This is a genomic window from Variovorax sp. Root318D1, assembly GCF_001424835.1.
Taxonomy (GTDB): Bacteria; Pseudomonadota; Gammaproteobacteria; order Burkholderiales; family Burkholderiaceae_C; genus Variovorax.
The window spans coordinates 1-191,134 of record NZ_LMCQ01000004.1 but is presented as its reverse complement, the minus strand read 5'-3'; the positions used below and the strand labels follow the sequence as shown (position 1 = coordinate 191,134).

Annotated in this window: 193 protein-coding genes, 4 pseudogenes and 1 other annotated feature; of the genes and pseudogenes, 119 read left to right on the top strand and 78 right to left on the bottom strand. The window is 64.7% G+C overall.

The window, feature by feature from the left end; translation table 11 throughout:
• Window positions 1-39 precede the first annotated feature (39 nt).
• The 4 genes from ASC78_RS05990 to ASC78_RS27385 all read right to left on the bottom strand — a co-directional run bounded on the left by ASC78_RS05990 (window position 40) and on the right by ASC78_RS27385 (window position 3,771).
• A protein-coding gene (locus ASC78_RS05990) for an IS3 family transposase (RefSeq protein ID WP_443082706.1) occupies window positions 40-1,271 on the bottom strand; the annotation gives its coding sequence in 2 pieces (ribosomal slippage) (window positions 40-980 and window positions 980-1,271; 1,233 coding nt in all).
• Window positions 877-993: a sequence feature (AL1L pseudoknot), on the bottom strand. (Overlaps the previous gene by 117 nt.)
• A gap of 173 nt (window positions 1,272-1,444) precedes the next feature.
• A complete protein-coding gene (locus tag ASC78_RS05980; RefSeq protein WP_082517444.1) occupies window positions 1,445-2,080 on the bottom strand; it encodes an SMI1/KNR4 family protein in 636 nt (211 codons plus the stop codon).
• A gap of 217 nt (window positions 2,081-2,297) precedes the next feature.
• Window positions 2,298-2,864, bottom strand: a complete 567-nt coding sequence (locus tag ASC78_RS05975; protein ID WP_055797828.1) for an RDD family protein — start codon at window positions 2,862-2,864, stop codon at window positions 2,298-2,300.
• A 337-nt stretch (window positions 2,865-3,201) separates the two neighbouring features.
• Window positions 3,202-3,771, bottom strand: coding sequence for a hypothetical protein (locus ASC78_RS27385; RefSeq protein WP_157634390.1), 570 nt, complete (start codon window positions 3,769-3,771; stop codon window positions 3,202-3,204).
• Between the two features lie 391 nt (window positions 3,772-4,162).
• On the opposite strand from ASC78_RS27385, the gene ASC78_RS05965 reads away from it, so the two are divergent.
• Entirely contained in the window at window positions 4,163-4,495 is a 333-nt protein-coding gene (locus ASC78_RS05965) for a hypothetical protein (protein ID WP_055797823.1), read from the top strand.
• A gap of 616 nt (window positions 4,496-5,111) precedes the next feature.
• On the opposite strand, the gene ASC78_RS05960 is transcribed toward ASC78_RS05965, so the two are convergent.
• The 19 genes from ASC78_RS05960 to ASC78_RS05870 all read right to left on the bottom strand — a co-directional run bounded on the left by ASC78_RS05960 (window position 5,112) and on the right by ASC78_RS05870 (window position 24,529).
• Window positions 5,112-6,095: a GNAT family N-acetyltransferase gene (locus ASC78_RS05960; protein ID WP_082517443.1), complete on the bottom strand. Its 984-nt coding sequence runs from the start codon at window positions 6,093-6,095 to the stop codon at window positions 5,112-5,114.
• Window positions 6,096-6,607: 512 nt separating this feature from the next.
• Window positions 6,608-7,231, bottom strand: coding sequence for a site-specific integrase (locus ASC78_RS05955; RefSeq protein ID WP_055797817.1), 624 nt, complete (start codon window positions 7,229-7,231; stop codon window positions 6,608-6,610).
• A gap of 90 nt (window positions 7,232-7,321) precedes the next feature.
• On the bottom strand, window positions 7,322-7,567 hold the full coding sequence (locus tag ASC78_RS27915; RefSeq protein ID WP_055797813.1) for a hypothetical protein: 246 nt from the start codon (window positions 7,565-7,567) through the stop codon (window positions 7,322-7,324).
• Between the two features lie 50 nt (window positions 7,568-7,617).
• The gene (locus ASC78_RS05945; protein WP_055797809.1) at window positions 7,618-8,739 is read right to left on the bottom strand and encodes an MFS transporter; all 1,122 of its coding nucleotides are present in this window, start codon (window positions 8,737-8,739) and stop codon (window positions 7,618-7,620) included.
• An 8-nt stretch (window positions 8,740-8,747) separates the two neighbouring features.
• Complete coding sequence (locus tag ASC78_RS05940) at window positions 8,748-11,630, bottom strand: T6SS effector BTH_I2691 family protein (protein WP_055797806.1); 2,883 nt, start codon at window positions 11,628-11,630, stop codon at window positions 8,748-8,750.
• Between the two features lie 5 nt (window positions 11,631-11,635).
• Complete coding sequence (locus ASC78_RS05935) at window positions 11,636-12,802, bottom strand: DUF4123 domain-containing protein (RefSeq protein WP_055797804.1); 1,167 nt, start codon at window positions 12,800-12,802, stop codon at window positions 11,636-11,638.
• Window positions 12,802-15,174, bottom strand: a complete 2,373-nt coding sequence (locus ASC78_RS05930) for a type VI secretion system Vgr family protein (protein WP_055797802.1) — start codon at window positions 15,172-15,174, stop codon at window positions 12,802-12,804. Before ASC78_RS05930 ends, ASC78_RS05935 begins: the two co-directional genes overlap by 1 nt.
• Window positions 15,175-15,598: 424 nt before the next feature.
• Window positions 15,599-16,888, bottom strand: coding sequence for a phospholipase D-like domain-containing protein (locus tag ASC78_RS05925; protein ID WP_055797799.1), 1,290 nt, complete (start codon window positions 16,886-16,888; stop codon window positions 15,599-15,601).
• A gap of 271 nt (window positions 16,889-17,159) precedes the next feature.
• The gene (locus ASC78_RS05920; RefSeq protein ID WP_055797796.1) at window positions 17,160-17,468 is read right to left on the bottom strand and encodes a hypothetical protein; all 309 of its coding nucleotides are present in this window, start codon (window positions 17,466-17,468) and stop codon (window positions 17,160-17,162) included.
• 95 nt (window positions 17,469-17,563) lie between these two features.
• Window positions 17,564-17,941: an OmpA family protein gene (locus ASC78_RS05915; RefSeq protein ID WP_162246087.1), complete on the bottom strand. Its 378-nt coding sequence runs from the start codon at window positions 17,939-17,941 to the stop codon at window positions 17,564-17,566.
• Between the two features lie 568 nt (window positions 17,942-18,509).
• The gene (locus tag ASC78_RS27380) at window positions 18,510-18,866 is read right to left on the bottom strand and encodes an effector-associated constant component EACC1 (RefSeq protein WP_157634389.1); all 357 of its coding nucleotides are present in this window, start codon (window positions 18,864-18,866) and stop codon (window positions 18,510-18,512) included.
• Between the two features lie 88 nt (window positions 18,867-18,954).
• A complete protein-coding gene (locus tag ASC78_RS05905; RefSeq protein ID WP_055797789.1) occupies window positions 18,955-19,458 on the bottom strand; it encodes an SHOCT domain-containing protein in 504 nt (167 codons plus the stop codon).
• Window positions 19,459-19,615: 157 nt separating this feature from the next.
• Window positions 19,616-19,852 (bottom strand): hypothetical protein, encoded by a 237-nt coding sequence (locus tag ASC78_RS05900; RefSeq protein ID WP_055797786.1) that lies wholly within the window; start codon window positions 19,850-19,852, stop codon window positions 19,616-19,618.
• Window positions 19,853-19,854: 2 nt separating this feature from the next.
• Window positions 19,855-20,199, bottom strand: coding sequence for a hypothetical protein (locus ASC78_RS05895; protein WP_055797783.1), 345 nt, complete (start codon window positions 20,197-20,199; stop codon window positions 19,855-19,857).
• A 50-nt stretch (window positions 20,200-20,249) separates the two neighbouring features.
• On the bottom strand, window positions 20,250-20,720 hold the full coding sequence (locus ASC78_RS27375) for a hypothetical protein (RefSeq protein WP_157634388.1): 471 nt from the start codon (window positions 20,718-20,720) through the stop codon (window positions 20,250-20,252).
• 93 nt (window positions 20,721-20,813) lie between these two features.
• The gene (locus ASC78_RS05885) at window positions 20,814-21,254 is read right to left on the bottom strand and encodes a hypothetical protein (protein ID WP_157634387.1); all 441 of its coding nucleotides are present in this window, start codon (window positions 21,252-21,254) and stop codon (window positions 20,814-20,816) included.
• A gap of 202 nt (window positions 21,255-21,456) precedes the next feature.
• The gene (locus ASC78_RS05880; RefSeq protein WP_055797775.1) at window positions 21,457-22,797 is read right to left on the bottom strand and encodes a metal-dependent hydrolase family protein; all 1,341 of its coding nucleotides are present in this window, start codon (window positions 22,795-22,797) and stop codon (window positions 21,457-21,459) included.
• 63 nt (window positions 22,798-22,860) lie between these two features.
• A complete protein-coding gene (locus tag ASC78_RS05875; RefSeq protein ID WP_055797773.1) occupies window positions 22,861-23,649 on the bottom strand; it encodes an alpha/beta fold hydrolase in 789 nt (262 codons plus the stop codon).
• A gap of 10 nt (window positions 23,650-23,659) precedes the next feature.
• Window positions 23,660-24,529, bottom strand: a complete 870-nt coding sequence (locus tag ASC78_RS05870) for a fumarylacetoacetate hydrolase family protein (protein WP_055797770.1) — start codon at window positions 24,527-24,529, stop codon at window positions 23,660-23,662.
• Between the two features lie 185 nt (window positions 24,530-24,714).
• Between ASC78_RS05870 and ASC78_RS05865 the strand changes: the two genes are divergently transcribed.
• Window positions 24,715-25,584, top strand: a complete 870-nt coding sequence (locus tag ASC78_RS05865; protein ID WP_055797767.1) for a helix-turn-helix domain-containing protein — start codon at window positions 24,715-24,717, stop codon at window positions 25,582-25,584.
• Window positions 25,585-25,736: 152 nt separating this feature from the next.
• Here the strand turns inward: ASC78_RS05865 and ASC78_RS05860 are convergent, their stop codons facing one another.
• Window positions 25,737-27,062 (bottom strand): NAD(P)/FAD-dependent oxidoreductase, encoded by a 1,326-nt coding sequence (locus ASC78_RS05860; protein WP_055797880.1) that lies wholly within the window; start codon window positions 27,060-27,062, stop codon window positions 25,737-25,739.
• 139 nt (window positions 27,063-27,201) lie between these two features.
• Between ASC78_RS05860 and ASC78_RS26940 the strand changes: the two genes are divergently transcribed.
• The 3 genes from ASC78_RS26940 (at window position 27,202) to ASC78_RS05850 (ending at window position 29,588) form a co-directional block, all read left to right on the top strand.
• A complete protein-coding gene (locus ASC78_RS26940) occupies window positions 27,202-27,654 on the top strand; it encodes a GFA family protein (protein ID WP_082517440.1) in 453 nt (150 codons plus the stop codon).
• Between the two features lie 144 nt (window positions 27,655-27,798).
• The gene (locus ASC78_RS05855; RefSeq protein ID WP_235504998.1) at window positions 27,799-28,347 is read left to right on the top strand and encodes a GNAT family N-acetyltransferase; all 549 of its coding nucleotides are present in this window, start codon (window positions 27,799-27,801) and stop codon (window positions 28,345-28,347) included.
• Between the two features lie 167 nt (window positions 28,348-28,514).
• Entirely contained in the window at window positions 28,515-29,588 is a 1,074-nt protein-coding gene (locus ASC78_RS05850; RefSeq protein ID WP_055797763.1) for a DnaJ C-terminal domain-containing protein, read from the top strand.
• Window positions 29,589-29,627: 39 nt separating this feature from the next.
• Here the strand turns inward: ASC78_RS05850 and ASC78_RS05845 are convergent, their stop codons facing one another.
• Entirely contained in the window at window positions 29,628-30,281 is a 654-nt protein-coding gene (locus ASC78_RS05845; protein WP_055797762.1) for a hydrolase, read from the bottom strand.
• A 150-nt stretch (window positions 30,282-30,431) separates the two neighbouring features.
• Here ASC78_RS05845 and ASC78_RS05840 point away from each other — a divergent pair, with 150 nt between their 5' ends.
• The 4 genes from ASC78_RS05840 (at window position 30,432) to ASC78_RS28345 (ending at window position 32,862) form a co-directional block, all read left to right on the top strand.
• Entirely contained in the window at window positions 30,432-31,328 is an 897-nt protein-coding gene (locus tag ASC78_RS05840; RefSeq protein ID WP_055797759.1) for a LysR family transcriptional regulator, read from the top strand.
• 170 nt (window positions 31,329-31,498) lie between these two features.
• Window positions 31,499-31,945: a hypothetical protein gene (locus tag ASC78_RS05835; protein WP_055797756.1), complete on the top strand. Its 447-nt coding sequence runs from the start codon at window positions 31,499-31,501 to the stop codon at window positions 31,943-31,945.
• A 332-nt stretch (window positions 31,946-32,277) separates the two neighbouring features.
• On the top strand, window positions 32,278-32,634 hold the full coding sequence (locus tag ASC78_RS05830; RefSeq protein WP_055797755.1) for a hypothetical protein: 357 nt from the start codon (window positions 32,278-32,280) through the stop codon (window positions 32,632-32,634).
• A gap of 18 nt (window positions 32,635-32,652) precedes the next feature.
• Window positions 32,653-32,862, top strand: coding sequence for a c-type cytochrome (locus ASC78_RS28345; RefSeq protein ID WP_082517439.1), 210 nt, complete (start codon window positions 32,653-32,655; stop codon window positions 32,860-32,862).
• Here ASC78_RS28345 and ASC78_RS27370 read toward each other — a convergent pair.
• On the bottom strand, window positions 32,852-33,199 hold the full coding sequence (locus tag ASC78_RS27370) for a hypothetical protein (RefSeq protein WP_157634386.1): 348 nt from the start codon (window positions 33,197-33,199) through the stop codon (window positions 32,852-32,854). The genes ASC78_RS28345 and ASC78_RS27370 overlap by 11 nt on opposite strands.
• A gap of 629 nt (window positions 33,200-33,828) precedes the next feature.
• Between ASC78_RS27370 and ASC78_RS05825 the strand changes: the two genes are divergently transcribed.
• The 5 genes from ASC78_RS05825 to ASC78_RS05805 all read left to right on the top strand — a co-directional run bounded on the left by ASC78_RS05825 (window position 33,829) and on the right by ASC78_RS05805 (window position 38,392).
• Complete coding sequence (locus tag ASC78_RS05825) at window positions 33,829-34,746, top strand: DUF6662 family protein (protein ID WP_157634385.1); 918 nt, start codon at window positions 33,829-33,831, stop codon at window positions 34,744-34,746.
• A gap of 12 nt (window positions 34,747-34,758) precedes the next feature.
• Window positions 34,759-35,274: an FMN-binding protein gene (locus ASC78_RS05820; RefSeq protein ID WP_055797753.1), complete on the top strand. Its 516-nt coding sequence runs from the start codon at window positions 34,759-34,761 to the stop codon at window positions 35,272-35,274.
• A complete protein-coding gene (locus tag ASC78_RS05815; RefSeq protein ID WP_055797750.1) occupies window positions 35,255-36,157 on the top strand; it encodes an FAD:protein FMN transferase in 903 nt (300 codons plus the stop codon). Before ASC78_RS05820 ends, ASC78_RS05815 begins: the two co-directional genes overlap by 20 nt.
• Window positions 36,154-36,615 carry a hypothetical protein gene (locus ASC78_RS05810; protein ID WP_055797747.1) on the top strand — a complete coding sequence of 154 codons (462 nt, stop codon included), beginning with the start codon at window positions 36,154-36,156 and terminating at the stop codon, window positions 36,613-36,615. The genes ASC78_RS05815 and ASC78_RS05810 overlap by 4 nt, the downstream gene beginning before the upstream one ends.
• Before the next feature lie 67 nt (window positions 36,616-36,682).
• On the top strand, window positions 36,683-38,392 hold the full coding sequence (locus ASC78_RS05805; RefSeq protein WP_082517447.1) for a tannase/feruloyl esterase family alpha/beta hydrolase: 1,710 nt from the start codon (window positions 36,683-36,685) through the stop codon (window positions 38,390-38,392).
• Here the strand turns inward: ASC78_RS05805 and ASC78_RS27910 are convergent.
• Window positions 38,371-38,643: a nucleotidyltransferase family protein gene (locus ASC78_RS27910; protein WP_235505003.1), complete on the bottom strand. Its 273-nt coding sequence runs from the start codon at window positions 38,641-38,643 to the stop codon at window positions 38,371-38,373. The two genes, ASC78_RS05805 and ASC78_RS27910, sit on opposite strands and share 22 nt — an antisense overlap.
• Window positions 38,644-38,978: 335 nt before the next feature.
• Here ASC78_RS27910 and ASC78_RS05795 point away from each other — a divergent pair, with 335 nt between their 5' ends.
• Together ASC78_RS05795 and ASC78_RS05790 are read left to right on the top strand one after the other, a co-directional pair.
• A complete protein-coding gene (locus ASC78_RS05795) occupies window positions 38,979-40,160 on the top strand; it encodes a CaiB/BaiF CoA transferase family protein (protein WP_055797737.1) in 1,182 nt (393 codons plus the stop codon).
• A 67-nt stretch (window positions 40,161-40,227) separates the two neighbouring features.
• On the top strand, window positions 40,228-41,241 hold the full coding sequence (locus ASC78_RS05790; protein WP_055797872.1) for an AraC family transcriptional regulator: 1,014 nt from the start codon (window positions 40,228-40,230) through the stop codon (window positions 41,239-41,241).
• 5 nt (window positions 41,242-41,246) lie between these two features.
• Here the strand turns inward: ASC78_RS05790 and ASC78_RS05785 are convergent, their stop codons facing one another.
• Entirely contained in the window at window positions 41,247-42,134 is an 888-nt protein-coding gene (locus tag ASC78_RS05785) for a LysR family transcriptional regulator (protein WP_055797734.1), read from the bottom strand.
• A 114-nt stretch (window positions 42,135-42,248) separates the two neighbouring features.
• On the opposite strand from ASC78_RS05785, the gene ASC78_RS05780 reads away from it, so the two are divergent.
• The 33 genes and pseudogenes from ASC78_RS05780 (at window position 42,249) to ASC78_RS05630 (ending at window position 72,938) form a co-directional block, all read left to right on the top strand.
• Window positions 42,249-43,232 carry an aldo/keto reductase gene (locus ASC78_RS05780; RefSeq protein WP_055797732.1) on the top strand — a complete coding sequence of 328 codons (984 nt, stop codon included), beginning with the start codon at window positions 42,249-42,251 and terminating at the stop codon, window positions 43,230-43,232.
• Between the two features lie 89 nt (window positions 43,233-43,321).
• A pseudogene (locus ASC78_RS27905) lies at window positions 43,322-43,651 on the top strand ((2Fe-2S)-binding protein); the annotation flags it as partial.
• Window position 43,652: 1 nt separating this feature from the next.
• Window positions 43,653-43,895 (top strand): (2Fe-2S)-binding protein (locus ASC78_RS27900; RefSeq protein ID WP_235504997.1); only part of this gene is annotated, 243 nt, incomplete at its 5' end.
• 10 nt (window positions 43,896-43,905) lie between these two features.
• Window positions 43,906-46,149: a xanthine dehydrogenase family protein molybdopterin-binding subunit gene (locus tag ASC78_RS05770; protein ID WP_055797869.1), complete on the top strand. Its 2,244-nt coding sequence runs from the start codon at window positions 43,906-43,908 to the stop codon at window positions 46,147-46,149.
• A 172-nt stretch (window positions 46,150-46,321) separates the two neighbouring features.
• The gene (locus ASC78_RS05765) at window positions 46,322-47,824 is read left to right on the top strand and encodes a class I adenylate-forming enzyme family protein (RefSeq protein WP_055797729.1); all 1,503 of its coding nucleotides are present in this window, start codon (window positions 46,322-46,324) and stop codon (window positions 47,822-47,824) included.
• On the top strand, window positions 47,821-48,243 hold the full coding sequence (locus ASC78_RS05760; protein ID WP_235504996.1) for a PaaI family thioesterase: 423 nt from the start codon (window positions 47,821-47,823) through the stop codon (window positions 48,241-48,243). The genes ASC78_RS05765 and ASC78_RS05760 overlap by 4 nt, the downstream gene beginning before the upstream one ends.
• Window positions 48,244-48,277: 34 nt before the next feature.
• Window positions 48,278-49,243 carry a tripartite tricarboxylate transporter substrate binding protein gene (locus ASC78_RS05755; RefSeq protein WP_055797723.1) on the top strand — a complete coding sequence of 322 codons (966 nt, stop codon included), beginning with the start codon at window positions 48,278-48,280 and terminating at the stop codon, window positions 49,241-49,243.
• 17 nt (window positions 49,244-49,260) lie between these two features.
• Window positions 49,261-50,079 (top strand): SDR family oxidoreductase, encoded by an 819-nt coding sequence (locus tag ASC78_RS05750; RefSeq protein WP_055797866.1) that lies wholly within the window; start codon window positions 49,261-49,263, stop codon window positions 50,077-50,079.
• Entirely contained in the window at window positions 50,076-50,510 is a 435-nt protein-coding gene (locus ASC78_RS05745; RefSeq protein WP_082517438.1) for a PaaI family thioesterase, read from the top strand. The genes ASC78_RS05750 and ASC78_RS05745 overlap by 4 nt, the downstream gene beginning before the upstream one ends.
• A 133-nt stretch (window positions 50,511-50,643) precedes the next feature.
• Window positions 50,644-51,828, top strand: a complete 1,185-nt coding sequence (locus tag ASC78_RS05740; RefSeq protein WP_200934272.1) for a lipid-transfer protein — start codon at window positions 50,644-50,646, stop codon at window positions 51,826-51,828.
• A gap of 90 nt (window positions 51,829-51,918) precedes the next feature.
• Window positions 51,919-52,362, top strand: a complete 444-nt coding sequence (locus ASC78_RS05735; RefSeq protein WP_055797717.1) for a MaoC family dehydratase N-terminal domain-containing protein — start codon at window positions 51,919-51,921, stop codon at window positions 52,360-52,362.
• Window positions 52,363-52,379: 17 nt separating this feature from the next.
• Window positions 52,380-52,808, top strand: a complete 429-nt coding sequence (locus ASC78_RS05730; RefSeq protein ID WP_055797713.1) for a MaoC family dehydratase — start codon at window positions 52,380-52,382, stop codon at window positions 52,806-52,808.
• Window positions 52,809-52,830: 22 nt separating this feature from the next.
• Window positions 52,831-53,676, top strand: coding sequence for an SDR family NAD(P)-dependent oxidoreductase (locus tag ASC78_RS05725; RefSeq protein ID WP_055797710.1), 846 nt, complete (start codon window positions 52,831-52,833; stop codon window positions 53,674-53,676).
• On the top strand, window positions 53,676-54,830 hold the full coding sequence (locus ASC78_RS05720) for an acyl-CoA dehydrogenase family protein (protein WP_055797707.1): 1,155 nt from the start codon (window positions 53,676-53,678) through the stop codon (window positions 54,828-54,830). Before ASC78_RS05725 ends, ASC78_RS05720 begins: the two co-directional genes overlap by 1 nt.
• Window positions 54,831-54,840: 10 nt before the next feature.
• A complete protein-coding gene (locus ASC78_RS05715; RefSeq protein ID WP_055797704.1) occupies window positions 54,841-56,535 on the top strand; it encodes a long-chain-fatty-acid--CoA ligase in 1,695 nt (564 codons plus the stop codon).
• Window positions 56,535-57,338 (top strand): enoyl-CoA hydratase/isomerase family protein, encoded by an 804-nt coding sequence (locus ASC78_RS05710; protein ID WP_055797699.1) that lies wholly within the window; start codon window positions 56,535-56,537, stop codon window positions 57,336-57,338. Before ASC78_RS05715 ends, ASC78_RS05710 begins: the two co-directional genes overlap by 1 nt.
• Window positions 57,335-57,724, top strand: a complete 390-nt coding sequence (locus tag ASC78_RS05705) for a Zn-ribbon domain-containing OB-fold protein (RefSeq protein WP_055797697.1) — start codon at window positions 57,335-57,337, stop codon at window positions 57,722-57,724. Before ASC78_RS05710 ends, ASC78_RS05705 begins: the two co-directional genes overlap by 4 nt.
• Window positions 57,721-58,899, top strand: coding sequence for a thiolase (locus tag ASC78_RS05700; protein ID WP_055797694.1), 1,179 nt, complete (start codon window positions 57,721-57,723; stop codon window positions 58,897-58,899). Before ASC78_RS05705 ends, ASC78_RS05700 begins: the two co-directional genes overlap by 4 nt.
• A 16-nt stretch (window positions 58,900-58,915) precedes the next feature.
• Window positions 58,916-60,070 (top strand): acyl-CoA dehydrogenase family protein, encoded by a 1,155-nt coding sequence (locus ASC78_RS05695; RefSeq protein WP_055797691.1) that lies wholly within the window; start codon window positions 58,916-58,918, stop codon window positions 60,068-60,070.
• Between the two features lie 30 nt (window positions 60,071-60,100).
• Window positions 60,101-61,075 (top strand): Bug family tripartite tricarboxylate transporter substrate binding protein, encoded by a 975-nt coding sequence (locus tag ASC78_RS05690; protein ID WP_055797688.1) that lies wholly within the window; start codon window positions 60,101-60,103, stop codon window positions 61,073-61,075.
• Between the two features lie 308 nt (window positions 61,076-61,383).
• Window positions 61,384-62,154, top strand: coding sequence for a GntR family transcriptional regulator (locus tag ASC78_RS05685; RefSeq protein ID WP_055797687.1), 771 nt, complete (start codon window positions 61,384-61,386; stop codon window positions 62,152-62,154).
• Window positions 62,155-62,168: 14 nt separating this feature from the next.
• A complete protein-coding gene (locus ASC78_RS05680) occupies window positions 62,169-63,899 on the top strand; it encodes a fumarate reductase/succinate dehydrogenase flavoprotein subunit (RefSeq protein WP_055797684.1) in 1,731 nt (576 codons plus the stop codon).
• Between the two features lie 15 nt (window positions 63,900-63,914).
• Window positions 63,915-64,148, top strand: coding sequence for a 4Fe-4S dicluster domain-containing protein (locus tag ASC78_RS05675; RefSeq protein WP_055797681.1), 234 nt, complete (start codon window positions 63,915-63,917; stop codon window positions 64,146-64,148).
• An 11-nt stretch (window positions 64,149-64,159) separates the two neighbouring features.
• Window positions 64,160-65,131 (top strand): HEAT repeat domain-containing protein, encoded by a 972-nt coding sequence (locus ASC78_RS05670; protein ID WP_055797676.1) that lies wholly within the window; start codon window positions 64,160-64,162, stop codon window positions 65,129-65,131.
• Window positions 65,128-65,463, top strand: a complete 336-nt coding sequence (gene fdxA, locus ASC78_RS05665; RefSeq protein WP_055797673.1) for a ferredoxin FdxA — start codon at window positions 65,128-65,130, stop codon at window positions 65,461-65,463. Before ASC78_RS05670 ends, fdxA begins: the two co-directional genes overlap by 4 nt.
• 46 nt (window positions 65,464-65,509) lie before the next feature.
• The gene (locus tag ASC78_RS05660) at window positions 65,510-66,928 is read left to right on the top strand and encodes an ABC transporter substrate-binding protein (RefSeq protein ID WP_055797671.1); all 1,419 of its coding nucleotides are present in this window, start codon (window positions 65,510-65,512) and stop codon (window positions 66,926-66,928) included.
• A 15-nt stretch (window positions 66,929-66,943) separates the two neighbouring features.
• Window positions 66,944-67,909, top strand: a complete 966-nt coding sequence (locus ASC78_RS05655; RefSeq protein WP_055797667.1) for an ABC transporter permease — start codon at window positions 66,944-66,946, stop codon at window positions 67,907-67,909.
• Window positions 67,906-68,778, top strand: a complete 873-nt coding sequence (locus ASC78_RS05650; RefSeq protein ID WP_055797664.1) for an ABC transporter ATP-binding protein — start codon at window positions 67,906-67,908, stop codon at window positions 68,776-68,778. The genes ASC78_RS05655 and ASC78_RS05650 overlap by 4 nt, the downstream gene beginning before the upstream one ends.
• Window positions 68,775-69,113 (top strand): DUF971 domain-containing protein, encoded by a 339-nt coding sequence (locus ASC78_RS05645; protein WP_082517436.1) that lies wholly within the window; start codon window positions 68,775-68,777, stop codon window positions 69,111-69,113. Before ASC78_RS05650 ends, ASC78_RS05645 begins: the two co-directional genes overlap by 4 nt.
• 20 nt (window positions 69,114-69,133) lie before the next feature.
• Window positions 69,134-69,910 (top strand): ferredoxin--NADP reductase, encoded by a 777-nt coding sequence (locus ASC78_RS05640; RefSeq protein WP_055797661.1) that lies wholly within the window; start codon window positions 69,134-69,136, stop codon window positions 69,908-69,910.
• Window positions 69,911-70,206: 296 nt separating this feature from the next.
• Window positions 70,207-70,743 (top strand): hypothetical protein, encoded by a 537-nt coding sequence (locus ASC78_RS27365; protein ID WP_162246085.1) that lies wholly within the window; start codon window positions 70,207-70,209, stop codon window positions 70,741-70,743.
• A gap of 397 nt (window positions 70,744-71,140) precedes the next feature.
• A complete protein-coding gene (locus ASC78_RS05635) occupies window positions 71,141-71,644 on the top strand; it encodes a hypothetical protein (protein ID WP_157634383.1) in 504 nt (167 codons plus the stop codon).
• Between the two features lie 133 nt (window positions 71,645-71,777).
• The gene (locus ASC78_RS05630) at window positions 71,778-72,938 is read left to right on the top strand and encodes an ABC transporter substrate-binding protein (RefSeq protein WP_082517435.1); all 1,161 of its coding nucleotides are present in this window, start codon (window positions 71,778-71,780) and stop codon (window positions 72,936-72,938) included.
• 273 nt (window positions 72,939-73,211) lie between these two features.
• Here ASC78_RS05630 and ASC78_RS05625 read toward each other — a convergent pair whose 3' ends face one another.
• The 3 genes from ASC78_RS05625 to ASC78_RS05615 form a co-directional block, all read right to left on the bottom strand.
• Complete coding sequence (locus ASC78_RS05625) at window positions 73,212-73,640, bottom strand: GNAT family N-acetyltransferase (protein WP_055797655.1); 429 nt, start codon at window positions 73,638-73,640, stop codon at window positions 73,212-73,214.
• Between the two features lie 69 nt (window positions 73,641-73,709).
• Window positions 73,710-74,261 (bottom strand): GNAT family N-acetyltransferase, encoded by a 552-nt coding sequence (locus tag ASC78_RS05620; RefSeq protein WP_055797858.1) that lies wholly within the window; start codon window positions 74,259-74,261, stop codon window positions 73,710-73,712.
• A gap of 45 nt (window positions 74,262-74,306) precedes the next feature.
• Window positions 74,307-75,119, bottom strand: a complete 813-nt coding sequence (locus ASC78_RS05615; protein WP_055797653.1) for a class I SAM-dependent methyltransferase — start codon at window positions 75,117-75,119, stop codon at window positions 74,307-74,309.
• 364 nt (window positions 75,120-75,483) lie between these two features.
• Here ASC78_RS05615 and ASC78_RS05610 point away from each other — a divergent pair, with 364 nt between their 5' ends.
• From ASC78_RS05610 to ASC78_RS05580, 7 genes are read left to right on the top strand one after another with little or no spacing between them, the layout of a single operon-like run.
• On the top strand, window positions 75,484-76,965 hold the full coding sequence (locus ASC78_RS05610) for an aldehyde dehydrogenase family protein (protein WP_055797651.1): 1,482 nt from the start codon (window positions 75,484-75,486) through the stop codon (window positions 76,963-76,965).
• A gap of 42 nt (window positions 76,966-77,007) precedes the next feature.
• Entirely contained in the window at window positions 77,008-77,727 is a 720-nt protein-coding gene (locus tag ASC78_RS05605) for a cupin domain-containing protein (protein ID WP_055797648.1), read from the top strand.
• 20 nt (window positions 77,728-77,747) lie between these two features.
• Entirely contained in the window at window positions 77,748-79,073 is a 1,326-nt protein-coding gene (locus ASC78_RS05600; RefSeq protein WP_055797645.1) for an NAD(P)/FAD-dependent oxidoreductase, read from the top strand.
• A 5-nt stretch (window positions 79,074-79,078) separates the two neighbouring features.
• Window positions 79,079-80,221, top strand: a complete 1,143-nt coding sequence (locus tag ASC78_RS05595) for an NAD(P)/FAD-dependent oxidoreductase (RefSeq protein ID WP_055797642.1) — start codon at window positions 79,079-79,081, stop codon at window positions 80,219-80,221.
• The gene (locus ASC78_RS05590) at window positions 80,211-80,519 is read left to right on the top strand and encodes a (2Fe-2S)-binding protein (protein WP_055797639.1); all 309 of its coding nucleotides are present in this window, start codon (window positions 80,211-80,213) and stop codon (window positions 80,517-80,519) included. Before ASC78_RS05595 ends, ASC78_RS05590 begins: the two co-directional genes overlap by 11 nt.
• Window positions 80,509-81,885, top strand: a complete 1,377-nt coding sequence (locus ASC78_RS05585) for an FAD-dependent oxidoreductase (RefSeq protein WP_055797636.1) — start codon at window positions 80,509-80,511, stop codon at window positions 81,883-81,885. Before ASC78_RS05590 ends, ASC78_RS05585 begins: the two co-directional genes overlap by 11 nt.
• A gap of 16 nt (window positions 81,886-81,901) precedes the next feature.
• Window positions 81,902-82,564: an aspartate/glutamate racemase family protein gene (locus tag ASC78_RS05580; protein WP_055797634.1), complete on the top strand. Its 663-nt coding sequence runs from the start codon at window positions 81,902-81,904 to the stop codon at window positions 82,562-82,564.
• A gap of 31 nt (window positions 82,565-82,595) precedes the next feature.
• Here the strand turns inward: ASC78_RS05580 and ASC78_RS05575 are convergent, their stop codons facing one another.
• A complete protein-coding gene (locus ASC78_RS05575; protein WP_082517434.1) occupies window positions 82,596-83,585 on the bottom strand; it encodes a tripartite tricarboxylate transporter substrate-binding protein in 990 nt (329 codons plus the stop codon).
• A gap of 191 nt (window positions 83,586-83,776) precedes the next feature.
• Between ASC78_RS05575 and ASC78_RS05570 the strand changes: the two genes are divergently transcribed.
• Window positions 83,777-84,343 (top strand): MarR family winged helix-turn-helix transcriptional regulator, encoded by a 567-nt coding sequence (locus tag ASC78_RS05570; RefSeq protein WP_055797631.1) that lies wholly within the window; start codon window positions 83,777-83,779, stop codon window positions 84,341-84,343.
• Between the two features lie 10 nt (window positions 84,344-84,353).
• Here ASC78_RS05570 and ASC78_RS05565 read toward each other — a convergent pair whose 3' ends face one another.
• Entirely contained in the window at window positions 84,354-85,277 is a 924-nt protein-coding gene (locus ASC78_RS05565; protein ID WP_200934270.1) for an amidohydrolase family protein, read from the bottom strand.
• A gap of 177 nt (window positions 85,278-85,454) precedes the next feature.
• Between ASC78_RS05565 and ASC78_RS05560 the strand changes: the two genes are divergently transcribed.
• The 6 genes from ASC78_RS05560 to ASC78_RS05545 all read left to right on the top strand — a co-directional run bounded on the left by ASC78_RS05560 (window position 85,455) and on the right by ASC78_RS05545 (window position 91,303).
• Window positions 85,455-86,864: a cytochrome ubiquinol oxidase subunit I gene (locus ASC78_RS05560; RefSeq protein ID WP_055797626.1), complete on the top strand. Its 1,410-nt coding sequence runs from the start codon at window positions 85,455-85,457 to the stop codon at window positions 86,862-86,864.
• Window positions 86,854-87,861, top strand: a complete 1,008-nt coding sequence (gene cydB, locus ASC78_RS05555) for a cytochrome d ubiquinol oxidase subunit II (RefSeq protein ID WP_055797624.1) — start codon at window positions 86,854-86,856, stop codon at window positions 87,859-87,861. Before ASC78_RS05560 ends, cydB begins: the two co-directional genes overlap by 11 nt.
• Complete coding sequence (locus ASC78_RS26925) at window positions 87,848-88,000, top strand: DUF2474 domain-containing protein (RefSeq protein ID WP_327198112.1); 153 nt, start codon at window positions 87,848-87,850, stop codon at window positions 87,998-88,000. The genes cydB and ASC78_RS26925 overlap by 14 nt, the downstream gene beginning before the upstream one ends.
• A gap of 121 nt (window positions 88,001-88,121) precedes the next feature.
• Entirely contained in the window at window positions 88,122-88,751 is a 630-nt protein-coding gene (locus tag ASC78_RS05550) for a hypothetical protein (RefSeq protein ID WP_200934269.1), read from the top strand.
• A 165-nt stretch (window positions 88,752-88,916) separates the two neighbouring features.
• Entirely contained in the window at window positions 88,917-89,039 is a 123-nt protein-coding gene (locus ASC78_RS28235) for a hypothetical protein (RefSeq protein WP_268810382.1), read from the top strand.
• Window positions 89,039-91,303, top strand: a complete 2,265-nt coding sequence (locus ASC78_RS05545; RefSeq protein WP_200934268.1) for a putative bifunctional diguanylate cyclase/phosphodiesterase — start codon at window positions 89,039-89,041, stop codon at window positions 91,301-91,303. The genes ASC78_RS28235 and ASC78_RS05545 overlap by 1 nt, the downstream gene beginning before the upstream one ends.
• Here the strand turns inward: ASC78_RS05545 and ASC78_RS05540 are convergent.
• Window positions 91,300-92,232, bottom strand: coding sequence for a LysR family transcriptional regulator (locus ASC78_RS05540; protein ID WP_055797619.1), 933 nt, complete (start codon window positions 92,230-92,232; stop codon window positions 91,300-91,302). The genes ASC78_RS05545 and ASC78_RS05540 overlap by 4 nt on opposite strands.
• Before the next feature lie 157 nt (window positions 92,233-92,389).
• Between ASC78_RS05540 and ASC78_RS05535 the strand changes: the two genes are divergently transcribed.
• The 3 genes from ASC78_RS05535 (at window position 92,390) to pyrF (ending at window position 94,004) form a co-directional block, all read left to right on the top strand.
• The gene (locus tag ASC78_RS05535; protein ID WP_055797614.1) at window positions 92,390-92,794 is read left to right on the top strand and encodes a RidA family protein; all 405 of its coding nucleotides are present in this window, start codon (window positions 92,390-92,392) and stop codon (window positions 92,792-92,794) included.
• Between the two features lie 102 nt (window positions 92,795-92,896).
• The gene (locus ASC78_RS05530; RefSeq protein ID WP_055797611.1) at window positions 92,897-93,217 is read left to right on the top strand and encodes a low molecular weight protein tyrosine phosphatase family protein; all 321 of its coding nucleotides are present in this window, start codon (window positions 92,897-92,899) and stop codon (window positions 93,215-93,217) included.
• Between the two features lie 79 nt (window positions 93,218-93,296).
• On the top strand, window positions 93,297-94,004 hold the full coding sequence (gene pyrF / locus ASC78_RS05525) for an orotidine-5'-phosphate decarboxylase (RefSeq protein ID WP_055797608.1): 708 nt from the start codon (window positions 93,297-93,299) through the stop codon (window positions 94,002-94,004).
• Window positions 94,005-94,174: 170 nt separating this feature from the next.
• Here the strand turns inward: pyrF and ASC78_RS05520 are convergent, their stop codons facing one another.
• Genes ASC78_RS05520 through ASC78_RS05475 form a run of 10 tightly spaced genes read right to left on the bottom strand, consistent with a single transcriptional unit; the run spans window position 94,175 to window position 101,974 of the window.
• A complete protein-coding gene (locus ASC78_RS05520) occupies window positions 94,175-94,474 on the bottom strand; it encodes a putative quinol monooxygenase (protein WP_055797604.1) in 300 nt (99 codons plus the stop codon).
• Window positions 94,475-94,518: 44 nt separating this feature from the next.
• Window positions 94,519-95,310 carry an SDR family NAD(P)-dependent oxidoreductase gene (locus ASC78_RS05515; protein WP_055797601.1) on the bottom strand — a complete coding sequence of 264 codons (792 nt, stop codon included), beginning with the start codon at window positions 95,308-95,310 and terminating at the stop codon, window positions 94,519-94,521.
• 12 nt (window positions 95,311-95,322) lie between these two features.
• Window positions 95,323-95,820 (bottom strand): nuclear transport factor 2 family protein, encoded by a 498-nt coding sequence (locus tag ASC78_RS05510; protein WP_055797598.1) that lies wholly within the window; start codon window positions 95,818-95,820, stop codon window positions 95,323-95,325.
• On the bottom strand, window positions 95,817-96,650 hold the full coding sequence (locus ASC78_RS05505) for an SDR family NAD(P)-dependent oxidoreductase (protein ID WP_055797596.1): 834 nt from the start codon (window positions 96,648-96,650) through the stop codon (window positions 95,817-95,819). Before ASC78_RS05505 ends, ASC78_RS05510 begins: the two co-directional genes overlap by 4 nt.
• A complete protein-coding gene (locus ASC78_RS05500) occupies window positions 96,647-97,618 on the bottom strand; it encodes a Bug family tripartite tricarboxylate transporter substrate binding protein (RefSeq protein ID WP_055797593.1) in 972 nt (323 codons plus the stop codon). Before ASC78_RS05500 ends, ASC78_RS05505 begins: the two co-directional genes overlap by 4 nt.
• A 24-nt stretch (window positions 97,619-97,642) precedes the next feature.
• On the bottom strand, window positions 97,643-98,458 hold the full coding sequence (locus ASC78_RS05495) for an SDR family NAD(P)-dependent oxidoreductase (protein WP_055797591.1): 816 nt from the start codon (window positions 98,456-98,458) through the stop codon (window positions 97,643-97,645).
• Between the two features lie 31 nt (window positions 98,459-98,489).
• Window positions 98,490-99,299 carry an enoyl-CoA hydratase/isomerase family protein gene (locus ASC78_RS05490; protein WP_055797589.1) on the bottom strand — a complete coding sequence of 270 codons (810 nt, stop codon included), beginning with the start codon at window positions 99,297-99,299 and terminating at the stop codon, window positions 98,490-98,492.
• Window positions 99,300-99,332: 33 nt separating this feature from the next.
• A complete protein-coding gene (locus ASC78_RS05485; protein WP_055797586.1) occupies window positions 99,333-100,505 on the bottom strand; it encodes a thiolase family protein in 1,173 nt (390 codons plus the stop codon).
• Entirely contained in the window at window positions 100,502-100,933 is a 432-nt protein-coding gene (locus ASC78_RS05480) for a Zn-ribbon domain-containing OB-fold protein (RefSeq protein WP_055797582.1), read from the bottom strand. The genes ASC78_RS05485 and ASC78_RS05480 overlap by 4 nt, the downstream gene beginning before the upstream one ends.
• A 48-nt stretch (window positions 100,934-100,981) precedes the next feature.
• The gene (locus tag ASC78_RS05475) at window positions 100,982-101,974 is read right to left on the bottom strand and encodes a Bug family tripartite tricarboxylate transporter substrate binding protein (protein WP_235504995.1); all 993 of its coding nucleotides are present in this window, start codon (window positions 101,972-101,974) and stop codon (window positions 100,982-100,984) included.
• Window positions 101,975-102,144: 170 nt separating this feature from the next.
• Between ASC78_RS05475 and ASC78_RS05470 the strand changes: the two genes are divergently transcribed.
• The 6 genes from ASC78_RS05470 to ASC78_RS05445 are packed head-to-tail and all read left to right on the top strand — an operon-like array spanning window position 102,145 to window position 109,317.
• Window positions 102,145-102,954: an IclR family transcriptional regulator gene (locus ASC78_RS05470; protein WP_055797579.1), complete on the top strand. Its 810-nt coding sequence runs from the start codon at window positions 102,145-102,147 to the stop codon at window positions 102,952-102,954.
• A gap of 41 nt (window positions 102,955-102,995) precedes the next feature.
• Window positions 102,996-104,144: an acyl-CoA dehydrogenase family protein gene (locus ASC78_RS05465; protein ID WP_055797577.1), complete on the top strand. Its 1,149-nt coding sequence runs from the start codon at window positions 102,996-102,998 to the stop codon at window positions 104,142-104,144.
• Between the two features lie 11 nt (window positions 104,145-104,155).
• Window positions 104,156-106,282, top strand: a complete 2,127-nt coding sequence (locus ASC78_RS05460; RefSeq protein ID WP_055797573.1) for an acetate--CoA ligase family protein — start codon at window positions 104,156-104,158, stop codon at window positions 106,280-106,282.
• Window positions 106,279-107,385, top strand: coding sequence for a CaiB/BaiF CoA transferase family protein (locus ASC78_RS05455; protein ID WP_055797570.1), 1,107 nt, complete (start codon window positions 106,279-106,281; stop codon window positions 107,383-107,385). Before ASC78_RS05460 ends, ASC78_RS05455 begins: the two co-directional genes overlap by 4 nt.
• 4 nt (window positions 107,386-107,389) lie before the next feature.
• Window positions 107,390-108,382, top strand: coding sequence for an NAD(P)H-dependent flavin oxidoreductase (locus ASC78_RS05450; protein WP_055797850.1), 993 nt, complete (start codon window positions 107,390-107,392; stop codon window positions 108,380-108,382).
• 14 nt (window positions 108,383-108,396) lie between these two features.
• Complete coding sequence (locus tag ASC78_RS05445) at window positions 108,397-109,317, top strand: NAD(P)H-dependent flavin oxidoreductase (RefSeq protein ID WP_235504994.1); 921 nt, start codon at window positions 108,397-108,399, stop codon at window positions 109,315-109,317.
• A 182-nt stretch (window positions 109,318-109,499) separates the two neighbouring features.
• On the opposite strand, the gene ASC78_RS05440 is transcribed toward ASC78_RS05445, so the two are convergent.
• On the bottom strand, window positions 109,500-110,282 hold the full coding sequence (locus tag ASC78_RS05440; RefSeq protein ID WP_055797562.1) for an IclR family transcriptional regulator: 783 nt from the start codon (window positions 110,280-110,282) through the stop codon (window positions 109,500-109,502).
• Window positions 110,283-110,432: 150 nt separating this feature from the next.
• On the opposite strand from ASC78_RS05440, the gene ASC78_RS05435 reads away from it, so the two are divergent.
• From ASC78_RS05435 to ASC78_RS05375, 13 genes and pseudogenes are all read left to right on the top strand, one after another.
• A complete protein-coding gene (locus tag ASC78_RS05435; RefSeq protein WP_055797560.1) occupies window positions 110,433-111,746 on the top strand; it encodes an ABC transporter substrate-binding protein in 1,314 nt (437 codons plus the stop codon).
• A 23-nt stretch (window positions 111,747-111,769) separates the two neighbouring features.
• A complete protein-coding gene (locus ASC78_RS05430; protein WP_055797556.1) occupies window positions 111,770-112,666 on the top strand; it encodes a branched-chain amino acid ABC transporter permease in 897 nt (298 codons plus the stop codon).
• On the top strand, window positions 112,663-113,607 hold the full coding sequence (locus ASC78_RS05425; protein WP_055797553.1) for a branched-chain amino acid ABC transporter permease: 945 nt from the start codon (window positions 112,663-112,665) through the stop codon (window positions 113,605-113,607). Before ASC78_RS05430 ends, ASC78_RS05425 begins: the two co-directional genes overlap by 4 nt.
• Entirely contained in the window at window positions 113,604-114,389 is a 786-nt protein-coding gene (locus ASC78_RS05420; RefSeq protein WP_055797549.1) for an ABC transporter ATP-binding protein, read from the top strand. Before ASC78_RS05425 ends, ASC78_RS05420 begins: the two co-directional genes overlap by 4 nt.
• Window positions 114,386-115,069, top strand: a complete 684-nt coding sequence (locus tag ASC78_RS05415) for an ABC transporter ATP-binding protein (RefSeq protein WP_055797546.1) — start codon at window positions 114,386-114,388, stop codon at window positions 115,067-115,069. The genes ASC78_RS05420 and ASC78_RS05415 overlap by 4 nt, the downstream gene beginning before the upstream one ends.
• Window positions 115,066-116,676 (top strand): GMC family oxidoreductase, encoded by a 1,611-nt coding sequence (locus tag ASC78_RS05410; protein WP_055797543.1) that lies wholly within the window; start codon window positions 115,066-115,068, stop codon window positions 116,674-116,676. Before ASC78_RS05415 ends, ASC78_RS05410 begins: the two co-directional genes overlap by 4 nt.
• 2 nt (window positions 116,677-116,678) lie before the next feature.
• Window positions 116,679-118,175, top strand: a complete 1,497-nt coding sequence (locus tag ASC78_RS05405) for an aldehyde dehydrogenase family protein (RefSeq protein WP_055797540.1) — start codon at window positions 116,679-116,681, stop codon at window positions 118,173-118,175.
• 25 nt (window positions 118,176-118,200) lie between these two features.
• Entirely contained in the window at window positions 118,201-118,968 is a 768-nt protein-coding gene (locus ASC78_RS05400; RefSeq protein ID WP_055797537.1) for an SDR family NAD(P)-dependent oxidoreductase, read from the top strand.
• 5 nt (window positions 118,969-118,973) lie between these two features.
• Complete coding sequence (fahA, locus tag ASC78_RS05395) at window positions 118,974-120,290, top strand: fumarylacetoacetase (RefSeq protein ID WP_200934267.1); 1,317 nt, start codon at window positions 118,974-118,976, stop codon at window positions 120,288-120,290.
• Window positions 120,291-120,308: 18 nt separating this feature from the next.
• Window positions 120,309-120,632: an NIPSNAP family protein gene (locus tag ASC78_RS05390; RefSeq protein ID WP_055797529.1), complete on the top strand. Its 324-nt coding sequence runs from the start codon at window positions 120,309-120,311 to the stop codon at window positions 120,630-120,632.
• A 26-nt stretch (window positions 120,633-120,658) separates the two neighbouring features.
• Window positions 120,659-121,960 (top strand): annotated as a pseudogene (gene hmgA / locus ASC78_RS05385) (homogentisate 1,2-dioxygenase).
• 21 nt (window positions 121,961-121,981) lie between these two features.
• Window positions 121,982-122,956: a tripartite tricarboxylate transporter substrate binding protein gene (locus ASC78_RS05380; protein ID WP_055797526.1), complete on the top strand. Its 975-nt coding sequence runs from the start codon at window positions 121,982-121,984 to the stop codon at window positions 122,954-122,956.
• Between the two features lie 31 nt (window positions 122,957-122,987).
• Window positions 122,988-123,554: an NADPH-dependent FMN reductase gene (locus tag ASC78_RS05375; RefSeq protein WP_235504993.1), complete on the top strand. Its 567-nt coding sequence runs from the start codon at window positions 122,988-122,990 to the stop codon at window positions 123,552-123,554.
• Window positions 123,555-123,941: 387 nt separating this feature from the next.
• Here the strand turns inward: ASC78_RS05375 and ASC78_RS05370 are convergent, their stop codons facing one another.
• Complete coding sequence (locus tag ASC78_RS05370; RefSeq protein ID WP_055797520.1) at window positions 123,942-124,445, bottom strand: lipocalin-like domain-containing protein; 504 nt, start codon at window positions 124,443-124,445, stop codon at window positions 123,942-123,944.
• A 244-nt stretch (window positions 124,446-124,689) separates the two neighbouring features.
• Complete coding sequence (locus ASC78_RS05365) at window positions 124,690-125,148, bottom strand: GNAT family N-acetyltransferase (RefSeq protein ID WP_055797517.1); 459 nt, start codon at window positions 125,146-125,148, stop codon at window positions 124,690-124,692.
• Window positions 125,149-125,608: 460 nt separating this feature from the next.
• Between ASC78_RS05365 and ASC78_RS05360 the strand changes: the two genes are divergently transcribed.
• Entirely contained in the window at window positions 125,609-125,920 is a 312-nt protein-coding gene (locus tag ASC78_RS05360; RefSeq protein ID WP_055797514.1) for a hypothetical protein, read from the top strand.
• On the opposite strand, the gene ASC78_RS05355 is transcribed toward ASC78_RS05360, so the two are convergent.
• From ASC78_RS05355 to ASC78_RS05345, 3 genes are read right to left on the bottom strand one after another with little or no spacing between them, the layout of a single operon-like run.
• Window positions 125,902-126,312, bottom strand: coding sequence for a VOC family protein (locus ASC78_RS05355; protein ID WP_055797511.1), 411 nt, complete (start codon window positions 126,310-126,312; stop codon window positions 125,902-125,904). The two genes, ASC78_RS05360 and ASC78_RS05355, sit on opposite strands and share 19 nt — an antisense overlap.
• Window positions 126,309-126,800 (bottom strand): helix-turn-helix transcriptional regulator, encoded by a 492-nt coding sequence (locus tag ASC78_RS05350; RefSeq protein WP_055797508.1) that lies wholly within the window; start codon window positions 126,798-126,800, stop codon window positions 126,309-126,311. The genes ASC78_RS05355 and ASC78_RS05350 overlap by 4 nt, the downstream gene beginning before the upstream one ends.
• Before the next feature lie 50 nt (window positions 126,801-126,850).
• Window positions 126,851-127,849 (bottom strand): AraC family transcriptional regulator, encoded by a 999-nt coding sequence (locus ASC78_RS05345; protein WP_055797505.1) that lies wholly within the window; start codon window positions 127,847-127,849, stop codon window positions 126,851-126,853.
• A 181-nt stretch (window positions 127,850-128,030) separates the two neighbouring features.
• Between ASC78_RS05345 and ASC78_RS05340 the strand changes: the two genes are divergently transcribed.
• The 5 genes and pseudogenes from ASC78_RS05340 to ASC78_RS05325 all read left to right on the top strand — a co-directional run bounded on the left by ASC78_RS05340 (window position 128,031) and on the right by ASC78_RS05325 (window position 133,116).
• Window positions 128,031-128,822, top strand: coding sequence for an SDR family oxidoreductase (locus ASC78_RS05340; protein ID WP_055797500.1), 792 nt, complete (start codon window positions 128,031-128,033; stop codon window positions 128,820-128,822).
• A gap of 28 nt (window positions 128,823-128,850) precedes the next feature.
• Window positions 128,851-130,089: a styrene monooxygenase/indole monooxygenase family protein gene (locus ASC78_RS05335; RefSeq protein ID WP_055797498.1), complete on the top strand. Its 1,239-nt coding sequence runs from the start codon at window positions 128,851-128,853 to the stop codon at window positions 130,087-130,089.
• A gap of 14 nt (window positions 130,090-130,103) precedes the next feature.
• Window positions 130,104-131,339: pseudogene (locus ASC78_RS28280) on the top strand (styrene monooxygenase/indole monooxygenase family protein); the annotation flags it as partial.
• Window positions 131,313-131,837: a flavin reductase family protein gene (locus tag ASC78_RS27890; RefSeq protein WP_235505002.1), complete on the top strand. Its 525-nt coding sequence runs from the start codon at window positions 131,313-131,315 to the stop codon at window positions 131,835-131,837. The pseudogene ASC78_RS28280 and the gene ASC78_RS27890, both read left to right, overlap by 27 nt.
• 43 nt (window positions 131,838-131,880) lie before the next feature.
• Window positions 131,881-133,116 (top strand): dienelactone hydrolase family protein, encoded by a 1,236-nt coding sequence (locus ASC78_RS05325; protein ID WP_055797492.1) that lies wholly within the window; start codon window positions 131,881-131,883, stop codon window positions 133,114-133,116.
• Window positions 133,117-133,132: 16 nt separating this feature from the next.
• Here ASC78_RS05325 and ASC78_RS05320 read toward each other — a convergent pair whose 3' ends face one another.
• On the bottom strand, window positions 133,133-134,095 hold the full coding sequence (locus ASC78_RS05320) for a LysR family transcriptional regulator (RefSeq protein ID WP_235504992.1): 963 nt from the start codon (window positions 134,093-134,095) through the stop codon (window positions 133,133-133,135).
• 48 nt (window positions 134,096-134,143) lie between these two features.
• Here ASC78_RS05320 and ASC78_RS05315 point away from each other — a divergent pair, with 48 nt between their 5' ends.
• The 3 genes from ASC78_RS05315 to ASC78_RS05305 are packed head-to-tail and all read left to right on the top strand — an operon-like array spanning window position 134,144 to window position 138,035.
• Window positions 134,144-135,553: an amidase gene (locus tag ASC78_RS05315; RefSeq protein WP_200934266.1), complete on the top strand. Its 1,410-nt coding sequence runs from the start codon at window positions 134,144-134,146 to the stop codon at window positions 135,551-135,553.
• 48 nt (window positions 135,554-135,601) lie between these two features.
• Window positions 135,602-136,573 carry a Bug family tripartite tricarboxylate transporter substrate binding protein gene (locus tag ASC78_RS05310; RefSeq protein WP_055797483.1) on the top strand — a complete coding sequence of 324 codons (972 nt, stop codon included), beginning with the start codon at window positions 135,602-135,604 and terminating at the stop codon, window positions 136,571-136,573.
• A 4-nt stretch (window positions 136,574-136,577) separates the two neighbouring features.
• Window positions 136,578-138,035 carry an MFS transporter gene (locus ASC78_RS05305; RefSeq protein ID WP_235504991.1) on the top strand — a complete coding sequence of 486 codons (1,458 nt, stop codon included), beginning with the start codon at window positions 136,578-136,580 and terminating at the stop codon, window positions 138,033-138,035.
• A 10-nt stretch (window positions 138,036-138,045) separates the two neighbouring features.
• Here the strand turns inward: ASC78_RS05305 and paoC are convergent, their stop codons facing one another.
• From paoC to ASC78_RS05265, 8 genes are all read right to left on the bottom strand, one after another.
• Window positions 138,046-140,256 carry an aldehyde oxidoreductase molybdenum-binding subunit PaoC gene (gene paoC / locus ASC78_RS05300; RefSeq protein ID WP_055797480.1) on the bottom strand — a complete coding sequence of 737 codons (2,211 nt, stop codon included), beginning with the start codon at window positions 140,254-140,256 and terminating at the stop codon, window positions 138,046-138,048.
• A 5-nt stretch (window positions 140,257-140,261) separates the two neighbouring features.
• Window positions 140,262-141,212, bottom strand: coding sequence for an FAD binding domain-containing protein (locus ASC78_RS05295; RefSeq protein WP_055797477.1), 951 nt, complete (start codon window positions 141,210-141,212; stop codon window positions 140,262-140,264).
• Window positions 141,209-141,847: an aldehyde dehydrogenase iron-sulfur subunit PaoA gene (gene paoA, locus ASC78_RS05290; protein ID WP_055797473.1), complete on the bottom strand. Its 639-nt coding sequence runs from the start codon at window positions 141,845-141,847 to the stop codon at window positions 141,209-141,211. The genes ASC78_RS05295 and paoA overlap by 4 nt, the downstream gene beginning before the upstream one ends.
• Window positions 141,848-142,015: 168 nt before the next feature.
• Window positions 142,016-142,981, bottom strand: a complete 966-nt coding sequence (locus ASC78_RS05285) for an AraC family transcriptional regulator (protein WP_055797470.1) — start codon at window positions 142,979-142,981, stop codon at window positions 142,016-142,018.
• Window positions 142,982-143,128: 147 nt separating this feature from the next.
• A complete protein-coding gene (locus tag ASC78_RS05280) occupies window positions 143,129-143,443 on the bottom strand; it encodes a hypothetical protein (protein WP_055797468.1) in 315 nt (104 codons plus the stop codon).
• A gap of 80 nt (window positions 143,444-143,523) precedes the next feature.
• On the bottom strand, window positions 143,524-144,450 hold the full coding sequence (locus ASC78_RS05275) for an NAD(P)-dependent oxidoreductase (RefSeq protein ID WP_055797465.1): 927 nt from the start codon (window positions 144,448-144,450) through the stop codon (window positions 143,524-143,526).
• On the bottom strand, window positions 144,447-145,136 hold the full coding sequence (locus tag ASC78_RS05270; protein WP_055797461.1) for an RraA family protein: 690 nt from the start codon (window positions 145,134-145,136) through the stop codon (window positions 144,447-144,449). The genes ASC78_RS05275 and ASC78_RS05270 overlap by 4 nt, the downstream gene beginning before the upstream one ends.
• Before the next feature lie 48 nt (window positions 145,137-145,184).
• Window positions 145,185-146,129: a Bug family tripartite tricarboxylate transporter substrate binding protein gene (locus ASC78_RS05265; RefSeq protein ID WP_235505001.1), complete on the bottom strand. Its 945-nt coding sequence runs from the start codon at window positions 146,127-146,129 to the stop codon at window positions 145,185-145,187.
• Between the two features lie 149 nt (window positions 146,130-146,278).
• Here ASC78_RS05265 and ASC78_RS05260 point away from each other — a divergent pair, with 149 nt between their 5' ends.
• Window positions 146,279-147,076, top strand: a complete 798-nt coding sequence (locus tag ASC78_RS05260) for an IclR family transcriptional regulator (RefSeq protein WP_055797442.1) — start codon at window positions 146,279-146,281, stop codon at window positions 147,074-147,076.
• 148 nt (window positions 147,077-147,224) lie between these two features.
• Here the strand turns inward: ASC78_RS05260 and ASC78_RS05255 are convergent, their stop codons facing one another.
• Complete coding sequence (locus tag ASC78_RS05255; RefSeq protein ID WP_055797438.1) at window positions 147,225-148,235, bottom strand: Bug family tripartite tricarboxylate transporter substrate binding protein; 1,011 nt, start codon at window positions 148,233-148,235, stop codon at window positions 147,225-147,227.
• Window positions 148,236-148,488: 253 nt separating this feature from the next.
• On the opposite strand from ASC78_RS05255, the gene ASC78_RS05250 reads away from it, so the two are divergent.
• The 3 genes from ASC78_RS05250 (at window position 148,489) to ASC78_RS05240 (ending at window position 152,552) form a co-directional block, all read left to right on the top strand.
• Entirely contained in the window at window positions 148,489-150,483 is a 1,995-nt protein-coding gene (locus ASC78_RS05250) for an aconitase family protein (RefSeq protein WP_055797436.1), read from the top strand.
• 93 nt (window positions 150,484-150,576) lie between these two features.
• On the top strand, window positions 150,577-151,395 hold the full coding sequence (locus ASC78_RS05245; RefSeq protein ID WP_082517430.1) for an HpcH/HpaI aldolase family protein: 819 nt from the start codon (window positions 150,577-150,579) through the stop codon (window positions 151,393-151,395).
• A gap of 188 nt (window positions 151,396-151,583) precedes the next feature.
• The gene (locus ASC78_RS05240; protein WP_162246084.1) at window positions 151,584-152,552 is read left to right on the top strand and encodes an SMP-30/gluconolactonase/LRE family protein; all 969 of its coding nucleotides are present in this window, start codon (window positions 151,584-151,586) and stop codon (window positions 152,550-152,552) included.
• A 69-nt stretch (window positions 152,553-152,621) separates the two neighbouring features.
• Here the strand turns inward: ASC78_RS05240 and ASC78_RS05235 are convergent, their stop codons facing one another.
• The 8 genes from ASC78_RS05235 to ASC78_RS05200 all read right to left on the bottom strand — a co-directional run bounded on the left by ASC78_RS05235 (window position 152,622) and on the right by ASC78_RS05200 (window position 164,109).
• A complete protein-coding gene (locus ASC78_RS05235; protein ID WP_055797429.1) occupies window positions 152,622-153,578 on the bottom strand; it encodes a LysR family transcriptional regulator in 957 nt (318 codons plus the stop codon).
• Between the two features lie 203 nt (window positions 153,579-153,781).
• Window positions 153,782-154,315, bottom strand: coding sequence for a ribonuclease E activity regulator RraA (rraA, locus tag ASC78_RS05230; RefSeq protein WP_055797426.1), 534 nt, complete (start codon window positions 154,313-154,315; stop codon window positions 153,782-153,784).
• Window positions 154,316-154,508: 193 nt separating this feature from the next.
• Complete coding sequence (locus tag ASC78_RS05225; RefSeq protein ID WP_055797424.1) at window positions 154,509-155,693, bottom strand: acetyl-CoA C-acyltransferase family protein; 1,185 nt, start codon at window positions 155,691-155,693, stop codon at window positions 154,509-154,511.
• A 9-nt stretch (window positions 155,694-155,702) separates the two neighbouring features.
• Window positions 155,703-159,227 carry an indolepyruvate ferredoxin oxidoreductase family protein gene (locus ASC78_RS05220; protein ID WP_055797422.1) on the bottom strand — a complete coding sequence of 1,175 codons (3,525 nt, stop codon included), beginning with the start codon at window positions 159,225-159,227 and terminating at the stop codon, window positions 155,703-155,705.
• Window positions 159,228-159,249: 22 nt separating this feature from the next.
• Window positions 159,250-160,239: a Bug family tripartite tricarboxylate transporter substrate binding protein gene (locus ASC78_RS05215; RefSeq protein WP_055797413.1), complete on the bottom strand. Its 990-nt coding sequence runs from the start codon at window positions 160,237-160,239 to the stop codon at window positions 159,250-159,252.
• A gap of 224 nt (window positions 160,240-160,463) precedes the next feature.
• Window positions 160,464-161,351, bottom strand: a complete 888-nt coding sequence (locus ASC78_RS05210; RefSeq protein WP_055797410.1) for a LysR family transcriptional regulator — start codon at window positions 161,349-161,351, stop codon at window positions 160,464-160,466.
• Window positions 161,352-161,399: 48 nt separating this feature from the next.
• Complete coding sequence (locus ASC78_RS05205) at window positions 161,400-162,152, bottom strand: Crp/Fnr family transcriptional regulator (protein WP_055797408.1); 753 nt, start codon at window positions 162,150-162,152, stop codon at window positions 161,400-161,402.
• A complete protein-coding gene (locus ASC78_RS05200; protein ID WP_055797405.1) occupies window positions 162,142-164,109 on the bottom strand; it encodes an aconitase family protein in 1,968 nt (655 codons plus the stop codon). The genes ASC78_RS05205 and ASC78_RS05200 overlap by 11 nt, the downstream gene beginning before the upstream one ends.
• Before the next feature lie 122 nt (window positions 164,110-164,231).
• On the opposite strand from ASC78_RS05200, the gene rraA (ASC78_RS05195) reads away from it, so the two are divergent.
• The gene (rraA, locus tag ASC78_RS05195; RefSeq protein WP_082517445.1) at window positions 164,232-164,804 is read left to right on the top strand and encodes a ribonuclease E activity regulator RraA; all 573 of its coding nucleotides are present in this window, start codon (window positions 164,232-164,234) and stop codon (window positions 164,802-164,804) included.
• On the opposite strand, the gene ASC78_RS05190 is transcribed toward rraA (ASC78_RS05195), so the two are convergent.
• Window positions 164,776-165,801, bottom strand: a complete 1,026-nt coding sequence (locus ASC78_RS05190; RefSeq protein WP_055797402.1) for an AraC family transcriptional regulator — start codon at window positions 165,799-165,801, stop codon at window positions 164,776-164,778. The two genes, rraA (ASC78_RS05195) and ASC78_RS05190, sit on opposite strands and share 29 nt — an antisense overlap.
• Before the next feature lie 142 nt (window positions 165,802-165,943).
• Here ASC78_RS05190 and ASC78_RS05185 point away from each other — a divergent pair, with 142 nt between their 5' ends.
• Genes ASC78_RS05185 through ASC78_RS05155 form a run of 7 tightly spaced genes read left to right on the top strand, consistent with a single transcriptional unit; the run spans window position 165,944 to window position 173,006 of the window.
• The gene (locus ASC78_RS05185) at window positions 165,944-167,449 is read left to right on the top strand and encodes an AMP-binding protein (RefSeq protein WP_055797399.1); all 1,506 of its coding nucleotides are present in this window, start codon (window positions 165,944-165,946) and stop codon (window positions 167,447-167,449) included.
• Between the two features lie 10 nt (window positions 167,450-167,459).
• Window positions 167,460-168,287, top strand: coding sequence for an ABC transporter ATP-binding protein (locus tag ASC78_RS05180; RefSeq protein ID WP_055797396.1), 828 nt, complete (start codon window positions 167,460-167,462; stop codon window positions 168,285-168,287).
• Complete coding sequence (locus tag ASC78_RS05175; RefSeq protein ID WP_055797393.1) at window positions 168,284-169,009, top strand: ABC transporter ATP-binding protein; 726 nt, start codon at window positions 168,284-168,286, stop codon at window positions 169,007-169,009. Before ASC78_RS05180 ends, ASC78_RS05175 begins: the two co-directional genes overlap by 4 nt.
• Complete coding sequence (locus ASC78_RS05170; RefSeq protein WP_055797392.1) at window positions 169,006-169,875, top strand: branched-chain amino acid ABC transporter permease; 870 nt, start codon at window positions 169,006-169,008, stop codon at window positions 169,873-169,875. Before ASC78_RS05175 ends, ASC78_RS05170 begins: the two co-directional genes overlap by 4 nt.
• Window position 169,876: 1 nt before the next feature.
• Window positions 169,877-170,830, top strand: coding sequence for a branched-chain amino acid ABC transporter permease (locus tag ASC78_RS05165; protein WP_055797389.1), 954 nt, complete (start codon window positions 169,877-169,879; stop codon window positions 170,828-170,830).
• Window positions 170,827-172,035, top strand: a complete 1,209-nt coding sequence (locus tag ASC78_RS05160; protein ID WP_055797386.1) for an ABC transporter substrate-binding protein — start codon at window positions 170,827-170,829, stop codon at window positions 172,033-172,035. The genes ASC78_RS05165 and ASC78_RS05160 overlap by 4 nt, the downstream gene beginning before the upstream one ends.
• Window positions 172,036-172,040: 5 nt before the next feature.
• A complete protein-coding gene (locus ASC78_RS05155; protein ID WP_055797383.1) occupies window positions 172,041-173,006 on the top strand; it encodes an NAD(P)H-dependent flavin oxidoreductase in 966 nt (321 codons plus the stop codon).
• A gap of 27 nt (window positions 173,007-173,033) precedes the next feature.
• On the opposite strand, the gene ASC78_RS05150 is transcribed toward ASC78_RS05155, so the two are convergent.
• Entirely contained in the window at window positions 173,034-173,990 is a 957-nt protein-coding gene (locus tag ASC78_RS05150; RefSeq protein WP_055797379.1) for a LysR family transcriptional regulator, read from the bottom strand.
• Between the two features lie 110 nt (window positions 173,991-174,100).
• Here ASC78_RS05150 and ASC78_RS05145 point away from each other — a divergent pair, with 110 nt between their 5' ends.
• Window positions 174,101-174,991 (top strand): MBL fold metallo-hydrolase, encoded by an 891-nt coding sequence (locus ASC78_RS05145; protein WP_055797376.1) that lies wholly within the window; start codon window positions 174,101-174,103, stop codon window positions 174,989-174,991.
• A 16-nt stretch (window positions 174,992-175,007) separates the two neighbouring features.
• Here the strand turns inward: ASC78_RS05145 and ASC78_RS05140 are convergent, their stop codons facing one another.
• From ASC78_RS05140 to ASC78_RS05125, 4 genes are all read right to left on the bottom strand, one after another.
• A complete protein-coding gene (locus tag ASC78_RS05140) occupies window positions 175,008-175,610 on the bottom strand; it encodes a 2-hydroxychromene-2-carboxylate isomerase (RefSeq protein ID WP_055797373.1) in 603 nt (200 codons plus the stop codon).
• A 2-nt stretch (window positions 175,611-175,612) separates the two neighbouring features.
• Window positions 175,613-176,956: an MFS transporter gene (locus ASC78_RS05135; protein ID WP_055797371.1), complete on the bottom strand. Its 1,344-nt coding sequence runs from the start codon at window positions 176,954-176,956 to the stop codon at window positions 175,613-175,615.
• Window positions 176,957-176,992: 36 nt separating this feature from the next.
• Window positions 176,993-177,778 carry an aldolase gene (locus ASC78_RS05130; protein WP_055797843.1) on the bottom strand — a complete coding sequence of 262 codons (786 nt, stop codon included), beginning with the start codon at window positions 177,776-177,778 and terminating at the stop codon, window positions 176,993-176,995.
• Window positions 177,779-177,912: 134 nt separating this feature from the next.
• The gene (locus ASC78_RS05125; protein ID WP_055797367.1) at window positions 177,913-178,791 is read right to left on the bottom strand and encodes a LysR family transcriptional regulator; all 879 of its coding nucleotides are present in this window, start codon (window positions 178,789-178,791) and stop codon (window positions 177,913-177,915) included.
• 287 nt (window positions 178,792-179,078) lie between these two features.
• Here ASC78_RS05125 and ASC78_RS05120 point away from each other — a divergent pair, with 287 nt between their 5' ends.
• Window positions 179,079-179,510, top strand: a complete 432-nt coding sequence (locus ASC78_RS05120; protein WP_055797363.1) for a VOC family protein — start codon at window positions 179,079-179,081, stop codon at window positions 179,508-179,510.
• Between the two features lie 9 nt (window positions 179,511-179,519).
• Window positions 179,520-180,428, top strand: a complete 909-nt coding sequence (locus tag ASC78_RS05115; protein WP_157634382.1) for an amino acid ABC transporter substrate-binding protein — start codon at window positions 179,520-179,522, stop codon at window positions 180,426-180,428.
• A gap of 60 nt (window positions 180,429-180,488) precedes the next feature.
• Here the strand turns inward: ASC78_RS05115 and ASC78_RS05110 are convergent, their stop codons facing one another.
• A complete protein-coding gene (locus tag ASC78_RS05110; RefSeq protein ID WP_055797361.1) occupies window positions 180,489-181,427 on the bottom strand; it encodes a LysR family transcriptional regulator in 939 nt (312 codons plus the stop codon).
• A gap of 209 nt (window positions 181,428-181,636) precedes the next feature.
• Here ASC78_RS05110 and ASC78_RS05105 point away from each other — a divergent pair, with 209 nt between their 5' ends.
• From ASC78_RS05105 to ASC78_RS05060, 10 genes and pseudogenes are all read left to right on the top strand, one after another.
• Window positions 181,637-183,046 (top strand): acetyl-CoA carboxylase biotin carboxylase subunit, encoded by a 1,410-nt coding sequence (locus ASC78_RS05105; protein ID WP_055797358.1) that lies wholly within the window; start codon window positions 181,637-181,639, stop codon window positions 183,044-183,046.
• Entirely contained in the window at window positions 183,043-183,783 is a 741-nt protein-coding gene (pxpB, locus tag ASC78_RS05100) for a 5-oxoprolinase subunit PxpB (protein ID WP_055797355.1), read from the top strand. The genes ASC78_RS05105 and pxpB overlap by 4 nt, the downstream gene beginning before the upstream one ends.
• Window positions 183,783-184,736, top strand: coding sequence for a biotin-dependent carboxyltransferase family protein (locus tag ASC78_RS05095; RefSeq protein ID WP_055797352.1), 954 nt, complete (start codon window positions 183,783-183,785; stop codon window positions 184,734-184,736). Before pxpB ends, ASC78_RS05095 begins: the two co-directional genes overlap by 1 nt.
• Window positions 184,723-185,535 (top strand): LamB/YcsF family protein, encoded by an 813-nt coding sequence (locus ASC78_RS05090; protein WP_055797349.1) that lies wholly within the window; start codon window positions 184,723-184,725, stop codon window positions 185,533-185,535. Before ASC78_RS05095 ends, ASC78_RS05090 begins: the two co-directional genes overlap by 14 nt.
• On the top strand, window positions 185,532-185,759 hold the full coding sequence (locus tag ASC78_RS05085; protein ID WP_055797346.1) for an acetyl-CoA carboxylase biotin carboxyl carrier protein subunit: 228 nt from the start codon (window positions 185,532-185,534) through the stop codon (window positions 185,757-185,759). Before ASC78_RS05090 ends, ASC78_RS05085 begins: the two co-directional genes overlap by 4 nt.
• Before the next feature lie 149 nt (window positions 185,760-185,908).
• Complete coding sequence (locus tag ASC78_RS05080) at window positions 185,909-187,261, top strand: MFS transporter (protein WP_055797343.1); 1,353 nt, start codon at window positions 185,909-185,911, stop codon at window positions 187,259-187,261.
• 326 nt (window positions 187,262-187,587) lie between these two features.
• A pseudogene (locus ASC78_RS05075) lies at window positions 187,588-187,970 on the top strand (nuclear transport factor 2 family protein); the annotation flags it as partial.
• 1 nt (window position 187,971) lies between these two features.
• Window positions 187,972-188,221, top strand: a 250-nt coding sequence (locus ASC78_RS28340) for a nuclear transport factor 2 family protein (protein WP_162246088.1), incomplete at its 5' end; no start/stop codon positions are given.
• 49 nt (window positions 188,222-188,270) lie between these two features.
• Window positions 188,271-189,290 carry an alpha/beta hydrolase gene (locus tag ASC78_RS05065; RefSeq protein WP_055797337.1) on the top strand — a complete coding sequence of 340 codons (1,020 nt, stop codon included), beginning with the start codon at window positions 188,271-188,273 and terminating at the stop codon, window positions 189,288-189,290.
• Window positions 189,291-189,317: 27 nt separating this feature from the next.
• Entirely contained in the window at window positions 189,318-189,629 is a 312-nt protein-coding gene (locus ASC78_RS05060; RefSeq protein ID WP_055797335.1) for a hypothetical protein, read from the top strand.
• On the opposite strand, the gene ASC78_RS05055 is transcribed toward ASC78_RS05060, so the two are convergent.
• The 3 genes from ASC78_RS05055 to ASC78_RS28230 form a co-directional block, all read right to left on the bottom strand.
• Window positions 189,616-190,194 (bottom strand): flavin reductase family protein, encoded by a 579-nt coding sequence (locus tag ASC78_RS05055; RefSeq protein ID WP_055797332.1) that lies wholly within the window; start codon window positions 190,192-190,194, stop codon window positions 189,616-189,618. The two genes, ASC78_RS05060 and ASC78_RS05055, sit on opposite strands and share 14 nt — an antisense overlap.
• A gap of 159 nt (window positions 190,195-190,353) precedes the next feature.
• Window positions 190,354-190,983 carry an NAD(P)H-binding protein gene (locus tag ASC78_RS05050; protein ID WP_055797329.1) on the bottom strand — a complete coding sequence of 210 codons (630 nt, stop codon included), beginning with the start codon at window positions 190,981-190,983 and terminating at the stop codon, window positions 190,354-190,356.
• Window positions 190,984-191,034: 51 nt separating this feature from the next.
• A partial coding sequence (locus ASC78_RS28230; RefSeq protein WP_162246083.1) for a nuclear transport factor 2 family protein occupies window positions 191,035-191,134 on the bottom strand: 100 nt, incomplete at its 5' end.

The window sequence follows — 191,134 nt, the reverse complement described above, 5'->3', positions numbered from 1 at the left end:
TGAATCGCCCCGGCTTTCATGGAGGCCGGTTGGTTTAAGTCATGCCACCACCGTGGCGATCTGACTGGCGAGTTGCCGGTAATAGTTTGCCTCAGCTTCTGCAGGCGGGATGTAGCCGATGGGTTCGAGCAGGCGATGGTGGTTGAACCAGGCCACCCACTCGAGCGTCGCTAACTCCACCGCCTCCTTGGTCTTCCACGGTGCTCGGCGATGGATCAACTCGGCCTTGTAGAGACCGTTGATCGTCTCGGCCAGGGCGTTGTCATAGGAGTCGCCTTTGCTGCCCACCGATGGCTCAATGCCAGCCTCGCCCAGTCGCTCGGTGTACCGGATGCTGACGTATTGCGACCCGCGATCCGAGTGACAAATCAAGCTGCCATCGCGCTCGGGTTGACGGTCGTACAGCGCTTGCTCCAAGGCATCGAGCACGAAGTCCGTGCGCATCGAACTGCTGACCCGCCAGCCCACGATGCGCCGGGCGAACACATCGATCACGAAGGCCACGTACAGCCAGCCCTGCCAGGTCGAGACGTACGTGAAATCCGAGACCCATAGCTGGTTCGGGCGCTGCGCCCGGAACTGCCGGTTGACCCGATCCAGCGGGCATGGCGCTCTGGCATCGCTGATGGTGGTCTTCACCACCTTGCCTCGCATCACGCCTCGCAGCCCCAGGCGCCGCATCAGCCGCTCGACCGTGCAGCGCGCCACCGCCGTGCCCTCGCGTGCCAGCTGCCGCCAGACCTTGTCGGCACCGTAGACCTGCATGTTGGCCTGCCAGACGCGTTGTATCTCTGGCACGAGGGCATCGTCGCGTCGCGCCCTGGCGCAGCGCCTGTGCGGCTCGCGCAGCAGCGCCGCGTGCCGTCGATAGCCCGACGGGGCGACCTGCAAGACCTTGCAGATCGGCTCGACCCCGAAGGTGGCACGATGCTTGTCGATGAAATCCCTCAGGACTTCAGCCGGCGGTCGAGCTCCGCCTGGGCGAAAAACGCGCTCGCCAGCTTCAGGATCTCGTTGGCCCGACGCAGCTCCTTGACCTCGCGCTCGAGCTCCTTCATCCGCTGGGCCTCGCTGGTCGTGACGCCTTCACGCACGCCGTTGTCGATCTCGTCGCGCTTGACCCATTCGTTCAGCGTCTGCGGCACGCAGCCGATCTTCGGTGCAATTGATTCGATCGCAGCCCATAACGACGGGTACTCTCCCCGGTGCTCCTGCACCATCCTCACCGCGCGCTCACGCACCTCGGGTGAGAACTTGTTTGACTTCTTCATGGCTCAATCCTCTCAGAGTGTTGAGCCTCCACAAAATCCGGGGCGATTCATNACCGCGCGCTCACGCACCTCGGGTGAGAACTTGTTTGACTTCTTCATGGCTCAATCCTCTCAGAGTGTTGAGCCTCCACAAAATCCGGGGCGATTCATTATGCCAAGACGATTTGATCCGCTCAGCTCCGATTGAACATCTGTTGGGCCTCGCGTACCGCATTGCTCAACTCTGGATCTTGAAGCCATTCCGGAATGGCCAACTCAATGAATTCGCGCATGGCTGAGAGGTCATTCATATTGGCGACGTCATGCGACAGATGGTCGACTATTGCCTCCCGGTCAACCTTGAGCTTGGCTACATATTCGTCAAAAGATGAAGCGAGTTCTACGAGCGCTGATTGCGTTCTCTTCCCAGCCCATTCCGGCAGACCATGTACGTATGCCACTACTCGACCGCTCCCTGTCGGGGTGAGGTCGAGAAAGGCAGTGGACCCGCCTCCATCGCAAGCAAATGGAAGAATGCCGATCGGCATTTGCATGCTCTCGCGATGGAGCGCTATTTCGTCGGCGAATATCTCCCCACCCGATGAGGTCGTGGAAAAGAGACCGCAGAACGAGATTGGTTCGGTCTCTCCGCTTTCCGTCGCGATCTCAACCACGTACTCCAGATAGCCACCGTTGGCGACTTGAAGGTATTGCTTAAACGATCGCGGCAAGCTTGCGCCCAGCACAGACTCAAGCTGCGCGAGCTCCACAGCAGTTGGGGCTGGGCCTGGATCTCGAATAACCAAGTGCTCATACTGCGAAAGCGTCATGCGATTGTGTCCTTGTACGGCCACTTTTTTCTCGAGCGTTGTCACGAGTAAGAGGAAGGCCCGCTCCTAGCCAAATTCTGCCGTATCGATGAACGTCCCGTTCTGGCCGACTGTAGCCGGTCGCGCTACCGTCGCGAAGGGCCCCTACCGGCCGTGTCCGGCTCCCAAAGCAGCCCATCTAGAACATCGAATTTGTTCCGCACCGACGATAGGTGTTTTAGGCGTTCACAACGTATGTGCCTGCAGCATGGTCGCCGAGGCGTCTGTTTTCACGGCCGAGGGCAAATAGCCAATCAATGAAGCCCAGTCCATTAAACGCGTTGCGGACTAGAGAGCGAGGCAGGCTGCATGAGTCACCTGTAGCCCTCTCCAAAACCTTGATCTTGAGGAGTCGCTTCCCGAAGCTTTGACCGTTCAGGCCATCCTTGAAAAACAAGTATGCCAAGGCTACCCCGATGGATGCGTATCCAACCAAATCAGAGAAGGTCTTCGGGGTGTACAGATATATTGGGAAGTTCACACCGAACAGCACGAAGAAGAGTCCAGCATAGTCGAGTGTCGCAGCTACAAATCGCCTCCACAGCGGAGCCAGCAATGACTGGTCGAGCGGGCGCAGCGCAGAGGCGCTGGCAGGCACTGTAGAAAAAGAGTGCGCAACATCCCGCGACGCCAATTCAGCTTCGAGCACGACCTTGGCCTCAGGCGTCAGGTCAGTCGAGCGAAGACCGATCAACTCGTCGGTTTCAAGGCGGTCGTAGTGTTGCCTGAGATATGCGGCGTCCATGTTTCCCTCTGTCAATTCGGATTCTTGTATGCCGACGCCAAAAGACGGCACTTAGTCGATTGTTATCTAAGACTCGGTCAGCGCGCGCACGCGCTTTCGAGGGCCGAGGCCGACAGGCCGCTTTTGGCCGACTGTAGCCGGTCGCGCCACCGTCATGAGCTGGCCCGAAGCGGTCATCGGGCTTGCTCCGGAGCGGTCACTCGCAGCGTGCCCTAGGCGGACTTTCATTCGACACCCAGTGGGCGTTCGCGGCTCATCCGAAAGGCTCACGAAGTCTACGTCGCACCCCTTCGGCGCGGCGATTCGCCGAGCGCGCCAACCCTTCAGCGCGCCAGGCTCAGGGAGACCAAGCGGCACAGGAATCGTTCGGCTCAGCGGGGCTGGGAAAATGGAACATCGCGTTGAAATGCATCGCGAGGCGTCCGCCAATTTCAGACGCCGCCACCGCTTCCGGCCACGGAGGGACTTGGCCGTTGAACAGCCGAATATCGCCGCCCTGTGTAAAGGTCCCTAAGTGATGTTCCGAGTATTCGCCCGAGTTCTCAACGATGGCTGACATCCGGACAAACCATCCGTTTGTATCGCCATCCCAAAGCGCCTGAATGCAAGCCAGCTTTCCAGTCAGAGAATCAATCTTCGATTGGAGATTTTCGAAGGAGACGGCCTCGATGGCCTTAGCTTTTTCGACTTCGCGCAGACCTGCCAAGAGAGGCTGAAGTCGAGCAAATTCGACGTCGCATTGTTCCAACGTCCAAGGCAGCTTTACACCTGAACCGACGATGGCGCGTATCGTCTGAAAGTCAAAAAAAGGCATCCAAAATGTCAGAGTGCGCTCTCTCCTTCCAATGCCACACTTGGTCGATGAGCGACCAATGCTCGCATTCCGGAAATGCTGCAACCAGGTCATGAGCCAATCCATGTTTTGTCACGTCCTCCGACTGCGACATGAGTTGGCGCAGCACAACTGACGGGAGCGTCCCCAGCCGAATCTGCCTCGAGAGTAGTTCGACTGCCTGCGAATCTGACATGATTTTGGTTCACCTTCAATGGATGGACGATGGCGAGCGGCGCGCCTCAAGGACCGGTATTGGCCGACTGTAGCCGGTCGCGGCCTAGGAGCTTCGGGCCCTGAGCGGACATCGCGCCCCGCGGAAAGCGGTCGTTCGCGAGGGCCTGCGGCCCTGAGGCGCTAAGCCTCCGATCGGCAAGGTTTCGGGCATTTCGCTCTAGGAATGGGGTCGCTTCGCACTTAACTGCCTGTACCATTTGCCGCAACATTTAAATCGCGAGGGAAATAGGTGGACCAGAGAATCATCACCGCAGTAATCCTCTTCGCCTTTGTTCTTGTCGTGATTCTGTCGCTGGCTTGGGTCATCAACAAAGTTGTCGGCAAGCTGCGGGTGAACGGGGCTGGCATTTACTTTTGGCTTTTGGTCGCAGCAAACGTTGCGCTCCACACCTGGCTTATCAATGCATCCCACACCACTGTCGAAATTGCTACCTACGCCGGCAAGATGACCGGAGTCAGCCTTCCGTTCATCCTTCTAGCGTTCTTCATGTCTCGCAGCTTAAAAAAGCGCAAGGCAAGGCAAAGCGCAACTGTCGTAGCGCGAGTCGAGACACTGGCCTAGTTGCGCTTCACCCTCGAAAGGCTGCTTGTGGCCGCAGGCTGACCTAAGTCCCGTGGCGGGAAGGGTTCCTAAGACTATGTAGGTAACCGCCAAAAATCGCTGATGCCATAGGAATTCCGAACGACCAGCCAATGAACCAGATTGGACCGGTCTGGGCCCCGGGGCTTGCAAGCATAACCAGCGGAAACAGCAAGCCAAGCGCTCCCGCGGCGCTCGCTTGAACCAACGGTCGGCCCCGCCCGTAGTGGGCGGATATATAGCCGCCGAGTGCGCCTGCGCAAACAGTTGCGAGCAAGCTCAGAAGGCCGACCGTCGAAAAAAAGCTCGACGCAAGCAAGCTGGCTGCTTGCTCCCGCGACGCTCCCTTCGCCATCCACACTCGTTGGCTAACAACCGCGACTAGCGTGCCAAGAAAGGCTTGGCCACCGGCGGAAAATCCGGCGCCGAGCACCGCGGCTCTCCATGAAAAGCCTGAAACGCCGGTGTGCGCAGCCGAAGGTGTGGTCATTTTTACGGTTCTGGTATGGACGGCAGGGCATCTCGGCCGAAGAAGCAGGCCCGGCCTTGCCCGCATTCTGCCGCCAGCGAATGAATGGTTCTGGCGGAATGGGCCGTGCTACCTATCCACCAGCTTGCGTAGGACCATGTTGCGTTGAACGACGCGAAAGCCACAGCTCTCGTAAAGTCGAGCGGCCTCGTGTGCATTGTCGGCATCCACGCCCAGCGCGGATTCGTTCATGCCAGCGTCGCGTTGTGCATGCAGGGCCTTCGCGATGAGCGCGCGCGCCAAGCCACGCCGGCGCCACGGCGCACCGACGCTGATGAATTCCGTCTCGCCGCGCCTGCGGTTCTGCGTCGTGTTCTGCTCTTCGTTGATAAAGGGCTTCACCTGCCCGGCCACGCGCTCGCTCTCGATGTGCCATGCCACCTGCCACAAATGCGGCTGGAAGGTCGGCAGCGTCGTCCAGCGCTCGAAGTCGCCTGGCTTCGGTGGTGCGACGCCCCAGTGTCCCTGCAAGGCCTCCATGTGGGCGTCGAAGATTGGGCGCAAATGTTCTGAAAGCACCGGACGGACCTCGAAGCCTTCGGGCAGGGGGACGTCGGGCATATCGTCGAGCGAGCGCCGCTCCATGAGCATGAAGTGGCGAGCGGGCACGTAATCGGCACGGCGCAGCATTGCTACGCGGCCGACTTCGCCCTCGGTCACGAAGACGTGATGCACGGACACACCGCCTCGGACCCTCGCAATCTCGCGCTGTCGCGTTTCCACCCAGCGCAGCAGTTCGGTGCCAATGCCGCGACGCCGGAAGGCCGGATGGACGAAGCCGATCTGGGTCTGAGCCAGCCATTCGTTCTCGTCGGTCCAGTGCGAGGTGCGCACATACCCCACCAACTGGCCGTCGAGTTCGGCCATCACGATGTCGCGTAGGGGATCGAAGTCGGTGAACCGGGCGTAGTCTCGACGTATGTGTTCCGGTGTGCGAATCCAGCCCATCTTGTCAGCGACAAACACTGCGTTGGCCACGTCCGCCATCGCAGGAAAATCGCCATCGCCGGCAAAACATCGCAATCGAAGGCCTGGTGGAATTGTTCCGATCATCGTAGGCAAATGTCTGCTCCAGGGCCGATTGTTGCTGCCTCCTCGGTCAGTGGGCAGGTGACCACGGCAGTGTGAGCGGGTATGAGAGCGGTGTCGGGCATGACTCGTTGTCGGCTGTGGCTGGCGGTCGACCCTGATGCGGGCCACGCCAGCAGGACGAGATGTGCTTACATCGTGCAGACTAACGACCCAACAGCGGCCGATTCTGCCAAGCCAAACCTGCGGCTAACCTAAAGACGTGTGCCCCGTACCCTTTCGCGGCCGACTGGCTCCAGTGCGGGGAGCCGTTACAGGGCAACATTGGCGGAAAACGCGACTTCCGTGATGAACTTCCGAACCTGGCCGACTGTAGGCGGCTGGCGCTGCGGCCTTCCTTGAGGGGTGTTCGCGAACTGGGCGGGCGTGAGGACTTCCGGTATTGGCCGATCACGGCCGCTCGCAAAGAACCTCACGCGATAACCGCCGCGAATGCCCCGACGCTGGCGCCCGTCGACCAGAGCGCCAGGGATCCGTCAGGCTTCCGTCTGCTCAGCCATCTCTAGTGCGTCCTCGACCTCGATTCCGAGGTAGCGCACTGTGCTCTCGAGCTTGGTGTGGCCGAGTAGGAGTTGCACCGCGCGAAGGTTCTTCGTTCGGCGGTAGACCAAGGACGCCTTGGTTCGGCGCATTGAGTGGGTGCCGTACTCGGCCGGGTCCAGTCCGATCTCCTCTACCCAACCATCAACAATGCGGGCGTACTGCCTGGTCCCGAGATGCGGAGACGAATGCACCCGGCTCGGGAACAGGAAGTCCTCGGAACGAAGGTGGGCCAGATTGATCCAGCCGGACACGGCCTCACGCGTTGGATCGGTGAGTTCAAATTGGACCGGTCGCCCGGTCTTTTGCTGGACCACGTTCGCCCGTGCGGCCGTCCGATCGCCGTTGGCAACATCGCGGACCCGGAGCTTGACCAGGTCGCATGCCCGGAGCTTGCTGTCGATTCCGAGATTGAAAAGTGCAAGGTCTCGAGTACGGCGGGACAACTGGAGCCGAGTGCGGATCGCCCAAATTTCCTTGAGCTTGAAAGGCCGCTTCTGCCCCACGAGTTTGTTTTTGTTCCACGGGGGCCGTGGTGCTGAGACGGTGAGAGCGTCCATGTCGATCTCCTGTGCAGTTTAGGGATCGAAACTTTGCGCCAGAGGGGCACTTGGGGGCTCCAAGTGATTGGCCGACCTTTTCAAGAGCGGTCAGTCGTTGCGCGAGGTTGTAGAGTCGGTCAAGGTGCGCATGCCATAGACCCGAGGCTGTGCGAGTTTCTGCTGCTCAAGCCTTTCCTTTCTCGAAGGCTTGGGCTCGTGCTCCTGGCGAGGGCGCGCGCATTCGCCGATACCATGCAGCCGCGTATGCTGGTTGATGTCAGCGTAGTACGCCAAAGCCTTTGGGACGCCCTCGCTGCGACATTCTTTCACGTAGCTGCTCTCCGAACTGAACATGGCTCAGCTCACCTCAAGCGGCCGACGATCCATCGATGTACTTCTGAGCGTCAAGGCTTGCTGGTCCATCGCAGAGGTTCTTCGGGACCGATGCCGCTTTCGCGACGCTTCTGCCCGCAGTCGCTGTTCCATTCTCCGGGGAACGTGGGCCAGTAGCACAGCCGCTCGGCCAGGCTGTGCAGCGGCGCCCATAGAAAGTTCATCGCGTAGTTGCTGTAGGTTGCATCCGAAGTTCCCTTGCCCACGATGTCGTCACGCATGTGCGAACCATGCATGACGGTTTCTTCCAGGTGCTCGCCGGGGCCGCTGAAGCCCTTGCGCAGCCACTCGTGCTCGGAAGGTCTGGGTACGGCCTCCATGCCTTCCTCCATGAAGGTTCGGATGTATTGCCACAAAGCCTCGCGGCTGCCGCTGGGACCGACCCAGAGTACGTCTTCTCCCTTGCGCTCGGGATCGTTGGCATCCAGCGGGGGCCAGTACAACAGCAGGTTGCTGTCCAGGCCCGCCGAGCGCAGGCGCTCTTCGCGCGCGGCCTCGCTCGTCGCCAGTTGCTCGGCTGTCCAGGATTTTGGGGGTGCCCATCGAACGTGCGCCTGCACGCGGTCCCAGTCGAGCACAACATTGCCGCCGTACTTCTTTGGGCGCAGTGCGTAGACCTTGCGTGTCGTCCGATTGAAGCGGTAGCGTGCGCGCAGGCTGGTAAAAAAAGCTGGCGCGAGCACGTGCGGGTAGATCAGGAAATAGATCAGAAGAAAGGCCAGAAAGCCAATGGCCAGCAAGATGCCCATCGCGATGTACCAATCCTGCGGGTAAGGCTTCCGATCGGTCAACAGAAGGCCAATGAAGTAGGCCGGCATCAGGGCGATCAAACCAAACAACACGAGAAGCATGAACACGAGTGAGCGCTTCTCCTCTCCCGCATTACTTAGTTCAACGAAGTGTTCGTTGAAGTCCAACAACGTCCGCATGCCAGACAGCCGAGGCTGGGCGATTTCCTGTTGCTTAAGCCTTTCCTTTCTCGAAGGTTTGGGCGCTTGCTCTTGGCGAGGGCTCGCGCCTTCGCCGATATCGTACAGCCGCGTATGCTGGTTGATGTCGGCGTAGTACGCCACCGCTCTGGAAGCGCCCTCGCTGCGACGCTCATTGCGGTAGCTATTTTCCGAAATAAACATGCTTCAACTCACTCCATATCCGCAATCGCATTTGCGAGCTGGCTGAGCATGAGCCGCTCGCTGGTATGCGGGGTTTTCTTGCTGTCCAACTTGCGGAATGGTTCGGCTTGGAGCCAGTCGATCCATTCCTTTTCCTTGAGCTTTTCAATCGCATAACTGGCAGCCAGTGTGAGGGCGCCGGCGAGAAGATTGATTCGCGTACAAATCCGGACGATCTTGACGACATCGTGGAAATAAGCGCCCGTGAGCGCCGTGCCGATGGTGACGCCACCCGCGAAAGCACGTCCGACATAGGCCGCCATCAAGAGGCGATTCTCCTCGCGATGCGCGGTTACGCCATCGATCACATCCCAGACCACCCCCACGACGGCTGCGGACGCCACCCAATGGGCCGCACCAATTTTCAACATGCGCAATTCGTGGTCAAGTGCCTTCATCAGGTTCTCGCGTGCCTTCAGTGGCATATCGGCCTTGATCGCTTCGTAGACGTTCCTTTCGTAGTAATCGGAGCGCCAACTACTCCAGGTTCCCATCGCACTGACGATTGCCCCAGCCCCCTGGCTGCCCGCCCTCGGATCATCGCTGCGTTCGCTCGCTCGCCCCAGCGTAGGAATCAGGCCGAAGATTTCGAGGCCACCGATCACCGAGGGAATGCGCATGTTCTGCACCGCTTTCTCCGTGCCCAGGGTCAGCGCCCGATCCACACGCGCCTGTAGCTTCTCGGCCTTGTGGTCGTAGCGCCGATTCCATGTTCGGCCACCCGGCTGGGGATTGCGCTTGTTGCTGTACGCGACGCGCTTTCCATCGGCCTCCAGCTTCTCGTTCAGCAGACGGTTCTCCTGGCGCACGAACTCGATGGCGTTGTCACCCAAGCCGTGCGACAACAACACGATCTGCGCTTTTGCCAGGTTCAACTCCAACGCCGAGGCCCCTAGATTCTTGGCCGCCTGCACCACTGCGATACCCCATACCGAGTGAACATTCTTCATCGCCGTTTCGGCGATCTTCTGCAGCGACTGAACTCTCGCCAGCGTGCTCGATCCGCGGTCGCCAAGCTTCTTGGCCTCTTTGATCAGCGTCTGGCTGCCCTCGAGCGTCTTCGGGATCTTCTCCAGCGCCGCCGCCATCGCGGCCCATGCCCGTTGCTGGCGCGCGCTTTCTTCGGCCGTTTCCGCATCCGCCACCTCGGTGGCCGGCGGCAGCGTGTCCTTCAGGGTGTCGAGCACGCGCAGCAACTCCTGCGAAATCGCCTCGTTGTTCAGGGTCGCCATGCGCCACACGAGGTTCTTCGGATCGTCCTTGAACAACTGGAGATCGGCGTACCACTTGCGCCCGCGCGGGCTGCTGTCCATGGTTTCCAGAATGGCGCACAACTGGCCCGCGCAGCGCGCGCCATCGCGGGTTTCGATGCCGCTCGGCTTGCGGTCGTAGCGGCCGAGCGTCTTGACCAGGAGGGTGTCGCACTGGAGCCAGGCGATCAGATCCTCGCTGATCTTGTCCATGCGCTTGTCGCGCTCCTGTATCTGCGCCATGTGATCGGCGTCGAACTTCTTGAGCCGGGTTTCATCGACATGCGCAAGCGTCGTCTCGAGGGCGGCCTTGGACTCCGAATCGCTGACGAGCCGCCGGTCCGATTCACGCGCGGCAATTTCTCCCTCCAGTGCGTCCCTGCGCTGCGCCCGCATCGCCTCAACGGACATCTCGGCATAGGTTCCGTCCTTTTGCCGAACCATCGTCGTACTCACGGGATAGGCGCGCCGCTGGCCCAGGACATCGTGCACGCGCTTCAGGCGGTCCGTTTCGGCGTCGTACATGCCCATCGCCTTCTTGTGGAGGGCCCCACGCACGGTGTTGATGCTCTCGCTGGCGGCGTGTTTCCACGCATTCGTCACAGTCGCGTTGCCGGGATCCGAGGCATCGACCTCCTTGAGCCATTGCACATACGACATGGCCGCGGTGAGATGGTGGAGGCTGAGTTCCTGGGCAATGCCGATGGGGTCGTCGCATGCGACGACGGCGCCCTTGTGCTGCGTCAGGAACTCGGCCATCTTCCGCAGCCGGGGGCCATGCGCGTCTTTGTAGAGCGGGCCGGTGATGCGTGCGATGTAGGGCCCCACCGCCATGCCGGTCACGGGGCCCGTGTCGGTGACGGCCACGCTGCCGTCGGCGCGGCGCGTCTCGTTGCGGACCTTTTCGAAATGCCGGCCGGTGCGTGCCTCCTCGTAAGTGCCCCACTCGCGCTCAGTGCCGTGCACGCCCATAAGTCCATAGTGCTGTTCACTCCCCACGGTCTGTACGGCGGTGTCCTTCAGCGCCGAAAATTCCATCACCTGGCTGTTGAGCTGCCCCGGTTGGCAGGTGTCCTTCTGGCTCGTGCTGCCTCCCAGCCATCCTGCGACGTCGAACTTCTGCATGTAGGTGTCGCGCTGGGGTTCGATGTGCTCGAACAGATGCTTGGGCACGATCGGGTCCGGATGGAACACGTAGTGCAGCTCGGTGACGTTCTTGGCGTCCGCCACCCATACCATGGAGGCGTTGGCGCCGCGCACTTCCATTTCGCAAGCCGGATTCGACTTGGCAGCCTCCGGAAACCCGACGTCGAACTGCGCCAAGTAGCCGTGGGGATGCACGATGTAGGCGAGCCACTCGGGATGGGCCTTGCACACATTCATGATGCGCACGTACAGGTAGCCTGGCCTCAGCATGCGCACGCCGTACAGGGCTGTGCGCATGGCCACGCCACCGGGCTGGGCCTGGAAATTTCCCGTGGGCTGCAACTGCTTGAGCGCAGCGAGACCCTGCTCCTGCGCGCTGAAGGCGGCGGCATACCGGGTGAACAGGATGGGCAGGCCCTTGCGATCGCAGTTTCGGCAGGGTGTGGCGCAGGGCATGGGCTTCAGTTTCTTCGCGGAAATTTCGGGTGGGTTGAGTTCGAGAGGGCTTGTTCGGCTTCATACAGCGCACTGGCAAAGCCAGGTGACACAACACGGCTGCTGACTGGCTGATTTGAGCCAGCGGGTGTCGGATGCATCAGGGCAAGCGCCTGCCGCAGCATGGCCGCATCTCGGGGCGCCGACCAATCACGAACGATGAGTCGCTCATCGTAGTGATGTGCCTGCCATGAGGCGTCGACGAATTCGAACAGATCCGATTCCTGGATCAATCCCAGTTCTGCCCCAAAGCGAAGGAGGCGCGTCATCGTCTCTCCATCAGGTTGCCGTTGGACGGGAATTCGTCGCGAAGCCATGCTCAGCCACAGCCGCGTGCCCGTCGTTGCGCCATGTGCCGCGTGCCATTGATCCAGACGCAGAAGGTGGCGTATGGTTTCGCGCTGTGGTTCCCGAGCCGCAGCCCGGGACAACACTGGCCGGGTGGCAACGAACCATTCGGACGCATCTTCGCCACTGCTGGCAGGTATTTCTCCACCCGTAGCGAATGCTTCGGCGTATGACCAGGGCCCCCAGGGTTGGCTCAGCGCCCACCATTCCGTCACAGGCCCGAGCCATTGCAAACGCTGCTCGTCGTCGAGCAGCGGCCACACGCGCTGCATGACGCGTGCATCCTGATAGCGCAACAGCTTGTCTTTTCCGTCAACAGGCGAAGTCTGAAAGCCGAGGTGGGTCCAGTGCATTGCGATGCTCGCAGGCGTTGCCGGACTGAAGACGACGGCGCACAACATCTGATCTACCAGGCGGCGCTCGCTCTGCAGCCGTGCCGCAGCAAGCGCGAGCGCCATCGTGTGAAGGAAGGCCTGGGTGCTGGCACCAGGCGCATCGACCGCCCAGTCTTCGGGCAGTGGCACGAGGGTGGGCGCAGCTTCGGGGCGTCCGAGGTAAATCTCGTCGGGCACGTCGACTCGTTCGGCGGCCAACCACGGATGGTGCTCCTGCAGATGCTCGGCGAGCGGGTTGTCTCGCCAGCGTTCCAGCACCAGAAAGGCCGACATGGGACCGGCGACCGATGCGTGCGCATGCGACGCCTGCATCCGCGCCCTGGCAAAGCCTTTTTGCAGACGGCGCAGCAGAAGCGAGGCATCCGGGCGCACGGGCAACAGGCTATCCATCAACGGGAGGCCGACGCGCCACCCGCTGCGCCGCTGTCCTGCAATTCGCACTTGGCCTCGTAGCCCTTGGACGGTGGCAGGCTCTTCGGTCCGAGAAGGCTGTGCGAAGCGGCGTGCTCACGCCAAACGCCGTTGGTTCCGTGCTCGATGCCATCCGCATTCCACCGGGTGTAGCTGGAGCCGCCGTTGATCAGCACCTCTTCCTGGGCCGAGATCGTGATGCGGCTGGCTTCCAGCTTGATGTTGAGCTTGGCGAGAACGTCGATGCTGGCCTTCAAGGCTCTGATGTCGATGTCATCCTTCGCGGCGGTCATGCGGATGCCGGCCTTGGAGGCGAACAGTCGTACGGCGTCCTTCGCAGAAACGAGGAGACTCTTCCCAGCGCTCACGCTGGTGTGGCCGCCACTGGTGGTGGCGGTGTGCTCGCCGCTCACAATGTGGCTCGAACCCTGTGCCGTGCTTTGAATGCCAGCCGGACTGGCCAGCGTGAGGTGCGGATCCTGGAATTCGGGGAAGATTCCGTGCTCCCTGTTCCCGCCGTCGCCTTTGATCGCGTCGTTCTGTGCCTTCAGCACCTTGGCCACCTCATCCTGATCACCTGTCTCGTGCGCATGGGCATCCCGGGCGGCTTGGCTCAGGCCCTCGTGCAGGTCGCGTCCCTGCGTGAGTCGAGCGATAGTCTCGGGTATGTCGGTAACGTAGGCCTGGGCGTTGGGGCGTGCCTCGGTGGTCACCAGCAAGCCCTTGGCAGCACGGAGGGTTCCATGACCGTCGGTGCGCAGCTCGAAGCCCTGGCCGCGCAGATCCTTGCGGCCGGCGGTGTCCTCGATGCGTGCGATATGGCCCAGGCTTAGGCTGGAGCTCTGGTGATCGCTCTTGAGCTGCGCCTGGATCTTCCCGTCCGAGTCATCGAGGACCAGGTGGTTGCTGCGCCCACCGCCCAGCTCCCGGCTGCGAATTCCCGAGAGATGCTTCTGGTCGGGCAACTGCCACGCAGGCATCTGGTCGGCGTTGTGCACGCGTCCGGTGACGATCGGGTGATCGGGGTCGCCGTTGAGGAAATCGACGATGACCTCCTGTCCGATGCGGGGCAAGGCCGCGCCGCCGAACGTGGCTCCGGCCCATGCCGTGGACACACGTACCCAGCAGCTGGAGTGCTCGTCGTGCTGGCCCAGGCGGTCCCAGTGGAACTGCACCTTGACGCGGCCGTACTGGTCGGTCCAGATCTCTTCACCGGACGGTCCCACGACGACGGCCGTCTGCGGACCGTGCGTGCGCGGTTTGGGCGTGGTGCGGGCGGGACGCCACGCCAGGCTGGTGGGCTGGACCTCGAAGGCGAAGTGCTGCACCGAACCTTCGGTGGGCCCGACACCTTCGCTGGCTTCGACGTTCTCCCGCAGGTGGTAGCTCACGCTGAGCAGCAGGTATTGCTGGTTCTGGTCGAGCCGCGGATGGTGGGCCAGCTGCATCGTGTAGCCCGGTGCCAGCTCCCGCAGATTGGAACGCCCCCTGGCGCGGCTGCGCTCGCTCAACTGCTCTTCATTGCGGATGCGCGCATAGACCTCGCCGTCCTCGTGCCGGAGGTAGTCGCCAGGCCATTCGTACCTCTGGTAGGCGTCATGGTCATGGCCAGCCGGCATCTGCCGCACGCTGGAGAGGTCGGCCCGGGGGTGCTCGAAATCGAAGTGGTCACGGTAGTGGTGGCCGGAACGGATCTCTTCAGCCTGCTCCCACTCGGTGATGCGCTCACTCGGCTCGAGCCCGCCGGTCATGCCGGCCTTCTCATGCGGGTGGTAGCGCACGGCTTCGCCGCCGGGCAAGGGGCCGTGGGAGATTGCGACCTCGTCCGCAAAGACCAGCACGTGCTGCTCGGCCTCGTGCCGGAAGAAGAAATAGATGCCCTCGTGCTCGCACAGGCGCGAAATAAAACCAAAGTCGTCTTCGCCGTACTGGACGCAGTAGTTCCAGGATCGGTAGCTGCGGCTGAGCTTCAGCTCGAGCGGATGGCCGTAGCGGCCAAGGACCGCCTCCAGGATCTCGGGAACGGTCTGGTCCTGGAAGATGCGGAAGTCGCTGCGCCGCGTGGCGAGCCACAGCCAGGGGCGCAGGCGCATCTTGTAGAAGGACTGCCGGGCATCTTCCTGCGCCAGCCCGAAACGGGTGACCAGGCCGCAGAGGTACCGGACGCCGGCTTCGGTCTGCACCGTGACAGTGGCGGCCTTGCCGAGCAGCGCCTTTGGATCGAGGGCGTTCGTGTTGCCCAGCAGGTCGATGTCGAACGCATAGGCCTGGCTGAGCGCTTCGCGCCCCACCAGGCGGTGGAACTTCAGCGCGTCGCCCAGCGGAGTCTGGATCGTGACGCGCCGTTTCATTGCAGCAATTGATGCGCGCGCGGATATGCGCGCATTCCGGTGAGGATGGACATGGAACTCACTCCCTGACGAGGCTGGCCGCTCGGAATGAGGGCCGGCTTTTGCGGGGGATTATGTAAGCCCCAGTACTGTCGCCGTAAGTACACGAAAGTTGCAGCGTCGAGAATTAATCCGCATTTGCCCTGCTCGAAAAGTCTTTGCAGCAGACAGAGGGCGCGGAACCGCGCTCGGGAGCTTCGGTAGACAGAGGTGCTCGGCGAAACATTCGGTCAACGCGCGTACTTTGACTTCGCCAGAGCACGGGGATTGGTCAGGTCCTCGATTGCGATGGCGATGATGGACAAACCGGCGGATGGTCCTGAAGGTCCGGTTCTGGCCGTCAACCGCCTGTCGGCCCGGAAATCTGTGATCGCGCGGCTTCCTGTCATAGCAGCTCGTTGAACGCGTAGAACACGTTGTCCTTGCAGCGATGCCACAGGCCGCGGTGCGCCCACGCGTCGGCCTGCAGCTCGATGCAGTCGCGCGTGTCGCGCTCGAAGATGGCGTCCAGTTGCGCGGCCAGCGCGTCGTCGCGCAGGCCGAGCGTGATTTCGTCGTTGGTTTCGAAAGAGCGGTCGTCGAAATTGCTCGAACCGATGGCGCACCACGCGCCGTCCACCGTCATCACCTTCTGGTGCAGCAGGCACTTCTGGTACTCGAAGATGCGCACGCCGCCGGCGAGCAGCAGGTGGAAGTTACGGTGCGCGGCGTGCTGCACCATGGGCATGTCGGAAGCTTCGGCCGACGGCACCATCACGCGCACGTCGACGCCGCGCTTCGCCGCCTTGCACAGCGCATCAATCGCCTCGCTGTCGGGCAGAAAGTATGGGTTCTGGATGCGGATGCGCTGGCGTGCGATGCACACTACCAAGTGGTGCAAGATCTTCACCGCCGGCGGCGAACCTTCCGGCTTGATGCTCGCGACGTGCACGGCCACGTCGCCCATGCGGTTGAGCGGCGGGAACACCGCGTCGCCGACAAATAGCTCGCCAGTGTCTTCCACCCAGTTCTCGCTGAAGGCGGCCTGCACCGCATGCACGATCGGCCCCCGCAGGCGCACGCCGAGGTCGCGCACGTTGTCGCATTCCCGCCCTTCACCGAGCCAGCCGTCGACGATGCAATGGCCGCCGACCAGGGCGACTTTGCCGTCGACCACCACCAGTTTGCGGTGGTCGCGGTCGTTGAAGACACCGATGTTGCGCACGTGGCGCGGGTGATGCATCTCGAGCCGGCAGCCGGCCTCCCGCAGTCGGCGCGACGCGGCCTCGCCCATCTTCTTGCCGCCGTCGGCGTCGACCAGCACGCGCACCGGCACGCCGGCGCGGCGGCGTTCGACGAGCGCATCGACCAGGTGCGTGCCGAGCACGCCGTCCTTCCACAGAAAGGTCTCGAAGTGCACCGAGCAGGCGGCCGCACGGATCTCCTCGAACATGGCATCGAAGAAGGCGCCGTTCTCAAGCAGCTCGACGACGTTGCCTTCGTAGATGGTGCCCTGCGTCAGGCCCGAGAGCGAGGGCAGCAGCTCGGTGATCGGCGCTTCGCAGTCGATGACGAGCCGCGGGTCGCGATGGCGGCGGATCGACCAGATGACGAGGCCCTGCACGACGATCAGCAGCGCGAACACGAAGGCAAGCGCCGAAGGCCAGGACAGTGTTGCAAGGAAACCATCGCTCATGACGGTCGATTCTCTGTCATGTGCCCAACGCCCATCTGTGCCCGATTGACCATAGCCGCCGGTTTGTGTGCGCGCGCTTCAGGTCAAGCCACCTCGACTCCGAACGGAATCGTTGTGCGCGGCCTCGAACGGCTGCTAAGCCGCGAATTCTGCGGAGTGGCCGACCGGCCGCTTTTGGCCGACTGTAGCCTCACGACCGGTCAGCGCAACGGGGGCCCGAGGGAGACATCCGCGATCCGCGATAGCGGTCATTCAATAGATTTGGATCTAACTACGCTTCATCACAGCGAGTCAGTTGCGAACGCCAATAGAAGTCGTCTGGAGTATCAAGAAGGGCAAGAAACCCGTATCGCTCGTCCTTGATCACTACACCGTTGGACATGATGTCATCAGGAACGCCGCTTTCGTCCGCATCGTCCGCGACGAAGGTGAAGCGTTTGCCGACGGCTTCTTCCAGCTTGAGGCCTAACTTGCTCAAGTCCCGGATTGAACCCATTCGTTCCAGCGAATACCCACGATCGGTCATCCTCGCGTTGAAGTCGCAGTAAATCTCCGGATGGGGGTGGGGCTCACGCATCATCTAGACGATCCTGCAAAGAATGGCCAGCTGCTCAGGTGAATGACCCGGTCCTGCCGACTGCAGACCCTCGTCTGTCCGCCTCGAAAGGAGGCAGCTCAATCTTCGACCCGGAATCCACTGCATCCTTCCTTGCCGCGCCCTTCTGCCTTGAGGTCAACCTCCACGCGTCCGGACCATTGGAAGGAGGGCTGGGCCGCTCCTTTTCCTTCTTGGTAGATGCGCTTCCTTGGCATACCGAACGATTCAAGGAGCTGGCTTACATAAGCAGCTCGAGTCACAGATAGCTCCATCAAACCACCAGGCGATGTAGCCTCCGAGGGGTCCGCATGCCCGCTGACAATCGCCACCATAAAGCCGCACCAGGTACGCGCCAAGTCGACCGTCGCGGCGACGCGGGTTCGAGACTCCGCATCCAGAGCAACAGCATGCCGCTCAAAATCGAACTGCGCTCCGGCGCTTTCGTAGGTGCTCATCGAGGCGCACGGCAGTTGGTATGTCACGAGCACAAGTGCTAGTGCAGCCCAATGGCATCGATGAGGCACTTTGAATGCTCCTCGAATGCCTTTTAAAGGTATGACATTCACGTTTCCGACAGTGGACTTGTCTGCATCTGACATCGCGCAAATTCTGTTGTACTGACCAGCACAACCAAAGTCTGGTTGTGGCCGACTGTAGCCAGTCAGCTCGCAGCTCGAACTGCTGACCTATGGGGCGAATCCCGAGAAGCGAAAGAATGCTCGAAGGATGAGACTTTCCACAAACCACCATTGGCCGACCAGCAAGCCCGTGGCTACTCCTGCCATAGGCCAGACCTTCGTGCCAGTCTGAAAGAGAAGTCGGGCCGCGAGAAAGACACTCACGCTTCCCAGCAAAGACAGGTACACGTAATATGAATTGGTGCTCCAAAGAGTCTCGGAAGCCAGGATGGTTAGGCAAGACGCACTGGCGAACGGCCCCCAAAGTTTGACTTGTTGCAAGGTCATAAAGCTGATTTTCGAGGCTGGGCCGAACTTCCGCTCGTGGCCGCGTCGAGACCTCGAGTTAGCCCTCTGACTCAGATTCGTGAACATCCTTGCCCGACTCAATGGCCGTCAGGGATTTCGCTTCGCCTATGACCTTCTCGATTTCCTTGGTCGAGAGGCCTTCCGCATGCACGACCATCCCATCCTTGGTGGTGATGATTACTTTTCGCCCTCGTCGCCGGTTGATGAACGCTACGATGACAGCAGCAAGGGCGCCCCACATTGCTGCCGACTGTAGAACCTCAAAAACATGGCCGGAGGCCATCGGGCCGCCAGCTCTTGGGTCTTGGTATCTATGTGCAATGCCGTGGGCGTCGAGAAGTTCGACAAAAGGGTCCAGGCTATCTTTGAAAAGATGAATGCGCAGCGATTCCATGCGAGCTCCAAGTAATGTCGTCGAGAACTTCTCGGATTTCGGCCAACAGCAAGTGTCGGCACGAGCCAAATATTGCTACCCAGGCGCGCTAGGGCTGGCTCAGCACCTTCTTCTTCTCCTGCTCGAATTCGGCCTGCGTGAGCGCGCCGCTGTCGAGGAGCTTCTTGAGGTTGCTCAGCTTCGTGAACTTGACATCTTCCGCTTGGGGACTTCCCGCCGGCGCGGCTTTGGCGCTGCATTCAAAGACGAGTTCCGCCCGGGGGAAGTTGCCCAGGATGTGCGGCGGGGTAGAAGTGGTTTCCTGCAAGGCGTTCATCGATTGGCCCTTGCGTTCACAGAACTGGACGGCACGCAGCTCGACGTCATCCCTGACTGATTGAAGCGATACGTACCCAGTGGCCCCTTGCTGGAACAGTCGAAACTGTTCGCTGTCCTTCGTGGGCTGGGACAACACAACGGTCTCGCCCTTAAACGCTGCGTCGGCGAAATGCGATTTCGATTTGTCTGTCGCCTGAATGGCTGAAGTCTGGCCGCACCCGGCCAGGCTCACCGCAGTGAGCAGCGCAACAACCCTAGCTATCGTAGTTAGCACTTGGCACCCTCGTTAAAATTTGTTGGGCCAGTTCAGGCTTTAATTCATGTCGCGGTCGAATGTAGTCCCAACGTCGAGCATTCTTGGGGGCAGGTCGACGAAATCGAACTCCGTGACGAACTTTCGCTGTTGGCCGAAAGTGCCACTGCGCGATGCATCATTGCCGGGCAAGGCGTGAGGCGATCACCCCACGGCGACAGAGCACCCAGCCGCGCTCGATGTTCACGCTGAATCCAGCGTAGACGGAATCCTGAAGCCATCCCTTGCACTGCTCGACATCGACGACATTTCCGTCGGGCAGAAGACAACGCATGGTTCGCGCCTCGTCTTCCACTATTTCGATCAGTTTCGACCAAGCTTCGATCCACAGGTCTTCAATTTCAGAGTTCGTCACAGCTATCGGACTCGGCCGGCATGTCGCTCGACAAACAGCTTAGCTTCGGCCAAGGTCCCAGGGTAGTCCACGAGTGATCCACCCGGCTGCTCGTGGATGGATCGAAAGCGAAACCCGTGGCTGACCAGGAACTCGACCTTGCGCCACTGCTCAACGTCGGTCGTTCTGGGCGCCGAAAATTTCCGACTCAGCATCACCATCGGTCCGTGACACTGCGGGCAGAGCCGAGCAATCTCCCGCGTTGGCTTCTTGAAGGACTTACGGCACGAGAAGCAGACGTGCGGAAACAGATGCCTCTGCTCCTGGCGCGGCTTGGCAAAGTACACGTGATGTTTGAACTTCTTCATGGCTTTTGGGGCGGCGACCAATAGATGCGAAGGGCAGCTTTTGGCCGAACTCAGTCCGTCGATTGATCGTCGGCACGCGAGACGCGGTTGAGATCGCGAACTTCTGCGATACGAGGCTCAGTCAGCCACAAAGCATCCACCAGGGAGAATGCTTGCTCAGCCAGCGATGCGTTGATGACCTCGTGCCGACGCAAAGCTCGACCACAAATTTTCCGATCATCGGCTCGGCGACCGCCCGCATCCACAACCATAAATGACCCACCGCGGGTGCTTGGCCTATATGCCAATGAGACAAGATCTCTTGCTGCGGGCTCCGAGCCTTCCCCCCAAGGGCCGATGATCAGATCGATGATCGGGTCATGTTCTGGAGCGCTCACTGTCCACTGTACAAAGTAGACAGCAAGCGCCCCTGATTTGTCAGACAGATCGCCCCAGATCGTTTTTGAAGTGCGCCCGCAGCAGTCGCAGTGACCAGTTGATTCATTCCAGAACTGGGAGGTAATTGGTGCAGGGGTAGCCATGTGATGCTAGGTATATGCGCGCAAGCTCTCGCCATTCCGTCTACTCGGGTCGATTTTCACGTGAGCCATCATGAGTGGGGGCCCATTGCCACGCTACTTCTTGCGATGCTTACTGCCCTCTTCGATGAGCGCAGCGACAAGGGCGCCACCACCGGCGCCTAAAAGGATGATGGGCAGTCCGACTGCGGTTCCAAATGCGGCCACGCCAGCCATTGGCCCACTCAGCGAAGCTATAAGCCCCAAAGCCGAGCCTGCGAGAACCCCTCGCATAGCGCCAGTTCGCTCGTCCCAGCCCACGCGTTTGGCCTCGGTCCAAACTTGCTCGAGAAAGGTCGTCGTCAAGCCGTGGCGATGGGTCGCTTTTGCGATGAGCAGAGCTTTTTGCGCGAAGTTTTCCTTACTTTCGCGAATAGCGAGTACGTCCCGGGCCCATTCTGCAACCGCAATTCGCTGCTCGTCAGAAGCCTTGGCGAGCACAGCTACCGCGACGCTTTGGGCGATTGGAGGCCGCTGGTCAGTCTGCTTTTTTCCCACTGGCTAGCTCCTGTATTGGCACGCAGGACTATAGCTTTGGTTGGAGAGGTCGCGGCGCGTCCTGTCAGCGAGACTGGGAGGGCGTGACGACTTTCCGCTTCTGGCCGACTACGGCAGTACACGAGCATAGTCCCAGCGACCGCAACCGCTGCAAAAGCGGCTGCCCGCCGCGACCTTGAACGAGCAGCCGGACCAGCCGCCGTCAGTGCATCTCTGCTAAGGCTTCCTTGACGCCTTGTTCCTGCAGCGGTGTGTCAGCGCCTTCCAGATGTAGCGCCGCGTGCGAGGGAACAGGCGTCGCGCAGTCCTTGTGAATCACACCGTCCTTCATGACCAGTTGCACCTTGGCCGGATCCGTCAAAAGCGAAAGGTCTTGCAGCGGGTCACCGTCGATGAGCACGATGTCGGCGAGAAAGCCCGCCTTCAACTGCCCCAGTTCGTCGGGCCGCAACATGATCTGCCCCCCCAGGCGCGTTGCCGCCATCAATGCCTCCTTTGGCGTCATGCCGATGTAGTCGACAAAGTACTGGAGGTCGTTGGCATTGGTGCCGTGCGGCATCCATGCAAAGCCGTAGTCCCCGCCGGGCAGGATGCGAATGCCGCGCTTGTGCATCTCGCGCAATGAGGCCGACGCAATCTCCAGCTCGCGCTTGTAGCCCATCTGCGTCGCCACGGCCTCGGTGATGCCGTATTCAGCCGCGTTGTAGGTCGTGCGAATCAGCCAGCCGATGCCGGGCGCGACAAAGTGCTGGTTCTTGGCCGCCTCCAGCATGTCCAGCGCTTCCGAATCGGCAAAGCTCGCGTGGTAGACCATTTCGATGCCGTGGCGCACGCATTGTTTGACCGACTCGCTCGATCGCGCGTGTGCCGCCATGCGCTTGCCGTAGCGTTTGGCTTCTTGCGCCAGCATGGCGACTTCGTCCTCCGCAAAAGGCGACATCTCCGCCGGCAGGCCGGCGATGTACTCGCCCGAAAGGTTGATCTTCAGGTGGTCGACGCCGTACTTGATGAAGGTGCGGGCCGACCTGCGGATCTCTTCGGGGCCGCTGCACACGCTGCCGAAGCTGAGTTCCTCGAACTTCATGTGCGGCAGCGTGTTGTCACCCAGCGCGCCGATGGTGGTGATCTCCTGGCTGCCCGCCAGGTAGCGCGGACCGGGGAATTCTCCCGCGTCGATGGCGTTGCGCAAGACCACGTCGAGCCGCGGCTTGGCCGCTGCCGCGCCGATCGCCGAGGTCCACCCCATGTCGAGGTAGCGCTTGGCGACGCGCACGCACCAGAGCATGTGCTCTTCGGGCGGCATGAACTGGATGGCCGCAAGGGAGGGTTGGTCGTTCCAGGAGAAATGCGTGTGGGCCTCGGTCATGCCCGGCATGAGAAAGCGGCCCTTGCCGTCGATCACGCGCGCGTCGTCGGTGCTCACGCGCTTTGGAAAGCGAGCGACTTCTACGATGCGCTTTCCCTCGACGAGGAGGTCGCCGGCGTAGGGCTCCTCGCCCGAGCCGTCGAAGATGCGGACGTTGGTAAATGCAATACGGGTCATCGTTGTCTCCTCCGGCTCGTGCTGCCGGCCATGGGTTGTCGAAAAAGGGGGCTTCGCGCCGTCTCAGCGCAGTGCCGCGTAGAAGGCATCGAGTTCTTGTGCGCAGCGCTGCGGCTGCTCGAAAGTCGTCCAGTGGCCGCATCCGTCGAAGACGACGAGGCGGCTGCCGACGATGCGTTCGTGCATGGCGCGGACGTTGGCCACCGGGGCTACGCCGTCCTGGTCGCCGGTGACCAACAGCGTCGGCACGTCAATGCGCGCGAGTGCGGCCGACTGTGCATCGGCGAGCGCCGCACAGCTCTGCGCGTAGCCCTCGGGCGACTGGCGCATGACGCTCTCGCGCACCAGCGCGAGCACTGCCGGTTGCTGTTCCTTCGTCTGCGTGCTGGTCGCAGCCTTCACGATGGCATCGGCGATCTCCTGCATGGCCGCCACACCGCCGCGCGCCGCGTGGGCACGGGCCGCGATGTTGGGGCGCGCCGCATCGGGTGGCGCCGCCAGCGGGCCAAAAAGCGCCAGCGACTTCACAAGGCCGGGGTTGCGCACCGCCAAGTGCTGGGCGACGATCGTGCCCATCGAATGCGCCATTACATGCACCGACCCGACGTCGAGCGCCGAGAGCAGCTGCAGCATTGCGTCTGCGTAGTGCTCGATCGACAAGGCCTTGCCGTCCGCTGGTAGCGGTGACCTCGCGCTGCCCGGCAGGTCGGGCCTGATGCGCCGAAAGCTGCCGAGCGCCGGCAACACGGGCGTCCAGTTGTTCGACGAGCCGCCCAACCCGTGGATGCACAGCAGTGCCTCGCCGTCACCGTCGATTTCGACAGTCAGATCATTCAGAACTCGAGTCGTCATGCGCAGCCCTTCAGACGAACTTGTTCTCGATGGCGCCGAGCCGATCGATCTCCACACGCACCACGTCGCCGGCGCGCAGGTAACGCGGCGGGCTCATGCCCATACCCACGCCGGCCGGCGTTCCGGTTGCGATGACGTCGCCGGGATAGAGCGTGATGCCGCGCGAGACTGTCTCGATCAGCATCGGGATGTCGAAGATCATGTTCTCGGTGGGGCCGTCCTGGCGCAGCTCGCCGTTGACCCAGCAGCGCACGCGCGTCCTGGTGCCGTCGAACTCGTCGGCCGTCACGATCCACGGGCCCATGGGGCAAAAGGTGTCGAAGGACTTGCCCAAGTCCCATTGCCCATGGCGCATCTGTACGTCGCGCGCGGTCACGTCATTGACGACCGTGTAGCCGAACACGTGCGACATCGCAGCGGAGCGCATGATGTTCTTGCCGCCCTTGCCGATGACGACGGCCAGTTCGGCTTCGTAGTCGATCTGCGTGGACACCTCGGAAGGCACGAGCACGTCGTCATGCGGGCCCACGACGCATTCGGGCACCTTGGTGAAGACAATGGGCCACTCGTCGGTTTTGAGCGCGTTGTCCTTGAACACCGAGGCAGCCAATTCCTTGGCGTGCGCATGGTAATTGCGGCCGACGCACCAGAGATTGCGACGCGGCTTGGGCAAGGGCGCATCGAGCATCACATCGCCAAGGCTGACAGCGGGACCGGCAGCCTCCGGAAGCGAGCCGCCCTCGGCCAGGGCTTCGATCAGCGTCAGCACGCCGCTGTCGGCTTGGGCCTGCGTAAGCTCCAATGGGGTGACGGTCTTCCCGTCTGCGGAGACGAGGCCCACCTTGCGGTGGCCTTCGCTCGTGAAAGTGGCGATTCGCATGAAGGTTTGCTCCTGTGTTTTAGCGATGCGCCTACTTTAGAAATGGCGAGCCGAGGGCGCTTATCGGCCGATCCGGCGGCGTATCAAATCGTCTGGTGTGCTCCTAAGGACTTACCCGAGGCGCTGTGCCGGCCAGGGGCGTGGGGAGGAACAATCGCCGCAAACGACCTCGATGAAGCACGCAGATGCAGGAAGCCTATGCACTCCACGAAGGCGCGTTCGGCACGGCGATCGTCCTGGAGGCGAGCGCCAATCTGGTGTCGCACGCGCACTCGGAAACGCAGCTCGCCCTTTGGCTGGGTGGAGCGCGCGCGTGCGCGCACGTCGGTACGGAAACCGTGCCCTACAGCGAAAGCGTGGCGCTGGGCGTGAACGCGTTTGAGGCGCACGACATGGTGCGCCTGGACGACAGCGGGCCGAGCCTGTTCATCGTCTTCATGATCAAGAAGGATTGGCTTGACGAGCTCAGCCACACGAAGGAACGCAGTTTCCGGTTTCCATCGCCGCGCGTGCCTATCGGTGACGCGTTGCGGCGTTCGTGCTGGCGCGTACTGGACCTGATGATCTCCGCCGGCGGCGGACGCGAGCAGATCGACAAGGAAGTCGAGCGCTTACTGGAGGCCGCCATCGCGGCCTCCACGACTGGCGGCGATGCCACCGCTGTTGCGGGTGGCATCGGCGTCACGCTGGATCATCGCCTGCGCGCTGCCATCGCCCACATGCGTGCCCACGTGTCTGAAAAGACGACCATCGACGAGATCGCGGCCAAGGTCGGCCTGTCGCGCGCGCACTTCTTCGCGTTGTTCCGCGACCAGCTGCACACGACGCCGCAGGTGTTCTGGAGCGGGGTGAGAGTCGAGGAAGCGATGCGGCGCGTCAGTGAGGGCGGCGAGCTCACGGACGTGGCGCTCGACCTGGGATTTTCAGCGCCCGGCAACTTCTCGCGCTTCTTCAAGGAGCACACCGGGATTTCGCCGTCGATTTTCAAGCGAGCCACACGTGCACCTTCGCCTGTCACTGTGACGGGAATACCGCGGGAAGGCCAGTCGTCTTAGGCACTCAGAAGAAGTGAAACAGCGGTTCCATGCGCAGTGATTGATCATCGCGTAAATGGTTTGACTCCAAGAGGATGCAGGGCTCATACCTTCTGATAGTCAACATCACTGTTCGGGCCTCGATGGGTGAACCGCAAGGTGGCCTGCAGCCTTTAGAAATCAGCCACCTTGCCCCAGGCCGACTTTTTGAACCGCTCCGGCCGGAAAGGCGCGGCATCGAAGATCGGCTCTGCGCCGGTGACCAGGTCGGCTATCAGGTGGCCGGCGCCTGGACCGATGCCGAAGCCGTGCCCGGAAAAGCCCGCGGCCAGGATGAATCCGGGCACCCCCGGCACTTCTCCGACACCGGGGACGCCGTCGGGCGTGCTGTCGATGTAGCCCGCCCAGGTGCTGGCGATGAGAGCCTTGCCAAGTGCGGGCAACAAGTCGACGGCACGGCGGTGAGTCTCGCGCACGCTCGCCGGGTCGGGCTTGGGATCGAGGATGCGCGCCCGTTCCATGGGTGTGGGCGCGTCCAGCTTCCATAGCGCGCGAGTTTCATGACCCCAGCGAATGCCTTCCAGTCCGCCGGGAAACACATTGCGCCAGCGCTTGGCGAACATGGGCACGAACTGCGGCGCGAAGCGCATCAGCTGCGGCGTCGGGTCCACGCGCCCACGGCCGCTGATGGCCAGGATGTAGCTGTTATCGGGGCGCCGGGTAACGGCGACACGCGGGCCCGCCAGGGCGTCCGGCAGGCGCTGTTCGAGCGGGGACACGCGCACGATGGATTGGCGCACCGTGGCGAGCGGGAACTGCACCCCAAGCTGGTGGCAGAACGAGGATGCCCACGCCCCACCTGCGAGAACCGCAGTGCGGGTCTTGATGGTGCCCGCTTCGGTGATGACGCCGCTGACCCGGCCGCCCTCGAGCTCGATGCCCCGTGCTGCGCAGTTCTGGTGAACGCTGCCGCCCAGCTTCATCAGCGCGGCTGCCACGGCGGGCGCCGCCTTGGCGGGATCGGCAGTGCCGTCGGTGGGCGAGAACACGCCGCCTTTCCATGCGCGGCCGGTCGCCTGACCCCGCTGCGAGGCCTGCCGGCCGCTCAGCATGTGCGTGGTCACGCCCGCCGTCTTCGCAAAATCGCGCCAGCGGGCCCAGCGGGCGATTTCGTCATCGTCGTCGCTCAGGTAGAGCAACCCGTGGCGATTGAAGCCCGTGTCTTCACCGGTATCCGCGGCAAACTGCTCCCACAACTCCAGGCTCTTCGTGGCCATCGGCAGTTCGCGCGCGTCGCGATTCTGCTGGCGGCACCAGCCCCAGTTGCGGCTCGATTGCTCGGCGCCAATGCGGCCCTTTTCAACCACGGCAACCGACAACCCACGCCGGGCCAGGTAGTACGCGGTAAACACACCGATGATTCCGCCGCCGATCACGACGACGTCGGCACGGGCCGGTGGGTTGGGCGAAGTCTGGACAAGGCGCAGTGGCTGTGACATGGCTGGAGCTCGATCGCCGTCGGGGCGGTGCAGCAGCATGGCTTCGGTCATGGTCGTTGGTCCTTTAGGATGGCCTTGGTCTGAAGATATTCCTCCAAGACCTCGACGCCGTATTCAACTCCATATAAAGGAGGTGCAGATGACGAGTTCAAGATTTGACGACCCCAACGTTCTGCAGGCATCTTGCCATTGCAAGGCTGTCCGATTCACCGTCTTGTTGACCGATGGCTTGCGAACTGCACGCCGCTGCAATTGCACGTACTGCAGCATGCGTGGCGCGGTTGCCGTCTCAGCAAACCTCGGCGACATCCACGTACATGCAGGCGAGAACGTCCTCACGCTTTACCAGTTCAATACAGGTGAAGCAAAGCACTACTTTTGCTCGAAGTGTGGCATCTACACATTTCATTCGCGGCGCTCCGTACCCAGCCAGTATGGTGTGAACGCGGCCTGCATCGAGGGTCTGACCCCCTTCGATTTTTCGGATGTGCCTGTCCTTGAAGGACGAAATCACCCGACAGATGGAGATGGGCGATCGTCTGTTGCTGGTTGGTTGAGCTACCGATCCGGCTCCAAGCATGTTGAAGGGTGAGTGCTCCACACATTGTTCGTGAGTGATGCGCGTGCTCGACTTCGAAGAGCGGTGCGAGCTTGTCTCAACGGCAATAGCAAGCAGCTAGGCCCGGTTGACTGAAGCTGACTTCGGATCAGAAGTCGTCCGCGAGACAATCGCCCCATGACTCCGCGCATCAGTGATCTTCAAACTCGCGACTTCTCGCAATTCGCGCAGTACTTGAACGATCACATTTCCGACAACGGGGCCGAAGGACAGCCTCTGTTTCAGCCCATCGCTCGAGTGGACTGCCACTTTGCAGGCGAGAGAGCAGCTGGCTTCCGCCGAGCCCTGGATGTGGTTCCTCCCACTCCAGGATGGCGACGGGCCTGGGTCGCCTTGACTGGCAAGGACAGGATTGTGGGCCACGTCGACCTGAGGGCTCATCCGGCTCCCTACATGGCTCATCGGTGCCTGGTAGGGATGGGTGTGCATCGCGAGTGGCGGCGCTCGGGCATCGGACAGCGTCTACTGGACGTGGCAATCGACTGGGCGAAAGCCGATCACCAGATGGAGTGGATCGACCTGCAAGTCATCGCTTCCAACGCAGTCGCCATCAGGCTCTATGAGCGTGCCGGGTTCACGGAGACCGGACTTATTCGAGACTGCTTCCGTGTGGACGGGGGCCAGGTGGACTATCTGTCTATGACACTACCCGTTCGTCGAGACTAGGTCGCGCCTGCACCCCGTTCCAACAGCGACGTTCTTGCCCTGTCGAATATGCGTCGCCTCGCGTGGCACACAGCTTGCATACCGCTCCCTCGGATAACATTCACACCAATAGGCCGCCGCCTCCATGTTCCATTCGCGGACGGCTTGCCTGAATAAGGTTTTTTGATTTGGGTACCGAGAACGCTTTCGCCGAACTGGGATTGGCACCTGACGCAACCGAGCGCGAGGTGAAGGCGGCATGGCGCCGGCTGGCCTCGCAATGGCATCCGGATCGCAATGACAGCGCCGGTGCTGTTGCCAAGATGCAGCGCATCAACCAGGCATTCGAAGAAATCCGCCGCGCCGGATTCGGTGCCCCGGCGACCGCCGACGTCGACACGCCCGGTGCACCCGACACCAACACCCCCGACGGATTCGACGCCGACCAAGCTACGGCGGCATCCCACGCGGCCGGAGCGCAACGGCAGCGCCGAACCCTGCACCGCAAGGTCAGGATGACTCTGGAGGAAGCGGCCGTCGGTTGCATCAAGGTGCTGCGGGGCAAGTTCACCGACATCTGCGCCACCTGCGCGGGTGCCGGGCACCAGGTGCTGGGCGGAAATTGCGCTGGGTGCGGGGGGTCGGGCGCGATCCCGAAGCGCTCCTTTTTCGGTTGGCCCGCCGGCGTGGCCGAGTGCGAGGCTTGCTTGGGCGGCGGTATCGCGAGGCAGCCGTGCGCGGCGTGCCGCGGTGTCGGCAAAATGGCGCCGCGCGGCTACAAGATGAACGTGCGCATTCCGCACGGAGTGCGCGACGGCGATCTGCTCCATGTCGACGGACGGCGCGTGCGCGCCGATGGCCCTCCCGCCGACGTCGAGATACGCGTCGAGGTGTCCGAGCACGCGTTCTTCAAGCTCGACGACGACGGCACCATTCGATGCGAGATGCCGGTCGATGGATTCGCATGGATCGCCAATCGGCAGGTCAAGGTGCCGACCGTCACCGGCTTCCAGGCGCTGCAGCTCAGCCGCGACCGGCTGTCTTACCGCTTGAAGGGCCAGGGCTTCCCGGTACAGCGCCGCGGCACGCGTGGCGACCATCTGGTCACGCTGGTGCCGATATTTCCAGAACAGCTCAGCACCGATCAGCAGATCCTGCTCGACCAGCTCTTGGCCACCAGTTCGGGCGCTGGCGGAGAAGCATTGGACGACCGGCTTCGCACATGGAATCGGAATTTACGCGCCTGGGAACGAAGCCTGTAGACAGCGGTAGCTGAACCTGCAAAAAATCGCGGTTCCGGATCATCCTGCGTTGCCAGGCACAGGCGTGTTGAGCAGCTGCTGCTCCCACAGGAACGCGATGCCGCTGCCGCCGGCATGTTGGGTGATCACTTCCGTCAGTGCAACGGCTTGATCGGTCCGAGCCCAATCGCGCTGCCATTCGGCAGCTAGCGCCAGCCAAGTCATCATGTTCGCGCCGGCCGCGATCATGCGCTGAATGGCGACCTCATGGGCCTCGACTGAAACACCGCCCGACGCATCGGTGATCACCGTAACGTCCCAGCCTTCGCCAAGGGCCTGAATTGCCGGCATCGCGACGCACACCTCGGTCCAAAGGCCTGCGATGACCAGCTGCTTGCGACCCGTCGCCTTCACCGCGTTCACCACCTTCTGATCTTCCCACGTGTTGATGAACGTGCGGTCGATCACCTCATGCTCAGGGAATACATCGGTGATCTGGGGAAAGAGAAGCCCGCCTCGGCCAGCGACTACCGACGTCAGGATGGTAGGGACGCCAAAGGCCCTGGCGGCCTTCGCCAGCCCCGCCGTGTTATTGATCACCATCTGCGGTTCGTGGCTGTTCACGTTCGCAAGTTGGTAGGGCTGGTGGTCGATCAAAACGAGCACCGAATCTTCTGGACGAAGAAGTGAAGCAAGGCCGTTGCGAAAAGTCATTGATGCATCCTTTGTTGCTGCGTTGAGTGGGATTGATTTGCGAAAGCGTTCGCCGGTGGCGACGTTGCCTGATCGCATTGTGTTGTTCCCGAATTCGCTGCGGTAGTACCATTTCGCGGCGAGCTGTGTCGCGAAAAGAGGAACGCTCAGTTGGACATCGAAGAGCTACAAACCTTCGTAGAAGTTGCGGATGCAGGGGGCATTTCGTCGGCCGCGATCCGGCTCGGCGTAGCCAAGTCCATCGTCAGTCGTCGCCTGTTGCGGCTTGAAGCGGAACTTGGTGTCCAGCTGCTTTCGCGATCCACTCGCGGGGCCGCGCTCACAGAAGCCGGGGCTACATTCCGCGACTATGCGGCCAGGGTCTGCGCCGAGATCGACACGGCCAGGGAAGCGATCCTTCCCGCCGGCGAGCTTCGCGGCCGTTTGCGGGTTGCCGCGCCGCTTTCTTTCGGCCCGACCCACTTCGCCCCCATCCTCGCGGAGATGGCACGCCGCCACCCTCAGCTTCACATCCAGGCCTGCTACAGCGATCGCTTCGTCGACCTCATTGGGGAGGGCTATGACTGTGCAATACGGGTTGGCTATCTTCAGGACTCCGGCTTGATCGCAAGACGCATCGGTCGTATCCAAGGGAAGCTGGTCGCAAGCCCGGACTATGTCAAGGCGCATGGGTCGCCTGAGACCCCAGATGAGCTCGCCGCCCACCAAGCCCTTATGCAGGGAACCGAAGCCTGGCAACTCATGGACGGCGACAGGATCATCACGGTTCATCCGCAGGGGCGATTCAAGAGCGACAACGGCACCGCATTGGTCGCTGCCGCCACAGCAGGACTCGGCATCGCTTACTTGCCGGATTGGCTCACCCACGAACATTTGGCCTCCGGGGCACTGGTGCCGGTGATGACACGTCATCCGCCACCGCCGGCAGGTGCCTATGTCATCCGCCCGCCCGGTCAGCATCCGGCACGGAAGATTCGGGTCCTCACCGAGCTCCTGATTGAGTATTGCGACCGGTCTCCACACCTTGCGGGAGCTGCACCGGTGTGAAGTGCGCATCAACGTTGATGCGCGGCTCAGGGTGAAGCCAATGGAACGCTTCACGCTCTTGCCCCTGGCGCTATATCTCGTGCGTGCCAGGGCACATTCACCCAACACCGGGCGCCCAGTTCGGCTATAACCTCGGTTCCCCGCGTGCCGTCCAGGCGAAGGAGTTCTTAATGAGTTTGGATTTCCCTTTTGGTCGCATTGCACTCGCCTTCTGCGTGCCGCTGCTCACCATGACTTCCGCGATCGCCGATGAGGCCACCAGCCAGGCGACAAATGAGCATCTCGTCGCCGAAAAATTGGCTGCTCGCACGGGACCGGACAGCGTTGTCGTAGAGAGTGCGGGCCCCTACGGCGTCAACACGGAAAACATCAGGCGCCATCTTGCCAACACCTTGGCAGCGGATTCGGCGCTGACACCTCTTCCGCGCAACAACGAGCGGTACAGCTTCGATGGCAAGGTTCGCACCTATGTCGTACCGGTGCGTCCGGCCATCGACAACCCCATCAACAGCTATTCGCCCTACGACAGCAGCTCGTTCCGTCGAGATGCAGTGGCCGCGGATGTGTCGAATCTCGGCTTGCTTCAAGCGGTGTTCAAGCGCCTCGCCGCGGATTGAACATAAGGCTGGCAACGGCACGTACCGCCCCACCTCACGCCGCGGCGATATCCGCGAACCGGCCTGCCGAGATCGGCACAAGTTTTGATCCTGACCGGAACACCTGGCTCGGGAAAACAATTGCGGCAAACGGCATCGCGCAATGCCGGGCTGCCAAATGACTCAGCTGGATGCGGACGACGTCTGGCGGCTGGTAGTCGCTCTCTGGATATCCCGCCGGCGCGCGGCGGACGGGTAGGCACATACGGTGAGCTCTGTCTCACCGGCCACTGCGTGTTCGTTGCTCAGATTCCATCCTGTCGACGCACTCCCCCTCACAGCACAACGATGACATGCGAACCGCCATTTACTACTCGCTGATGCTCCTGCTCGGATTTGCTTGGTACAAGTTCGGGCAGAACCTGCTTCGGAAGGGGCGTTGGGATGAGAGCGGCAAACGTACCGAAGGACTTGTAGGGCCGGTGGGATTGCTCGTGACTGCTGTCGGGGTCTGCTACTTCCTGTTCGAGTTTTTGCGTGCGCTGGTTCGGGGTGAGGTGCCATGCGTCGGCAAGGCTTGCAGGATGCAGATCTACACCCTGGCCACAAATGCTGGCGATTACTGGGCCAACATGTTTTTCCTGGCGTGGATGGTGCTTGGCCTGAGCTATGCGGTGTATGTGACACTCAAGATCTGGTTCCGAGCATAGAGCTGCCGGAGGGGATCGCTGCGATGTGCCAGTTGCCACGGTCCGGGGTTGCAGGGGACGAACTCCGGCGCGGCACGGCTCGCAGGGCAAAAGGTGCGTTACACCGCCTGGTCGCTGCAGTCGATGCGAAGCGGCACGCGGTCTCACGGACCCTCCGCGAATCCGGATCCGCTGCTTGCCGGCCTCAGCAACGCCCTGGCGGCCGGTGACCGGCTTACTATTTGGTAGTGGGTGCCGGCGCAGCCGCAGTTGTGGGCGCGTATTCAGGCCAGTAGGCCGCGACTTCCTGATCCGACAAATAGCGGCACTTCTCTTTCGCGGATTCCAGGAAGAGCCGTTGTGCAGTGTCGAGTTTGGGCGACCGGCTGTTGTAGCAATGCTCCGCATCGCACATGATTCCGTTCATTTTGCTTCCCGCCGAAGTTGTCGTTGTCGGACAAAAATAGACGCTGCCATCGTTGACGTCGAGAGCGAACGCATGCTGCTGGACGAGAGCGGCAACGCCAAGGAATGCAGCGGTCAAGAGCCCTCTTGGGCGCATAGAGTGATGGCGGGAAAAATTCATGGCTTGTTCCTTCTTGTGGGTTGGTTTGATCTTCGAGAAAGCTCACCGCAATTGCTGCGCCCTCGTTCGCCAATCGTTGGCAAGCTGACGCTACCCAGGGGGACGATCAAGGCGGGGGCAATGCGCAAGGGTTTCGTTGCAACAGCGATGGAGGCGCGGTGGAACGTCGGCAACCTGTCGTGGAAAGTTGGGAGAGTTCATGTGTCGCGAGACTAAGGAGACACGGTCTGCGCCGCATCATCGATTCAGATGACGATCGTGCCGATGGTCGATACCTGGAGCACCCGGTGATCTAACCCCTTGCTCCTTCGTACGCTTCTTGCGCTCGGCCTTTTGAACGTACAGCGGATGCGCCTTTACAGAGGGTGTCCCGAAAATTCGATGCTTTGGCATGGTCGCTACTCCGGAGCTGCGAGCATGTTTGAAGGCCCTCGGTCGAGAGGTTTGCCGCAAGGCGCGCCATTGACCAAATCGGCCGTCGGTGCAAACGCCACCACGGTCTCAAGCACACCGCGAATGACTACCACCTGACCCTGTGTAAGGGTGACAACGCCGCGCGGATTCGCTCGTGATTTTGAGTGATTCTCGTTACTATTTTCGGCTTGATTCGTGATTGAAAGAACGCCGCCATGCCCCTCCTGCCTCGCCTCCTGGGCTGCCTGATGCTGCTTGCCCTGGGTTGCGGATTGAATGCCACCGCCTCTGCCGAAGAAAGCCAGTTCGGCTACGTCTACACAACGGACTTGTTGCCCAAGGGGGCCATGGAAATTGAACAGTGGCTGACATGGCGCAACAAGAAAATAGCGGGGGTTTACGACCAGCTCGAGGGTCGCACCGAGTTCGAATACGGCGTGTCCGACCGGCTCCAGGTGGCCCTGTACGCCAACTATGCGTGGGCTCGCGCCTATCACAACGGACCCTACGGAGCGACCACGCCGCCCGAACAGTTTTCCGACAAGAACGTGGGTGCCGACGCGCGCTGGAGCAGCACGCGCTTCGTTGGCGTGTCCGGCGAGGCGATCTACCGAGTGCTCAGCCCCTACACCGACGGCGTGGGCCTGGCGTTCTACGTAGAGCCCACGGTGGGTCCCTCGTTCAGGGAACTGGAAACCAAGATCATCCTGCAGAAGAACTTTCTGGACGACAGGCTGACCACTGCCTTCAACTTCACCTATGCGCCTGAGTGGCGACACCTGGACGACGACAGCACCCCATCGGGCAGAAGCTGGCAGCACGAGACCGACATCAATTTCAACGCGGCCCTGTCCTATCGGTTCGCACCGAACTGGTCGGCCGGGTTCGAGTTCGTCAATGAACACGAATACAACAGCTACCTCTTCAAGAACCAGTCGAACAGTGGCTACTTCTTTGGCCCAACCATCCACTACGGCGGAAAAAACTTCTTCATCACGGCCACGTTCCTGGAGCAGTTGCCCTGGGCAAAGAGTCACTCGGATACCGTGGCAGGTGCCCTCGTCGACGGCCGGATCTTCGACAACGACTTTGAGCGGTATCGACTCCGTGTCAAGGCCGGCTACTATTTTTGACCGAAACCCGGCATGAAGCTCAATCAATGGGCGTGGCTTCCAATTGCCGCGATCTCCACGTCGGTTTATGCGACGACCTATTTCACTACCGAAGAAGCGCAGCAGGCGATTTTCCCTGGCGAGAAGCTGACGCCGGCGTTCATCACGCTGACCGATCAACAGGCCAAGAAGATCGAGGACGCCACCGATGTCAACGTGCGGCACAGGGAGATCAAGGCCTGGAAGGCCAGCGGCGGCGGATGGTTCATCCTCGACGAAGTGGTGGGCAAGCACGAGTTCATCACCTATGCGGTCGGACTGAGTGCCGACGGCAGCGTCAAGCAGATCGAAATCGTCGACTACCGCGAGTCCTATGGCTACGAGGTTCGCAATCCCGATTGGCGCAAGCAGTTCACGGGCAAGACCACCGCAGCACCTCTCAAGCTGGAGCAGGACATTCACAACATCAGTGGTGCGACGCTGTCCGCCAGGCACGTGACCGACGGCGTCAAGCGTGTGCTGGCCACCTATGCCATTGCGCTCAAATAGTCTGCGCCGGGCAAGGCCGCTGCTCGGGACCCTGGTCGAGATCACCGCGAGCGGCGCATCGGCCGGCCTGCCGACGGCGCTCGACGCGGCATTCGCAGCCATCGAGCAGATCGATCGGCTGATGAGTTTTCATGCGCCGAACAGTGATGTTTCCAGGATCAATGCCGCCATTGCCGGCTGCGAGATCCGCGTTCATCCGCACACCTCCAGCGTCCTGCATTTCGCCCGAAAACTGAGTGCGCTGTCGGACGGCGCCTTCGACATCACGATCGCCGATGTCTTGATGCGCAACGGCTTCCTGCCACGGCCGGAAGAAAGCGCTGTGGCGCGTACCGCCGCGGCGGCCACCTTCGACGACCTGGTGCTGCTGCCCGACCATCGCGTCCGCTGGCGCCGCAAGGGATGGATCGACCTGGGCGGCATTGCCAAGGGGTATGCCGTCGATTGCGCCATCGGCGCGCTGCGTGCTCATGGCCTGGCCAGCGCCGTCGTCAACGCAGGCGGCGACCTGCGCTTCTTCGGCGACCCGCAACCGATTCATGCGCGCCATCCCGATGCGCCGACTTCGCTGGTGCCGCTCGGTGTTTTCAGCGATTGCGCCGTCGCCACGTCCAGCGGCTATTTCTCGGGCCGGATATCCGGCAGCGGTGTGACGGAGCCGCTGGTCGATCCCACGCGGCGCGCCTGTGTCCGCTGGGGGCAAAGCGTCACGGTCGTTGCGCCCGACGGAATGACGGCCGACGCGTTGACGAAGATCGTGCGGCTTTCAGCGCAGGCCGCGCCAAGCATCCTCGAACGCCTGCGCGCGCAGGCCATGGTGATCGACAGCCGCGGGATGCGGAGATGCGGCATCACCACGCCGGCCGAGGCAACCGCAGCATGAAGCCGCCTCTTCACCACGGCTGGCCACAGCCCGTTCGGCTGGGCCGCAGGCACGAGAGCTGGGTCTACGGCATAGCGGGACTGCTGTTGCTGTCGGGCGCGGGTTGGCTGGTCGCCCACTACTTGCTCGCCGTCCCGGGCGAATTCGGAGACCCGCATCATCCTTCCGAGCCTTGGTGGCTGCGCCTTCATGGCGCTGCGGCCATGGGCTTCCTGGTGATCGTCGGCACGGTGCTGCTGAACCACATCGTGCGTGCGTGGCACCTGCGCAAGAATCACCAGAGCGGTCTTGTCTTCCTGGGCCTGCTGGCCGCCATGGTCCTGACGGGCTACGCACTCTATTACTTCGGCGGCGAAGAGGCGCGCCCATGGATTAGCAAGGTGCATTGGATCGCAGGGCTCATCTCGGCCGCCGCACTGCCGATCCATGTCGTGCTGGGCCGCCGCCGCAAGCAGTGAGGTCTGCCTGTGCGGCCGAATCGACGTGACCGTGCAAAATCGCGGACGGCGCAACCATGGAGACATCATGAATCACTTCGCTTCTCGCGCATTCCTTCATGCCGGCTTCGCGCTGCTTGCCCTGGCCTTGTCGGCCTGCGGCACGGCCCCGAACGCCGACCAACTCGCAAGCTCCTGCGCCAGCCTCGCGCGCCATGTCATCGCACCGGGTGCGATAGGGTTGCCCAGCGGCAAGGCTTCGGTCACTTCGGCCGTTCTTACGCCGGCCTCCGCTGCAACCGTGAATGGCGGGGCGTTCCAACCGGCCCTTCCTCAGCTCTGCAAGGTCAGCGGCACCATCGCATCGCGCGACCCCGCGGCCCAGGCCATCAACTTTCAGTTGAACCTGCCGACCACCTGGGACGGCAAGGCCCTGCAGTACGGCGGCGGAGGCTTCAACGGCGTGCTGATCACCGGGTTGGCGCCTCTGCGCGACGCGGCGCCGGACGATCCGCTCCCCATCGCGCGGGGCTATGCCACCTTCGGCCAGGATTCCGGCCACCAGGCCTCGACGTTCGCGCCCGGCGAGCCCGGCGCGTTCGCGCTTAACGACGAGATGCTCGAGAACTTTGCCTTCGCGTCCTACAAGAAGGTGAAAGACGTGGCCGTGGACATCATGCGTGCGTACTACGCACGCCCTCCGCAGCGCATGTATTACTTCGGCGGTTCCGAAGGCGGCCGCGAAGGGCTGACGATGGCGCAGCGGTTCCCGGCGGACTACGACGGCATCGTCAGCGTCGTCCCGGTGATCAACTGGACCGGCCTGTTCCATGCCTTCGTCCGCAACCAGGTCCCGCAGCACGAGGACTGGCTGCAGGCCGGGAAAGCCGCGCTCATTGCCAAGGCCACCTCCGACGCGTGCGACGCGCTCGACGGGCTGGCCGATGGCGTCGTGAACAACTACATGGGATGCCAGGGCCGCGTGGATCTGCAGCCCCTGCGCTGCCCTGATGGCAGCGACGCAGGCATGCACTGCCTGTCCGATGCCGAGCTGCGCCTGATGCGCGCCATCCATTCGCCTTACGTGTTCCCCTTCGCCCTTGCCAACGGCGTCACCGCTTATCCGCAATGGCTCTATGGGCACGAGGACAGCCTCGACGGCCCCTCCGCCGTCAGCATGGTGCGTTGGGTTTCCGGCACGGCAGCACCCGCCGTGCCACCGGACGCGGCCCGCAATTCCACCCAGTGGATCTATGGAAGCAACTGGATCCGCTATGCGATTGCGCGGGACAAGAACCACGACGTGCGCCGCTATCGTCCCGAGGATTTTCGCGCCCAGGTGCAGAAAACCTCGGCGTTGATGGACTCCACGAACCCGGACCTGTCGGCGTTCTTCGCGCGCGGCGGCAAGCTGATCCTGCGCGAGAACGCCGCCGATCGCGCGCAGAGCGCGCTCATGGGCATTCAATACTACGATGCACTGGTCGCGCGCCTGGGCGCAGCGGCAGCCGAAAGCTCGGTGCGGCTCTACGTCTCGCCCGGCTCGACGCACGCCGGCAACGCTCGCGCGGTTGCTGGCGGGCCCGCAGTGCCGACGATGGTGGATCTGCTGGATCCGTTGGACCGATGGGTGAGCGCCGGCGTCGCACCCGCGAATGCCCTGGTGCAGGTTGTGAAGGTTCCGCTTCCGCCGTTTGCAATGCAAGCCTCGCGACCCATGTGCCGCCATCCCGGCTACCCGCACTACATCGGCGGCGACCGTGCGCAGGCGTCCAGCTATGAATGCCGGCCTTCCTGAGTGGGCGATGGTCGGCGCCTAGCCCGCGCTGATCGACAGTCGCGGCCACCGCTCACCAAACCGTTTCGCAGCAAGATGCTCCCGGTAGGTGCCGGACCAGCCTCGACGTCGAAGTAGACAACGTCCATGTCTTCGACCGGCGAACGCCGATCGAATTCATGAAGGGTGTCCCATACCAACGACCGGATGGCGCCTGCGCCAATGCACCAGGACTGCAGTCCCAGCGAGCGGACCACACGCAGCGCGGCCATCAACTCAGCCGATGCAGTCACCATGGCGGCAAGCCTCTGTGCATGGTCTGCCTTGGGGTCGGAAAAAGTCATGTCTCGATGGTAGATCGGCGGAGGCACCGGATCGTCACGGCGCACGGCGTCGCGGCAGCAGCCCAAGCAGCGCCAGCGCAAGTCCAAGAATGCCGGCAGCTGTGCCCATGGCTGCTCCTTTCGGCAAACGAGCATATGCCACTCGTGCCTTGAATTCCAGCGGGCGCGGCTTGCAGGCCACGACCTGCTGACGCTTTTCGCCAATCGGCCGGAGCGGTGCTGCCATTGCGGCGATGCGCCGCACCGCCTAGATTGCAGCCCACATGACCACTTCTCCTGAATCCACGGCGAGCGCATCCAAGGGTGCGCCGCTCGCAGGCGTGCGCGTGCTCGACCTGACCCGTCTGCTTCCCGGGCCGCTCGGCACCATGCACCTGGCCGACCTGGGCGCCGACGTCGTCAAGATCGAGGACACCGGCGCCGGCGACTACGCGAGCCCCTCGGTGCGCGCGCTCGTCAACCGCAACAAGCGCGCGATTCGCATCGACCTGAAGCACGCGCAAGGCGTGGCCACGCTGCTTCGCCTGTGCCGCGATGCCGACGTGCTGGTCGAGGGCTTCCGGCCCGGCGTGATGCAGCGGCTGGGCGTGGGCTATGAAGCGGTGGCGGCGGTGAACCCGCGCATCGTCTACTGCAGCATCAGCGGCTTCGGCCAAACCGGCCCGCTCAGCGACACGCCGGGCCACGACCTGAACTACGCGTCGCTCGCGGGCGTGGCCGACCAGATCGGCAATGCCGCGGGCTCGGCCCTCTCGAATCTGCCGGTGGCCGATCTGCTGGGCGGCACCATGACCGCGGTGGCGGGCATCCTGGCCGCGCTGTTCGATGCCGCGCGCAGCGGCCGCGGACGGCATGTCGACATCGCCATGGCGGACGGCGTGCTGGCGCATGCGGTGCTGCCGCTGGCCGGCCTGCACCAGCACGGCCAGGTGGCGCGCATCGGCCAGAGCGCCCTGACGGGCGCCCTCGCCTGCTACGGCTACTACCGCACGGCCGACGACCGGCAGGTGGCCGTCGGCGCGCTGGAGCCCAAGTTCTGGCACGACCTGTGCCGCCTGCTCGAGCGCCCCGATCTCGCACCGCTGCACCGCAGCGGCGATGCCGCCACCGAGGAGCGTCTGCGCACCGAACTGGCGGCCATCTTCGGCGCGCGGCCGCTCGCACACTGGCGCGCCCTGTTCCATGACGGAGTGGGCTGCGTGACGCCAGTGCTGCGCATCGACGAGACACTGGAACATCCGCATTTTCGCGCGCGCGGCATGCGCGTTGCGGCCGACGACGCGGCGCCGCCTCAGCTCGGCTGCCCCATCAAGATGACCGGCTTCGAGCCTGCCGTGCCGCGCCCGGCTCCACGTGCCGGCGAGCACACCGACGAAATCCTGCGCCAGGCCGGGCTCGACGCATCGGCCGTGGCCGAACTGCGCGCGGCCGGCGCCATCGATTGAGGCAACAGCTTCCCCCGCGGGGGCGCTGCCTACAATCCCAACGGCCGCGTTGCAGCGGCCGCCCATGATGACGCTCACCCACCACACCGTTGCCATCCAGCAGGTGCACAGCATCCTGATGGGGGCGCGCCACCGCGGCATCGATCCGGCGCGCGTACTGGCGCGGGCGGGCATCGCGGCCTCGCTCCTGGAGTCGCCGCTCGCGCGCATCTCGCAGCGCCAGTACGCGCTGCTGATCCGCGCGCTGCGGCGCGAACTGCGCGACGAAATCTGGGGCCTCTTGAGCGAGCCGCTTCCACCCGGCAGCTTCGGCCAGTGCATGCGCCAGCTGGTGCGCTGCGCCACCCTCGGCGAGGCCCTGCGCGACGGCTTCGCCGCCTACCATCTGCTGCTGAACGACTTCGTGCCGCGTCTCACCGTGCAGGGCGGCAGCGCGCGCGTGCAGTTCGTGTTGCGCCGCGACGCCGATGCGCGGATGGACTACGCGGTGAAGGCCTTCATGCTGTTCGCCTTCAACGCCTCCTCGTGGCTGGTGGCGCGCCGCATTCCGCTGCTCGAGGTCGACTACACGGCCGAGCAGACGAACACCGAAACCTCGCGTGTCTACCAGGTGCCGATCCGCTACGGCCAGGCGCACGTCGGCATGTCGTTCGAGGCGCGCTGGCTCGACCTTCCCGTGGTGCAGTCGCCGCAGAGCCTGCGCGAATTCCTCGCTGGATCGCCGGCCAACCTGATCGTGAAGTACCGCGACACCAGCAGTCTCACCGAGCGCATCCGACGGCTGCTGCGCAAGGGCCTGGGCAGCGAGCTGCCGTCGCTCGAGGAAGTGGGCGATGCGCTCGCCGTCACGCCGCAGACGCTGCGCCGGCGGCTGCGCGACGAAGGCCGCGGCTTCCAGCAGATCAAGGACGAGCTGCGCCGCGACGCCGCCATCGAATACCTGCTGCACACGCCGCTGCCACTGCTCGACATCGCCAATCGCGTGGGCTTCTCCGAAGCCAGCACCTTCCACCGCGCTTTCAAGCAGTGGACCGGCGTGGCGCCCGGCGAGTACCGGCTGACGCACGCCCCTGAGCGCTGACAAGGTCACTCACCTCGGGCGCGCAATGCCTCCACGACCAGCGCCAACGCGGGCGAGGCACTTCGGGTGGCGTAGTACAGGTGATAGCCGGGGTAAGTCACAGCCCAGTCATCTAGCACCGCCACCAAGCGGCCGGCCGCAACACTCTTGTTGACGAGATCCGCGGGGAGCCAGGCCAGCCCATGCCCGGCCAGGGCAGCGGCGAAGATCAGGTCTGTCTTGTTGAACACGAGCCGCCCCGTCACCTGGGCATTCGTGCTTCTTCCCCGCCGCTTGAACTCCCAGTTCAACAGTCCGCCATGGGTCGGCAAGCGTAGGCAGATGCAGTCGTGTTCGGTGAGATCTCGCGGTACGAGAGGTTCCGGGTGGTGCGAGAAATAGGCGGGACTGCCGACAACCGCCATGCGCATGTCGGGCGCCATGCGCACCGCGATCATGTCCTTGGCAACGTCGTCCCCCGAGCGCACGCCAATGTCGAACCGCTCGGCAACGATGTCGGTAAAGCGGTTATCGCTGCTGAGCTCGATCTTGATGCCCGGGTACTTCGCAAGTAACGGCCGCAGCCTCGGCCAGACCAGTGTTCCTGCCGCATATTCGCTCGCCGTGATGCGCACCGTGCCCGCCGGCTTGCCGCGCAGCTCGCCCAGCACCGTCAGCTCGGCTTCGATGTCCGCGAAGCGCGGGCCCACGGTCTGGTACAGCCGTTCACCCGCTTCGGTGGGCGACACGCTGCGCGTCGTGCGGTTCAGCAGTTTCAGATCCAGCCTGCGCTCCAGCGCCCGGACTGTCTGGCTGAGCGCGGACTGCGATACGCCCATTTGCGCAGCTGCGCGTGTAAAGCTGCGCTCGCGAACGACGGCCGCGAAGGCGGCCAGGTCGTCGAATCGTGTCATTGATTAGCCTGTCTTATGAGTCTATGGCGATCCAGCAGTCTAGTCATTCGACAGAGGCGTACCTAAAGTACTTGTCACGAACAACTGCAAGTCAGTTTCAACAGGGACCTGAATATGATCAAGCGAAAGCTTGGAGCAAGCGACCTCGAAGTTTCTGCCATCGGACTCGGCTGCATGGGGCTGAACTTCGCTTACGGCCCTGCCACCGACACGCAGGAGGCGATCACGCTGATACGGTCGGCCGTCGAACTTGGCGTGACTTTCTTCGACACTGCCGAGTGCTATGGCCCATTCACGAATGAGGAAGTCGTGGGAACGGCCTTGGCCCCGTTCCGTGACGAGGTCGTGATCGCCACCAAGTTCGGCTTCCGATCCGGCAACTCGAGCGGGGGGCTGGACAGCCGGCCCGAGAACATCAGGGCGGTCGCCGAGGCGTCGCTGAAACGACTGAAGACTGACCGGATCGATCTGTTCTACCAGCACCGCGTCGATCGCGAGGTACCGATCGAGGACGTGGCCGGCACGGTCAAGGATTTGATCCAGCAAGGAAAGATCAAGCATTTCGGATTGTCCGAAGCGGGCGCACAGACCATCCGCCGCGCGCACGCGGTTCAGCCCGTCACCGCGCTTCAGAGCGAATACTCGCTATGGTGGCGAGAGCCCGAGCTGGAGATCCTGCCGACACTCGAGGAACTGGGGATCGGCTTTGTCCCGTTCAGTCCGCTCGGCGCAGGCTTCCTCACCGGCGGCATCAATGAGAACACCACTTTCGACAGTACCGATTACCGCAATACCGTTCCGCGCTTCGCACCGGCCGCCCGCAGGGCAAACCAGGTCTTGGTGGAGTTGGTCGCCGGGATTGCGTCGCAGAAGCGGGTAACGCCTGCGCAGATCGCGCTCGCCTGGCTTCTGGCCCAGAAGCCCTGGATCGCTCCCATTCCCGGCACGACGAAGCTGCATCGCATGAAAGAGAACGTAGCGGCCACTGCCGTGGAAGTCTCCCCGGAGGAGCTTCGCGAAATCGACGTCGCCGTGTCAAGCATCACCGTGCAAGGCGGCCGGTATGCGGAAGACCGGCAACAACTCGTCAATCGTTGACCGACGCAAAAATCCGGCTCATTCGCGAGCCACCGTTCTCCCTTGAGGGAGTCTTCGCCAAGCCCTGATCAATCTACGGAGACCTGCCCATGAGCGCGCTCAACGTCAACGGCCGAAACCACACGGTCGACGCCGACCCCGGCACCCCCATCCTCTGGGCCCTGCGCGACACGCTGGGCATGACCGGCACCAAGTTCGGCTGCGGCGCCGCGCTGTGCGGTGCCTGCACCGTGCACCTGGACGGCCAGGCCATCCGCTCGTGCATCACGCCCATCTCCGCGGCCGAAGGCAAGAAGATCGTCACCATCGAAGCCGCGACGGATGGCAGCGACCCGGTCGGTGCCGCAGTGCACGCCGCATGGGTCAAGCATGACGTGGCCCAGTGCGGCTACTGCCAGAGCGGCCAGATCATGAGCGCCNGATGGCAGCGACCCGGTCGGTGCCGCAGTGCACGCCGCATGGGTCAAGCATGACGTGGCCCAGTGCGGCTACTGCCAGAGCGGCCAGATCATGAGCGCCACGGCATTCCTCAAGTCGCAGCCGAAGGGCAAGCAACCCACCGCCGCCGAGATCGATGCCGCCTTGGCCGGCAACATCTGCCGCTGCGGTACTTACGCCCGCATCCGCGCCGCGGTGGCCGATGCCGCCCAAGCCCTCGCCTGAAGGAAACATCATGCTGCCCGATCTTGACTACGGCGAAATGCCGCGCGCCCTACAGCAGATTCTGGAGCGCGAGCGGCCCGAGCCAATCGCCACACTGCCGCGCCGCAGCTTCCTGAAACTGGCCGGTGCCGGTGGGCTCGCGCTCGGCGCATTCCCGCACTTGGCCATGGCACAGGGTACCAGCGCCGATCCGGCGACAAGTGCCCTCAAGCCAACGGAACAGCCGTCGGCCTTCATGCAGATCGCATCCAGCGGCGAAGTCACGGTGACCATCAACCGGCTCGAGTTCGGCCAAGGCGTACAGACCGCGTTGCCGATGATCCTGGCCGAGGAGCTTGATGCGGACTGGGCGTTGGTACGCAGTCGGAACGGCTCCAGCAGCGCTGCGTATCTCGATCCACGCTTCAACATGCACATCACCGGCGGTTCCAACTCGGTGAAGAACAGCTTCACACAGTACCGTGAACTTGGCGCCCGTGCCCGCGCCATGTTGCTGTCTGCGGCGGCGACTCGCTGGAACGTCGACGTGGCCGTGCTCCGCACGCAGGCGGGCACGGTGATGGGGCCGGGCGGCCGCAAGCTCGGTTACGGTGAACTGGCGGAGGCCGCCATGGCATTGCCGGTGCCGGAGAAAGTCACGCTGAAAAACCCGAAGGACTTTCGCATCATCGGCAAGCCGACCACGCGCCTGGATGCGCGCGCCAAGAGCAGCGGACGCCAGGACTTCGGCATCGACGTCCGCTTGCCCGGTCAGCTGACAGCGGTCGTGGCCCGGCCGCCGGTGTTCGGCGCCCGCCTGAAGTCGGTGGACGACAGCGCAGCGCGTGCCGTCAAGGGCGTGAAGGCCGTGCTGCGCGTGCCGCTGGACCGCGGGGCCGAAGGCGTGGCCGTGGTGGCCGACGGCTACTGGCCCGCCAAGCTGGGCCGCGATGCACTCAAGCTGCAATGGGACACCGCCGCCGTGGAGAAGGTCGACAGCGAAAAACAACTGGTGCAGTACCGCGAACTGGCCACGAAGCCTGGCCCGCGTCATTTCGAAGCTGACATGGCACCACTGGCCACGGCGCCCAAGCAGTTGGAAGCCGAGTTCGTGTTCCCTTATCTGGCCCACGCTCCCATGGAGCCACTGAACTGCACGGTCAAGCTGACCGGCGATCGCGCCGAGTTGTGGGTCGGCACCCAGTTCCCAGGCGCCGACAACGCGGCAGCCGCACGCGTGCTGGGCCTCAAGCCCGAGCAGGTGCAGGTGAACGTGCAGACGGCGGGCGGTGGCTTCGGCCGGCGCGGCGTGGGCAGCAGCGACTTCGTCGTCCTGGGCTGCGAGGTCGCCAAGGCAGCGCGCACCGCCGGTCTGAACGCACCCGTGCGCACGCTCTGGAGCCGCGAGGACGACATCAAGGGCGGCTACTACCGTCCCATGCACCTGCACCGCGCGCGCATCGGCTTCGACGAGCGGGGCCAGGTGCTGGCCTGGGATCACGTCATCGTGGGCCAGTCCATCGTCACAGGCACCATGTTCGGAGGCCGGGTGAAGAACGGCATCGACCCCACGGCATCGGAGGGGATGCGAAACCCCTATCCACTGCCGATGCGGCTGACCATGCATCACCCCGCGCTCAACGTGCCGGTGCTGTGGTGGCGCAGCGTGGGCTCCACCCACACCGCCTTCGTGATGGAGACGCTGATCGACGAGATCGCCAGCGCGACGAAGCAGGACCCGGTGACCTACCGCATGCAGCTCTTCGGCGACAAGAATCCGCGCCATCGCGCCGCGCTTCAGTTGGCGGTGGACAAGAGCGGCTATGGCAAGACACCCTTGCCCGCCGGGCGTGCCTGGGGTGTTGCAGTGCACGAATGCTTCTCGAGCGTCGTGGCCTATGTGGTGGAGGCCTCCGTGCAGGACGGCAAGCCGGTCCTGCACCGGGCGACTGCCGGGGTGCATTGCAACCTGGCCGTCAACCCGCGCAGCATCGAGGCCCAGGTGCAGGGCGCCGCACTCATGGGCCTGTCGATGTGCCTGCCAGGCGCGGCCATCACCTTGAAGGACGGCGAAGTGCAGCAGAGCAATTTCGGGGACTTCGCTGTTCCTCGTATCACCGACATGCCCGAAATCGCCGTGCACATCGTGCCCAGCGCCGAACCGCCGACGGGCATGGGCGAGCCTGGCCTGCCGCCGCTGGCCCCTGCCTTCGCGAACGCCATCGCACGGCTGACCGGCAAGCCCTTGCGCCAATTGCCCTTCAACCTTGCCTAGGCGATCACGAGAGCCCTCGTGAGGAACGAGCAGGGGGCGGGCTGAAAGCGCACCGTCCCGGGTCCCTGCAGCTGACCGCTTTCGCCAAGCACTTTGGCGCTTCCCGCCATTGGTTGGGGCCGCACGCGGATCTAACCTTCGCTGCATCCTCAACAAGGCGGCGGCTTCCATCGTGTACCTCACCCAAGGCCTGCATCGCGCGCTCCAGCGCAACTCCGACGCGGCAGCGCTCACCCACGTAAGCGACAGCGGTGTACGCCGCCAGACCCATGCGCAGCTGGCCAGCGGGGTGGCGCGGCAGGCTTCCGCACTGGCGCGGCGCGGCATCGCCTGCGGCGACCGCGTGGCGCTGCTCGCGCCCAACAGCGACCAGCTGGTGCGCGCCATCCTCGCGTGCTGGTGGCTGGGGGCCGTCGCTTGCCCCTTGAACATCCGCTGGAGCACGCCCGAGCTCGCGCACGCGCTGCAAGACAGCGAAGCCTCGCTGCTGCTGGTCGACGACACGCTGCAGGCGCTCGCACCGGCCGGCGAGACGCCGCTGCTGCGCCTCGGCGCGCTCGAAGAAGAAGCGGCCGCGCTCGAGCCGCTGGCCGACACGCGCACCGGCGGCGACGCGCTCGCGGCCATCCTCTACACCGGCGGCACCACCGGTCGCTCCAAGGGCGTGATGCTGAGCCACGCGAACTTCTGGACGGCGTCGATGACGCGCGGCGCCGAGCTCAACAACGCGCCGGATTCGGTGTCGCTGCTAGTGGCGCCGCTGTTCCACGTCGCCGGGCTCGGCCGACTGGTGGGCCAGCTGATCGTCGGTGGCAGCTGCGTGACGATGGCGCAGTTCCGGCCCGCGGCGGTGATCGAGGCCATTGCCGAGCACCGCATCGGCGACATCATCGTGGTGCCGAGCATGCTGCAGTCGCTGCTGGACGATCCTTCGTTCACGCCCGAGCGCGTGCGCAGCCTCACGCGCATTGCCTTCGGCGCCGCGCCGATGCCGCCCGACCTGCTCGACCGCGCGCTGGCCGCCTGGCCGCATGCCGAGTTCTTCCAAGCCTATGGCCTCACGGAAACCGCGGGCGCGGTGTGCATCAACCTGCCGGCCAATCACCGGCCCGAGGCGCGCTCGCTCGGCCGGCTCAATGCCGTCGGCCGCGCCGGGCTCGGCGCGGAGATCATCGTCGCGGACGAGAGCGGCCGCGAGTTGCCGCGCGGCGAGGTGGGCGAGATCCTCGCGCGCGGCCCCATGGTGATGCAGGGCTATTGGCGCAACCCCGAGGCTACGGCCGCCGCGCTGCGTGATGGCTGGCTGCGCACGGGCGATGCCGGCCGCATGCTGGACGATGGGTACCTGTTCATCGTCGACCGCCTGAAGGACATGATCATCAGCGGCGGCGAAAACGTCTATTGCGCCGAAGTGGAGGCCGCGCTGCGCAGCCATCCGCAGGTGCGGCAAGCGGCGGTCATCGGCGTGCCCGATGCGCGCTGGGGCGAAGCGGTGCACGCGGCGGTGGTGCTGGACGAAGGAAGCGTCGCCACGGCCGACGAGCTGCGCGCCTGGTGCCGCGAACGGCTGGCCGGCTACAAGTGCCCCCGCAGCATCAGCTTCATGCGCGAGCTGCCGCTGTCGGCCGCGGGCAAGGTGCTGAAGAACGTGCTGCGCGAGCGGGTGCAGCCATGATGAAACCCGTCACGGGTGCGGACCGCCGCCACCTGTTCGGCCAGGTGCCGTTCATGCGGCTCCTGGACGCGCGCCGCGAGTTCTCCGAAGGCGGCCGCGCGCGCCTCGTTCTCGACGAGCGGGCCGAGCTCGGCAACGTCATCGGCGCCGTACATGGCGGCGTGCTGGTCACGCTGCTCGACGTGGTCATGGCCAGTGCAGCCGTGTCGCTGTTCGACTTCGAACGCACCGCCGTCACGCTCAACCTCAACACCAGCTTTCACGAACCGGGCCGCGGCCGCCTCACGGCCGACGGCGAAGTGGTGCAGCACGACGCCAGCGTGGCCTGGTGCCGCGCCTCGGTCAGCGACGACGCGGGCCGCGTGGTCGCGCGTGCGCAGGGCTCATTCCGCTACCTGCCGCTGCCGCAGGCCGCCTGAGCCGCACCAATTTCAAACGACAGGAGACAACACCATGACGAAGATGCATCGCCGCGCGGCCTTGGCCCTGGTGGCCGCCTGCGCGCTGGCCGCGCCGCTGGCACAGGCGGCCGACCCCTACCCCCACAAGCCGATCCAGCTCGTGCTGCCCTTCCCGCCAGGCGGCTCATTCGATCCGATCTTCCGCACGCTGGCCGAGGCCGCCTCCAAAGACCTGGGCCAGCCCATCGTGTTGATGCACCGGCCGGGCGCGGGCGGCATCACCGGCACCGCATCGCTGGCTACGATGAACGACGCCGACGGCTACACGATCGCGGTCATGCACAACTCGGTGATCCGTGCGCCGCTGGTGCAGAAGGTGACCTGGGACCCACTCAAGGACTTCACCTACCTGATCGGGCTGGCCGGCCTCACCACCGGCATCGTGGTGGCCGCCGATGCGCCCTGGAAGTCGCTGCCCGAGCTGCTGGCCGATGCCAAGAAGCGCCCCGGCGTCGTGAGCTGGGGCAACGTCGGTGCGATCAGCATCAACCGCATCTATGCCGAGCGGCTCGCCAAGCAGGCGGGCACCTCTTTCAACCTGGTGCCCTACAAGGGCGGCAGCGAGGCTTTCCAGGCGGTGATCGGGCGTCATCTCGACGTCTACGGCGACCCAGGCTTCGGGCCCCAGGTGCAGGGCGGCAAGGTTCGCCTGCTCGCCACCTTCACCGCGGAGCGCCTGAAGCGCTACGACGCGCCGACCGTGAAGGAGCTGGGCCATGACATGGTGATCGAGTCGCCGGTCGGCCTGGTGGCACCCAAGAACCTCGATCCGAAGATTGCCGCCAGGCTGCACACGGCCTTCAGCAAGGCTGCGACGGACCCCGCCTACCTCCAGCAGCTGGAGCTGTTCGACATGCAGCCCAAGCTGATGACCGGCGAAAGCTACGCCGACTACGCCCGTGCCCAGTTCGAGCGCGAACGGAAGATGCTGGCCGAGATCGGCTTCAAACCCGAATGACAGGAGCAATGAACCCCATGGACTTTTCCGCTTTCGATTTCAAGGGCCGCCACGTGGCCGTGGCCGGTGGTTCCAGCGGCATCAACTTCGGCATCGCGCAGGCCTTTGCGCGCGCCGGGGCGCGGCTCACCGTGCTCAGCCGCTCGGCCGACAAGGTGGCCAGGGCTGCGCTGCAGCTCGAGGCGCTCGGCACGGAGGCACTCGGCATTCCGGCCGACGTGCGCCAGCCCGAGGCTCTGGAGCGCGCCTTCGCCGAAGGCGCGGAGCGCTTCGGACCGATCGACGTGCTGGTCTCGGGCGCCGCGGGCAACTTTCTCGCGAGCGCACTCGACATGTCACCCAACGCATTCAAGACGGTGGTCGACATCGACCTGCTCGGCAGCTTCAACGTTGCGCGGCTCGCACATGCGCACCTGCGCAAGCCCGGCGCCTGCGTGATCCAGATCTCCGCCGGGCAAGCCTTCACGCCCACGCCCTTCCAGGCTCACGTGTGCGCGGCCAAGGCCGGTGTCGACATGCTGACGCAGGTGCTGGCGCTGGAGTGGGGCCCGCAGGGCATCCGCATCAACTCCATCGTGCCCGGCCCCATCGCCGACACCGAGGGCCTGAAGCGGCTCGCACCGACCGACGACACCATGGCCGCAATGGCGCAGCGCGTGCCGCTCAAGCGCCTTGGCCGCATCGAGGACATCAGCCGCATGGCCATGATGCTGGCGAGCGACTGGGGCTCGTACATCACGGGCGCCATCATTCCCGTAGACGGCGGCCTCGCGCTGACCGGGCCGCGCGACTTCACCGCGGCGGCCGCCGCGTCGAAGCGGGGAGCCGCGCCATGAGCCTGCACCTTGCGAGCGCGTCGCCCGAAGGCGACGACCGGCCGCGCAGCGGACCGCAGCGCTATGTGCCGTTCTCCGAGCACCTCGGCCTCAGGGTCGAGCGGGCCGAGGGCGGCGAATCGCTGGTGTCGGTGGCGCTGCGCCCCGAGCTGCTGAACAACCATGCCGCCGGCCACGGCGGCGTGCTGATGACGCTGCTCGACAGCGCCATGGCGCATGCGGCGCTTTCGCGCGTCGGCTATGCGCGCGAGGTCGTCACCGTCGACATGCACATCGCCTTCATGCGGCCCTCGAGCGGTGTGCTGCAGGCCGAGGGGCGTGCGACCGGCGGCGGCCGCTCGGTGTGCTTTTGCGAAGCCACCGTTACCGACGCGAGCGGCGAAGTGGCGGCGCGCGCCATGGGCACCTTCCGCTACCGCGACCCGGCGTGAGCGCAGCGCCAAGGGTGCACCAGTGAGCGTTTCGGCCAATCGTTTTGGGCCGATCCGCGATTGTTGAATCCGGCGCATCGGCAGAGACTTCATTCCATCGTCACCGCATCCATCAGGAGTTTCAATGACACGTATGCAACGCCCCGTCCATGTGGTCGGCGTGGGCATGATTCCCTTCACCAAGCCCGGCGCCAGCGACCCGTACACCGTGATGGGTGCGCGCGCCGCCAAGCTCGCGCTCGATGACGCCGGCGTCGACTATTCGCTGGTGCAGCAAGCCTATGTCGGCTACGTCTACGGTGACTCCACCGCCGGGCAAGCCGCCATCTACGGCGTCGGCCTCAGCGGCATTCCGGTCTTCAACCTCAACAACAACTGCTCCACCGGCTCCAGCGCGCTGTTCCTCGCGCGCCAGGCGGTCGAAAGCGGCATGGTCGAATGCGCGATTGCGCTCGGCTTCGAGCAGATGCAGCCCGGCGCTCTCAAGGGCGCCTACGACGACCGGCCCTCGCCCATGGCGCGCTTTGCCGACGTGATGGCCGAGAAGCAGGGCTACATTCCCGAAGCGCCGCGCGCCGCGCAGTTCTTCGGCGGCGCCGGCCGCGACTACATCGCGCAGCACGGCATCCGCCGCGACACCTTCGGCCGCATCTCGGTGAAGGCGCGCCAGCACGCCGCGCGCAACCCGCTCGCGGTGTTCCGCCAGACGTTGACGCTCGACGAGGTGATGGCCTCGCCGGTGGTGTTCGATCCGCTCACGCGCTTCCAGTGCTGCCCGCCCACCTGCGGCGCGGCCGCGGCCATCGTCTGTTCGGCCGAGTTCGCGGAGAAGCACGGCCTCGACAAGCGCGTGGTGATCGCCGCGCAGGCCATGACCACCGACACGCCCTCCACCTTCGAGAGCAAGGACATGCGCAAGCTGGTGGGCTACGACATGACGGCCGCCGCGGCCCGGCAGGTGTACGAGGACGCCGGCATCGGCCCCGAGGAACTGGACGTGGTCGAGCTGCACGACTGCTTCACCGCCAACGAACTCATCACCTACGAGGCGCTGGGCCTCACGCCCGAAGGCACGGCCGAGCGCTTCATCGTCGAGGGCGACAACACCTACGGCGGTCGCGTGGTGACCAACCCTTCGGGCGGCCTCCTGTCCAAAGGCCATCCGCTCGGCGCTACGGGCCTCGCGCAATGCGCGGAGCTGGTGTGGCAGCTGCGCGGCCGCGCGGAGCAGCGCCAGGTCGAAGGTGCACGCCTCGCGCTGCAGCACAACCTGGGCCTCGGCGGTGCCTGCGTCGTCACGCTGTACCAAGCGGTTTGAGATGCTAGCCCCCACGCTTGTCACTTCGTGTACTGCGCTGCCCCCCGAGAGGGCTCCAGCCGCCTTGGGGCGGCCCGGCGGTGGCTGGTCATGATCGACCGCCGCCACATCGGCCACCAACTCCCACCCTTCCAGGTGGAAGTGGAAAAAGGCCGCCTGCGCTTCTTCGCCAAGGCCACCGGGCAGACCGATCCCGTCTACGTCGACGAGGCCGCGGCGCGCGACGCGGGCCATCCGGGCCTGCCGGTGCCGCCCACCTTCCTCTTCTGCCTGGAGATGGAGGCGCCGAACCCGGCCGCGATCCGCGAGCTGCTGGGCATGGACTACCGCAGCCTGCTGCACGGTGAGCAGGGCTTCAGCTACCACGCCATGGCCTACGCCGGCGACACGCTGACCTTCCGCCAGCGCATCGAGGACATCTACGACAAGAAGAACGGCGCGCTCGAATTCGTCGTGCGCAAGACGCGCGTCAGCAACCAGCGCGATGAGCTCGTGGCCGAGCTGCGCTGCGTCACGGTGGTGCGCAACCAATGAACGACCGGAGCCCGACGATGACCACCGCCACCCTTCCCGACTGGAGCGCGCTGCAGCCCGGCGATGCGCTGCCCCCGCTCGAACTCGCACCGATCAGCCGGCTCGACCTGGCGTTGTACTGCGGCGCTTCAGGCGACCACAACCCGATCCATGTCGACATCGACTTCGCCAAGTCAGCGGGCATGCCCGATGTGTTCGCGCACGGCATGCTCTCGGCGGCCTGGCTCGCGCGGCTGTTGAGCAACTGGGTGCCGCAGACGGCGATCCGTTCCCTCGACGTGCGCTTTGCCGCACTCACCCAGGTGGGCGAACGCATCCGCTGCACCGGCACGGTCGGCGAGAAGTTCGAACATGAAGGCCGCCGCAGCGTGCGGCTCAAGATCGCGACCGCCAACGCCGACGGCGGCATCAAGCTGAGCGGCGAAGCCCTCGTCGCCTGGCCCTGACACATCCTCCAGGAGACACCCCATGAACAGCAGCAGCAACAACAACAGAAAACTCGAAGGCAAGGTCGCCATCGTCTCCGGCTCCGGCCGCGGCATCGGGCGCGAGATTGCGCTCAAGCTGGCGAGTGATGGCGCGCGCGTCGTCATCAACGACCTCGACTCCGAACCGGCCGCACAGACCGTCAACGACATCGTGGCCGCGGGCGGCAGCGCCATTGCCTGCGCCGGCAGCGTGACGGACAGCGGCTTTGCCGACCGCTTCGTGCGCACCGCTGTCGACAGCTACGGCGGCCTGGACATCATCGTCAACAACGCCGGCTACACCTGGGACAACGTGGTGCAGAAAATGAGCGACGAGCAGTGGGAAGCCATGCTCGCCGTGCACCTCACGGCGCCCTTTCGCATCCTGCGCGCCGCCTCCAACTTCATCCGCGATGCCGCCAAGCGCGAAGCCGACGAAGGGCTGGAAGTGTTCCGCAAGGTGGTCAATATCTCGTCCACCTCCGGCGTGTACGGCAACGCGGGTCAGGCCAACTACGCGGCCGCCAAGGCGGGCATCAACGGCCTGACCAAGGCCATGGCCAAGGAATGGGGCCGCTACAAGGTCACGGTCAACAGCGTGGCCTTCGGCCTCATCAAGACCCGGCTGACCGAGGCCGATGCCAGCGCGGGCGCGAGCATCGACATCGAGGGCCGTCAGATCAAGGTCGGCGTCAATCCGCAGATCCTCAAGAACGCCGAAGCCATGATTCCGCTCGGCCGCGGCGGCACGCCGCAGGAAGCGGCCGGCGCGGTCTACATGTTCTGCATTCCGGAGTCCAATTACGTCAGCGGGCAGGTGCTGGTCTGTGGGGGCGGCAGGCCGTGATGAACATCACCCGGCCGTGGATGAACGAAGAGCTGGAGATGCTGCGCGACAGCGCGCGCCGCTTCTTCGAGCGCGAATGCGTTCCCAACGAACCACGCTGGCGCGCGCAGCACCACGCCGACCGCGACATCTGGACCAAGGCCGGCCAGGCCGGCCTCCTGTGCGCCAGCATTCCCGAGGAATACGGCGGCGGTGGTGGCAGCTTTTTGCACGAGGCGGTGATCTGCGAGGAGCAGATGCGCGCCATGGCGCAGAGCTTCAGCAACAACGTGCACAGCGGCATCGTCGCGCACTACCTGCTGGCCTACGGCACCGAGGCGCAGAAGCTGCGCTGGCTGCCGCGCATGGCCAGCGGCGAGCTGGTGGCCGCCATCGCGATGACCGAGCCCGGTGCCGGCACCGACCTGCAGCGCATCAAGACGCAGGCACGGCGCGACGGTGACCACTGGCGCATCAGCGGCAGCAAGACCTTCATCACCAACGGCATGCATGCCGGCCTGGTCTGCGTCGCGGCCAAGACCGATGCAGCGGCCGGCGGCAAGGGCATCTCGCTGCTGATGGTCGAGACCGAGGGCGCGGCGGGCTTTCGCCGCGGCCCGCTGCTCGACAAGATGGGCCAGAAGACGCTGGACACCACCGAGCTGTTCTTCGACGACGTGCGCGTGCCGGCCGACAACCTGCTGGGCGGCCAGGAGGGCTGCGGCTTTGCGCAGCTCATGGCGCAGCTGCCGCGCGAGCGCATGCTGATCGCAGTCGGCGCGGTGGCGACCATGCAGCGGGCCATTGGCGACACACTGGAATACGTGCGGGACCGCCAGGTGTTCGGCCAGCCGCTCTTGAAAATGCAGAACACCCGCTTCAAGCTGGCCGAGTGCGAGACCCAGGCGCAGGTCGCGCGCGCCTTCGTGGACGACTGCATCGCCCGCCTGATGCGCGGCGAGCTCGACGTGCCGACCGCCGCCATGGCCAAGTGGTGGACCACCGACACCTGCTGCCGCATCGTCGACGAATGCCTTCAGCTGCACGGCGGCTACGGCTTCATGAACGAATACCCGATTGCGCGGCTGTATGCCGACGTGCGCGTCGGGCGCATCTACGGCGGGGCCAACGAGGTGATGAAAGAGATCATCGCCCGCGCCCTCGAAAAGCAGTGAGCGCCGCCCCATGACCGACCGGCCGCCGCACTTCCGCTTCTGGCCCAAGGGCGTGGCGCGCCAGCTGCGCGTGCCGCGCGCCACGCTGCTCGACTACCTGGACACGACCGCGCGGCGCTACCCCGACAAGCCGGCCATCGTCTACTGCGGCGCCCTCGTCACCTATGCGCAGTTGCGCGGGCGCGTCGATGCCCTGGCCGGGTACCTGCAGCAGCGCCTCGGTGTCGAACCGGGCGACCGCGTGTTGCTCGCAAGCCAGAACTGCCCGCAGTTCGTCACGGCCTTCTACGCCGTGCTGCGCGCGGGCGGCGTGGTGGTGCCGGTCAACCCCATGAGCAAGGCCGCGGAGGTGCGCCACTACGCGCTCGACAGCGGCGCCCGCGTGGCCTGCGTCGCGCAAGATCTGCTGCCTGCGCTCACGCTAGGCGAAGGCGAAGGCGACGGCGAGCTGCGGGGCGTGCTCGTCCACGCCTATGCCGATGCGGTGGACACGAGCGCAAGCGACGACGTGTTGCCCGATTGGGTCACGGCGCCGCGCGCGCCGCTCGATGACGCACGTCTGCACGGCTTCGAGCATGCGATCGCGCTCGACCTCGCACCCGCCGAATTGCCCTTATCGCCAGACGACCTCGCGGTGCTGCCCTACACCTCGGGCACGACCGGCCATCCCAAGGGCTGCATGCACACCCATGCCACGATGCTGGCCTCGCTTGCATCCTCGGCAGTGTGGAAGCAGCTGCACGTGGAAACGGTGACGCTCGCCGTCGCGCCGCTCTTCCACATGCTGGGCCTGCAGAACGGCATGAACATGCCGATGTTCCTCGGCGCGACCGCGGTGATGATGCCGCGCTGGGACCCGGCCATGGCCGTGCGCCTCATCGAGCGCCATGCGGTCACCGCCTGGTCCGCGCCGCCGGCGATGGTGATCGACCTGTTCTCGCATCCCGATGCCGAGCGGCGCGACCTCTCCAGCCTCGCACTGCTGTCGGGCGGCGGCGCCGCCATGCCCGAGGCCGTGGCCGCGATGCTCCTGCAGCGCCACGGCCTTTCATACAACGAAGGCTACGGGCTGACCGAAACCGCCTCGTTCCTGCACGCGAACCCGCCCGCGCGCGGCAAGCGCCAGTGCCTGGGCATGCCGACGCAGGGTGTCGATTCGCGGATCGTCGATCCGGTCACGTTCGAGGAACTTCCGCCCGGCGAAACCGGCGAGCTGGTCACGCGCGGCGCGCAGGTCATGAAAGGCTACTGGCGCAACCCGGAAGCCGACCGCGAGGCTTTTATCGAGATCGGCGGCCAGCGCTTCTTCCGCACTGGTGACCTCGCCTTGATGGACGAGGAAGGCTACTTCTTCCTGCGCGACCGGCTCAAGCGAATGATCAACGCCTCGGGCTACAAGGTGTGGCCTACCGAGGTGGAGAACGCGATGTACGAGCATCCGGCCATCCACGAGGCCTGCGTGATCGCGGTGCCCGACGGCAAGCGTGGCGAGTCGGTCAAGGCGCTGGTGGTGCTCAAGCCTGCGCAGCGCGGCCAGGTGCGCGAAGAAGAGATCGTCGCGTGGTGCCGCGAGCGCATGGCCGTGTACAAGGCGCCGCGCGTGGTCGAGTTTCTCGATCGCCTGCCGAAGTCCGGCACCGGAAAGATTCTTTGGCGCGAACTGCAGGAAGCGCATCGCGCCGCTACGCCCCAGGAGCCAACTTGATGAACGATTTCACCGCACTGCGCTACGAGCGACACGGCAGCGCCGCGCTGCTGACGCTCGACACGCCCGCCAACCGCAATGCCTTCACCCCCGCCATGCGCGACGACCTCGCGCAGGCCGTTGCAGAAGTGCGGGCCGACACCCAGGTGCGCGCCCTGGTGCTCACAGGGGCCGGCGGCCAATTCTGCTCGGGCGGCGACCTGCGCGGAATTGCCGATGCCAAGCTCGACAACGCCGGCTGGCGCGGCCGCATGCAGGCCACGCAGCGCTGGTTCAGCGAACTGGTCCTGCTCGACAAGCCCGTGATCGCCGCGGTCGATGGAGCCGCCTACGGCGCAGGCTTCAGCCTGGCACTCGCGGCCGACTTCGTGCTCGCGAGCCCGCGCGCGCGCTTCTGCATGTCCTTTCTGAAGCTGGGCCTGGTGCCGGACTGCGGCGCTTTCTACACGCTGCCGCGCGTGGTAGGTGCGCAGCGCGCACGTGAGCTGATGCTCTCGGCACGCGAGGTTGGTGCGGACGAGGCGCGCGAACTCGGCATCGCCATGGAATTGCATGCGCCCGAGCAGCTGCTGCCGCGCGCATTGGCGCTGGCCGAAAGCTTTGCCGGGGCCTCGCCGCTCGCGGTGAGCCTGGTGAAGCGCGCCACCGGCGACGCGGGCGCGCTGGCCGCGATGCTCGACACCGAGGCGAACGTGCAGGCGCTGGCCTTCGGCAGCGCCGAGCACCGCGACGCCGTGAACCGTTTTCTGGACAAGAAGCCGCTGGCCTTCCAGTGGCCGGCGAACAAGGAACCGAACCAATGACCGACACCATCACCGGCGTGCAGGCCTTCCACCAAGGCGAACTGGACGCCGGCCGCTTCCTGCTTCAGCGCTGCGGCGACTGCGGCCGCCATGTGTATTACCCGCGCGAGAGCTGCCCGCACTGCGGCGGCGCGTCACTCGAATGGAAGACGCCCGGCGGGCTCGGCACCGTGCATGCGGTGACGACGGTGCGGCGCAAGCCGGCCGACGGCGGCGACCTCAACGTCAGCCTGGTCGAGCTCGACGAAGGCGTGCGACTGATGAGCCGCATCGAGAATCTCGCACCCGCCTCGGTACGCATCGGCCAGCGCGTCAAGGCGCGGGTGCAGGTGAAGGACGGCCGCGGGCTGGTGCTGTTCGACGCCGTTGAAGGAGCACCTGCATGAGCACCGGACTCAAGGCATTGCGCGGCAGCGCCGCCATCGCTGGCGCCGCCACCTTCGGCTGCGGCGAGACGCCGGGCTTCACCGATATGGAGCTGCTCGCACGCGCCGCGCGCGCGGCCGTGGCCGATGCAGGCCTGGAGATGCGCGACATCGACGGCCTCTGCACCGCGAGCGCCTCGGCTGCAATGTGGGCCTTGCCGGTGGTCGAATACCTGGGCCTCAATCCGCGCTACATCGACGGCACGATGCTGGGCGGCAGCAGCTTCATCGCGCACCTGCTGCCAGCGATGCAGGCCATCCGCTCGGGCCAGTGCAGCGCGGTGCTCATCTGCTACGGCAGCGCACAGCGCAGCGCCGCCTTCGGCCGGCGCGAGATCGTGGCCGCGCGCCGCTTTCTCGATCCGCAGCCCTACGAGCATCCTTACGAACCGATGCTGCCGGTGTCCGCCTACGCGCTTGCGGCATCGCGCCACATGCACGAGTTCGGCACCACGCGCGAGCAGCTCGCCGACGTGGCGGTGGCGGCACGCGCCTGGGCCGGGCTCAACCCCGAGGCCTTCATGCGCGAGCCTCTCACACGCGAGGAAGTGCTGGATGCGCGCATGGTGTCGGACCCGCTGAGCGTGCGCGACTGCTGCCTGGTCACCGATGGTGCGGGCGCCTGCGTACTGGTGAGTGCCGAGCGCGCCAGGGACCTGCCGAAGAAGCCAGTCTATGTGCTGGGCAACGCCACGGCGGTGTGGAACCGGCAGATCTCGTCGATGGCGGACCTCACCACCACGGCGGCCAGCCAGTCGGGCCGCGAGGCCTTCGCGATGGCCGGGCTCGCGCCCAAGGACATGGACGTGGTTCAGCTGTACGACGCCTTCACCATCAACACGCTGCTGTTCCTCGAAGACCTGGGCTTCTGCCCCAAGGGCGAGGGCGGCCGCTTCGTGGCCGACGGCGCCATCGCACCGGGCGGCCGGCTCCCGGTCAACACCAACGGCGGTGGGCTCTCGTGCGTGCACCCCGGCATGTACGGCATCTTCGCGCTGATCGAGGCGGTGCGGCAGTTGCGCGGTGAATGCGGCGAGCGCCAGGTGAAGAACGCGCGCACCGCCGTCGCACATGGCAACGGCGGCATGTTGTCCAGCCAGGCCAGCGCCATTCTCGGCACGGCCGAAACGCTTTGAGAAAGCAGCAGGAAGAATGATCCGCGACCCGCAAACCCTGGAAGCCCTGCTCGACGCCGTCAACCGCTTCGTGCGCGAGCGACTCGTGCCGGCCGAAGCCATCGTGGCGGAGACCGACGAGATCCCCGAAGACATCGTGCGCGAGATGAAGGAGCTGGGCCTCTTCGGCTTGACCGTGCCCGAAGAATACGGCGGACTGGGCGTGACGATGGAAGAAGAGGTGATGGTGATGCTGGCCATGGGCCAGACCTCGCCCTGCTTTCGCTCGCTGTTCGGCACCACCGTGGGCATCGGCTCGCAGGGCATCCTCTTCGACGGCACTGAGGCGCAGAAGGAGAAGTACCTGCCGCGCCTTGCCACGGGCGAGCTCATCGCATCGTTCGCGCTGACCGAGCCCGACACCGGCTCCGACGCGGCGTCGCTTCGCACCAGCGCGATCCGCGAAGGCGACCACTACATCGTCAACGGCACCAAGCGCTTCATCACCAACGCGCCGCATGCGGGCATCTTCACGCTGATGGCGCGCACCAATCCGCAAGACAAGGGCGCCGGCGGTGTGTCGGCCTTCATCGTCGAGGCCGACACCCCGGGCATCACGATCGGCCGCAAGGACCGCAAGATGGGCCAGCGCGGCGCCCACACCGCCGACGTGATCTTCGAGAACTGCAAGGTGCCCGCGAGCCAGCTGATCGGCGGGCGCGAGGGCCAGGGCTTCAAGACTGCGATGAAGGTGCTCGAGAAGGGCCGCATCCACATCGCCGCCATCTGCGTGGGCGTGGCCGAACGCATGCAGCGCGATGCGCTGCACTACGCGATGGAGCGCAACCAGTTCGGCCAGCCCATTGCCGAGTTCCAGCTGGTGCAGGCGATGCTGGCAGACAGCCAGGCCGAGATCTATGCCGCGCGCTGCATGGTCATTGATGCAGCGCGCCAGCGCGACGCGGGCCGCAACGTGGCCACCGAGGCTTCGTGCTGCAAGCTCTTCGCCTCCGAGATGTGCGGCCGCGTGGCGGATCGCGCGGTGCAGATTTTCGGCGGCGCCGGCTACGTCTCCGACTACGGCATCGAACGGTTCTACCGCGACGTGCGGCTTTTCCGGCTGTACGAAGGCACCACCCAGATCCAGCAGATCGTCATTGCACGCAACCTGGTGCGCGAAGCGATGCGCTGAGTTTTTCCGATACAACCAGGAGACAAGACCATGAAGACATCAAAGATGCGAAGACTCTGCCTTGCAGCCGGCCTGGCCGTGCTGCTCGCCCCGCCGGCCCTGGCGCAGACGGCCTATCCGGCGCAACCGCTCAAGCTGATCGTGCCCTACCCCGCTGGCGGCGCGACCGACACGCTCGCGCGCACCATCGGACAGAAGCTGCAGGAAGCCTGGGGGCAGCCGGCCATGGTGGACAACCGGCCCGGCGCGGGCGGCACCATCGGGAACAGCTTCGTCGCAAAGGCGCCGCCCGACGGCTACACCGTGCTCATCGGCATCACCGCGCTGATCCAGCAGCCGATGCTCATGGAGAAGCTGCCCTACGACCCGCTGAAAGACCTCGCGCCCGTCACGATGATTGCGCGCAGCCCCAGCATGCTGGCCGTGCCGCTCGACTCTCCCGCGAAGGACCTGAAGGGCTTCATCGCGATGGTGAAGGCCAGCCCAGGCAAGTACAACTTCGGCAGCTACGGCGCGGGCACCTCCTCGCACATCCAGGGCGCGCTTCTCAACATGCAGGCCGGCATCGACCTGGTCCACGTGCCGTTCCAGGGCGCCGCACCGCTCGTGACCAACCTGGTGGGCGGGCAGCTGGCCTCGGCCTTCGTCGACAGTGCGAGCGCGCGGCCGCACCTCAAGTCGATGCGGCCGCTGGCCGTGACCGGCACGCAGCGCATGCCCGGCCTGCCCGACGTGCCCACCTTTGCCGAGCTGGGCTACCACTCGTTCGATCCGTATGGCTGGTTCGGCGTGTTCCTGCCGGCCGCCACGCCGGCGCCCGTGGTGCAGAAGCTCTCGGACGAGATCAACCGCATCGTGCACCTGCCCGAGGTCAGCGCCAAGATCGAGGCGCTCGGCCTTCAGGTGGCCGGCGGCAAGCCCGAAGAGTTCCAGAAGGTGGTGCGCTCGGATGCCGCCGTCTACGCCAAGATCATCAAGGACGCCAACATCCGCGTGGCGCAGTGAGCGCGGCGCCCTGAGGCGCCAATATTTCGCATGAATGGGCCACGCCTCTCGCCGCGTGGCTCTGGCGTGGGGTCCGCGGCCCTCGTGCCCTGTTCGCAAACTCGCGAACGTGCACCGGCGCAGTGATCAGCAAGCGCACGGCCGGTGCGTGAGCTTCGACACGGTGCGTTCGCACCGGCTTTCTTCTTCGGCTGTTCCAGGGTCTAGAACAGCGTCTTCCCTCTGAAAAACCGTGCGGCACTGCCATGCCGCACCCGCTGGCACGCGTTCTGCTAGGTATGACTCGTCATAACAGGTCATTCCCGCTCATGAATGCACTCCGCAAGCCAGACCAGCCAGCGAGCGCCGAAGCCCGCGTGGTACCGATGTCGTCGGTGCCGATGCACACGCAAATTCGCGAGATCATCCGGCGGCGCGTGCTCGACGGAACCTATCCGCCGCACTCCCAGATGCCTTCCGAGAGCCAGATGATGCAGGCCTTCTCGGTCAGCCGCATCACCATTCGTCAGGCCATGGGAGACCTTCAGAAGGAAGGCCTGGTCTTCAAGGTGGCCGGCAAGGGCAGCTTCGTTGCCAAGCCAAAGGCGTTCCAGAACCTCTCGCGCCTGCAGGGCTTCGGCGAGGCAATGGGGCCCTGGGGCTACGAAACCTTCTCGCAGGTGCTCAGCACGCGCCAGGTGGCCGCGAGCGAGATCGTGGCGCGCCGCCTGCACGTTGCCATTGGCGAACCGGTGTACGAGATCCAGCGGCTGCGCTACCTCAACCGCGAGCCGATCTCGGTCGATCAGAGCTACTTTCCGCTCGCGCTCGGCGAGCGACTGGTGCAGGAAGACCTCGCCACGCGCGACATCTTCGTGATTCTGGAGAACGACCTCGGGCAGCACCTCACGCATGCCGACGTGCAGATCGAAGCGATCTCGGCCGATGCGTTCCTGGCGCGCCAGCTTCGCATCGAGGAAGCGTCGCCGCTGCTGCGCATCGAGCGGCTCACCTATGCCGACGAGCACCCCATCGATTTCGAGTTTCTCTACTACCGCGGGGACGCGTTCCAGTACCGCCTGCGCATCGACCGAACCTAGCCAGGAGCTGAAGCATGAAAACTATCGACATGGAATTCGACCTCGTCGTCATCGGCGGCGGTACCGGCGGGCCGATGGCCGCGGTGAAAGCCAAGGAGCAAAACCCCAAGCTGCGCGTGCTGCTGATCGACAAGGCCAACGTGAAGCGCAGCGGCGCCATCTCGATGGGGATGGACGGGCTGAACAACGCCGTCATACCCGGCCACGCCACACCCGAGCAGTACGTGAAGGAGATCACCGTCGCCAACGACGGCATCGTCGACCAGGAGGCCGTGATGGCCTACGCCGCGGGCAGCTTCGACATGATCCAGGAGCTGGACCGCTGGGGCGTCAAGTTCGAGAAGGACGAGACCGGCGACTACTCGGTGCGCAAGGTCCATCACCTCGGCGCCTACGTGCTGCCGATGCCCGAGGGGCACCACATGAAACGCATTCTCTATCGGCAGCTCAAGCGTGCTCGGGTCGAGATCACCAACCGCGTGGTCGTCACGCGCGTTCTGACCGGGCCCGATGGCGAGGTGGCCGCGGTGATGGGCTTCGACTGCCGCACCGCCGAGCTCTACATGATCCGCACCAAGGCCGCGGTCATCTGCACCGGCGCGGCGGGGCGCCTGGGCCTGCCGGCCTCGGGCTATCTCATGGGCACCTACGAGAATCCGACCAACTGCGGCGACGGCCATGCAATGGCCTACCACGCGGGTGCCGACCTGGCCAACCTCGAGTGCTTCCAGATCAACCCGCTGATCAAGGACTACAACGGCCCTGCCTGCGCCTATGTCACGGGTCCTCTGGGCGGCTACACGGCCAACTCGAAAGGCGAGCGCTTCATCGAATGCGACTACTGGAGCGGCGCGATGATGCAGGAGTTCTACAACGAACTGCTGAGTGGCAACGGTCCGGTGTTTCTCAAGCTCGACCACCTGGCGGAAGAAACGATCCAGGAGATCGAGACCATCCTGCACAGCAACGAACGGCCCAGCCGCGGGCGCTTCCACGAGAAGCGCGGCAACGACTACCGCAAGCAGATGGTCGAGATGCACATCTCGGAAATCGGCTTCTGCAGCGGTCACAGCGCGTCCGGAATCCACATCAATGCACGCGGCGAAACATCCGTCAAGGGTCTGTATGCCGCGGGAGATTGCGCGAGCGTGCCGCACAACTACATGCTCGGCGCCTTCGTCTACGGCAAGCTCTGCGGCGAGAACGCCGCGGCGTATTGCGCTGAAGTCGGCCAGGCCACGCCCGACGCCGAGGCCGAGGCGGCCGAGCGCGAACGCATCCTTGCGCCGCTCTCGCGCAGCGGCGGCCTCACGCCCTACCAGATCGAATACAAGACGCGCCGCCTGGTCAACGACTACCTGCAGCCGCCCAAGATCACGAGCAAGTACGAGATCGGCCTGCGCCGCTTCGCGGAGATCCGCGAGGACACCGAGTCGATGTCTGCCAGCAATGCGCACGAGCTCATGCGCGCAATGGAAGCGCATTCGATCCTGGACTGCGCCGAGATGGCCGCGCATGCCTCGATGTTCCGCACCGAGAGTCGCTGGGGCCTGTACCACAACTACGTCGACCACCCCGAGCGCGACGACGAGAACTGGTTCTGCCATTCGCTGCTCAGCCGCGACGCGCAAGGCCGCATGGCCATGCGCAAGAAGGCGATCGAGCCCTACATCGTGCCGGTCGACGACGAAGAACGAACCGCCTACCAACGCCTGCGGGTCGCGAGCAGCGCCGAGGCCGCCTGAACCAAGGAGTTCCGAATGACCATTGCCGCCACCATCACCCAGGTTCCCGTGCGCGTGGACGAGTCCAAGTGCATCGCGGAGAAGGGCTGCACCGTCTGCGTCGACGTGTGCCCGCTCGACGTGCTCGCGATCGACATGCTGACCAAGAAGGCCTACATGAAGTTCGACGAGTGCTGGTATTGCCTGCCCTGCGAGCAGGACTGCCCGACGGGCGCCGTCACCGTCGACATCCCTTATCTGCTGCGCTGAGAGGGAACGCCATGGACACCGGACTCCAGACTTTTGCCGAGCGGCTGGCCGATGCCGACGCCACCGTGCGCCGCCTTGCGGTGATCGACCTGCCCTACAGCGACGAGGACGACATCGTGCCGCTGCTGCTGCCGCGCCTGGCCGACAGCGATGCGCAGGTGCGCACCGAAGCCATTCGCGCCCTCGAAGGCTTCGAGGAACCAGAGGTGGTGCAGGCGCTCGCGCCGATGCTGCTCGATTCCGAGCCCGAGGTGCGCAAGGCCGCCGGTGAGGTGCTGGCCGAACTGAAGGAAGCAGCATCGGCCGCGCCGCTCTTGCCGCTGCTGCTCGAGGGTGCCGCCGAAGTGCGCGCCCTCGCCTTCCATGCCATTCGCGCGCTGCGCTCGCCCAAGGCCTTCGAGCCCGCGATGCTGTCGCTGCGCGATCCCGATGCGGCGGTGCGGCGCGAAGCCGTCGGCGTGCTCGGCTACCTGAAGGACCCGGCGGCCATCGGCGACCTGGCCGAAGTGGCGGCCAATGACCCCGACTCCGAGGTGCGGCGCATCGCGATCGGTGCGCTCGGCTACGCGACCTCCGTCAGCGTGCTGCCGGCGCTCACGCGCGCGCTCGGCGACAGCGGCTGGATGGTGCGCGAGGAAGCGGCGCAGACCGTCGGCAAGCTTCGGCTGTCGGTCGCCATTCCCGACCTCGTGCATGCGATGCAGGACGACTACTGGCAGGTGCGCGTGAAGGCCGCGCGCAGCCTGGGCCTGCTCAAGGCCGAGGCCGGCCTGCCGTCGCTTGTTGCCTCGCTCACGCACACCATCAGCAACCTGCGCAAGGAAGCGGTGATTGCGCTCGGCGAGATCGGCGACACGCGCGCCATTGCACCGCTCGAAACCGCGCTGGCCGACCCCGACCCCGACGTGCGCAAGCTCGCGCGCCTGGCACTCACGGGCATCGGCCTGGCGCAGAAGGCGAAGCGCGAAGGGGCCGCGCCATGACCTTCGTCGTCACCGAAGCCTGCATCCGCTGCAAGTACACCGACTGCGTGAGCGTGTGCCCGGTCGACTGCTTTCACGAGGGGCCGAACTTCCTCGTGATCGATCCCGTCGCGTGCATCGACTGCGCGGTGTGCGCGCCCGAATGCCCGGTCGGCGCGATCGTGCCCGACACCGAGGTGCCCGCGGGGCAGGAGCACTTCGTCGAACTGAACGCCCGCTATGCCACGCAGTGGCCCGTGATCAGCCAGGCGCAAGCGCCGTTGTCCGACGCCGAGGAATGGGCTTCGGTGACCGGGAAGCTCGAGCACCTCGATCTCGCGGAACCCGCCTGAGCCGCCACCCCACGCCCTCTTTCCAGATCCCACGGAGAACCAGTCCATGAAGCACATCATCTTGCGAATCGGCGCAGTCCTGGCGCTCGCGTTGGCCTCTGTTCCGCCAGCCCTGGCGCGGCAGGAAGTGGTCATCGGCATCGGCACGCAGAACACGACCACGAACACCGTCACCGGCGGCGTGGTGCTCAAGGAAATGAAGCTCATCGAGAAGTACCTGCCCACCACCGGCAAGTACAAGGACATCGACTTCAAGCTCGACTGGCAGAACTTCACCTCGGGCCCGCCGATCACCAACGGCATGATGGCCAAGAAGCTGCAGATCGGCATGATGGGAGACTACCCGCTGCTGGTGAACGGCGCCACCGGCCAGGCGCAGCCGGGCAACGAGACGCAACTGGTGGCCATCATCGCGTACAACGCCTTCGGCTCGGGCAACGGCGTGGTGGTGCACAAGGACTCACCCTACTACGAGCTGGCCGATCTCAAGGGCAAGCTGATCTCGGTGCCCTTCGGCTCGGCCGCGCACGGCATGGTGCTGCAGGCTATGCAGTCGCGCGGCTGGAAGGACGACTACTGGAATCTGGTGAGCCAGAGCCCCGAGGTGGGCACCACCAACTTGCAGGAAAAGAAGATCGAAGCGCACGCCGACTTCGTTCCCTTTGCCGACCTGCTGCCCTACCGCGGCTTTGCGCGCAAGATCTTCGACGGCGCCGAGACCAAGGTGCCGACCTTCCACGGCGTGGTCGTGCGCAAGGACTTCGCGGCCGAATATCCCGAGGTGGTGGTGGCGTACATCAAGGCACTGGTCGAGGCCAATACCTGGGTGCGCACCAACCCGGCGGCGGCCAGCGCCAAGATCGAGGAGTGGACCAAGATCGAGAAGGAAGTGGCCTACCTGTACCTCGGCCCTGGCGGCATCCACACGCTCGATCCGACCATCAAGCCGCGCTGGCTCGACACCATCAAGACGGGGCATGAAGTGCTCACGCGATTGAACCGCGTGAAGCCGCTCGACATCAACGCCTGGGTCAACGAGAACTATGTGCGCCAGGCCTACAAGGAGCTCAAGCTCGACTACGACGCGCAGAAGCAGACGCTCGCCAACTACGACGTGAGCGGCACCGACGCGCTGTGCAAGACGCCGATCACGCGGCCCAAGGAGGCCGGCGAGGTCTGGCTCGACGGCGCGCCCATCGCCGCCTATTCGTCGCCCGCCTGCACGCTGGCCGCGATCCACAAGGCACAGGGCGAGAACAAGAAGGTCAAGGTCGCCTACCTCAACGACAAGACGCTGGGCATCAAGCTGTTTGCCGACAAGGCCTTCTACGCGGTGAACGCGAGCGATCCGCGCAAGCCGCAGATCGTGCCCTTCCTGCTGAAGAAGGACGCGCAGGCAGAGGCCACAGCCATCGGCGGCAAGCTGGCCACCTACCCCGAGGCACTGGCCGCGGCCGGCCTCTGAAACCCAGGAGCCGCGATGTCCACCGCCACGCAACGCCTGTTCCACGAAGTGCCCGAGCATGGCGAGCCCGACGAGTCCGCGGCGCCAACGCGCGGGCTGGCCCGCCCCGAGGAAGTGCTGCGCGCGCCGCTGCCCACACCTGCGCCCCCTCCGTTGGCCGCAGGCACGGCCGAACGCGCCTGGCAGGCCCTGCGCCAGCACGCGCCGGCCTACCTGATGGGAACCTGTTCTCTTTTGGGCATCGTGCTCTTCTGGCACCTGGCCACCACCTACCGGCTGGACTTCTACATCCGCTTCGCCAACATACCGACGCCGCTGGAAGTGTTGTCGAAGGTGATCGAGGTCAACGGCTCGCCCAAGTTCATCAAGAACGTCGGCATGAGCCTGCGGCGCATCTTCATCGGCTTTGCGATTGCGACGGTGCTGGGCGTGGCGCTGGGCATGCTGATCGGCCGTTACCGGCTCACGCGCGGTTTCCTGTTTCCGGCGATGGAGGTGTTCCGACCGATCCCGGCCATTGCCTGGGTGCCGATCTCGATCATGCTGTGGCCCGACAACGAGGTGAGCATCGTCTTCATCACGTTCATCGGCGCGTTCTTCCCGATCCTGCTGAATACCGTCAGCGGCGTGCAGGCGGTGGACGGCGTGCTGCTGCGCGCGAGCCAATGCTTGGGCGCGCGGGAGCGGCAGATCATGTGGTACGTGGTGCTGCCGGGCGCGGCGCCGCAAATTTTCACCGGCCTGGCCGTGGGCATGGGCGTGGCCTGGGTGTCGCTGATTGCGGCCGAGATGATCTCGGGGCAGTTCGGCATCGGCTATTTCACGTGGGAGGCCTATTCGCTGATCTCTTACCCCGAGATCGTGCTGGGCATGATCACCATCGGCGTGCTGGGACTCATGTGCAGCGGCCTGATCCGTTTCATCGGCAAGGCGATGATGCCTTGGCTGACCTATGGCGCACGCGCCGGGAGCAACCCATGAGCGCCGCTCCCAACACCCCGCGCAAGGGGCATGTGCAGATCCGCGACGTCTCGGTGCGCTTCGGCACCAAGGGCCAGACGACCGAGGCCGCGAGCCGGGTGTCGCTCGAGGTGAAGCCCGGCGAATTCGTCAGCATCATCGGCCCGTCGGGCTGCGGCAAATCGACGCTGCTGAACATCGTGGCGGGCTTTCTCAAACCGAGCGAGGGCGAGGCGCTGCTCGACGGCAAGCCCATCGGCGGGCCCGGCGCGGACCGCGGCGTGGTGTTTCAGCAGTACTCGCTGTTCCCTTGGATGACGGTGCGGCGCAATGTCGAGTTCGGCCTGAAGATGCAGGGCCTTGGGCGCACCCAGCGCGAGTCGGCGGCGCGCACGCTGCTCGGCATGACCGGCTTGCTCTCGTTCGAGAACCACTACCCCGACCAGCTCTCCGGCGGCATGAAGCAGCGCGTGGGCATCGTGCGCGCGCTGGCCACGAGCCCGCAGGTGATGCTGATGGACGAGCCCTTCGGCGCACTCGACTCGCAGACCCGCGCGGTGATGCAGGAGATCCTCACCAACATGTGGCAGCAGCTGCAGCTGTCGGTGCTGTTCATCACGCATGACATCGAGGAAGCGATCTTTCTGTCCGAAAAGGTCTACGTGATGACCGCGCGGCCGGGCCGCATCAAGGCCGAGGTGCCGATTCCGCTGCCGCGCCCGCGCACGCCCGAGATGACGGCCTCGCCCACTTTCCAGGCGCTGGTGCGCCAGCTCAAGGCGCTGATCCGCGAGGAGAGCCTGGCCGCGATGGGCGGTGAGCTCCACAGCGGCGGGCTGCAGGGCATGGACCACCAATTTGCCCGCGACGGCATGAAGGCGCTGACATGAACGCGGCGACGCTTCCACCTGCGTTGCAAGAGCTGCATGAGTTCCCCGTCGACATCGTCGACCACCAGGCGAGCGGCGTGCTCGAGCTGTGCTGGCAGGACGGCAGCACCAGCCGGCTCGCGCACGGGCTGCTGCGCGCGCGCTGCCGCTGCGCCGCGTGCGAGCAGGCCTTTCGCGAGCGTGGCAGCCATCCCGAGCCCCAGGCATCGGTCCGGCTCGCGGCGATCAACCCCGTGTCCGACAAGGGGTTGAACCTGGTGTTCTCCGACGGGCACGGGCGCGGCATCTTTCCATGGGCCTACCTGCGCGGGCTGGGCCTGTCCATCACCTCCTGACCCATCCACGCACGATCACCATGTCTCAACTCGCCACCGAACGCGTGCTGCATGTGCACCACTGGAACGACACGCTGTTTTCATTCCGCACCACGCGCGATCCGGCCCTGCGCTTTCGCAACGGCCACTTCGTGATGCTCGGCCTGCCGGTCGAAGGCAAGCCGCTGATGCGGGCCTACAGCGTTGCGAGCGCCAACCATGACGAGCACCTCGAGTTCTTCAGTATCAAGGTGACGAACGGCCCGTTGACTTCGCGCCTGCAGCACCTGCAGCCGGGCGACGAGGTGATCGTTGGGCGCAAGCCGGTCGGCAGCCTGGTGCTCGACGACCTGCGGCCCGGCCGGCACCTTTACCTGCTGTCCACCGGAACCGGGCTCGCCCCCTTCATCAGCATCATCCAGGACCCCGAGACCTACGAGCGCTTCGAGAAGGTGGTGCTGATCCACGGCGTGCGGCAGGTCAGCGAACTGGCCTATGCGCGGTTCATCGAGCACGACCTGCCCAACAACGAATTCATCGGCGAGCTGGTGCGCGAGCGGCTGATCTACTACCCCACCGTCACGCGCGAGCCGTTCCGCAACCAGGGCCGGCTCACCGAGGTCATCGAATCGGGCCGGCTCTTCAGCGACACCGGCCTGCCGCCGCTCGACCCCGCGGTGGACCGCGCCATGATCTGCGGCAGCGCCGCCATGCTGGCCGACAGCTGCAAGCTGCTCGATGCACGCGGCTTCCAGATCAGCCCGCGCCAGGGCGAACTGGGCGACTACGTGATCGAGCGCGCCTTCGTCGAGAAATAGCGCGAACTCCCACTGCGCCCGCAAACGCCATTGGCTTTGAGCACGCGGCACTGAGTTTTCGGACGCGGTCAGGCGCACAAACGGGGGCAGATATCCTCCGGTGCCGATCGTGGTCCGCCGCGGCAAAAAGGCCAGAACCGGGCGGTCATATGTGCGGCAGAATTCCGCCATCACCTGACATTGCTATTGGTCGCCTCACGCGTAAGAAGTCAGGACGATACGGACCTGACTTGCCGGTTTTCAGCCCACAAGCGACTAGCGTTCTCTGAGAAACCGCCAACTCTCTATCTCTTCTGATGTCGTCGATGTCTCCATGGCTACAGATTGCCCATCTCTTCGATAGGGACGATGGCTCCTTGCCCGACGTTTTTGTGGACAACCTCTCTTCTGAACAGTTGGTGAAGATCTACGGCTGGGTGATGTCGCAGTGCGTTGTACTTGGAAATCCTTCCACTTGGCACGTCGCCGAGGAGAAGGACATCGCCCTCAAGGCCATCTCTGATCCCGCTAAAGCATTCTTGGATGGTGAAATAAAGACGTTCCGGCATGGGCTCGGTGGTCTAACAATCAATGGATGCGTACTGCCTCTGCTGACCATTAGCCTTGAAACGCCAACGTGCATCTCCTTCGATTACCGAAGTGGTTCGGAATGGAATGAGCGGACGATTACTGCATTTCTCCAGTTTGTTTTTGGTATACGTGAGCAAGCTCCGAATGCACGCATATGGCGTACTGATGAAGGCGCCTGGGATCGACCGAGTTCAAAGTTCACAGCCGCTCTCAAACAATTCGAGGCGGAAACGAAAGGCTCCGTAGCACAACGGCCGCGATGAGCACGCACCATCAAACTCATCGCTGACCACAACCGGTGGCGGGTTCAGCCGCCATTAAAAGACATTCGATGAGCCATGCGAAACAATGCATTCAACGCGAAAAACACGATTCCTCATTCGGCTCAAGATGGCTGGACGTTAGGCTATATCGGCATCCCTTGGCCCAAGCTGAAGGGCGACTTATTTGCCACAGATCCCACGGGTTGGCAGGTTGGGCTGGCTTGGGAAAGCAACGGGCCGGCGCTCATATCGATTGATGGCGCGTGCGCAGGACCAAGCCGCTAGCGACAATCTGCCAACACCAGGCAGACGGAGACCAATCCGACAACGTCTCGAATCTGAATGCAGAGGCAGGTCGCGAGCCATCGCCCTGGCCCAGCTTTTCCCTTTCTAGAGCATGACGACAACCGTTCTCCCTCTCATCTGTCACGGCGTTCCTCCGGAAGGGCTGGCTCGCAATTTGGTCGGGCGGACAGTGACCGCTTATGCAATGCCTCCCAAGCACTCTCTCAAGGCGGCGTGGCTGTTCACGCTGTACTTTGAAGACGGTGGCAACCTGGAGTTCTGGTCTGAGTTTTACAACACCGCTGGCTGGAACGAATTGGGCGTCTTGGTCGTCTCGTCGCCTGGTGAGGCGCCCAATGGGCGGAGCTTGAACCTTGAGCAGTTTCGCGTGGAGATTCCTTCCATTCACATCGCGGGCTGCCGGAAACTCCTCTGCGAAGAAGACGGCTTTCTCGCGGAGTGCGGCTTGCTGCTGGCAGGCGAGGATGAGGAGAATCTAATCATCGCGGCCGGCATTTCACCAGGCTCAGTGTCTGTCAGCCTGCCATCCGACGAGAGCAACTTCAGCCCGTTGCTCGACCTTCCCTACTGCACCTGGCAAGAGTTGGATGCGTGAGGCTCTTGTCGGCCAGAGGCGGTCATTCAGCGCTCCGTTTTTGAAACACCGTCGAATACTGAAGCTGCAAACCGGCCAGGGTTAGCCTCGGTCTCATTCTGACAACTCGCCCGACTCATTCACAAGGAACACCTTGATCCATCGCATTCGCTCTGTCCTCGTGACCTGCGCTTTGGGCACGGCGGTGCTGGCCGCTTCCGCGCAGGTAAAAATCGGCTTTGTCGGCACGCTGTCCGGCCCGGCGGCAACGCTCGGACAGGAACAGTACGACGGCTTCATGCTGGCGGTCGAGCAACGGCAAGGAATGCTCGGCGGCGTCTCCGTGACGGTCATCAAGGAAGACGACCAGCACAACCCCGACCTCGGGGCGCAGCTGGCGCAGAACCTGATCGAGAAAGACAAGGTCAGCTTCATCACCGGCGTGACCTTCTCCGACGTGATGATGGCCATGGCCAAGCCGATGGCCAGATCGGGCATGCTGTTCGTCGGCTCGAATGCCGGCCCGGCGTCGATTGCCGGCAAGCGGTGCAACAGCAAATTCTTCTTCACCTCGTACCAGGACGAGTACCAGGCCGGGATCGTGGGACGGTATGCAGTCGATCGGCACTACTGGAAGACGCTGTTCCTGGCGCCGGACAGTCCGTCGGGCAAGGACCAACTGCGGGGCTTCAAACGCTACTACTCGGGCGAGGTGGTCAGCGCAATCTACGTCCAGCCCGACCAGACCGACTACGCGGCAGCGCTGGCGCAAATCAAGCGCGTCGCTCCCGATGCGGTGGTTGCCTTCTTGCCGGGCGACATGGGCGTCAACTTCATCCAGCAGATGAATCGCTCGGGCCTCCTGAACAAGGTGCCCCTGCTGACGGTCGGTACGGTCGATGGCACGACACTGCCGCTGCTCAAGGATGCTGCGCTCAATGTGCTGGCAGGCGCGGTCTGGGGCCCCGACCTGCCGAGCCCGACGAGCAAGGCTTTCGTTGCCGCCTTCGAAAAGAAGCACGGGCGCATCCCATCGCAATACGCCGCGCAAGGTTTCGATGCGGCGCTCTTGATCGATAGCGCGCTGAAGGAGACCAAGGGCTCTGTCGCCGATCGCGATGCCTTGCGCAACGCACTCGACGCGGCCGACTTTTCTTCGGTGCGCAGTGGCTTCAGGTTTCTACGCAACGGTTTCCCGGTTCAGGACGGGCACGTCTTCGTTGTTGCGAAGGACGCACAAGGCCGCGCGTCGCTCAAGCGGATCGCCACACCGCTGGAGGGGAATCCTGATTGGTACTGGGACGAGTGCCGGTAGGCGATGCGGCGTTCATGGGCGGGTTCTACGGTTCTGGCGTTGATGCGCTGCAGTACGCGCTGCATTGCCTGGCGGTCGATGAATCCGTTCGTGCAGTTGCGGCTCGGTCAATCCGAGCTTGAGCCCGACAGACTCACAACGCGGCCGAGCATCCCGCGAGGGCGTACATGCTTGACGGAAAAGAAATATTCTCACGCGAAAGCCCGAAGTATTTTGGCTTTCTGAAGATGCGCCTAAAACGCCTGTTGTCGAAGCAAACCTGATGAGGCTGCCTCAGCGCGCCAAAGATTTCTTCATGGACGCCAGGTAGAAGCCGGGCGCATAGTCGTCGATGCGCGCGTACTCCTCGTAGCCGTGCTTCTGGTGGAACGCGGGCGCCTGCCATTCGAAGGTGTCAAGCTTCGCATTGGTCGCACCCAACTCGATGGCCTGCCGCTCGGCCTCGGCCAGCAGGCGGCTGCCCAGGCCCGAGCCGCGCACGTCGGCTTCGACAAAGAGTACTTCGATGTTGAGCCAGTAGAGAAACACGAAGCTTCGCAGCCCGCCGAGCAACCGGCCGTTTCCGTCCCTCGCGTTGAGCCGAATGTACTGCTGCTCGGGATACTCGCCGACGAAGCCGTAGTTATAGTGGCGCAGCTTGTGGCCGAGCTCACCGGAGCGGAGTTCTTCGGGCGTGGCGGCGGTGATGGCGATGTTGTCCATTCGGGAGATGGCCAGGGCAATGAGTGGGGGTTGGTCCTCATTCTGCCGTGCAAGCGAAGGGCGCTTCGCTCAAATCTCGACTCGGAATCTCAACTCGGGTGAACCACCCAATTCGGGTCGCTTGTTGAATTCCTCGACCAGGACTCCGCCGTTCGCTCGTATAACCTTTTGCGACGCGAAGTTGTCCGGACTGGTCGTGATTTCCACATAGGTCAGGCCCTCGTTAGCGGCATCCAAGAGCAGCGAGCCCAATGCCTGTGTCGCATAGCCTCGCCCGCTCTTCCATGGAACGATGCCGTACCCGATGTGGCCCAAGCAATAATCGGGCAAGCGATTTGTACCCGGCTGCCAGCGAAGGCCGATGCTGCCGCAGAATTCCCCGTCCCACATCCAGCGACGGTATCCCGGAAGTCGGGGGACGGTGGTGCCATCGGGAAGCGCGACCGGAGCGCCTTTCGCTTCCCGGTCCACCAAGCCATCGAGAAAGCCGGCAGCGTCGGCCCGGATTGCCGCAAGCTCTTCCTGCGCGGCCTCAGGCCGAAGATTGTCGGGCGACCATCCACGTTCGAGCGCCGAGACATAGCTGGGGAGATACTCCCTCGACGGCCAGACGAGCTGCATCGCTGAGTTCATTTGAAATAGAAGCTTGAAGCGGGCCGCGGTCGACTACGCCGGCGCCTTGCCCTTCACGGCCCAGGCCATTGCCACATATGAGCGCGCACCATCGGCCTCGCCGTCGAGGTAAGCCGCCTGCACAGCCTCACGCAGCCGCGAGCGCGCGTCCGCATCCAGCGTGGCGACGTATTCCGCGCCAGGACCCTCCTTGCCCTCGTAGGGACCCCAGTAGTCCGCGAACGAGGCGAACTCCATCCGGATCGCGACCGTCGTTTCTTCCACGCCCTTGAATCCGGCCTCGCGCCACGCCTTGCCCAGTTCGCCGGGCCGCGTCATGGGCCGCGTGTAGTTGCGGGCCCGTCGCGCACCGGCCTCGGGGTCGAGCATGGCCGCGGTGTCGAAGAACATGCGGTTGGCGACGCAGCCGCCCCTCACGTCCCACACCGCGGCAGCGACCACGGCGCCGGGCTTGGCGACGCGGCGCATCTCGGCAATGGCCTTGCCCGGCTCCGGAACGAAGTGCAGCACCAGCAGCGAGAGCACGCGATCGAAGCTCTGCGCCGGGTACGGCAGCGCGCAGGCGTCGGCCACCTCGAAGGAGATGCGCGCATCCTCGTTGTGGCGCCTGGCATGTTCGATGTAGGGCTGCGCGACGTCCACGCCCCGCACTTCTCCGGCGCCGGTGCGTCGCGCCACGGCAAAGGCCAGGTGGCCGGTGCCGCATCCGACGTCGAGGATGCGGTCGCCGTCCGCGGTACCGGTGAAGTCGAGAAAGGGCAGTGCGAGGAGGCGGCTCCAGCGGCCCATCAGCCGTTCATAGCCATCGCCGTCGCTGGCGACGAAGGTCGAAGACATGGTGCTCATGACAATCCCTCCGCACGGCCGGGGCGCATTGAAGAGTGCCGCGCAGGCAGATGCTATGCCTCGGCCGATGATGGCGTCAACGCCGCCGGTGCGCCGCAACCGGTCGAGTGCGTCCGATGCGAAGGCCCCTGACGAATGCGCGACGGCAGGATCTGCTTATAGCGACTCGCACAACCGCAGCCTGCTTTGTGCAAGACCCTCATTGCAGCATCGGCGCGAGGGCACCGCAGCCTAAACTTTTAGGCATCCAAAGGCCCGACCTCAGCCCCTTCATGTCGTACCCCGCCGCATTGCCCAACATCCGTAGCCACGCTTCATGGACGCCGATGAACAGCCCTGACCTCGTTTCGAAAAGGCCCACTCCATGAACTCCTCCATCGTCGAGCGCCTCAGGCGCGCTGGCCATCTGGACCGCATCTTCGTCGACGGCGAATGGGTCCTGCCCGAAACGCCAGCGCGCAGCGCCGTCATCGACCCTTCGACGGAAGAGCCGGTCGCCGAGATCGCACTGGGCAGCGCCAGAGATGTCGCGGAGGCCGTGGTGGCCGCACGGCGCGCCTTCGCCACCTGGTCCGTGAGCTCCGCCCCGAGCCGGGCCTTGCTGCTCGATCGCATCCACGCCCTGATCCTGGAGCGCGCCGAACTTTTCGCGCAGGCCATCTCGCTGGAGATGGGCGCGGCCATCGGCTTCGCGCGCCTCACGCAGGTGCCGTCCGCGGCGGAGCACATCCGCGTGGCCCGCGACAACGCGCGCACTTACCCCTTCGTCACCCATCGCGGTGACATGGCCCTCGTGCGCGAGGCCATCGGCGTGTGCGGCCTGATCACCCCGTGGAACTGGCCGCTCTACCAGATCACAGCCAAGGTCGGCGCCGCCCTGGCCGCGGGCTGCACGGTCGTCCTGAAGCCCAGCGAGCTGTCGCCCCTGAGCGCCCTGCTCTTTGCCGAGGTGGTGCACGACGCGGGCCTTCCGCCGGGTGTGTTCAACCTGGTGAACGGCAGCGGGACGGAGGTCGGCGCCGCCTTGGCCGAGCATCCCGACGTGGACATGATCTCGTTCACCGGCTCGACCCGCGCCGGCGTCCTGGTGGCGCAAGCAGCGGCCCCGACGGTCAAGCGCGTGGCCCAGGAACTCGGCGGCAAATCGCCCAATGTGATCCTGCCGGACGCGGACCTCTCTGTGGCCGTCCCCAAGGGCGTGGCGGCCGCCTTCCGCAACGTCGGCCAGTCCTGCAGCGCACCGACACGCATGATCGTGCCCCGCGCGCGCCTGCCGGAGGTGGAACGGCTCGCGCTCGAAGCGGCATCGGCCTTTGTCGTGGGCGATCCGCGCTCGCAGCAGACCACGCATGGGCCAGTGGCCAACCGCGCGCAGTTCAACCGGGTGCAGGAAATGATCGGCATCGGCATGGCCGAAGGTGCGCAGCTGCTGTGCGGCGGCCTGGGACGTCCCGAGGGTCTGGACCGCGGCTTCTACTGCCGCCCGACCATCTTCTCCGCAGTGCACTCCCAGATGCAGATCGCGCAGGAGGAGATCTTCGGCCCGGTGCTCGCGATCATTCCCTACGACAGCGTGGACGAGGCGGTGGAGATCGCCAACGACACCGTCTATGGCCTGGGTGCCCATGTGCAAGGCCAGGACCTGGCCGCGGCGCGTGCCGTGGCGGCGCGTATCCGCTCCGGGCAGGTGCACATCAACTACCCGGCGTGGAACCCCGACGCCCCGTTCGGTGGCTACAAGCGCTCGGGCAACGGCCGCGAGTACGGCATCGAAGGTTTCGAGGAGTACCTGGAAACGAAGGCCATTCTTGGCTTCCAGGATGCCTCGGCACCCAGCAGCAACTGACAGACTTTCAGTGAAGACATCGCGCATCGCGCAGGAGCAATCATGACCGTGGCCCTAGTACTGCATCGCGCCGATGGCGCGCCTGTTTCAACCGCTTTCCGCAGGGCGCCGTTCGGCAAGGACGACCCCTTTGCGCGGCATCGCGAGATCGCGTGGGAAGGACCGGGCGAGATGAGCGCCGGCCGCACCAGCTTCATCGGCGAACTCGACGTCGAAAGCTATCCCCACATCGAAACCATCGTCGTGGTCGAGGGCGAGCTGACCCTGACGGCAGAAGGCTCAGCCCCGCTGGTGGTCGGTCCCGAAGCGGGTGCCGTCATCGGATGCGGCACCTCGCTTCGTATCGAAGCCGGATCCCGCGTGCGCTTCGTGTTTTGCGCGGCCGCCTGCGACAAGCCGACGAAGCGCGGCGTCTTCCCCCTGCACACCGACGCCAACTTCACGCCCACCGGCACGCTGCCCGCCGAAGTGCTGCTGGGCCCCGTGCCGGAGTGCCGCAGCGACAAGGTCTTCACCGATGACGCCGCGCAGTACCTTGCGGGCGCCTGGGACTCGACCCCCTACCACCGGATCGTTCGCGCGCATCGCATGAACGAGTTCATGCATCTCGTGGCGGGCAGCGTGCGCTTCGCAGCACCTGACGGCAGCGTGCTGTCTGTGGGCACGGGAGATTCGCTTTTCGTGCCTCAGGGCGCGCCGATCGGATGGGAAAGCAGCGATCGCGTGGCGAAGTTCTACGTGTGCCAAACCGTCCCGGCCTGAGCGGGTGAGCGAGATTCATCATGTCGCCTCCGCTTCGCCACATCCAAACTTCGCCCACGCTGCCGGCCTCGGCGGACGTCGTCGTGATCGGCGGCGGCATCATCGGCGTCTTCACCGCCTACTACCTGGCCAAGCGCGGCATTTCGGTCGCCCTGGTGGAAAAGGGCACCATCGGCGCCGAGCAATCGAGCCGCAACTGGGGCTGGTGCCGGCAGCAGAACCGCGACGCCCGCGAACTGCCATTGGCGAGCAAGAGCCTCGACCTGTGGGAACAATTTGCCGCCGAGAGCGGTGAGGACACAGGCTTTCATCGCTGCGGGCTGCTGTATCTCAGCAATGACGAGGCCGAGATTTCCCGCTGGGCCAGCTGGCGCGATTTTGCGAAGACCGCCGGCGTGACGACGCACATGCTGAGCAGCCGCGAGGCCGCCGAGCGCGGACAGGCAACCGGCCGCGCCTGGAAGGGCGGCGTCTTCTCGCCCAGCGACGGCACCGCCGATCCCGGCAAGGCCGCACCGGCCGTGGCCGCTGCGCTCATCAAGCTCGGGGGCAGCGTCCACCAGAATTGCGCCGCCCGCGGCATCGAGACCGAAGCCGGACGCGTCAGCGGCGTCATCACGGAAGCCGGCGTCATCAAGACCAAGACGGTTGTGATGGCCGGTGGCGCCTGGGCGTCGTCGTTCTGCCGGCAGCTGGGCATCCGCTTTCCGCAGGCGTCGATCCGTCAATCCATCCTGAGCGTGTCCCCGGTGGCACATCGCTTGCCGGATGCCGTGGTGAGCGCGGGCGTGTCCGCCACGCGCCGCAACGACGGACGCTATGCACTGGCCATCAGCGGCCGCGCGCGGGTGGATCCGACAGGTCAGTTCGTGCGCTTTGCTCCGCAGTTCGTGCCCATGTTCGCCAAGCGCTGGCGCAACCTTCGTCCGGGCGGCCTGGAAGCCATTCGGAGTGGCCATGAAACGCTGGCGCGGTGGCGGCTCGATGCGCCAACGCCCATGGAACGCGTGCGCATCCTCGATCCGAAGCCCGATTCCGTGAGCATCAAGGAGACCCATCGCCGCGCGGTCGAACTGCTGCCCCAACTTCGGGACGCAAAGATCACACATGCCTGGGCTGGCTATATCGACAGCACGCCAGACGGTGTTCCAGGCATCGGCGAAGTGCCGGGGCTGCCCGGATTCATTTTGGCCGCGGGCTTTTCCGGCCACGGCTTTGGCATCGGACCCGGCGCCGGCCACCTGATCGCGGACCTTGCCAGCGGCGCCGAACCGATCGTGGACCCCGTCCCGTACCGGCCGGCGCGGTTCAGTGGCTCGGCATGGGGCAAGGTTGCTGAGTTCTAGCATCGATGCTCGCGAGCGATGTGATCGTGGTCGGCGGCGGCTTGGTCGGCACCGCAGTGGCCTATGGGCTGGGCCAGTCCGGCAAGAAGATCACGGTCCTGGATGAAGGCGACGACGCGTTCCGCGCTTCGCGCGGGAACTTCGGCCTGATCTGGGTCCACGGCAAAGGCCGCGGCTTTCCGCAATATGCCCGCTGGACCCGGGAATCCGCCCGCCAATGGCCCGCTCTGGCGGCGCGCCTTCAGCGCGAAACCGGCATCGACGTCCAGGTCAGGCAGGCGGGCGCATTCAACCTGTGCTTTTCCGAGGCAGAGCTCGAGGCGCGCGCCGAACGGCTTGCCGCCGTGCGCGATGAGGTGGGCGGCGACTATCCGTACGAGATGCTGGACCGCGCGGCCCTGCTGCAGCGATTGCCCCACATCGGACCGACGGTGCTCGGCGCCAGCTACTCGCCGATGGACGGCCACGTCAATCCACTCAAGCTGCTGCGCGCCTTGCACACCGCGTGCTCCCGGCAAGGCATGGTGCTCAAGACGGGGCACGGGGTGCAGCGCATCACGCATGCAGACGGCCTGTTCACGGCGCACAGCGGCGGCCAGCAGTTTCGCGCGCCCAAGCTGGTGCTGGCCGCGGGGTTGGGCAATGCACGCCTGGCCGGGCAAGTGGGCCTGCATGCGCCGGTGCGACCGAACCGCGGGCAATTGCTCATCACCGAGCGATGCGAAAAGATCCTCGACCATCCCACGGGCCATATCCGCCAGACCTGCGAGGGCGGCATCCAGATCGGTGAGTCGATGGAAGATGCGGGCTTTGACGACAGCACAACGAACAGCACGCTCGCCGAGCTCTCGCGCCGCGCCATCGCCAGTTTTCCCGTGATCGGCCAGCTCAACGTGGTTCGGGTGTGGGGCGCGTTGCGGGTGATGACGCCCGATGGCTATCCGATCTACCAGGAATCGAAGTCGTGCCCTGGGGCCTACGTCGTCACGTGCCACAGCGGCGTGACGCTGGCCGCAGCCCACGCCTTTCGCATCGCGCCGTGGATCGACGGCTCAGCCGCGCCCGAGGAGCTTGACGCCTTCACGGGCGACCGCTTTCCCGCCGCCGACCCTGGGGCACAAGCCCTGGACCACCACCATGCCCACTGAACCGCTCTTTCGCCCGATCTCGGCCACCACCGAGCCCCACATCGAAGTCGAGTTCGACGGCCGCCGCCTTCCGGTGCTGGGCCAGCGCTCGGTGGCTGCCGCCTTGTTGGCGACCGAGGTGTCGCGCTTTCGCTCCACGCCCGTGTCGGGTGCGCCGCGTGCGCCCTACTGCATGATGGGCGTTTGCTTCGAATGCCTGCTGGAGATCGACGGCATTTCCAATCGTCAAGCCTGCCTCGTGACAGTGCAGCCAGGCATGAAGATCCGCTCGCAGGAAGGCGCACGCCGTGCCGCTTGAAACGGTGGACGTCGCCGTGGTGGGCGCGGGTCCTGCGGGCCTCGCAGCCGCCGCCACCGCGGCCGAACGGGGCCTGTCGGTCGCGCTGCTCGACGAGCAGGTGCATCCCGGCGGACAGATCTACCGCGACGTCGCGCGCGCCGGTGCCGATCGGCTGCAGGTGCTCGGCGACGACTACGCCGCAGGCCGGGCGCTGGTGGAGCGCTTCACGCAATCGACGGCGCGGCACGTGGGCGGCGCATCGGTCTGGAACATCACCCGCGATCGAGCCATTCACTACTTGAAGGATGGGCGATCCCAGTCCATTACCGCCGGCCAGGTCATCCTGTGCACCGGTGCAATGGAGCGGCCATTTCCGATTCCGGGCTGGACACTGCCCGGCGTGATGACCGCCGGCGCGGCGCAGATCCTTCTCAAGAGCGCCGGCGTGGCGCCATCGCAGCCGGTCGTGCTCGCCGGCTGCGGGCCGTTGCTGTACCTGCTGGCGTGGCAGTACTTGCGGGCCGGTGTTCGCATCGGCGCCATCGTCGACACCACGCGGCACAAGGACTACCTGCGGGCCTTGCGACACATCGGTGGTGCCCTGGCGGGATGGCGCGATGTGAAGAAAGGCCTGGCCCTGATCCGCAGCATCAAGGGCACCGGCATCCCCTTCTATCGCGGCGCATGCGATCTATCGGTGGAAGGCGGCGAACGAGCCACGGCCCTGCGCTTTCGCATCGGGAGTACGTCGCACCGCGTGCAGACCGACCTCGTGCTGCTGCACCAGGGCGTGGTGCCCAACAACCAGATCACGGCGTCGCTGCGGCTCGCGCACCGGTGGGACGACCAGCAGCTGTGCTGGCTGCCGCAGACCGATGCCTGGGGCCGCCTCGCGCTGGACGGCTTCCTCATCGCCGGCGACGGGCGTGGCATTTCCGGCGGTGCAGCGGCGGCCGTGCAAGGACAGCTCGCTGCACTGGCCGCGGCGCACAGCGCGGGGCGCTTGCCGGAACTCGAGCGAGACCGCGAGGCCGAGCCGCTGCGATCGGCGCTGCGTCGGCAGCTGCACATCCGGCCCTTCCTCGATACGCTCTACCGCCCCAAGATCCAGCATCGCGTGCCGGCCGACGACGTGATCGCGTGCCGCTGCGAGGAGGTCTCGGCCGGCGAGCTGCGCCGGATGGTCGCGCTCGGCTGCACGGGGCCGAGCCAGACCAAAGCCTTCTCGCGCTGCGGCATGGGCCCCTGCCAGGGCCGCCTATGCGGCCTCACGGTCACCGAGGTCATCGCATATGAACGCGGTGTCTCCCCGGCCGAGGTCGGCCACTACCGCATCCGCCCTCCCATCAAGCCGATCACGCTCGAAGAGCTGGCCGCACTTTGAACCCCCGAAAGCTTCCATGATCCGGCGCATTGCCTTCATCCATACGGTCGCCATGCTGGTCGAGCGTTTCCGCCCGCGCTTCCAGTCGGAACTGCCAGACGCAGACTGCTTTCACATGCTGGACGAAAGTGTCCTGCAGGACCTGATCCGGCAAGGTCCTTCAAGCGGCATCACGCGCCGCATCGTCACGCTCGCACAAATGGCGGCCGATGCGGGTGCCGAGCTGATCGTATTCACGTGCTCCTCAACCTCGCCGGCCATCGATATCGCGCGACAGACGGTGGGTGTGCCGATCCTCAAGATCGATGATCCCCTCTACGCCCGCGTGGCAAGCACGCCGGGCCGCGTCGGCCTGATCTGCACGGCCTCGTCGACGGTCGCACCAAGCCAGGCACTGCTGGCTGCGCATGCGCGGAGCGCCGGTCGCGACATTCCAGCGGAGAGCGTCCTGTGCGCGGCGGCATTCGACGCCCTGGCCAGTGGCCGGCGTGACCTGCACGATCGCCTCGTGTGCGAGGCTGCGGCAGAGTTGGCGCCACGCGTCGATCGCATCGTCCTGGCACAAGCTTCGCTGGCGCAGCTGCCGGAACCGCTCGCCGCGCAACTGGGGCTGCCGGTGTTCGCGAGCCCGGAGCTGTTGGTGCAGGAGGTGATTGCCCGGGTGCGGGATTCGGCCTGATGCTTGCCCGCCTTGACCGAGATCGACCCGTTCAGGGCTGGAAGCCCGAGCGCCGCACCACCGGCTCCCACTGCTGGCGAAAGTTCTTGAGCATCTGCACGGTCTCGGCCTGCGTGCTGACGATGGGCGTGATGTAGGCCGCATTGGCGGCCTTTTGCAGCGCCGGGTCCTGCATCACGTCGCGGATGGCGGTGGCCAGCAGCTGCACCTTGGCCGGCGGCATCGCGGCAGAGGCGAAAAAGGTGTTCCACCCATCGGCTTCGATCTTCATGCCGGCCTCGCGAAAGGTCGGTATCGCTGGCGCGAAGCTCACGCGCTTCTTGCCCGACACCGCCAGGATGCGGATCTTGCCAGCGACGTGCTGCCCGTAGAGCGAATCGAGCGTGTCGATCGCGATCGGCAGGCTGCCGCCGCTCAGGTCGGCCGACAGGGGCGCAGATCCGCCGTAGCCCTTGATCTGCGGCTGCACGCTCAGCGCATCGCCCACCATCAGGCCGAAGAAGTGGGGCAGGCTGCCGGTGGCCGGCACGCCGAAGACGGCCTCTTCCGGATGTGCCCAGAGCCGGCCCACGAGGAACATCGCGCGGTCGAGCTGCAGCTTGTTGCCCACGGCCAGCGCGAAGTCGTAGCTGCTGACCTGCGACACGGGGACGAAATCCTTGTCCGGGTCGTAGCCCAGGTCCTTGAAGACGAGCGGCGCCACCACCATGACGGCGGGGTTGCCGAGCATCAGCACGTTCTGTCCGGCGGGCGCGCGCTTGATCTCCTTGGCGGCCAGCCGGCCGCCTTCGCCCGGACGGTTCTCGACTGTCACCGCCACGCCGAGCTTCGGGCCGAGGCGCTCGGCCACGAGGCGCGCGATGCGGTCGGTGCTGCCGCCAGCGGTGTAGCCGACCACCAGCGTGAGCGGGCCGTCGAAGATCGGCGTCTGCGCGTGGGCCAGCGGCGCGACACATGCCGCACACGCGGCGAGTGCGAGGCCCCATGCGTTGAGCTTGCGCCGGGAAAAGAATGCGGTCATCGGGTTTCCTGCTTGCGGATGGTGGCGGCGACACGGGCGCGCGCAGGACTTCGCGGCGACAATCGCCGCCCTGCGTTTGTTTCATCCCGTGTTATTTGTTACCGTTTATACGCAGGCCACAAACAGTTGATCTAATCCATCACTCCCCGCCGAGGCGCGCGGACCACACCCTTTCACGCTTCCTGATTTCCATGCACGGTCCGCAAGACACGCCCGCCTTTCCAGATGCCAGCGCGGTGCTCGCGCCCCGTTCGCTCGACGACCTGCTCCTGTATCGCTTCTCGCGCGCGGTTCGCGCGAGCAACGGCATGGCCACGCGCCTGGTCGAGGGCGGGTTCGGCATCACGCGGCGTGAATGGGGAATGATCGCCACGCTCGCGCAGCAGGGCGAGATCCGCTCCTCGGCGCTGGCTGCACACCTGCACCTGGACCGCGTGCGCACCTCGCGCGGCCTGCGCGGCCTGGTCGACAAGAAGCTGGTGGTGCGCCGACAGGACGCCCACGACAGGCGCGAAGTGCACGTGCAGCTGAGCCCCTCGGGCCAGCAGCTCTTCGGCCGCGTGTTTCCGCGCATCGCGGATCTGAACGTCGACCTGCTCGAGGGCATCGCGCCCGCGCACCTCGACATCTTTTTGCAGTGCCTGCAGCACCTCGAACAGCGCGGCAACGCCTTGAGCGCGCAGGGGGCGGTGGCCGAGAAGGCCGACCGGCGATCTGGCGGCACGCGGCACCGGTGGCCGGAGTCGCGCCAGGGTTAGCGGCGCGCGCTCAGCGCAGATCGAACAGCGCGGCCGCGTTGCCCCATGCAATGCGCCGCGCCACCTCGGGAGGCAGGTCGCCGAGCCAGGCGCGGTAGCTGCGCATGATTTCGTCGTAAGCGCTCCAGCGCTGGTTCACCCAGGTGTCGGAACCGATCATGAAGCGCTCCGGGTACTTGAGGATCAACGCGCGCCACTCGGGGCATAGCTTGCCGCCTTCGCAGGTCAGCCCCGGCCGGTACGAGAGTTCGCCCATCAGCAACGGGTAGCGCTCGAGCAGCGCCTGCACACGCTCGATGGGTGCGCCGCCGATGCCGGTGTGCGCCCAGATGAGGCGCAGGTTCTTGCCCTTCGACGGCGCGTGGGCCATTAGCAGATCGATCGCCACGTCGTCCACATGCGCCAGCACCGCGAGCTTCTGCCGCTCCGCCAGCGCGATCAATTTCCTGGCCACCGGGCCGTTGGCATTGGCGCTCTCGTACAGGTGGAATTCGCCGATCCCGCGGTAGGGCCCGCTCGCCGTGCCGCGCGCCAGCTCAGCCAGCACCATCTCGTGGATGGTCTCGTCGCGGAACCAGTTGCTGTAGTCGTCGCGGTTGCGGTACAGGCGCACGAAGGGCACCACCGTCACGCCCGCGGCGCGGGTCTCGCGTGCCGCGGCCAGCGTCTGCGTGCCGGCGTTGGGCCGCGAGTTGGCAATGATCGCCGTCACGTGGTTGCGCTGCATGCGAGCGAGCGCCTCGGCGGGCGGATAGGGCCCCGTGTTGCCGTCCCAGGCCTCCTGGTTGTAGTGCAGGTGCGTATCGAACAACGGGCCGTCGTAGGGCTGCGGGCTGCTCTGTGCGGCCTGGCCATGGGCAAGTGGCGCCAGGGCGATGCCGCTGGCCAGGACAAGCGCCAAGACAAGGGTCATGAGGGAGGCGATGGCTTTCATGTGTGCTGGATTCTGGCGCAGTCCTTGACTCCGCGGGGGCATGGCACGCAACGCCTGTAGGTCAAAACGCCCACTTCCCTCATGCGCTGCATCGCCGTGTAATAGGAGCGCCTGACCGGCACCTGCCCACCGCCTGCTTCCGACCGGCCGGGCCGCGTCAGCGCATGGAACACGAATATGGAATCCCTCCTCCTCGCCCGCGTCCAGTTCGGCTTCACGATCTCGTTCCACATCATCTTTCCGGCGCTGACCATCGGGCTCGCGAGCTACCTGGCCGTGCTCGAAGGCCTGTGGCTGCGCACCGGCCGCAAGGTGTACATCGACCTGTACCAGTTCTGGATCAAGGTCTTTGCGGTGGCCTTCGGCATGGGCGTGGTGTCGGGCCTGGTGATGGCCTACCAGTTCGGCACCAACTGGAGCAACTTCTCGCGCTTTGCCGGTGGCGTGACCGGGCCGCTGCTGGCCTACGAGGTGCTGACCGCGTTCTTTCTCGAAGCCGGCTTTCTGGGTGTGATGCTGTTCGGACGCGAACGGGTGGGACCGGGCCTGCACTTCGTCTCGACACTGGCCGTGGCGGTCGGCACGCTGGTCTCCGCCACCTGGATCCTCGCGTCGAACAGCTGGATGCAAACGCCGCAGGGCCACGAGATCATCGACGGGCGCGTGGTGCCGGTCGACTGGTTCAAGGTGATCTTCAACCCGTCCTTTCCCTATCGGCTGGCGCACACCGTCACGGCGGCCTACCTTGCAACGGCGCTGATGGTGGGGGGCGCTGCGGCCTGGCATCTTTTGCGCGGCAACGACAACACGCGCGTGCGCACCATGCTGTCGATGGCGCTGTGGATGCTGCTCGCGGCGGCGCCGCTGCAGGCGCTCATCGGCGACCAGCACGGCCTCAACACGCTCGAGCACCAGCCCGCCAAGCTCGCCGCGATCGAAGGCCACTGGGAGCGCACGGCGGAGGGCGAAGGCGTGCCGCTGATTCTTTTCGGCTGGCCGGACATGAAAGCGGAGGTCACGCGCTTCGCGATCGAAATTCCGCGCGCCGGCAGCCTGCTGCTCGCGCACAGCTGGGACGGGCAGATTCCTGCGCTGAAGGAGTTCGCTCCGGAAGACCGGCCGAACTCCACCATCGTGTTCTGGACCTTCCGCGTGATGGTGGGCCTGGGCGTGCTGATGATCGCGCTGGCCTTCTGGGGGCTGTGGCTGCGCCGCGGCCAGCGGCTGTATTCGCAGCGCGGGTTCCTGCGGCTGGCGGTGGCCCTCTCCCCCGCGGGCCTCGTGGCCATCCTGGCCGGCTGGTTCACCACCGAGATCGGCCGCCAGCCCTGGGTCGTCTATGGCCTCATGCGAACGGCCGATGCGGTGTCGCCGCAGCATTCGACCTCGCAGGTCGGGTTCACGCTCGCACTGTTCGTCGTCGTGTACTTTGTGGTGTTCGGTGCCGGCACGGCCTACGGGCTGCGCCTGATCGCCAAGGGTCCCACGGGCGACCATGGCGATCCGCCCATGCATGGAGGGCCCGGAGAACCGCGGCAGCCCATGCGCCCGCTTTCAGCAGCACCGGAGTCCGACGATGGGCATTGACCTTCCCCTGATCTGGGCCGTCATCATCCTGTTCGGCATCATGATGTACGTGGTGATGGACGGCTTCGATCTCGGCATCGGCATTCTCTTTCCGTTCTTGCCGGCCAAGGAAGACCGCGACGTCATGATGAACACCGTGGCGCCGGTGTGGGACGGCAACGAGACCTGGCTGGTGCTCGGCGGGGCCGGCCTGTTGGCGGCGTTTCCGCTGGCCTATGCCGTGATCCTCAGTGCGTTCTACCTGCCGCTCATCCTCATGTTGGTGGGGCTGGTGTTTCGCGGCGTTGCGTTCGAATTCCGCTTCAAGGCCCGGGCGGGCAAGCGGCGCTGGTGGGACGCGGCCTTCATCGGTGGCTCCTTCACCGCCACCTTCTTCCAGGGCGTGACGCTGGGCGCGTTCCTCAACGGCCTGAAGGTCGTGGACGGCAACTTTGCCGGCGGCTCGTTCGACTGGGTCTCGCCGTTCTCGCTTTTCACGGGCCTCGCGTTGGTTGCGGCTTACGCGCTGCTCGGCGCCACCTGGCTCGTGATGAAGACCGAAGGCCGCTTGCAGATGCGCATGCGCAGCCTGGCACGGCCTCTGGCGTGGCTCATGCTCGCCGTCATCATCGTGATCAGCATCTGGACGCCGCTCGCGCACAAGGCCATTGCAACGCGATGGTTCAGCCTGCCCAACCTGCTGTACTTCGCGCCGGTGCCGCTGCTCGTGGCGCTCGTGGTCTACAAGCTGCTGCAGGCACTGCGTGGCGACGGCCACGCGTCGCCCTTCGTGCTCACGCTGGCCCTGCTCTTCCTCGGCTACACAGGCCTGGGCATCAGCCTGTGGCCGAACGTCATTCCGCCCGACATCTCGATCTGGCAGGCGGCGGGCCCCGCGCAGAGCCTGGGCTTTGCGCTGGTGGGCGCGCTCTTGATCATCCCCATCATCCTGATGTACACGGCCTGGAGCTACTGGGTTTTTCGCGGCAAGGTGCGGCATGGCGATGGCTACCACTGACGCGCCGGGCTCAGGACGGCGCAAATGGTTGCGCCGCCTTGGTTGGCTCGCGGCCATCTGGCTCGCGAGCGTGGTCTCGCTTTATCTGCTGGCCTTGGTGCTGCGCTTTCTCATGAACGCGGTCGGCCTGAGCCATTGAACTGCCGCCCGGGGTACCCACAACCTACCCAAGGCGTCGGCGCCGTCCGACAGGGGCCGCCCCTCGCGCGCGCAGGCTGAGAAACATCCGGCACGCAGCGGTGTCGAACAAGCCCAAGACCATGAAGAACCGGACGGCTCATGAGGCGACCGTCACCTTGAAGCTGCCTTCGGGCGTGAAGGGGCGTGCGCTGGTCGAGACGCTTCGACGAGCGGGCATTCCCGTCGATGCGCTCGGCAGCGTGACATCGGGCTATCTGTTCGTGCGGACCACCGGCCGCTTCGGCAGGCGGGCCAATACCTTTCGATGGTTTGCTGCCGGCAGCAGCGAAGAGTCGGTGGCCGCGATTGCTTCGCCGCGCGCCAAGGAGGACGCCGACAACCATTCGGCTGCCAAAAGCGGGCAAGGCCTCGTTCTTCCGGTCGCGCATCCGCCCGTGCCCGCGCCCGTGACCTACCTGCGGGTGTGGAAGGAGCTGGAACAACACGCGCGCCGCGCGGAAACCGAGTTGCACGCCAAACGCATCGCGTTCTTCCGGGATCTCGGGCCGCCGCCCGATGCCCTCGACCGGGAGTTGGTGAAGCGCGCGTGGGCAACGGCAAACCAGTGTCTTGCGGCCGCACACGAGGAGATGAGCGGCAGGGCTTCCGAGAGTGAATCCGAGAGCGAACCGCTCGCCGGTCCCGTCGGGCCTTCGGCTGACAGTATCCCTGCGTCGGTCAGCGAGCCCGATGCGGCAACCCGTCAATGACGTGCGGAATGAGCTGCGTACTCGCTTCAAACGATGTGATTACGTACCCGGCTTTGCTATAGAACTTTCCGCGTAAACACTTGCGCGGGTCGCGCGGATTCGATGGTTTTCGGCAGGGATATCCCGCATGGAATGAGTCGGCTGCGACGATGCATCGAGGGTCTAATGAACTCCGACGCCAGTCAGAACAAACCGCACGGCATGAAAAAAAAGGCACCCCTGAGGCTCGTCGCAACATGGCGCTTTGCAGCGCTCCCGCTGGCGGCGCATGCCGAGCAGGTCGTGTGATGCAGAGCGAAAGCGGTGACGCACCCCGACAAAGAGGGTCCAGGAGCAGGCCGCGATCGAGCGGGTTCCTGGGTGGCTTTGCGTGGTGGAGAAAACCGCTCACCCTGCGGGCGGAAATCGCACTCGGCTTCGGCGTCGTCATCGCGCTGATGCTCGCACTGGGCGTTGCCTTCTATCTCAGCGAGCAGCGGTCCTCGGCCGCCATCGACAAGCTGCTGAACAGCGACAGCCGGATGGCCGAACTGAGCCTGCGCAGTTCGCTCGCGATGTACAAGGCGCGCGACGCCGAAAACGAACTGCTGCTGTCGGTGGACCGTCTCGGCGTGGCGGAGGCCAGCGCGCGCTCCCTGCCGGCCATGCGGAACCATCTGCTGGACATGCGCGAGTACCTTTCCAGCCTGCGGATCATCTCGACCGATGCACAGTTTCGCGACCGGGTCGACCGGATCGAGGCGCAAACGCAGCAATACGAGGACGGGTTTCTCGCCTTCCTCAAGCAGCGCGGCAAGGAAGGCAATCTCAGTTCGGCACGCACGTCTCGCCAAGGCTACGTGGACGCGGCGGTGGCCGTCGAGTCGTCGGTGGAAGCCCTGCACACCGCGGCGAGCAAGCAAGCTCTGCAGACAAGAAGCGATGTCGCGCGCGCAGCCAGTTTCTCGCGCTGGGCTGCCATTGCCATGATCGTGCTGGCCGCCGTCATGGGCCTCGTGGTCGCCAGGATCGTCTCGCTGCGCATCGCGGGCTCCGTCGCGCAGCTCATCGCCTTTTCGCGGCGCGTGGCCTCGGGAGATTTCAGCGCAAGGGCGCAGCAAGGCCGCGACGATGAATTCGGTGTCCTGGCAAGAGCCATGAACCAGATGGCCGAGTCGATCGAGAATTCCAATGTGCTGCTGCAGAGCAGCGCCGACACCTTGAAGCATCAGGCCACCCACGATGCGTTGACGGGGCTTCCGAACCGCGCGCTGCTGGAGGACCGGCTCAAGCAGGCCATATCGTATGCGGATCGATACGGCCGCCTGATGACGGTGGTGTTCATCAACCTCGACGGCTTCAAGTTGGTCAACGACAGTCTCGGCCGCAAGGCCGGGGATGAATTGCTGAAGGTCATGGCGGCACGCATGAGCAAGTGCCTGCGCAGCGTGGACACGGTGGTGCGCACAGGCGGCGACGAGTTCGTGATCGTTCTGTACGACCGGCCAGGACAGGGCACGGAGATCACCCCGGCCCTGCAAAGGCTGCTCGAGGCCATTGCGCGGCCCGTTCAGATCAGGGGCCAGGCGGTCGAGGTCACGGCCAGCATGGGCGTGGCCACCTATCCCGCGGACGGCGCCGATGCCGACGCCTTGGTCATGAACGCCGACGCCGCGATGTACCGTGCCAAGGAGGCGGGGCGAAACGCCTTCCAGTTCTATGCGGCCGAGATGAACGACACCATCCGCGGCCGGCTCGCCATGCGCGAAGAGTTGCGCAATGCCATCGCACGGGGCGAGTTCTACCTCGTGTACCAGCCCCAGCTGGAAATGAGATCGGGCCAGGTGATCGGCGTGGAGGCATTGATCCGCTGGCAGCATCCGGAACGCGGCGTGATCTCGCCGGCGGAATTCATTCCACTGGCAGAAGAGACGGGGCTCATCGTCCCCATCGGCGAATGGGTGCTGCGCACCGCCTGCTTCCAGCACATGGCGTGGCAGCGTGCGGGCCTGCCCACCTTCGGCGTTTCGGTCAATGTGTCGGCGCGGCAGTTCAGGGAGCGGACCTTGATCGAGCAGGTTGCGCGGGCGCTCGCAGACAGCGGACTCGAAGCCCATTTGCTCGAACTCGAACTGACCGAAAGCATGGTCATGGAAGATCTCGAGAGCGCCCTTTTGTCGATGAACGCGCTGCAAGCGATGGGCGTGCAGCTCTCCGTCGACGATTTCGGTACCGGCTATTCGAGCCTGAGCGCGCTCAAGCGCTTTCCGATCGCCAGGCTGAAGATCGATCGCGCCTTCGTGCGTGACATTCCCGACGACGATGAGGACAAGGCAATTGCCAAGGCCATCATCTCGCTGGGGCACGAGCTCAATCTCAAGGTCATCGCCGAAGGGGTCGAGACCGAGCAGCAGCTGGAATTTTTTCGCGCCAACGGCTGCGACGAGATGCAGGGCTACCTTTTCAGTCCCCCGGTCTCACCCTCCCAGCTTGCGACCTTGGTCGGCACACGCTCCGGCGCCGTACACGAGCTGGGCCCGCGGATCGACCCACGCAAGAAGCATCGCGCCTAAGGCGGCGGGTGCTGCACCGGCGCACGCTGCGCCATCAGCGCAGCAACCCAGTCGATGAACACGCGCAACTTGGCGCTCACATGCCGGTTCGGCGGAAACGCGATGTAGATGGGCATCGGATCGAGTTGCCAATCTTTGTCGAACAGCGGCACCAGCTCGCCGCGTGACAAGTGCGCCTCGGACATGTAGTGCGGCAGCCAGAGGACGCCCAGGCCTGCCAGGCCGGCCGCGAGGTAGGCATTGCCGTCGTCCACCGCCAGCACGTAGCGGCCCTGCACCTGGAGGCTTTCGCCGCCGTCCAGGCGGTGCAGGGTGTACGGCAAGGCCTTGCCGGTGCGCGGCCAGTGGAAGGCGACGACGCGGTGATGCGAGTTTTCGAGCTCCCGCGGGTGCGAGGGCGCGCCGGCGCGTTCGAGGTAGCTCGGCGCCGCGTAGATCCCCAGCTGCAGGTCGCCCACGCGGCGCGCCATCAGCGACTGGTCGGTGAGTTCGCCGCCGCGCACCACGCAGTCCACGTTCTCGCCGATCAAGTCCACCATGCGGTCGCTCACGCCCATGTCGAGCTGGATGTCGGGATAGCGTGCGTGGAATGCCGGCAAGGCCGGCACCAAAATCAGCCGCGCAAGCGGACTGGGCACGTCCACCCGAAGCCGCCCCCGCGGCAATGCCGACGCATCGGACAGGCTGGTCTCGGCATCGTCCATGTCTCCCAGCAGCCGCACCACGCGCTCGTAGTACGCCGCGCCGTCGGCCGTGACGTTGACCTTGCGCGTCGTGCGATTGAGCAGCTTGACGCGCAGCCGCGCTTCCAGTTGCTGCACCAGCTGCGTCACGCTGGTCTTGCTCATGTGAAGCGTCTCCGCCGCCTTGGTGAAGCTGCCTGCTTCCACCACGCGGGCAAACGCCTGCATTGCATCGAAACGGTCCATCTCTCTCTGCTCCTGATGCTTCCTGGATTGTTTGGCATTCGCAAACAGTGATTATTGGCTTTGCTGGTTTATCGGCAAGGCGGGGATGCGTAGAGTCCCTTCATCGCAATCAGGGGCCGGCCGGCTCGGCCCATTCAAGAAAGAGGAAGGAACATCCATGGCTACACGCGACGTCGTTTTTCCGCCGGGGCGCCAGGCGCTCTATGAAAAGAACCGCTATTCGCCGGCGATCCGCTCCAACGGCTTCCTGTTCGTTTCGGGCCAGGTCGGCAGCCGCGAGGACGGCTCGCCCGAGCCCGATCTGGAAGCGCAGGTCCGGCTCGCATTCGGCAATCTGAACGCAGTGCTTGCGGCTGCAGGCTGCACCTTCGACGACGTGATCGACGTGACCGTCTTCATCGTCGATCCCGAATCGAAGTTCGAGAGAATCTGGAAGCTGGTGCCCGAGTATTGGGGCAACGCGCCGCACCCGACGCTGACCGGCGTCGGCGTGACGTGGCTCTATGGCTTCGACTTCGAAATCAAGGTGATTGCGAAGCTCCCCGAGGCGAGGGTGGACTGAGCTGGCCGGCGAGTGGGCGCTGATGAGGACCTCCGGTGGTCGGGTCCACCCTGTCGAGCGTCTGCCAGAATCAGCTCTACCCTCCCATCCGGACCACCACTGATGCGCCGCGTGCTCTTTATCTGCAGCAGGAACAGGCTCCGCAGCCCCACCGCCGAAAGCGTGTTCGCAGCGCCCGGCATCGAGACGGATTCCGCCGGCCTCGCGCCGGACGCAGACTGCGTACTGAGCGCCGAACAGGTTGAATGGGCCGACCTGATCTTCGTGATGGAAAAGCAGCACCGGGCAAAGCTCAAGCAGCGATTCAAGGCATCGCTGCATGGGAAAAAGATCGTGTGCCTTGACGTTCCCGATCGCTATGAGTTCATGCAGCCTGAGCTCGTCGCGCTGCTTCAGCAGAAGGTCGGTCAACATCTTCGTTAGAGAAGCAAGAGCGAGGCGCGGTCGAACGGCCGGACGCAGCCCACTTATCATCCGAACGACCCTTTCACTTTGCACCGCAATGACACAGAAGAACAATATCATCGTGTCTCTCGACTTCGACTCGGCCAGTGGGGCATTCGAACTGGTGGAGCAGCTCGGACCATCGGCGCGGTTCTACAAGGTCGGCCTTCAACTGTTGACTGCGGTAGGCCCGGCCGTGGTGCACAAGCTGATTTCGGGCGGCAAGGAAGTCTTTCTCGACCTGAAGCTCCATGAAATACCCACGTCGGTCGCCGCTGCAGTACGTGCGGCTGGTGCCTTGGGAGCGTCGATGGTGACCGTTCACGCATCCGGAGGCTCTGCCGTGCTGCGAGCCGCAGTGGAAGCTGCTCGCGCCTACCCCAAGTTGAATGTGCTGGCGCTGACGGTGATCACGAGCTTGCGAGATGAAGACCTCCGGGAATTGGGCTTGGACACGACGGTCCCGGAGCAAGTCGTACGACTGGCCAAGCTGGCCGCTGCGACCGGCTGCCATGGCGTGGTCGCCTCAGCCGAAGAGGCCCGGCTGCTTCGCGACCTTCTCCCGCCGGAAATGCTCATCGTTACCCCAGGCACGCAGCTGCAGACCGATGCGAAGAATGACCAGGCACGAGTGGCTACGCCGTTCGACGCGATACGTTGGGGCGCGAGTCACATCGTGATCGGACGCTCGATCTCTCGCTCGCCGAATCCGGCCGATGCGTTTGCTGTCATCCAGACGCAGGTGGATGGGGCCGTCTCCTTGTGATCGCGTTTCATCGGGAATGGAATTTCTTTCGCTGAGCTTGGAACTGCGCCGCCAAGCCGCTCAGCGCTGGCCTCGGTCGCGGCAGAATGCGACCGGCTGTTGGATTCCGCCGATCTGACCCCAGAGGGTCAATTTTTGGTGGCAATCAACAGCATGTGCCTCATTTCGCATCAGGCCAGTTTGACCGCCTCTGCTTGATAGATCGCCATCTCCGGCCTTCCATCGGAAAGCTGGGCCATGGACTTCGCAAACTGTCGCGATGCCTCGACTTGAAAATGGGCTTGCAGCGCGGCCATGTCCCGCCAGCGTTCAACGAAGACGAATCGTTGCGGCTGCTGCACGTCGCGGCACACTTCATGGGAAACGCATCCCGGCTCGGCGCGAGACCGAAGCACGTGTTCGACGGCAAGCTTCTGCATCGCCTCGTCGGCGCCTTCGCGCGCAATCGCATGGCCTGTCACGATGATCATCGTAGGTACTCCGTGTGGTGATGGGGGAAGAAAGCAATTGGCAGTCAGCGGGCGCTGGCGCCGCCGTCGATGGGGATGATGGCACCCGTCATGTAGCTCGACGCCGCGGACGCCAGCAGCAGCGCGAGCCCCTGGATCTCCTGCGGCTGCGCGATGCGACCCAGGGGGATATAGCTGCGCATGCGTTCCACGCTTTCGGGCAGGCGCAGGCGCCCACCGTTGATGCCGGTGGCGAAGGGACCGGGCGCAATTGCATTGACCAGCACGTTGAAGGGCGCCAGCTCCACAGCCGCCTGGCGCACGAGATTGTTGACCGCCGCCTTCGAGGCGACGTACGCGTAGCCGGAAAGCGCTTCGGCGCGCAAGCCGGCAATCGACGAGGTCACGACGATCCGGCCCCGCCCGCGCGGCTTCATGTGGCGGCTGGCGGCGCGCATGGTTGTGAGTACACCGTCGAGATTCACCCGAAGCACCCTGTCCCACGCGGCCATTTCAACGTTCTCCAGGCGGCCTGCATCCACCAAGAAACCGCGGCCGGCGCTCATGCCCGCATTGGCAAACACGCAATCGATGCCGCCAGGCTGCGCCGCCAGCGCATCCACCAGGCCGTCCACCGCAGCGGTATCGCTGACATCCAGCGGCGAACCTTTGGCCTTCGAGTAGTGGGGCTGCAATCGGTTCAGCTCGACTCCGAGCAGTTCGGCGTCGAGGTCGGACATGATGACCTCGGCACCGGCTTCAAGCATGGCCTCGGAAATCGCCAATCCGATGCCGCTCGCGGCTCCGGTGACGAGGATCCGTTGACCGCTCAGATCGAATAGCGAAGGCAAGCTCATTGGTGCTCCTGTTCAGCTCTTCTTGAGTGGGATCAGCTCGTCCCAGCGCTCGGCGGCTTCGATCATGTAGTGCACGCTCAATACCACCCGCTGGAACATCCACTGCCCGTCAAGGCGGATGTACTCGTCGTCAAACCGGCCTACCACGTAGTAGCTCTTGCCGTCACGCACGGGACGACCATCGAGGTAGCTGAATCCGGTGCCTCGCTCCCCCTGGACGTCAACAACATGGCTGTGGATGAACTGCCGCGCCGACTGAACGGGGAAAGTGGCAAAAAAAGCCCGGATGTTCTCGCGTCCCCGCACCTCGGGGCGGCCTCCGTAGACGATCGCCGCATCCGGTGCGAAGAGTTCGTACAGCCGTGGGCCGGCGTCCTCGTTGACCAGCTCGTGGTAACTCGCGCGCAGCGCGCGGATCGCTTCGATGCTCTCGAACCGTTCGACCTGAGCCTGGAGGGCGTGGACCTGCCGCTGGAGTGCCGCGAATGCGGCGGTGTCGGGTGCTGTCATCGCGTACTTTCTTGATGGATGGCGCGGAAGTCGCCGAGGATCTGTTGCATGCGGCGCTCGACCGAAGCGCCGGTATGTGCATGTGGAATGACGTAAAAGCGGCGCGCGTGAATTGCTTCCAATGTCATTCGTGCGACGTCGCTGGCGTCGATAGTGGATGCCGCCATGCCGGCGCGTACCCGCTCTTCGTGGGCCGGGGCGGTCGGACCCGAGACTCCCAGAGAAACCGGCCGGTTGCGCTGCGACCGAAGGATGCCTGTGGGCAGCAGCGAGGGGCACAGCACCGAGACGCCGATCGGGACGCCAGTCTGTTCCAGGTCCTTGGCCAAACACTCGGAGAACGCCACCACGGCGTGTTTGGTGGCGCAATAGACGGCGGAGCCCGGCAGCGTCGCAAGCCCTGCGGCCGAAGACGTATTGACGACGTGTGCCGGCGTGCCGCGCTCCAGCATGCGAGGGACGAAGCTGCGGACGCCATTTGCCACGCCCATCACATTCACGCCTAGCACCCATTGCCAGTCCGCCTCGGAGGCCTCCCAGGCCGGACCGAGCACGGCGACGCCGGCGTTGTTGAAGAGCCAATCCACGCCGCCCCATGTGCGCCAGCACGCCTGCGCGAGTTGCTCGACGTCGGCCGCTTTCGAGACGTCGCAGGCCTGCGCGAGGCAGGGGGCCCCGACTGCTTCGACCAAGGCCTGCGTCTGCGCGAGCGCGGCGGCTTCGATATCGGAAATCACGAGTTTCATCCCTTCGCGCGCACACGCGAGTGCCAACTCCCTTCCGATGCCGCTGCCCGCACCTGTGACAACGGCGACCTGCGGCGCCGTCATTCGAGACTGGCTCCGGACTTGCGGATCACTTCGGTCCACTTCCCCGCCTCGCTGGCGACATAGGCCTGGAACGCCTCGTGCGGCATGCCGATCGTGAAGCTCGCAGCCGAATCGAGCGCGGCCTTGACAACCGGCGAGCTCATGACCTGAGTCACTTCGTCCGAGAGCCGCTTCACGATGGCGGCCGGGGTATTGGCCGGTGCGAACAGGCCACCCCAGCTGAGCGCTTCCACACCGGCGAAACCCGCTTCGGCCATGGTCGGGACGTTCGGCAGGACCGGGATGCGGCTGGCGCTGGTGACCGCAAGGGCACTGATCTTGCCGCTGCGAATGTGCGGTGCCGACGTCTGGACGAAATCGAACATCACGTCCAAGTTGCCGGCCATCAGGTCGACCAGTGCCGCGGAACTGGCCTTGTACGGAACGTGGGTGAAGCGCGCTCCAGTGCGGGTTTGCAGCAACTCCAGGCACAGATGGCCCGAGGTACCGTTGCCACCCGACCCAAAGTTGAGCTTGCCCGGTTGCTTCTTGCCGAACTCGACCAGTTCGGCAACGGTGTTGAAATTTCGTCCCGGGTTTGCGACCAGCACGTTGGCGTTGCCCGTCAGTCCATGGATGGCAACGAAATCCTTGATCGGGTCATACCGTATCGTCTTGTACAGGGCGCTGTTGGTGCCCTGCGTTCCCTGAGTGCCGATCAACAGCGTGTACCCGTCGGGCGCGGCCCGCGCCACGTATTCGGCCCCAATGGAGCCGCTTACACCCACCCGGTTGTCGATGACGATCGGCTGGCCGAGGCGCTCGCTGAGCACGCGCGCGATCACACGGGCTTGCGCATCGACGACGCTTCCTGCGGAAAACGGCACCACCAAGGTGATGGGTCGCAGTGGATAGACGCCCTGTGCGAACGAGGGCCGCGATAGCGGCAGCGCGCCAATGGAAAGCATGAAGATGCGGCGATTGATCATGGGCGTGTCTGGTTATTCGGCAAGTCAAATCATGGTGAAGCCGCCTGAGGCACCAATCGTCTGTCCTGTGATGAACAGCGCTCGGTCCGAGGCCAGGAAGGTCACCAATCCAGACACATCGGTCGGACGAGAGAGCCGGCCGACGCCCTTGGAGATCGGGTAGGCGCCGAGCATCTTGCCCAGCAGTTCGTTGTTCTCCAGCGTGGCGTTGACGTTCAGCGGACCGTCCTTGATGCCTTCGTGCGATACCGCGCCTAGCGCCACCGAGTTGACGGTGATCGCATGGCGCCCGTGCTCGCGCGCCAGCGCCTTGGCAAAGCCGGCGATGGCCGCCTTCGCACCCGAATAGACCGCCATGTTCGCTTCGCCGATGCGCCCGGCTTCAGAGATGATGTTGACGATGCGTCCGCTCCTGCGTTCGACCATGCCAGGCAGCACGGCGCGACAACAATGCATGGTGCCGTAGACATTGAGATTCACGATCTTGGCCCAGTCGGCGACGGGCATATCAAGGAACGGCGGTGTGCGGCCGCCTTTTTCGCGGCGTTCGGGAATGATGCCGGCGTTGTTCACCAGCACGGTGACCGGCGTCCCGAAATGGCTGGCAGCGCGTGCAACCATGCCCTCGACCTCATCCTGCTTCGTGATGTCCGCGGGCGCGGCCCAAGCGCGGCCGCCCGCTGCCGTGATCTCGCCCGCCACGGCCTCGGCGCGATCGGCGAACAGGTCGTTAACGACGACCTGGGCCCCCTCGGCCGCGAGCTCGATGCAGATTTGCCGGCCAACGCCTTGGCCTCCGCCGGTGACGAGTGCCACTTGTCCGTTCAATCCGAGTTGCATGTGAGTCCTTTGTTGGTGTGCGGGTAGGAGATCAGCGTCCCGTGAAGCGGGGTTCGCGCTTCTCGACGAAGGCGCGCATGCCCTCGGCGCGGTCCTCGCTGTCGACGATCATGGCGGCGGCGTAGCGCTCGTACTCGAGCCCTGAATCCAGGTCCGTTTGCATCCCGCGGTTGATGGCGCGCTTGGCGAAACGCACAGCGAGCGGTGGGTGCTGCGCGATGCGCCGGGCCAGCTCTAGTGAGGCCGGCATCAGTTCGGCGGGCGGCAGCACGCGGCTCACGAGGCCGTAGCGATGTGCCGTTTCGGCGTCGATGAGGTCGGCCGTGAGGATCAATTCCTTGGCGCGCGCCTCACCGATGAGCCGCGGCAACCGCTGGGTGCCGCCGGCAGCGGGGATCACACCGAGCTTGATCTCGGGCAGGCCGAAGCGCGCGCTCGACGCGGCCAGCCGGATGTCGCAGCACAGCGCAATCTCCAGGCCGCCGCCCAGCGCCACGCCATTGATGGCCGCGACGACCGGCTTCTCGAATTCTTCGATGTTGCGAAACAGATCGTGCGTGGCCTTCTGGCGCACGAAGTACTCGGTGCCTCGTACCACGTCGGTGGCGCGCTCCTTGATGTCGGCGCCGGCGCAGAAGGCGCGGTCACCGCTGCCGGTGATCAGCACCGCGCGCACACGCTCGTCTCCTCTCGCCAACTCGAAGAATGCGCGCGCCAGGTCGGGCTTCATCGTGCCGCCCAGGGTGTTCATGCGGTCGGGGCGGTTCAGCGTGATCACGGCAACCTGGCCCTGCACTTCGTAGAGCAGCGTGCCCAGGTCTTGAATGTCGGTGGAAGTCATGAAGGTGTTCCTCGTGTTGAAACGCGTCGGCGCTCAGGTGGAAGCGGAGAGCACGTGCGCGATCGACACAGAGCCCAGGCCGATCATGTGCGCCATGCCCCAACGGGCTTGCGGCTGCTGTCGCCCTTCTGCCTCGCCGCGCAGTTGACGCGTCAGTTCTGCCAACTGGCCGATGCCCGTGGGGCCCAGCGGATGACCCATGCCGATCAAGCCGCCCGAGGCGTTGATGGCGCAGCGTCCGCCGATCTGCGAGTCGCCGCGCGCCAAGAACCGCGCCCCCTCGCCGGCTTCGCAGACGCCGATGGCCTCGCTGTACAGCAGCTCCTCCACCGAGAATGCGTCGTGCAGTTCGAGCAAGTCGAGTTCCGTTGGAGCGATGCCCGCCTGTTCGAAGGCGGCCCGGGCACTGGAGCGCACGAGTTCGATGGCGGCGTCGCCATAGTGGCGCTCGTCGCGCTCGCTGCCGGCCACCGAGGCGCGCACGCGCACACACCGACGCGCATCAAGGCCCATCCGCTGGATGGCTTGTCCGGACACGAGCAGCACCGCGGCCGCACCCTCGCCGCGGGGGCAGCACTGCTGCACGGTGAGGTCTCCCGCCACGCGTGGCGACGCCAGCACCTGCTCGAGCGTGCGCGGCTTGCGGAACTGGGCGAAGGGATTGCGTGCCGCATTGCCGTGGTTCTTGACGGCAACCCCCGCCATTTCTGCCACGCTCGCACCCCGCTCACGCAGATAGGTGCGCGCCATCATCGCGAACTTGACGGCAGGGATGGTGGCCGTGTCGCTCAACCGGTCCAAACCGTCCTTGTTCGCCGCGCGGCGTCCGTCGCCGTGCTTGTCCACGCCCACGGCCAGGACCGCGTCGCTCATGCCGGTCGCAATCTCCATGCAGGCCTGTCGGAATGCGAACGAGCCCGAGGCGGAAGCGTTCTCGACCTGTGTCACGCCCAAGCCGGTCGAGCCCAGGTGGCGCAACATGACGCGCCCGGCGGCCATGCCGATCGAGGTCGTGCCAACATAGGCACTCTGCACCTGGTTCCAGCGCAGGCCCGCGTCGTCCAGCGCTGCGCGTACAGCCGTCAGGCCCAAGTGGGTGTAGGGCGTCTCGCTGGGGAACTGATAGGGGTGCAAGCCGATGCCGGCGATGTAGACGCCGCCGCTGGCGTCAATCCAGTTGCTGGCCGGAAGCGTGTTACCACTCATGGCGTCACCTTGGCGTCGGCTGGTACGAAGCGGCAGGCATAGACACCCTGGGCTTCACGCACCTCGGCAACCGCTCGAAGCGTCATGCCTGGGCGCAGCGAGGTCTCGTCATTGGCCCATATCACCCCTTCCTCGACGATCCCGTCGGCGATGCGTATATCCCCTGCGATGCTGGGCGCGGCCATGCCCGGTACCAGTGGAACGTGGAGCGTGACGTACTCCAGCAACTCACCACCGCCTGGGCGGCTCAGCTTCTGCGCGTCGACCAGCGGGTCACCGCAGTGCGTGCAGCCCGGCACGTTGGCCGGAAAGCTCACAGCGCCGCAGGCACCGCACTGCACGAAGAAGAAATCGAGTGAATGGCCGTCCTCTGCCAGCTCGTAGAGCGTGGGATGCAGCGGCTTCAAGGTAGTCTGTTGTTCGGTCATGTGAATCGAAGGGATGACAGGGAAAGTGGGACGAGCCGAGGAGCGAACTCAGTCGAGCTTGGCGCCGGACTGCTGCACGACCTCACGCCAGCGCGTCATCTCCGACTTCACGAAGGCACCGAGCTTCTCGTCGCGCAGGCCTGTGAGTGGGACGCTGCCGAATTTCTCGGTGCTCTGCAGCATTTCGGGATGGACGATGGCTTTCGCGATTTCATCGCCCAGCCGCTTCACGATCTCAGGGGGTGTCTTCGCCGGGACGAACACTGCGCCCCAGGCGGTTGATTCGGCGTTGGGGAGGCCAAATTCACTGAGCACCGGAACGTCCGGGACACTGGCAAGCCGCTTCTTGGCGGTGACCGCCAATGCCTTGAGCTTTTGTGCCTGGATGAAGGGCAGCATCACCGCCGGGTAGTCGAACATCACATCGATGTTCCCAGCCATCAGGTCGGTCAAAGCAGGACTGCTTCCCTTGTAAGGAATGTGAGTCATCTTGATGCCGGCCGCGGTCTGGAACAGCTCGGCCGTCAAGTGCGTCCCCGTCCCTGGCCCGGCGGAACCGAAGGTCACTTTGCCGGGATTGGCTTTGGCAAAGGCGATCAGTTCGGAAACCGTCTTGTAGGGCCGCGCGGGATGGGTCGCCAGCATCAACGGCGTTTCCGACAGTGCGTGAACGGGCACGAAATCTTTCACAGGGTCGTAGCCCACGTTCTTGTAGAGCGCGAGATTGGCGCCATGCGTGCCCTGAGTACCGTAGATCAGGGTGTAACCGTCCGGTGCCTGGCGCGCGGCGGTTGCCACGCCGATCGATCCACCAGCACCAGGCCGGTTGTCCACGAGCACGGTCTGGCCCAACTGCGCTCCGAGCAGCTTGGCCAGCAAGCGCGAGGTGTTGTCGGTGATGCCGCCCGGGGTGAATGGCACGACAAAGGTGATGGACCGCGTCGGCCAGGCTTCGCCAGCGGCGTGGAGCGTCCCCAGCGCCAGTGACCCGACCACAAGAACAACCAGTTTCTGCAGACCTCTGCGCATGTTTGTCTCCATTTATTTGTTGCCGCTGAATCGCGACTGATCGTAGAATACTTCAACCTCTCGTAGAAATGCAATAGGAAAGAGTCACTGACCGATCGCGATCTGAGTCGGTTTTGCGTACTGAGTTATATGGATTTCCTTCGCTATGATTCGTACATGTCTACGAAATACCGGAGGTAACCGTGCCCACACTTGTTCCTGCTGCCGCCCGCACCATGTCTTTGCTCGAAGTCTTCGCTCGTGAGCGCCGCGAACTGTCCAACTCGGATCTCGCGCGCCTCATGGACTTGCCTGAGAGCAGTTGTTCCGATCTGCTGCACACGCTGCACGAGCTGGGCTACCTGCTGCGCACGGCACGCAGCCGCCGGTTCTATCCAACGGCGCGGTTGCTGACGATTGCGAAGGACATCTCTGCGGGCGATCCGCTCTATGCGGTCGCTTCGGAAGCCTGCGAACTGCTGCGCGACAAGACCGGCGAGACCGGCATGTGCGGTCGCCTGGAAGGCGGCGTGGTGAAGGTGCTGGCCTTTGCCGAAGGCACTCATCCGCTGCGCTACGTGGGGAACGTTGGCAACAAGATCGCTTTGCACGTGTCCGCGCTCGGCAAGGCCGAGTTGTCTCTCGGCACCCCCGAGGAGGCTGCGCGCCAATTGCGGCTCAAGCCCCTGAAGCAGATCGCCGCGGGCTCCATCACCGATCTCGCGGTTCTGGAAGCGCAGGTCGAACAGGCGCGCCAACAAGGCTGGATGTGGGTCGAGAACGAAGGCTTCGATGGCCTGGCGGCACTCGCGGTGGCCGGCTACGTCGGAGATGAGCCGTTGGCCCTCTCCATTGCCGGACCGACCGACCGCATGCGCCAGCACCGCGACGCCTGCCTGCAGGCGCTGAAGGAGGTGCAGGCATTGGTCTTCCATCCTCGCAGCCCCTCACTTCCGCCGCGCACCGCACCCACCCGGCGCGGCGCCGGGTCCAAGGAATCTCGCCCCGCGTAGGCATAGGGGGCTCTTTACACCAACCTCCAGGAGACAGACCCATGTATTTCGTACCGGATGCCGAACAAGAACTGCTGCGCGACAGCGTGCGCCGCTTCATGAAAAGTGAAGTCGCACCACGGGTCGCCCAGCACGACAAGGACAAGACTTTTCCCTTCGAGCTCCTCAAGGAGCTGTCCCAGTTCGGCTACATCGGCGGCCGGTTGCCCGAGGCGCTGGGCGGCATGGACATGGACCAGATGACCTGGGCCCTGCTCATGGAGGAGGCCGGCTATGCATGGCTGTCGTTGCGGACCATGGTGAACATCACCAACGCCGCCATCAACAAACTGGCCGCAGAAGCAACCGAGGCACAGCGGGAGCGCTTCCTGAAGCCCTTGCTGGCTTCCGAGCGGCGCGTCTTCAATGCCATCAGCGAGCCGGGTTGCGGCTCGAACATCGCGCAGGTGCAGACACGGGCCGACCTGCAGGGCGATCACTACGTGCTCAATGGCCGCAAGCTGTGGATCACCAACGGCGCATTCGCCGACTTCGGTATCGTCGTTGCGCGCACCTTCAGCCCCGATTGCCAGGGGCAACTTTCGACGTTCCTTGTCGAGCGCGAGGTGTCTCCCTATGAGATGCGCAGCGTCGACACCATGGTCCTGCGCAGCACCGGCACTGCCGAACTCGGCTTCGACAACGTGAAGGTTCCGCGCGAGAACCTGCTCGGCGAGGAAGGCAATGCGCTGAAGAAAATGCTGATCGGCCTGGACAGTGCGCGCGTGAACATTGCCATGGGCGCGGTGGGCGCGGCCCAATCGGCACTCGATCTGTCCATCGACTACGCCCGCACACGGACGCAGTTCGGCAAACCCATCGGCAGCTTTCAACTGGTGCAAAAGCTCATCGTCGACATGACGATACGGGTCGAGGCGGCGCGCGCCCTGGGCCTGCGCGCGGCAGCGGCGCTCGACGCGAACCGGGATGCGCGCACCGCCTGCTCGATCGCCAAGCTCTACGCCACGGAGGCCGCGCACGAAGTGGCCAGCATGGCGTTGCAGGTGCACGGCGGCTTGGGCTACGCGACGGACTACCCGATCGAGCGCATCTTCCGCGACACGCGCGGCGGCACGATTCCCGAGGGCACGACGGAAGTGCAGACCTTGATTGCCGGCCGCGAGATCCTGGGTATCTCGGCCATCGCCTGAAAGAAAATCTCATGGAGTCAAAGTTGACCGACCTGTCCAGGCTTATCCGTCCGCGTTCCATCGCGCTGGTCGGCGCATCGGACCGCCCGCACAGCATTGGCGAGCGAACGCTGACCAATCTGCTGGACCACTCCGAATTCGGTGGCGACGTCTACCTCGTCAATTCCAGCAAGGCCGAAATCCGCGGGCAACGCTGCTGGCCGAGCGTCGCCGCCTTGCCCGCCACACCAGATCTCGCGGTGATCGTCGTGCCGGCGGCCGGTGTGCTGGCCGTTGCCGAGGAATGCGCAGCCCGCGGTGTGCTCTTCGCCATCGTCCTGACATCCGGTTTCGGCGAGGCCGGGGAGGAAGGCGAGCGCGCCCAGTTGCGCCTGAAGGAAATTGCCGACGCCGGCGGGATGCGCGTGTACGGCCCGAACTGCCCGGGCCTGACCAACGTCAACCAGCGTCTGGGTCTGACGTTCTCTCCCTCGTTTCCGCACGACCTGGTCAAAGGCCCCATCGGCTTGGCCACGCAAGGCGGCGGCTTGGGCCGCAACGTGATGCAGGCAATGGACCGCGGCATCGGCATTGGCCTATGGGCTTCGACCGGCAACGAGGTCGATCTGCAGGTGGCCGACTTCATCCACTACATGGCCGATGCCCCCGACATCAAGGTGATCGTCACACTCCTGGAAGGCATCAAGGATGGTGCCAAATTCGTGGCGGCAGTCCAGCGGGCGGCGGCCAACGGGAAGCCCGTCATCGCGCTGAAAGTGGGCAAGTCGGAGTATGGACAGCGAGCGGCGCAGTCGCACACCGCATCGTTGACCGGTTCGGCAGAGGTCAACAGTGCCGTGTTCCGGCAGTTCGGTGTGATCGAGGTCGACGACATCGACGAGCTCGTGGACACGGCCTGGTTGTTCGCGCGTGCCGAACCCGACGCCAGCGAGGGCATCGCCATCTACACCTCCTCGGGCGGAACGGCCGCCCTCACGGCGGACGCCGTGGGCTCCTCTGGCCTGATGCTCGCGCAGTTCGCCCCGCACACCCGCGAGCTGCTTCGCAATCACCTGCCGGACTTCGCCGCCATCGACAACCCGGTGGACACCACCGCAGCGGTGCTGAGCGACGCGAGCCTGATTGAGAAGACTCTCGGCGCGGTCGCCAGCGACCCCAACCTCGGATGTGTGATCGTGCCGATCGCGCTGGACTACGGCGACACGACGATCCAGCTGGCTCGCACCATCATCGCGGCACAAAAAGGGCGTGCGACGCCCATCGTGCCGATTTGGATGAGCGACCGCATGGGCGAGGGTTATCGCATGCTGGTCGAGCACGGCTTTGCGCCGCCCCGTTCCGTAGGCAAGGGGATCAAGGCCATCCGGCGCTGGGTGGAATACGGGCGCTGGAAGCGCGCGCACCGATTGGTGGACGCCGCAACCCCGACCGCAGCGCTGCCTGCGGCGCTTGCCACGCGCTCCCTGTCCGAGGCGCAGGCCAAGCAGCAGCTTCTTGCTGCTGGTGTGCGCCTGTTGCCGAATGCATTGGCCAGGACATTGGAAGAAGCGCTTTCAATGGCTGATGGCATGGGCTACCCAGTAGTCGCCAAGATCGCGAGCGAGCAGATCGTGCACAAGTCCGATATCGGCGGCGTGCAGGTGGGCTTGCAGGATGCGCAGCAGGTCGGCGAGGCGTGGCGGGGCATCATGGCGTCCGTTGCGCGGCATCGGCCCGACGCTGCGATTGAGGGGTTGCTGATCGAGAAAATGGCGCCGCAAGGCGGCCTGGAGTTGATGGTCGGCGTTACGCGCGATCCGGTGTTCGGTCATGTGATGACGTTTGGCCTTGGTGGCATCTATGTGGAAATCCTGCGCGATGTCACTCGCCGCATGCTGCCGCTGGGCGCGGGTGACGCCGCAGCAATGATCCGCGAGATGCGCTGTTTTCCGCTGCTCGCCGGTGCTCGGGGCCGCCCGCCCGCCGACGTCGAGGCACTCGAAGCGCTGCTGCTGCGCATCTCGGCGTTCGTTGTGCAAAACGCGGACAGGATCGAGGAAATGGACCTTAATCCGGTATGGGTGGGTGCCGTGGGCGAAGGCGCGCTGCCGCTGGACGCCGTCATCATCGAGCGCACCGCGCAAGAGGTGGTCGCATGACGGTGCCGTCCGCTCGCCCGCCGCTGGACGGCATCACCGTCGTCGACTTCAGCGAACTGCTGCCCGGTCCGTTCTTCACGCAAAGCCTGGCCGAAATGGGCGCGCGCGTCATCAAGATCGAGCGACCGCCTTTTGGGGACAATGCGCGCAGGCTGGGGATGGGCGCGTTCGAGGCCGTGAACCGCGGCAAGCAAAGCCTGCTGGTCGATCTGAAGGACGAGGCCCAGCGCAGGAAGGTGCGCGATCTTCTTGCGACGGCTGATGTTCTGGTCGAATCCTACCGGCCCGGCGTGATGGCGCGCCTGGGCCTGGATGCCGCCTCGCTGCGCGAAACATGCCCCCGGCTTGTGTACGTGTCGCTTAGCGGCTATGGGCAGACCGGCCCGTGGGCCGACCTGCCGGGACACGACATCAACTACCTGGCGGCGGCCGGTGTGCTGGCGGTTTCCGGTGCGCCCGGCGGCGGCCCGGCGCAAAGCTTCGGGCTGCCAGTGGCGGATCTGTGCGGCGCTATGTATGCCCTGTCGTCCACTCTGGCCGCCATTCTCCAACGCGAAGGCACGGGCCTGGGCCAGCACCTGGATGTCTCCCTCGCCGACTGCGCACTCCACTGGATGAACCCGCGTCTCGGTGCCTATCGCGAAGCCGGGGCGAGCTCGCTGGAGGCGCAGCGCGAGACCACGCTGGTCAAGGCTGCCTACGGCGCGTTTCGCTGTCGCGACGGGCGCTATTTGTCGGTCGCCGCACTGGAAGACCACTTTTGGAAGCGCCTTTGCGCCGCGCTCGACCTGGCGCCATTCGGCGATGAGGCCCATGGTTCGCACAAGGCGCGCAAGCTGGCCGCTGAAGCCATCAACCGCCGCATTGCCGAAGTGCTCGAAGGTATGGATGCGGACGATGCCTTCGAGCTGCTGCGCCGGCACGATGTGCCCGTCGCACCGGTGGTGGAACCGACTCAGCTCGCCGCGCTGCCCCAGTTCGCGCTGCGCGGCAAGTTCGAGCAGGGGGCGGTGATGCCCACGGTGCGCTATCCCGTTCCCATGAGCGGCGTGGTGGCGGGTGGTCTGGGCGCCGCGCCCGCACTCGGCAGCAACCTGGTTTGAATCTGTGGCCCCGCCGCTGCGCACGCGGATCACCCGGCTGCTGGGGATTGAGCATCCGATCCTGGGCGGGGGGCTCATGTGGCTGTCGGACGCACGCTATGTGGCCGCGCTCGTCAATGCGGGGTGCATGGGCTTCATCACGCCGCGCTCCTTTCACAGCGACGAAGCCTTCGGCAATGAATTGCGACTCTGCTCGGACCTGACCGGGGGTAGGCCGTTCGGCGTGAACCTGACGCTGTCGAGCCGTCCTGAGGCGAACGCAGCTGTGCAACGCTGGCTGGACATGGCGTTGGCCCATGGCGTTCGCATCTTCGAGACGGCCGGGCATGCCCCAGTCGAACTGATCGACACACTCCACAAGGCCAGTGCCATCGTGGTCCACAAGTCCTCGAGCATCCGCCATGCGTTGTCGGCCGAGCGCGCAGGTGCCGATGCCGTCGCCCTGGTGGGGATGGAAGAAGGCGGCCACCCAGGGACCAACGAGTTGCCCACCATGCTGATGGGAGCGTTGGCCGTCGATCGGTTTCGCGTCCCCGTCGTGCTGGGCGGCGGCATCGGCCGAGGACGGCAACTCGCGGCGGTGCTCGCACAGGGGCTCGACGGCGTGCTGATCGGTAGCCGCTTCCTGGTGTGCGAAGAGATCGGCGCGCACCGCCGCTACAAAGAGCACCTGCTGAATTGCGACGAGCACTCGACCGTGCGCCTGCTGCAATCACTGGGCAACACCTGGCGCGTGCTGCGCAACGACACCGCCCGCCAGATCGATGAGATCGAACGCGCGGGTGCGGCCGACCATGCGGTCTTCGGCGAACTGATCAGCGGCCAGACGGCGCGCGACCATTGCTATGCCAATGGGGACTGGCAGCGCGGAATGCTCTCGCTCGGTCCGTCGATTGCGTTTGCGAAACGCATAGAACCACTGAAATCCATCGTGGCCGATTTGCTCGAGGAGGCGCGGGCGTCGATCGCCTGCCTTTCTTCACTGGAACAAGAATGAAGCGACTACCTTTCATGGACCGCCTCGTGGTGCCCGTGATCGCGGCGCCGATGCTGCGCGTCTCTGGCATCGAACTCGTGTCGGCGGCTTGTGCGGCGGGCGTCATTGGTGCTTTTCCCACGGCAAACTGCGCCTCGCTTGAAGAGTTCGAAGCTTGGCTCCAGCGGCTGAACCGGGAAGCCGCTGGGGACCGCCGTAGCGCACCTTGCTGCCCGAACCTCATCATGCGGCGGGACCCTGCACGGCTGAAGGCGGAGGTCGAATTGATCGTTCGGCATCGAACCGAGTTGGTCATCACCAGCGTGGGTTCGCCTGCCTCGGTGATCCCGACCCTGCACGATGGTGGTTGCCTGGTGCTCGCCGACGTGGCATCGGTACATCACGCGGAACGCGCCCTCGAAGCGGGGGCCGATGGACTGGTCCTGCTCACGGCAGGCGCTGGCGGACATACGGGCTGGGCCAACCCGTTCGCGTTCGTTCGAGCGGTGCGCGCCTTGTTCGATGGTCCCATCGTTCTGGCGGGTGGACTGTCGGACGGGTTTGCGCTCAAGGCTGCCTCGGTGTTGGGTTGCGACCTGGGCTCCATGGGGACCCGATTCATCGCTACCCAGGAAAGCCTGGGCTCGGTTCCCTACAAACAGATGCTCGAGCGAAGTTCGCTGGACGATGTCATGGCCACGCGCGCCTTTACGGGGTTGCCGGCCAACTTTCTAAAGCCGTCCATCGTTCAAGTTGGATTGGATCCCGCCGCGCTTGATGAAACAGTGTCCGTGCAGGAAGCCCGAAACAGGTTCGGCGGGGGCTCTGAAGGTGCAGTGATCCAGCGGTGGGCTGATCTTTGGAGCGCGGGCCATTCCGTATCAGGCGTCACGTCGGTCCCGCCGGTCGCCGAACTGGTGCAAACCCTGCGCCATGAATTCAACGGTTCGGCCTAAGCCTCTGGCGCTCTTCGCGAAAACTTCTGCAATCGGTACGAGTCATCTATGCCATCGCGTGCAACCGACTTCAATCGGCCCAAAAGCGGAACTTCGCCGTGACTTTCCAGCTTTGATTCCGTGGCCAATACCGGTGTAGCGCCCAGTCACGTGCCCTGAGGCGGCGATGCCAAGCATTCCCCTCAGGACGTGTGGCGCTTGCGCATCCGCACTTCCACGTCACGCGTCGCGTTGCGCAGCAACTCGATGATCACCTGAGTCCGACGTTGGTTCAGGCGCTGCGTGAGAGCCGCCACGCTCAGGGCGCCGACCGCATGGCCCATCGAGTCGCGGAAGGCGACGCCCACGGCACGCACTCCGAGGCTCACGCGGTTCTGGATGACTGCCGCGCCGTCCGCGCGTGCTTGAGCGCATGCCGCGTCCAGATCCGACGCGGTGAGCTTCCCGAAAGCGGACAGATTCGGCGTCACGCGCTGGATGATCTCTAGTCGCTCCTCTTCGCCGATCGCTGACAGGATCGCGAGCCCACCTGCACCCACGCCCAACGGTCGCCGGCTGCCGACCTCCAGCACCAGTGCGCGTATCGGGAACTCGCCTTCGCGCCGGTGCATGCACACTGCGTCGAAGCCGCTGCGCACCACCAAGTAGACCGTGTCGCCGGTCTCCTGCGCGAGCGAACCCATCGCGCCGTCGCACAGGTCGCGGATGTCGTGCATGGTCGAGCCGGCCACGCCGAGCTCAAAGGCGAGCGCACCGAGCCGGTATCGGCGGGTCTGTGCGTCGTGCACCGCAAGGTTCTCAGCGATCAGTTGCGCCAGCACGCGGTGCGCCGAGGGATGCGGCAACTGCGCCTTGGCCGCCAGCTCAGTCAGCGCCAGGCCCTTGCGGCCGGCAGTCGCCAACAGCTTGAGCAACGCGACGCCCCGCTTGAGCGAGCCTGCATCGGAAGTCGTTTTCGTGTTCATCTATCGGACAGATGCCTGTTTTGTTTTCAGCTATTAGAAAACAATTCGCACAGCAGTGCATACCGCCGTTCCGATAAACGGACACAAGGACGGAAGCGCTGCCAAGCCTCGACGAGCATCGGTCCGACCGACCCACCAGGAGACAATGACATGAAATTCCAAAGCAGCTTTCGCTGGATCGCCGCTGCGCTCGGCGCGGCCTCCCTGTTCGGCGCCGCGGACGCCATCGCGCAGGGCGGCAAGGTGCGCATCGCGGTCGTCACGCCATTGACCGGCCCCCTGTCGGTGGTGAACGGCCCGGGCCAGAACGCCGCGCGCATGCTGGCCGACGCCATTAACAAGGGCGAGCTGCCGGCACCGTACAACACCGGCAAGGGGATGGGCGGCAAGGAAGTCGAACTGATCTTCCTCGACGAGAACGGCGGCAACGCGAAGCAGGTCGCGGAGTTCCGCGGGCTGGTGGAGCGGCAAGGCGCAGACGCGGTGATGGGCTTCGGGTCGGCCGCCACCTGCGTGGCGATCGCACCGGTGGCCGAGGAACTCAAGGTCCTCACGGTGATGTCCACCTGCGCAACGCCGCGAATCTTCGAGGACGGCAAGTACGAGTACGTCTTCCGTACGACGGGCTCCACCACGATGGACAGCGTCGCGCTCGCGCTGTACGCGCAGGCCCGCATGCCGGCCGCAAAGACGGTGGGCCATATCAACCCGAACTACGCGTTGGGGCAGGATGCATGGCGCGATTTCAGCGCCGCGCTCAAGTCGGTGAAGCCCGGCATCGAGGTGGTTGCCGAGCAATGGCCAACGCCGGGTTCGGGGCAGTACGCGGCGGAGATCTCGGCGCTCGCCACCAAGCGGCCCGACATCATCCACACTTCGATGGCCGGTGCCGACCTGGAGGCGTTCTTCACCCAGATGCGCCCGCGCGGCCTGCATGAGCGCTCGAAGATTTATGCGCCGCTGCTCGAACTGTCCATGTACCGGATGGGCGCACAGGTTCCGGACGGCGTGGTGTTCACCGCGCGCGGCACCAACGGGCTGTTCGCGCCTAAGTCGGCGCTCAACGACTGGTTCACGGCCGCGTACCAGGGCCGCTACAAGGACGCGCCGGTCTACACCGCCTACCAGTACACCAATACGCTGCTCGCGCTCAAGGCCGCCTACGACAGCGCAGCCAAGGCTGGCGGCACAGGCACGCCGGCCCTGATCAAGGCGCTCAAGGGCCGAAGCATCGAGACCCCGAGCGGCACCATCCGCCTCGCGTTGGGCAACGGCCACCAAGCCATCCAGGACATGGCCGTCGGCGAGGCGTTCTACGACGTTGAGAAGAAGACGGTATCGGTGCGCAATGCCATGCGCTTTCCGGCCGAATGCGTGAACCCGCCCGAGGGGATCAAGAGCGAGGCCTGGCTGGCGGGCGGAATGGCGGGGCGCAAGTGCGAAGGCACGGTCGCCGCCAAGTGATATGGGGCCTTGGCTGACCGACCATGTCGACACTGCTCACCATCCTCATCGACGGCCTGATCTACGGCGCCTGGCTCTTTCTCGTGGCCGCCGGGCTAACCCTGATCTTCGGCGTGATGAAGGTCCTGAACATCGCGCACGGCAACCTCTATGCCATTGGCGCGTATGTCGCCGCCACGGCCATGGGCTACTGGTTCGCCGACCGACCGCCCTCCTTCGCCGCCTTTGCGATCCAGCTCGGCACGGCCGTGGTCGCCGGCACCGCGCTGGGCCTGGCGCTGGATCGCGGTGTGCTGCGCCGCCTGCGAGGGCGCGACGAAGTGTCGCTGGCGCTCGCGACCTATGCGTTGTTGCTGGTGCTGGACGACGTGATCCAGTTCATCTGGGGCACCTCGGCCTATCCGGCCAGCGCACCCTACGGCCTGCTGGGCAGTTCGGAGATCAACGGCCTGCGCTTCAACAACTACGAGTTCGTGCTGCTCGCCGCCGCGGCCGCGGTGGGGCTACTGCTGTGGTGGCTGCTGCAGCGCACGCACACCGGGCGCTGCCTCGCGGCCATCATCCGTGATCCCGAGATGTCGGCCGCCATGGGCATCAACGTCGAGCGGCTGTACCTGGCGACCTTCATGCTCGGGGCGGTGCTTGCCGCGCTCGGCGGGGCCCTGACCGCGCCGATGATCCAGGTGGCGCCGGGCCTTGGTGCCGAGGTCATTGTCGTGACCTTCGCGGTGATCGTGATCGGCGGCATGGGCAGCATCCCGGGCGCGGCCGTCGGTGCGCTGGTCGTCGGGCTGGCGCGCGCCGCAACCATCCATCTGTTCCCCTTTGCCGAAGTGTTCATCGTCTATGCGGTGATGGCACTCGTGCTTGCCGTCCGGCCCGAGGGCCTGTTCCCCCAAGCCGCGCTGAGAAAGATATGAACTCCCTTCGCCGAACCGACGCATCCCTGCTCGGGCTGCTGGCCATGCTGTGCGCAGCCGCCTTCATCGCACCGAGCTGGCTGATGAGCCTGCTGGCCGTGGCGCTTGCCAAGGGGCTCGTCGCACTCGGGCTGCTGCTGCTGCTGCGCGCCGGGCTGGTGCCCTTCGGCCACGCGCTCTACTACTGCCTGGGCGGCTATGTCGCCGGTCTGGGCACCCCCTGGCTCGGCATCCGCGACACGCTGTTGCTGCTTGCGCTGGCCAGCCTGCTCTCTGGCGGCGTGGCCTTCGCCGCGGGCTTCCTGATGCGGCGCTACCGAGGCATCTTCTTCGCGATGCTGTCGATGGCGCTGTCGATGATCCTGTACGGCGTGCTGCTCAAGTCGCAGAGCCTGGGCTCGTCGGACGGCTTCACGGTGGGGCGTGCGTCCTTCTTCGCTGTGCAGACAGCGGGCGTGGGCGCGATCCGCTCCGTCTACCTGCTCACGGCGGTGGTCACGCTGCTTGCGGCCTGGGGCGTTTCGCGCTACCTGAAGACGGCCATGGGCCACGTCGGCCCCGCGATCCGCGAGAACGAGGTTCGCGTGGAGTATCTCGGCTGTTCGCCAAGCCGGGTGATCCACATGGAGTACACGGCCTCCGGTGCGCTGGCCGGCGGCGCGGGCGCGCTCGTCGCCATCCTGGTCGGCCAGGTCGATCCGGGCATGGGCTTCTGGATGACCTCCGGCGAGTTCGTGTTCATCGCGATCCTCGCCGGTGCCGGCGGCATCTGGGGATCGCTGGCCGCGGCCTTCGTGCTCGAAGGCATCCATGCGCTGGCCTTCGAGTACGCACCGCAGTACTGGAAGTTCGTGCTCGGTGCGACCCTGCTGCTGCTGATCGTGCGCTTTCCGAGCGGGCTGTCCAGCATGCTGGCGAATCGCGCGGGGGCTCGCTCATGAGCACGGCATCGCTGCTCGAAACGCGCGGCCTCACCGTCCGGTTCGGTGCCGTCGTGGCCGTGAACAAGGTCAGCGTGCGCATCGACAGGGGCGACGTCGTGGGCCTGATCGGAACCAATGGCGCCGGCAAGACCACCTTCCTCAACATGGTGACCGGCTACCTGCGCCCGACCGGCGGCGAGATCCTGCTCGACGGCAGCAGCACCCTGGGGCGCAGCCCGCGCGAACTCGTGGCGCACGGCATGGCGCGTTCGTTCCAGGTTCCGCAGCTCTTCCCGGAAATGACGGTCCGCGAGCACCTTCTCTTCGCCCTGGCGCTGGCCGACGGTTCCGCAGGCGGCTTGCTGAAGCCGCTGCATTCCGCACAGCGCCAGGCGCGCGCCGACGAGGTGCTCGGGCGCTTCGGCCTGCAGGCCATCGGCGAGCGGCCGGTCAACCTCGTTCCCCAGGGGCAGCGCAAGCTGATCGATATCGCCATGGCCCTGTCACTGAAACCGAAGCTGCTCTTGCTCGATGAACCCACCAGCGGCGTGTCCTCCGCCGAGAAGATGCCGTTGATGGAGGTCGTGTTCGACGTCATCCGCGCGAGCGGCGTCACCGTGCTCTTCGTGGAGCACGATATGGACGTGGTGCGCCGCTACGTGACGCGCATCCTCGCCTTCCGCGACGGATCGATGATTGCCGACGGCGCCCCCGGCGACGTCATGCGCGACGCCCAGGTGGCTTCCGCGGTGCTGCGCGGCAAGGCGCCTGCCGCCCTCGCAAAGGCAGGTGCAGCATGATCGAGACGCGCAAGCTTTGCGTGGCTTTCGGGCCCGTATCGATCCTGGAGCAGGTCGACCTGGATGCGCCCCCTGGCGCGGTGCTGGGCGTGGTCGGCCACAACGGCGCGGGCAAGACGACGCTGATGCGCACGCTGATCGGCGCGCTGCCCGCCGCCTCGGGCGAAGTCCGGCTCGATGGCATCGATGTCACCGGCTGGCCCAGTCGGCAGCGTGCGCGGCTGGGCATCGGCTACATGCCCGAAGACCGGCGGCTGATTCCCGAGCTGACGGTGAGGGCCAACATCGAGTTGCCGCTGGAGGTTGCCGGGCTTGCGGGCGCCGAGCGCAATCGCCGCGTGAGCGGCGCGCTCGACATGATCCCGGAGCTTGCACCGCTGATCCAGCGGCGCGGCAACCAGCTTTCCGGCGGGCAGCAGAAGCTGGCCGCGCTCGCACGCGCCATCTGCCAAGGGCAGCGCCTGCTGTTGCTCGACGAGCCGTTCGAGGGCGTTGCGCCGGCGCTCGTGCAGCGCCTCGTCGAAGTGCTGCGTGCCCTTCGGCGCCAGGGCCCGACCATCCTGGTCACCGACTCCGAGGGCGCGAACCTCGAAGGCCTGTGCGACCGGCGCTTCACCATCGAACGCGGCCGCGTGCGGCTGGACGACTCCCTCCATCACAACCCAGAGGCTCTTCCGTGAACACGTCGCAAGACTATGACTACATCGTGGTGGGGGGCGGCTCCGCCGGCTGCCTGCTGGCCAACCGCCTGTCCGCCGATCCGTCGCAGCGCGTGCTGCTGATCGAGGCGGGCGCGCGCGACAACAGCATCTTCATCCGCATGCCGGCCGGCTTCAGCCGCGTGTTCGGCACGCACCGGATGTGGGACTACCAATCCGAGCCGCAGGCCGGCCTGGGCGGCCGTACCGCTTTCGTGCCGCAGGGCCGCACGCTGGGCGGCAGCGGCTCCATGAACGGGATGATCTACATCCGCGGCGATCGCCAGGACTACGACGACTGGCGCGACGGCGGATGCAGCGGATGGGGCTACGAGGACGTGCTGCCGTGGTTCCGCAAGTCCGAGGGGAACCAGCGACTGTCCGACGCGTACCACGGTGCCGCCGGGCCCCTCAAGGTCATCGACACGCCGTACCGCCATGCACTCAATGCCGCGTTCGTGCGCTCCGCGCAGGAGATCGGCCTGCCGTTCAACCACGACTTCAACGGCGCCTCCCAACTGGGCGCAGGGTTCTATCAGATCACCTCCTTCGAAGGCGAGCGCGGCAACACGGCGCGCTTCTTCCTGCGGCCCGCGATGGGACGCCCGAACCTCGAGGTGCGCACCGACCTGACCGCCGCCCGCGTGCAGTTCGACGGCATGCGCGCCACTGGCATCGAGTGCCTGGAGAGCAAGGGGCATCACGCCGGCGTGGCCTTCCGCGCCAAGCGCGAAGTGGTCCTCTGCGCGGGTGGCCTGGGCAGCGCCAAGATCCTGCTGCAGTCGGGGGTCGGACCGGGCGCACAGCTGCAGGCGGTCGGGGTTCCCCTGGTGAAGGAGCTGGCCGGCGTCGGCCGCAACTATCAGGACCACCTCGAAGTGCCGGTGTATGGCCAGACGCGCGAGCCGATCAGCCTGTTCGGACATGACCGCGGCCTCTCGGCCCTGCGGCACGGCGCGCAGTGGGTACTCTTCAAGAGCGGCCTGATGACCTCGAACGTGGTCGAGTCGGGTGGCTTCTTCGACACCGATGGCGACGGTCGCGCGGACATCCAGTTCCACGTGCTGCCGGTGCTGGTCGGCGACGCGGACCGCGCACCGCCGATGGTGCACGGCATCACGCTCAACCCCTGCCAGCTCGCACCCAAGTCGCGCGGCGAATTGCGGCTGCGCAGTAACGACCCGCTCGACCTGCCGTGGCTGGATGCCGGCGCGCTGGCCGACGAGGACGACGTGCGCGTGCTGCGCGAAGGCGTGCGGCTGGCGCGCCGGATCCTGGCTGCACCGTCGCTCGCGGCGCTGGTGAGCCGGGAGATCGAGCCCCTGCCCGAGTTCGCCGGTGACGACGACGCCGCCATCGATGCCCGGGTGCGCCATTACGCCAAGACCGTCTACCACCCCGGCGGCACCTGCAAGATGGGGACCGATGCCATGGCAGTGGTCGACCCGCAATTGCGCGTGCACGGCCTGCAGGGACTGCGCGTCGCCGACGTGTCCATCATGCCGGCCATCCCGCGCGGCAACACCAACGCCGGCACGATCATGATCGCCGAGCGGGCCGCCGACTTCATCCAATCCGAAAGGGCCTGAGCATGCTTCAGAACAACCTGGGGCTGCTGGGCGCAGCCGCCCGTGCCGCACTCGACCACGCGCCGCGCGTCTTCATCGGCGGCGAATGGCAGTCGGTCGCAAACAGCCTGCCGGCGGTGGATCCAAGCAGTGCGATGCCAGTCTCCCGCATCGCGGCCGCCGGTGCGGCACAGGTCGATGCGGCCGTGCGCGCCGCGCGCGCCGCCTTCGAGACGGGTCCGTGGCCACGTATGCAGGGCGCCGAGCGGGAAGCCATGCTGCGCCGGCTCGCCGACCTGATCGAACGCGACTGCCAGACGCTGGCCGAACTGGAGGTGCTCGATGTCGGCATGCCGATCTGGATGGCGCGCGACTTGAACGTCGGTGGCGCGATCGGCGTGCTGCGCTACATGGCCGGGTTCGCGGGCCGCGCGAACGGCCGCACCGTCCAGGTCGGCGTGCCGATCCCGGGCTCGGCCTTCTTCGGCTACACGCAGAAAGAAGCGCTGGGCGTGGTCGGCGCAATCATCCCTTGGAACGTGCCGCTAATGATGTCGGTGTGGAAGCTCGCACCCGCGCTCGCGGCGGGCTGTACCGTGGTGCTCAAACCGTCCGAGGAAGCCTCGCTGAGCGTGCTGTACCTCGCAGGGCTCGTACGCGAGGCTGGCTTCCCAGCGGGTGTGGTCAATGTGGTCACCGGCACTGGCCCCGAGGCCGGCGCAGCGCTCGCGGCGCATCCGGGGCTGGACAAGATCACCTTCACCGGCTCGACCCGCACCGGCATCCAAGTGGCGCAGGCCGCAGCGCGCAACGTCACCAAGGCCACGCTCGAACTGGGCGGCAAGTCGCCGCAGATCCTGTTTGCGGACGCCGACCTGGACCAGGCCATCCCGGGCATTGCCGGCAGCATCTACCTCAACTCCGGACAGGTGTGCGTGGCGGGGTCGCGGCTGTACGTGGACCGGCGCATCTACGAAGAAGCCATCGACCGGCTGGCGCGGCACGCCGACGCGATGCGGCTCGGCCCCGGCCTGGCACCCGATACCGAACTCGGGCCGCTGGTGAACGCCCGCCAGCAGCAGCATGTGCTCGGGCACCTGGACGCCGCCCAACGCGCCGGCGCCGAACTGCTGACCGCCAACCCGCGCATCGATTCCGCGGGCTTCTATGTGCGCCCCACTGTGGTCGCGGTGGCAGACCAGGCCGCGGCCATCGTGCGCGAAGAGCTGTTCGGCCCGGTCATCACGGTCACGCCGTTCGACAGCGTGGACGAGGCCGTGCACATGGCCAACGACACGGACTATGGCCTCTCTGCCTGCCTGTGGACGCGCGACCTCGCGACGATGCACTCGGTGGTGCCGCGCATCCGCTCGGGCAAGGTGGCCGTCAACACCGAACCGATGCCCTGGCCGGGGCTGCCGGAAGGCGGCCGGGGCGCGTCGGGCTATGGGCGCGACCTGGGCGAGGAATCGTTCGTGTCGTTCCTGGAGACCAAGTCCGTGTTGGTCCGCTACGCCTGACCCTCATTTCCTACTGCGAACCATCATGACTCTTTCACAGCCCGGCGCATCCGATGCGCTGAACGGCAAGGTCGCCGTCGTCACCGGCGGCAGCAGCGGCATCGGTGCCGCCACTGTCCGATTGCTGGCCGCATCGGGTGCGGCGGTGGTCATCGGCTTCAACCAGGGCGAACAACGCGCCGAGCTGCTGCGCAACGAGCTTCCCGGCGGTGGGCACCGGACCTTGCACATGCCGCTGGCCGACAGTGGCGCGCATGCGGCGCTGGCGGATTCGCTGCGGGCCGCATACGGCCGCATCGACATCCTCGTGAACTCGGCCGGCTTCACCCAGCGCATTCCGCACGCCAGGCTCGAAGCCCTGACGCCCGAGCTCTTTAACGAGATTCTGCTGGCCAATGCGGGCGGGCCGTTCTCGATCATCCGCGCGCTGATGCCCCTGCTGCGCGCCTCGGGTGCCGCCACCGTGGTGAACGTGTCGTCGGTCTCGGCCTTCACGGGCCTGGGCAGCAACATCGCCTACTGCGCGGCCAAGTCGGCGCTGGACACGATGACGGTGTCGCTGGCGCGCGCCTTCGGCCCGGCCGTGCGCTTTCTCAGCGTGTCGCCGGCCTCGGTCGACACCGATTTCGTCCAGGGGCGCAACCGCGAGGAGCTGGAGATGAAGGCTGCGGCCACGCCGCTGGGGCGCATCGTCACACCGGAGGACGTCGCGCTCTCGGTGCTGGCCTGCGTGACGCACTTGCGCACCGCCACGGGCACGCGCATCGTGATTGACGGAGGGCACAGCCTGTGAATCCGATGCTGAATGCCACCCACGACCCCGCCCTGCGCAGCTGGGTCGCCTCGGCCAATGCGGCCGGTGCCGAGTTTCCGATCCAGAATCTTCCCTTCGCCGTGTTCCGGCCATTGGACGACAACGGGCCGCCGCGTTGCGGCGTAGGCATTGGCGATCGCATCCTCGACGTCGGCGCTTGTGCGCAGCAACTCGACGGACTCGCCAGGGCGGCCGCGCTTGCGTGCTGCGCCCCGGCGCTGAACGACCTGATGGCGCTGGGCGCATCGGCCGCTTCAGCCTTGCGCACAGGTCTGTCGCAACTGCTGGCCGAGCGCGCCGGCTCCGGGCCCAATCGTGACGCCGCCAGCCGCGCGCTGTTGGGCCTGGACGAGGTGCAACTGCTGATGCCGGTGAAGGTCGGCGGCTTCACCGATTTCTTCGCGTCGATCCACCATGCGACAAATGCGGGCCGCCTGTTCCGCCCCGACATGCCGCTGCTGCCCAACTACAAGCATGTGCCCATCGCCTACAACGGCCGGGCCAACAGCGTGCGAGTCAGCGGCGCGCCGGTGCAGCGCCCCTTCGGCCAGCTCAAGGGGCCGAACGATGCGGCGCCGCGCTTCGCACCGGCCCAAAGGCTCGACCACGAGGTGGAGCTCGGCGTCTATGTCGGCGCTGCGTCCACGCAGGGACGGCCCATCGCGGTCGGTGATGCATGGCAGCACGTGTTCGGCTTCTCGCTGCTCAACGACTGGTCGGCGCGCGACATCCAGGGCTGGGAATACCAGCCCCTGGGACCGTTTCTCGCGAAGAGCTTCGCGACGACGGTGTCGCCCTGGGTGGTCACGGCCGAGGCGCTGGCGCCCTTTCGCGTGCCGGCAGCGGTCCGGCCCGCGGGCGATCCGGCGCCTCTTCCCTACCTGTGGGACGACGCCGACCAGCGCCACGGGGGGCTTCGCATCGTGCTCGACGCGCACCTTCGCAGCGAGCGGATGGCCGCTGGCGGCCTGCCGCCGATGCGGCTGTCGCGCTCCGACGCCAGCCTTCTCTACTGGACGGTCGCCCAGATGCTGGCGCACCACACGAGCAACAGCAGCGCGCTCGACACCGGCGACCTGCTGGGCTCCGGCACCGTGTCGGGCGAGAGCGCCGAGGCACTCGGCAGCCTGCTCGAGATCACATCGGGCGGCAGCCGGCCGCTCACGCTGCCCGGCGGCGAGCGGCGCACCTTCCTGGCGGATGGCGACGAAGTGATCCTCAGCGGCCGCTGCGAATCGCCGGGCCACGTGGGCATCGGCTTCGGGCAGTGCAGCGGCATCGTGCGTGCCGCAAGGAATTGATCCACAGGAGAACAAGGCATGATCGTCGAACAGAGAACCTATACGACCCATCCCGGCAAATGGCGCGACTACCTCGCGCTCTATGAAGCCGAAGGACTGGAGATCCAGAAGCGCATCCTCGGCCGCATGGTGGGCTACTACCGGTCCGAGACTGGCACGCTGAGCCAGATCGTCCACATGTGGGCCTACGAGGACCTGAACGAGCGCACGCACCGGCGCCATGCGCTGATGGCGGACCCGGGCTTCAAGGCGTATGCCGCGAAGATGCTGCCGCTGCTGCAGAACCAGGAGTCGCGCATCCTCGTGCCAGCCGATTTCTTCGCGCCGCAATGGCAACAGTGACCCGCACCATGCAGGAAGACACCCCGATGGCGCGCAACGAACCTGCCGCAATGGCCTACCAGAGCGGCTTCGGGAACCAGTTCGCGAGCGAGGCCCGCCCGGGCGCGCTGCCGGTGGGGCGCAACTCGCCGCAGCAGGCGCCTCTGGGGTTGTACGCGGAGCTGCTGTCGGGGGCAGCGTTCACGGCCCCCCGCGAACACAACCGGCGGACCTGGATGTACCGCATGCAGCCCAGCGCAATGCACGACGCCTTCGTGCGGATCGACGACGGACGCTGGCGCAGCGGCCCGTTCAACGAGGCCGAGACGCCGGCGAACCGCCTGCGCTGGGATCCGTAGCCGATGTCCGGCGGAGCGGCCGATTTCGTCGATGGCATGGTCACCATCGCAGGCAATGGCGATGCGCATGCGCAGACCGGCTGCGCGGTGCATGTCTACCTCGCCAATCGCTCGATGGAAAAGCGCTACTTCATGGACTCGGACGGCGAACTGCTGATCGTTCCGCAGGCGGGTGCGCTGCTGCTGCACACGGAGCTCGGAAAGCTGCATGTGCAGCCGGGCGAAATTGCGCTCGTGCCCCGCGGCATGCGATTCAGGGTCGAATTGCCCGAGGGCGATGCGCGCGGTTATGTCTGCGAGAACTATGGCGCGCCGTTCCGGCTACCAGAGCTCGGCCCGATCGGCTCGAACGGCCTGGCCAACGCCCGGGACTTCCTTGCGCCGGTTGCGGCCTTCGAAGCCGACACGGGTCCGGTGCGCATCGTCAACAAGTTCCTGGGCCATCTTTGGGAAGGCGGCCAGCCGCACTCGCCCCTCGACGTCGTGGCATGGCATGGCAACCTCACGCCCTGCAAGTACGACTTGGCGCGGTTCATGGCGATCGGCACCATCAGCTTCGATCATCCCGACCCGTCGATCTTCACCGTACTCACCTCCGGCACCGACACCCCGGGCGTGGCGAACTGCGACTTCGTGATCTTCCCGCCGCGCTGGCTCGTGGCCGAGGACACCTTCCGTCCGCCCTGGTTCCATCGCAACGTCATGAGCGAGCTCATGGGGCTGGTCCGCGGCGTATACGACGCCAAGGCCGAGGGTTTCGTCCCTGGCGGCATGAGCCTGCACAACTGCATGCTGCCGCACGGTCCCGATGCCGCGACGTTCGAGAAAGCAAGCGCCGCGGAGCTCGCCCCCCACCGGATCCGGGACACGCTGGCCTTCATGTTCGAAAGCCGGCATGTCTTCAGGCCCACTGCCCAGGCCCTAGCCGCCGACAACCTGCAGGCCGGCTACGACGCTGTCTGGCAGGGCTTCATGCCCGGCCATCGGTAAGTCAGCAAAAAGGAGACAGACATGGTTCAGATCAGCAGACGCAGCTTCATGGCCGGCGCGGCTGGAAGCTTGCTGGTGCCCACGGCACTCGCTCAACATGACAGGTACCCCTCGCGCGCCCTCCAGCTGACGCACGGCTTCGGTGCGGGCGGCAATGCGGACGTGGTGTCCCGTCTCTTCGCGCAGAAGATGCAGGACGTGCTCAAGCAGCCCGTGGTGGTCGACATCAAGAGCGGCGCGGGCGGTACCATCGCAAGCGACTACGTGGCCAAGTCGAAGCCGGACGGCTACAACCTCGTCATGCTGACCGGTGCGCACACCGTATCGGCCGCGCTTCGCAAGTCGCTCCCCTTCGACGCGGTGCGGGATTTCTCGTTCATTTCCACCGTGACGAGCTTTCCCTTCGTGATCGCGGTGCGCGCGGAGCATCCTGCGCAGAACCTGCAAGAACTGCTCGCGCTCGCGCGGAAGAAACCCGAAGAGGTGACCTTCACCTCCGTCGGCGTCGGCTCCACGCAGCACATGGTGGGCGAACTGCTCGGCGTAACTGCCAACGTCAAGTTGCTGCACGTGCCCTATCGTGGCGGCGGGGCGCCCGTTCAGGCCGTGATCGCTGGCGACGTGGACGTGCTGGCCGATACGCTTACCGTCGCCTCGCCGCACATCAAGTCGGGCCGGTTGCGCGCGCTCGCCGTCACCAGTGCGCAGGCTTGGCCGTCGATGCCCGGGGTCCCGCCTGTATCGGCTGTGCTGAAGGACTTCGAGGTCCGTTCATGGCTGGGTCTCGCGGCCGCAGCCGGCACCCCACAGGAGATCGTCGATCTGCTCAACAAGGCGGTCAGGACGGCGGCGGAAGCCTCACCTGTAAAGACCACGCTGTTTAACCTGGGGAGCGAGTCTGCGCCGTCGTCGTCGGTTCAGATGACCGGCATGGTCAAGCAGGAGATCGAACGCTGGCGCTCTGTGGTCGCCAAGGCCGGAATTCAGCCGCAATGAGCGCCACCGCTCGCATCCGAGTCGTAGGGCTGTGCGGGAGCCAGCGAAGCGCTTCGTACAACGCCATGGCGCTTGGGCTTGCCGGCGATTGCATGCCGGCGGACTGACGATGGAAGTGCTCGATTGGCGAGCGCTCCCGGCCTTCGACGCGGATCTCCTAGCACCCAGCATGCCCGATGACGTTGCGTCGCTCGTGACGCGCATCCGCAGCGCCGATGCGGTGCTGATCGCCACGCCCAAATACAACTTCTCGGTACCGGGAATGCTGAAGAACACCCTCGACTGGGTGTCGCGCGCGGAAGACCAGCCCTTCCGGCGGAAGCCAGTCGCAATTTTGTCTGCCGCGACCGGCCCTCTAGGGGGCGCACGTGTGCAATACGAATTGCGCAAGATCCTGCTGTTCCTCGATGCCCTAGTCTTGACGAAGCCTGAGATTTTTATCGGTCGCGCGTTCTCGAAATTCGATCCGCAGGGGCGCTGCACCGATGCGACGACACGCGATTTCGTGACCGCGCAGATGACGGCATTTCAACAGTGGTGTATCGAGACCCGTGCGATAAAAGTCGGGGCTGGGGCAGAGCGACCGGTATGGAAGTAACGACGAAGATTCTTATCTGGCGAGGACCTGGCGGATCGCGTAGATCCGAATCCTGTGGCCCTTGCTGCATCGGGGCATTGGGTATGCGTCCAGCAGGCGAACTGACCCCTTCGCGATTGAGGCTCGTCAGTTCACAAGGTTGGCGATCGGGAATCAAGGGCGGCGCAGGTTTCCGTACACGCAGCATTTGTCCGCTTTGGAGAAAGCTGTACAGCCGCTTAGGGCCCCCAAGCCGACGTACGAATGTTCATGGGCCACGAAGACACCAAGCTGGTGTTCTCGACCTATTCGAAGTGGCTGCCCGACCAGCTAGAGTATCGCGAGTCGAAGACGCTGGAGCTGGCGATGGGCCGCCTGCATGCCTAGTTCGGGTCGCTATGGTCACCTTCATTTCGCCCTGCGGAAGTGAAATGTGGCCGTGCGTCTGCGTCCGTCGGCCGGACTGACGATGACGGGAGTGCGTACGCGAAGCGTGTCTCCCTCGAAGCTGACGTACCGCACTTGATCCGTGCCCACCCATGCAGGATTCCACGCTACTTCCACGTGGTGCACGATCCGGTCGGACTCCACGGTATATCGTCCCGCATAGGCGGTCATGCTTGCAAACAGCTTCGCCCTCTCTTCCGTCAGCTTTTCCCCGGCGCCAGTTGGCGCCGTCCGACCGTCCGCCGTGCCCACAGCTGCCATGTAGCCGTCTGCGGTGTACATCATGAGTCCCTGAGGCTTCTCTCCCCACGGCTTGGTCTCCACGCCGGTTTCCTCGTCTCTCGACACGTAGGAGATCGGCTTCCACACGCCGACAATGCGGTCACTGGCGCGGACATCTGCGCTGAAGAGACCGATGCCAATGAGTGCAGCGAGGAACAGCACCGTCGAGCGCTTGGAATCCATATTTGTCTCCTCAGCCTAGCGAAACCACCGTAGCATCTTCAGCCGCCCAACGCAAGCTATGCGGCAGCGCGTTCCGGAGAAACTGCCGGCTGCGCGATAAGCTGGCAGACCAGCTGCGCAAGTGCTTGTCGTGCTTCGCGTTTCGGGCAACGACGCGAATGTCCGTTGTTGGCCCGAATGAGAGGCCCGTTCACCCGACGACGGGGCGACAGGCCAGCTTCCTGCGCCCGACGCTTCAGGCCGCTCAAAGTCGCTTTCTATAGAACACACGCTCGTAGCCGCTCTGGGCTCGGCGGTCGTACTCGACGTAACCAATCTTGGGATAGAGCACCTGGTTCTCCGTCATCTTGGAATTAGTGCAGAGGTAGATGGACTCGAAGCCTCGTCCACGAGCCTCGCCTTCGGCAAACTCTAACAATGCGCGGCCCACCCCAGTACCGTGCGTGTGTGGAGACGCTGCAACCGTATCGATGTAGAAGCCGTCTGCGGTCTCGTACTGAACCAAAACACCAACCACCTGCCCACCCAGCTCCGCGACCCAAACCTTCCCATCAGCGGCCAGTGCTGCATAGTCGTAGAGCATCGGTGCGGGCGGCTTGCCGATTCGCTCCACATACGGCTCGAAAGCAGCGTTGATGCAGGCCGCCGCCGTGAGAGCATCACCCTCGTACGCTGCGCGGACTGTGATTGAAGGTTCTGTCATCGCTAAGCCTCAACTCATCTCCGCGATTGTGCTCCCGCGGGGTCATCCGGTGTGTCGCGTCAGCGCCGGTGAACGGCCGCTTCCTCCATCCATCGTGCATCGACCGGTTGAATCCGCCGCGGAATTCAGCCGTTCACTATTGCCATTCGAGCGGGCCTGCGCGAGGTCGTCGAGGGCGCAATTTAGCCGCTAAATTCCAAACTTAAGGGGGACAAACCCCAGAGAATTCCAACCAAAGTAAAACAACGGTTTCCTAGCGCGGTATTTGATCGGCGCGCAAGTATTTGACTCCATGGGACGCGGGACTCAATCCTTCTGACAGTCGACACTTGTGATCGTAGCAGCGGTCCGTTAACCAAAACACCTCGGCGCGAACTACATGCACATCCATCACAACGTCCCGCCCTTGTGTCTGCTCATTTGGGCGACACACTGCTTTTCATCGACGGGCATCGAGGACATGCGTTCCAACGACGCGGTGCACGGCTTGTACGAGATACGGGAGGAAGCGCGCAATTTCGTGGACCAGGAAAACGCAAGAAACCCCCAGAACGAATGGAAAGCGCTGGATCCGAATCTGAAAGTTCTCGTTCCTCGATGTGCCGTCCCCCTGAAGGCACGGTGGCATGAGATCTGGTGGTTCGACACCAGTGCCGAAAGCAAGCTACTGAAACGCAGCCGCCGGGTCATCGCGGTGGAATGCACCCGGACCGCGAGCCCCGCACAAAAATGGGACGTGCACGTCCCGGTGTTTCAACGCACGCGTCCCTGAATCATTTTCCAGCCGTTTCCCGACGGGTCGCGAAAACCGGCGTCCACGGTGCCGAAGCGGTCCACCGGCTCCTGCGTGAACTCGACCCCCGCGGCAAGCATGCGGCCGTAGGCAGCGCGGCAGTCGGCCACCGTCAGCACGAGCGGCGGCATTGCGCCTTTGGCCACGAGGGCGCGCACGGCTTGCGCCGTTGCTGCATCGAGCACCGGCGGCCCAGGCGTGACCAGGCCGAGCTGAAACGACGGCTGCTCCGGGTGCTGCACCGTGAGCCAGCGATAGTCGCCGTTCTTCACGTCCGTATGGACGCGAAAGCCGAGCTTCTCCACATAAAACGCCAGCGCCTCGTCCTGATCGCGCACGTACAAACCGACGACTTCAATACCCTCTTTCATGGACTCTCCTGTTGTTGGGGCTCGTTTGTACCGCCGGCCTCGAGGCGCCGCTTCTCCGAAACTGCGGTCGTGAGATCGGGCCGGCGCGCGGCGTTGGCAATGCAGACGGGCACGCGGCCGATCTCGTGCGCCGCCGGCTTGCCGCGCGCGCGGACCGCGCTCGGGCTTTCACCGGTGATGTCGCGGAAAGTGCGCCCGAAGGTGCCCAGGCTCGCCCAGCCCGTGTCGAAGGCGATGTCGGTGATGGGCAGGTCGGTGTCGCGCAGCAGCGCCATTGCGCGCTCGATGCGCCGCGTGAGCAGGTAGCGGTGTGGCGGAATGCCGAAGGCCTGCTTGAACGACCGCGCGAAGTGGGCTTCGGACACGCCGCTCACCTGCGCCAGCCGTCCGACGGGCCACTCCTCGTGCGATGCGGCATCCATGCGGTCTTTGGCGCGCAACAAGCGGCGCAACAGGTCGGGGTCCTGGGTGGCAGGGCTTACGCTCATGCGGGCACGCGCGGGCTCGCGTTTTCAATCAGACCTGCAACGGTCATGCGTCAGAAGGCTCGCAGCGTTCGCGTTTCCGAGGGTCGCTCGCCGAAGCGGGTTCGGTACTGCGCTGCAAAGTGGCCCATATGAAGAAAACCATATTTTTGCGCAACGTCGCGCACGCCGCCATGGCCCGACACTCGCAACTCAGCGCGCACCTTGTCCAGGCGCAGCTCGCGCAGAAACTCCATCGGACCCAGGCCCGCATGCTGGCGAAACGCAAGTTGCAGCGCACGCGCGCTGCAGCCGACTTCGCGGCAGACGTCGGCCAGCGACAAGGGTTGCTCGACATGCGCCGCCATGTATTCCTGCGCCCTGCGGACCACGCGCGGCAGCAGGCTGCGCTGCGCGTCGCCGGCCAGGGGGCGTGAGTGGTTGTGCCCCGCCGACATCAAGAGGCTGGCCATCAGGTACTCCTCGGCATGCTCGGCCAGGCGACCGCCGGCCTGCAGTGCGTTGCCAGCATCGAGCGTAAGCCGCAGATAGTCGATGAAGTGCACCATGGGCGCGAGGGCGGGGTTATCGAGCGGCACGCCGAGGTCGAACACCAGCGGCTGCCTGACGGGCGCCTGGAGCAAGGCTTCGAGCCGGGAGAGCAGCGCGGAGCGCGACAGCTGCACGATGAGGTGCGGGCTGTCGTCGGCCCAGCGCATCGACAGCGGCTCGGTCGGCGAAGGCAGTGAGGCCAGGCGAGGCGTCGCGTCCACATGCTGCGCGCCGCAGCGGATCTCGGCGCCGCCGCGCAACGGAATCTGCAACAGGAAGAACTCCTGCAGGTAGCCGGGGTCGATCTGCACGCCGGGGCCGTACTGCACATAGTTGAGGCTCACGTCCCGATGGAGACGCGCGCTGTGATGGCAGGCGTCGAGCTCGGTGCGGGGCCGCAGCATGACCAGCCCGTGCGGGCAGAACACGCGGGCCACGCTTTCGCGGGCCTCGTCCATGTCGTGGCTCTCGAAAAGCCGGTAGCGCTGCAGCGGCAGCGGTGGGGTCGTGGCGGTGTCCATGGGGCCAAGGCACCCTAGCAAAAACCATCCCCGCCCACAATTCGGACCAGCCCTCGATAAAAAACCTGCGCGCCAGGGACACGGCCTTGCGTTTGCGGGATTCGCCAAGGGCCTGCTCTCCCATAACGTTCGCTCCACAGGCCAACCCGGCCTGCCCGATCAACCGAGGAGAGCAAGCGTCATGTTCAAGGGACTCGAAGGCAAGAGCGCCATCGTCACCGGTGGCTCCACGCTGATAGGCGCCGGCGTGGTGCGCGCGATGCACGCGGCCGGCGTGAGGGTCGTCATTGCCGATATCGATGCCGACAACGGCCAGGCGCTGGCGGACTCGCTCGGCACCGGCGTGCACTTCATGCGCACCGACATCACCGACGACGCGCAGGTGCAGGCTTGCGTGGCACAGGCGGCCACGCGGCACGGCGGTGTGCACTTTCTCATCAACCTGGCGTGCTCCTACCTGGACGACGGCTTCAAGTCGCCGCGCGCCGACTGGCTCGCTTCGTTCAACGTGAACGTGGCAAGCGCGGTAGCCATGCTGCAGGCGGTGCACCCTCACATGGTCGCGGCCGGCGGCGGGGCGGTGGTCAATTTCACGAGCATCTCGTCGCGCGTGGCCCAGACGGGGCGCTGGCTCTATCCGGTGAGCAAGGCCGCCATGGCGCAGCTCACCCGCAACATGGCGATGGACCTGGCGCCGGACCGCATCCGCGTGAACAGCGTGTCGCCAGGCTGGACATGGTCGGCCGTGATGGACCGGCTCAGCGGCGGCGACCGCGCCAAGACCGACCGCGTGGCAGCGCCCTTCCATCTGCTCGGGCGCGTCGGCGATCCGGACGAGGTGGCGCAGGTGGTGCTGTTTCTCTGTTCGGACCATGCGAGCTTTGTGACCGGTTCCGATTACGCGGTGGACGGCGGTTATGCCGCCATGGGTCCCGAGCAGGCCGTGCCCGCCATTCCCAAGTTGATGGACTAGCTCCGAACGGAGCATCAAGGAGCAAGCAATGAAGCGAATCGCCATCGTCGGCGCGGGCCAGTCGGGCCTGCAACTGGGTCTCGGACTGCTCGCGGCAGGCTACGAGGTCACGATGTTCAGCAACCGCACGGGCGAGGACATCCGCCGCGGCAAGGTCATGTCGAGCCAGTGCATGTTCCACACCTCGCTGCAGATCGAGCGTGACCTGGGCCTGGACCTCTGGGCGCAGGACTGCCCCACCGTGGATGGCATCGGGCTGGCGGTGCCGCACCCCGAGCAAAAGGGCGACAAGGCCATCGATTGGACCGCGCGGCTGAATTCGAGCGCGCAGTCGGTCGACCAGCGCGTGAAGATTCCCGCCTGGATGGACCTGTTCCAGAAGAAGGGCGGCGAACTGGTCTTCAAGGACGCCGGCATCGACGAACTCGAGGCCTGCACCCAAAGCCACGATCTCACGCTGGTTGCCAGCGGCAAGGGCGAGATTTCGAAGCTCTTCGAGCGCGACGCCCACAAGTCCAGCTTCGACAAACCGCAGCGTGCATTGGCGCTGACCTATGTGAAGGGAATGACGCCACGCGCGCCTTTCTCCGCGGTGTCTTTCAACCTCATTCCGGGCGTGGGCGAATACTTCGTGTTCCCGGCGCTGACCACCACGGGGCCCTGCGAGATCATGGTGTTCGAGGGCGTGCCGGGCGGCCCGATGGACTGCTGGGCGGACGTGAAGACGCCGCAGGAGCACCTCGCGCGCAGCAAGCGGATTCTCGACACCTTCACGCCATGGGAAGCCGCGCGTTGCGGGAACATCGAGCTGACCGACGACAACGGCATCCTCGCGGGCCGCTTCGCGCCGACGGTGCGCAAGCCGGTGGCCACGCTGCCTTCGGGGCGCCGCGTGCTGGGCCTGGCCGACGTGGTGGTGCTCAACGATCCGATCACCGGCCAGGGCTCCAACAACGCGGCCAAATGCGCCGATACCTATCTGAAGAGCATCGCCGCGCGCGGCAATGGCGCGGCCGATGCGGCGTGGATGCAGCAGACCTTCGACCGCTACTGGTTCGGCTATGCGCAATGGGTCACGCAATGGACCAACATGCTGCTGGCACCGCCGCCGCCCCATGTGCTCAAGCTGCTCGGCAGTGCCGGCGCCATGCCGCCGCTGGCCAGCGCCTTCGCCAACGGCTTCGACGATCCGCGCACCTTCTTTCCGTGGTTTGCGGATCCCGCGGAAGCGGACCGCTACATCGAAACCTGCGCGGCCGTCGCGTAGCCAGGAGTGAACCCATGACGCAACGCGTGGCCATCGTCGGCGCCGGACAGTCCGGCATGCAGCTCGCGCTCGGCCTGCAGCGCGCGGGGTACGAGGTGACAGTTTTTTCGAACCGCACGGCGAAAGAGATCTTCGAAGGGCCGGTGATGTCCAGCCAGTGCATGTTCGAGACCGCACTGCAGACCGAACGCGAACTGCAGCTGGACTGGTGGGCGGACGAATGCCCCGCTGTGGAAGGCATCGGCTTCGCAGTGCGCAACCCGGAAAGCGGCAAGTCCATCGAGTGGAGCGCGAGGCTCGACGGGCCCGCGCAGTCGGTCGACCAGCGGCTCAAGATACCCGCCTGGATGGCCGAGTTCGAGAAGCGCGGCGGCCGGCTGGTGCTGCAGGACGTCGGGCTCGCCGCGCTGGAAGCCTGCGCGGCGGCGCACGATCTCGTCGTCGTCGCCAGTGGCAAGGGCGAGATTTCGCAACTGTTCGAGCGCGACGCCGAGCGCTCGCCATTCGACCAGCCTCAGCGTGTATTGGCACTCACCTATGTGAAGGGAATGAAGCCCGCCCTGCCCCATGCGCGCGTGTGCTTCAACCTGATCCCCGGCGTGGGCGAATACTTCGTGTTCCCGGCGCTGACCACCACGGGCCCTTGCGAGATCATGGTGTTCGAGGGTGTGCCGGGCGGCCCGATGGATTGCTGGGCGGACGTGAAGACGCCGCAGGAGCATCTCGCGCGCAGCAGGTGGATTCTCGACACCTTCCTGCCCTGGGAAGCAGAACGCTGCACGGACATCGAGCTGACCGATGACAACGGCATCCTCGCAGGTCGCTTCACGCCGACGGTGCGCAAGCCGGTGGCTACACTGCCCTCGGGGCGCAAGGTGCTGGGCCTGGCGGATGCCGTGGTGCTCAACGATCCGATCACCGGCCAGGGCGCCAACAACGCGGCCAAGTGCGCCGACATCTACCTGAAACGGATCCTCGAACACGGCGATGCACCGTTCGACGCGGCGTGGATGCAGGAGACCTTCGACCGCTACTGGGAAGGCTATGCCCGCTGGGCCACCTGTTGGACCCACAGCCTGCTCGCGCCGCCGAAGCCGCACTTGCAGAAGCTGCTGCAGAGCGCGAGCCAACTGACCGCGGTTGCGAGCACCATCGCCAACGGCTTCGATGACCCGCGCGTTTTCGCACCCTGGTGGTTCGATGCCGCCGAGGCAGACCGCTTCCTGGAAACCCGGGCGCGTGAGGCAGCTTGCGACCGCTTCGACCGGCGCGACTTCCGCAAGGCGCTCGGACAGTTCACCACCGGCGTGACCGTCATCACCACCCGGTCGATCGACGGCCGCCGCGTGGGCATGACCGCCAATTCGTTTTCGTCGGTGTCGCTGGACCCGCCGCTGGTGCTGTGGAGCCTGGCCCGGCAGGCGCCGAGCGTGGCCGACTTCACCGGCGCCAGCCATTTCGCGATCAACGTGCTGGCGGCCGACCAGCATCACCTGTCGCGGCACTTCTCGACACCGCAGGCGGACAAGTTCGGCGGGGTGGAATGCTGCGACGGCGCGGCCGGCGTGCCACTGCTGAATGGCGTCATCGCCCGGTTCATCTGCCGCAACGTGAAGCAGTACGATGGCGGCGACCACCTGATCTTCATCGGTGAAGTCGAGCGCTACGACCGCTTCGATGGCGAGCCGCTGGTTTTTCATTCGGGCTACTACCAGGTGACGACGCGACACCCGGAATGCGTGCAATGAACGCATGGCCCGCATCCTCCCACCCTTGAACGGAGCAGTTCACATGCAGGAAAAAGCACCCGGCGCTACGCCCCGAATCCGCATCCCGGCCACCGACGGCAGCGGCAATTTCAGCGGCTACCTCGCCGTGCCACGTTCGGGCAGCGGCCCGGGCCTGGTGCTCGCGCAGGAGATCTTCGGCGTGAACGCAACGATGCGAGAGGTGGCCGACTACTACGCCGAGGAAGGCTACGTCGTGCTGGTGCCCGACCTGTTCTGGCGCCAGCAGCCCGACGTCGAACTGGGCTACTCGCCGGACGACTGGCAACGCGCATTCGCGCTGTACCAGGGCTTTGACGAGGCCCGTGGCATGGAAGACATCCAGGCTTCCATCAGCACGCTGCGCCAGCGGCCCGAAGTTCAGGACGCCAAGGTCGGCGTGCTCGGTTTCTGCCTGGGCGGCAAGCTGGCCTACCTGGCGGCTTGCCGCACCGATGCGGACGTCGCCGTCGGCTACTACGGCGTGGGCATCGATGCGGCGCTGGATGAGGCCGACAACATCCGTTGCCGGCTCGCCCTGCATGTGGCCGAGCTCGACGGCTTCTGCCCGCCCGAGGCACGCGAACGCATCGTGCAGACGCTGCGCGTCCGGCCGAACGTCGAGGTGCACGTGTACCCGGGTGTCGACCACGCCTTTGCACGCACGGGCGGCGAGCACTACCACCGCCCCTCGGCGCTCATGGCCCACGAGCGCAGCATCGCCACGCTCAAGTCGGCCATCGGTCCGCACCACGACCTGGCCGCGCTATGGGACAAGCACTGCGAATACGAGTTCGGCACGCGCAACGTCGACGACACCATGCAAACGATGGTGCCGGAGCCCTACGTCAACCACATTCCGACCATGACCGGCGGCGTGGGCTACAAGGCGCTGCACCACTTCTACACGAACCACTTCGTCAACAGCAATCCGCCCGATACCTCCCTGGTACCGGTCTCGCGCACCGTGGGCGCCACGCAAGTGGTCGACGAGATGCTGTTCTGCTTCACGCACACCACGGAAATCCCATGGATGCTGCCGGGCGTTCCTCCTACCGGAAAGCGGGTGGAGATTCCGTTGCTGGCGGTGGTCAAGTTCCGCGGCGACAAGCTCTACCACGAGCACATCTATTGGGACCAGGCCAGCGTGCTGGTGCAGGTGGGCCTGCTCGATCCGAAACTGCTGCCGGTGGCCGGCGTCGAGACGGCGCGCAAGCTGCTGGACGAGACGCTGCCATCGAACGGCTTGCTGCAGCGATGAGGGCACGCACTATCGGCTAGGCCGACTGGCGCACGGACGCCCGCGCGCACGCCAGGAAAGGCTCGATCAGGGGGCTCTGCCAATCGCTGCGCCAACACACGGCGATGTCCATCTTCGCGTCGACGTTGCGCAAAGGCCTGAACACCACGCCCGGCGGCCGGCCGATACGCGCGCAGGCGGGCAAGATGGCCACGCCCCTGCCCGCCAGCACGAGCGCCAACGCCGACACCATGGTCTCCACGCGCTGCGCGATCGGCATGCTCACATCGTGCCGCCTGAGCATCGAAGCGATGATGGATTTGTCGACGTCGCCATCGGGCACGGGGAGCCCGATGAGGGGCATGCCTGACAGCCGCGCCAGTGGAATGCTGGCCATTCGGGCCAAGGGTGAATCCGCACGCACGGCCAGCATCAAGGGCTGAGTGCCGATGCGCTCGACCGCAATGCCCGCGTGGGCGAGGGGCGGAATGCAGATGGCCACGGACACTTGCGAATCGGCGATGGCCGAGACGTTGTTGGCGGCATTGAGCTCTACGTACTGGATCTCCACGTCCGGCAGCTTCGCGCGCAGCGCGTTCTCCAGGCGTGGCAGCACCAGGTAGGAAAGCACGACCATGGTTCCGACCGTGAGTCGTCCCCTGCTGCCCGAGCCGATGGCCCGCGCGGCGTCGAATCCTTCATTGGCAAGCAGCAGTGCTTCCTTCGCCCGCTGGAAAAGCGCATGGCCAGCGTCGGTGATTTCCATGCCGCGCGCCGCCCTGCGAAACAACGGCGTGCCCACCGACGCCTCCAGATTCTTGATGTGAACCGACAGCGGCGGCTGGGCCATGTTGAGCCGACGTGCCGCCTTTCCGACGCTGCGTTCCTCGGCGACGGCGACAAAGTAGCGGAGCGTTCTGAAGTCAGGTGCTGCCATACGCTGTGCATATGCCTTTTCAAGAAAACAGTATTGGACCCGAAGGTGCGGCGCATCGATCATTTACACATGAAAAAGTTTCCTCGTCTTCCGAAATCCGAGATCTGCGAAATGTCCGCTGGGACGATGCGCATGCTCGTTGCGCAGCGGAAGCTCTCGCCGGTGGAGATCGTCGAAGAAGTATTGCGCCGCGCCGATGCGGTCCAGCCGTACCTGAACTGCTTCATCACGCTCTGCCATGAGCAGGCGATGGCAGAGGCCAAGGCCGCCGAAGCCGCGCTGATGCGGGGCGAGCCTCCGGGCCTTCTGCACGGCTTGCCCTTCACGGTGAAGGACATCGTCGACACCGCGAACGTCCGCACGACTTATGGCTCGGTACTGCACCGCGACCACGTTCCCACGCAGGATGCCGTGGCCGTGGCGCGCATGCGCGAGGCGGGCGCCATCCTGATCGGCAAGACGACCACGTCCGAATTTGGCGCCAAGTGCCTGACCGATGCGCCTCTTTTCGGAAGCACCCGCAACGCATGGGATGCCACGCGCACCAGTGGCGGCTCGAGCGGCGGGGCAGCCTCGTCCATGGCGGCGGGTGTCGCGCCTCTAGCCATTGCCACCGACGGCGGCGGCTCAACGCGCATACCGGCCGCATGCAACGGCGTTGTCGGCCTGAAACAGAGCCTGGGCGTGGTGCCCCACAGCCAAGTGCAGGATGCCTTCGGCAACTACACCTATGTGACGCCCACCACGCGCAACGTGGCCGACACGGCGCTCATGCTGCAGGCCATGACGGGTGCCCATGGGGCCGACCCGTGGTCGCTGGGCGTGCCGGCGCAGCGCTACTTCGACGCGCTGCAGCCCGCCGGCGATCTTCGTGGCAAACGGGTTCTGTATTCCGCGAGGCTCGAGGGGCGACCGATCTCCGCCGACGTAGCCGCCGCCTTCGAGGCCGCGCTTGCCACCCTGCGCGCGATGGGCGCGCAACTCGAGGAGATGTCGAGCGAGGGCTATGACGTCGAGCCGGTGTGGCGGGTCATCAACCACACCAGCTGGCGCGGCCGTTTCGCGCCACTGGCCGAAGCACATGCCGGCGCGTTGAGCCCCTCGCTGCTGCAGCAGCTCGCGCTCGCAGAGCACGTCGACGGCGTCGCCTTCCAGCAGGCCATGTTTGCCAGGACCGCGCTCTTTCGCAAGGTCCAGGCCCAGTTGGAGACCCACGACTTCATCTTCACACCCACCCTCTCGCGCACCGCCCTGCCGATCGACCAGGACCTGTTCGGCAGCATCGAGATCGATGGCGAAGCGTATGCCGAGGTGCGGCCGAACTGGTTCCCGTGGACGATGCCGTTCAACCTCACGGGCCATCCCGCCATCAGCCTGCCGTGCGGTGCAGGCCGCGACGGCCTGCCCATCGGCATGCAGCTGGTCGGCCGCTTTCGCGAGGACCAGCAGCTGCTGCAGGCCGCGTCGTCTTTCGAAGCCGCGCACCGTCCCGCGAACGCGCTGCCGGCCCTCGCCTTCTGAGTCCGTCCCCGTCCTGTTCCGTTCTCAACTTTTGAAGGTACCTCCACCATGGCCTCGTTCCTCAAGACACTTTTCCTCGGAGCGTCGATTGCATTGATCGGCGCGGCTGCGCAGGCCGACAACGGCGCGCCCATCCGGCTGATCATCGGCTTTCCACCCGGTGGCGCGCTCGACAACCTGGCGCGCTCGCTGGCCGAGGACTTGCGCACCACGCTCAAGGAGCCCGTGCTGGTGGAAAGCCGGCCCGGTGCATCGAGCCGGATTGCCATCGAGGCCGTGAAGTCCGCAAAGCCCGATGGGCACACCATCCTGCTCAGCGGGACGCCTCCCTTCGTGCTCTTTCCGATGACCTATGCGCGGTTGAGCTACGACGTCGACAGGGACTTCATCCCTGTCGCGCACTTGGCGAATGTGCCCAGCGTGATTTCAGCGGGCGCAGGCCAGCCGTTCAAGACGATTCCCGAATACGTTGCTTGGGTCAAGAAGAATCCGGCCGGCGGCGGGGTGGGACTGACCAACCTCGGAGGCGGCCTGCACTTCAGCGTGCTGCAGTTGTCCAAGGCCATCGGCGTGCCGCTGGCGCCGGTCACCTACAAAGGCGGTGCGCCGCTTGCCACCGACATCGTCGGATCCCACGTGCCGCTCGGCACCGACGCGCTGGCAAGCCAGCTCGAACTCCACCGCGGGGGCAAGCTGCGGATCCTGGGCGTTGCAGGCACCAAGCGCCAGAGCTTGCTGCCCGACGTTCCGACGATCAAGGAGGCGGGCTACGACGCCTTCGACCGCGCCAACGCCTCCTATGCCGCCTTCGTGCCCGCGGGGACGCCGAAGGAAGTGGTTGCCAAGCTGGAGACCGCCTTCGTCGCCGCCATGCACAACGCGCAGGTGCGCGCGCAGGTCGAACGCATGGGCCTCGAGCCGACGGGGCTCCCCGGCGCGGAGTTGAAGCGCATCATGCGCGAGGACAGTGCGTACTGGCGGCCCATCGTCCAGGCATCGCGGTTCAAGAGCGAAGACTGAATCGATGATGGCCGACGACGCGCAGGACAAGGCCGGCTGGGCGGTGCTCGTTGCCGCCAGCTCGGGCGCGCTGCTGTGCTTTCTCAATCTCAGCGCACTCAACGTCGCGCTGCCTGCCGTGGCGCACAGCTTGCGCGCTTCGCCTACGCAGGCGAGCTGGATCCTGCTGTCGTACATGCTGGTCAGCACGGTTTGCATCCTGAGCTTCGGACGGCTCGCCGACCTGTGGGGACGGCGCCGGCTCTTCCTTGCGGGCCTGTCGCTCTTCGTGGCCGCCTGCGCGGCGTGCGCCCTGGCGCCGACCGCCGAGCTGATGCTTGCGAGCCGCACGGCGCAGGCCATCGGCGCGGCCGGCGTCATGGCCAACGCCAGCGCATTGGTGGGCGATGCGTTCGGGCGCCGCAAGATGGGGCTGGCACTCGGCATGCTCGCCATGGTCGCGGCCCTGGCCCAGGTCGTGGGCCCGCTGGCCGGCGGTTTCGTCGTGTCGTGGTGGGGCTGGCGCGCGCTCTTCATGCTCAACGTGCCCATCGGGCTTTGCGTGCTGGCGTGGTCGTGGAAGGTGCTGCCCCGAAATGCGGCTGCCCAGCCCGAGCGCTTCGACCTGGCGGGCGCAGCGCTGTCCCTCATCGGCATCGGATGCGTGACCTATGCACTCTCGATGGCCGGCACCCGCGGATGGACGAGCACGCCGGTGTGGGCCTTCATGCTCATTGGTTTTTGCGCGTTTGGCCTTTTCGCAGCCGTTCAGATGCGCGTGGCCAGCCCGTTGGTCGACCCGTCGCTCTTCGGCGATCCGGCGCGCCGCATCGCCTACGCCGGCATCCTGCTCCTGTCGATGGCGCAGGCGGCGCCCCTGCTGCTGGTGGCCTTGTACCTGCAAGCTTGCCTGGGCCTGCAGCCCTCGGAGGCGGGACTGCGCATCGCACCCGTGGCATTGGGCATGCTGATGGCCGCGCCCGTGGCGGGCGTCCTGCTTCGGCGCCTCAGGGCTGAATCCATCTGCGTGGGCGGCATGCTGCTTGCCGCATGCGCATTGACGCTGCTGGCGGTTTTGCTGCGGCCCACGATCGGCGCCGTGCAGCTGTCGATGTGCCTCTGGGTGCTGGGCCTGGGCATCGGGAGTTTCGTGACGCCGAACAACGCATCGATCCTCCAGAGCGTGATGCCCCAGCGCCGAGGCATTGCCAACGGCGTCCGGTCGACGCTGCAGAACACCGGCATCATGATTGGCACCGCGCTCACGCTCAGCGTGGCGCTGGCACAGCTTCCCTCCGGTTCGCAACGCATCATCATGGGACATGGCGGCGGCACGGGGCCACTCTCCAGCGCGGATGTGACCGCCTTCACCCAAGGCGCCAGTGCCGCGCTGGCCGTGCTTGCGCTTCTTTGCCTGGCCGGCGCGGCCCTGATCGCGAGCGCTCGCCGCCGAGGCGCCCCGGCGGCGGCCACAGTGGCGTGATCTCCGCAGCTCACGCCACCGGCGGCAGGCGATCGAGCAGCTTGTCGAGCGTGATCGGATAGTTGCGCACCCGCACGCCTGTCGCGTTGTAGACCGCGTTGGCCACGGCGGCGGCAACGCCGCACATGCCGAGTTCGCCCACGCCCTTGGCCTTCATCGGCGAAGAGATCGGGTCGGTCTCGTCCAGGAAGATCACCTCCTGGTGCGGAATGTCGGCGTGCACCGGCACCTCGTAGCCCGCCAGGTCGTGGTTGACGAAGAAGCCGTGCCGCTTGTCGAGCGCCAGCTCTTCCATCAGCGCGCCGCCGACGCCCATCGTCATCGCGCCGATCACCTGGCTGCGGGCCGACTTGGGATTCAGGATGCGGCCGGCGGCGCAAACCGCGAGCATGCGGCGCACGCGTATCTCGCCGGTGGCGGCATCGACGCCCACCTCCACGAAATGCGCGCCGAAAGTGGACTGCTGGTACTTCTTGTCGAGGTCGCCGTACTCGATGCCGTCCTCGGCCACCAGGCCGTTCGCGCCCGCCGCTTCTGCAATTGGCACCACGCGTTCGCCGGACCTCACCATGCCGTCTGAAAATTCCGCGCCCGCCGCGGTGAAGCCCAACTTGCTTGCCACGGCTTCGCGCAGCTTCATGCACGCCGCATAGACGCCCGACGTCGAGTTGTTGGCCCCCCACTGCCCGCCGGAACCGGCCGAAACGGGATACGCCGAATCGCCCAGGCGCACGAGCACCTTGTCGAGCGGCAGCCCCATCGTCTCGGCCGCGGTCTGCGCAATGATGGTGTACGAGCCGGTGCCGATGTCGGTCATGTCGGTTTCCACCGTGACCATGCCCCGGTTGTCCAGGCGCACGCGCGCGGCCGACTTCGCCAACAGGTTGTTGCGAAACGCGGCGGCCACGCCCATTCCCAGGAGCCAGCGTCCGTCGCGCTGCCGTCCCGGTGCCGCGTTGCGCTTGCTCCAGCCGAAGCGCTCGGCGCCGGTACGAAGGCACTCGATGAGCTTGCGCTGCGAATAGGGGCGCTCCGGCTTCTCGGGATCCACCTGCGTGTCGTTGACCACGCGAAACTCGACCGGGTCGATGCCGAGCTTCTCGGCCATCTCGTCCATGGCAATCTCCAGCGCCATCATGCCCGGCGCCTCGCCGGGCGCGCGCATGGCGTTGCCCTCGGGCAGGTCGAGCACGGCGAGCCGCGTGGTGGTCAGCCGGTTGGCTCCGGCATACAGCAGCCGGGTCTGGTTGACCGCCGTTTCCGCCTGTCCACCCGGCAGGTCGCCGGACCAGCCCTCGTGGGCGATGGCGGCGATCTTGCCGTCCCTGGCGGCGCCGATGCGGATGCGCTGGATGGTCGCCGGCCGGTGCGTGGTGTTGTTCATCATCAATGGTCGCTGCAAGGCCACCTTCACGGGCCGCTTGGCCGCCCGCGCGCCCAGCGCGGCAAGCACTGCGTCCGCGCGCACGAACAGCTTGCCGCCAAAGCCGCCACCGATGAAAGGCGAGACCAGGCGGACGTTCGTCTTGGGAATGCCCAGCGTCTTGGCCACGTCGCCGACGCCCCAGGCGATCATCTGGTTGGATGTCCAGAGGGTGAGCTTGTCGCCCTTCCATTGCGCAATGGATGCATGCGGTTCCATCATCGCGTGCGATTCGTCGGGCGTGGTGTAGCTCGCGTCGATCTGCACGGCGGCCGCGGCGAATGCGCCGGGGAAATCTCCCGTCTTGGTTTCCGGCTCGCCGGAAAACGGATTGGCCTTGGGCAGTTGCGCCGCATCCTTTTCGGCGGCCAGGTCGAAGCGGCCCGGTGCGCGCGTGTAGGCGATGCGCACCAGCTGCGCCGCGGCACGCGCCTGCTCGAAGGTATTGGCAACCACCAGCGCCACTGCCTGGTGGTAGTGGTCGATCTCGGGCCCGCCCAGCAGCTTGGCCGTGTTGAAGTCGCCCTTGCCCAGCTTGCCCGCGTTGCGCGCGGTGACGATGGCCAGGACGCCCGGTGCTGCGCGCGCGGCATTCAGGTCCATCGAGGCGATGCGGCCTTTCGCGATGCCGGCGCCCACCACGTACCCGTAGGCGGCGTTGGGCACTTCGGTGTGGCGTTCATAGGCGTAGCGTGCGGTGCCGGTGGTTTTCTGCGGCCCGTCGATGCGGTCGGTCGGCTTGCCGATGATCTTGAGCTGGTCGATGGGGTTGGTCGTGGCGGGTGTGTCGAATTTCATGATGTTCAGCTCCTCGCTTGCACCAGGGCCGCGGCCAGCGCGCGCTCGGCCAGTGGCAACTTGAATGCGTTCTCGTGCGTCGGCTGCGCGCCGGCCAGCAGCTGCGCCGCCACGGCCTTCGCGCCCTGCGGCATCGCGGCCTCGGCAGCCTCGACGCGCCACGGCTTGTGCGCCACGCCGCCGAGGGCCACGCGGCCCGAGCCATCGCGCTGCACGATCGCGGCGACGGAAACGAGAGCGAACGCATACGAGGCGCGGTCCCGTACCTTGCGGTAGATCTGCGTGCCGCCGATGGGCCTTGGCAGCGTGACGCTGGTGATCAGCTCGTCCCGCTCCAGTGCCGTCTCGATGTGCGGCGTGTCGCCCGGCAGGCGATGGAAATCGGCAATCGGGATCACGCGCGTGCGGCCATCGGGGCGCACCGTCTCGACCGCTGCGTCGAGCACGCGCATCGCCACCGCCATGTCGCTCGGATGCGTCGCAATGCAGGTCTTGCTCGTGCCGATCACCGCATGCTGGCGGGTAACCCCGCCGATGGCACTGCAGCCGCTGCCGGGCTGGCGCTTGTTGCAGGGCTGGTCGGTGTCATAGAAGTAGGGGCAGCGCGTGCGCTGCAACAGGTTGCCCGCCGTCGTCGCCTTGTTGCGCAACTGACCCGAAGCGCCGGCCAGCAGCGCGCGCGAGAGCACGCCGTAGTCGCGGCGCACGCGCTCATCGGCGGCCAGGTCGGTATTGCGCACCATGGCACCGATGCGCAGGCCGCCTTCGGACGTGGGTTCGATCTTGTCCAGCGCCAGGCCGTTCACGTCGACCAGGTGCGTGGGCGCCTCGATCTGCAGCTTCATCAGGTCCAGCAGGTTGGTGCCGCCCGCAATGAACTTGGCACCCGGGCTCCGCGCGACAGCCGCCGCAGCCTGCGCAGGAGATTGCGCGCGCTCATAGGTAAATGGCTTCATGTCCGGCTCCCCGCCACTTCGGTGATGGCATCGACGATGTTGGAGTAGGCACCGCAGCGACAGATGTTGCCGCTCATGCGCTCGCGCAGTTCGTCGGCCGACAGCAGCGGCCGCACGGTGAGGTCGGCGCTCACGTGGCTCGGTACCCCGCGCTTGATTTCGTCCAGCACGCCCACCGCCGAGCAGATCTGCCCAGGCGTGCAATAGCCGCACTGGTAGCCGTCATGCTTGACGAATGCGGCCTGCAGCGGGTGCATCTTCTGCGGCGTGCCGAGCCCTTCGATGGTGGTGACCTGCCCGCCGTCATGCATGACGGCGAGCGTCAGGCAGGCGTTGATCCGCCTTCCGTCGGCAATGACGGTGCAGGCGCCGCACTGGCCGTGGTCGCAGCCCTTCTTGGTGCCGGTCAGGTGCAGGTGTTCGCGCAGCGCATCCAGCAAGGTCGTTCGCGTATCGAGCTCCAGCGAATGAACCTGGCCGTTGACGTTCAGCGTCAGCTTTGCGCGCGGTATCGGCATGGCCGAGGCCGCAGGCGCTGCCGCGGCGGGCGCCGAAGAGGAAACCGCCGCGGCGGTGGCGGCTCCGACGATGAGTGCGTCGCGCCGCGAGATCAAGGGGGTCGTGGGACTGTCCATGTCAGCTCCTGTTGTTCGAAGTTCGGGCTAGTCGTGGGAGGGAAAGCTCCGCCTGGAAGCGGGCGCCCTGATCGCCATTTTTCTAGAGCTGCGCGGCGATTGATAGAGCATTCCGCTCGTTTTCTTGCCCGATCCGCTGAGTCCGCAATGGGCTGCGGACCAAAGTTCTCACGCGAGATTCGCCAGCCCTTGCTCGCGCCCATCGATACCCCTGGCTCCCCCGCGCAACACGCCGATATCGCGCTTGGGCGGGGCGCCGAACATGCGGCTGTATTCGCGGCTGAACTGGGAGGGACTTTCGTAGCCGACCCTGAAGGCCGCACTGGCCGCATCCAGGTGCTCGTTCAGCATCAGCCGTTTGGCTTCGTTCAGTCGCAGCCACTTCTGGTACTGCAGCGGGCTCATCGCGGTGAGCTGCCGAAAGTGATGGTGAAACGTCGGTGCGCTCATCTGCACGCGGACCGCGAGTTCATCGACGCGAAGCGGCAGGGCGTAGTTCAGCGTGAGCCAGTCGATGGCCCTTGCAATCCGATGGCCTTGTCCGTCCACCGAGGCGATCTGCCGCAGCTTGCCCGCTTGATCGCTCCCCAGAAGCCGGTAGTGAATTTCCCGATGGATCATCGGCGCGAGAACGGGAATGGCCGCGGGCTCGTCCAGCAACTCCAGAAGGCGCGCGATGGGCGCCAGCAGCGCAGGCGTTGCTGTGCCAATACCCACGCCGGCGCCCACTGAGCGATCGCGATGCGACGGAAGGCCGCCCTGCGCAATCAGCTCGGCCACCACGCGCACGTCGAGCTTCAGCACCAGGCCCAGGCAAGGCTGCTCTGGGCTTGCCACCCTCACCTCCGAATTGGCGGGCAGGTTCAACGAGGTGACGAGGAATTGCGAGGTGTCATAGGGATAGGCCTCGCCGCCGACCCACATCTGCTTGGCGCCCTGGGCGACCAGGACGATGCTCGGCTCGATCATGCAGGCGGCAGGCGGCGCGGGGCAATCGCGCCGGAAGAAGCCGAGCCCGGGGATCGGGGTTGCGAAGTCGCCCGTCCCCGGAGTGCGCGCGCCGATGATGTGCGCCATTGCTTGCTGTAGCGATGTGCATTCCGCGGCTGCGTCGGGTGGTTGTCTGGATGCCATGTTGCTCGAAGCCTCCGCGCAAGACTCTAACTCTCAAGCCAATCTCCATCCACAAAAGAGGAGCTACGCCAGAGGATCAGGCAAGAAATCCAGCGAAGTGCGCAATCCGGGCGCGAGCAGCGGCGGCTGTGTCCCTGTCTTGCCGAGCTAGCCGATCTTCGGCAGCCCGAAACCGAATCCGAAAGCCGCGCCGCTTTTCTTCTTGCCCTCTTCGGGCTCCCGCTCAGTCTTTGGCTCAGGTTCGGGTTCGGGCTCATCTCCGCGCGGGCCCACGTCGAGATCCTCGATCATCTTCTGCAGTTCGACGAGGCCGGCCGCCATCGCGGCCTTGTAGGTCTTCGTCGATCGAGACTGCTGGCCCAGCACCCGCCAACCCTCGTCTTCGAGTTCGACAAGGCGCCAGCGGTAGGCACCCTCCTTGTCTTCGACAACGGTCACGGCAATGCTTCGAAGCGATGGCATGAGCCGATGGTCGGGCATCTTTGGCCGGCGCGGTGTCGGACGCGGCGCTGCCCGGTTAGCGCACCACCTCGCTTGGCGATTTAAGCAGGCGCACCCTGCCGGGCCAAGACTTCCAACAGATTCTTCGCAGCAGCGACCCCCATGTTGACGTAGGCATCGCTCGTGACGCCTCCGATGTGCGGACTGAGTACCAGGTTCTTCTCACCTTGGAACGGATGACCCGGCGTCATGGGCTCCACCGCGAAGCTGTCGAGCCCGGCCATGGCCACGTGGCCAGATCGGATCGCCATCAACAGCGCGGCCTCGTCGATCAATCCCCCTCGCGCGGTGTTGACCACGATGACACCGGCCTTGCATCGCGCCAGCGTGTCTGCATTGAGCAGGCCGCGGTTTTCGTCGGTCAGGGGGCAGTGCAAAGAGACGACGTCGGAATCGCTCCAGATTCGTGGCAGCTCAACGCTCCGGACATAGTTCGGCAGGTTCTTGGCGAACGGATCGAAGCCAATGACCTTCATGCCCATCGCATCGGCCATGCGTGCAAATCGCAAGCCGATGGCGCCGAGCCCGATCAGTCCGATGGTTCGACCGCCCAATTCCAGGCTCTTGTGCGTTGCCTTGTCCCAATGGCCCTCGTGCATGCGCGCATTCAACTGCACCACCGACTTGGCACAGGCCAGCAGCAAGGCGAGAGCCTGTTCGGCGACCGCAGCGGCATTGGCACCAGTCGCTGCGACCACTTCGATTCCCCGTGCCTTGGCCGCAGCCTTGTCGATCGTGTCGGTGCCGCTGCCATGCTTGGAGATGACCCTGAGCGACGGCGCGGCGTCCATCACCGCGCTGCCGACCTTGCCATAGCGGACGATGATTGCCACGGGGTCATGACCGCGGCACAGCGCGACAAGATCGGCCTCCGTGGGGGTCTTGCCCGCGTACACCACGTCGTGGCCTTCAAGCAGCCTCAAGGCTTGGGGCGCCAAATCGGCGCCGGTGACGAGAATCGCGCTCACAGCGTCTCTCCCTCTTTCAGCACGCCGGCCGTGCGCAGCGCACCATCGAGCCACTTGGCAGCGGTGTCGCCTTCCTGGATGGCGGCAATGCGGGCCGCCTCGTCCTTGACCTTCTTTGCCGCCAGAGGAAGCAGCGCTTCGATCTTCTCGCGCTCGACGACGACCACGCCGTCGCCATCACCGATGATGAAATCGCCCGGGCGGACGGTCACATCTCCGACCGACACAGGGTGCCCGATGCGGCCGGCGATGCTCTTGGTGGGTCCGTTTGGATTGGTGCCGACCGAGAACACCGGATAGTCCATCTCGTCGATCTCGAGGCTGTCGCGGCATGCGCCGTCCATGACCACGCCCGCAATGCCGAGTTTCTTGCATGCGGTCATCATGATCGTGCCCATGAGTGCGGAGCTCTGGTCGGCCTTTCCGTCGATGACCAGCACGTCGCCGGGCTTGGCCATGGCGATCGCGGCATGGATCATCAGGTTGTCGCCGGGGCGAACCTCGACCGTAAAGGCGGTGCCGGCCACCTTCATGCGGGGGCGAAGCGCCTTGATGCGGCCATTCATCGCACCGCGGCGGCCGGCCACGTCGGCCAGGATGGCGGGCTGAAGTTCTGCGGCCTGCGCAACGATGGCGGCGGGAACGCGCGAGAAGTCGCGAATGATTTCGGGAAGCTGGTCGCTCATGATGGTCTTTCGGTACGTAGATGGGGAAGTTGAGGCCTGGGCTGTCGGTCAGTCCACCTTGGCCCCGGACTCCTTGACGACCTTGCCCCAGCGGCCGATGTCATCCTGGATCAGCTTGCCGAACTGCTCGGGCGTGCCGCCGAGCACCTCGACGCCCTGGCCTTCAAGCTTTTTCTTGACTTCGGGGTCCTGAAGTGCCTTGTTGAAGGCCCCGTTGAGCTTGACGACTGCGTCCTTGGGCATCGCCGCAGGCCCCGCCAGCCCGAACCATGTCACGGCTTCGAATCCCTTGTAGCCGGACTCACTCACCGTCGGCACGTTGGGCAAGTCGTTGATGCGTTGCTGCGAGGTGACCGCGATCGCGCGCATCTTGCCGCTGCGGATGTGGCCGATCAGGGTCGGGATCGAAGACATGTAGAGCTGGATCTGACCGCCGATCAGGTCGGTGGCGCCCTGCGCCGCTCCCTTGTACGGTACGTGGGTGAGCTTGATGCCGGCGATCTTCTGGAACTGCTCGACCGCGAGATGGGCGACGGTTCCGCTGCCCGAGCTGGCGTAGTTGATGGCTTCCGGTTTGGCCTTGGCCGCCACGATCAGGTCCGCGAGCGTCTTGTAGGGCGAGTCAGTCGCGACCACGAGCACGAGCGGCGAGCTTGCGACGAGGCCGATCGGCGCGAGGTCCTTGACGGGGTTGTAAGGCAGCTTCGCGTAGAGCGTCGGATTGATCGCCAGGTTGCTCGTCTGGCCGAGGACGATGGTGTAGCCGTCGGGCGTCGCCTTGGCCGCCGCATCGACGCCGAGATTGCCGCCCGAGCCTGGCTTGTTGTCGATGATCATCGTCCAGCCCTGCTGCGTGGCCACCTTGTTGGCCACCTCGCGCGCCACGGCGTCCGTGCCGCCACCTGCCGGGAAAGGAACGATCAGCTTGATCGGACGAGCGGGATAGTTTTGCGCGAATGCGGCGCAGGAGGCGAATGCCACGACCGCCACCAAGGCGGCGCGGCGAGAGGATGCGAGCTTCGAAATCTTCACGGTTGTCTCCGGTTCGTAATTGACTGTTCATCGCCCGTTCGGGGCTTGAGCGAACTGTAGTTTTGCGTTCCGGTAGATACAATGGGGGTCCACTGTGTGAACCGCGAACCATGGTACGAACCAAAGCGAGCAACAAGCCTGCGCCCCCTCCTGCTGCAGAAACCGATGCGTCCGATCCTGAGCAGCCGGGCGGCGTCACTGCCGTCACGAGGGCACTCCAGCTGCTCGAATCATTCGGCATGCAGGACCAGCGCCTGTCCCTGGCCGAGCTGACGCGCCGCAGCGGCATGCACAAGACGACAGCCTTGCGCCTGCTGCGGACCCTCGCTCTCAGCGGCTATGTGGTTCAGCGGGAGGACGGCGAATGGCGCCTGGGGCCAGCCGCGGGCTGGCTCGGTGCGCGCTATCAGGCCGCGTTCGACGTCAACAATGTCGTCGAGCCGATGCTGCTCGAATTGACGCAGGCCACTGGCGAAAGCGCAGCGTTTTACGTGCGCGAAGGAAACATCCGAACGTGCATTGCGCGCGTCGAGGGACCGCAGCCAATTCGGCACCATGCGCGGATGGGTTCGGCCCTCCCCCTCGACAAGGGTTCACCGGGCCGCGTGATCTTGGCCTTCTCGGGCGAGCCCGGCGCCATCTACGAGGAAATTCGACAGCACGGATACCACTTCTCCATCGGCGAACGCGAGGAAGGTGTGGCGACGGTCTCCGCGCCTGTGTTCGGCTTGAACTGGCGACTGCTCGGATCAGTCTGCATCTCGGGACCAGCGGAACGCTTGCCAAAGAACAAGTTGATTCGATACGCCAAGACGATCATGAAGGCCGCAAATGAGTTGTCGTATGCACTTGCTGGCAGTTCAACCCCGCAGACGCCAAGGGTGGTCTCTTCGTGGCACCCGCATTGACGTGGGACGCCATCGCCGCGGGCGAAGCGCCGCTTGGGGCCGGAGTTCAGCACTGCGTCCTGATTGGGGTATCCGCGGCGGCATGTGTTGAAGCGCTTCGCTGGGCGCGACCGAGCTAGTGCGCGTGGTGGGTCCTCCCACGAAACGCTCAGTCCAGCTTGATCGCCATTGGCTTGACAATGCTTTCCCAGAAGGCCACTTGCTCGCGGCTGAATGCAGTTACCTCGGAACCAGTCTTGAGGAAAACCTGAGCGCCGATAGTTTCGAACTTTGACTTGGCTTCCGGCGACTCAAGGGACAACTGCGCGGCATGCGCCAGGCGCGTCACCGCGGCCTCGGGTGTGCCTGCCGGAACGGCAAGCGCAAACCAGAGTGAGATGGGGACATTCTTGACCTCGAGTTCGTCGAGGGTGGGTACGGCAGGCAGTTGGGACAGCCGCTTCTCCGTGGCGACTGCGAGGATCTTGATCCGTCCGGACGCGGCGAAGGATCTCGCGGAGCCGAAGTCGACTAATGCGGCTCCGATTGTTCCAGTCGACAGGTCCGTCAGAATGTTGCCCATTCCGCGATAGGGCACGTGCTGCATCTTCGTGCCAGTCCGCGTCTGCAGCAGTTCCATCCCCACGTGCAGAGGCGATCCGACGCCGGGGGAACCGTAGCTGATCTTTCCTGGGTTGTCCTTTGAGGACTGGATGAAATCCTGAAAGTTCTTGCTTGGGCTGTCGCTAGGCACCGCCAGCACGAGCGGAATGCGCACGAGCGTGGCGACGAGTTTCAGGTCTTTTGGTGCGGCATACGCCAGCTTGCTGAAAACCAGATGCGCGGTCGTGAAGAGTGAGTTATCAATCGTCAAGACGGTGTAGCCGTCCGGCGCGGACTGGGCGACATAACCGGTCCCGATCGTACCTGCGGCGCCCGTGCGGTTGTCAACAATAACCGGCTGGTTCAGGGCGGTGGCCATCCCCGCGGACACGATCCGTGTCACCGCATCCATCCCGCCGCCCGCCGGGACCGGGACCACCCACTTGATCGGCCTGTCGGGGTATGTTGTCTGCGCCCATGTGTCCGCTCCAACCATCGCTAGGATGACGGAGCACAGGGCGGTCAACATGGTCTTCGTCAGGACACGCCGACCGGGCTGGGTCTTCGAATGGTTCAAGGTTGTCTCCTGGAGTATTTGTGGATCGAACGGTGCTCGCAGGGATCCTAATTTCGGCTACTGCCGCCACGATGGTCATTCATCAACTGGCCATTCGCGAACGGAGAAGCGCGCAGGGCTGATTCGCGGAACGCCACGCGCGCCTTGTCGAGCGCAGGCGGGCGACTTCGCATTTGGAGAACGGGAGGCTGCGCAATGGGAAGTCCTTCATCCTCGCGTCGAAACCTAGACTCGCAGGAATGGAGAGACACCAATGACCTACCTCGAACTTCCTGGCCGTATTCTTTTTCTTTGCAATGACGAGGAAAAGGTGCGAGCCCAGCTGTCCGGCACGAATCTGAGCCTCAGCGATGCGGGGCAACTGCGCAATGACATCTCGACTGACGAGATTACGCCGGGCCCATCTTTGATCTATGTCGATGAGCAGTTGGGCCGGCACGTCTACACAGGTTTTAGCGCCGGAGACACCCAACCCATCAACAAGGATGCCGCGCTCGCGGGGAAATTTTCAGTCACCGTCGGTGGTCGACGGTATGGCAAAGGCTCCTCGCGTGAGCATAGTCCAGTGGCCGAGAGATATGCGGGGATACGCTTGGTTATCGCCGAAAGCTTCGAGCGAATCTACCGCCAGAACGCTGACAACGTCGGCCTCTACACCTCAACGGATTTTGGTCTGATTGAGCGCATTCAGCGTGGCGAGCCAATCGAGATCGAAGAACTGCTTGCGCCGCGGGACAAGTTGGCGGCCTCCATCTTGCGCATGGGCGGGCTGCTCCTTTATGGGCGCGAGCACTTGAAATCGGTACGACGCAGTCACGTGTCGGAGGTCGATCACCGACCCTTGACGCTCACGCAAAAGATATTGGCGCGGAACGTGGTTGAAACCAATCACACCAGTGGCGAGCTGATTCCAGGACAAGGCGCGTTCGTCCGCGCGGACTGGCGTTACATCATCGAGGTCTATACCGGAATGGCAGCTCACATGATGCATGCCGCCTTTGGCCGGCCGTTGAAGCTCGTTGACGTCCCCTCCATCTTGGGATTCGCCGAGCACGCTTCGTATATCAATCGGCATCCCAAATACGTTCATCCAGGTAAACCGCCGGTGCGCATGAGAGTCATGCACGAAACCCACGAAGAGTTCCTGAAGGAGTATGGCATTCGTTCACACGGTTACCTGCCTGGCCCCGGCGGGTCCGAGGGCATCTGTCATCCCCTCATGGCAGAGCGATATGCGCTACCTGGCCAAGTATTGGTAGGAACTGATTCCCACACTCCTCATTCGGGAGCCCTTGGCTGTTTGGCCTTCGGAGTGGGCACAACCGACATGGCCAGCGCCATGCTGACGGGCGCAGTGCGTATCACGGTGCCCGAAACGCTACGGATTGAGTTCAATGGCGAGGTTCCGGCAGGCATCACCGGCAAGGACCTCGCCTTGAACCTGCTCGCGCATCCCAAGATTCGAGGAGGACTCGGGCTCGGAAAGGTATTCGAGTTCTCCGGCACGAGCATGCGTTATTTGTCGATCGACGAGCGGACGACCTTGACAAACATGGTGGCAGAACTCGGCGGGTTTGCTGGGATTGTCGAGCCGGACGAGAAGACCTGCGAGTTCCTGCGTGAAAGGCGCGGCATTGACTTTACGCTCGAGCCCTGGATGAAGAGTGACCCGGGCGCGAGCTATTCGGACACCATCGTTGTCGAGACAGCCCTTCTGTCCCCGATGGTTGCTGCACCGGGCGATCCCGGGAACGGCGTCCCACTGTCCAGCCTGCCCGAACGGCCGAAAATTGACATCGCCTTTGCGGGGTCATGTACCGGCGGGAAGCGAGAAGACTTCGATGCTTATCATGCCGTCTTATCTTGGGCGGCCGACCGAGGCATGAGGGTGGCCGAGGGCGTCGAGTTCTACCTTCAGTTCGGCACGATGGCGGTCCGCGACTACTGCGAGGCCAAGGGCTATTCGGAGACGTTTCAGCGGGTCGGCGCAACCGTCCTTCTGCCCGACTGCGGCGCTTGTGCCAACTCCGGCCCGGGAGCGTCGCTGAGGCCCGACCAAGTCACGGTGAGCGCGCAGAACCGCAATTTCCCCGGTCGCTCTGGTCCGGGTCAGATCTGGCTTGCCAGTCCGCCTACCGTTGCGGCAAGTGCGATCGGCGGCGAGTTGTTGTCATTTGCCGAACTCAAGTCGCGTTTCGGTGAGCAAGCCATCGCCGCGGACAAGGCAGGCCTTCCGCTGGGGAAATGACAAAGAATTTCGCTTCAGCCGGTGCGCTCGCCGGCCTCAAGGTGCTTGACCTTTCGCGCGTCGATTTGACTGACGAGAACTGACGACAAAACTATGCGCCTTCCCCTCATCTCCCTCAAGCAACGTGCCGCCGCAGCCGGCGGTGCAGTGAGCAATGGTTATTGCATGATGCCAGGCACCTTTGGTGCCGAGATATTTTCATCTCAGGGTTTCGACTGTGTCACGGTCGATCTACAACATGGATTGATTGGGTGCTCCGATGCAATTCCCATGCTTCAATTGCTTAGCCGCTTGGATGTGAGTCCTCTGGTCAGGGTGCCAGCACTGGACGAGGGAGTCATCATGCAAATGCTAGATGCCGGCGCAATGGGCGTTACCTGTCCAATGATAGAGACGAGGGAGCAAGCCGCACGCCTAGTCGAATACGCCTACTACCCTCCCCTCGGTCGCAGAAGCTTTGGGCCCACGCTGCCGCTAAGTCAGTATGGCAATGAGTACTTGAAGCAGGCAAACTCCAGCATCGCTACATTCGCGATGATCGAAACTATTCGAGGAGTTGAGAACATCGAGGCTATCACTGAAGTTGAGGGGCTGACTGGGATTTACCTGGGAACCATGGACCTAGCGATGTCTCTCGGGCGCCCAAGGGCGAAGCTGTTCGAAGATGAAGTTTTAGATGCCGCAGTGTCCTCTATCGTGAGTCACGCAAAACGCCGAGGATTGATTGTTGGCTTGCTTGCTTCAGGCGCCGGCGGCATTCGGAAGAGCATTGATTTCGGATTCAACTTCATTACCGCTGCAACCGATATTGGCGCCATGAGGTCGGACGCGGAGCGAGCAGTAAAGGACTATAAGAAGGCCCTCGAACATCCCATTCACTCGAACGCGGAAATTTGGCGGGATGAGACTTGAAACGATATCAGCACCGCATCCGTTAGCGAGTTGTTCACCTGAGCACGAGAACATAAAGAAGGAGACAAGGATGCCTCGAAATTTGATTCACTCGGGCCGTCACTACGCAACTGTGATCGTGCTGGCCTGTTTCGTCGAGACCAAAGCGGTGATGGGCGCGCAGCCGAATGGCGATTGAAGGAGATCCCATGGGTATCGCGGTAGCAGACCTCACATTTATCGGCAGCGATTTGGAACGTCCCGAGAGCGTGCTGGTCACGTCAACCGACGTATTTGCAGCTGACCACGTTTGTGGGGTCACCCGCGTTGGAGGAGAGCGAATTCCGCTTCGCGACGTTCCAGAAGGGTTTCTGCCGAACGGAATCGCATTGACTCAAGCCGGAGAGTTCTTGATTGCCAACCTCGGTGATGAGGGTGGCATCTGGCGAATCGATGCAGACCGTCGGCTGCACCCATTCCTCCTCGAGGTGAACGGGCGCCAACTCAGAAACAGCAATTTCGTCGGGTACGACGACCTTGGCAGATTATGGGTGTCGGTGTGCACGCAGCAGCGCCCTAGAGCGAAGGCATTCGACCGATACACCGCAGATGGCTATATCGTGCTTGTAGATGAGCACGGTGCGCGCATCGTGGCCGAGGGTCTAGGCTTTGCCAATGAGTGTCGTGTAGACCCGACCGGGAACTGGCTCTATGTGAACGAGACCATGTCGCGTGTGCTCTCACGTTTTCCGATCGAGATCGTCGATGGTCGAGCGCGCCTCGGTTCGAAGGAGCAGGTGTATACCTTCACCGACGGCGACTTCCCCGATGGTCTGAACTTTGATGTCGAGGGGGGAGTATGGGTAGCATGCGTTGTCTCCAATCGCGTCGTCCGCATTGATTCGACGGGCCGCCGCGAAGTCATCTTGGAGGACGCCGATCCTTTGCTGATCGCTGAAGCAGAGCAGAAGTGGGCCATCGATGAGTTAAGCGATGCCGCTCTACGCGCTGGCCTGACCAGAACGCTGCACAACGTCTCGTGCATTGCCTTTGGGGGCGATGACATGAAGACCGTCTATCTCGGAAGCCTCGCAGGCAAGAGGCTCGCAACATTTCGTGCAGAGATCGCGGGGGCGCGTCCCGCGCATTGGCACCTCGAGTCAGTCATTTCGCGGTAAGCGCCGAACTCACGCACTCGCAAACTGGTAGTTCGGGAGTTGAGGGTGCGCGCGAGTAGTGCTCTACTTTCATTTTCTGGTGTCGGTGAGAAACGTGGTCAACGCCGTCAGCGCGACGGAGTGGGGGCGCGCCGCCAGTGTGAGGATGCACAGATCTCGCTCCGCCCACTTGTCCGCGATCGGGACTGAGCGGACCCGCTCCGCATCTTCATAGGGCCAGACCATCCCCGATGGTTGTATCGACACGCCGAAGCCGGCGCGGACGAGACTGCGTGCGGCTTCGCCGGAAGCAACTCGATACTTGGGCTGGTATTTCATCTTCAGCTGTGCCGCCGCCTGTTCCAGCAACCGGGTCATTCCGCTTTTCGTGCCGCCGCCGATGAGATCGGTTCCGAGCAGGTCCAGAAACGTCAGCTTCTCCGCATTGGCGAGAGGATGCAGCACACTGACCACCGCCACCAGGCGGTCCGTGCGATAGGGCTGGATCGATAGCTTGTGCGAGGGATCGAGCGGCGGCGCACAGATTCCGACGTCGGCAAGTCCGGATGCCACAGCGTGTTCGATCTCAGCTGAATTGCCCTCGTCGATGTCCAGCGTCACCGACGGAAAGTTGCGACTGAACGTGCCCAGATCATCGGCCAGGTATTCCACGAGCGCGGACGCGTTGGCCCAGAGTCGCACGTGCCCCTGAACACCCACGACGAAGTCACCAAGTTCATGGTGGAGATCATCAATGGCGGCCAGGATGCGCTTCACGTGAGAATCCACTATCGCGCCCGCCGCTGTCAGGCGGGTCCCTTTCGGGTCGCGGTACATCAGCCTGAAGCCGAGCGTGTCCTCCAACTGCTGGATTCGCTTCGTGACGGCCGAAGGAGCGATTGATTCGCGGACGGCAGCCCGTCCGATATTTCGCTCCTCGGTAATCGAAGCAAACAAGCGCAACGTCATGAGATCCAACTTGCGGATCCACGTCCGCACGTTCATGGGGACCATTCGCGATCGATCAATCTTGGCTTCGTTCGACATCTCTGCTCCCGTTACACAAAGGGCATCAGGCCCATCGAACCTGGCGGGTTGAAGGCAGGGGGCTTCTCCGTCACCTTCGCAGGACCTCGCTACGGAAGGGTTCGTCGCGGGAGCACAGGCCTGCAACCGAACTGCAGGCGGGAATCCGCTTGGTGAGCGCGGGGGCTCATTCAGTACGGTCTGAATCACATAGCCACGGAGGATTAGCCTGCAACGTACTTGGCGGTAGCCGCGATGGCATCATCGACCTTGATACTGGATTCGTTCAGCCCTGGCGGCAAGACAATGACTCCGTCCTCGTCCGCCACAAGACGCGCACCAGGAGTGAATGTGATTCCGCCAAAGTGGACCGGGACATCCAATTCCCCACTGCCGCCGATGATCGCGCGGCGCGGAACCGTTCCGAGCGCCTTGACGCCTACATCCATCCCGTCGATCTCGACCCGATCCCGGATCGCCCCGTTGACGACCACGCCGGCCCAGCCGTTCCGCGCCGCCAAGCCGGCCATGACATCTCCGAACAGCGCACGCCATCCCGCTTCCGCGCCATCGATGACGAGCACTTGACCGTGTCCCTGCTGGTTGATCAGGTCGCGCAGAACATTCAGGCCCTGCGAGTAGCGCGCCGTGCGGATGGTGCCGGCGAATGTGCGTTTCCTGCCGAATCCCATGAAGGGCAGCTCACACGCTTGCGCTTCGTCGCAGGCGTCGCATAGATCCGTTGTCTTGTACTCCATACGCAAATGGTAGATGGGTCTCGAACCTTTTTGGTATGCCAAGACGCGATAGCCCCCAATGCGCATCAGCACTACACGCCAACGCCGGGCCCCATAAAGTGCCGACATCAAGCGGGGGACACACTGGGGTACATCAAACTGATCAAGAGCGAGCCGGAAGTCGATGCGTCAGACCACTGACACCTTGCAATGCTCACACCCGCTCGAAGATTGCCGCAATACCCTGTCCGCCACCAATACACATCGTAGCCAGGGCGTACCTTCCGCCAATGCGCCGCAGCTCATGGACGGCTTTGGTGGCAATGATGGAGCCGGTCGCTCCCACCGGATGTCCGAGCGAAATGCCCGATCCGTTGGGATTGACCTTCGCGGGGTCGAAATGAAGGGCCCGGCTCACCGCACATGCCTGCGCTGCAAACGCCTCATTCGATTCGATCACGTCAAGGTCGTCTGCAGTCAATCCCGCCCGCTGCAGTGCCAAGTGGGTTGCAGGGACAGGGCCGAGCCCCATGTATCTGGGGTCCACGCCCGCATGCGCATAGCTCACGAGCCGTGCCAAAGGCTTCAACCCTCCCTGCCGGAGGGCATCCTCAGTAGCCAACACCACGGCGGAAGCGCCGTCATTGATACCGGAAGCGTTGCCTGCCGTGACCGTCCCGTTCTCCTTGAACGCGGGTTTCATCTTTGCAAGTTGCTCGAGGGTGGTGCCGCCGCGCACGTGTTCGTCGGTATCGAAGATCACTGTTCCCTTCCGGCTGGGGATCTCGATGGCAACGATCTGCGACTTGAACCGGCCTTCGGCGACGGCGCGGGCAGCCCGCATCTGGCTTTCCAACGCCAGTTCGTCCTGCATCTCGCGTGTGATCGCAGCTTGGTCGGCAACGTTCTCCGCCGTGATCCCCATGAGGATCCGATGGAACGGATCGTGCAGAACGCCCATCATGTAGTCCGTTGCCTGGGTGTCCCCCATCCGGCTGCCCCAGCGGGCGGCAGCCAGCAGGTAGGGTCCTCGACTCATGGATTCCGCGCCGCCGGCCACGGCGATCGAAGCTTCACCAAGCACAAGCGTCTGCGCGGCCGAGATGATGGCCTGCAAGCCGGATCCGCAGAGACGATTGACATTGAACGCTGGAGTCTGAACCGGAATCCCGGCTTCGATTGCGGCAACACGAGAAAGATAAGCGTCGCGCGGTTCTGTGGGTATGACATTGCCCATTACGACGTGGCCGACGCTTGCAGGATCGACCCCGCTGCGCTCCAGTGCGGCCTTGACGGCCGCGGTCGCCAAGTGACAAAGCGGGATCTCCTTCAGCGATCCGCCGAAGGTGCCGATGGCGGTGCGGACAGCACCGACGACGAATACATCTTGGTTCTTCATTTCATTTCCTCAGACAACTTGGGGTTCGCGGTCCTGCACTTGTGCATCCTTGGCTGCGACCGGCTTGCGCAGCTGTTCGAGAACGTAAGCCTCGCGCCTGCGCGCAGCGGTCACGTTCGCTTCTTTCACATGCCCATAACCGCGCATGGTTTGCGGAAGCCTGGCGAGTTCCAGAAGAATTGCAGTGTGTTCGGGCCGCGCCTCGGAGAGCACCTGCCGCATCTGCCCGAGGTAACGCGCGATCTCGGCACGCTCGCTGCGGCGCTCCGCCGTGTAGCCGAATACGTCGAGAACAGTGCCCCGCAGGACCTTGCCCTTGGCGAGCCACCGGAAAGTGGCTGCCACCCATGGCCCGTATGCCTTCTTCAGCAAACGTCCATTGCCGTCACGCTTGGCCAGGAGCGGCGGTGCCAGGTGAAAGTGCAGCTTGTAGTTCCCCTCGAACTCGCGGTCGATGCGCTCGAAGAAGCCGCTCTCCGTGTAGAGGCGGGCCACCTCGTACTCGTCCTTGTACGCCATCAACTTGTAGAGGCTTGTGGCGACCTCGCGAGCCACGCGGTCAGTCCCCAATGTCGCTTTCTCAAGGGCTGCAAGTTCACGAACACGGGCCTCGAAATGCTGTGCGTACCTATCGTTCTGGTAGCCGGAAAGGCGCGTTTTGCGATCGGCAACTACCGTATCCAATGACGGTGTGCGCTGCGGCAGCAGCATCACTTGCGCAGTGTCCATGCCCGCAGCGGAACGCACCTTGTCCAACTCCAGGGCAGCCTGCCGCCCCCAGGCAAATGCCGCCGTGTTCATCGCCACGGCGGCGCCGTTGAGTTCAATCGCACGGAGTAGCGATGCCTCTGAAAGGGGAATTCGGCCCGACTGCCACGCGAACCCCAGCATGAAGACATTCGTCGCCACTGCGTCGCCCATCAGCTTGGTTGCAAGGCGAGACGCGTCGATCGTCGCGGTCTGCTTTACCCCCGACTTCAACTGCTCCAGCAACTCTTCGGGGCGAGCCTGCCAATCCAGGTTCCTCGTGAAGCCGCCGGTGGGCGCGACATGGGTGTTCACCACGGCGTGGGTTCGCTCGGTGCCGGATGCGAACAGTGCCTCCTTGCTTGCCGCGACCATGAGATCACAAGCCAGCAGCAGGTCCACTTGCTTCTGGCCAATTCGCGCACCATGCAGTGCGTCGGGCTTCGCAGCCAGACGAACATGCGACATCACAGCACCGCCTTTCTGCGCCAGGCCCGCCATGTCAAGGATGACGACGCCCTTGCCTTCGATGTGAGCAGCCATGCCCATGAGTGCACCGATGGTGACGACGCCGGTTCCACCCACGCCGGTGATCAACACGTTGTACGGCTGGTCGAGCGGCGGAATGACAGGTTGGGGCAGATCTGCCGGCAATGCGTTCTTGGACTTGGAGGCCTTGCGAACAGCACCGCCCTCGACGGTCACGAAGCTGGGACAGAAGCCTTTGACGCAGGAATAGTCCTTGTTGCACGAGCTCTGATCGATGGTTCGCTTGCGGCCGAGCGGCGTTTCGAGCGGCACAATAGAGACGCAGTTCGACTGCACACCGCAGTCGCCGCAGCCTTCGCACACTTCCTCGTTGATCACCACGCGCCTCGGCGGATCGACCATCTCCTTCTTCTTGCGCCGGCGCCGCTTCTCCGCCGCGCAGGTTTGCGCATAGACGATGACCGACACGCCCGACGAGTCCCGCAACTGACGCTGCACCTCGTCGAGCCGGTCCCGATGACTGACGATGACGCCCGCTGGCAAGCCTCCCAAGGCCTGCCAGGACGCTGGGTCGTCGGACACCAGGTGCAAGTTCTTGACACCCTCGGCTGCCACCTGCTGCAGGATCTGGATGGCGGTCAGGCTCCCTTCCACAGGTTGCCCGCCCGTCATTGCCACCGCGTCATTCGCCAGAATCTTGTAGGTGATGTTGACCCCCGCGGCAACCGCGGCGCGCAGTGCCAGCGAACCCGAGTGGCTGTAGGTGCCATCGCCGAGGTTCTGAAAAATATGACCTTCTGAGGTGAATGGTGCATGGCCGATCCAGGCCGCCCCCTCACCGCCCATCTGCGTGATGTTGCCGGTGTTGCGGTCCATCAAGATCGCCATGCCGTGACAACCGATCCCCGCACCAGCACGCGACCCCTCGGGGACCTTGGTCGAAGTGTTGTGCGGGCAACCCGAGCAGAAGAACGGCAGCCGTTGCGGGAGCGTCGGGTCGAGGGCTGCCGCGCAGCCAGCACTGGCCAGAACCGCTGTCGCCGACTGCGGGAGTGCGCCGGCGCCGAGCACTTGCAGCAGACGCTGCGCGATGACTTTGGCGATGAGGGCCGGCGTGAGTTCGCCGTTCGGAGGTAGTAAGAAGCCGTTCGGCGACCGGACCCATTCCCCTTCGCCCTCCGCTTTGCCGACAACGCGCGGGCGGCTGTCGGCCGGTGCGTTGTAGAGCTGTTCCTTGATCTGCGGCTCGATCACGCCTCGCTTCTCCTCCACGACGAGGATCTCGACCAAGCCTTCGGCAAACTCGGTCACGCAGACAGGTTCGAGCGGCCAGCTCATGCCGATCTTCAACAGGCGCAGCCCAAGGGATTTGGCGCCGGCCTCGTCAATGCCAAGCAACGACAGCGCTTCACGCGTGTCCAGGTAGCTCTTGCCGGTGGTCACGATACCCAATTTGGCGTTCGGGACTTTCCACTCCTGCCGGTTCAATGCGTTCAGCCGAACGTACTCGAGCACGGCCTGAAGCTTGTCGCGCAACAGCCGCGCTTCCTGCTCCATGGGAGGGTCCGGCCACCGGATCGACAGCGAGCCCGGCTGGACCTGCTGGTTGTCCGGCACCCTTGTCTCGATCGCCATCGGGTCGATTTCGAAGGATGAGGTGGTCTCGATCGTTTCGCTGACGGCCTTGAAGCCGATCCAGCAGCCCGAGTACCGTGACATCGCCCAGCCGTGCAAACCGAATTCCAGGAATTCACGCACGCCCGAAGGATTGAGCACGGGCATCGCGGCGGCGATGAAGGCTTGCTCGCTCTGATGTGGCAGGGTCGATGACTTGCATGTGTGGTCGTCGCCTGCGATCGCCAACACACCACCGAATCTGGACGTGCCCGCGATGTTCGCGTGCTTGAAAACGTCGCCGCTGCGATCCACACCCGGACCCTTCCCGTACCACATGGCGAAGACGCCATCCACCGTCGCCTTTGGATCCATGCCAGCCATCTGCGAACCCCATACCGAGGTTGCGGCGAGCTCTTCGTTGAGACCCGGGTTGAACCTGACGTTGTGCTTCTCGAGGAGCTTTTTTGCCTTCCAGAGCTCTTGGTCGACGGAGCCGAGCGGCGATCCGCGGTAGCCGGAGACGAAGCCGCCGGTCTTCAGGCCAGCCGCTTCATCGCGCGCCTTTTGCACCATCAGCAGCCGCACGAGCGCCTGCGTCCCGGTCATGAACACGCGGCCCTTCGGCAACTCGTACTTGTCGTTGAGGGAAACGGTTGTGCTCATGACTTCAGTTCCTTGCATTGGGGATCGGAATTGCGCGGGATCAGTCGGCCGTGGCACCGGAGCGCTTCACGAGCTTTCCGTGCTTCTCAAGTTCAGAGATCAGGAGGGGTTGCGTCTGCTCGGGTGTGGTCGCCATCGACGTGAAGCCTTGCGCCGCGAAGCTATCGTGAATCTCTTTCGTTGCCAGTGCTTCCTTGAGCTTCTGGTAGGTGCTCGCGACCACCGCAGGTGACAAGCCTGCAGGGCCAATGATCGCCACCCAGCTATCAAATTCGAAGTTCGGAATGCCGCTTTCGGCCACTGTTGGCACGTCGGCTAAGGCTGGGTTCCGCGATGCAGTACTCACCGCAAGGGCGCGCAGCTTTCCAGCCTTGATCTGAGGCGCCGCGACCGCCAGCGGCAGCATGCCGAAATGGACCTGCCCGCCGATGAGGTCGGTGGTCATGTTGCCCGTTCCCTTGTAAGGGATGTGCAGGGCCTGGATGCCTGCCTCGCTGAGGAAATACTCCGCAGCCAAGTGCAAAACTGTCCCATTGCCTGCTGAACCGTAGGAGAACTTCTTGGGACTGGCCTTCAGCTCAGCGATGAACTCGCGCGTGGTCTTTGCCTTGACCGTGTCCGGATTCACCACAAGCACAAGAGGCGAGGAAGCGATCACGGAAATCGGCGTGATGTCCTTGATGGCGTCGAACGGTACGTGCTTGTAGATGAAGGGATTGATGACGTGGTTGGAAGACACCATGCCAAGGACCGAACCGTCCTTCGGGGCACGCACGATCTGCTGCGTCCCGATCAGGCCACCGCTTCCTGGCACGTTCTCGATGACGATGGGCCGCCCGAAGGCAGTCGCCAGGCCATTGCTCATGGAACGAGCCACAGCGTCCACGCCGGACCCCGCCTGGTTGGGAACGATCAGGCGCAACGGCCTGTTCTCGACGGGTTGGGCCTGCACCGGCGAGAACGCGGCGTTGATGCTCAACAGTGAAAGGGCGATTGCGGCGCTGCGGCCGAGAAGCAATGAAAGGCGCATGGATGTCTCCGTGGGATTGGCGGAAGTGCGACTGCCTCGGCGGCTGCGCCGCCTGGCAGTTCTTGTGAAGCGATGCTCGCTCGAGGGCACTTTAGGTGCGATGCCGCCAATGGGCGAAGTGCTCTTGCGTCAGAAGGGATATGTCGGTACGCGATACCCTTGCACCAAGCCGCTCAGCAGCACGGCCGCAGATGGTCGGGCCGAGCAGAAATCGCGTGTGAGGATCAGCCGCGCAGAGCAGCGATCATGGCGTCCACAGCCCGGAGCCGGCTTGATTTCTTGAGCGCGAACACGCGCAGTTCCCGATCCTTCCACGGCTCATCGAGGGGGCGTCGCACGAAGCGCTTCGTGCCCGCGAGCGCTCGCAACGCGCTGCCGGTCATGATTGCGACCCCCATGCCGACCTCCACCATGCGGCAGGCGGCTTCGTAGCTGCTGACCGCAACAACCGGCATATACGGCATCCGGAGCTTTTCAGCCTGCTCTTGTATGAAGCTGTCGCCCGCTCCACCGGACTGAATGCGCACGATCGGATGACGCAGCAGTTCCGCGAAACGAATCGCGCGTTGCTTGGTCAACGGATGATTCGGCGGCAGGATCACGATGAGCGGGTCGTCAGCGAAATGCCAGGACTCCAGCGCGGGCAGTGCCGCCACGCCTGCGAGGCAGATCGCCACATCCGCACGGTCGTCCAGGCAAGCACGGATGCACTCGCTTGACGAACGCTCCTGCAGCACGATCTCCACGTTCGGGTGCTCAACCCGAAACGCATGCAGCCGCTCGGGCAGAAATCCGACGATGGAGGAGAGGTTGGCAAACAGGCGGACCGTGCCGGCGACTTCCCCGCTCAACGCTTGCACCTCTCTTGCGAACGATTGAATGTCGGCATCGAGTTTTTCACCGAGGGCGTACGCTCGTTGTCCGGCTTCCGTAAGGGTGACGCCGAGGGGGGAGCGGCTCAGGAGCTGCACTCCCAGCGCGTGCTCAAGGTCAGCGATGCGCCGGCTGAGTGCAGATTGCGCGATGTGCTCGGCATCCGCGGCGCGCTTGATCGAGCCCTCGCGTGCGGCGGCAAGGAACAACTGAAGGCTGACGGGATCGACGCGGCGCATGTTCCGATGCTGGGCTGAGTTCACTGCATTGTCGCCGAGAGACGGCGATCATGATGCGTGCTCGTAGATCCTCCGCAGCGCCTGGTCATTGCGCACGACCACGCCGCCGGGTTCAACGCGGATGGTTTGGTCGCGCTCCATCAGCTTCAATTCCTGATTGAGCCTCTGCCGCGAGCAACCTATCAGATCGGCAAGCTCGGTCTGCCGCAGACGCAAGCCGATCCGGACCTCCGGGTCGCCTTTGTGCGCTGGCGCCCCGTAAGTGCGCGCAAGTTGCGAAAGATGTCTTGCAATCCGGGCCCGCAATGTCTTGGTATTCAGATCCTCGACGAGTCGATAGAGCTGCCGTGCGCGCTGCGATTGAAGCCGCAGAAGCGCGACGCAGAATTCGGGATGATCGGCCAAAATCTGCTGCACGTCCTCACGTCCGACACACAGCAGGGTAGTGTCTCCATGCGCCAGAAAATCGTAGGGGCGGCCCTTCATATCGAACATCTCGACTTCGCCGAACCACACGCCCGGTTCAACGTAGCGCAGAGTGATCTGCCTGTCATTGGGTGTATGGGATCCGATGCGTACCGCACCAACCAACACTGCGAGCCACGCATCGGCAGGATCACCACGCCGGCAGATCACACTCGCGTCAGGATAGTGGCGCACCTGGGCGCGTCGCAGGATGTCGTGACGAAGGCTGGCCGAGAGCGTCGAGAACCATGGATCGGCGGCGAGCGCTTCGCGCTCCTGATCGTGGAGGCTCAGCTTGGCACCCGGGCGCCGAGGGCATGCCTGCTCAGCCGGCATGCAAGGATCCTTCGTCAGCACGGGCCTGCACCTCCGAAAAAGCCGCGATCTCGCCCGCAATCGCACTCGCCACTACTGTGGCGGGACTGGCGAGCCACACCTTTCCAGGACCGCACCGTCCAGGAAAGTTGCGATTGATGGCACTGATGGTGACCTCGTCCGCTTGCTCCGACGTTCCGGGCCCCCCGTTGATGCAGGCGCCGCAGGACGGTTGCAGCATCTCGGCGCCTGCGCGTTCGAAGACATCGAGATAGCCCTTCTCCACACAGTAATCTCGAACATCGATCGTGCCGAACTGGAGATAGAGCTTCACGTCCGCATGCACGCGCAAACCGCGCTTCACGGCCCACGAAAGCACCTGGTGATACGCGTCGAAGTCTTCGCGCTTGCCGCCCGTGCATGAACCGCCGTAGGCGATGTCGACCTTCGGACGCTCCCGCAACTCAGTGACAGGCACGCCGTTGCCTGGATCGCCAGGGCGAGCCACCATGGGCGCGAGCGTGGAACAGTCGACCTGGATGATCTCCGCATAGGAAGCTCCCGGGTCGCTGTGCATCCAGTCCTCCAGCTGAAAATCGATGCCCCGGCGTTCGCGCAAGAATCGCACGGTTTCCTGGTCGGGAGCAACGATGCCGGTGAAGCCGCCGAGCTCCGCGGTCATGTTCGTCAAGGTGGCCCGCTCGTCGGTGGAAAGCTGGGCGATCACCGGACCGGTGAATTCAAACACCTTGCCGACCCCGGAGCCGGCTTGGATGCGAGGGTCGGCCAGCAAGTGCAGGACGACGTCCTTGGCACTCACCCCTGCGGCCAGTCGGCCCGCAAGTTCGATTCGCAGAGACGCGGGGACGGTGATACGAACCAATCCGGTGACAAGCGCGTTGGCCATCTCCGTGCTGCCGACGCCGAAGGCAATGCAGCCAAGCGCACCGCTGTGGGTGGTGTGCGAGTCGGTGCCGACGATGATCTGGCCGGGCAGTGCATAGCGCTCGGACATCATCGGGTGCGAAATGCCTTCGCTGCCAACGCCATCCGCCAACAGGCCGTGGGCGATCAGGCCGTACTCCTCGACAAACTTGCGATGCTCGCGGACGACGTTCTGAATGGCAGGCACCAGTCCGGCGCGCGTGTGGGCGATGCTGCGATGAACATAGGAGGTGTGGTCCTCGAACAGCCTCACGCTCGGCGCATCGTGCAACTGCAATGGTCGGCCGAATTCTGCGTGCAGCATGTGCGCACACATCGGTGTGTAGTACTCGATGAGAAAACGCCAGTCGGGCCGAACGAAGGCGCCGCTACCCGCTTTCAGACTTGAGCCGCTGTCCCCGGTCACGGCCAAGTGCGTCGCGATGATCTTCTCGACCAGCGTTCGAGGGCCAGTGCTTGCGGCATCCGCGGGCGGCAGGCTGATCTTCTGCATCCGCTCGCGCCCATAGCGCAGCAACCCGCCATGGCGCAGGATGGCCGCGGCCTGAGCGTCACGCGAAGCCACCAGTTCCTCGATGTCGATCGGCTCGCCGTTCTGGATTCGTTCGACGAGACTGAAGTCGGTGGACGTGAACAGGCCGAGGTTGTCCGCGTTCTGGCGGTAGATTCGCTCGAAGCTCTCCGCAATGACCAGGCGAATGCCGGCCAAGCGCTCCGACCTCGGACTGTGCTCGCGCGAGGAACCCTTGCCGTAGCGCTTGCCGGCGACAGTGACAGCGAAACCGCCGTTCTTCACCGCATCGATTCCGATTGGACAGCGCCCCCCCGACACGAAGCCCGTGTAGGGATAGCGGCCGAGCCGCTCGTCCCAGACTGTGGCTACCGTCGCCGGGGTGATCTCGTCCGTTGAAATGCTGTCGCGGAGCGCACCAGCCTCGACAAGGGCCAGGTTTTCACCCTGGAGCTGCCGCTCGACGACGTCGGGGTCATCGCTCAGGAAAAGGATGCGCGAATTGAGTTGGATGGTCGTCATGGGCTGAACCTTGTGGCGACACTTTAGGGCGCGTGAGACTCGCGCCTGTAGTGCTGATGCGCCACGGGGGCTATCGCGGAATGCGCTATCCCTTGGGAGCTGCGCGCACCTACCATATGCGCATGCGCTTCAAAACAACCGATCTTTGCGACGCCTGCGACGGCGCGCAGGTATGCGAACTTCGCTTTGTGGGATTTGGCCGGAAACGCGGGTTCGCGGGCGGCATTCGCACGGCGCGCTACACGGACGGGATCAGCGCGCTTCGCGTCCTGATCAATCAGGCCGGAAATGGCCAGGTGCTCGTCATTGACGGCGGCGCTTTGGAGTGGCGTGCGCTGTTTGGAGATGTCATGGCCGGTCTGGTGGCGCGCAACGGATGGGCCGGTGTGATTGTCAACGGCATGATCCGCGATGGGGCCGAGATCGACCAGATGGACATTGGAGTAAAAGCGCTCGGAACGATTCCGCGCCGAGCCGACATCGGCGGCCGGGGCGAGATTGACCTCCCGGTCCACTTCGGTGGAATCACATTCACTCCTGGCGCCCGGCTCGTCGCCGATGAGGACGGCGTGATCGTGCTTCCGCAGGGGCTGATGGAATCGAACATCGTCATTGCCGATGCAATCGCCGCGACCGCAGCGTACGTGGCTGGCAGCCGCGATTGCGCTAGCCCAGGCGGGCCCGCCGCAATGTGACGGATGGCGATTCGCCGAACGCGCGCCCGTAGGCTGCCGCGAATTCGCCAACATGGAAGAAGCCCAACTCCAGGGCCACGTCCGCCACGCGCAAGTCGCCGCGCGCGGGCTTCTCGAGCAACGCGCGTGCGGCTTCCAAACGGCGCTGTCGCAGCCATGCAATCGGACCTGTGGCGTGATGCGCCTGAAATGCGGCAAACAGCGAGCGGCGCGACACGCCGCAGGCAGTGCTGACCTCATCCGCCGTCACCGGTTCACGCAACCGCTGCAGCATGAACTCCTCGGCCAGCCGGACCACGCGGGGCGCAGCCGCCTTGGCGTCGGACTCCAGCATGAAGCGATGGTTGTGGGGGTGCTGCGTCAGCAGCACCGAAGCCACGCTGGCGGACAAGGCCGATTGCGCATACTCGCGCGCCGCAGTGCCCAAGGGCAGTCTTGCCACGCTCTCGCCCAAAGTCACCAAGGACATCCAGCTGGCCGCGAGCGTCGGTGAATCGGGCATGGCGGGGTCGAAGAACAGGGGCGCAGTGAGCGGCCGGCCCGAAATCCCTTGCCATGCACGCGCGAGGAACGCGGCATCGATGCGCACCAGGAGATGGTCGAATCCCTCGTAGGCCTCGATCTCGAAGCTGCGCAAGGGGCTGAACACGCCGCACGTGCCATGCGCCAGTGGCTGCACGTGCGAATCCTGCCGCACACGCGCCGTGCCGCGGATGGGCAAGTTGACGAGGTAGTAGCCCGGCAGTGCTTCGGCCTTGGGGACGAGCGCGGTATGGGCACCCCAGCTCATGCGGTCGAAAGACACCGCACCGAAGGGCACGTGGTCGTGCGTGAAATGGAACGCACCACCGGCGCGCAGCCGGCGCATGCGTGCAGAGCCGAACAGGCGGGCGGAAAGTTCGTTGGACTGGTCGACGTCACGGCAGTCCGCCAGGCGCAAGCCGGCGATGCGATGGCCGGCATATTCGATCCGGGAAGGCAGGGAGGAAACGCGCATGGCCGCACTCTCGGACCGATGGCAGGAATGGGCAATGGGGGAAACCGCAGTTCCTGCACGCAATCCTCCGGCCTGCACCTTTCCGATATTCGTACGTGCGGTTCGGCGCGAAGCTGCAGGCATCTTCTGAAACCCGACCCCCATGTACCTCACCCAAGGATTGCACCGCTCGCTCCAGCGCCACCCCGGCAAGGACGCATTGGTCCATCTCGGCGACGGCGCTCCGCGGCGCCTGAGCTTCGCCGAGCTGCTGCAAAGCACGGCGCGGCAGGCGGCCGCGCTGGCCGCACGTGGCGTGGGCGCGGGTGACCGCGTCGCCTTGCTCGGGCCCAACGATGACCGGCTTGTCCAGGCGCTCCTGGCCTGCTGGTGGCTCGGCGCGGTCGCCTGCCCGCTCAACATTCGCTGGGGCGCGCACGAACTTGCCGATGCGCTTTCCGACAGCGCCGCGGTGCTGATGCTGGCCGACGAATCGCTCATGCATCTCGTGCCGCAGGTCCCGACCCAGGTGCTTACGCTGGACGCCTTCGCGGCACAAGCGCGCGGATGCGAGGGGCTGCCCGATACGCGCACGGGCGGCGACGCGCTCGCCGCCATCCTCTACACCGGCGGCACGACCGGCCGCGCCAAGGGAGTGATGCTGTCGCACGCCAACTTTTGGGCCGCCTCGGTCGCGCGCGGCGCGGAGTTGCCGAATTCGCCGGACTCGGTGGCACTGCTGGTCGCGCCGCTGTTCCACGTCGCCGGCCTGGGCCGGTTGATCGGGCAGATCGTCGTGGGCGGCACCTGCAGCACGCTGGCCCGGTTCCAGCCCGCTCGCGTGCTGGACGCGATCGAGCACCATGCCGTGAGCGACATTGTCGCGGTACCGACGATGCTGCAGTCGTTGCTCGATGCACCCGAGTTCAGCCGTGAGCGGGTGCAGGGCCTCACGCGGGTCGCATTTGGCGCGGCGCCGATGCCGCCGGACCTGCTGGCCCGCGCATTGGATGCGTTGCCGCAGGCCGAATTTTTTCAGGCCTACGGCATGACGGAGACCGCGGGCGCCGTGTGCATGAACCCGCCGGCCAACCACCGCGCAGGAGCTCGCGAGCGCGGGCTGGTCCATTCCGTCGGCCGCGCCGGCCTGGGCGCCGAGATCCTCGTCGTGGACGAAGAAGGCCGCGAGCTGCCGCGCGGGGACGTGGGCGAGGTGGTGCTGCGCGGGCCCATGGTGATGCGCGGCTACTGGCGCCAGCCGGAGGCGACGCGAGCCGTGTTCCGCGACGGATGGCTGCGCACGGGCGACGCCGGCCGCATGGATGAAAGCGGCCATCTCTTCATCGTTGACCGCCTCAAGGACATGATCATCAGCGGTGGCGAGAACGTGTACGGCGGCGAGGTCGAGACCGTGCTGCGAGGCCATCCGGCAGTGGCGCATGCGGCGGTGGTCGGCGTGCCCGACACGCGCTGGGGCGAGGCCGTGCACGCGGTATTGGTACTGCGGCAAGGCTCAGCCCCGATCGAGGGCGAAGTGCTGCGCGAGTGGTGCCGCCAACGGCTGGCCGGCTACAAGTGCCCGCGCGCCTTCAGCTTCGTGCCCGAGCTGCCGCTGTCAGGCGCCGGCAAGGTGCTCAAGAACGTGCTGCGCGCGCAGGTCCGCGGATGAAGGCGAACCGATGAAGTACGGCATCTACGGCATCTCCGGCGGACGCCGGCAGCCCAAACCCTTGCTCGATGTGCGGAACGTCACGGTGCGCTTCGGCGGCGTGGTGGCCCTGGACCACGTGTCCTTCGATGTCGCGAGCGGCGAGATCTGCGGGCTGATCGGACCCAACGGGGCGGGCAAGACCACCTTGTTCAACTGCCTGTCGCGCCTGTACGCGAACCATACGGGCGAGATCCGTTTCGCGGGACAAGCGCTCGGTGCATTGCCGCAGCACCGGATGGCGGCCCTGGGCATCGGGCGCACGTTCCAGAACCTTGCGCTGTTCAGGACGTTGACGGTGCGGCAGAACATCGCGGTTGGCACCACCTGCCGCCGCGGCATCGGCTGGCTTGCGCATGCGCTGCGCCTGCCCGCGGTCGCCCGCGAAGAGCTGGCGCAGGCAGCGCGCGTCGACGAGCTGATCGAGCTGCTGCAGCTGGGCAAGGTGGCCGACGTGCCCGCCAGCGAATTGCCTTTCGGCACGCAGAAGCGCGTGGAGCTCGCGCGTGCGCTGGCCTCGTCGCCGCGCCTGCTGCTGCTGGACGAACCGGCGTGCGGCCTCAACCACCAGGAGGTCGACGAGCTCGCCGTCCTGATCCGCACACTGCGCCGGCGATTCGAGCTGACGGTGCTGCTCGTGGAACACCACATGGGACTCGTGATGGCTCTGTCGGACAACATCGTGGCGCTGAACTTCGGACGCAAGATCGCCGAGGGCCCACCCGACGAAGTGCGGCGCGACCCCGAGCTGGTGAAAGCCTATCTGGGCGAGTCGGCAGAACCGAGGGTTGTGCAATGAGCGACATCCTGCTCGACGTGCGCGGGCTCGAGGCCGGCTACGGCAATGGCCGCGTGCTCTTCGGCATCGACCTGCAGCTGCCTGCCGCAGGCGTCACCGCGCTGCTCGGTGCCAACGGTGCGGGCAAGACGACGATGCTGCGCGCCCTGTGCGGCATGGTGCGCCGGCAGGGCCGGGTCACGTTCGGCGGCCAGCGCATCGACAGCTTTGCCACCGAAGACATCGTGCGCCTCGGCGTGGCCCACGTTCCGGATGGCCGCGGCACGTTCGCGGGTCTCAGCACGGAGGAAAACCTGCGCATGGGCGCATGCACGCGGACCGACAAGGCCGGCGTGCGCGAGGACTTGGAGCGCCTCTACGAGTATTTCCCCCGGCTGAAGGAGCGTCGCCACCAGCAGGCGGGCACGCTGTCCGGCGGCGAGCAGCAGATGCTCGCCATCGCGCGCGCCCTGATGCTGCGACCCCGGCTGCTGCTCATGGATGAACCGTCGTTCGGGCTGGCGCCGAACGTGGTGCAAGACATCTTCCGCATCATGCGGCGCGTTCGCGACGAACAGCGCGTCGCGATCCTGCTGGTCGAACAGAACGCCGGGCTCGCCCTGGACCTGGCCGACACAGCCTACCTGCTCGAAACCGGACGCATCGTCCTGCATGGGCCGGCGGCGGCCGTGCGCAACAACGAGGCCGTGCACGCGGCCTACCTGGGAGGAGACATCGCATGAACACATTGCTGCCGCAGCTCGCGGCGGGCCTGGCGACCGGCGGGATCTACGCCAGCCTGGCACTGGCGCTGGTGATGGTGTACCGCAGCACCCACCACGTGAACTTCGCGCAGGGCGAGATGGCGATGTTCTGCACCTTCATCGCGTCGCTCCTGATCGAGGCCGGATGGCCCTACTGGGCGGCCTTTGCCGCCACGGTCGCGATCGCGTTCGCCCTGGGCGTCGCGATCGAAGCCGTTCTGATCCGGCGGCTGCGCCATGCACCGGTGCTGTCGATCGTGGTGGTGTTCGTCGCACTGCTGGTCATCCTGCACAGCATTTCCGGTTGGCTGTTCGGCTATGCGATCCGATCTTTTCCCAGCCCGTTTCCGCAAGCCGGCGCGTCGGGCGGACTCGTCTCCGCCCATCAGCTCGGCGCGGTGGGCATGACGCTCGCCATGCTCCTGGTGGTGTACCTGTTCTTTCGCTTTTCGCCACTCGGGCTGCAGATGCGCGCGACCGCGGAGAACCCGGTGTCGAGCCGCCTTGTCGGCGTGCGGGTCGATCGCATGCTGGCACTCGGCTGGGGGCTCGCCGGCGCCATTGGTGCGGTCGCCGGGATGATGATCGCCCCGGTCGTTTTTCTTGACGTCCACATGATGTCGGGCGTGCTGGTGTATGCCTTCGCCGCGGCGGTGCTCGGCGGCATCGGCAGCGCACCGGGCGCCGTCGTCGGCGGGTTCATTGTCGGCGTGCTCGAAAACCTGGTCGGCACCTACGTGGTGGGTGCCGAACTCAAGCTCACCGTCGCCCTGGTGCTGATCATCGCGGTGCTGGTGGCCCGGCCCAGCGGCCTGTTCGGCAAAGCCGTCGTGGTGAGGGTCTGACATGCAGCGCCACCTGTTTACTGTCGTCCTTCTTGTCGCGATCGCCTGCGCCCTGCCGTTTTCGCTGCCGAGTTATGCGGTGTTCGAGGCCACACTCGTGATCACCTATGCGGTGGCCCTGCTCGGCCTGAATCTGCTCACGGGATTCAACGGTCAGATCTCGCTCGGTCACGGCGCGTTCTTCGCGCTGGGCGCCTATACAGCCGCGGTGTTGATGGAGCATGCCGGTTGGCCCTACTGGGCGACACTGCCGGCCGCCGCGCTGCTGGGTGGAACGCTCGGCTGGCTGTTCGGCAGGCCGGCCCTCAAGCTCGATGGCGTCTACCTGGCATTGGCGACTTTCGCGCTGGGCGTGGCGACGCCGCAACTGCTGAAGTACAAGGGCCTGGAAACCTGGACAGGCGGCTCCCAGGGCCTAGTGCTCATGAAGCCGGAGGCGCCGTTCGGCCTGCCGCTGGATGCGGACCAGTGGCTCTATTTCTTCTGCCTTGCTGTGGCGGCCGCGCTGTTCGCCGCCGTGCACAACCTGCTGCGCGGCAGCGTCGGGCTGAACATCGTCGCCGTGCGCGACCACCCGATTGCGGCCCAGGCCATGGGCGTGGACAACGCACGAATCAAGACGCTTGCATTTGGTGTGTCGGCACTGTGCACCAGCGTTGGCGGTGCCCTGTCGGCCATCGTGGTGCAGTTCGTCGCGCCCGACAGCTTCTCGATCTTCCTGTCGATCACGTTGCTGGTCGGCGCCGTCGTCGGCGGCTTGTCGTCGCTTCAGGGTGCGGTCTACGGCGCACTCTTCATCCAGTTCGTGCCGCGCGTGGCGGAGCAGGTCTCCAAGTCCGCGCCCTGGGCCGTTTACGGCGCCATCCTGATCGCGCTGGTGCTGCTCTGGCCCACCGGCGCGGCCGGCGGCATCCGTCATCTCAAAAACCGCTTTCTTGCGAGGAGCAAGCCATGAAGATATTGGCCCTGGGACTGGCAGCAGCAGTAGTGCTGGCATTGGCATGCGGCAGCGCTGCCGCGCAGAAGAAATACGATCCGGGCGCGTCCGACACCGAAATCCGCATCGGCCAGACGATGGCGTACAGCGGCGCCGCCTCGATCTATGGCGAGGTCGGCAAGACGCAGGCGGCCTACTTCCGCATGGTCAACGACCAAGGCGGCATCAATGGCCGCAAGCTCAACTTCATCAGCCTGGACGACGGGTACTCGCCGCCGAAAACGGTGGAGGGCGTGCGGCGCCTGGTGGAGCAGGATCAGGTGCTGCTGCTCTACGGGATGTTCGGCACTGCCACCAATTCCGCGGTGCACCGCTATGTGAACGCCAAGAAGGTTCCGCACCTTCTGCTGCTGACCGGCGCTTCGAAGTGGAACGACCCGCAGCGCAACCCCTGGAGCATGAGCTTCTATCCGGACTATGCGTCCGAAGCGCGCGTCTACGCGCGGCACATCCTGGAGCAAAAGCCCAACGCGAAGATCGGCATCCTGTATCAGAACGACGACTACGGGCGCGACTATCTGCGCGGCTTCAAGGACGGGCTCGGTGCGCGCGCCAAGTCGATGATCGTGGCGGAAGCTTCGTACGAAGTGAGCGACCCCACGGTGGATTCGCAGATCGTGCAGTTGCGCGGCGCGGGTGCGGACGTGCTCGTGAGCTTCAGCACCGCGAAGGCGGCGATCCAGACGCTGCGCCGGGTCCATGACACCGGCTGGAAGCCGACGCACTACCTGGCCCAGGGCGCCGCGCTGATCGGCGCCGTGTTCAACCCGGCCGGGCCGGAGAAGGCCGTTGGCGTGATCTCCACCGCGTATTCCAAGGACCCCAACGACACGCAGTGGGAGAACGATGCGGCGTTCCGCGAGTGGCTGGCCTTCATGAAGAAATATCGGCCCGAAGCCGACCTGCGCCTGGGCTCCCATGTGTACGCGTACTCCAGCGCGCGGCTCATGGTCGACATCCTGCGTGCCTCGGGCGACAACCTCACCCGCGAGAACGTGCTGAGGCAAGCCGCATCGATCAAGGCCGTGCAGCTTCCCATGTTCCTGCCCGGCGTGGTGGTGAGCAGCAGCCCCGACGACTACCGGCTCATCAAGTCTCTCCAGCCGGTCGTGTTCGACGGCAAGCGCTGGAACCGCCTCGGCGAATTCGTTTCCATCTTCTGAACGCCATGTCCATGCATCCTGTATTCCGCACGCTGCGGCTCCCCGTCGTGGCCGCACCACTGTTCATCATCAGCACGCCGAAACTCGTCATCGCCCAGTGCAAGGCCGGCATCGTCGGCTCGATGCCGGCGCTCAACGCCCGGCCCGCCAGCCTCTTCACCGACTGGCTGGCCGAAATCACCGAGGAACTCGCTGCGCACGACAGACACCATCCCGAAGCCCCTGCGGCGCCGTTTGCCATCAACCAGATCGTGCACCGGAGCAACGACCGGCTAGAGCAGGACATGGCGGCCTGCGAGCGCTACAAGGTGCCGATCGTGATCACCTCGCTGGGCGCGCGGCCCGAGATCAACGACGCCGTGCACGCCTGGGGCGGCGTCGTGCTCCACGACGTGATCGACGACGTCTTCGCGCGCAAGGCGGTGGAGAAAGGTGCCGATGGCCTGGTGGCCGTGGCCGCGGGTGCCGGCGGCCATGCCGGCACCGTCAGCCCCTTCGCGCTGGTGCACGAGATTCGGCGCTGGTTCCGCGGACCGCTCGCCCTGAGCGGTGCCATCGCCACCGGCGACGCGCTGCTCGCCGCGCTGGCGGCCGGCGCCGACTTCGGCTACATCGGCTCCGCCTTCATCGCCACCGAGGAAGCACACGCCGACGCTGCCTACAAGAAGATGATCGTCGAAAGCAGCAGCCGCGACATCGTCTACTCCAACCTGTTCACGGGCGTGCACGGCAACTACCTGCGCGGCTCCATCGCGGCGGCTGGGCTCGACCCCGACGCGCTGCCGCACGGCGAAGCGCGCATGATGAATTTCGGAAGCGACCGCAAGAAGCCCTGGAAAGACATCTGGGGCTGCGGCCAAGGCATCGCGGCGGTGACCGAGGTGATGCCGGCCGGCGCGCTGGTCGACCGCCTCCGCCGCGAATACGCTGCGGCGCTGCGTCGCCTCGGCGAAACGGCGCTGGCTGCCTGATGCGGGACGCTTGCCGCGATGTGCCTTTCAGGGCCTGCGCTTGGTATCGATGCGCGTCTTGCGACGCGACGGCGGCGGTGGCTTCCGGTCCCAGGGCGCCAAGTCCCCGCCAAAGCGCTCGGCCAAGAAGTCGATCAGCAGCTTGAGCGGCCGCGGCTGGTGCTGGCGCGACAGGATCACGGCATGGAGGCCCAGCACCTCGGGCTCGTGGTCCGGCAGCAGTCGCACGAGCGCGCCGCGCGCGAGTTCGTCTTCAACAAAGTAAGTGGGCAGCATCGCAATGCCAGCGCCCGCCAGCGCGGCCTCGCGCAGCACCGCCGTCTCATTGCTTGAAAGGCTGCCCCTCACGGCAATGTTGACCAAGCGTCCACCCTTGCGCAGCCGGTACTCGGCTCGACTGCCGAAGGCGTGCGTGATGCATTCGTGAGCCCCAAGGTCCTCTGGCCACTGGGGCACGCCGCGCTGCTCCAGGTAGGCGGGCGATGCGCACAGCACCGAGCGACAGGTGCCGATCTGGCGCGCCACCACGCCGTCGTCCAGTCGATTAGAAATGCGGATGGCCAGGTCGATGCGTTCATCGACGAGGTCGATCGTGCGATCCACCGTGAGCAGTTCGACCTCGATGCGCGGATAGCGGCTTTGGAACTCGACGATCGCGCGCGTGAGATTCGAGACCGCGAACGACAGGCTGGTGGTGAGCCGCAGCTTGCCCGCGGGCTCCGTTCGGCGCGCGCCAGTGACGGCCTGCACGTCCGAGGCCAACTCGAGCATCTGGCGCAGGCGGGGCAGCGCCTCCTGCCCCGCATCGCTCAGGCTCACGCGGCGGGTCGTGCGATGCAGGAGCCGCGCGCCGAGCCATTGCTCCAGGCCTTCGAGATGGCGGCTGACCATGGCGCGCGAGAGGTCGAGCACCTCGGCCGCGCGGGTGAGGCTGCCCTGGTCGGCGATCTCGATGAAGGTGCGGATGGCGCCGAGGTGGTCCATGGATTGATTCGATCCAGTTGACAATCAATTGAGCAAACCGAAGTTTATCCTCGAGAACCGAATCAATACGATGAGCCCATCCGCAACCCTCAGCTTCGATGGAGTCCCTCATGAAAACGATCAAGTTCTTTTCCCTTGCCCTGCTGCCGGCCGCCATGTCGCTCGGCATCGTCGCCACCGATGCATCCGCGCAGTCCGCCCCTCCCCTGACGCTCCAGGTTTACAACGCCGACGCCAACAGCTTCCACGTCAACTCGGTGCTGGTCGCCGGGCAGACCGACGCCGTGCTGTTGGACACCGGCTTCACGCGCGCCGATGCGCTGCGCATCGCGGCCATGGTGCTCGACAGCAAGAAGACGCTCAAGACCATCTTCATCACCCAGGCCGACCCGGACTACTACTTCGGCATCGAGGTGCTCAGGCAGTACTTCCCCGACGCCAAGGTGGTGACCACCGCGCCCACGCTGAAGAAGATCCAGGCCACGCTGGCCACCAAGCTGCAGGTGTGGGGCCCGCGCATGGGCGCCAATGCGCCCAAGAGCGTGCCGCTGCCCGAGGTGCTCGCAGGCAACACGATCTCGCTCGAAGGCCAGTCGATCGAGGTGCGCGGGCTCGACGACAACCAGCCGCATCGCAGCTACGTGTGGATTCCGTCACTCAAGGCCATTGCCGGCGGCGTGAACGTGTACGCCGGCCTGCATCTCTGGACGGCCGACGCGCAAACGCCGCAGGAGCGCGCGGACTGGGCCACCAAGCTCAGCGCCATGGCCGCCCTGCAGCCGACCCGGGTCATCCCCGGCCACAGCGCCGTGGGCGCCAAGCAGGACGCATCGCAGATCGCCTGGAGCCAGGCCTACCTGGTGCGCTACGAGCAGGAACTGCCGAAGGCCGCCAACAGTGCCGCGCTCATCGGCGCCATGAAGCAGGCCTACCCGGACGCGGGCCTTGGCGTGGCGCTGGACATCGGCGCCAAGGTGAACAAGGGCGAAATGAAGTGGTGAGTGCGCGCCACCGGGATCAGCCCTCGCTCTGCAGCGCTTCCTCCAGGAAGTCCAACCGGTCCTGTCCCCAGAAGAGTTCTCCATCGAGTAGGTAAGAGGGCGAGCCGAAGACACCGGCTGCGACGGCGGCATCGGTGTTGCGCACATAGGCGGCCTGGACGGCGGGCGTCTCGGCAAGGCGCAGCAATGCGTCGGCGTCCAAGCTCTGCGAGAGGAGGATCGCCCGCAGTGTCGTTGCGTCGGAAATATCCTGTTCCTCGCACCACTCGGCCGCCAGGATGGCCTTGTAGAGCGCAGCCACCCGCACGCCCATCGACTCGGCCGCAATGACCACCCGCGACGCGAGCCCGGCATCCGGGCACATGAAGCTGGGTGTAGCGTTGACATGGATGCCGAGGCGCTTGCACCAGCGCTTCAGCTCGGCAACGCGGTAGGCCTGCCGCTCGGGCGCGCGCTTCGGCAGGATCACGCCGCCGGTGCGCGCATACACGGCGGGAAGATCGACAGGCATGTAGCGGATCGACGCGCCCCGCCGCGCCGCCAGCTGCTCGAGCCGATCCGCACCCAGGTAGGCCCAGTCCGAGTTCATCCAGAAGTAATAGTCGATCGTGCGCGGCATCTTCAGGGTGCCTTTGTCGCAAGCGGCGATGCAAGGAGCACCTTGAAGCGTGCGTCTCCGAGCATCTTCCACGCGCTGAAACATGCAACGGCGCCGAGGGCGCTCAGATACCAGACCACGTACTGCGGATCTCCATTGCCCTTGCCCAACAGCCAGGTTGCGACGATCGGCGCGAGGCCGCCGCCGATGGCGCCGGAGACCTGCACCGCCAGCGAGATGCCGGTGTAGCGGACTTCCGCGGGAAACTGGCTTGAGAAAAGGCTGCCTTCCGGTCCGTAGAGCGAGGCATACACCAGGCCCACGGCAAGCACCAGCGCGGCGTTGATCCAGAAGACCTCGCGTGTGTGAAGGAACGAGAAGAACAGCGGTGCGCATGCCAGGATGCCCACGGTGCCAAGCATGAACACCCACTTCTGGCCGATCTTGTCGCCCAGCCACCCGAAGAAGGGCATCGTGACCAGCGCAGCGGTGGCGCCCCAGATCGTCGCGTCGAGCATCGTGCTGCGCGCAATGCCGAGGGTCCCGGTGGAATACGCGAGCGCGAACGTCACCGTGGTGTAGAACCACGTCACCTCGGCCAAGCGGGCGCCCACGACGATCAGCGTCTCGCGCGGGTACTTCTTCAGCACCTCGACCACAGGCACCGGCACCTTCTTGCCTACCTGCTCCATGCCCTGAAAATCGGGCGACTCGGCCACCTTCGCGCGGATGTACCAACCCACGAGGAGCAGCACGACGCTGGCCAGGAACGGAATGCGCCAGCCCCAGGACAGCATGTCTGCTTCCGGCAGCTTGGCAACCGCGCCCATCGCCAGGGAAGACAGGATGAGGCCGGGTGCCACGCCGACTTGCGGCAGGCTCCCGAAGAAACCCTTCTTGCCTTCGGGCGCGTGTTCGACCGCCATCAGCACCGCACCACCCCATTCGCCGCCCACCGCCACGCCCTGCAGGAAGCGCATGCACACCAGCAGCACGGCACCCCAGTAGCCAATTTGCTCGTAGGACGGAATCAGGCCGATCAGGATCGTGGGCACGCCCATGAGCATCAGGGTGATGAGCAGCATCGACTTGCGCCCGACCTTGTCGCCGAAGTGCCCGAACACGATCCCGCCGAGCGGCCGCGCGAAGAAGCCGACGGAATAGGTGGCAAAGGCCGCCATGGTGCCGACGATCGGATCAAAGGCCGGGAAGAAGATCTTGTTGAAGATCAATGCGGCGGCCGTTCCGTAGAGAAAGAAGTCATACCACTCGATGGTGGTCCCCATCATGCTTGCGAGGCCGGCCGTCACATAGCGGCGCTTGGCTCCGGTTTTCTCGCTTGCACCGCTGTCAGTGTGTGTGTTCATGGTGTCACCAGGTAATGTTGCGAATGCGTGTGAGATTCAGGAGGTTGCATGGCCTGTGCGCAGGGCCGTGGTCTGGCGGCACCAGTAGTTGAACGTCGCGTTGACGATCGAAGGCTTCAGCAGATAGTCGTGCGCCTCCCTGGCCAATGCGTCGTCAACGGGCGTGAGCGGCCCGAATGCAGCCTGCGCCCGAAGCTGCATGCATGCCGCGCGCTCCAGGTAGACGGCAAGGTAGGTCGCCTCTTCGATGGTGTGGCCGGCCGTCAGGTAACCGTGATGAGCGAGCACGATCGCCCGCCTGCTGCCGAGCGCTTCGGAGATGAGCACGCCTTCCTGGTCGGCAATAGGCACGCCCGGCCAGTCGGCAAGGAACGCGCAGTCTTCGTGAAGCGGCGTCATGTCCATTTGCGCGATGACGAGCGGCTGGCGCGCCGCCGCCAACGCCGAAGCCCACGGCGAATGGGTGTGGATCATCGACTGCACGTCGGGTCGGGCACGGTACACCCACAGGTGGAATCGGGTCGCCGGATTGGCCATGCCCGCGCCGCTCAAGGTGTTCAGGTCCTGGTCGACTTCGATGAAGTCGCCTGGCGTGGCCTCGTCGAAGCCGAGGCCGAAACGCAGGGTCCAGTAGGCGCCTGGGCGCTCCGAGCGGGCGCTGATCTGGCCGGCGAGGCCGGCCTCCTGCCCCGTCATCGCAAGGATTCGGCAGGCAAGGGCCAGCGTATCCCGCATGTCGCGCGGCGTGTCCTTCAGGTGCTGCGCCATCTCGCGCGTCGCGCGCTCGTCGAAATATTCCTTGGTTCGCAGGTCGTCTCTCATCATGCATGCCGTCCGTGGTTTGGGTTTGCGGCTGCATGAGCACCCCACGCACGTCCGCTGCCGTGGGAAGTATCGGGACAGGGGTCTTCGCGAGCCATGCAGCAGACCGCATAGCACCTATGCGGCGGCGGGGCTCAGGAAGAGGCGGCGATGGCGATGGCGGCGTCGACCAGGTGCTCGACGATCGGCGGCAGCACGCGTCCTGCCTTGACGATGACGACGACCCGCCGGCGCAGCGCCGGCCGCGTGATGGCGACCTTGCGCAGGCGGTGGTCGATCAGCAGCTTGTCGGGAATCCGGCACGGCAGGATGCAGCACCCGACACCTGAAGACACGATCTCGAGCATGGCGTCGACCGTTTCGGCCTCGGCCACGATCTGGGGAACGAGCCCACTGCTGTGCACCATGCGCCGCAGCATGTAGTGGGAAGGAAATGCGACAAGCTTCGGCAGATGCACGGTCAGGTCGATTCGATCGCCGATGTCGCTGGCCTCCGGCACCAGCAGGCACATCTCGTCGTCGAACAGCGGCCGCGAGACCAGGCCGGCCGATGCAACCGCCGAGTCGTAGACGAAGCCGACATCCGCCTTGCCGCTTTCCACGAACTCCACCACCTCGGGAGAGCTGCGAGCCAGCAGCGAGAGGTTGACGCTTTCGTGCTGGCTGACAAAGCGGGCCACAACCTCGCCCATGAAGTAGTAGCTCAGAGTGTGGATCACGGCAAGCCGCACCGTGCCCTGCGTCACGCCGTCGTGGACCCGTAGCGTCTCCAGCGCCGTGTCGATGCTGCGGAATGCGCCTTCGGTCTGCTCCTTGAGCTGGCGGCCCGCCTCCGTCAACTCGACGCCTCGTCCGGTGCGTGTGAACAGCGGCTTGCCCACGTGGGCTTCGAGCGCGGCGAGCTGCCGGCTCAGGCCCGACTGCGTCTGGTCCAGATCTTCAGCGGCTCGCGAGAGCGACTTAAGCTGTGCGATCTGCAGAAAATAGCGAAGCTGGCGGTCGAAGGTTTCCATGTGACCTTTGGGCCTGGAACGGAAGCGCCCTCTGAGGGATTCGAGCGGACGCAGTATCGTACGACGCAAGGATCGGGCCCGCCAGCGACGACTGTGGGCTGCAAGTCCTTTGTTCGAACGTACGCCGGCCTGCACCTCTGGACGGCCGGTACGCCGTCAACGACAAATCCGCAGCGATTCTTATCAATCGATTCTCATGTTGCTCAGCAACTAAATAAATCACTTTCGATCATGAGATGGGCTGCTTAAAGTTGCGCCTACTGCAACTCTCCCGATGAGAAATCTCCATGTCCTCCGCAAGTGCTCGCATCCCGTTCCATCTGGCGTTTCCCGTTCGCGATATCTCTGAAGCTCGTGCGTTCTATGGCGAACTGCTCGGCTGCCCCGAGGGTCGCAGTTCGCCGGAATGGGTCGACTTCGATTTTTACGGCCATCAGATCGTGGCCCATCTGGCACCGGATGAATGCGGTCATCGCCAGAGCAGCGCCGTCGACGGTCACGATGTGCCGGTGCGTCATTTCGGCGCAATCGTTCCAATGGATCAGTGGCAGCTCATGGCCGACAAGCTGGTGGCGCGCGGGACCAAGTTCGTTATCGAACCGTACATCCGCTTCAAGGGAGAGCCCGGCGAGCAGGCAACGATGTTCTTCCTCGACCCATCGGGCAATGCCATCGAGATGAAATCCTTCGCCGACCTGAGCTCGCTGTTCGCACGCTGAGAGATCGCGATGATCAAGAGCAACATGAGATTCGTGGCATTGGCTGCCATGCTGATCGCCTGTACATCTGCTTCGGCCCAGTCCGAAACGTTAGGAAAGATCAAGGAGACGGGCGGCATCACGATGGGCGTCCGCGATGCTTCGGGAGCCATGTCATTCACGTTGGGCCCCGGAAAGTACACCGGCTTTCATGTGGAGATCTGCGAGCGAGTCATCGCCGACATCAAGAAGGCGGCACAGCTCGACAAGATCGATGTGAAGTACCAACTCGTGACACCGCAAAATCGAATCCCCCTCGTTCAGAACGGCACGGTGGATATCGAGTGCGGGACGACGACCAACAATGCCGCGCGGCAGAAGGACGTCGCATTCGCGCCCACCTTGTATGTCGAAGGCATCCGGATCGCTGTCAAGACGAATTCGGGCATCGCATCCTCCGCACAGCTGACTGGCAAGACAGTCGCGGCCACCACCGGCAGTACGTCTGTGCAAGCGCTGCGAAAGCTCGGACGCGACGGCGTGACTGGCGTCTCCGAGGTGCTGTCCAAGGACAACAGCGAAGGCTTCCTGCTTCTTGAAGGCGGCCGCGCTGAGGGATTTGTCGCCGACGGCCAGATCCTCGCGACGCTGATCTCCAAGAGCAAGGAGCCCGAGAAGTACAAGCTCCTGGATCAGGTTCTCAGCGTCGAACCTATTGCCATCATGTTCCGCAAGGGTGATCCGGCATTCAAGAAGGTGGTTGACGACAGCATTTTGGCACTCGCCAAGAGCGGCGAAGTCTCGCGCATCTACGACAAGTGGTTCATGCAGCCAATCCCCCCGAGTGGCTCAAAGGTGGGGTTGCCGGCAAACGCGATGACCAAGGCCGCTTGGGCCGCCCCATCGGACAAGCCGCTGGAGGCTTACGAGGCGCGCTGAGGCGAACCATCGGAAAGATCCGGCGCGAGCTTGGCCCGGTAACGAGTTCCAGAGTCCTCGCTACGACGTGCGCGGCCGGCCCGACTTGCCCGCGCGGTGACGCTTCGGCACTAGCGAGCTGCTCGGCTGCGCGTCAGCTGCTTCGCGCAGATGCTGAGCAAAATGCGCCACGATCGGGGGACTGGCCCGTGACTTGCGTTGAAGCAGGCCAATCTCCCGGTAGAAGGTGAACTCCCCGAGGGAAACGACACGCACTCCCGAAGGCAGAGGAAGGTGCGCCTCGACCAGCGGGACAAGCGCAACCCCCAGCCCCTTGGAAGCAAGGTGGATCAATCCCGGGATTTCATCGATCTCGATCGCATCATTGACCGAGATGCCCTCGCGGCGAAGAAATCCTTCGACCATTCGCCCGCCGAACGACGCCCTGTCATAACGCAGGAACGGTTGCTCCTGGATCAGTGTGCGCCAGTCCCTCGTCTGGGGCACAGCCTTGGGTACGACAAGCACATAAGGCTCGTGCATCAGCGCTTGCCAGGTCAGATCGGGAGGCATGCCGAACGGGGGGCGAATGATCACCGCCGCATCGATCTTGCCGGCGTCGAGCTCATCCATCAGCCGCATTGACACGCCCGGCGACACATGGACGCGTACCAGAGGAAAGGCTTTGCGAAGCTTTTCGAGCGCTCGTGCCAGCAACGTGGGTTGCGCCGAAGCAATCGAACCTATCCGCAGCAATCCTCTGGTGGCATTGTCCTCGGGGAGCTCTCCAAGTTTTGCGAACAGCGCACAGATCTCTTCCACGCGCGGCAGGGTCGTTTGGCCCGCAACGTTCAAGGTGGCAGAGCGCCCTGTTCGATCGAACAGTTCGAAACCCAGTGCTTCTTCGAGCCGCTTGATCTGGCTGCTCACAGCGGACTGCGTGAGGCCGATGCGGTCTCCCGCAGCGGCGAAGGTGCCGTGCTTGCACACCGCGATGAAGGTCCTCAGTTCACTGATCACGCGCCGAGCATCTCAAAAATCGATCAGCAGGTCAATCAACGATCGATGCACGATTCATCGACATTATTGATGCTAAGCGCGAATTTATATTGCTTTTCTTTGACACTCCGCGTTCATAAACTTCGCGGCATCGACAGGGAACACCACGAAGAAATGCGATCAGGGCATGAGGAAACCTCGGCCCGAATCACCGGAACAGGAGCCAGAGAATGAAGAGAATCCTGATCGCCAATCGAGGCGAGATTGCCTGCCGCATCATCCGGGCGGCGCGCGATCTGAACATCGAAACCATCGCGGTCTATTCAGATGCTGATGCAGGTGCCCTGCACTGTGAGATGGCCGACTTCGCCGTTCGCGTCGGACCGGCTCCTGCGAGCGAAAGCTACCTGAACGTCGATGCGGTTCTGCAGGCCGGCCTGCAGCACGAGGCCCAAGGAGTGCATCCGGGCTATGGCTTTCTCTCCGAGAACACCGCCTTTGCAAGGGCTGCGGAGCAGCATGGGATCAGATGGATCGGCCCGACACCGCAATCCATTGAAGAAATGGGTGACAAACACCGTGCGCGAAGCATCGCCCACGAGTGCGGTGTTCCGGTTCTACCGGGCAGCCGCGCGTTTCTTCCTGGCGAGCATGAGGAACAGCTAGAGCTTGAGGCTGCGCGCGTTGGCTACCCCTTGCTGGTCAAGGCGGCGGGCGGCGGTGGAGGCATTGGCATGAAGCGAGTGGACGCGCCCGCCGCCTTGGCGTCGGCCGTTGCGTCAACCCAGTCGCAGGCATTGAAGGCGTTCAACGACGCCTCGGTGTTTCTGGAGCGCTTCGTGCCACGTGCTCGGCATATCGAGGTGCAGGTTTTCGGCTACGGCGACGGCACCGCGATCCATCTCTTCGAGCGCGATTGCTCCGTACAGCGACGGTTTCAGAAGATCGTGGAAGAGAGCCCCGCACCAGGGTTGGCGCCCACCGTGCTCGAGCAAATGCTCGCCTGCGCCGTCTCGCTGACGGCGGGTCAGTGTTACCGCGGAGCCGGAACTGTCGAGTTCATCCTGGACGCGGACAGCCAGGCCTTCTACTTCCTTGAGATGAACACCCGCATCCAGGTCGAGCACGGCGTCACCGAAGCGATTACCGGCCGGGACCTTGTGCGCGATCAGATTTTGCTGGCTGCCGGAACCCTGGACCGCACTCCACAAGCTGCAATTCGCCGTCAAGGCGCCGCGATCGAGTGTCGGGTGTATGCCGAGAATCCATTGAAGAACTTTCTTCCATCGCCAGGTCTGCTTGAGCGATTTGTCCTGCCCTCAGGAATCGATGGCCTGCGAGTGGATACCGGGGTCCGGCAGGGAGATTCGATCAGTCCGTTCTACGACCCGATGATCGCAAAGCTCATCGCCTCGGCATCAACTCGTGCTGAAGCACTGCAACGCATGGATGCGGCACTGCGATCCATCGAGATTGCAGGCATACGCCAGAACACGGCCTTTCTGCAGCAAGTCATCCGTCATCCCGCCTTCCAGGCCGGTGCGGTTGACACGAATTTCGTTGATCGCGAGAAGCAAGCACTGTTGGCCAACCTGAGTGAGCTTGCGAGCGACGCAGGCTCGCCGAAAGGCACGTCATGACCGACCTCGAAGCACTCGCCGATCGACAGGTGCAGTGGCGAACGGCGCCTTCCGGCGACAGCTGTCTTGTGGTGGAGATCCGATCGGATGCTCGCAGTGCCGGCAGGCGGTGGCCGGCAGCCACTGCAGCCGCATTGCGCGAAGCCAACATCCCGGGAGTGACGGACATCGTTTCCGCAATGACGACCGTTGGAATTCACTACCGGCCAGAGTCGATCCAGCGTCTGGCGACGACCAGGGAAACGCCCTACGAAGCGGCGGCACGCCAGGTCCTGACCGTGCTTCAGGGTTTTAGAACCGGCAGTTCCGTTTCCACACGCCGCGTCGAAATTCCCGTCTGCTACGGCGGCGACCACGGCCCCGATCTTGAGTCGGTGGCCGACGCATGTGGTTTGTCGCCTCGGGCATTGATCGATCTGCATGCAGGCATAGACGTCGAGGTTCAGATGATCGGCTTTGCGCCCGGCCACCCCTACATCGGCACCTTCGACGAACGATTGGCACCGCCGAGGCGCGCGCAGCCCCGAACAGCCGTGCCGGTTGGCTCCATCGGGCTGGCGAATCGCCAGAGCGTGATCTACCCCTTCATCCTCCCCGGCGGATGGAACCTGATCGGCCGAACCCCGCTGATGCTTTTCGAGTTGACTCGCGATCCGGTGTGCTTGCTGGAGGCAGGCGACGGCGTCCGTTTCGTGCCCATCTCGGCGGGCGAGTTTGAAGCCATGAGGGGGAAGTGATGACGATCGAAGTCCTCAAGCCCGGTGCCCTGTCGACCTTTCAAGACCTGGGCCGCTTCGGCCACCAGCACCATGGCATTCCAGTCTCTGGCGTCATGGATGAACGCTCGCACCGGCTGGCATGCATGCTGGTGGGAAATGCGCCCTCTCAGGCCACCCTGGAAGTCACGCTGATTGGCCCCACACTGAAGTTCGAGGTGCCTGCCGTGATTGCCATATGCGGTGCGGACCTGGGTGCCACGGTGAATGGAAGGGCACTGCCGCTCGGCACTCCGGTCGCCGTGGCCGCGGGCGACCTGCTCTCCTTCGGCAAACGGGCAAGCGGATTGCGCGCATACATCGCGGTCGCTGGCGGCTACGCACTCCAGCAGGTCATGGGCAGCACGAGCACGTACGTTCGCGGTGGCTTTGGCGGCGCGCAAGGCGGTCCGCTTCAAAAGGGCGATCGCATCGCGCTTCGCGACGTGCCCGCGCGAACTTCGTCGCTCGACGCAAGCGGCTTCGTGTTCCCGGAAGAGGTGCAACGTCCACCTGGGGCGCCGCTTCGGATCGTTCCAGGCAGGGAGCGGGAAGCGTTCGCGCCCCAGGCCCACCGTGCGATGACCGCTCAGACCTTCCGTGTCAGTCCACGCTCTGATCGCATGGGCTACCGGCTGGAATGCGAACCCTTGCGCTTGTTGCAGCCCCTGGAGTTGCAGTCCGAGGCCGTGAGCTTCGGGGCCATTCAGGTCCCGCCGGACGGATTTCCTATCGTTCTGTTGGCCGATCGCCAGACCACGGGCGGATACCCTCGCATCGCGAATGTCGCGACAGTGGACCTTCCCAGCCTCGCGCAACTCATGGCCGGCGAGACGGTGCGCTTCGAATGGATTTCGCTGGACGAAGCACAACAGCTCTCAGTGGCGCAGGGCGAGATCTTCCGGGCGATGGAGGCAGGCCATGGCGTCCATTGATTTCAACAGCGACGTGGGCGAGAACTTCGGGGTCTACCGGCTTGGCGATGACGCGGCTGTGCTGGACCACGTGACCTCCGCCAACGTGGCCTGCGGCATGCACGCCGGAGACCCGCAGACGATCGCCGCAACCATCGGGCTCGCGATAGCCCGTGGCGTCTCGATCGGCGCACATCCCGGGTTCGCCGATCTTCAGGGATTCGGGCGCCGGCCGATGCAACTCGGGCCGGATGAGTTGAACCACCTGATGGTCTACCAGATCGGCGCCCTGCAAGCCTTCTGCAAGGCAGCAGGAACCCGCTTGGCGCACGTCAAAACACACGGCGCGCTCTACAACATGGCAGCACGCGATCCAGTGATGGCACGCGCCATTGCCGACGCAGTGTTCGCCGTCGATCCGCAACTGGTTTTCTACGGCCTTGCAGGGTCAGAACTTGTACGCAGCGCTCGAGAGGCGGGACTCGTCGTAGCTGAAGAAGTATTTGCGGACCGGAGCTACCAGGACGATGGCACCTTGACGCCGCGCTCGCACCCGAGAGCGATGATCACCGACATCGAGCAATCCGTGGCGCAAGTCTTGCGCATGGTTCGCTCCGGCGTGGTGAGGTCGACCAACGGCGTGGACGTGCACGTCCAGCCGGACACGCTGTGCATTCATGGCGACCAACCCGGTGCGGCGAATTTCGCGCGCGCAATCCGCCAGGCACTTGAAGCGGAGGGGGTTTCCATTCGCCCTGTGAGCCAACGCTCCATCGCCCTTCGGCCGATTTCCCCCCTCACCCCTGGAGCCCACGCATGAGCCAAGAAATCGAGATTCGCACAGACACCGCAGGCACGCTTCTGAAAATCGTTGCAGCGCCGGACGCACTCATGTCTGCCGGGGACGACATCGCAATCATGGAGTCCATGAAGATGGAGATTCCGCTGCAAGCGCCCGCAGCCGGATTCATCGCCGAATTCTTCTTCGAGGAGGGGGCATTGCTTGAAGAAGATGCCGTCCTCGCGCGCTTCGTCCTCAGTTGACGCTGTCCGCGGCGGCGCGCTCTATCCCATTGCGCCGCTAGCAACACCTGGTTCTCTTGACCCCAATTCGAAACGGACGACGCATCGTCCGGGTCGAGCCGCGGCCTTCTTGGAGGCTATTTGATTCCTTCCCACATGCCGGAGACAAAATGAACACTTCCCAAACGTTGGACTTGACCGATGCGCCGGGCGCACGACCGACGCATTCGTTCTCCAACGATGCGGCCAACCCTCTTGCTCGAGCGACTGCGCGCAAGGCTGCCCTTGCCGCGTCCGTGGGAACAGCCATCGAGTACTACGAATTCGGTGTCTACGGCTACATGGCCGCTACCATCGGTCCCTTGTTTTTTCCGAGTACCGATGCGACCGCATCGCTTCTGGCCATTCTTGCCGTATTCGGAAGCGCGTTTCTGATGCGCCCCATCGGCGGCATTGTTCTGGGTCGATTGGGTGACCGGATCGGCCGGCGCGGGATCTTGCTCGTCACGGTGATCGGCATGGGCATTGCCACCGCGGCCATCGGTCTCTTGCCTGTGGCCTCGACCGCCGGTATCGCCGCGCCTATCCTGCTGCTGGCAATACGGTTGGTGCAGGGCTTCTTCGCTGGGGGCGAAGTCACAGGCGCGGCTGCGTACGTGGCCGAGTCGGCGCCTCCTGGAAAGCGGGGCTTCTATGGCGCATTTACGCCGGTGGGCGTCGCAGTGGGGGGCGCACTGGCGGCCTCTGCTTGCGGATTGACTTCTGCCCTGTTGACCACCGACCAGATGCAGCAATGGGGTTGGAGAATTCCGTTTCTGCTTGCGATACCCATGGTGATCGTGTCGACCGCCGTCCGGCGCCGGGTCGAGGAATCTGCGGCATTCCAGGAATTTCAGGCGCACAACGAACCGACCAAGGCACCTCTGCGCGAGGTTCTGACGCAGCATACGTCCAAGGTGCTGAAAGTGACCGCGTTGGCGTTCGGCCAGAACGTCGGGTACTGGGTGGGCCTGGTGTTCATGAACATCTATCTCACCACCTACCTCAAGTACGACAAGACGACCGTCTACTGGATCATGGCCGCGGTTGGCGTGACCATGGCCATGCTCATGCCGTTCTGGGGCGGCCTCTCGGACCGATGGGGGCGTCGTCGCGTTCTTGGCATTGGCTTTCTGGGGTACATGCTTCTCGTGTGGCCCATGATGATTCTCATGGATCAGCAAAGCATCGGCTTGGCGGCGCTGGCCATGTTCATCATTGCGTTGCCTCTTCCCATCGTGCAATCGGTCGGTTATCCCACCTATGCCGAGCAATTTCCAACGCGCATTCGTTACACCGGAATGGCATTCAGCTTCAACATCGGCGCGATCCTCGGAGGAGGCGTGACGCCGTATGTGGCCACAAGCCTGATTGCCTCCACCGGCAACTTGAAATCCCCCGCAATACTGCTGATAGCTGCGGCGATCTTCAGCTTGCTTGCATTGTTGACCGTGCGGGAAACTGCAAAGGATCGGCTCGCGTAGGAGCGCAGCGGCGACTGCAAGGCTCAAGCTCTGGCCGACCCGCAGAGTCCCTACGCCGACTGGAACGTCCAGGCTGGCTGGTGGCTCAACAGCCGTGAAAGCAGACTTCAGCGGCTGGGCCCCAGGGCTTTTGTCGAAGAGCGCGTTGCAGAAATGAGCGGCGCCTGNCAGGCTGGCTGGTGGCTCAACAGCCGTGAAAGCAGACTTCAGCGGCTGGGCCCCAGGGCTTTTGTCGAAGAGCGCGTTGCAGAAATGAGCGGCGCCTGAGCCGGGTTGCGGCTGTGCCTATATCCATAAATTCCCCAACCTCGACCGGAAGTGAAACCATGAACAAACCTACCTACGTCCCCGAGTACAAGGCCATTGTCGAAGTGCTGAACAAGTACAACGATGGCTGCAAGCAGGCCAAGAGCAGCATCATGAAGCCCGCCTTCAGCGACCAGGCAACCATGTTCAGCGTGGGCGCCGACGGCAAGCTCTCAGGCGGAGCCATCCACAACCTGTTTGACGGTATCGACAAGGATTTCCGTCCGTCGCCTGAAGCTCAAAGTGCCATTGTCCGCATCGAGATCGTCGGCACCGCCGCCAGCGCCCGCATCGACACCAACGACGTCTCGGGTTTCTGCTTCACCGATTTCTTCCACCTGCTGAAGGTCGAAGGCAGATGGACTGTGATCAGCAAGATCTTTCACACGCACGTCGCTCCCTANGGGCGCCGACGGCAAGCTCTCAGGCGGAGCCATCCACAACCTGTTTGACGGTATCGACAAGGATTTCCGTCCGTCGCCTGAAGCTCAAAGTGCCATTGTGCGCATCGAGATCGTCGGCACCGCCGCCAGCGCCCGCATCGACACCAACGACGTCTCGGGTTTCTGCTTCACCGATTTCTTCCACCTGCTGAAGGTCGAAGGCAGATGGACTGTGATCAGCAAGATCTTTCACACGCACGTCGCTCCCTAACGACGTCTCCGGATTCTGCTTCGCACTCACTCACTAAAAAGAAAACAACATGAAAACCCTCACCTCCGCTCTCGCCCTTCCCGTCCTGGCCCTGTCGCTTGGTAATGCCTTGGCAGCTAACCTGCCCGGCGTCGAACACAACACGGCAAGATTCTTGCAATCCCTTGAAGGCGGCAAGACGCTCGACACCATGACGCCGACCGATGCCCGCGCCGCGTTGGTGGGCGCGCAGGCTGACCCCAAGGTGGCCTTGCCGGTGGCTGACGTCAGCGAGAAGACGATCCGCATCAATGGCCGCGATCTGAAGCTCACCATCGTGCGTCCGGCAGGCAGCAAACAGAAGACCCTGCCTGCGTTCATGTACTTCCATGGCGGCGGCTGGGTGCTGGGCGACTTCCCGACCCACGAACGGTTGGTGCGTGACCTGGTGGCAGGCTCGGGCGCGGTGGCGGTCTTCGTCAACTACACCCTGTCGCCTGAGGCGGGATTCGGCGTCGCCATCGAGCAAGCCTATGCTGCGACCAAATGGGTGGCCGAGCATGGCAAGGAGATCAACGTCGATGGCAAGCGCCTCGCCGTAGCTGGCAACAGCGCGGGCGGCAATCTGGCCGCCGTGGTTGCCTTGATGGCGAACGAGAAGGGTGCACCTGCACTGCGTTCGCAGGTATTGCTGTGTCCGGTGACAGACGCAAACTTCGACACGCAGTCGTACAAGGAGTTTGCCAACGGCTACTTCCTGACGAAGGAATTGATGGTGTGGTTCTGGAACAATTACACGACCGACGCCAAGGAACGCAAGCAGATCTACGCTTCGCCCCTGCAGGCGACGCCCGAGCAGCTCAAGGGCTTGCCGCCGACGCTGATCCAGACCGCCGAATTCGATGTCCTGCGTGATGAAGCCGAAGCTTACGGCCGCAAGCTCGACGCCGCGGGCGTGCATGTGAAGTCGGTGCGCTACAACGGCATGATTCACGATTTTGGGCTGTCGAACGCGTTCAGCCATCTACCGGCGCCCCGCAGCGCGATGGCGCAGGCGTCGCAAGAGCTCAAGGCCAACCTGGGCAAATAATTTCAAAGGCAAGGAACCCCTCAGCTCATGGCAAAGCTGCGGGACTTCATGACAGAAAACACACCGGTGCTCCTGCCTTTGACGCTGCAAGCGTCGAGCGCATCTTCAACCCAGCAGCTGATCGAGATCGAGACCAGGCTGCGCAACGAAGCAAGACCCAGTGATTTCTCGAGCGCACCCAATTGGCGGCATAGTTCGGAAATCGATGCACGATGCGAGCGGGATGCAATACATGAGCGTTTCGATTTCGGCGCGTACTTCTTTTGCGAGCAACGGGGGGTTTCGATTCTGAAGATCGAAGCGATGCTTGGGCTCGCCAAACTCGTCAGGCGTCAATGACAACGAGCGGATCGCCAATGGCATAAAAATGGCCGCCAGCGATGTAGTGCAGGCTGCGCAAGGCCGGATCGGCAGTCTCGAAGTTCCAATGCCCGTCCTTGAACACACGTCTATCGGACCAAGCACCGACAATCTCGCCGATGAACAGGTCGTAGGTCTGTTGGTTGTGCGGCTCGGGCACGACCTTGCAGGCCAGCCAGGCTGAGCATCCGGCAACAAAAGGCAGGTCGTAGTCATCCATCGCGAAAAGTTCCACGCCGCTCTTTGCCAGTTTCCCAGGCTCATCGAAAAGGCTGCGATGCCCCACCTGGTAGGTAAGGTCGAGCTGGGCCACGGTGGGCACCTGGATAACGAAGGTACCGCTCTTCTCTACGAGCTCCCGGGTCTTGGCGCTCTTGTCCAACACGACGGTCAGCTTGGGCGGCTTGTAGTCCAGCGCGCAGGCCCAGGCCGCCGCCATGACGTTGTCCACACCACCGTGACGCGCCGACGCCAGCACCGTAGGACCATGGTTGAGCAAACGGTAGGCCTTCTCCAGCGGTACCGAAGCAATGTGTTTATCCATGAGAACTCCTATGTTGAGGGATCGGGATTCATTTCGCGCCGCCACATGCTTGCCTTGCGGATCGGGATCCCGGGTTTTGAAGCTCGCAGTCCGTTGCACGAAAGGCTTGGCCTGGACTGTGCCTTCGCTATCAACGGAAACGGAGTTGTGCCGCGCCAATCAAGTCATCCGGTCCGAGGTCACGACATGAACACCCCTCTTCGGACGGATGGCCGCCTCGAGTAGCGCGTTGGCGATCTGCGGGGCCGGGTTGAGGCGCCAGCGCTTGGGCAATAGCGGCCCAGTCAATGTCATTCCCATCATCATCATCCGTTCGCCCAGACGGAACTCGTCCCGGTGCCCGCCGATGACTCCGGGCCGCACGAAAGTCAGTGATTCGAAACCCTGGCCGGTCAGCGCTTGTTCCAGCTCACCCTTGACCCTGTTGTAGAAGAAGCGCGAGCTGGCATCCGCACCGATGGCCGAGTTCAGCACATAAGTCGGCGTGCCATGCGCACGAACCAATCGGGCGACGGCCAATGGGTAGTCGAAATCCACGCGGCGGAATGCTTGCTCGGAGCCCGCAGTGCGCATGGTGGTGCCCAGCGCGCAGATCACCGCATCCGCCTGCCACCAGTCGGCGTCCTGCGGCAGACGATCGAAATCCACCTGCGGGCTGCGCAGCTTCGAGTGCGCCGTCAATTCGCGTCGGGTGGGTGCAACCACGGTTACCACGCGTGGATCGGCCAGCGCGAGTGTCAGGACGTGGCGCCCTACCAGACCAGTAGAGCCGACCAGCAATAGTTTCATATGGGTGCCACGGTGCGCGCGGGTCCTCAGGAGCTTGCGAGCCAGGAGGCTCTAGGGAGCGACGTGCGTGTGAAAGATCTTGCTGATCACAGTCCATCTGCCTTCGACCTTCAGCAGGTGGAAGAAATCGGTGAAGCAGAAACCCGAGACG

Excerpts from the sequence above, each read along its gene's own strand:
- ASC78_RS05980 (WP_082517444.1), bottom strand. The coding sequence starts at position 2,080 with ATGACGCTTTCGCAGTATGAGCACTTGGTTATTCGAGATCCAGGCCCA.
- ASC78_RS05975 (WP_055797828.1), bottom strand. The coding sequence starts at position 2,864 with ATGGACGCCGCATATCTCAGGCAACACTACGACCGCCTTGAAACCGAC.
- ASC78_RS27385 (WP_157634390.1), bottom strand. The coding sequence starts at position 3,771 with ATGACCTGGTTGCAGCATTTCCGGAATGCGAGCATTGGTCGCTCATCG.
- ASC78_RS05960 (WP_082517443.1), bottom strand. The coding sequence starts at position 6,095 with ATGATCGGAACAATTCCACCAGGCCTTCGATTGCGATGTTTTGCCGGC.
- ASC78_RS05955 (WP_055797817.1), bottom strand. The coding sequence starts at position 7,231 with ATGGACGCTCTCACCGTCTCAGCACCACGGCCCCCGTGGAACAAAAAC.
- ASC78_RS27915 (WP_055797813.1), bottom strand. The coding sequence starts at position 7,567 with ATGTTCAGTTCGGAGAGCAGCTACGTGAAAGAATGTCGCAGCGAGGGC.
- ASC78_RS05945 (WP_055797809.1), bottom strand. The coding sequence starts at position 8,739 with ATGTTTATTTCGGAAAATAGCTACCGCAATGAGCGTCGCAGCGAGGGC.
- ASC78_RS05940 (WP_055797806.1), bottom strand. The coding sequence starts at position 11,630 with ATGCCCTGCGCCACACCCTGCCGAAACTGCGATCGCAAGGGCCTGCCC.
- ASC78_RS05935 (WP_055797804.1), bottom strand. The coding sequence starts at position 12,802 with ATGGATAGCCTGTTGCCCGTGCGCCCGGATGCCTCGCTTCTGCTGCGC.
- ASC78_RS05930 (WP_055797802.1), bottom strand. The coding sequence starts at position 15,174 with ATGAAACGGCGCGTCACGATCCAGACTCCGCTGGGCGACGCGCTGAAG.
- ASC78_RS05925 (WP_055797799.1), bottom strand. The coding sequence starts at position 16,888 with ATGAGCGATGGTTTCCTTGCAACACTGTCCTGGCCTTCGGCGCTTGCC.
- ASC78_RS05920 (WP_055797796.1), bottom strand. The coding sequence starts at position 17,468 with ATGATGCGTGAGCCCCACCCCCATCCGGAGATTTACTGCGACTTCAAC.
- ASC78_RS05915 (WP_162246087.1), bottom strand. The coding sequence starts at position 17,941 with ATGAGCACCTACGAAAGCGCCGGAGCGCAGTTCGATTTTGAGCGGCAT.
- ASC78_RS27380 (WP_157634389.1), bottom strand. The coding sequence starts at position 18,866 with ATGGAATCGCTGCGCATTCATCTTTTCAAAGATAGCCTGGACCCTTTT.
- ASC78_RS05895 (WP_055797783.1), bottom strand. The coding sequence starts at position 20,199 with ATGAAGAAGTTCAAACATCACGTGTACTTTGCCAAGCCGCGCCAGGAG.
- ASC78_RS27375 (WP_157634388.1), bottom strand. The coding sequence starts at position 20,720 with ATGGCTACCCCTGCACCAATTACCTCCCAGTTCTGGAATGAATCAACT.
- ASC78_RS05880 (WP_055797775.1), bottom strand. The coding sequence starts at position 22,797 with ATGACCCGTATTGCATTTACCAACGTCCGCATCTTCGACGGCTCGGGC.
- ASC78_RS05875 (WP_055797773.1), bottom strand. The coding sequence starts at position 23,649 with ATGACGACTCGAGTTCTGAATGATCTGACTGTCGAAATCGACGGTGAC.
- ASC78_RS05870 (WP_055797770.1), bottom strand. The coding sequence starts at position 24,529 with ATGCGAATCGCCACTTTCACGAGCGAAGGCCACCGCAAGGTGGGCCTC.
- ASC78_RS05865 (WP_055797767.1), top strand. The coding sequence starts at position 24,715 with ATGCAGGAAGCCTATGCACTCCACGAAGGCGCGTTCGGCACGGCGATC.
- ASC78_RS05860 (WP_055797880.1), bottom strand. The coding sequence starts at position 27,062 with ATGTCACAGCCACTGCGCCTTGTCCAGACTTCGCCCAACCCACCGGCC.
- ASC78_RS26940 (WP_082517440.1), top strand. The coding sequence starts at position 27,202 with ATGACGAGTTCAAGATTTGACGACCCCAACGTTCTGCAGGCATCTTGC.
- ASC78_RS05855 (WP_235504998.1), top strand. The coding sequence starts at position 27,799 with ATGACTCCGCGCATCAGTGATCTTCAAACTCGCGACTTCTCGCAATTC.
- ASC78_RS05845 (WP_055797762.1), bottom strand. The coding sequence starts at position 30,281 with ATGACTTTTCGCAACGGCCTTGCTTCACTTCTTCGTCCAGAAGATTCG.
- ASC78_RS05835 (WP_055797756.1), top strand. The coding sequence starts at position 31,499 with ATGAGTTTGGATTTCCCTTTTGGTCGCATTGCACTCGCCTTCTGCGTG.
- ASC78_RS05830 (WP_055797755.1), top strand. The coding sequence starts at position 32,278 with ATGCGAACCGCCATTTACTACTCGCTGATGCTCCTGCTCGGATTTGCT.
- ASC78_RS27370 (WP_157634386.1), bottom strand. The coding sequence starts at position 33,199 with ATGAATTTTTCCCGCCATCACTCTATGCGCCCAAGAGGGCTCTTGACC.
- ASC78_RS05825 (WP_157634385.1), top strand. The coding sequence starts at position 33,829 with ATGCCCCTCCTGCCTCGCCTCCTGGGCTGCCTGATGCTGCTTGCCCTG.
- ASC78_RS05820 (WP_055797753.1), top strand. The coding sequence starts at position 34,759 with ATGAAGCTCAATCAATGGGCGTGGCTTCCAATTGCCGCGATCTCCACG.
- ASC78_RS05815 (WP_055797750.1), top strand. The coding sequence starts at position 35,255 with ATGCCATTGCGCTCAAATAGTCTGCGCCGGGCAAGGCCGCTGCTCGGG.
- ASC78_RS05810 (WP_055797747.1), top strand. The coding sequence starts at position 36,154 with ATGAAGCCGCCTCTTCACCACGGCTGGCCACAGCCCGTTCGGCTGGGC.
- ASC78_RS05805 (WP_082517447.1), top strand. The coding sequence starts at position 36,683 with ATGAATCACTTCGCTTCTCGCGCATTCCTTCATGCCGGCTTCGCGCTG.
- ASC78_RS27910 (WP_235505003.1), bottom strand. The coding sequence starts at position 38,643 with ATGGCCGCGCTGCGTGTGGTCCGCTCGCTGGGACTGCAGTCCTGGTGC.
- ASC78_RS05795 (WP_055797737.1), top strand. The coding sequence starts at position 38,979 with ATGACCACTTCTCCTGAATCCACGGCGAGCGCATCCAAGGGTGCGCCG.
- ASC78_RS05790 (WP_055797872.1), top strand. The coding sequence starts at position 40,228 with ATGACGCTCACCCACCACACCGTTGCCATCCAGCAGGTGCACAGCATC.
- ASC78_RS05785 (WP_055797734.1), bottom strand. The coding sequence starts at position 42,134 with ATGACACGATTCGACGACCTGGCCGCCTTCGCGGCCGTCGTTCGCGAG.
- ASC78_RS05780 (WP_055797732.1), top strand. The coding sequence starts at position 42,249 with ATGATCAAGCGAAAGCTTGGAGCAAGCGACCTCGAAGTTTCTGCCATC.
- ASC78_RS05770 (WP_055797869.1), top strand. The coding sequence starts at position 43,906 with ATGCTGCCCGATCTTGACTACGGCGAAATGCCGCGCGCCCTACAGCAG.
- ASC78_RS05760 (WP_235504996.1), top strand. The coding sequence starts at position 47,821 with ATGATGAAACCCGTCACGGGTGCGGACCGCCGCCACCTGTTCGGCCAG.
- ASC78_RS05755 (WP_055797723.1), top strand. The coding sequence starts at position 48,278 with ATGACGAAGATGCATCGCCGCGCGGCCTTGGCCCTGGTGGCCGCCTGC.
- ASC78_RS05750 (WP_055797866.1), top strand. The coding sequence starts at position 49,261 with ATGGACTTTTCCGCTTTCGATTTCAAGGGCCGCCACGTGGCCGTGGCC.
- ASC78_RS05745 (WP_082517438.1), top strand. The coding sequence starts at position 50,076 with ATGAGCCTGCACCTTGCGAGCGCGTCGCCCGAAGGCGACGACCGGCCG.
- ASC78_RS05740 (WP_200934272.1), top strand. The coding sequence starts at position 50,644 with ATGCAACGCCCCGTCCATGTGGTCGGCGTGGGCATGATTCCCTTCACC.
- ASC78_RS05735 (WP_055797717.1), top strand. The coding sequence starts at position 51,919 with ATGATCGACCGCCGCCACATCGGCCACCAACTCCCACCCTTCCAGGTG.
- ASC78_RS05730 (WP_055797713.1), top strand. The coding sequence starts at position 52,380 with ATGACCACCGCCACCCTTCCCGACTGGAGCGCGCTGCAGCCCGGCGAT.
- ASC78_RS05725 (WP_055797710.1), top strand. The coding sequence starts at position 52,831 with ATGAACAGCAGCAGCAACAACAACAGAAAACTCGAAGGCAAGGTCGCC.
- ASC78_RS05720 (WP_055797707.1), top strand. The coding sequence starts at position 53,676 with ATGAACATCACCCGGCCGTGGATGAACGAAGAGCTGGAGATGCTGCGC.
- ASC78_RS05715 (WP_055797704.1), top strand. The coding sequence starts at position 54,841 with ATGACCGACCGGCCGCCGCACTTCCGCTTCTGGCCCAAGGGCGTGGCG.
- ASC78_RS05710 (WP_055797699.1), top strand. The coding sequence starts at position 56,535 with ATGAACGATTTCACCGCACTGCGCTACGAGCGACACGGCAGCGCCGCG.
- ASC78_RS05705 (WP_055797697.1), top strand. The coding sequence starts at position 57,335 with ATGACCGACACCATCACCGGCGTGCAGGCCTTCCACCAAGGCGAACTG.
- ASC78_RS05700 (WP_055797694.1), top strand. The coding sequence starts at position 57,721 with ATGAGCACCGGACTCAAGGCATTGCGCGGCAGCGCCGCCATCGCTGGC.
- ASC78_RS05695 (WP_055797691.1), top strand. The coding sequence starts at position 58,916 with ATGATCCGCGACCCGCAAACCCTGGAAGCCCTGCTCGACGCCGTCAAC.
- ASC78_RS05690 (WP_055797688.1), top strand. The coding sequence starts at position 60,101 with ATGAAGACATCAAAGATGCGAAGACTCTGCCTTGCAGCCGGCCTGGCC.
- ASC78_RS05685 (WP_055797687.1), top strand. The coding sequence starts at position 61,384 with ATGAATGCACTCCGCAAGCCAGACCAGCCAGCGAGCGCCGAAGCCCGC.
- ASC78_RS05680 (WP_055797684.1), top strand. The coding sequence starts at position 62,169 with ATGAAAACTATCGACATGGAATTCGACCTCGTCGTCATCGGCGGCGGT.
- ASC78_RS05675 (WP_055797681.1), top strand. The coding sequence starts at position 63,915 with ATGACCATTGCCGCCACCATCACCCAGGTTCCCGTGCGCGTGGACGAG.
- ASC78_RS05670 (WP_055797676.1), top strand. The coding sequence starts at position 64,160 with ATGGACACCGGACTCCAGACTTTTGCCGAGCGGCTGGCCGATGCCGAC.
- fdxA (WP_055797673.1), top strand. The coding sequence starts at position 65,128 with ATGACCTTCGTCGTCACCGAAGCCTGCATCCGCTGCAAGTACACCGAC.
- ASC78_RS05660 (WP_055797671.1), top strand. The coding sequence starts at position 65,510 with ATGAAGCACATCATCTTGCGAATCGGCGCAGTCCTGGCGCTCGCGTTG.
- ASC78_RS05655 (WP_055797667.1), top strand. The coding sequence starts at position 66,944 with ATGTCCACCGCCACGCAACGCCTGTTCCACGAAGTGCCCGAGCATGGC.
- ASC78_RS05650 (WP_055797664.1), top strand. The coding sequence starts at position 67,906 with ATGAGCGCCGCTCCCAACACCCCGCGCAAGGGGCATGTGCAGATCCGC.
- ASC78_RS05645 (WP_082517436.1), top strand. The coding sequence starts at position 68,775 with ATGAACGCGGCGACGCTTCCACCTGCGTTGCAAGAGCTGCATGAGTTC.
- ASC78_RS05640 (WP_055797661.1), top strand. The coding sequence starts at position 69,134 with ATGTCTCAACTCGCCACCGAACGCGTGCTGCATGTGCACCACTGGAAC.
- ASC78_RS27365 (WP_162246085.1), top strand. The coding sequence starts at position 70,207 with ATGTCGTCGATGTCTCCATGGCTACAGATTGCCCATCTCTTCGATAGG.
- ASC78_RS05635 (WP_157634383.1), top strand. The coding sequence starts at position 71,141 with ATGACGACAACCGTTCTCCCTCTCATCTGTCACGGCGTTCCTCCGGAA.
- ASC78_RS05625 (WP_055797655.1), bottom strand. The coding sequence starts at position 73,640 with ATGGACAACATCGCCATCACCGCCGCCACGCCCGAAGAACTCCGCTCC.
- ASC78_RS05620 (WP_055797858.1), bottom strand. The coding sequence starts at position 74,261 with ATGCAGCTCGTCTGGCCGTCGAGGGAGTATCTCCCCAGCTATGTCTCG.
- ASC78_RS05615 (WP_055797653.1), bottom strand. The coding sequence starts at position 75,119 with ATGAGCACCATGTCTTCGACCTTCGTCGCCAGCGACGGCGATGGCTAT.
- ASC78_RS05610 (WP_055797651.1), top strand. The coding sequence starts at position 75,484 with ATGAACTCCTCCATCGTCGAGCGCCTCAGGCGCGCTGGCCATCTGGAC.
- ASC78_RS05605 (WP_055797648.1), top strand. The coding sequence starts at position 77,008 with ATGACCGTGGCCCTAGTACTGCATCGCGCCGATGGCGCGCCTGTTTCA.
- ASC78_RS05600 (WP_055797645.1), top strand. The coding sequence starts at position 77,748 with ATGTCGCCTCCGCTTCGCCACATCCAAACTTCGCCCACGCTGCCGGCC.
- ASC78_RS05595 (WP_055797642.1), top strand. The coding sequence starts at position 79,079 with ATGCTCGCGAGCGATGTGATCGTGGTCGGCGGCGGCTTGGTCGGCACC.
- ASC78_RS05590 (WP_055797639.1), top strand. The coding sequence starts at position 80,211 with ATGCCCACTGAACCGCTCTTTCGCCCGATCTCGGCCACCACCGAGCCC.
- ASC78_RS05580 (WP_055797634.1), top strand. The coding sequence starts at position 81,902 with ATGATCCGGCGCATTGCCTTCATCCATACGGTCGCCATGCTGGTCGAG.
- ASC78_RS05575 (WP_082517434.1), bottom strand. The coding sequence starts at position 83,585 with ATGACCGCATTCTTTTCCCGGCGCAAGCTCAACGCATGGGGCCTCGCA.
- ASC78_RS05570 (WP_055797631.1), top strand. The coding sequence starts at position 83,777 with ATGCACGGTCCGCAAGACACGCCCGCCTTTCCAGATGCCAGCGCGGTG.
- ASC78_RS05565 (WP_200934270.1), bottom strand. The coding sequence starts at position 85,277 with ATGAAAGCCATCGCCTCCCTCATGACCCTTGTCTTGGCGCTTGTCCTG.
- ASC78_RS05560 (WP_055797626.1), top strand. The coding sequence starts at position 85,455 with ATGGAATCCCTCCTCCTCGCCCGCGTCCAGTTCGGCTTCACGATCTCG.
- cydB (WP_055797624.1), top strand. The coding sequence starts at position 86,854 with ATGGGCATTGACCTTCCCCTGATCTGGGCCGTCATCATCCTGTTCGGC.
- ASC78_RS26925 (WP_327198112.1), top strand. The coding sequence starts at position 87,848 with ATGGCTACCACTGACGCGCCGGGCTCAGGACGGCGCAAATGGTTGCGC.
- ASC78_RS05550 (WP_200934269.1), top strand. The coding sequence starts at position 88,122 with ATGAAGAACCGGACGGCTCATGAGGCGACCGTCACCTTGAAGCTGCCT.
- ASC78_RS28235 (WP_268810382.1), top strand. The coding sequence starts at position 88,917 with ATGAACTCCGACGCCAGTCAGAACAAACCGCACGGCATGAAAAAAAAG.
- ASC78_RS05545 (WP_200934268.1), top strand. The coding sequence starts at position 89,039 with ATGCAGAGCGAAAGCGGTGACGCACCCCGACAAAGAGGGTCCAGGAGC.
- ASC78_RS05540 (WP_055797619.1), bottom strand. The coding sequence starts at position 92,232 with ATGGACCGTTTCGATGCAATGCAGGCGTTTGCCCGCGTGGTGGAAGCA.
- ASC78_RS05535 (WP_055797614.1), top strand. The coding sequence starts at position 92,390 with ATGGCTACACGCGACGTCGTTTTTCCGCCGGGGCGCCAGGCGCTCTAT.
- ASC78_RS05530 (WP_055797611.1), top strand. The coding sequence starts at position 92,897 with ATGCGCCGCGTGCTCTTTATCTGCAGCAGGAACAGGCTCCGCAGCCCC.
- pyrF (WP_055797608.1), top strand. The coding sequence starts at position 93,297 with ATGACACAGAAGAACAATATCATCGTGTCTCTCGACTTCGACTCGGCC.
- ASC78_RS05520 (WP_055797604.1), bottom strand. The coding sequence starts at position 94,474 with ATGATCATCGTGACAGGCCATGCGATTGCGCGCGAAGGCGCCGACGAG.
- ASC78_RS05515 (WP_055797601.1), bottom strand. The coding sequence starts at position 95,310 with ATGAGCTTGCCTTCGCTATTCGATCTGAGCGGTCAACGGATCCTCGTC.
- ASC78_RS05510 (WP_055797598.1), bottom strand. The coding sequence starts at position 95,820 with ATGACAGCACCCGACACCGCCGCATTCGCGGCACTCCAGCGGCAGGTC.
- ASC78_RS05505 (WP_055797596.1), bottom strand. The coding sequence starts at position 96,650 with ATGACGGCGCCGCAGGTCGCCGTTGTCACAGGTGCGGGCAGCGGCATC.
- ASC78_RS05500 (WP_055797593.1), bottom strand. The coding sequence starts at position 97,618 with ATGATCAATCGCCGCATCTTCATGCTTTCCATTGGCGCGCTGCCGCTA.
- ASC78_RS05495 (WP_055797591.1), bottom strand. The coding sequence starts at position 98,458 with ATGCAACTCGGATTGAACGGACAAGTGGCACTCGTCACCGGCGGAGGC.
- ASC78_RS05490 (WP_055797589.1), bottom strand. The coding sequence starts at position 99,299 with ATGACTTCCACCGACATTCAAGACCTGGGCACGCTGCTCTACGAAGTG.
- ASC78_RS05485 (WP_055797586.1), bottom strand. The coding sequence starts at position 100,505 with ATGAGTGGTAACACGCTTCCGGCCAGCAACTGGATTGACGCCAGCGGC.
- ASC78_RS05480 (WP_055797582.1), bottom strand. The coding sequence starts at position 100,933 with ATGACCGAACAACAGACTACCTTGAAGCCGCTGCATCCCACGCTCTAC.
- ASC78_RS05475 (WP_235504995.1), bottom strand. The coding sequence starts at position 101,974 with ATGGAGACAAACATGCGCAGAGGTCTGCAGAAACTGGTTGTTCTTGTG.
- ASC78_RS05465 (WP_055797577.1), top strand. The coding sequence starts at position 102,996 with ATGTATTTCGTACCGGATGCCGAACAAGAACTGCTGCGCGACAGCGTG.
- ASC78_RS05460 (WP_055797573.1), top strand. The coding sequence starts at position 104,156 with ATGGAGTCAAAGTTGACCGACCTGTCCAGGCTTATCCGTCCGCGTTCC.
- ASC78_RS05455 (WP_055797570.1), top strand. The coding sequence starts at position 106,279 with ATGACGGTGCCGTCCGCTCGCCCGCCGCTGGACGGCATCACCGTCGTC.
- ASC78_RS05445 (WP_235504994.1), top strand. The coding sequence starts at position 108,397 with ATGGACCGCCTCGTGGTGCCCGTGATCGCGGCGCCGATGCTGCGCGTC.
- ASC78_RS05440 (WP_055797562.1), bottom strand. The coding sequence starts at position 110,282 with ATGAACACGAAAACGACTTCCGATGCAGGCTCGCTCAAGCGGGGCGTC.
- ASC78_RS05435 (WP_055797560.1), top strand. The coding sequence starts at position 110,433 with ATGAAATTCCAAAGCAGCTTTCGCTGGATCGCCGCTGCGCTCGGCGCG.
- ASC78_RS05430 (WP_055797556.1), top strand. The coding sequence starts at position 111,770 with ATGTCGACACTGCTCACCATCCTCATCGACGGCCTGATCTACGGCGCC.
- ASC78_RS05425 (WP_055797553.1), top strand. The coding sequence starts at position 112,663 with ATGAACTCCCTTCGCCGAACCGACGCATCCCTGCTCGGGCTGCTGGCC.
- ASC78_RS05420 (WP_055797549.1), top strand. The coding sequence starts at position 113,604 with ATGAGCACGGCATCGCTGCTCGAAACGCGCGGCCTCACCGTCCGGTTC.
- ASC78_RS05415 (WP_055797546.1), top strand. The coding sequence starts at position 114,386 with ATGATCGAGACGCGCAAGCTTTGCGTGGCTTTCGGGCCCGTATCGATC.
- ASC78_RS05405 (WP_055797540.1), top strand. The coding sequence starts at position 116,679 with ATGCTTCAGAACAACCTGGGGCTGCTGGGCGCAGCCGCCCGTGCCGCA.
- ASC78_RS05400 (WP_055797537.1), top strand. The coding sequence starts at position 118,201 with ATGACTCTTTCACAGCCCGGCGCATCCGATGCGCTGAACGGCAAGGTC.
- fahA (WP_200934267.1), top strand. The coding sequence starts at position 118,974 with ATGCTGAATGCCACCCACGACCCCGCCCTGCGCAGCTGGGTCGCCTCG.
- ASC78_RS05390 (WP_055797529.1), top strand. The coding sequence starts at position 120,309 with ATGATCGTCGAACAGAGAACCTATACGACCCATCCCGGCAAATGGCGC.
- ASC78_RS05380 (WP_055797526.1), top strand. The coding sequence starts at position 121,982 with ATGGTTCAGATCAGCAGACGCAGCTTCATGGCCGGCGCGGCTGGAAGC.
- ASC78_RS05370 (WP_055797520.1), bottom strand. The coding sequence starts at position 124,445 with ATGGATTCCAAGCGCTCGACGGTGCTGTTCCTCGCTGCACTCATTGGC.
- ASC78_RS05365 (WP_055797517.1), bottom strand. The coding sequence starts at position 125,148 with ATGACAGAACCTTCAATCACAGTCCGCGCAGCGTACGAGGGTGATGCT.
- ASC78_RS05360 (WP_055797514.1), top strand. The coding sequence starts at position 125,609 with ATGCGTTCCAACGACGCGGTGCACGGCTTGTACGAGATACGGGAGGAA.
- ASC78_RS05355 (WP_055797511.1), bottom strand. The coding sequence starts at position 126,312 with ATGAAAGAGGGTATTGAAGTCGTCGGTTTGTACGTGCGCGATCAGGAC.
- ASC78_RS05350 (WP_055797508.1), bottom strand. The coding sequence starts at position 126,800 with ATGAGCGTAAGCCCTGCCACCCAGGACCCCGACCTGTTGCGCCGCTTG.
- ASC78_RS05345 (WP_055797505.1), bottom strand. The coding sequence starts at position 127,849 with ATGGACACCGCCACGACCCCACCGCTGCCGCTGCAGCGCTACCGGCTT.
- ASC78_RS05340 (WP_055797500.1), top strand. The coding sequence starts at position 128,031 with ATGTTCAAGGGACTCGAAGGCAAGAGCGCCATCGTCACCGGTGGCTCC.
- ASC78_RS05335 (WP_055797498.1), top strand. The coding sequence starts at position 128,851 with ATGAAGCGAATCGCCATCGTCGGCGCGGGCCAGTCGGGCCTGCAACTG.
- ASC78_RS05325 (WP_055797492.1), top strand. The coding sequence starts at position 131,881 with ATGCAGGAAAAAGCACCCGGCGCTACGCCCCGAATCCGCATCCCGGCC.
- ASC78_RS05320 (WP_235504992.1), bottom strand. The coding sequence starts at position 134,095 with ATGATCGATGCGCCGCACCTTCGGGTCCAATACTGTTTTCTTGAAAAG.
- ASC78_RS05315 (WP_200934266.1), top strand. The coding sequence starts at position 134,144 with ATGTCCGCTGGGACGATGCGCATGCTCGTTGCGCAGCGGAAGCTCTCG.
- ASC78_RS05310 (WP_055797483.1), top strand. The coding sequence starts at position 135,602 with ATGGCCTCGTTCCTCAAGACACTTTTCCTCGGAGCGTCGATTGCATTG.
- ASC78_RS05305 (WP_235504991.1), top strand. The coding sequence starts at position 136,578 with ATGATGGCCGACGACGCGCAGGACAAGGCCGGCTGGGCGGTGCTCGTT.
- paoC (WP_055797480.1), bottom strand. The coding sequence starts at position 140,256 with ATGAAATTCGACACACCCGCCACGACCAACCCCATCGACCAGCTCAAG.
- ASC78_RS05295 (WP_055797477.1), bottom strand. The coding sequence starts at position 141,212 with ATGAAGCCATTTACCTATGAGCGCGCGCAATCTCCTGCGCAGGCTGCG.
- paoA (WP_055797473.1), bottom strand. The coding sequence starts at position 141,847 with ATGGACAGTCCCACGACCCCCTTGATCTCGCGGCGCGACGCACTCATC.
- ASC78_RS05285 (WP_055797470.1), bottom strand. The coding sequence starts at position 142,981 with ATGGCATCCAGACAACCACCCGACGCAGCCGCGGAATGCACATCGCTA.
- ASC78_RS05280 (WP_055797468.1), bottom strand. The coding sequence starts at position 143,443 with ATGCCATCGCTTCGAAGCATTGCCGTGACCGTTGTCGAAGACAAGGAG.
- ASC78_RS05270 (WP_055797461.1), bottom strand. The coding sequence starts at position 145,136 with ATGAGCGACCAGCTTCCCGAAATCATTCGCGACTTCTCGCGCGTTCCC.
- ASC78_RS05260 (WP_055797442.1), top strand. The coding sequence starts at position 146,279 with ATGGTACGAACCAAAGCGAGCAACAAGCCTGCGCCCCCTCCTGCTGCA.
- ASC78_RS05250 (WP_055797436.1), top strand. The coding sequence starts at position 148,489 with ATGACCTACCTCGAACTTCCTGGCCGTATTCTTTTTCTTTGCAATGAC.
- ASC78_RS05245 (WP_082517430.1), top strand. The coding sequence starts at position 150,577 with ATGCGCCTTCCCCTCATCTCCCTCAAGCAACGTGCCGCCGCAGCCGGC.
- ASC78_RS05240 (WP_162246084.1), top strand. The coding sequence starts at position 151,584 with ATGGGTATCGCGGTAGCAGACCTCACATTTATCGGCAGCGATTTGGAA.
- ASC78_RS05235 (WP_055797429.1), bottom strand. The coding sequence starts at position 153,578 with ATGTCGAACGAAGCCAAGATTGATCGATCGCGAATGGTCCCCATGAAC.
- rraA (WP_055797426.1), bottom strand. The coding sequence starts at position 154,315 with ATGGAGTACAAGACAACGGATCTATGCGACGCCTGCGACGAAGCGCAA.
- ASC78_RS05225 (WP_055797424.1), bottom strand. The coding sequence starts at position 155,693 with ATGAAGAACCAAGATGTATTCGTCGTCGGTGCTGTCCGCACCGCCATC.
- ASC78_RS05220 (WP_055797422.1), bottom strand. The coding sequence starts at position 159,227 with ATGCAAGGAACTGAAGTCATGAGCACAACCGTTTCCCTCAACGACAAG.
- ASC78_RS05215 (WP_055797413.1), bottom strand. The coding sequence starts at position 160,239 with ATGCGCCTTTCATTGCTTCTCGGCCGCAGCGCCGCAATCGCCCTTTCA.
- ASC78_RS05210 (WP_055797410.1), bottom strand. The coding sequence starts at position 161,351 with ATGCGCCGCGTCGATCCCGTCAGCCTTCAGTTGTTCCTTGCCGCCGCA.
- ASC78_RS05205 (WP_055797408.1), bottom strand. The coding sequence starts at position 162,152 with ATGCCGGCTGAGCAGGCATGCCCTCGGCGCCCGGGTGCCAAGCTGAGC.
- ASC78_RS05200 (WP_055797405.1), bottom strand. The coding sequence starts at position 164,109 with ATGACGACCATCCAACTCAATTCGCGCATCCTTTTCCTGAGCGATGAC.
- rraA (WP_082517445.1), top strand. The coding sequence starts at position 164,232 with ATGCGCTTCAAAACAACCGATCTTTGCGACGCCTGCGACGGCGCGCAG.
- ASC78_RS05190 (WP_055797402.1), bottom strand. The coding sequence starts at position 165,801 with ATGCGCGTTTCCTCCCTGCCTTCCCGGATCGAATATGCCGGCCATCGC.
- ASC78_RS05185 (WP_055797399.1), top strand. The coding sequence starts at position 165,944 with ATGTACCTCACCCAAGGATTGCACCGCTCGCTCCAGCGCCACCCCGGC.
- ASC78_RS05180 (WP_055797396.1), top strand. The coding sequence starts at position 167,460 with ATGAAGTACGGCATCTACGGCATCTCCGGCGGACGCCGGCAGCCCAAA.
- ASC78_RS05175 (WP_055797393.1), top strand. The coding sequence starts at position 168,284 with ATGAGCGACATCCTGCTCGACGTGCGCGGGCTCGAGGCCGGCTACGGC.
- ASC78_RS05170 (WP_055797392.1), top strand. The coding sequence starts at position 169,006 with ATGAACACATTGCTGCCGCAGCTCGCGGCGGGCCTGGCGACCGGCGGG.
- ASC78_RS05165 (WP_055797389.1), top strand. The coding sequence starts at position 169,877 with ATGCAGCGCCACCTGTTTACTGTCGTCCTTCTTGTCGCGATCGCCTGC.
- ASC78_RS05160 (WP_055797386.1), top strand. The coding sequence starts at position 170,827 with ATGAAGATATTGGCCCTGGGACTGGCAGCAGCAGTAGTGCTGGCATTG.
- ASC78_RS05155 (WP_055797383.1), top strand. The coding sequence starts at position 172,041 with ATGTCCATGCATCCTGTATTCCGCACGCTGCGGCTCCCCGTCGTGGCC.
- ASC78_RS05150 (WP_055797379.1), bottom strand. The coding sequence starts at position 173,990 with ATGGACCACCTCGGCGCCATCCGCACCTTCATCGAGATCGCCGACCAG.
- ASC78_RS05145 (WP_055797376.1), top strand. The coding sequence starts at position 174,101 with ATGAAAACGATCAAGTTCTTTTCCCTTGCCCTGCTGCCGGCCGCCATG.
- ASC78_RS05140 (WP_055797373.1), bottom strand. The coding sequence starts at position 175,610 with ATGCCGCGCACGATCGACTATTACTTCTGGATGAACTCGGACTGGGCC.
- ASC78_RS05135 (WP_055797371.1), bottom strand. The coding sequence starts at position 176,956 with ATGAACACACACACTGACAGCGGTGCAAGCGAGAAAACCGGAGCCAAG.
- ASC78_RS05130 (WP_055797843.1), bottom strand. The coding sequence starts at position 177,778 with ATGAGAGACGACCTGCGAACCAAGGAATATTTCGACGAGCGCGCGACG.
- ASC78_RS05125 (WP_055797367.1), bottom strand. The coding sequence starts at position 178,791 with ATGGAAACCTTCGACCGCCAGCTTCGCTATTTTCTGCAGATCGCACAG.
- ASC78_RS05120 (WP_055797363.1), top strand. The coding sequence starts at position 179,079 with ATGTCCTCCGCAAGTGCTCGCATCCCGTTCCATCTGGCGTTTCCCGTT.
- ASC78_RS05115 (WP_157634382.1), top strand. The coding sequence starts at position 179,520 with ATGATCAAGAGCAACATGAGATTCGTGGCATTGGCTGCCATGCTGATC.
- ASC78_RS05105 (WP_055797358.1), top strand. The coding sequence starts at position 181,637 with ATGAAGAGAATCCTGATCGCCAATCGAGGCGAGATTGCCTGCCGCATC.
- pxpB (WP_055797355.1), top strand. The coding sequence starts at position 183,043 with ATGACCGACCTCGAAGCACTCGCCGATCGACAGGTGCAGTGGCGAACG.
- ASC78_RS05095 (WP_055797352.1), top strand. The coding sequence starts at position 183,783 with ATGACGATCGAAGTCCTCAAGCCCGGTGCCCTGTCGACCTTTCAAGAC.
- ASC78_RS05090 (WP_055797349.1), top strand. The coding sequence starts at position 184,723 with ATGGCGTCCATTGATTTCAACAGCGACGTGGGCGAGAACTTCGGGGTC.
- ASC78_RS05085 (WP_055797346.1), top strand. The coding sequence starts at position 185,532 with ATGAGCCAAGAAATCGAGATTCGCACAGACACCGCAGGCACGCTTCTG.
- ASC78_RS05080 (WP_055797343.1), top strand. The coding sequence starts at position 185,909 with ATGAACACTTCCCAAACGTTGGACTTGACCGATGCGCCGGGCGCACGA.
- ASC78_RS05065 (WP_055797337.1), top strand. The coding sequence starts at position 188,271 with ATGAAAACCCTCACCTCCGCTCTCGCCCTTCCCGTCCTGGCCCTGTCG.
- ASC78_RS05060 (WP_055797335.1), top strand. The coding sequence starts at position 189,318 with ATGGCAAAGCTGCGGGACTTCATGACAGAAAACACACCGGTGCTCCTG.
- ASC78_RS05055 (WP_055797332.1), bottom strand. The coding sequence starts at position 190,194 with ATGGATAAACACATTGCTTCGGTACCGCTGGAGAAGGCCTACCGTTTG.
- ASC78_RS05050 (WP_055797329.1), bottom strand. The coding sequence starts at position 190,983 with ATGAAACTATTGCTGGTCGGCTCTACTGGTCTGGTAGGGCGCCACGTC.